The organism is Microbacterium sp. nov. GSS16 (assembly GCF_028198145.1).
GTDB lineage: Bacteria > Actinomycetota > Actinomycetes > Actinomycetales > Microbacteriaceae > Microbacterium.
The window spans coordinates 1818494-2047586 of sequence record NZ_CP116338.1 but is presented as its reverse complement, the minus strand read 5'-3'; the positions used below and the strand labels follow the sequence as shown (position 1 = coordinate 2047586).

Here is a 229093-nt window from a genome sequence, read left to right as displayed (position 1 = left end):
AAGGTCGAGCAGGGCGACACGCCCAAGACCGCGATCGTCACCTTCAAGGGCGAGTTCGCGTGGCCGCAGATGCCGTTCCTCACGGGCATCATCCACCCGTCGCTGGCCGACCCCGACACCTTCAACACGGCGATGATCGACGACCCGCACGCCGAGTGGGGCGCCGGTCCCTACACCGTCGACGAGTTCGACGCGAACAAGGACTTCATCTCGTTCAAGCCGAACGAGAAGTGGTGGGGCGACAAGCCGCTGCTGGACGAGGTCACCTTCAAGGGCATGGACTCGCAGGCCTCGATCAACGCGTTCAAGAACGGCGAGATCGACATGGTCGGCGTGGGCACCAAGGACCGCCTCGCGCAGGTCAAGGACATGAAGGACATCGAGATCTACCGCGCGCAGCAGACGGCCAACACGCTGCTCGAGGTCGACGCCGAGAAGCCGCAGTTCGCAGACGTCAAGGTGCGCGAGGCGTTCTTCAAGGCCATCGACATCAACCAGCAGAAGAAGATCGCCTGGAACGGCCTCGGATACGAGGAGGAGCCGGCCGGTTCGCTGACCCTCTTCTCGTTCCAGCCGGGCTACACCAACGCGCTCGAGGAAGCCGGCTACAAGTTCGACGTCGAGGGCGCCAAGAAGCTCCTCGACGAGGCGGGCTGGAAGGAGGGCTCGGACGGCATCCGCGAGAAGGACGGCGTCAAGCTCTCGGTCACCTACCCGATCCACAACGACGACCCGACGCAGAAGGCCCTCGCGCAGTCGATCCAGGCTCAGGAGAAGGCCATCGGCATCGAGGTCAAGGTGGACGTCCGCCCGTCGAACAAGTTCGCCGAGGACTACAACACCAAGAACTGGGACATCTTCAGCCTGCGCTTCACCTCGTCCGACCCGTTCGGCGCGGCATGGTTCTGCCAGCTGTACTGCCAGGACATGGGCCTGAACCTCTCTGGCGTGCAGACGCCTGAGATGGATGAGCGCATCCACGAAGAGGTCGAGTCGATCAACGACCCCGAGAAGCAGACGGCTGCGGCCATGAAGCTCGAGGCCGAGATCTTCCAGGACTGGGGCCTCATCCCGCTGTACAACGGACCGTCCATCTCGGCGGCCAAGACGGGCCTCGCCAACCTGACCCCGGAGCCCTACGTGGGTCTGGACCTCTTCGGCGTGCAGCCGGTTGAGAACGTCGGCTGGGAGAAGTAAGCACAGCACGATCTGAGCGGGGCCGGTGGTTCATCCACCGGCCCCGCTTTCTTCATATGCTGAGAGGGTGAGCGTCCAGGTCGTCCTCGTGCACGGCATCCGCACGTCGGCCACGATGTGGCGCTCGCAGCTCTCCTGGCTCGCCGAGAACGGCATCCCGGCGACGGCGGTCGACCTTCCCGCGCACGGCACGCGGATGCAGGAGGACTTCACCCTGCACGAGGCGCTGCACACGATCGACGCCGCCGTACGGGCGGCGGCCGAGCACGGGCCCGTGCTGCTCGTCGGGCATTCGATGGGCGGACTGCTCTCGCTCGCCTATGCCGGCGGAGAGGACCCGCCGCCGCTCGCGGGCACCGTCGCGGTGTCGTGCACCGCGCTCCCACGCGGCACGGCGCTGCGGGCGTACCGGGTGCTGGCCGGTGCGATGAACTCGCTGCCGGGCCGGGGTCAGTGGCTCACCGATCGGGTGCTCGCAGCGACCCTGCCTGTCGACACGCGCGGCGACTTCGCGGCCGGCGGATACGCGTTCGACGCCCAGGATGCCGCCTTGAGCAGCCTCGCGACGCTCGATCTCGAGACCGCGCTCGCGCGCATCCGGGAGCCGCTGTGGTTCGTGAACGGGCAGTTCGACCAGCTGCGGGTGAACGAAGCGCTCTTCCAGCGTCTCGCCCCGCACGCCGAGCTGATCGTCGTGCCCCGCGCCACGCACCTGGTCACGGCGATGCGCCCGTCGGTATTCAACGCGGTGCTGCGACTCGCGTTGGCCACGCTGAATGCCGGGAGCTGAGGACGCTGTCGATCAGGCGCGGCACCGACCCGTTCAGCATCTGCCCTTCGCTGCTGGTAGTGTTGGTTCTTGGCTTGCGTGTGGGTTCGTCCCTCACGACCGCTGTGCGGCGTCCCTCTACCGTCGGCAGCACTCCGAATCCCATCCAGACAGAAGGTGTCCGCACGTGGCAAACATCAAGTCGCAGATCAAGCGCAACAAGACCAACCTGAAGGCTCAGGAGCGCAACCGCGCCGTCAAGAGCGAGCTGAAGACGCTGGTTCGCAAGACCCGCGAGGCCATCGCCTCCGGCGACAAGGAGGCCGCAGAGGGCGCCCTCAAGCTCGCGTCGGTGAAGCTCGACAAGGCCGTCAGCAAGGGCGTCGTGCACAAGAACCAGGCGAAGAACCGCAAGTCGGCCATCGCCAAGAAGGTCGCCGCTCTCTGAGCTCTTGACAGGCTCAGGGCCCGAATAGGCCCGGATGCTTCGAAGGCCCGTCCCGTTCGCGGGGCGGGCCTTCTGCTGTGTCAGGACGCGAACGCGTCGCGCGTGGCGACGACCGTGACCATGCGCTCGAGCGCGAAGATCGGGTCGCGTGCGGCGCCCTTCACCTCGGCGTCGGCGCGGGCCGCCGCTTGGATCGCCATGCCGAGGGAGCGCTCGTTCCACCCGGCGAGGTCTTTGCGCGCGCGATCGACCTGCCAGTCCTTCATCCCCAGCTGCTGCGCGAGCTGACGGCTGGGCTCACGGCGGCCGGCAACGCGCGCCATGGTGCGCAGCTTCATGGCGAAAGCCGCGACCATGGGCACGGGATCGGCGCCGGATGCCAGGGCGTGGCGCAGCGCGACGAGGGCCTCGCCATAGCGGCCGGCGATCGCGGTGTCGGCGACGACGAACGCCGACACCTCAACGCGGCCGCCGTAGTACTTGGTGATGACGTCGTCGGTGATGTCCCCCTCGACGTCGCCGATGAGCTGCTGACAGGCGGCCGCGAGCTCGGTGAGGTCATCGGCGAAGGCCGAGACGAGCGCGCGCAGCGCGGTCGGCTGGATGCGCTTCTTCACCGCCTTGAACTCGCCCGCCGCGAAGTCGACGCGGTCCGAGTCCCGCTTCACCGCGGCACACGGGATCTCGATGCCGCCGCCGATGCCGGCACGGACCGCATCGAGCAGCTTCTTTCCGCGCACAGTCGCTCCGGTGTGGCGGAGGATCACGGTCGCGCCTTCCTGCGGCGCCTCGACGTAGCGCACAGCCTCCTGCAGGAAGGCATCGGTGCATTTCTCGACGCCGGCCACGCGTACCAGCCGTGGTTCGCCGAACAGCGAGGGCGAGGTGAGCGCGAGCAGCGCGCCGGCCGCGTAGTCGTCGGCGCGGATGTCGCTGACCTCGAGCGCCGGATCCTCTGCGCGCAGGTAGTCGCGGACGCCGGCGATCGCGCGCTCGGCGAGCACCTCTTCGGGCCCGGAGACGAGAACAATCGGCGCCGGGCGCGGTTCACGCCATGACACCTGTGGGATCTTGGCGCCCTTCGCGGCCGTGCTGCGTGCCGAAGAACGGGGAGCTGCCATGCTCACAGCCTACCGGCGGGTGCCGACCTTCATTCCTGACGCTCGGTCCACACGACCAGCCGCCCCTCCGCCTCGCCGAGCAGCACGAGCCCACGCCGATCGGTGCGCAGCGCGCGCGAGCCCGCCGCCTCGAGAAGCGCCAGCGCCTCCTCGCGCGGATGCCCGTAGTCGTTCTTCGCGCCCACGCTGATCAGCGCCGCCGGCGCGGCGATCTGCGCGTACAACGCCGGCTCCTGGTCGCGGCTGTCGTGGTGCGCGACCTTGACCACCGCGTACTCGCCACGCACCCGGCCGCTCGCGAGCAGCTGACGCTGCGGAGCGGCCGAGAGATCGCCGAGCATGAGCATCCGGGGCACTCCGCCGTCGGCGATGTCGACGACGATGCTGGCGTCGTTGCCGCTGGGGAACGCCGCCGAGTCCAGCGGCGGCCAGACGACCCGCCACTCGGCCGATCCGAGTGTCCCGCCGGTGCCCACCGCTCCGCGCTGCAGGGTGGCGCCGCCCGCCGCCAGCTCATCGAGGATCCGCTGATCGGCGGGCTCGGCGACCGGTCCGTGCAGCACCGTGCCGACGCGACCGGCGAGCGAGGTCGCCGCACCGACGTGGTCGAGGTCGAAGTGCGTGAGCACGAGCAGGTCTATGCGGTCGGTGCCGGTCTGCGCCAGACACCTGGCGAGGGCGTCCGGATCCGGCCCGGCGTCGACGAGGGCGGTCTGCTCTCCCGAGCGGACGAGCACTGCATCGCCCTGCCCGATGTCGCAGGCGGCGATCGACCACGCCGCGGGAGTGGTCATGGATGCGAGCGGCCCGCTCAACAGCATCCGTGCGATCGAGGCGGCCAGCGCGATGACGACGACGGCCGCGGCCGCCAGCCGCAGCCGACGCGAACGTGGGCGGACGAGCACGAGCGTGACCGCGGCGCTGAGCACGGCGACGACGCAGGCCGCAGCCGGCCCCGCCGGCACCGCGGCGGTGGCTCCGGGCAGCGCCGCCAACACGGTCGCGGTCGTCTGGATCCAAGCTGCGGGCAGCCACGCCGCCGCCGCGAGCAGGTCCGCCAGCGCGGGCACGGGAGAGGTGAGACACGCCAGCAGCCCGATCACGGTCGCGATGGGCGCGGCGGGTGCGGCGAGGAGGTTGGCGACGACTCCGATCACCGACTGCGTTTCGGAAAACAGCGCGACGATCGGCCCGCACACCAGCTGCGCCGCCAGCGGCACCGACAGGGCGAGAGCGAGCGGTACGGGCATCCAGCGCCCTAGCCCGCGCAGCAGCGGACGGGACAGCACCAGCAGCGCCGCGGTCGCGGCTGCCGACAGCGCGAAGCCCGGTGTCGCCGCCAGCCAGGGATCGACGATGAGCAGCCCGCAGACGGCGAGCGAGAGCATCGCCAATCCCGCGCTCGGCCGGCCGAGCAGCAGGGTGAGCATCGCGAGCGCGGCCATCACCGAGGCGCGGATGACGCTGGGCTCGGGTGTGACAAGCACGACGAAGGCTCCCAGGGCGAGCAGCGAGAGTGCGATGCGCAGGCCGCGACCGCCGCCGAGGAGCGAGACGAGCCAGAACACGGCCGCGACCACGATCGCGCAGTTGGCCCCGCTGACGGCCGTGAGGTGGCTGAGTCCGGATGCCAGCATCGCAGCGCTGACGTCTTCCGACACGGCTCTCGTGTCGCCCACGGCGAGGCCGGGCAGCAGGCCTGCGCCGGGCTCCGGGAGTCCACTCGCGCGCTCGATGAACTCGGCGCGGGTGGTGGCCGCCACGGCGAAGATCCCGGATGCCGGCTGCGCCACCTCCGCGCGCGAGCCGAAGAGCACGAGCGCCGCCCGCTCCCCCGGCGCCGTCCGCTTGCCCTGCCCGGTCACCTGCAGCACCACACCGAGATCCGCCCCGTCGATCGGTGCGATCCCGACACGCACCTGGCCGGCGATGCGCACCGGGTGGCCGGGTGGACCGATCGCGATGGTCTGCGCATCGAACCAGAGACGGCCGTCGCTGCCGAGCGACGCCGAGGAGCTCACCTCGACCAGCGCCGCGATGATGTGGCCGTCCTGCGCCGCGAGGCCGTCGCGGGCGGGCTGCGCCGCGCCGACGGTGGCGGCGAGACCCGCACCGCACAGCAGCACGAGCACGGCGAGCCCGGCTCGGCGGCGACGAGCCGCGATCAGCAGCGCCGCCGCGACGAGGCTCACCGCGATCACGGCGGCGACGAGTCCCGGCACGTGGATGAGCAGCAGCGCGATCGCCCAGAGCGCCACCGCCACCGCCGACATGCGCAGATCCTTCACACCCGTACCTTCTCGCGCACACCGGCGAGCAGCTTCTCGCCGATGCCCGGCACGGCCAGCAGGTCGTCGACAGAGCGGAAGCGTCCGTTCTCGTCCCGCCAGTCGATGATCCGCTGCGCCAGCGCCGGGCCGATGCGCGGCAGCGTCTCGAGCGCCGCCTGGTCGGCCGTGTTGAGGTTCAGCACACCGTCGGAAGCGGCCTCGCCGCCCGCTCCGCCCGGCGCAGCATCGGTCGCCGCCTCCGCGCCGATCTCAGGCACGACGATCTGCTCACCGTCACTCAGCGGACGGGCGAGGTTCACGGCCTGCAGGTCGGCCGAATCCAGGGTGCCGCCGGCAGCCGCGAGAGCATCCACCAGCCGGGCGTCCTGATCGACGATGTACAGCCCGGGTGTGACGACCTCGCCGAGCACGTGCACGTAGAGCCCCTCGGGCGGCGCCACCGCAGAAACGTCACCCGATCCGTCGGTCGTCTCGGCAGAGGACGATGCGTCGTCGAGCGCGATGCTCTCGGCGGGAGCCGCCTGACCGCGCAGGATGCCCCAGCCGACCGCAGCCGACAGCACCACCAGTCCCAGCGTCACCGCGGCGCCGATGCCCAGCCTCAGACGCGGGCGTGCGCGCACATCCGGGTCTGCGGGCTCGTCGGCTGACACCCTGACACGCTAGGCCGCCGGCTCGCGGACGCCTACCGCGGATCCCGGCGCCTGTGCACAACTCGCGCGGGAGCGCGGGCTGTGCACAGCCGCAGAGAGCGGTCGATCAGCCCTTGACGGCGAAGTTGACGATCTTCGGCGCGCGCACGATCACGCGCACGATCTCCTTGCCCTCCAGCGCCCGCTGCACCTTTTCGTCAGCCCGGGCGGCTGCCTCCAGGTCGGCGTCGGAGATGTCGGCGGCGACCTCGAGGGTCGCGCGCACCTTGCCGTTCACCTGCACGGCGGTGGTCACGGTGTCTTCCACGAGCAGTGCGGGTTCGGCATCCGGCCATTGCACGGCGCTGACCGACGGCTCGTGTCCGAGCCGGGCCCACATCTCCTCACCCGTGTGCGGCGAGATGAGCTCGAGGATCATCGCGACGGTCTCGGCCGCCTCTCGCACCGCCGGGTCTGCTGCTCCGGCGCCGGTGTCGATCGTCTTGCGGATGCCGTTCACCAGCTCCATGAGACGCGCGACGACGACGTTGAACTTCGTCTGCTCGACGAGCGCCGGCGCGTCCGCCAGCAGGCGGTGGGTGATGCGGCGCAGCGCCGCGTCACCGGCATCCGGAGCGGTTCCCGGCTCGCTCGTCACCTCGTCGGCGACGCGCAGCGCGCGGGAGAGGAACTTCTGCGCCCCCGACAGCGAGACGCCGTTCCACTCCTTGTCGTCTTCCACCGGTCCGGCGAATGCGAGGCCCAGGCGCAGAGCGTCGGCGCCATACTGGCCGAGCAGGTCGGACAGCTCGACGAGGTTGCCCTTGCTCTTCGACATCTTCGCGCCGTCCATGATGACCATGCCCTGGTTCACCAGGTTCGAGAACGGCTCCTCGAAGTCGATCAGGCCGAGGTCGAAGAGCACCTTGGTGATGAAGCGCGCGTACAGCAGGTGCAGAATCGCGTGCTCGACACCGCCGAAGTACCCGTCGACCGGCGCCCAGCGCCTGGCCTGCTCGGGGTCGAACGCGAACTGGTCGCTGTCAGGCGACAGGAAGCGCAGGAAGTACCACGAGCTGTCGACGAACGTGTCCATGGTGTCGGCGTCGCGCAGCGCGGGCTCGCCCGACGCGGGATCGACCGTGCGCACCCACGACTCGGCCGCACCCAGCGGCGACGAGCCCTTCGGACGCAGGTCGAGCCCGTCGACGCTCGGCAGCTGCACGGGGAGGCGGTCCTCCGGCACGGGGACCACGCTGCCGTCGTCGAGGTGCAGCATGGGGATCGGAGTGCCCCAGAAGCGCTGACGCGAGATCAGCCAGTCGCGCAGACGATAGTTCTTCGCCGCGCGGCCGGTGCCCGCCTCACCCAGCTGAGCGATGGTGCGGGCGATGGCGTCGGCCTTGTCTACGCCGTCCAGGTCGCCCGAGTTCACCAGGCGACCGTTGCCGATCAGCGCGATGCCGGTCACGGCGGGGTCGAGTTCGGTCAGGTCGCCGCCCTCGTTCGCGCCGCCGATGACCGTCGTGTCGACGACCGTCTTCACCGGAAGGTCGAACTCGCGAGCGAAGTCGAGGTCGCGCTGGTCGTGCGCGGGCACGGCCATGACCGCGCCGTGGCCGTAGTCGGCCAGCACGTAGTCTGCGGCCCAGATGGGCATCCGCTCGCCGTTCACCGGGTTGACCGCATAGCGCTCGAGGAACACACCGGTCTTCGGACGGTCGGTCGACTGGCGTTCGATCTCGGTCTGCTTCTGCACCGTCTCGAGGTAGTCCTGGAAGCGCATGCGCACCTCGGACGACGAACCGGATGCCAGCTCCGCGGCCAGATCGGAGTCGGGGGCGATCACGAAGAAAGTCGCTCCGTGCAGCGTGTCGGGGCGCGTGGTGAACACGGTGACGGGCTCGTCACGACCCTCGATGACGAAGTCGACGTCGGCGCCGGTGGAGCGGCCGATCCAGTTGCGCTGCATCTGGAGCACCTTGTGCGGCCAGTGGCCCTCGAGCGTGTCGAGGTCGTCGAGCAGCCGGTCGGCGTAGTCGGTGATCTTGAAGTACCACTGCGTGAGCTTCTTCTTCACGACCTCGGCGCCGCAGCGCTCACAGCGGCCGTCGACGACCTGCTCGTTCGCCAGCACGGTCTGGTCGTTGGGGCACCAGTTGACGGCGCTCTTCTTGCGGTACGCCAGCCCGCGCTCGTACAGCTTCAGGAACAGCCACTGGTTCCACCGGTAGTACTCCGGGTCGGAGGTGTGCAGCACACGCGACCAGTCGTACGACATGCCGTAGCCGCGGAAGCCGGCCTTGTGCTGGTCGATGTTCTTGTAAGTCCACTCGCGCGGGTCAGCGCCGCGCTTGATCGCCGCGTTCTCGGCGGGAAGGCCGAACGAGTCCCACCCGATCGGGTTCAGCACGTTGTGACCGCGGTGCCGCCAGTATCGGGCGACGATATCGGGATACAGGTAGTTGATGGCGTGCCCCATGTGCAGGTCGCCCGACGGGTACGGGAACATGCCGAGGATGTACTTGCGCGGCCGATCGTCGTCGTCGCCGCCCGCCACGAACGTGTCGTTCTCGGCCCAGTACTCCTGCCACTTGAGCTGGATGTCGTGTGCGGACATCACTTCAGGGGACTCGGCGTGGGACGCGTGCTCGGTCAAGGAACGGCCAATCTGACGATGCGGAACGGCCCGGAAATCGGGCCCTTCCAGGGTATCGCGAGCGGCGCGCGGTCAGGAAACCGGCAGCAGGCCGCGCCAGGGCTCGGGCAGCACCGCGCCGAGCGCGGCGAGCGGGGCACGCGCCTTCGTCGCGACCTCCGCAGCCTCGGCATCCGGCTGCGACAGCCAGGTGATCCCGCCGCCGGCGCCGACGGATGCCGTATCCGCGTCGATCATGATCGTGCGGATGACCATCGCGAGGTCGACCCTGCCGTCGATGCCGACGTGTCCGAAGCATCCGGAGTACACCCCGCGCGGGGCGCGCTCGAGGCCGTGCAGAATCGTCATCGCCGACAGCTTCGGCGCACCGGTCATGCTCCCCGCCGGGAACGCGGCGTCGCACAGATCGCCGAAGGTGACTCGGTCGCGCAGCCTCACACTGACCGTGCTCACCAGCTGGTGCACCGCAGGATACGTCTCCACCTCCCAGAGCCGCTCGACCCTCACCGTGCCGGGTACGCCGACATGCGAGAGGTCGTTACGCATGAGGTCGACGATCATGACGTTCTCGGCGCGCTCCTTGGCATCCGCCCGCAGCTCTTCAGCGAGTCGCCTGTCTTCCGCCGGCGTGGTTCCCCGCGGCCGGGTGCCTTTGATCGGACTCGTCGACGCGCGCCCCCCGGCCGTGCTGAGGAACTGCTCGGGACTGGCGCTGAGCAGATGCTGCTCCCCCACTCTCACGTAGCCGCCGTGATGTGCGGGCGTCGCCCGGCGCAGGCGCCGGTAGACGGCGAAGGGATCGGCGGGCCGAGCGGCCGTGAAGCGCGTGGTGAGGCACAGCTGATAGGCGTCTCCGCGCCGGATCGCCGCACGGCACTCCTCGACGAGGGCGGTGTACTCGGCGACGTCGTGCCGTGACGAGGCGGTCTGGGCGCACGCGGTCGGGGCCACAGGATCGAGCGGGGGTGCGGCGAGCGCGTCGTTCACCTCCGCCGCCCATGCGTCGACGTCGGCCTGCGGGGCGAGGGCGTGCACGGCGCCCGTGGCGTGGTCGACCGCGACGGCCCGATCCACGGCGATCCAGGACGGCATCGCCTCGCTCCCTGCGACCGGAGCGCCGTTCGCCGCGGCACCGTGCTCGTACGGCAGCCACCCCACCCAGCCGCCGAGGAACGGGATTCCGGATGCCTCGGCCGGCGCCGTCAGGTCGACGCGGCGCACCGCGTCGACGTCCTGCTCGAGGGCGCCCGTGCCGATCACGCTCCACCCGTCGTGCGGGTCGATCCCGGCATCCAGCCAGAAGGCGTGGTCCGCTGCGGCGAACAGCCGCGCGAAGAGCGACTCCGTCTCGGCGCGCGCCGAACCCGCGCGGGGCAGCACGGTACGGGCGGTTAACATGGCGGGTGCGGGCACCTTCACAGCGTATGGCTCCGCCGCAGGCTTTACGCTCATGGGGTGAACGACTTCGTGCTCTGGGTCATCGAGGCTGTTCAGTCCGTCGATCCGGTGCTGCGCACCGTGCTGGCCGGAGTGGCGATCATGCTCGAGACGAGCATCCTGATCGGTCTGGTCGTGCCGGGTGACACGGTCGTGCTCGTCGCAGCCATCGGCGTCGACGGGTGGGCGGAGGGCGTCGCGCTCGGGGCGACCGTCGTGATCGGCGCGCTGCTCGGCGAGTCGATCGGCTTCTGGCTGGGAACATGGGCGGGTCCGTACATCCGCGCGTCGTGGCTGGGGCGGCGGATCGGCGAAGAGCAGTGGAGACGCTCGGAACGGTACCTGCGTCGCCGCGGCGGTGTGGCGATCTTCCTCTCCCGCTTCCTGCCCGTGCTGCATTCCCTCGTTCCGCTGACGGTGGGCATGAGCGGGTACGCCTACCGCCGGTTCATCGCCTGGACGCTGCCGGCCTGCGTGCTGTGGGCGGGGCTGTACGTGGGCGTGGCCGCTACCGCTGCGGGCAGCTATCCCGAGCTGTCCGAGCGGGTGCACTATGCGGGGTACGTGTTCGTCGGGGTCATCGTCGTGCTGCTCGTGGTGCTGTTCGTCGGCAAGAAGCTGCTCGCCCGCCGCGAGGAGCGGCACATGCGCCGCTCCGGCGAATCCGATGAGGGCGGCCGGCAGTCGGGGCAGTGACCGCCGCGCGCGAAGCGTGAAAGACTGGAGCGGATGTCTCCTGCCTCACCGGCCAAGATCCACTGGTTCGCCCGCCTCGAACACCGCGTCCACGTCTGGCGCGAGCGCCGCGCCCGCCGACGGGGACGTTCGGCGACCGCCGTCCCGTTTCCCGGATACGGCAGCACGGCCGGCTGGGTGCGCGTGGTCGGTCGCGCCCTCATCGTCCCCGCGCCGCTGAAGAAGACCCGCGGAGAGGGCAGCGTGCGCGGCTGGCGCTCGTTCGTCAGCATCCCCGTCAGCTTCGCCTCGGTCGTCGTCGAGATCGGCGGGCGCACTCACACCGTCGTCGCCGATCGCGGCGGGGTGATCGACTCGGTCGTCGAGGCGGAGCTGCCGCCGGGCTGGCAGACCTTCTCGATGTCGGTCGAGGGGCAGAAGCCGGTCGAGGCCACCGCGTTCGTCGTCGATGAGAGCGTGGACTTCGGTGTGGTCTCCGATGTCGACGACACCGTCATGGTCACCGCGCTGCCGCGGCCGTTCATCGCCGCCTGGAACTCGTTCGTGGTCGACGAGCACGCGCGCACGCCGGTGCCGGGCATGGCCGTGCTGCTCGAGCAGCTGCGCCGTGACAACCCGGGCTCGCCCATGATCTACCTCTCCACGGGGGCGTGGAACGTCGCCCCGACGCTGACGCGCTTCCTCAGCCGCCACCTCTTCCCTGCGGGCTCGATGCTGCTCACCGACTGGGGTCCGACGCACGATCGCTGGTTCCGCAGCGGTCAGGCGCACAAGACCGGCAACCTGCGCCGGCTCGCCGAGGAGTTCCCCAACGTGCGCTGGCTGCTGATCGGCGACGACGGCCAGCACGACGAGGCGATCTACTCGCAGTTCCTCGAAGAGCATCCGTCTTCCGTCGCGGCCGTCGCGATCCGTCGCCTGCTGCCCGCCGAGGCGGTCCTCGCCGGCGGTCGCGCGTCGGGTGAGCACGCCGAGGGCAGCGTGCCGTGGGTGAGTGCCGAAGACGGCGCGGGGCTGCGCGAACGACTCACCGAGGTCGGCATCCTCGCCGATCGGTCATGACGACCTCGACGCGCGCTCCCCTGACGCGCGCCGAGTGGACGTCCCGCGCGCAGGCGCACGCCGAGCGAGCCGATGCCCTGACCGCCGCGCACCGCGCCCGGCAGCAGCGCGGTGAGAAGCATCCGGTCGAGGACTTCCTCTTCACCTACTACTCGTACAAGCCCGCGCAGCTGCGCAAGTGGCATCCGGGTGCGAGTGTGACGCTTCGCGACGCCGGGGAGCGCGCCGGGTGGCGCTGGTACTCCCCCGGCCCCGGGCCGGGCGAGTACGCGCCCGACGCCGAGGCGTTCCGTGCCGACAAGCCTCAGCTCGCTTCTCTCGTGGAGCGGATGCTGCGACTCACGGCCGCCCGACCCGGGCAGTTCGGATGCTTCGGTCTGCACGAGTGGGCGATGGTGTACCGCACCGCGGAGCACCGGCACGCCGCGCCGCTGCGTCTGGGCGCGGCAGGGACGGATGCCGTCGTCGAGGCCGCCGAGCTGCGTTGCACGCACTTCGACGCGTTCCGCTTCTTCACCGACGATGCCGTGCCGCGCAATCGACTGCCTCTCACCCGCGACACTCAGCCCGAGCTCGAGCAGCCCGGATGCCTGCACGCCGGCATGGACGTCTACAAGTGGGCACTCAAGCTCGGCCCGCTCGTGCCGGGTGAGCTGCTGCTGGATGCCTTCGAGCTCGCGTCCGACATCCGCCTGCTCGACATGGAGGCGGCGCCCTACGACCTGTCGGAGTGGGGCGTCCGGCCGGTGCGGATCGAGACCGCCGAGGGCAAAGCCGAGTACGTGCGCCGGCAGCGAGCGTTCGCCGAGCGCGGCAACGCGCTGCGTGAGGCTCTGCTGACAGCGTGGCTCGGTCGTGACTAGCGGCCGGCTGCGGCCTGCATCCGCAAGCGCATGACGCGCTCCGCGGCGTCCCGCAGTCGATCAGCGCCGAGCCGACCGTCGTCGACGGCGCTGACGATCCCCGCCACCATCTGCGGTGCGGTCTCTGCCGTGGAGCCGGCGACCATCAGCACCATGTCGCTGCCCGCCCGCAGCGCCGACACCGCGTTCGACACGGGGTCCTGGTACTCGGGGACGCCGGACGCGGTCAGCATGCCGAGATCGTCGGTGATCGTCACGCCGTCGAAGCCGAGCTCGTCCCGTGCGATCTCATGCCAGTGGGCCGACAGCGACGCAGGAGCCGCATCGACGGCCGTGTACGCCAGGTGACCGAACATGAGCAGCTCCGCACCGGCGTCGATGCCCGCGACGAACGGCCTCGCATCGCCCGCCTGCCACTGCTGCAGCGTCATCGCCGTCGTCGGGATGCTGTGATGTGAGTCGCCCGACGCTGCGCCGTGCCCCGGGAAGTGCTTCAGGGTCGAGAGCACGACGCCCTCCTCTCCGTCGACGGCCGCCGTCACGCGCGACGAGGCGGAGTCGGGGTCGGCGCCCAGCGCGCGGGAGTAGATGAAGGATGAGGCGTCGGCGGGCACGTCGGCGACGATCCCGAAGTTGACGTTCGCACCGGTCTCGGCGATGAGCGCGGCCCGCTGCGCGAACACCTGCTCGGTCTGCGTCAGGTCGAAGGCGTGCAGGCCCTGTCCCCCGGGCAGGGTGTCCCACGGCAGGCGTCGGACGACCCCGCCCTCTTCGTCGATCGCGATGAGCGGCGGCAGCGCGGGGTCGAGGGTGAGCGCATCGCTGAGCGCCCTGACCTGGGCCGCATCGGCACCGATGTTCCCGCCCATCAGGATGAATCCACCGAGCGGGGCCCCCTGCGGCGCCGACTGCATGTAGGCGCGCAGAGTCACCGGATCGGTGCCGGAGATGTGCCCCATCACGACGCTGGCGGCCTGCTCTGTCACGCTCATCCCGGCGACCGCGTCGACGGCGGGATCCGGTGGCGGAGTCGGCGTCGGCGACGACGCGCTGGAGGTGGGCTGGCGTGTCGCCGACGGCGAGCTGCTGGGAGCGCTGGGAGCACAGGCGGTGAGAAGGCACGCCGCCAGGGCGGCGGTCAGGGCGCCGCGCATCACTCGAGCACGCATGACGTCGAGGCTACGCCCCGCGTCCGACCGTCAGCTGTGCGAGCTGTCCCGCCGTGCGGGCGGGCGTCTTGCCTCGAGGCCGGTTGCTATCCTGGTGGTCACGCGCCCGGCGGGACGACCCGACGGCGAGATCTCAGGTGGGGACGGCCCCGCAGATTCGGTTCGCACCGTGCCCCGCTCCGCTCTCCTGCCCTCCGTGCTGACGCGCACCGTCATCGTTCGCCTCGTGCTCGGCTGGGGCTCGTTGGTCGCGATCATCGCGTTCGCCCCTCTGCTCGACGGCGACCTGCCGACCCCCGTGCTGTGGCTCGTCCTCGCTGTGATCGTCGGGATCCTCGTCGTGTGCGCGTTCGGCGTCGTCACCGAGGCCGAACATCTCGCGCATCGACTCGGCGACCCGTACGGGACGCTCGTGCTGACCCTGTCGATCGCCGCGATCGAGGTGATCCTCATCTCTGCCGTCATGCTCGGGCCCGGAGAGCACCACACCATCGCCCGTGACTCGGTGATGGCCGTGTCGATGATCATCATGAATCTCGTGATCGGCGTCGCGCTGGTCGTCGGGGGCATCCGGCATCCGGATCGGCGCGCGAACCGCGCCGGCGTGCTCGCCTACCTGGGCATGCTGGTCGTGCTGCTCGCCGTCGCGTTCGCGTTCCCCGCTTCGCTGCGCGACGGAGGCGCGTATCCGCCGTCGGCCGCGATCGCGATGATCGTCGTCGTGGTGCTGCTGTACGTGTTCTTCCTGCTGCGGCAGATGGGCGCGCGCAAGGCGGACTTCCAGGAGGTGGACACCAGGGCGGATGCCGGTGACGCGGCGCGCCGGCTGCCGATCGGCCGGATCGTGGCCGAGCATCGGCCGGAGATCATCGGCCGCACGCTTGTGCTGCTCGCGCTCGCCCTTCCCATCGTGCTGCTCTCGCACGATATGGCCATGCTGCTCGATGAGGGGCTCGAGCGTCTGGGCGCGCCGGTCGCGCTGTCGGGTCTGCTCATCGCGATGATCGTGTTCCTTCCCGAGACGATCACCACGGTTCGCGCAGCCCACGCGGGTGAGATGCAGCGGGTCAGCAACCTGTGCCACGGTGCCCTCGTGTCGACGGCCGGTCTCACCATCCCGGCGGTGCTGACCATCGGTCTGATCACCGGGCAGTCCGTCGTGCTCGCGGAGAGCGCATCGAACCTCGTGCTGCTGGGTCTGACCCTGCTGCTGACGCTGGCGACGTTCTCCGCACGGCGGACCTACCCGCTGCTGGGCGCTGCGCATCTGCTGCTGTTCGCGCTCTACGCCCTGTCGACGTTCCTCTGAGAAGGGGGTTCACCCCCGATGCGCGCCGCCGGTGCCGTGGCATACCGTGTGGCACGGCGTCGACGACGATGCCCGACCACAGGAGGGGATGGTCTCTCGCCGCGGTCACCTGGGCCGCAAGAACGGAGAGGTTCGGAGATGAGATCTGGATGGCGCCCACTGGGCGCGGTTCTACTCGCGGGCGCACTGCTCTGGGGAGCATCACCGGCGATGGCCGCGACACCCGCGGCCGCGAATCACACATGTACGGAGGGAACGGTGCCGTCCGGCACGTACTCCACTCTCACCATCGCCGGAATGTGCGGTGTGGAGGCCGGCGCGGACATCCACGTCATGCGCTCGCTCATGGTCCTCGAGGGGGCGATCTTCGATGCGCAGAGCGCCCCGGCCGTCATCACCGTCGACAGGAACGTCATCAGTGCGACCGGCTCCATGCTCGGGCTCGGCTGTCAGCCGGCCGTTCCGGGCAACTCCGGCCACCCGTGCGCCAGCGACCCCGAAGGCAGTTCCGACATCTCGGTGTCAGGGAACATCACAGTGAACGGGGCGATCGGTGTGTTCCTCAACGGTGTGGCCGTGGGCGGCAACGTCACCGTCACCGGCGGCGGGTCGGACATCCCGTGGTCGATCAAGAACAACTCGATCGATCGCAACCTGACCGTCCACGGGATCACCGAGGAGTGGATCGGCGTGATGTGGAACCGCATCGGCGGGAACGTGACGCTGTCCGACATCGAGATGACCGGTCTCGACGACGAGGCCGGGACCGGGCTGAACGACGTGTTCGTGGTGCGGAACGAGATCGGACGCAATCTCACCTGCTCGGGGCTCGTTCCCGGAGTGTTCGGGTACGGCAACATGATCGGCAGGAACGCCACGGGCGACTGCGCGGCGTTGGCGGGCTGAGCCCTCGAACGAAGAAGTCCCGCGAGACTCTCGCGGGACTTCTCTTCGCGTCGGCACCCGTATTCGCCGCAGGATCGCCGCCGCTCAGAACCATCTGTCGAGCTCGGCGTCGAGGCGGGTCTCCCTGGGCACCCACACCTCGCCGTCGGCTGCTTCAGCGGGGCGCTCAGCCGGTTTCAGGCCGAGCCTGTCGAGCAGCGCGAGCAGTTCGGCGCGTTCGATCTCGTCCTCGTCGAGCGAACTCGAATCGAAGAACACCCAGTAGCGATCCGACGGATCGACCGCACCGGAGTCCGCCCACATGCGTCCGATCTGCGAGAGGACCTCGGCTGTCGAACCGAACGACGCTGCACGGAGCTGCCCCTGCGCGGCCGCCGAAAGATCAAGCTCTCGGATATCTGTGAGCCATCGGCCGAAGCGATCAAGCCCGGTGAAGCCTCCTTCGAAGAAGAGACTGGCGGCGGGAGCGTACCTGTTGGGGAGATCGACCTTCATGAACTCCGTACGCCCGCTCGAGCCCGTGGCGCTGTCACCAGCAGCACGGCCCGCAGTACGTGCGATGAGGCTGTCGCCGCGCATGAGTGCGAGACGCTCGCCGCTCTCCGGATCTTCAATGAAGACGTCGTGTCCGTCGTGCCTCACGAGAAACGCCCGAAGCGCGTAGGTCGTCTCGTTAGGGTGGCGAATGCGCAGACGCTGTGCCGCACCGCATTCGCAGCTCAGCACGTACTCGCGGGTCTCCGGGTCGTCATCGGCGTAGTCCGGAATCCGGGTGGGTACTCCGTCTGACCACGCGGCGAGCGGGTAGGTCCCTTTGAAGCCGTCGTGCAGCTGGGCGAGCACGAGGGCACGAGAGCGCTCGGCGTCTTCGACGAAAGTGAACTGCTCGGAGACGTGACTCTGGGTGTAGCCGTCATCTTCGAGGAAGCGCTTGAAGCGCACGATGAGGCCGCGATCGTGATCGAACCGCAGGCCCGACCCGTCGACCACGTCTTCGAAGGTGAAGACCCGATCGCCGCGCTTCTCCTGCGCTGCGACGAAGTCCCAGAAGGCGTTCGCGGAATCCTGCCCCCGCTGGTCGACGACCTGTTCGGCGCCGCTCTCAGTGGTGAACCGCACTCTCCGGGCGGAGTTCGGGTTGCTCATGTCGTCTGTCACGGGGCTCCAATCACCTGCGTGGACCGTCAACGGTATCGCCCAGGGTACCCGGTAGGCGGAAGCGGGTTTCGCGGGTGCTCGCAGTTCGTGACGGCCCGCCCGGAGACATGGCGCCGGCGGGATGCCGAAACAGTGATCGCCGTCATCTGGGATGACGGCGATCACTGGTGGCTTCTTCGGTGGACCTGAGGGGACTCGAACCCCTGACCCCCTGCATGCCATGCAGGTGCGCTACCAGCTGCGCCACAGGCCCATCTTCGCTGCCGAACTCGGCAACCTGATCAGCATACTACGCACCGCCCGGACAGCACCAAATCGCGCCGCCGGCTCGGGAGTGTCGGCGGGCTAGCCTCTGCGGAGTGCTCCGTCAACCGGATCCGACGTCCGACCCGGTCACGCTACATTCGCCGCACACGACGCACACGACGTCATCACGAAGAGGAGCGATCATGTCGAACCCCACCCCGAACATGCTTCCGGAAGACCCCGACCTCGGGGAGGAAGAGGGCACACCGACGAGAGAGGTCGACGGCGAGGTCGAACTGGATCCGGACGCCGATGCGGACCGGATCGACAGCATCGACGCCGACCGCCTGGCATCCGGCGCGGAAGGCGCGGACGATGCCTGGGCGGGCGATGAGCGCGTCGACTGAGGATCAGTCGCCGAACGCCGGCCGCGGGGTCACTCCCCCGCGGCGGGCGCCGGCGCGTCGATGGGGACGACCGGGCAGTCCTTCCACAGCCGCTCGAGACCGTAGTAGACCCGCTCCTCGGAGTGGAACACGTGCACGACGAGGTCTCCGAAGTCGAGCAGCACCCAACGCGACTCGGCGCGGCCCTCACGACGCACGCGGCGGTGCCCCGCTTCGAGAAGCTGATCCTCGATCTCATCGGCGATGGCGGCCACGTTGCGCTCGCTGTTTCCGGTCACCAGAAGGAAGATGTCGACGAGCGGCAGCGGCTCGGAGACGTTCAGGGCGATGAGATCCTCGCCGCCCTTGGCTTCCGCGGCGCGAGCGGCGATCTGCAGCATCTCTGCGGCGGTGTCAGGGGATTGCATCAACCGAGGACTCCTGTGGTGAAGGCGATGATCAGCGCTGCGGCCAACGCGAGCGCGAGACCTCCCGCGACGATCGCGAGGGTGAGAGTGAGCTTGCTGCCCTTGTCGGGCACGGGGGGCCGGATGACCTCTCCGGCGGGCTTGGAGGTGCTGATCGCCGAGCTGGCGGCGATCGGCGTCGGCGACGACGCCGGCGCGAGTTCGCCGTCGATGAGCACGGCGTCGATGTCCTTGCCGTCGGTGGTGCCGAGCGCGTGGCCCTGGGAGCCCATGCCGTCCGGCAGCGCGTAGGTGCCGGTGATCAGCAACTCGCCGGTCGAGGCGACGGGACCGGAGAGCGAACCGGCGCCCGGCGACGGCGTGAAGATCAGTGTGCTCGCAGTCTTGTGCGAGCCGGCCGAGCCGGTTTCGAGCAGATCGTCGAATGCCGTGGGGATGCCGGGGCCGGAGGGAGATCTCTTGACCCCGATGCCGAAGGCCGCGCCGACCATCGGGCGCTCGGGCTCGGAATCGGCCGCTGCGGTGTCTTCTCCGGCGGTGTCGTCTTCGGTGTCAGCATGCGACGGGGTCGAGAGATTCGAGGGATCAGTCTGGGCCGCCTGCGGCGCGAACACCGAGCCGGCCTCGCCCTCGCGCACCGCTGCGGCAGGTGCGGCGGCCACGGGCACGTCGACGATCAGCTTCTCGACGACCGGCTCTTCGACGGCCGATTCTTCGGCGGCCGACTCTTCGACGACGATCGCGTCCACGACAGGCTCTTCCACGACCGGCTCTTCGACGACGATCGCGTCCTCGACCGGCTCTTCGACGGCCTGCGGTGCTGCGACCGGCACGTCCTCGGGGCTCTGCTGCTGGGGCGGGGTGACGGGCACAGGCCCGGTGCGAGCGCGCTCCTGTGCGCGAGCTGCGCGGCGCGTGAGGGGCGCGGCCGAGGGCGTCGCATCCGAAGAGACCGGCGCTGCCTCGCTCGAGCCGGCGGAGTCGGCGCCGACGGATCGATCGGCGGCGGAGTCGGTGGATCGGTCGACGTCGTCGGCCGAGGCGGCATCGATGCGTCCGCCATGCGACTTATCGGTCTGCGCCGCCTGAGCGGCGGCAGCCTCCTCGCCGCTGACGACCGGTGTCGAGCCGGTCAGGCGGAGCTCACGCAGCTGCCTGCGCGTGAGGGTATGCCCGTCCTCTTCAGTGCTCATGCCTTGCTCCGATACAGATGATGCTTCGCGATGTACTGGACCACGCCATCCGGCACGAGGTACCAGACCGGCTGACCGTCGGCGACTCGCTCTCGGCAGTTCGTCGACGAGATCGACAGCGCCGGCACTTCGAGCTGACTCACGTCGTCGGTGGGCAGTCCGTCCGTGCTCAGCACGTGGCCCGGCCGCGAGACGGCGACGAAGTGGGCGAGATCCCACAGTTCATCATGGTCTCTCCAGCTGAGAATCTGCGCCACGGCATCGGCGCCCGTGATGAAGAACAGCTCGGCGTCCGGACGCTGCGCCTTCAGATCGCGCAGCGTGTCGATCGTGTACGTAGGCCCGTCTCGATCGATGTCGACGCGGCTCACGGTGAAATCGGGGTTCGAAGCCGTCGCGATCACGGTCATCAGATAGCGGTGCTCGCTCGGCGACACGTTCTGCTTCTGCCAGGGCTGACCGGTCGGCACGAAGACGACCTCGTCGAGACCGAACGAGTGCGCCACCTCGCTCGCCGCGACCAGGTGACCGTGGTGGATGGGGTCGAACGTGCCACCCATCACGCCGATGCGCGGTGCCCGAGCGCTGGAATCGTGCATGCGGTCCTAGTGGCCGTGGCCGTCCTTGCCGTGCTTCAGGGCGTACGCCTCGGCCTTGGCCTCGTGGCGATTCGCGACGTTGCGGAACGACAGGGTCACCAGGCCCATCGCGGCGAAGACGATCGCGGCGATGACGCCGAAGATGAAGGTCTCAGCCGCCACGTTGCCGTGGTGCTCCGTCTCGGCTGCGGCCATCGCGATCTGTGCGACGAGGTTCATCCTGACTCCGTTCCTGACATGGCAAGCAAACGCCTGTCCATTCTAGTCCTCACCCGCGCGTCTGGCCGGACCCGCGCGCGAGCCACTTCGTGCTCGTCAGCTCCCCCAGCCCCATCGGCCCGCGGGCATGCAGCTTCTGGGTGGAGATGCCGACCTCGGCGCCGAACCCGAACTCCGCCCCGTCGGTGAAGCGCGTCGAGGCGTTCACCATCACGACGGCGGAATCGACTTCGGCGAGGAACCGCTCGGCGTTGCGCGAATCGGTGGTGATGATCGACTCGGTGTGCCCCGTGCTGTACCGGCGGATGTGCGCCAGCGCCTCATCGAGGTCGTCGACGACCTTGATCGCGATCTCCAGCCCCAGGTACTCGGCCGCCCAGTCCTCCTCGGTGGCGGGGATGGTTCCCGCCACGAGCCCTGCGACCATGTCGTCTCCGTGGATGGCCACGCCCTCGCTGAGCAGCGCGCTCGCGATGACGGGGATCAGCTGAGGCGCCGCCTGCCGGTGCACCAGCACGGTCTCGACGGCGTTGCACACGCTCGGGCGCTGCACCTTGGCGTTCAGCACGATGTCGCGCGCCCAATCCATCGGCGCCGACTCGTCGATCACGATGTGCACCACGCCCGCGCCGGTCTCGATGACCGGCACCGTGGACTCGGTGACGACGGTCTCGATGAGCGACGCACTGCCGCGCGGCACGAGCACGTCGATCAGGCCGCGGGCATGCATCATCGCCTTCGCGCCCTCGCGACCGAAGTCATCGACGCTCTGGATCGCCTCGGGATCGTGCCCCAGATCCGCCAGGGCCTGTCGCATCACCGCGACCAGAACCGTGTTGGACTCGCGCGCGGCGCTGCCGCCGCGGAGCACCACCGCGTTGCCCGCGCGCAGCGCGAGTGTCGCGATGTCGACCGTGACATTGGGCCTGGCCTCGTAGATCGCGCCGACGACGCCGAAGGGAACCCGAACCTGCTCGAGTGCGACGCCGTTCGGCATCCGGTGACCGCCGATGACCTGCCCGATCGGGTCGGGCAGTGTCGCGACATCGCGGACCGCGGATGCCAGTGCCGCCACGCGCCGCTCATCCAGGCGAAGCCTGTCGATGAGCGCATCGCCGATGGCATCCACCCGACCGCGCTCGATGTCGAGGGCGTTGGCCTCGACGATCCGTGTGGCGCTCGACCCGATGGCCTCGGCGATCGCCTCGAGCAGACGCGCCTTGTCGGCACTGGTCAGCCGCGCGATCGAGCGGGAGGCCTCCTTGGCGCGCACCAGGCGATCCTGTGCGGTGTCCGCCGGGGCGTCGGAGACGAGGGATGTGCTCATCGGGTCAGTGTATCGACGCCCGGGTGCGACCGGTGCCGCCGTGACACCGGTGCGTCAGCCTGCGATCGAGGGGGCGAACCACGTGCCGATCCGCTCGCCCTCCAGGGCCTTGCCGACCAGATCGGCGCTGGTCACCAGCACCCCGATCCCAGAGGCCGCGGCCATGCGCGCGGCCGAGACCTTGGTGGCCGCTCCCCCGGTGCCGACGCTGTTCACGACCGAGGCGCCGAACTCGAGACCGCGCAGATCGGCATCTGCCGGGATCTCTTCGATCGGCACCGCACGGGGATCCGTCGGCGGCTTGGTGTACAGCGACTCCACGTCACTGAGCAGCACGAGCGCATCGGCGCCGACGAGCTGCGCGACCAGCGCCGCGAGCCGGTCGTTGTCACCGAAGCGGATCTCCTGCGTGGCGACGGTGTCGTTCTCGTTGACGATCGGCAGGATCCGCAGCGACAGCAGCCGGTCCATCGCCCGGCTCGCGTTGCTGCGCGAGGTCGGGTTCTCGAGGTCTCCGGTCGTCAGCAGCACCTGGCCGGCGACGATGCCGAACGGGCGCAGCGCCTCCTGATAGCGGAAGACGAGCACGTTCTGCCCCACGGCTGCCGCAGCCTGCTGCGTGGCCAGGTCGGTCGGGCGCGAGTCGAGGGCGAGGTACGGGATGCCCGTGGCGATCGCCCCGGACGAGACGAGGATGATCTCCGCACCGCGACGGTGCGCCGACGCCAGCGCCTGGACGATCATCGGGATGCGCCACGACGATTCGCCGCTGATCGACGAGGAGCCGACTTTGACGACGATGCGGCTCGCGGTCGCGAGCTCGTCACGGCTGCGAGCGGTCATTCCTCGTCCTCGCGGGAGGCGAGGCGCTGCTCCTCGAGCTCGGCGCGGGCGGCCGCCCTGGCATCCATCATCTCGTGGTACTGCTCGCGGCGCTCGGCGGTGGTGCGCCGGTTCGAGCCGCCGATGCGGATGTCGGTGCCGCGCGGCGACATCAGCTCGGCGGTCGAGGCGATCGACGGCTCCCAGTCGAACACGACGCTGTTGTCGCCGGTGCCGATCATGACGGTCGCGCCGGCGACGGCGCCGGCCTTGAACAGGGCGTCCTCGACGCCGAGCCGCTCGAGACGATCGCCGAGATAGCCGACCGCCTCCTCGTTCTGGAAGTCGGTCTGCTGCACCCAGCGCACGGGCTTCTCGCCGAGCACCCGGTAGACGTTGCCGTAGGTGCCGCCCTCGACGCGGATCGAGAACTCCTCCCTGGCGCCCTTCGGACGGATGACGACGCGTTCGCGCGGAACCTCGACGGCGACCTCCGCGCGGTGCTGGTCGACGAGCTCGGCCAGGGCGAAGCTCAGCGCGCGCAGCCCCTCACGGGCCACCGTCGAGATCTCGAAGACGCGGAACCCGCGCGCCTCGATGTCGGGTCGGACCATCTCGGCGAGCTCACGCGCCTCGGGCACGTCGACCTTGTTCAGCGCCACCAGCTGTGGGCGCTCGAGCAGCGGCGTCTGGCCCTCCGGGACCTCGTAGGCCGCCAGCTCGGCCAGGATCACGTCGAGGTCGGAGAGAGGATCGCGTCCCGGCTCGAGCGTCGCGCAGTCGAGCACGTGCAGCAGCGCGCTGCACCGTTCGACGTGACGGAGGAACTCGAGTCCCAGTCCCTTGCCCTCGCTTGCGCCCTCGATCAGGCCTGGCACGTCGGCGACCGTGTACCGGCTGTCGCCGGCCTGCACGACGCCGAGATTCGGATGCAGGGTGGTGAACGGGTAATCGGCGATCTTCGGCCGTGCCGCCGACAGCGCCGCGATCAGGCTCGACTTCCCCGCGGACGGGTAGCCGACGAGCGCCACATCGGCGACGGTCTTCAGCTCGAGCACGACCGAGCACTCCTGGCCGGGCGTGCCGAGCAGTGCGAAGCCGGGAGCCTTGCGCTTGGGCGAGGCGAGTGCCGCGTTGCCGAGCCCGCCGCGGCCGCCCTCGGCGACCACGTACTTCTCGCCGGGGATGATCATGTCGTGCAGCACATCGCCGTCGACGCTCTTCACCACGGTGCCGACGGGCACCGGAAGCTCCAAGGACTCCCCGTCGTACCCGGAGCGGTGATCGCCCATGCCGAAGCCGCCGTTGCCGCCCGTGCGGTGCGGCGAATGGTGGTACGACAGCAGCGTCGTCACCTGCGGGTCGGCGACGAGGATGATGTCGCCTCCGTCGCCGCCCTTGCCGCCGTCCGGGCCGCCGAGCGGCTTGAACTTCTCGCGATGCACCGAGACGCAGCCGTTGCCGCCCCTGCCGGCGCGCAGATGCAGCGTGACGGTGTCGACGAAGGTGACCATGTCACTCCTTGAACTGGGTCCCTGAGCCCATGAAGGGCTGGGATACGAAGACGGGGCGAGCCGAAGCCCGCCCCGTCCAGGAAGTCTGCTGCTCTTACTGAGCGGCTGCGACGATGTTGACGACCTTGCGGCCGCCCTTGGTGCCGAACTCGACAGCGCCCGCCTCGAGAGCGAACAGCGTGTCGTCGCCGCCACGGCCGACGCCTGCGCCGGGGTGGAAGTGCGTGCCGCGCTGACGGACGAGGATCTCGCCGGCGTTGACGGTCTGACCGCCGAAGCGCTTCACGCCGAGTCGCTGTGCGTTGGAGTCACGACCGTTGCGGGTCGAGCTCGCGCCCTTCTTATGTGCCATGTCCTGAGCCTCTTCCGTGCTTACTTGATGCCGGTGATCTTGACGCGCGTGAGCTCCTGACGGTGGCCCTGGCGCTTCTTGTAGCCGGTCTTGTTCTTGTACTTCTGGATGACGATCTTCGGTCCGCGGAGGTTGCCGAGAACCTCAGCCGTGACCTTGACCTGCGCCAGCTTGTCGGCGTCGGTGGTCACAGAGGCACCATCGACGAGAAGCACGGCGGGAAGCTCGATGTTCTCGCCCTGGGCAGCCTGAACACGGTCGAGCTGAACGATCGTGCCGACCTCGACCTTCTCCTGCCGGCCACCGGCGCGCACTACTGCGTAAACCACTTCATACCTGTTTCGTTGGGGAGCGGATCGCTCCGGGAATCTCACGGGAAGACTGTTGCTTGCGTACATCGCCCGGGGCGACGGATGCGGACGCAAGACTTCTCCTGCGATCGGCAAAGCCGTCAGGGGTCTCGCACCAAAGGACAACTTTACCGGATCATCGCCGATGCCGCAAAGCGGGGCCGGTCGCGTGTCACGTCTAGGATCTCGTCATGACCGTTCTCGTCGACGACGCCATCTGGCCTGCTCACGGCAGGATGTGGGCGCATCTCGTCAGCGACTCGGACCTCGCAGAGCTGCATGCGTTCGCGGCGCAGCACGGCATCCCGGCCCGCGCCTTCGACCGCGACCACTACGACGTGCCCGAGGACGCGCTGCCGAGACTCCTCGCCGCCGGTGCGGTGCACGTGGGCGGCAAGGAGCTCACCAGGCGGCTGATCCGATCAGGGCTGCGGGTCCGAGCCCGCGACCGGCGCTGATCCCCCGGAAGATGAGTTCGGTGTCAGCATGGCGGTGGTGACCCGTCGCCGGTTGCGGCCCTGACCGGGCGCCTTCGGCTCGGGAAGAGCATCGAGCACGGAGTCGAGCAGCTGCTCGGTCTGCGTCTTCGGTCCGCCCTTGCGCTCGCCTCCGCGCTTCTTGCGCTTCTTCGGGCGCTCGTTCTGCGCGGGCGTCTCCGGTGCCGACTGCTCGTCGGTCGTCGGCTGGTCCGGCGCGGTTTCGCCGTTGACGACGATAGTCGACGCGGCAATGGCCGCCAGGGCCGATTTCGCGACCTCGGTGATGCTGTGGGTGCCGCCGTTGGCGGACGCCTGCTTCTCCCCTGCGGAAGCGGAGTGCTGCTGCTGTCCGCCGCGCGACCGGCGGTTCTGTCCGCCGCCGTTCGATCCACTGCTGCTGCTGCTGCGGTGCTTGACGACGGGGTCGTGGTGCACGATCACTCCTCGACCCGCACAGACGTCGCACGCCTCGCTGAAGGTCTCGAGCAGGCCAAGGCCGAGCTTCTTGCGGGTCATCTGCACGAGTCCGAGCGAGGTCACCTCGGCGACCTGGTGCTTGGTGCGGTCGCGGCTCAGGCACTCCACCAGGCGGCGCAGCACGAGATCGCGGTTGGACTCGAGCACCATGTCGATGAAGTCGACCACGATGATGCCGCCGATGTCGCGCAGACGCAGCTGCCGGACGATCTCCTCGGCGGCCTCGAGGTTGTTCTTGGTGACGGTCTCTTCGAGGTTGCCGCCCGAGCCGACGAACTTGCCGGTGTTGACGTCGACGACCGTCATCGCCTCGGTGCGGTCGATCACCAGCGAGCCGCCGGAGGGAAGCCACACCTTGCGGTCGAGCGCCTTCTCGATCTGCTCGGTGATCCGGTACGCGTCGAACGGATCGACATCGTCGGTGTACGTCTCGACCCGCTCGAGCAGGTCGGGTGCGACGCTCTCGAGGTACGCGCGGATGGTGCGCTGGGCGTCGTCGCCCTGGATGGTCATGCGGGTGAAGTCTTCGTTGAAGACGTCGCGCACGATCTTGACCAGGAGGTCGGGCTCGGCGTGCAGCAGCGCCGGGGCCTGCTGCGTCTGCACCTGCTTCTGGATGTGCTCCCACTGCGAGGTGAGACGCTGCACGTCGCGGGTCAGCTGCTCTTCGGTGGCGCCCTCGGCGGCAGTGCGCACGATCACCCCGGACGATTCCGGCAGCACCTCTTTCAGGATGCGCTTGAGGCGGGCGCGCTCGTTGTCGGGGAGCTTGCGCGAGATGCCGTTCATCGACCCGCCGGGCACGTACACGAGGTAGCGCCCGGGGAGCGAGATCTGGCTCGTCAGACGGGCGCCCTTGTGCCCCACGGGGTCTTTCGTGACCTGCACGAGCACCCGGTCGCCGGCCTTGAGCGCCAGTTCGATGCGACGGGGCTGATTCCCGGTCTCGACGCCGTCCCAGTCGACCTCTCCGGAGTACAGCACGGCGTTGCGGCCGCGGCCGATGTCGACGAACGCGGCTTCCATGCTGGGCAGCACGTTCTGCACGCGACCGAGGTAGACGTTGCCGATCAGCGAGGCATCCTGGTTGCGGGCCACGTAGTGCTCGACGAGCACGTCGTCTTCCAGCACGCCGATCTGCGTGCGGCCGTTCTTGGACCGCACGACCATCATGCGGTCGACGGACTCGCGGCGGGCGAGGAACTCGGCCTCGGTCACCACCGGGCGGCGACGGCCTGCATCGCGGCCGTCGCGGCGACGCTGCTTCTTGGCCTCGAGTCGCGTAGAGCCCTTGATAGCCTTCGGTTCGGTGATGTACTCGACGTGACGCTGACGCTGACGCGGCTCGTCACGGGTCTCGTCGCTCTCGCCGCGGCGGCGGCCGCGTCCCCGACGGAACGCGCTGTCGCGATCGTCACCCTCGTCGTCGTCGCGGCTGCCGCGCGCGGGCAGCGGGACGATCTCGGGTGCGTAGAAGTGCAGCTGGGTCGACACCTTCGAGACGAACACCTCGGGCAGGAGGCCCAGGCTCACCGCGGTGACGGGCTTCGGCGCCTCGGGCTCAGCCGGCTGGGCGGGCTCGGCCGGCTGGGCGGCCTCGGCCGCGTCGGCGGACGTGGATGCCGGCGCTGCGGGCTGCTCGGCACTCGCGGATTCGGCGCTCGCTGACTGGGTACTCGGCAGCTGAGCGCTCGGCTGGTCAGCGCTCGGCTGGTCATCGCGGGGCTGCTGCGCGGCATCCTGATCCGCGGCGGCGTCCTGCTCCACGGCGACGGGCTGGTCAGCCGCGGCGGGCTGGTCAGGCGCGACGGGTGGGTCGGCTGCGACGAGCTGGTCAGCTGCGACCGGCTGATCAGCCTCGCCGGGCTGGTCAGCCGCGACGGACGGAGCCGTCTCCGCGGGCGCGACGCTCTCGACTACCGGCTGCGCCGGCGTCTCGTCGAGGGTGGGGGTGTTCTTGTCATCGTTCTCATCGGCCATCTCTGGCTAGCTCCCTGCGCGGGCACTGCGTGCGCCGCGAAAACTCGTGCGGCGAAACAGCGGCCGCGAACTCGATCGGCTGGAGGTCGGCTCTGCGGCCCGACCGCCTGGGGCACATGACCCCGAAGTCTTGTCGATTCGGTCGCACGTGAGCGCGACGTCGTCCTCAGTCATTATCGCACTACCGCGCCCCGACAGCGGAACCGCATTCGGCTCGCGCGCCGCGATTCACCCGAGCGGCATAGCCGCCGCTGGGATAATCAGCGCTATGACCACCGCGCGCACCCGCCATGTCGGCTACGGAATCTGGCTCGTCGTCGCCGCGATACTCGGATGGTGGGCAGCGTTCCAACTCACGATCGAGAAGTTCTACGTGCTCGAGAATCCGGGCGAGACGTCGAGCTGCTACGTGAGCGTCATGCTGCAGTGCGACAAGAACCTCGGATCGTGGCAGGGGGCGGTCTTCGGCTTCCCCAATCCGCTGATAGGAGTCACCGCATGGATGGCGGTGCTCGTGGTGGGTGTCGCCGTGCTCGCAGGAGTGCGGTTCCCCCGCTGGTTCTGGGGCCTGTTCGGCGTCGGCGTGCTCGGCGCCTTCATCTTCGTGTGCTGGCTGATCGGTCAGAGCATCTACAACCTGCACACCCTGTGCCCATGGTGCATGGCGACCTGGGCGGTGACCATCCCGACCTTCTTCGCGACCGCGCTGCATCTCGTGCGCAACGGCACCCTCGGTCGATCCGCGGCGGCGCGTGAGCGCGCCGGGCGACTCATGGTGTGGGTGCCGCTGGCGACGATCCTCGCCTACGCGATCGTCATCGCGATGGCGCAGCTCGCCGGGCTCGACCTGCTGGGCGAGGTCATCGACATGGTCTTCTGACCCCACCTGATCCGCTGACGACGATGAAGGGAGGGGCACCGGCCGGTGCCCCTCCCTTCATCCGTGTCGACGTCAGTCGAACCAGATGCCGAGCTCGCGTGCCGCGGACTCCGGGCTGTCGGAGCCGTGCACGAGGTTCTGCTGCACCTTCAGGCCCCAGTCGCGGCCGAAGTCGCCGCGGATGGTGCCGGGGGCTGCAGTGGTCGGATCGGTGGTTCCCGCGAGCGAGCGGAACCCCTCGATGACGCGGTTCCCCGCGAGGCGGATGGCCACCGACGGGCCCGACATCATGAACTCGAGCAGGGGCTCGTAGAACGGCTTGCCCTCGTGCTCGGCGTAGTGCGCGGCGAGCCGGTCTCGGTCGGGCTCGACCAGGCGCAGGTCGACGAGCGAGTAGCCCTTCGCCTCGATGCGGGCGAGGATGCTGCCGGTCAGGCCGCGGGCGACGCCATCGGGCTTGACGAGGACGAGGGTTTCTTCAGTGGCCATGTCATTCGCTCTCTGTGTGAGGTTCTGCCGGCGGGCCCGTCGGCCGCTGTCGGTCGATGCGGGCCCCACCGATCGTCGCATACGCCCACATGCCGCCGAAAATCAGCACGACGAACGCGATCGCGGGCACGAGCAGCGCGCCGAGCGCGATGACGACCTGCAGCGCCCACCCGGCGGGGACGGCCCACGGCTTCGCGATGGCGCCGGCGACCGCGACGAGCGCGATCGCGACGACCGCACCTGCCACGATCCCCCACCAAGGCGGCATGCCCGCGGGCAGTGCCTTGAGCCCGAAGATCACGAGCCCCGCGAGCAGGGCGCCGATCGCCTCGAATCCGAGAACGATCGCCCCGAGCTTCTGCACCAGGGTGCGGGGCGCGCGGACGGGTCGTGCGGCGCGGGCGGTCATGCGCGCCACCCCGACTTCCAGTCCTCCTCCTCCGAGAGCAGCAGGGCCTCGCCCGCCAGCACGATCGAGCCTGCGATCACCACGGCGCGACGGTCGGCCGAGGCCGCCCACTCCCGGGCCGCATCGACGGCGTCGGCGAGGGTCGGATGCACGCTCGCGCGGCGGCCGCGCTCCTCGACGAGGTCGGCGATGGCATCCGCATCCGCCGCGCGATCGGAATCGGGAGCTGTCGCGAACACCTCGGCGACCTGCGGGAGCAGCTGATCGACGATGCCGTCAGCGTCCTTGTCGGCGAACACGCCGAGCACGAGCCCCCATTCGTCGAAGTCGAAGCTGTCATCGAGCGAGCGCGCCAGCGCTGCGGCGCCGTGCGGGTTGTGCGCGGCATCCACGACCACAGTCGGCGCGATGCCGACCAGCTGCAGGCGCCCCGGAGATGTCGCGTTCTGCAGCCCGTCGGCGAGGATGTCGCCGACGATGCGCTGCGATGCCCCGCCGATCAGCGACTCGACCGCGGCGACGGCGAGGGCGGCGTTGTGCCCCTGGTGCGCGCCGTACAACGGGAGGTACTCGTCGACGTAATCGCCGGCCAGTCCGCGGATGCCGATCAGCTGACCACCGACGGCGAGCTTCTGATCGCTGAGTCCGAAATCCTCGCCCTCGAACGCGATCGTCGCATCCTTCTCGCTTGCGACGCGGCGCAGCACCGCCGCGACCTCGGGCTTCTGCTCCGCCGAGACGACGGCGGCGCCGTCTTTGATGATCCCGGCTTTCACCTCGGCGATGGCCTCGACCGTGGCGCCGAGACGGTCTGCGTGATCCATGTCGATCGGCGCGAAGACCGCGACGTCGCCGTCGGCGGTGTTGGTCGAGTCCCACGACCCGCCCATTCCCACTTCCAGCACGAGCACGTCGACCGGCGCGTCCGACGCGGCGACGAAGGCGAGCACCGTGAGCAGCTCGAAGAACGTCAGCGGCGCGTCTCCCGCAGCCTCCAGCTCGGCGTCGACGATGTCGACGAACGGCTCGATCTCATCCCAGGCGTCCGCCACAGCTCCATCGGCGATCGGCTCGCCGTCGATCATGATCCGCTCGGTGAAGCGCTTGAGGTGCGGGCTGGTGAACAGGCCGGTGCGCAGCCCGTGCGAGCGCAGCAGGCTCTCGATCATGCGCGCAGTCGAGGTCTTGCCGTTCGTGCCGGTGATGTGCACGACGCGGTAGGTGCGCTGCGGATCGTCGAGCAGGGTCAGGATGCGGGCGACCCGCTCCTTGCGCGGCTGAACCCACCGCTCCCCCGCCCGCTCGAGCAGCTTTTCGTAGACGACGTCGGCCCGCTGGGTGTCGCTCATCGCGCTGCCTCCTGGGCGACGTTCGAATCGATCGTGACGATGATCGTCGCCTTCTGCGATCCCAGCGCCTTGGCGCTGGTGCGGAACACGCCGTCACCGGGACTGCCCAGGCTTTCGGCCACCTGCTCGATCTCGTCGGTGGGCTGCACCGCGAATCCGACCGCGAGCGTCTCGCCGGCGATCAGGTCGGCGTGCTGACGGAGAGCCTCCGCGTCCGCCGCGGAGACGTTCAGAGCGAGCACGATGCGGTCGCTCACGTCGAGACCGGCGTTCTTGCGAGCCTCCTGCACGACGCGGATCGCATCCCGCGCCATCCCCTCGGCCTCGAGCTCCGGCGTGGTCACGGTGTCGAGCAGCATGAACCCGCCGCCGGGCACCAGGGCGAGGGCCTCGCCTTCCGGGCGCCCTGCGGTCTCGAGCACCAGGTCGTACTCGTGCGGCTCGAGAGCGATGCCGTCGGCGGTCACCACCCCGCCCTCCTCGGCCCAGAAGCCGTCCTTCGCCGCGCGGATGACCCTCTGCACCTCCTTGCCCAGGCGCGGTCCCGCGGCGCGGGCGTTGACGCTGAGGCGGTGGGTGATGCCGTACTCGGATGCCGTCGTCTCGGCGAGCTGCACCAGCTCGACCGACTTCACGTTGAGCTCTTCTCGCAGGATGCCCTCGAACTGGGCGAGGTCCGCCGCGAGCGGCGACACGACCGTGAGGCGGGCGAGCGGCAGTCGCACGCGCAGCTTCTCCTTCTTGCGCAGCGCGTTGCCGACGCTGGAGAGCTCGCGGACCGCGTCCATGGCGTCACGCACCTCATCCGCAGCGGGGAACGCGTCCGCATCCGGCCAGTCGGTCAGGTGCACGCTGCGCCCGCCGGTCAGGCCCTGCCACACGCGCTCGCCGATCAGCGGCACGAGCGGAGCCGCGACGCGCGTCAGCGTCTCGAGCACCGTGTAGAGCGTGTCGAAGGCCTCACGGCTCTTCGGGTCGTCGCCGGCGCCCTCCCAGAAGCGGTCGCGGGAGCGCCGGATGTACCAGTTGGTGAGCACCTCGGCGAAGTCGCGCAGGCGTGCCGATGCCGTCGTCGAGTCGAGCCCCTCGAGGTCGGCGCGCACCTCGCGTACGAGGTCGCCGAGACGGGCGAGGATGTACCGGTCGAGCACGTCGGTCGAGTCGGTGCGCCACGACGCCTCGTATCCACCGTCACCCGAAGCATTGGCGTAGGTCGCGAAGAAGTACCACGAGTTCCACAGTGGCAGGATGAACTCGCGCACCCCGGCGCGGATGCCCTCCTCGGTGACGGCCAGGTTGCCGCCGCGCAGCACCGAGCTCGACATGAGGAACCAGCGCATGGCATCCGACCCGTCCCGGTCGAGCACCTCGCTGACGTCCGGGTAGTTGCGCAGCGACTTCGACATCTTGTAGCCGTCGCTGCCGAGCACGATGCCGTGGCAGCTCACGCCGGTGAACGCCGGGCGGTTGAACAGCGCGGTCGAGAGCACGTGCATCACATAGAACCAGCCGCGGGTCTGCCCGATGTACTCGACGATGAAGTCGGCCGGCGAGTGCGAGTCGAACCACTCCTGGTTCTCGAACGGGTAGTGCACCTGCGCGTACGGCATCGATCCCGAGTCGAACCACACGTCGAAGACGTCCTCGATGCGGCGCATCGTGCTGCGCCCGGTCGGGTCGTCCGGGTTGGGACGCGTGAGGTCGTCGATGTACGGGCGGTGCAGGTCTACCTCGCCCTCGGGGTTTCGCGGCAGCGTGCCGAAGTCGCGCTCGAGCTCTTCGAGGGATCCGTAGGCATCGACGCGCGGGTGCTCGGGGTCGTCGCTCTTCCAGATCGGGATAGGTGAGCCCCAGTAGCGGTTGCGGCTGATCGACCAGTCGCGGGCGCCCTCGAGCCACTTGCCGAACTGGCCGTGCTTGACGTTCTCGGGCACCCAGGTGATCTGCTCGTTGTTGGCGAGCAGATCGTCCTTGATCTCGGTGACGCGGATGAACCAGCTCGACACCGCCTTGTAGATCAGCGGGTTCCGGCAGCGCCAGCAGTGCGGGTAGGAGTGCACGTAGCTCTGCTCGCGCAGCATCCGTCCCGCCGCGCGCAGCAGGCGGATGAGCGGCGTGTTCGCGTCCATCCACAGCTCACCGGCGACATCGGTGACCGACGGCAGAAACCGCCCGCCGTCGTCGAGCGAGATGATCGTCGGGATGCCGGCGGCGTTCGTCACCCGCTGGTCGTCCTCACCGTAGGCCGGCGCCTGGTGCACGATGCCGGTGCCGTCGGTGGTGGTCACGTAGTCGTCGACGAGGATGCGCCAGGCGTTCTCGGTGCCCCAGATCTCGGCATCCGCGTAGTAGTCGAAGAGCCTGTCGTATGCGACGTCGGCCAGCTCCGCGCCGAGCACGGTCTGCTGCACGGCGGCGAGCGCGTCGTCTGCTGACTCGTATCCCAGATCCTTGGCGTAGCCGCCGAGCAGGTCGCGGGCGAGCATGTAGCGATGCGCATCGCTCTCGGCCGGGTCGTCGCCCGGCACGATGTCGGCGGCGCCGTTCGGTCCGCCGGGCAGCACCACGTACTCGATGTCGGGGCCGACGACGAGGGCGAGGTTGGTGGGGAGGGTCCACGGGGTGGTCGTCCAGGCGAGGGCGCGGACGGCGGTGAGGCCGAGCGTCTCGGCCTTGGCGCCCACCAGGGGGAAGGTCACGGTGACCGAGGGGTCCTGGCGGTCCTTGTAGACGTCGTCGTCCATGCGCAGCTCATGCGCCGACAGCGGGGTCTCGTCGCGCCAGCAGTACGGCAGCACACGGTAGCCCTCGTAGGCGAGGCCCTTGTCGTAGAGCGTCTTGAACGCCCAGAGCACGCTCTCCATGTAGCCGAGATCGAGGGTCTTGTAGCCGCGCTCGAAGTCGACCCAGCGGGCCTGGCGGGTCACGTAGTCCTGCCACTCGCGGGTGTAGGTGAGCACCGAGTCGCGCGCCTTCGCGTTGAAGACGTCGATGCCCATCTGCTCGATCTCGCTCTTCTCGGTGATGCCGAGCTGCTTCATCGCCTCGAGTTCGGCGGGAAGACCGTGCGTGTCCCACCCGAAGACGCGATCGACCTTCTTGCCGATCATCGTCTGAAAACGCGGGAAGACGTCCTTCGCGTAGCCGGTGAGCAGGTGCCCGTAGTGCGGCAGGCCGTTGGCGAAGGGCGGGCCGTCGTAGAAGACCCACTCGTCGGCGCCCTCGCGCTGCGCGATCGAGGCGCGGAAGGTGTCGTCTGTCTTCCAGAAGTCGAGCACCTCGCGCTCGATCTCGGGAAAGCGCGGGCTCGGGGTGACGGCGGCAGGACCGAAGGCGGATTCGGTCCCTGGTGCCTGCGCTGAGCCGGTCGAAGAGCTTGTCGCCTCCCCTGAGCGGGCGTCAGCGAGTCGAAGTGAAGGGCGCGGATAGGTCATCGTCTCTCGCAGTGGTCGTGGGCGGATGCTGCTGCAGGGACGACCCGTGCGTGCACGGACCGCGGTACCACCCTGCGTGCTTCTCACGAAGCCGCTCTCACTGCGGCGATGACGGGCCTGCCCCGCTCGGTTCTAGTCGGTCTGACGACCTTTCTTCCGAGAGCTCCCCGGTGATGGCCGGATCACAGCTTGTGCGCCCATTCTACGCGTCCCGCCGCGTCTCGCGCACCCGCATGCCGTATACGGATCCGGCGTCGTCAGGGCCAGAGCATCCCGACGACGAAGGCCGCGTAGCTGGCGGCCGCCAGCAGCGCGACCACGTCGCGGATGCGCTTCGGCGCGGCGACCGCGACGAGGATGCCGACGATCGCAAGCAGCGCCCAGCACACCGGGTGTCCCCATCGGATGGCCATCTCGTGCACACCTGAGACGGTGTCGGCCTTGCCCGGGACGACAACGACCCACAGTGCGCTCATTCCTGTCGCGATGACCGCGCCCGCTGCGCCGAGCGGACGGCTGTTCCGCCGCATCCACTCGATGGGACTGGTCCGCTGGTCTTCCGTCATCTCATCTTCCGTCCCCGGTCTGGTCGCCGACGGGCGAGCGGCGAGCGCCGGGCCCGCCGGTCGATCATCCCCGCCTCCAGCTGAGCCGGCCGCCCAGGTCGCGCCATGCGCTGAAGATACATCTGACGGATGGTCGCAGGCAATCGGTCTCGGATCCGAAGTGCTTCAGATCCGCTCGGCCTCAACCAGCGTGTCGGCGAGGGCCACGAGCGCCTGGACGCCCGTCAGCTCCCCGGCGATCAGCGGGATCTCGATCACCGCGGCATCGGGCACGGCATCTCGCACATGCCGGAGGTGCGCGTCCTCGACGGTGCGACGTGCCGCCAGCAGCTCGCCGGCATCGGCGGGCGAGCGCCGGTTGGCGATCAGTGCGCCGACGGCGACGCCCATTCCCCGCAGGTTCGCCACCACCTCGAGCGTCTCGGCGACGGGAAGGGCCTCGGCGGTGAACACGACCGCGAACCCGCACTGCGCCGGGTCCGCGACGGCCTGCTGCATCGCCGCGAAGCGGTCGCGTCGTCGCTGCAGGGCGCGGCGGAGATCGGACTGAGCCTCGGCCTGGGCATCCGGCGCGCCCGTCAGCCCACGCATGGCTGCCGAGAATCGCTCGGAGCGGTCGCGATTGCGCAGCAGCGTCTCCGTCCACCCCGCGAGCTGTCCCGGCAGAGCCAGCAGCCTCAGTGTGTGTCCCGATGGAGCGGTGTCGAAGATGACGGCGTCGTAGTCGGTGCGTCCGGCCTCCACGAACTCCGCGATGCGCTCCAGCACCGCCGACTCGTGACTGCCCGGTGCATGGCGTGCGCGCTCGAGATGCGTGTGCGCAGGGCCGTGCTGCCGTTCGGGCAGCATCGACAGCATCGTGCCCTCGACCGCGGCCAGGTGCCTGTCGATCGTGGCTTGCGGGTCGATCTCGACCCCGTCGACGACTCCGCCACCGAATCGCCCCAACCTCACCGGGGCGTCGCCCGCCTCGATGCGCCACAGATGCCCGAGGTTGTGGGCCGGGTCTGTCGAGACCACCAGCACGCGCTCACCAGTGCGGGCGCGTGCGACGGCGAGCGCGGATGCCAGAGACGTCTTGCCTACGCCGCCCTTGCCGCCCACGAACAGCAGGGGGCGCCGAAAAGCGTCTAGCAGCACGAGACGTGATCCAGGGGTGATCGCGGCATGCCCATCCGTCGGTGCCAGCGGTGGAAGTCATCGGCGACGAGGGGCATGAGCTCGACGCTGTAGTACGCCGCCGGGTCGGGAACACCGAGCGCCTCGCCGAGCACGATCAGGGTGAACAGGTCGTCCTCATCGCGCTGCTCGCGGGCGAGCATCTGCCGATAGGGGCCGGCGTAGTACTCCGCCAGCCCCCGCCGGAAGGCGGCCCAGCGCCGGCGCAGGCGCCGGGCCGCCTCGGTGCGACTCATCGATCAGACCTCCTCGCGAACCGCCTCGAGCCGGGCGTCCTCATCCTCGTGCTCGGGTTCCTCCCGCGCGGCCCGACGCATCGCGAGCACAGCCTCCACGGCGACCCAGACGCTCGAGGCGATGATGATGACATCCAGCGCGAACAGCAGCCAGTCCGCCTTCGCAGGGTCGGCGAACGACGCGAGCTGCTCGATCGCCGCCCAGAACGACAGCACGAAGACGATCACCAGCGGGATCAGCGCCGGCAGAGGGTTGCGGCGCTTGCGGATGAGCATGACCGCGATGATCGACAGGGTCAGCGAGGCCATCAGCTGGTTCGTCGTTCCGAACAGGGGCCAGATGCGAAGACCGCCGTCGCCGCCGAGGCCCTGCGAGAAGGTGAGCCCGAGACCGACCACGACGACGACAATCGTCGCGGGCACCTTCGTGATCCGCAGCTTCACCGAGTCGCCGATCTCCTGTACGACCAAGCGCAGCAGGCGCATGCCGGTATCCATGGTCGTCGCCGCGAACAGCACCGCCATGGTGGCGAGCACCGTGGCGCTGAGCGAGGCGGGCAGCCCGATGCCCGCCTGCATCAGCGCACCGCCACCGGTCACGAAGGCTCCGACGCCGCCCGCGCCGAACGCGCTGTACACCTCGTCCCACTCGGCGACCGTGCGGAACCCTGCGATCACCGCGAGGATCGTTCCGAGCGACAGCAGCCCCTCGCCCACCGCGCCGAAGTAGCCGACGAACCGGGCGTCGGTCTCCTTGTCGAGCTGCTTCGAGCTCGTGCCGGACGAGACCATGCCGTGGAATCCCGAGATCGCACCGCACGCGATGGTGACGAACAGCAGGGGAACCATGCTCGGCGTCCCCTCGGGAACGGCGGTGTTGATCGCGGGCGCGACGATCTCGGGTGCGGCCCCCGAGAAGAGCGTCGCGGTGAGCACCGACCCGAACAGCAGGATCAGCCCGACGAAGAGCTGCACGCCGTTGATGTAGTCACGCGGCTGCAGCAGCACCCACACCGGCAGCAGCGAGGCGATGGCTCCGTAGACGAACAGCGCGAGGATCCAGAAGGTCGCAGGCCCCATGCCGAGGAAGTCGTCCGGCAGCACGACCGGCATCTGGTCGCCGAGCACGATCAGCCCATACAGCGTGGCGACGCCGACGACGGTCACGGGCAGCAGCGGCCAGCGCAGGCGATACACGGCGATGCCGACGAGCAGTGCGACCACGATCGCTCCCCAGGTGGGGATCACCGCACTGGGTGTGGAGATCAGCAGGTTCTTGATGACGACCGCGAAGGCGGCGATCACCATGAGCAGCAGCAGGAAGATCACGACGAGGAACAGGCCGGCGCCACGCTTGCCGATGTAGCGCGCCGACAGGGCGCCGATCGATCGGCCCTTGTTGCGGGTCGAGGCCCACAGCGCTCCGAGGTCGTGCATGCCGGCGAAGAACACCGTGCCGAGCGTGACCCAGAGGAAGGCCGGAACCCATCCCCAGATCACCGCGATGGCGGGCCCCACGATGGGCGCCGCGCCGGCGACCGAGGTGAAGTGGTGCCCCCAGAGGATGAACTTGTTCGTCGGCACGTAATCCACGCCGTCGTTGAGCTCGTGAGCGGGGGTCGCGAAAGACGCGTCGAGGCGGTAGACCCGATTGGCCAGGTACCGCGAGTAGAACAGGTATCCGACGGCGAAGATCGCCAATCCGATGAGCATGAGAAGAACGGGAGTCATTGCGGCGCTTCCTTTCGGCAGGGCTTCGTCGTCGCTGCTGCGCCCCACCATAGCGAACCTGGGATTTCGCTGGGAGCCGACGCGCCCTGGTGCCCACTCCGCCGCTCATCTGCCGGCGGCGAGGAGCTCCCTCGTGAACGGATGCGTCGGCGCGGCGAACACGTCGGCCACAGGGCCGCGCTCGACGATCACACCGTCGCGCATCACCAGCACGTCGTCGCAGACCGCCGCGACGACAGCGAGGTCGTGCGAGACGAAGACCATCGTCAGCCCGCGTTCGATCTGCAGGCGCGCGAGCAGGTCGAGCACCCGAGCGCGCACGGTGGGGTCCAGAGCGGACACCGGCTCATCGAGCACGAGCACCTGCGGGTCGGCGGCGAGCGCCCGTGCGATGGCGGCGCGCTGCAGCTGCCCGCCGGACAGCTGACGAGGGCGCCGACGTCCGAGCTCCGCATCCAGTCCCACCTCCGCGAGCAGGGCCGCCACGGCAGCGGAGCGATCGCCACGACGGGCGCCGGCGGCCTGCAGCGCCTCGGCGATCGACCGGCCGATCGTCCACCGCGGGTCGAACGCGCCGAGCGGATTCTGGTGCACGAGCTGCACCCGCTGCGCCGACGCCCACTCGATCACTCCGCTGTCGGGCCGCTCCACGCCGATCAGCATCCGGGCGAGGGTCGTCTTGCCTGACCCGGACTCCCCGACGACGCCGAGCGTGCGGCCGGACACGAGAGCGAATGAGGCGCCGATGACCGCGGGCCGCTCGAACCGCTTCGACACGTCGCGCACCTGCAGCAGCAGCTCACCCGCCGGTCGCGTCGGGGTGCGCGCGCGCAGGATGCTCGCCTCGACGAGGGCGCGGGTGTACTCCTCGCGCGGCGACGCCATGACCTCCGCCACGCCACCGTGCTCCACGATGCGCCCCGCGCGCATCACCAGCACCCGATCGGCCACCCGCCGCACCGCCGCGAAGTCGTGGCTGATGAACAGTACGGCTCGTCCGTCGTCGGCGATCGAGCGCAACAGAGCGAGGATGCGCGCCTGCACCGTGGCGTCCAGCGCCGTCGTCGCCTCGTCGGCGACCAGCACCGCGGGATCGGCGGCGAGTGCCGACGCGATCAGCGCTCGCTGACGCATCCCGCCCGACAGCTCGTGCGGGCGGCTGCGCGCGCGCCTCTCCGGTTCGGGCAGCGACACGGAAGCCAGCAGCCGCACGACCTGCGCCTGCCGGTCACTGCGGTGCAGGCGGTGGATCTCCATCGGCTCGGCGACCTCGCGGCCGATCCGGCGCAGCGGATCGAGCGCGGCCAGCGCGTCCTGCGAGACGAGCGCGACGCGCCGGCCGCGCAGGGCACGCCACGAGGCCTCGCCGAGCCCGGCGGCGTCGATGCCGTCGATCCGCAGCTCGTCCGCTGTCATGCGGGCGCCGTCCGGCAGCATCCCGAGCAGCGCACGTGCGGTGAGCGACTTGCCGGCCCCGGATTCGCCGACGATCGCCACGCACTCGCCCGGGGCGATGTCGAGATCGACCCCGTCGACGATCGCCTGCGCGCCGATGCGGATGCGCAGTCCCCGCACGTGCACCGCGCTCATGAGCGCCTCCCCTCGGCTCGCGCGCGCAGGGCTCGGCCGAGCACCGTGGCGCTGATCACGGTCAGCGTGATGGCAAGACCCGGGAAGACCGAGATCCACCAGGCGCGGCCGAGCACATTGCGTCCGCCCGAGAGCATGAGTCCCCATTCCGGAGCCGGCTCCGAGGGGCCGAGGCCGAGGAAGCTGAGGCCGGCGGCGGCGAGGATGCTCGACCCGATGCCGATGGTGGCGAGCACGCTCAGCGTCCCGAGGACCCCGGGCGCGACGTGCCGGGTGAAGGTGCGCACGGCGCCGACGCCCAGGATGCGGGCCGCCTCCACGTGCTCTGCGATGCGCAGCGTGCGGGTCTGCGTGCGGGCGAGCCGGATGTACACCGGCACCGCCGCGATCGTCACCGCGATGGCGACGTTGACCGCGCCAGGGCCGAGCACCGCCACGACGATCAGCGCGATGAGGAATTCGGGGAAAGCGAGCAGGATGTCGGTGACGCGCATCGCCGCGGCATCCACCGCTCGGGGTGCGACGCCCGAGAGCGAGCCGAGCACGAGACCGGCGATCACCGCGAGCGTCGTCGCCAGCAGTCCGATCCCGACGGAGCGTGCGGCTCCGTGCACGACCCGCGAGAACACGTCGCGGCCCGACTGGTCGGTGCCGAACAGGTGGGCCGGCCCCGGCGCCTCGAGCGCCGAGCGCACATCGGTGCGCAGCGGGTCATGGGTGGCGAGCAGGTCGGGAAATGCCGCGGCGAGCGCGACGACGACGAGGAAGGCCGCGGCGCACCCCAGCCCCACCCGTCGGGCGATCATCGGCGCTCCTCGATGGCGGGCGCCTCGAACGCGGCGGACCGCGCGCGCAGTCGCGGGTCGATGATCGGATGCAGCAGCTCGACGATCACGTTCACGATGACGAACACGAGGGCGCTGAGCATGATCACGCCCGCGACGACGGGCAGATCGCGGTCGACGATGGCGGTCAGCGTCACCCGCCCGAGCCCGGGCCGCGCGAACACGGTCTCGACGAGCACCGCACCGCCGAGCAGCGAGCCGATGAGATAGGCAGTGAGGGTGAGCGCGCTCGCCGCGCCGTGGCGCAGCGAGTGCCGCAGCACGAGGCGGGACGATCCGGCGCCGCGGGAGCGGACGGTCTCGGCGAACGGCTGTCGCTCGGCCTCGTCGATGCCGTCGCGCAGCACCTGACCGATCAGCGCCGCGACCGGAAGTGCGAGCGTGAGCGCGGGCAGCACCACCGTGGCAGCGCTGCGCGTGCCCGCCACGGGGAACCAGCCCACCCCGAAGGCGAAGACCGCCAGCAGGACGATGCCGATCCAGAACACCGGCGACGAGAGCACGATCAGCTCCCCCGCGACCACCACGGTCCTCGCGAGCCCGCGTCGCGCGAACAGCGCCACGGCGAGCGCGACGAGAACCGCGGTCAGCAGCGCCAGCGCCGTGAGCTGCACGGTGGGCCCGAGCTGACGGCCGATGACCTCGGTCACGGGCATCCGGAGCTGATACGACGTCCCCAGATCACCACGCAGGAGTCCCCCGATGTACGAGAGGTACTGCTCGAGCGGAGGGCGGTCGAGGCCGAGATCGGCCCTGACCGCCGCCTTCACCGCCTCGCTCACCTTCGCCTGCGGGCCGAGCATGACCGAGACGGCATCGCCGGGGATGATCCGCAGCGCCAGGAAGGCCAGCGTCGCCGCGCCCCAGAGGACGAGCACGGCGGAGGCGGCGGTCCCGGCGATCCGGACCAGGGCGCGCCGCACGTCAGCGGCTGACGCTCGCGCTGTAGAACAGCGGCCGGCCGTACAGGTCGTACTCCAGGCCCTCGACGCCCTTCACGGATCCGGTGATCAGCGATGACACGTACAGCGGCACGATCGCGACATGCTCGGCGTTCCACTGCTGCAGCTCGGTGTAGATCTCCGCCCGCTCCGACGTGTCCGATGTCGAGAGCCCGCGCTCGAGCAGTTCGTCGACGGCGGGATCGCTCACCTGCGAGGCGTTCTGGAACCCGTCGGTGCCGAGGTGGCTGCGCAGCAGGTCGGCATCCACGCCCGAGAAGTCCCAGTCGGTGATGTCGTACGTCTTCGGGCCGTACTGCTCGTTGTAGGCGGCGGGTTCGAGCTTCTCCCGGACGATCTCGAAGCCGACGTCCTTCAGGTCGGACTGAATGGCGTTGGCGAGCGCGGTGCGGTCGTCCGAGATCGGGGTCCAGGCGATCCAGCGGGCCGAGAGGCGCTTGCCGTCCTTCATCCGGATGCCGTCGGCGCCGCGCTCTGTCCAGCCGGCCTCATCGAGCAGGGCGTTCGCCTCATCGGCGCCGAACGGCCAGCTGCCCTCGAGGCTCTTGTCGTAGCCGGGGGTCGTGGGACCAAGGATGCTCCACGCGCGGGGGAACTCGCCGAAGAAGATCTCGTCGACGGCCGCATCGATGTCGATCGCCCGCGAGAACGCCTGACGCACCTTCTGATCGGCGAAGACGCCGTGCTTCTCGTTGAGGAACAGCGAGTACGGCAGGCCCGGGTACTCCTTGGCGGTGACCGTGACGTCGTCGCCGAGGTCGGCGACGACGTTCGGCGGCAGCTGGGTCGCGACGTCCGCCTCGCCCGATGCGAGCACGCCGGCGCGGACGGATGCCTCGGGCAGCAGCTCCACGCGCAGGGTCTTGATCTTCGGAGCCGTCGCGCCGTCGGGGCCCCAGGTGTAGTCGTCGTTGCGGGTGTAGACGATCTCCTGGTCGGCGGTGTACTCGCTGAGCACGAACGGACCGGTGCCGATCGAGACGTCGGGACCGCCGGCTGCGAGCTCGTCGTTCGACGACGCGAGCGCCTTCGGCGACCAGAACCCGAGCTGCGCCGTGCTGGCCGCCTGCAGGAACGGTGCGTACGGCTGAGTGAAGCTGACCTCGACCGTGTGCTCGCCGACGACCTCGGTGCCTGCATACAGCTCGCCACCGAGCATGCTCGCCGCCTGCGCCGACTTGGTGGCGGGATCGACGATCCGGTCGAAGTTCGCCTTCACGGCCTCGGCATCGAACGCCGTGCCATCGGAGAACGCGACGTCGTCGCGAAGCTCGAACGTGTACGTCTTGCCGTCTTCGGACACCTTCCAGCTCTTCGCGAGCCACGGCGAGAACGACCCGTCGGCCTCCTGGAAGACCAGGGAGTCGAGCACCTGACGCTGCACCATCCCCGACACGTCGAGCTGGCTGGTCTGCGGATCCATGTGTCCGGCCGAGAGGTTGGCGCCCTCGATCGCCCAGACGAGCTCGGCCTCGGAACCGCCGGCGTCACCGGCCGGTCGTGCACAGGCGCTGAGCAGAAGGGCGGATGCCGCGGCCAGGGCGGCCAGCGGCAGAAGACGACGCACAGGGAAAGAAGGCATTCGGGAACCTCGATGCATGCGGAGAAGGGGAACACTCCATCTTACCGGCGGTTGTTGGACGCAGTCGATCTAGGGCCGGTCATTCGGCGACCGGTAGACTCGCCGAACAACCACACTCAGGCACGCTCACACAGTGCCGCACACATCGTTCGAGGAGTCCTCCATGTCACGCATTCCCGACAAGCCCGCGCTCGAAGGCCTCGAAGCGAAGTGGGGTGAGCGCTGGTCGGACGAGGGCACCTTCCTCTTCGATCGTGCCCAGGCCACGGCATCCGGACGCGACAGCGTCTACTCGATCGACACTCCCCCGCCGACGGCGTCCGGCAGCCTGCACATCGGGCATGTGTTCTCGTACACGCACACCGACATCAAGGCGCGCTTCGAGCGCATGCGCGGCAAGAACGTGTTCTACCCGATGGGCTGGGACGACAACGGTCTGCCCACCGAACGCCGCGTGCAGAACTACTACGGCGTGCGCTGCGACCCGACTCTGCCCTTCGACCCCGACTTCACGCCGCCGTTCGAAGGCGGTGACAACAAGTCGTCCCGCGCTGCCGACCAGCAGCCCATCAGCCGCCGCAACTTCATCGAGCTGTGCGAGAAGCTGACCGTCGAGGACGAGAAGCAGTTCGAGGCGCTGTTCCGCCAGCTCGGCCTCAGCGTCGACTGGACCCAGACCTACCGCACCATCTCCGACGACACGATCCGCCAGAGCCAGCTCGCGTTCCTGCGCGGACTCGAGCGCGGCGAGGCGTACCAGTCGCTGGCGCCGACCCTGTGGGACATCGACTTCCGTTCGGCGATCGCCCAGGCAGAGCTCGAGGACCGCGACCAGCAGGCCGCCTACCATCGCGTCGCCTTCCACAAGACCGACGGCTCGGGCGACATCGAGATCCAGACGACCCGCCCCGAGCTGCTGCCCGCGTGCGTGGCGCTGGTCGCGCACCCCGACGACGAGCGGTATCAGCCCTACTTCGGCAAGACCGTGCGCACCCCGATCTTCGACGTCGAGGTGCCCGTGCTCGCCCACCACCTCGCCCAGCCTGACAAGGGCTCGGGCATCGCCATGATCTGCACCTTCGGCGATGTGACCGACATCATCTGGTGGCGCGAGCTCGACCTGCCCAACCGCACCATCCTCGGCAAGGACGGCCGCGTGCTCGCCGATGTCCCCGAGGCGATCACGTCGGACGCGGGCCGTGCCGCGTATGCGGAGCTCGCCGGCAAGACCGTCTTCAGCGCCCGCAAGATCATCGTCGAGCAGCTTCAGGCGTCGGGCGACCTGCTCGAGGTCGGCAAGCCCTTCAGCCACGCCGTGAAGTTCTTCGAGAAGGGCGACCGCCCGCTCGAGATCGTCTCGACGCGGCAGTGGTACATCCGCAACGGCTCCCGCGACCCGCAGCTGCGCGAGCAGCTGCTCGAGAACGGCCGCGAGCTGAGCTGGCATCCCGACTTCATGCGCGTGCGCTACGAGAACTGGGTCGGCGGCCTCACCGGCGACTGGCTCATCTCGCGCCAGCGGTTCTTCGGCGTGCCGATCCCCGTCTGGTACGCCCTCGACGAGAACGGCGAGCGCGACTACGACCGCGTGCTGACGCCGTCGCTCGCGAGCCTGCCCATCGATCCGACCACGGACGTGCCGGAGGGCTACACCGAGGACCAGCGCGGCGTGCCCGGCGGATTCGACGCCGAGCAGGACATCTTCGACACCTGGGCGACCTCCTCGCTCACCCCGCAGCTGGCCGGCGGCTGGCAGCGCGACGAGGAGCTGTGGAACACCGTGGCACCGTTCGACCTGCGCCCGCAGGGTCAGGACATCATCCGCACCTGGCTGTTCTCGACCATGCTGCGCTCGACGCTCGAGGACCAGCGCTCGCCGTGGCGCAACGCCGCCATCTCGGGCTTCATCGTCGACCCCGACCGCAAGAAGATGTCGAAGTCGAAGGGCAACGTCGTCACCCCGGCCGACATCCTGTCCACGCACGGCTCTGATGCGGTGCGCTACTGGTCGGCATCCAGCCGCTTGGGCATGGACGCCGCATTCGACCCGCAGAACCCGACGCAGGTGAAGATCGGACGCCGCCTGGCCATCAAGATCCTCAATGCTGCGAAGTTCGTGCTGTCGTTCCCCGTGCCGGAGGGCGCGCGCGTCACGCATGCGCTCGACGCGTCGATGCTCACGGCCCTCGACCAGGTGGTGCGCGAGGCGACCACGGCATACGAGAACTACGACCAGGCGAAGGCCCTCGAGATCACCGAGGCGTTCTTCTGGACGTTCTGCGACGACTACCTCGAGCTCGTCAAGGAGCGCGCCTACGACCAGACCGACGTGAACCAGGCCTCGGCCGCCCTCGCTCTGCGCCTCGCGCTGTCGACGCTGCTGCGCCTGCTCGCGCCGATCGTGTCGTTCGCGACAGAGGAGGCCTGGTCATGGTTCGAGGAGGGATCGATCCACACGGCGGCCTGGCCGGAGCCGCTCGGGATCGACGGGGACACGGCGGTGCTGTCCGCAGCCAGCGAGGCCCTGATCGGCATCCGCCGGGCGAAGACCGAGGCGAAGGCATCGCAGAAGACCCCGGTCGCATCGGCGACCATCGCCGCTCCTGCCGCGAGGATCGACGCGTTGCGCGCCGCCGCCGACGACCTGCGTGCGGTCGGCCGCATCGCCGAGCTGACGTTCGCCGAAGCGGACCAGCTCGCGGTCACGGCCATCGAGCTGGCGCCGGCGGAGGGCTGATCATGCAGCTCGGCACGCGGTGGGAGGCCGGCGCGGAGCCGCCGGCCTCCGTTCCCGCGGCACTGCGCCCGGCGATCGCCGAGGTCGAGTCGCGGTTGTCCGGATCCCTGCCGAACGGGTCCCTGAGCCTGTCGAACGTGCCCCGGAGCCCGTCGAAGGGTCACTGGACGCTCACCTGGCTGGAGGGCCACCCGATCGCAGAGCTGGATGCCGGGTGGGAGGTCTTCCTCACGGCATCCGGCGAGGTCGTCGCCCGGCCCTTCGAGGACTGAGCCCCGCCGCGCCCATCGCCGGCAGGATCAGCGACGCGGGAGTCCGACCGTCGCGAGGAGGTGATCGACCTGGCGCGGGTCGTGCCGTCTGGTCTGCTGCTCGCGAAGCAGGTCGAGTGCGAGCTCGCGGCGCTCCGCCCTGGCGAGGATTCGTCGCTCGACGTGACCGGTGAGGGCGGCCGCTATCTGTTGCAGCACGCGCTCGAACGGGGTGGGTGAGACGAGATGAAGAGTCGCTGTGACCATGATCACTCCTGTTTCATCGTGCCGCGGCTGTTCGCCACGGGAAGGTCGAAGACCTCGGCGCGCAGCGACACGCGCCGAGTGCCAGGCAGGGATTCCTGCCCGCGGTAGCGCTCGACCGCGGCGTCGATCACCGCAGTCAGCTCCTGCTTGAGCTCGGCCATCTGCTCGGCGGTGACGTCGAGCATCGTCGTCATGATGAGGCCGGCATCCTCCCAGCCCTCCGGCTGCTCGGATTCGGGGCGGTTGATGTAATCCATCAGCGTCTGATGACGCAGCCGCAGGAACTCGGTGGTCACGATCTGCGCCGCGGCGCGGTTCGACGGCGACATCGCCTCCGCCGGACCCGGCATGTTGATGCGCCCTTTGGGTCGCTCCCACCATCGCTCGCGCGCCGTGCCGCGATCCGGCACCTCGCGGATGAGATCCTGCGCGGCCAGGGCCCGAAGGTGGTAGCTGGTCGCTCCCGATGTCTCACCGATCAGCGATGCGAGACTGCTCGCCGTCTGCGGCCCCCGCTCGCTGAGCAGGTCGTAGATGCGCACGCGCAGCGGATGAGCGAGTGCTTTCAGCGCCCCGGCGTCGAGCGTGCGACCCTGTGAATCGTTGGTGACCATAGACGCAAAGATACTCTTGCAAAGAAACATTTGCAAGCATCTCTTTGCATCTTCGAGTACCGTCTCGCGTAGGTGAGAACTCTCTCATCGAGCGGCGACGTCCGGTGCCGTGCGGGAGAGTGGGGGCGTGGCGCGGAGTGCGGCCTCACGCAGTCAGCAGGTACTGCCTTGGCGCCTCGCTGCCGTATCCGCACCTGCCTGACGATGACTGGGCGCTCATTCGGCGCCGGTACTGGCCGGGGCCCGTCAGCTGACGACCTTCCGCGCCGCGACGAATGCCGCCACGCAGCGCTCGACCTGCTCGCTCGTGTGCGCAGCGGAGAGCTGCACCCGGATGCGCGCCTCGCCACGCGGCACGACGGGGAAGCTGAACGCGGTCACGTACACGCCCTGTCGCTGCATCTCGTCGGCGACTCGCGCGGTGAGCGCGGCGTCGTGGAACATCACCGGGACGATCGGATGCTCGCCCGGCAGCAGCTCGAAGCCCTCCTCGGTCATGCGCCGGCGGAACAGCCCGGCGTTCCGCGTCAGTCGCGCACGCAGGTCGGCGGATCCTTCGACGAGGTCGAGCGCGGTCAGCGTGCCCGCCACGATCGACGGGGCGAGGGTGTTCGAGAACAGATACGGTCGCGAGCGCTGGCGCAGCAGCGCCACGATGTCGCGGTGCGCGGCGACATAGCCGCCGGAGGCGCCGCCGAGCGCCTTGCCGAACGTGCCGGTGTAGATGTCGACTCGATCGGCGACACCGCACAGCTCGGGGGTCCCCCGGCCGTTCTCGCCCACGAAGCCGACCGCGTGCGAATCGTCGACGAACACCAGCGCGTCGTATCGCTCAGCGAGATCGCAGATCTCCTGGAGAGGTGCGATGTAGCCGTCCATCGAGAACACGCCGTCGGTGACGATGACGCGGAAGCGGGCATCCGCCGCCGCCTTCAGCTGCTCCTCGAGATCGGACATGTCGCGATTGCGGTAGCGCAGGCGGCGCGCCTTGGACAGGCGGATGCCGTCGATGATGGATGCGTGGTTCAGCTCGTCAGAGATGATCGAGTCGTCGGCGGTGAACAGCGTCTCGAAGACGCCGCCGTTCGCGTCGAAGCACGAGGAGAAGAGGATCGCGTCGTCGGTGCCGAGGAAGGCCGCCAGACGGCGCTCGAGTTCCAGATGCTGCTCCTGCGTGCCGCAGATGAAGCGCACACTGGCCAGCCCGTAGCCCCAATCGTCGAGCGCACGGTGAGCGGCGCCGAGGATGCGCGGGTCGTCGGCGAGGCCCAGGTAGTTGTTGGCGCAGAAGTTGAGCACGTCGTGCCCACCCGTGCTGATCTCCGCCTTCTGCGGCCCGCTGATGCCCCGCTCGCGTTTGGTGAGTCCCGCCTCTTCGATGCCGGCGAGCTCGGCCCGCAGGTGATCCTTGAATGTCGCGTACATGACGGCTCCTTACAGCTCGGTTCTCACAGCTCGGTCCAGTCGAGGATGATCTTGCCCGTGCCTGCCGACTCTGCGGCGGCGAAGCCCCGCTCCCAGTCGCGCGCGGGGATCACCTCGGCAATCACGCGAGCGATCGATTCGCGCAGGGCAGCGCTGGTCTGCAGCATGGCCCCCATGGCGTTCCACGTCTCGAACATCTCGCGCCCGTAGATGCCCTTGATGGTGAGCATGTGGGTGACGAGCTTGCCCCAGTCGATGTCGAATCCGGCGCTGGGAAGGCCGAGCATGGCGATCTGGCCGCCATGGTTCATGTTGTCGATCATGGCGGGCAGGGCCGACGGCGCACCGCTCATCTCGAAGCCGATGTCGAAGCCCTCGCGCATGCCGAGCGCGCGCTGCGCCTCGCGGATGTCCTGCTGCGAGACGTCGACCACCGCGTCGGCGCCCATCTGGCTCGCCATGTCGAGGCGAGGCGCACTGACGTCCGTGGCGACGATGAAGCGCGCGCCGGCGTGACGGGCGACGGCGATCGACATCAGGCCGATGGGCCCGCACCCGGTGATCAGCACGTCCTCGCCGATCACCCGGTACATCAGTGCGGTGTGCACGGCGTTGCCGAGCGGATCGAAGATCGCGCCGAGCTCCGGCGTCACGTCGTCGTGGTGCACCCAGACGTTGGTCGCCGGCAGCGACAGGTACTCGGCGAACGCGCCGTCGCGCTGCAGGCCGAGGCCGATGGTGCGGATGCACATCTGCCGACGTCCGGCGCGGCAGTTGCGGCACGTGCCGCACACGATGTGCCCCTCGCCCGAGACGCGGTCGCCGACGGCGATGTCGTGCACCATGTCGCCGACCTCGACGACCTCGCCGTAGAACTCATGCCCTGGGATCAGTGGTGTGCGGATGGCGGAGGCGGCCCAGTCGTCCCAGCGGTGGATATGCAGATCCGTGCCGCAGATCCCGGTGCGCAGCACCCGAATGACGACCTCGCCGGTACCCGCCACCGGATCGGGGCGCTCCACGAGCGCGAACCCGGCGCGCGGTTCGCTCTTGAACAGTGCCTTCATACTTCGATCTCACTGCACTTCACGATGTAGAGCAACGCCGTCTTTCTGCATCCTCTGTTAAGTAGCACTGAAAGGTAAGATCACCTGGTGGAACTCCATCAGCTGCAGATCCTGCGCGAGCTCGGGACGCTGGGCAGCGTCACAGCGGTGGCCGATGCGCTGCACGTCACCCCTTCGGCCGTCTCACAGCAGCTCGCCGCCCTGCAGCGCGGAGTGGGCACGCCGCTCACTCGTCGCCAGGGCCGCACCCTCACGCTGACGGCCGCCGGTCGGGTGCTCGCCGAGGCGGGAGGCGAGGCGCTGGATGCCATGGCCGCTGCCCGCGGTGCGCTGGACGCGTTCGAGCAGGATCCCGCCGGCGTGGTCAGCGTGAGCGGCTTCCACAGCGCGGGCCAGGCGCTGTTCGGCGCGCTGCTGCGCGATCTCGCCCGTGGCGAAGCCTCGCCGACAGTGCAGCTGACCGATGAGGATGTCGCGCAGAGCGAGTTCCCCGCGCTCACCGCCCGCTACGACCTCGTGCTCGCGCACCGCATGGAGCACTCCGAGCCGTGGCCGTCGCAGGGTGTGCGCAGCCTCACCCTCGTTCGCGAGCCGCTCGACGTCGCGGTCGCGACGACACACCCGCTCGCCGCCCGCTCGTCGGTTACGCCGAAGGACATCGCGGCGGAACGATGGGTGACGAGCCGGATCGGCTACTCCCCCGACGACGTGCTGGGCGCGATCGCCGCCGTCGCGAACATCGCGCCCCGAGTGCAGCACCGCATCAACGACTACGGCGCGGTCACCGCCGCCGTCGCCGCGGGCGGCGTGGTCGGGCTGCTGCCCCGGTTCACCTCCCGTAGCGTCGACGACAGCGAGATCGTGCGCATCCCGCTCCTCGGTGTGAGCACGCACCGCCTGATCGACGTGCTCGCCCGACCCGAGACGCTGCGCCGACGCAGCGTCCGGCTGGTCGTCGAAGGACTGCAGCGGGTGATGGGCCGGCTCAGCCGCTGATGGTGTGATCATAGACTCGGCTCATGACCCAGGCCTCGAATCCGCTGCTGTCCCCGTCGACGCTCCCCTACGGGATGCCGGACTACGCGACCATCCGGCCCGAGCACTACCTGCCGGCATTCGCGGCGGCGTTCGACGAGCACCTCACCGAGGTGCGGGCCATCACCGTGGTGCGCTCGATGCCGACGTTCGAGAACACCATCGAGGCGCTGGAGCGCAGCGGCGAGACGCTGGATCGTGTCGCCCACGCCTTCTACACCGTCAGCTCAGCGGATGCGACGCCCGAGATCCAGCAGATCGATGAGCAGCTCGCCCCGCTGATGGCCGCGCACGACGACGCGATCCGCCTCGACGGCGCGCTGTACGGGCGGGTGGCGCAGCTGCATGCGATGCTCGACCGGCTCGACCTCACCGACGAGCAGCGTTACCTCGTGCAGCGGCACTTCCGCGAGATGACGCATGCGGGTGCGGCGCTCGACGCCGAGTCGAAGGCGCGGCTGACCGCGCTGAACCAGCGCCTGTCGACCCTCAGCACGACGTTCGAGAAGAACCTGCTGAACGACACGAACGATCTCGCGGTGATCTTCGACGACGCCGCCGATCTCGACGGCCTCTCCGCGGGTGAGCTCAGCGCCACCGCCCGCGCCGCTGCCGAGCGCGGCTTCGAGGGCAGGTACCTCGTGTCGCTGCCGCTGTTCAGCGGGCATCCGTACCTGGCATCCCTCACCGTGCGCGAGAGCCGCCGCCGCATCATGCAGGCGTCGCTCGCCCGTGCCGCGCGGGGGAACGAGAACGACAACCGCGCGGTGCTCACCGAGATCGTCGCGCTCCGCGCCGAGCGGGCCGCGCTGCTGGGATACCCATCGCATGCCGCGTACATCACGGCCGACGAGACGGCGGGCACCCCGGAGGCGGTGGAGCGGATGCTGCGGGAGCTGGCCGTTCCGGCGGCTCGCAACGCGCAGCGCGAGGGCGCGGCGCTGCAGCAGATCATCGACGAGAACGAGGCCGAGCCGTACCCCCTCGCTGCCCACGATTGGGCCTTCTACACCGAGAAGGTGCGTCAGGCCCGCTTCGACATCGACACGGCCGAGCTGCGCGAGTACTTCGAGGCCGAGCGGGTGCTGCGCGACGGAGTCTTCTTCGCCGCGACGAAGCTGTACGGCATCACCTTCACCGAGCGCTCGGATCTGTCGTCGTACCATCCGGATGCGCGGGTCTTCGAGGTGCACGATGAGGACGGTTCGACGGTCGGTCTCTACGTGCTCGACCTGTACACCCGCGACACCAAGCGCGGCGGTGCGTGGATGAACCCGATCGTCAGCGAGTCGGCTCTGCGCGGCACCCTGCCGGTAGTCGCGAACAACCTCAACGTCTCACGCCCCGCCGACGGGATGCCCACGCTGCTGACCCTCGACGAGGTCACCACGCTGTTCCACGAGTTCGGCCATGCGCTGCACGGGCTGTTCGCTCGCGTCACCTACCCCCACTTCTCGGGGACGAACGTGTTCCGCGACTTCGTCGAGTTCCCCAGTCAGGTCAACGAGATGTGGATCCTGTGGCACGAGGTGCTGAGCAGCTATGCACGTCACCACGAGACCGGCGAGCCGCTCGACGCCGGCACCGTCGAGCGGCTGCGTGCCTCGGAGACGTTCGACCAGGGCCACGCGACCAGCGAGTACCTGGCGGCAGCCTGGCTCGACCAGGCCTGGCACCGGGTCGGTGCCGGCTCAGCAGTGGCTGACGTCGCGGAGTTCGAACGCGCGGCGCTGGCCGATGTAGGGCTACTCAACCCCGTCGTGCCCACCCGCTACTCGTCGGCGTACTTCGCGCACGTCTTCTCGGGCGGTTACAGCGCCGGGTACTACTCCTACATCTGGAGCGAGGTGCTCGACGCCGACACCGTGGAGTGGTTCCGCGAGAACGGCGGACTCACGCGCGAGAACGGTGACCGGTTCCGCTCGCGCCTGCTCGGCGTGGGCGGCTCGAAGGATCCGCTGGAGGCCTACCGCGACTTCCGCGGTCGGGATGCCGAGATCGGACCGCTGCTGAAGCGCCGCGGACTCGAGGGCTGAGGGCCCGGCGCCGGCTCAGGCTGCGGCTCCGGCTCCGGCGCACTTCGGAAGCATGCACGACCCCGGCGATGCCCTGCTCAGTCGGCTGCAGCAGCGTGCAGCCGCGGCATCGCCTTCATCCAGGTGAGCAGGTGGTAGCTCTGCTCGAGTCGATCGCCGAGGGAGTCGACCGGCTCCAGGTGCACGGTGATGATCTCGCTGTCGTCGAGCGACTGCGCGGCGACCCGGCGGCAGCCCCGCGCGAGGAGATGGTGCGACCGGTTGGTGTGGTTTCCCCAGTCGTCGACGGCGAGGACGGTGATCCAGTCGGCCGGGTTCAGGACGTAGTAGGGCGCGATGGTGCGGCCTCGACCGTCGACGCACGTGTCCGCGCGCAGGTCGATCCAGCGATCTTTGACGATCTGCGTGCTGTCGGCGACGCGCCAGGCCTGCGGGTGCTCGTCTGTCACACCGCTCAGGCGCTCTTGCGCTTGCGCGCGAGAACCACGGTGGGTGCAGCACCCTCTTCGACCGCGGCCTTCGTGACCACGACCTTCGACACATCCTCGGCCGACGGGATCTCGAACATGATCGGGCCGAGCACGTCCTCGAGGATCGCACGGAGGCCGCGCGCGCCTGTCTTGCGCAGCACGGCGAGGTCGGCGATGGAACGCAGTGCGTCGTCCTCGAACTCCAGCTGCACCCCGTCGATCTCGAACATACGCTGATACTGCTTGACCAGGGCGTTGCGGGGACCCGTGAGGATGTCGATCAGGGCATCCTGATCGAGCGGCGACACCGAGGTGACGACGGGGAGTCGGCCGATGAACTCGGGGATGAGCCCGAACTTGTGCAGATCCTCAGGCAGCACCTCGCTGAACAGGTCGAGGTCCTTGCCCTTGTCGTGCAGCGGAGCGCCGAACCCGACACCGTGCTTGCCGACGCGGGCCGAGATGATCTCCTCCAGGCCCGCGAAGGCCCCGGCGACGATGAACAGCACGTTCGTCGTGTCGATCTGCAGGAACTCCTGGTGCGGGTGCTTGCGTCCGCCCTGCGGCGGTACCGAGGCGACCGTCCCCTCGAGGATCTTCAGCAGCGCCTGCTGCACGCCCTCACCGGACACGTCGCGCGTGATCGACGGGTTCTCGGCCTTGCGGGCGATCTTGTCGATCTCGTCGATGTAGATGATGCCCGTCTCGGCGCGCTTCGTGTCGTAGTCGGCCGCCTGCAGGAGCTTGAGCAGGATGTTCTCGACGTCCTCGCCGACGTAGCCCGCCTCGGTGAGAGCCGTCGCATCGGCGACCGCGAACGGCACGTTCAACCGCTTGGCGAGGGTCTGCGCGAGATAGGTCTTGCCGCAGCCGGTCGGCCCGAGCATCAGGATGTTGCTCTTCGCGACCTCGACCTCCTCCGCCTTCTGCTCGGCGGACTGGATCGTGCCGCGGGCACGCACACGCTTGTAGTGGTTGTAGACCGCCACGGCCAGAGAGCGCTTCGCAGAATCCTGACCGACCACGTACTCCTCGAGGAACGAGAAGATCTCGCGGGGCTTCGGCAGCTCGAAATCGGCGACGGGACCGCCGCCGGCCTCGGCCATGCGCTCCTCGATGATCTCGTTGCACAGCTCGACGCATTCGTCGCAGATGTACACACCGGGACCGGCGATCAGCTGCTGGACCTGCTTCTGGCTCTTTCCGCAGAAAGAGCATTTGAACAGGTCAGCGCTTTCACCGATGCGTGCCATGCGCGTCCTCCTCGAGCATTCGGTCAGGCAGAGTCCTGATGCCGTCAATCGAGCCTAACCGCACGCACCGACACAGGACGGCATTGGAGCCGGTCAGGTGGTGTTCAGTACCCCTCGGCCGCCTTCGCGCCCTCGAGGATCGCGCGTGACGACGACAGTCCGAGGCGAGTCGCGCCCGCCTCGATCATCGCCCCCGCGTCGGCAGCGGTGCGGATGCCGCCGGATGCCTTGACCTCGAGGCGGTCGCCCACCGTCTTCTTCATGAGCGACACGGCGTGCACGCTGGCGCCGCCGGCCGGGTGGAAGCCGGTGGACGTCTTCACGAAGTCGGCCCCGGCGCTCTCGGCAGCGCGGCAGACGGCGACGATGGCATCGTCGGTCAGCGCGGCGGACTCGATGATCACCTTGAGGACGACGGGTCGCGGGGCGGCGTCGCGCACTGCGCGGATGTCGGCTTCGACGTCGGCGTAGCGCCCTTCGACGGCCGCGCCGATGTCGATGACCATGTCGAGTTCGTCTGCGCCCTCGGCCACGGCGAGAGAGGCCTCGGCAGCCTTGATCGACGAATGGTGCTTGCCACTGGGGAAGCCGATCACGACGGCGAGCTTCAGCCCTTCCGGCAGGTCGAGGGGCAGAGCGGACGGCGACAGGCACACGCTGTAGGTTCCGAGGTCGGCGGCCTCCGCGATCGCCGCGGCGACGTCTGCGCGCGTCGCCTCGGGCTTGAGCAGCGTGTGATCGATGTGCCGGGCGAGGGATGCGGACACGTGGGCCTCCAGGTCGGAAAGGGTGGGAACTCCAGCGTACTCGGGGCCGATGGCGGCGCGAGCAGCGTGCGGGGCTCGATGAGCCTTCCGCGCACGAAAGAGCGGCCCGGACGCGTGTCCGGGCCGCTCTTTCATGTTCGGCGGGTCAGGCGCGCTTGCGCGAGGTGAGCACCTGATCGACGATGCCGTACTCGAGCGCCTCGGCCGCCGACAGGATCTTGTCGCGGTCGATGTCGCGGTTCACCTGCTCCACGGGCTTGCCGGTGTGGCGCGCCATCGTCTCCTCGAGCCAGGTGCGCATGCGCAGGATCTCAGCGGCCTGGATCTCGATGTCGGATGCCTGGCCGTGACCTGCTTCGCCCATCGCCGGCTGGTGCATGAGCACGCGGGCGTTGGGCAGTGCCAGTCGCTTGCCCGGGGTTCCGGCGGCGAGCAGGACGGATGCCGCCGAGGCGGCCTGTCCGAGCACGACCGTCTGGATGTGCGGCGCGACGTACTGCATGGTGTCGTAGATCGCCGTCATCGCGGTGAACGATCCACCAGGCGAGTTGATGTACATGGTGATGTCGCGGTCGGCGTCCTGGCTCTCGAGCACGAGCAGCTGCGCCATGACGTCATCGGCCGATGCGTCGTCGACCTGCACGCCGAGGAAGATCACGCGATCCTCGAAGAGCTTGTTGTACGGGTCCTGGCGCTTGAAGCCGTAGGCCGTGCGCTCTTCGAACTGGGGCAGCACGTAGCGGCTGGAGGGCAGGTTTCCGGCAGCGCGGAAGGTGGGGGTGTGCATGTGTGTGTTCCTTCCTTACTGGTCTGCGCCGGTGCCGCCGCCGCCGGTGACGTCGCTGGCGTGCTCGCGGATGTGGTCGACGAAGCCGTACTCGAGGGCCTCGTCGGCGGTGAACCAGCGGTCGCGGTCGCCGTCGGCGTTGATCTGCTCGACCGTCTTGCCGGTCTGGCCGGCCGTGATCTCGGCGAGGCGACGCTTCATCGACAGGATCAGCTGAGCCTGGGTCTGGATGTCGCTGGCCGTTCCGCCGAAGCCGCCGTGCGGCTGGTGCAGAAGAACGCGGGCGTTCGGGGTGATGTAGCGCTTGCCCTTGGTGCCGCTGGTCAGCAGCAGCTGACCCATCGAGGCGGCCATTCCGATGCCCACCGTGACGATGTCGTTGGGCACGAACTGCATGGTGTCGTAGATCGCCATGCCCGCGGTGATCGACCCGCCGGGAGAGTTGATGTAGAGGTAGATGTCCTTCTCCGAGTCCTCGGCGGCGAGAAGGAGGATCTTCGCGCAGATCTCGTTCGCGTTCTCGTCGCGCACCTCAGAGCCCAGCCAGATGATGCGGTCCTTGAGCAGCCTGTCGAAGACGCTCGTCGCCATCAGGGGTTCAGCCATGTCAGCTCCTGTTTCCGTGTGTCGGTGGTTCGAATCTACCGGCGGCGGCACGCGCGCCCGGCCGTGTTCGCCGTCGGCATATCAGCGTGGCGGCGCCGCAGACGGAAGAAGGCGGATGCTGTGCAGCATCCGCCTTCCTCGTACGATCACGCGATGATCACTCGGCCTTCTCAGCCTCGTCCTTCTTCGCAGCTGCCTTCTTGGCCGGAGCCTTCTTCGCGGCAGGCTTCTTGGCGGGCTTCTCGGCATCGTCGTCGGCTGCGGCCTTCTCGGTCGCGGCCTTCTTCTTCGCCGGAGCCTTCTTCTTCGGGGCGGGCTTCTCCTCAGCGGCAGGAGCCTCCTCGGCGTCAGCGGCGTCCTCGTCCTCGGCATCGCCGATGAACTCCGACAGGTCGACCTTCTTGCCGTTGCTGTCGACGATGTTCACCTTGCCGAGGGTCGCGGCGAGGGCCTTGTTGCGGGCGACTTCGCCGACGAGGGCGGGCAGCTGGCCGGCACCCTGCAGCGCCTCGACGAACTCCTGCGGCGCCATGCCGTACTGCGCGGCCGACTGGATGAGGTACTGGCTGAGCTCCTCCTGCGACACCTGGACGTTCGCGTTCTCGGCGATCGTGTCGAGCAGCACCTGCGTGCGGAACTGCTTCTCGCTGGCCTCGGCCACCTCTGCACGGTGCTCGTCGTCCTCGAGGCGGTTCTCGTTCTCGAGGTGCGCGTGCACCTCGTCCTCGATGAGCTGAGCGGGAACGGGGATCTCGACCTGCTCGAGCAGCTTCTCGATGAGCTGGTCGCGGGCGGCGGCGCCCTGGGTGAAGACGCCCTGCTGGGCGACGCGCTCGGCGAGGCTCTCGCGCAGCTCTGCGACGGTGTCGAACTCCGACGCCATCTGAGCGAAGTCGTCGTCGGCCTCGGGCAGCTCGCGCTCCTTGACGGCCTTGAGCGTCACCGAGACCTCGGCCTCCTCGCCGGCGTGGTCGCCGCCCACGAGAGCCGAGCGGAACGTCGTCTCCTCACCGGCGGTGAGTGAGTCCAGCGCCTCGTCGATGCCCTCGAGCAGCTCGCCCGAGCCGATCTCGTACGACACGCCCTCGGCGCGGTCGATCTCGGCGCCGTCGATGGTGGCGACGAGGTCGAGCTCGACGAAGTCACCGGTCGCAGCCGGACGGTCGACGGGGATCAGGGTGCCGAAGCGCGCGCGCAGGTTGTCGAGCTCGGCGTCGATCGCCGCCTCGTCGGCCTCGACGGCATCGACCGTGAGGGTGATGTCCGAGAGCTCGGGGAGCTCGATCTCGGGGCGCACGTCGACCTCGATGTCGACGAGCAGGTCACCCGAGAAGTCCTTCTCGTTCGGCCACTGCGTGATGTCGGCAGCGGGACGGCCGACCATGCGGACGTTGTGCTCGGCGGCAGCCTCACGGAAGAAGCCGTCGAGGGCCTCGTTCACGGCGTGCTCGATGACGGCGCCGCGGCCGACGCGCTGGTCGATGATCGGAGCCGGGACCTTGCCCTTGCGGAAGCCGGGGATCTGCACGTCCTGGGCGATGTGCTCGTAGGCGTGGGCGATGCTGGGCTTGAGGTCCTCAGGGGTGACCGTGATGGTGAGCTTGACCCGGGTCGGGGACAGCTTCTCGACGGTGCTGTTGGCCATGCTGGTGTGTCTCCTTGTGGTTTCCGCGTTGACGACGCGGTCGTGAAGTCTTCGACCGTGGTCGGGGCGACAGGATTTGAACCTGCGACCTCCCGCTCCCAAAGCGGGCGCTCTACCAAGCTGAGCTACGCCCCGGCTTGAACCCGCACACGGGAACGGCCCTGACGAGTCTAACGGACGGAACACGTCGCTCCGTCCGCTATGCTTTACGAGGTGCTCCGCTCAGCGGGCGCCTGAGAGGGCGAGACACCGCCGGAATTCCGGGGATGTAGCTTAATGGTAAAGCCTTAGTCTTCCAAACTAATGACGCGGGTTCGATTCCCGTCATCCCCTCTCCTGAAGAAGGCCCCCACCGCGAGGTGGGGGCCTTCTTCAATCATCCGGCGTTCTCCGATCCGGCGCGCCCGGAGCCCGGCACAGAGAAGAACCCCCGGGGGTGGTACCACCGGGGGTTCTTCATGTCTCGATGCTCAGTTGCCGCCGCGACGCTCGCGCAGCTGCGTGAGGGCGTCCTCGAGAAGCTGCTTGGCCTCTTCGTCGGTGCGGCGCTCCTTCACGTACGCGAGATGTGTCTTGTACGGTTCGGGCTTGGCGAGCGTCGGCGGGTTCTGCCGATCGCGCCCCGCGGGCAGCCCGCTCTGCGGGTGGTCGATCGTCTCGGGGATCTCCTCGTCGGGGAGCCCGGCCGCGAAGTAGCGGACGGTCTCGTTGCCGAGGCCGTCCCAGTACGACACGGGGATGCGGTCGGCGTGGTAGCCGTGGTCCTGCTCGCCCATGGGACCCGAGCCGACACGTGTGCCGCGGATCGCGTTTCCTCCGGTAGCCATCAGATCACCTGGAACTTCGTGATGAGACCGAGCGCGACGATCGAGATGAACCAGATCAGGGCGAGCACGATCGTGAATCGGTTGAGGTTGCGCTCGGCGAGGCCGGAAGAGCCGACCGCAGCCGACATCCCACCGCCGAACATGTCGGACAGGCCGCCACCGCGACCCTTGTGAAGAAGAATGAGGAGCGTCAGCAGCACACTGGTGATGCCAGTGAGCACCTGCAGAACGAACTCGAGAACCTGCACGAGGAAAGCCTTTCGCCGGGGCCGGAATGCCCGTCTAGCGGTCAATTATAGGACGAGGCGCTCTCGCGCCCCGTCCCGACTCACACGCCGACGTGCTTCTGGAACCGCACGATCGCCGCGAACTCGTCGACGACGAGGCTCGCGCCGCCCACCAGCGCACCGTCCACATCCGGCTCGCGCATGAAGCTGGCGATGTTGCCCGACTTGACCGATCCCCCGTACAGCACTCGGGTGCGGGCGGCCGCTTCCTCGTCGAGCACCTCAGCGAGCACGCCGCGCAGCGCGGCACAGACGTCCTGCGCCTGAGCGGGAGTCGCCGCCTGACCCGAGCCGATCGCCCAGACCGGCTCGTACGCCACGACGATGTCCGCCGATGCGGGAACGCCTTCGAGCGCCTTCTCGAGCTGGCCGGCCGGCACGGCGCTGGCGCCGTACTTCTCGAGATCCTCGGCGGTCTCGCCGACGCAGATCACCGGGATGAGGCCGTGCCTCAGCGCGGCCTTGACCTTGGCGTTCACGAGCGAGTCGTCCTCGCGGTGGTATTCGCGGCGCTCGGAGTGACCGATGATCACGTAGCCGACGTTCAGCTTCGACAGGAACGCGCCCGACACCTCGCCGGTGTACGCGCCGGAGTCGTGTGCCGAGAGATCCTGGGCGCCCAGGGCGAACGGGATCTTATCGGCGTCGATCAGCGTCTGCACGCTGCGGATGTCGGTGAACGGCGGGAACACCGCCACCTCGACGGAGTCGCCTTCGTGCCCCGCGTCCTTCAGCGTCCAGTGCAGCTTCTGCACGGTCGCAACGGCCTGAAGGTGATCGAGGTTCATCTTCCAGTTGCCCGCGATGAGCGGTGTGCGGCGGTTCTGCGCGCTGGTCACAGGGTTTACTCCCATCCGAGGACCGTGAGGCCCGGTAGCTTCTTGCCCTCGAGGAACTCGAGGCTGGCGCCTCCGCCCGTCGAGATGTGTCCGAACTGGTCGTCCGAGAATCCGAGCTGACGCACCGCCGCGGCCGAGTCCCCTCCGCCGACCACGCCGAGGCCGTCGACCTCGGCGAGCGCCTGCGCGACGGCCTTCGTCCCTGCCGCGAAGGCCGGGAACTCGAACACGCCCATCGGCCCGTTCCAGAAGGCGGTCGAAGACGAGCGCACGGCGTCGGCGAACGCCTTCGCGGTGTCAGGGCCGATGTCGAGGCCGATTCCGGATGCCCCGAACGAGCTCTGCTCGATGGCATCCGCCGCGACGGTCTCATGATCCGCGTCCGCGGCGAATCCCGAGGCGACGACGACGTCGGTGGGCAGCACGAGCTCGACGCCGCGCTCCTTCGCCTCGGCGATGTAGCCGCGGACGGTCTCGAGCTGATCCTTCTCGAGCAGGCTGGCGGCCACGGCGTGGCCCTCGGCCGCGAGGAAGGTGAAGAGCATCCCGCCGCCGATGAGCAGCCGATCGACACGCGGCAGCAGGTGCGAGATCACGCCGAGCTTGTCGCTGACCTTCGACCCGCCGAGCACCACCGTGTACGGACGCTCGGGGTTCTCGGTCAGACGATCGAGCACGTCCAGCTCGGCCGCGATCAGCAGTCCCGCTGCGGACGGCAGCAGCTCGGCCAGGTCGTAGACGCTGGCCTGCTTGCGGTGCACGACCCCGAACCCGTCGGAGACGAGGGCGTCGCCCAGCTCGGAGAGCTGACCGGCGAACGTCGCGCGGGTGGCGTCGTCCTTCGAGGTCTCGCCGGGGTTGAACCGCAGGTTCTCGAGGACGGCGATGCCGCCGTCCTCGAGACCCGCCACGACCTGGTGCGCCGAATCGCCCACGGTGTCCGCAGCGAAGGCCACGGGCGCCTCGAGCAGCTCAGACAGTCGCTGCGCGACCGGCTCGAGACTGTACCGGGGGTCGGGAGCGCCGTCAGGGCGCCCCAGGTGCGAGCACACGATCACGCGCGCGCCGGCATCGGTGAGGGCCTTGAGCGTGGGCAGCGACGCCCGGACGCGACCGTCATCGGTGATGACGCCGTCCTTCAGCGGGACGTTCAGATCACAGCGGACGATGACCCGCTTGCCCGACAGGGAACCCAGTGACTCGAGAGTGCGCAGCGCCATGGCTCAGAGACGCTCGGCGACGTACTCGGTGAGGTCGACGAGACGGTTGGAGTAGCCCCACTCGTTGTCGTACCAGCTCGAGACCTTGACGAGGTTGCCGCTGACGTTGGTCAGCTCCGAGTCGAAGATCGACGAGTGCGGGTTGAGCTGGATGTCGCTCGAGACGATCGGGTCCTCGGTGTACTCCAGGATGCCCTGCAGACGACCCTCGGCTGCCGCGTCACGGTACGCGGCGTTGATCTCGTCGACGGTCAGGCCATCGCGCTCGGCGATGATGGTGAGGTCGACGATCGAGCCGGTGGGGACGGGCACGCGGTACGACGAGCCGCTGAGCTTGCCGTTGAGCTCGGGAAGCACGAGGCCGATGGCCTTCGCGGCACCGGTCGAGGCGGGGACGATGTTGATCGCCGCTGCGCGGGCACGGCGCAGGTCGCTGTGCGGGCCGTCCTGCAGGTTCTGGTCTGCGGTGTAGGCGTGCGCGGTCATCATGAAGCCGCGCTCGATGCCGAACTTGTCGTTGAAGACCTTGGCGAGCGGCGCCAGGCAGTTGGTGGTGCACGAGGCGTTCGAGATGACGTTCATCGTGGCTGAGTCGTAGGTGTCCTCGTTCACGCCCATGACGAAGGTGCCGTCGACGTCGGTGCCGGGCGCCGAGATGATGACCTTCTTCGCACCGCCGGCGATGTGCTTCGAGGCGTCGGCCGCCTTGGTGAAGCGGCCGGTGGACTCGATGACGATGTCTACGCCGAGCTCGCCCCAGGGCAGAGCCGCCGGGTCGCGCTCCTCGAACACCTTGATGTCCTTGCCGCCGACGGTGATGACGTCGCCCTGGTGGGTGACCTCGACGCCGAGCGGGCCGCCCACCGAGTCGTACTTGAGGAGATGAGCCAGCGCGGCGTTGTCGGTGAGGTCGTTGACCGCGACGATCTCGATGTCAGCGTTCTGTGCGAGCGCCGCACGAAGGAAGTTACGTCCGATACGACCGAAGCCGTTGATACCGATCTTAACAGACACGAAAGTCTCCTGGTTCTTACTCGGGGAAATGCGTAATTCTTACGGAATGCGCGGACAACGGCGTCCTGATGGACCGAACGCCCATCAGGACGCCGGTCTTTTACGACAGTACCAGCAGACCGGAGGTCTTCTCACGCGCGATCTCGAAGCGTGACGCCACGTTCTCCCAGTTCGCGATGTTCCACGCGGCCTTGATGTAGTCGGCCTTCACGTTGAGGTAGTCGAGGTAGAAGGCGTGCTCCCACATGTCGAGCTGGAACAGCGGGATGGTGCCCTGGGCGGTGTTGCCCTGCTGGTCGAACAGCTGCTGGATGATCAGTCGAGCGCCGATCGGATCCCAGCTGAGCACAGCCCAGCCGGAGCCCTGGATGCCGGCGGCGGCTGCGGCGAAGTGCGCCTGGAACTTCTCGAACGAGCCGAAGAACTCGTCGATCGCGGCCTTGAGCTCGCCTTCCGGCTGTCCGCCGCCCTCGGGCGAGAGGTTGGTCCAGAAGATCGAGTGGTTGACGTGACCGCCCAGGTTGAACGCGAGGTCCTTCTCGAGCTTGTTCACATTGGCGAGGTTGCCGCGCTCGCGGGCCTCGGCCAGGCCGTCCAGTGCCGCGTTGGCGCCGGAGACGTATGCGGCGTGGTGCTTGTCATGGTGCAGTTCCATGATCTTGCCGCTGATATGCGGTTCCAGTGCCGCGAAATCGTAGGGAAGGTCGGGGAGCGTGTAGGTCGCCATGTCGATTTCATCCAATCCGCGCCGCGCCACGGCGCTTGCCGATCCTCTGCGACGCCGAAGTGCCTCGCAGAGCAGACGTTTTTCATCCTACTGACGACAACGCCCCGCGCGGCCGGATGTTCCGAATGCGCGCTGCGGCGGGCTCGAATCCCGCTCGCCTGCGCGACTTCAGCCGTCGAGACCGGCGGGGACGGCGGCCTCGGTGCCGGGGATGCCCTCCTGCTGAGCGCGCTTGTCGGCCATCGCGAGCAGACGTCGGATGCGGCCGGCGACGGCGTCCTTCGTGAGCGGCGGGTCGGCGTGGTGTCCGAGCTCGTCGAGGCTCGCGTCGCGGTGCGCGAGCCGAAGGCTGCCCGCGGTGCGCAGGTGCTCGGGCACATCGTCGCCCAGGATCTCGAGCGCGCGCTCGACGCGGGCGCATGCGGCCACGGCGGCCTGCGCCGACCGACGCAGGTTGGCGTCGTCGAAGTTGACCAGTCGGTTCACACCGGCGCGCACCTCGCGGCGCTGGCGCATCTCCTCCCAGGCGACCGCCGTGCGGCGGGCGCCCATCGCGGTGAGGATGGCGCGGATCGCCTCGCCCTCGCGCACGACCACGCGCGGCAGGCCGCGCACCTCGCGGGCCTTGGCCGCGACACCGAGGCGATGCGCGGCGCCGACGAGCGCCATGGCGGCCTCGCCGGACGGGCAGGAGATCTCGAGCATGGCCGACCGACCGGGCTCGCTGAGGGAGCCGGATGCCAGGAACGCTCCACGCCAGATGCCGGCGAGCTCCTCAGGAGAGCCGGTGGTGAGGCGGTTGGGCAGGCCCCGCACCGGGCGGCGCCGCGCGTCGAGCAGGCCGGTCTGGCGGGCCAGGGTCTCCCCCGCCGCGATCACGCGGACCGCCCAGCGGGCGCCACCGGCGGTGCCGCTCGAGTTCGCCGCGCTGGCCTTGACCTGAGCGATCTCGGGCCGCACTCCGTAGATCTCGGCGAGATCGCGGCTGACGCGACGGGCCAGCAGCTCGGCATCCACCTCGGCCTCCACCGCGACACGACCGGCGATGGAGTGCAGACCTCCCGCGAAACGCAGGATGGTCGTCACCTCAGCCACGCGCACCGTCGGGGGTGCGTTGCGCACGCTGACGAGCTCGGCCTTGACGTCGGTGGTTAGTGCCACGGGACTCCTCACGATCCAGGCGTCGGATCGCGACGCAAGGGACTAGCCTACAAGGCCCGGGGCCGGCGCACCGACCCGATCGGTCGTCTCCGGCGGTCGGATGCCGACCGGGCGATCGGTCACTCCCGCCCGAGGTCGCGGTGACGCACGTTGATCGCGACGCCGGGCACGTCCGCCAGGCGCCGAGCCAGCTCCTCGCTCATCGCAACAGAGCGGTGCTTGCCGCCGGTGCAGCCGATGGCGACGGTCGAGTGGCTCTTGTTCTCGCGCTGGTACCCCTCCAGCACGGGGCGCAGCGCCGCGGCGTAGGCGTCGAGGAACTGCTCGGAGCCCGGCAGGCCGAGCACGTAGTCGCGCACCGGCTCATCGCGTCCGGTGAAGTCGCGCAGCTCCTCGTTCCAGAACGGGTTCGGGAGGAACCGCATGTCTGCGACCAGGTCGACGTCCGTCGGCAGTCCGTACTTGAACCCGAAGCTCAGGATGGTCAGGCGATGGCGCGCTGCGCCCTCCTCCGAGAACATCTCCGAGACCTGCATGGCGAGCTGGTGGATGTTCAGCGTCGACGTGTCGATGAGCAGGTCGGCCGATTCGCGGATCGTGGCGAGCCGCGAGCGCTCGGTGCGGATGCCGTCGAGCAGGGTGCCGTCGCCCTGAAGCGGATGCGGACGGCGCACCGACTCGAAACGCCGCACGAGGACGTCGTCGGAGGCGTCGAGGTAGAGCACCTTCACCCCGCCGCGGGAGCGCAGCGCCCGGTACACGTCCGGCAGCTCGTCGAACAGACCGCGCCCGCGGACATCGACGACCGCGGCGATCTTCGGAAGGTTGCCGGCGCCCATGTCGGTGAGCTCGAGAAGCGGCCGGAGGATCTGCGGGGGCAGGTTGTCGACGACGTACCAGCCGAGATCCTCGAGAGCGTTCGCCGCGGTGGTGCGACCTGCTCCCGACATCCCGGTGACGATGAGGAACTCGCCCTCTTCTGCGGCCGCCATCCGTTGCTCCCTTCGCTGAGACAAGCCTACCGAGTCGCGGGCGCCTGTCCGCCCGCGAGATGGGCGTGGATGGTGGACGCGAGCACCGGTCCGATGCCCGCCACCTCGCTGATCTGCTCGGGACTCGAGGCGCGCAGCGCCGTGACCGAGCCGAAGTGGGTGAGCAGCGCCTTGATGCGGGCGTCGCCGAGGCCGGGGATCTCCCGCAGCACGGTCTGGATGTCGCGACGACGCCGCTTGCGCTGGTGAGTGATCGCAAAGCGGTGCGCCTCGTCTCGCAGTCGCTGCACCAGGTACAGCGCCTCGCTGGTGCGCGGCAGGATGACCGGGAAGTCGTCGTCCGGCACCCAGATCTCCTCAAGTCGCTTGGCGATGCCGCACAGCGCGATCTCGGTGTGCCCGCTGTCGCGCAGGGCTCTCGCGGCCGCCTGCACCTGGGGCTGTCCGCCGTCGACGACCAGCAGCTGCGGCCGGTAGGCGAAGCGCGGACGCCGCCTGCCCTCCCCCTCGTCCTCTTCGACCTGCTCAGGACTCGCATCCACCCGGGCGAGACGACGCATCAGAACCTGATACATCGAGTCGGTGTCGTCGGTGGTCTCGGCGATGTTGAACGAGCGGTACTGGTCTTTGCGCGGCAGACCGTCTTCGAAGACGACCATGGATGCCACGACGTTCGTGCCGCCGAGGTGGGAGATGTCGAAGCACTCGATGCGCAGCGGCGCCTCGTCCATGCCCAGAGCCTCCTGCAGGTCGGTCAGAGCCTGCGTGCGCGCGACGTAGTCGCTGGTTCGGCGCGTCTTGTGCCGCAGCAGCGTCTGCTGGGCGTTGAGCGTGGCGGTGCGCATGAGGTCGGCGCGCTGCCCGCGCTGGGCGACGGAGATCTCGACCCGGCGTCCGCGGCGGTCGCGCAGCCACTCCTCAAGCTCTGCCGCATCGTCGGGCAGCGTGGGCACGAGCACGCGACGCGGGATGTCGGACGAGTCTCCGTAGACGCGCTGCAGGATCTGGTCGACGAGCTCACCGCGGCTGATGTCGAGCTCTTTGTCGACGGCGAGCGATCGCACGCCGCGCACGCGGCCGCCGCGGATCACGAAGTGATGCACGGCCGCCGACAGCTCGTCCTCGGCGACGCCGAACAGGTCGGCATCCTCGTCGGACGGCAGCACGAGCGCGCTCTTGCCGAGTACGGCGTCGATCGCCGTGAGCTTGTCGCGGAACCGCGCAGCGGCCTCGTAGTCCATCGCGGCCGATGCCGCCTGCATGCGCTTGGTGAGGTCGCGGGTGAAGCGCTCATCGCCGCCGGCCATGAAGGCGACGAAGTCGTCGACCATCGCGCGGTGCTCTTCGATCGTGACCTTCATCGAGCACGGGCCGCCGCACTTGCCGATCTGCCCGGGGAAGCACGGTCTTCCCGTCTGCATGGCGCGTCGGTAGCTGGAGTCGCTGCACGTGCGGATGGGGAACGCCCTGACCATCAGGTCGATCGTCTCGTGCACCGCCCAGACCTTCGGGTACGGGCCGAAGTACCGGGCACCGGGGATGCGCCGGTTGCGTGTCACCATGACCCGCGGCGCCTCGTCCGCGAGGGTGATCGCCATGAACGGATAGGACTTGTCGTCGCGATAGCGCACGTTGAACGGCGGATCGAACTCCTTGATCCACATGTACTCGAGCTGCAGCGAGTCTACGTCGGTCGCGACGACGGTCCATTCCACCGAGGACGCGGTCGTGACCATCCGTCGCGTGCGCTCGTGCAGGGTGCGCAGCGGAGCGAAGTAGTTCGACAGGCGCTGGCGGAGATTCTTCGCCTTGCCCACGTACAGCACCCGGCCGTCGGCGTCGCGGAAGCGATAGACACCCGGATCGGTGGGGATCTCCCCCGCGCGCGGCTTGTACGGGAGGACGTCCGCCATCAGCCGGCCTTGCGCGAGTCGCGCTCCTGCCCGAGGACCTCGGCGAGGAACGCGCCCGTGTGGCTCTCCGCCACCTCGGCGATCTGCTCGGGAGTGCCTGCCGCGAGGATCTGCCCGCCGCCCGATCCGCCTTCGGGGCCGAGATCGATCACCCAGTCGGCCGACTTGATGACGTCGAGGTTGTGCTCGATGACGATGACGGTGTTGCCCTTGTCGACGAGTCCGTTCAGCACCTCGAGCAGCTTTCGCACATCCTCGAAGTGCAGACCGGTGGTCGGCTCGTCGAGCACGTAGATGCTGCGTCCGTTGCTGCGGCGCTGGAGCTCGGTGGCGAGCTTGACGCGCTGTGCCTCACCGCCCGAGAGCGTCGTCGCGGCCTGGCCCAGTCGCACGTAGCCCAGCCCGACGTCGACGAGCGTCTTCATGTAGCGGTGGATCGCCTGGATCGGTTCAAAGAACTCCGCCGCCTCGGCGATGGGCATCTCGAGCACCTCGGCGATGTTCTTGCCCTTGTAGTGCACGGCGAGCGTGTCGCGGTTGTACCGCTTGCCGTGGCAGACCTCGCAGTCGACGTACACGTCGGGCAGGAAGTTCATCTCGATCTTGATCGTGCCGTCGCCCGAGCACGCGTCGCACCGGCCGCCCTTGACGTTGAAGCTGAAGCGGCCGGGCTGATACCCGCGCACCTTCGCCTCGGGGGTCTCGCTGAACAGGGTGCGGATGCGGTCGAACACACCCGTGTAGGTGGCAGGATTCGACCGGGGCGTGCGCCCGATCGGCGCCTGATCCACGTGCACGACCTTGTCGAGGTTGTCGAGGCCCGTCACCCTGGTGTGCTTGCCAGGCACCGTGCGGGCGCCGTTGAGGCGGCCGGCGAGCACCTGGTAGAGGATGTCGTTGACCAGCGACGACTTGCCCGATCCGCTCACGCCGGTGACGGCGGTGAGCACACCCAGCGGGAAGTCGGCGGTGACGTTCTTGAGGTTGTTCGCCTTGGCGCCCACGACGCTCAGCATCCGCTTCCGGTCGATCTTGCGGCGCTTGTCTGGCACGGCGATCTCGCGGCGGCCGGCGAGATAATCGCCGGTCATCGATCCGGTCTCGGCCAGCAGCGCCGAGTAGGGCCCGGAGTGCACGACCTCGCCGCCGCCGACGCCGGCGCCGGGCCCGATGTCGACCACCCAGTCGGCGGCCTCGATGGTCTCCTCGTCGTGCTCGACCACGATCAGGGTGTTGCCGAGATCGCGCAGACGCACCAGAGTCTCGATGAGGCGGCGGTTGTCGCGCTGGTGCAGCCCGATCGACGGCTCGTCCAGCACGTAGAGAACGCCCGTCAGACCGGAGCCGATCTGGGTCGCGAGCCGGATGCGCTGCGCTTCCCCTCCGGAGAGCGAGCCGGCCGAGCGACCGAGGTTCAGGTACGACAGGCCCACCTGCAGCAGGAACTCGAGGCGCAGTCGTATCTCACGCAGCACCTGCGCGGCGATCTTCGCCTCACGCTCGGTGAGCTCGAGGTCGTGCATGAAGGTGCTCGCGTCGGCGAGACTGAGGTTCGAGACCTCCGCGATCGAGTGACCGTGCACCTTGACGGCGAGCACCTCGGGCTTGAGACGGGCGCCGTCGCACACCGGGCACGGCACTTCGCGCAGGTATTCCCCCCAGCGGCTGCGCTGGGTGTCGGACTCGGCCTGCAGGTACTGCCGTTCGATGTACGGCACCACTCCCTCGAAACCCGAGGTGTAGCGCATCTCGCGCCCATAGCGGTTCTTCCACTTGACGCTGACCTTGTAGTTGTCACCGCGCAGCACCGCTTCTCGCACGTCGGAGTGCAGCTGGTTCCAGGGCGTGTCGAGCGAGAAGTCGAGGTCGCGCGCCAGACCCTCGAGCAGGCGCTCGTAGTACTGGAACAGGCCCTTGCCCTGAGTGGTCCACGGCAGGATGACGCCCTCGCGGATCGAGAGGTCCTCGTCGCCCAGCATGAGGTCGACGTCCACCGACATCCGCGTGCCGAGGCCGGCGCACGCGGGGCACGCGCCGAACGGCGCGTTGAACGAGAACGTGCGCGGCTCGATCTCGGTCAGCGCGATCGGGTGGCCGTTCGGACAGGCGAGCTTCTCGGAGAACGACTGCCAGGCGGCGTCGCCCTCCTCGTCGACGAAGTTCACCTGCATGATGCCGCCGGCCAGGCCCAGCGCGGTCTCGACCGAGTCGGTGACGCGGCCGAGGATGTCGTCGGACGCCACGAGCCGGTCGACCACGACGGCGATGTCGTGCTTGTAGCTCTTCTTCAGCGTCGGCGGCTCGGCGAGCTGCACCAGCTCTCCGTCGACGATCGCGCGCGAGTAGCCCTTCGCACCGAGCTCCTTGAAGAGGTCGACGAACTCGCCCTTCTTCTGCGTCACGACCGGCGCCACGATCTGGTAGCGGGTGCGCTCGGGCAGCTCGACGAGCTGATCGGCGATCTGCTGCACCGTCTGACGCTGGATCCGCTCGCCGCACTCCGGACAGTGCGGGACGCCGATTCGCGCCCACAGGAGGCGCATGTAGTCGTGGATCTCGGTGATGGTGCCCACCGTCGACCGCGGGTTGCGGTTGGTCGACTTCTGGTCGATCGAGACGGCGGGGCTGAGCCCCTCGATGAAGTCGACGTCGGGACGATCGACCTGACCGAGGAACTGTCGCGCGTACGCGCTGAGCGATTCGACGTAGCGTCGCTGCCCCTCGGCGAAGATCGTGTCGAACGCGAGGCTGGACTTGCCGGAGCCGGAGAGCCCGGTGAAGACGACCAGCGAGTCGCGCGGGATGTCGATGTCGACGTTCTTCAGATTGTGGACGCGGGCACCGCGGACACTGAGTTTTGCGGAGGAGGCGACAGGAACGATGGGCACCGTTTAAGTGTAGGAGCGGCCACCGACACCGGGCTCCGCATCAGCCGAGGGCGAACGCGAGGCGCTAGGGGCGAAGGCGCTGGTGCGGCTCGCATCGAGCATCCGCAGCATGCCGAGCGCCAGCGTCAGCGCGGCGATCGCGCCCGCGATCACCGCGAGCGGCAGTGCACCCGCTGCCGGGATGACCATGCCCGTGTGCAGCACGATCTGCCCCACGGCCTGCATCGCCGCGAAGCGCAGCGCGGTGGGCCGCAGCGCCCGGAGCGACACGCGCGCCGACGCCGGCACGACCAGCGAAAGCGAGCCGAGGACGTGCAGCGCATGCACCGCCGCGACGACGATCGCGGCTCGCCCTCCGTCCGGCCCCTCGAGCAGGAGCACGATGACCAGAGCCCCTGCCGCCAGCCAGGTGCCGCCCTGGCTCGGCAGCAGTGCCCCGAACACCGCCAGAGCGGCCGCGACGCCGAGCCACACCGGCGGTGCGCCGATCGCCATCGCGGATGCCGCCACCATGAGAGCCGTGAGCACACGCAGCAGCGCGCCAGACACGCTCGGGCCGATCCTCAGCGTCTCGTCCCTTCTCATCGCGACGCTCCGCCGGCGCGCACGCGCGCCCTGGACAGCGCCGCCCATCCCCTGCCGTGATCGCCGTCCCACCGGACCACCTCCACGCCGGACTCCTCCAGCCGGCGCAGCATGTCCTGGCGCTCCGCGAGCAGCACCTGCAGCGCGAGCTCGCGCTGCAGGTTCAGTCGACGCAGATCGAGTTCGGGCAGCACGTCCACGGCGACGACGCGGTGTCCGACCGCACGCCAGCGCAGCGCGATCTCGGCGGCCGCTCCGTCGAAGAACACGGAGAGCACGTGGATGATCGATCCGTGCGGAACGGGAGGGGTTCGGCGGAACCTCGAGTCGTCGCCTGCACGACCGCTCGAGGCGATCTCGCTGAGCACCCGCGCCAGATGTCTGCGGCCTCCGCCGCTGCGCACCGTCCGCCCGTCGATGGCGAGAGTGTGGAACGCGATGCGATCGCCCTGCGCGATGGTCGCCTCGGCGATGGCCCGGGCGGCGCTCCGGGCGTGGTCGAGAGAGGTGACCCCGCTGCGCCGCAGATCTGTCGTGCCCCAGGTCGAGACCACGGATCCGAGATCGTCGGCCGTGTCCAACACGATCACGGCCGACGCGTCGCTGAGCGCGTTCGTGCGCCGGATCAGCAGCTCGCCCGGCCGGCGTGCGGCTCGCGCGGTCGCCTTCCAGTCGACGCGGCGCAGTTCGTCGCCCGGTGCGAACGGATGGATGTCGCGGAAGTCGCCTCCCTGACCGGGCTTGGCTCCTTCATGAGACCCGTGCAGGCCGGTGAGGCGGGGAGCGACCGGCATCCGCGTCAGCCGCGGGGCGGCTGCCGGCACCGCATGCACGACCGCGACGCTCTCCGAGGCCGGGCCGAGCCGGCCACCGTCGGCGGCGAGCGCACGCGCCGCCGCCTCCACCGACCGCAGCGGACCCGAGTGCAGGGCACGGCTGGATGCCCGTATCCGGGCACCTCCGGCGACGAATACGCGTCGCCGACGCCGATCGGACTGGACGACCGACACCTCGACGATCTCCGCTGCGGGTTCGACCCGGATGTCGTCGTGCACCCAGCCGGGGTCGTCGCTGGTGCGCTTGTGGATCTCCACGGCCACGGCGGCTGCATCGACCCGGAACGCGTGCACGACCCACAGCGCCAGCGGCAGGCCGACCGTTATGACGTCGACCCGGCCGAGCAGGAGACCCACGACCGGCGCGGTCACCGCGCCGACGATGCCCATCAGCACCGCAGGGCTGAGCCGTGAGGAGGCAGTGGCCGAGACCGTCATCCGCTCAGGTCCTCACCGCGGAGATGCTGGGCGGCACAGCCACGCCGACGACGACGGAACGCACGACGTCGGCGGGATCGACGCCCTGAGCCCACGCCTGAGGTGTCAGGGTCAGCCGGTGCGCGAGTACGGGCACCGCGACCCGCTTGACGTCATCGGGGCGCACGAAGTCCCGCCCGTCGAGCGCGGCCAGCGCACGACCGATGAGAAGCAGCGCCTGCGAACCGCGCGGCGAAGCGCCGACCGCGACGTGCTGCGCGTGACGCGTCGCCGCGGCTAGCGCGACGCAGTACGCGGCGATGTCGGGGTCGACATGGATTCGCTCGACGGCCTGCTGCAGCTCCGCGAGCTCACCGGGCTCGAGCACCGCCGGGACCTCCGCCGCCTCCTGGCGGCGCCGCACGCGGGAGAGCAGGATCTCGGTCTCCCCCTCCGCATCGGGATAGCCGACCGCGAGACGCACCATGAAGCGATCCAGTTGGGCCTCGGGCAGTGCGTAGGTTCCCTCGTACTCGATCGGGTTGGCCGTGGCGATCACGTGGAAGGGCGTGCCGAGCGGGAAGCTGTTGCCCTCCACCGTCACCTGGCGCTCCGCCATCGCCTCGAGCATCGCCGACTGCGTCTTCGGCGTCGTGCGGTTGATCTCGTCGGCGAGCAGCAGTCCCGTGAAGATCGGCCCGGGTCGGAACACGAACTCCCCCGTGTCGGGTGCGTAGACGTATGACCCCGTGACGTCTCCGGGCAGCATGTCCGGCGTGCACTGCAGGCGCCGGAACGAGAGACCGAGGGCGGATGCCAGGCTGCGCGCCGCGACGGTCTTGCCGAGCCCCGGCACGTCTTCGAAGAGGACATGCCCGCCTGCGAGGATCGTCGCGAGAGCGATCTCGAGCGGCCCTTCCATGCCCACCACGACGCTGCCGACCGCAGCGCGGATGCGTCGGCCGGTCTCGGCGATGTCGTCGAAGTTCATCCGGTTCTCTCTCCCTGTCGTGGTTGATCCGCGAGTGATGGCTGCACGATCTGCTGCGGGAGCGGCGCCGCGAGCTGCTCGAGCCGCTCGGCAGCGTCCAGCCCGTCGCGGATGTCGCGCACCGTCGTGCGCCGCCCGTTCAGGCGCTGCCACAGCCCGGGACCGAGATGCCGGTCGACCGCCGCGCTGTGCGCATCGTCTTCGGTGTCGACACCCAGCCGTCCGAGGCGACGACGCAGCGTCGCCCGCACTCGACGGGTGACCGCCTCGTTCGCCGTGTCGGTCTGCGGGTTGATCGCCCAGGCCAGCCGCGAGATCTCCGATCCGACGTAGCGCGGGTCCGGCGGACGCCCGGGCGCGTCGAAGCGGGGATCGTCCGGCATCCGGATGCCGGTCAGCAGCGTGACCGTCGCTGCGGCGATCGCCCACCCCCACGCGAAGATGCTCTGCACTCCGAGCACATGGAGCACGCCGGCGCCGATGGCGCCGATCACAGTGGGGAGCACGGCCCGTCGAACTGCTCTCACCGCCATCCTCGCTCGATCTCGGCGAGGGTGCGGGCTGCGTCGTCGCGCATCGCCTCCGTCGGCTGGTGACCTCCGAATCGAACCTGCTCGTACAGGTTCAGCAGGCGCTGTGCGGGCTCATCGATTCCGGGACGGGTGAGCAGGATTCGCAGGGTGAACTCGGCGGGAGTCTCGGCCCGACCGCGACCCGCGCCGGCATCGGACGCCGTCTCCTCGAGGCCGAGCCAGGCGGCGACGATCGCGTCGCCCGGATCCCGTCGCTTCGTCACGGCCGACAGGGCGGCCGCGATGCCGCGCAGCACCGTCGGCGCGTCCACCGTCTCTTGGTGGGCGGGTTCGATCGCCGCCTCGACTTCTGTTCCTGCGGGATCGGGCAGCGCGCGCATCCGGTGGCGGAGCGCGGCGATGAGCGCCCGGATCAGGCGCACCAGCACGATGATCACCACGACTGCGACGAACACGAGCAGCGCGATGCCGATGATGATGATGACCGGGTTCGGCTCCGACGGCTCGGGCGGTGGCGGAGACGGGGCGGCTGTCAGCGTCTGCGGCGCGGTCGGCGCTTGCCGCGGAGCGAAGTCGAGGATCCCACCGGTGACCACGGGGCGTCCCGCCAGAGCCGTCGCGGCGATGACGACGAGGAACAGGCCGAGCACCCCGGCATGCATCAGCAGAGACCCAGCGCGTGCGCGGGGCGGGGCCGATCGTCGACCCCGTTCCGCGCTGACCGTCATGTCAGTCAGCCTAGGTGTTCGCCGTCGTCGGCGCGGAAGCGGGCGTCGACCCGCTCAGAGATCCGCCGTCGTCCGACCCGCGAACGGCTTGAGTGCGTCCCTGAGCGAGGCGGCTTCATCGATGCCCGTGCCGACAGCGGCCATGACGGCATGGGGCACATCGATCGCTCTGGCTCGCAGCGCCCGACCGGCGTCGGTGAGGGTGATGTCGAGACGGCGCTCGTCTGCGGTGCTGCGCGCACGTTCGACGAGTCCGTCCTTCTCGAGCCGTTTGACCAGAGGCGAGGCGCTGGCCGGTTCGAGGGCGAGCTCTGCGGACAGGTCGGTGAGGGAGCGCGGCGAGCGCTCCCACAGGGCGAGCATCACGAGGTACTGCGGGTGCGTCAGCCCGAGCGGCTCGAGGATGGGCCGATAGACCGCGACGACGTTGCGCGCCGCGGTGACCATGGCGAAGCAGAGCTGGTTCTCGAGCCGAAGCAGGTCGTCGTCGGTGGTCATGTCTCCGATTGTACGCCCAGAGATATTTAGTACACTAACGGTATGGCCAAGGACTCCGATCATGTTCCGCTGCGCACCCGCATCCGCGAGGCGGGCGGACTCTACGCCTGGTTCAACAGCAATCTGATCCGCTTCGCCGGCCCCGCCTCGGTCGGTCCGTATGAGCCGACGCTTCCGCCCAGCGCGGCCGAGCGCGCGGAGCGCGCATGCCCGCTGTGCGGCGCGCCGATGAACCAGCACAGCATCGACCGCAGCGGCCCGAAGCCGCTGGTGCACTGCCCCTGACCCGGCTCGTGCACTGCGGCCCGGGTTCAGGCGTGCCCGGCCCGCTCCATTGCGCGCAGTTCCTTCTTGAGGTCCTGCACCTCGTCGCGGAGCCGCGCGGCCAGCTCGAACTTGAGCTCGCTGGCGGCTGCGAGCATCTGATCCGACAGATCGGCGATCGTCTCCTCGAGCTGCGCTGCGCCTTCGGCTGCGATGCCCGTGCGCCGCAGGTTCGGCGTCGGCGACTTGCCCTTGCCGCTCTTGTTGCGCGCCGATCGCATATCAGCGGTGTCCGCCGCCTCGCGAGCGAGCACCTCGGTGATGTCGGCGATCCGCTTGCGCAGCGGCTGCGGGTCGATCCCGTGCTCCTTGTTGTACGCGATCTGCTTCTCGCGGCGGCGCTCGGTCTCCTCGATGGCCTTGGTCATCGAGTCGGTCATGTTGTCGGCGTACATGTGCACCTCGCCCGAGACGTTGCGCGCGGCGCGGCCGATCGTCTGGATGAGCGATGTCCCCGAGCGCAGGAAGCCCTCCTTGTCGGCGTCGAGGATGGCGACCAGAGACACCTCCGGCAGATCGAGCCCCTCTCGCAGGAGGTTGATGCCGACGAGCACGTCGTAGACTCCGGCGCGCAGCTCGCTGAGCAGCTCGACGCGTCGCAGCGTGTCGACGTCGGAGTGCAGGTATCGCACGCGCACGCCGTGCTCGCCGAGGAAGTCCGTGAGCTCTTCCGCCATCTTCTTCGTCAGCGTCGTGACGAGCACCCGCTCGTCACGCTCGACCCGGAGGCGGATCTCCTCGAGGAGGTCGTCGATCTGTCCCTTCGAGGGCTTCACGATGATCTCGGGGTCGACGAGGCCGGTCGGCCGGATGATCTGCTCGACCACGCCGTCTGCGATGCCCATCTCGTACTTGCCCGGGGTCGCCGACAGGTACACCGTCTGTCCGATCCGGTTCTTGAACTCGTCCCACCGCAGCGGACGGTTGTCCATCGCACTGGGCAGGCGGAAGCCGTGCTCGACGAGCGTGCGCTTGCGTGACGCGTCGCCTTCGTACATCGCGCCGATCTGCGGCACGGTCACGTGCGACTCGTCGATGACGAGCAGGAAGTCGTCGGGGAAGAAGTCGAGCAGGGTGTGCGGCGGTTCGCCTGGCATGCGGCCGTCCATGTGCCGCGAGTAGTTCTCGATGCCCGAGCAGAAGCCGAGCTGCTGCAGCATCTCGATGTCGAAGGTCGTGCGCATGCGCAGCCGCTGGGCCTCGAGCAGCTTGCCCTGACGCTCGAGCTCCGCCAGCCGCTCCTCGAGTTCGTGCTCGATCGTGCCGATCGCGCGCTGCACGACGTCCGTGCCCGCGACGTAGTGCGAGGCGGGGAAGATCGGCACGGAGTCGAGCTTGGCGATGACCTCTCCGGTGAGCGGATGCAGCGAGTACAGCGCCTCGATCTCGTCGCCGAACAGCTCGATCCGGATCGCGTGCTCTTCGTACACCGGGATGATCTCGATCGTGTCGCCGCGCACACGGAAGTTGCCACGCGAGAAGTCGACGTCGTTGCGGTTGTACTGCATCGCGATGAACTGACGGATCAGCGCGTCGCGATCGTAGCGCTCACCCACCTGCAGGGCGACCATGGCGCGCAGGTACTCCTCGGGAGCCCCCAGGCCGTAGATGCACGACACCGTCGAGACCACGACGACGTCACGCCTGCTGAGCAGGGAGTTGGTCGTCGAGTGGCGCAGCCGCTCGACCTCGGCGTTGATGGACGAGTCCTTCTCGATGAAGGTGTCCGTCTGGGGCACGTACGCCTCGGGCTGGTAGTAGTCGTAGTACGAGACGAAGTACTCGATCGCGTTGTTCGGCATCAGTTCGCGGAACTCGTTGGCCAGCTGCGCCGCGAGGGTCTTGTTGTGCGCCATCACGAGCGTCGGCCGCTGCACCTGCTCGATGAGCCACGCGGTCGTCGCGGACTTTCCGGTACCGGTCGCTCCGAGCAGCACCACGTCGGTCTCGCCGGCGTTGATGCGCGCCGCGAGCTCGGCGATCGCCTGCGGCTGATCTCCGGCGGGCATGTACTCGCTGACCACCTCGAAGGGGCGGACGCTGCGCGTGGGTTGCATACGTCCAGCCTACGAGTGGCCGCCGACATCGGGCGCGGATCGTCCGCCGCCGCGGGGGCGCCGCCGTAGGGTGTAACCGTGATCGAGTTCATCATCGGCAGCAGCCTGGCTGCGTCCGCCGGGCTGAACGCCTGGATGCCCCTGTTCCTGCTCGGTCTGTCCGACCGCCTTATTCCGGCCGTCGACCTCCCGGGCGGCTGGGCCTGGCTGTCGAGCGATATCGCCCTGTGGATCGTCGGAGCCCTGCTCGTGCTCGAGATCGTGGCCGACAAGGTCCCGGCGCTGGACTCGGTGAACGATATCGTGCAGAGCGTCCTGCGCCCGGCGTCGGGCGGCATCGCCTTCGGAGCCGGATCCAGCGCTCAGACGGTGGCGGTCGACGACCCGTCGACCTTCTTCACCGAGAGCACGTGGGCGCCGATCGTCGCCGGCATCGCCATCGCGCTGGTCGTTCATGTCGTCAAAGCCACCGGCCGCGTGGCCGCCAACACCGCGACGGCAGGCCTCGCGGCCCCCGTGCTGAGCACCGTCGAGGACGGCGCGTCGTTCGCGCTGGCCGCAGCAGCCATCGTCGTTCCGGTGCTCGCACTCGTCCTGCTCATCGGCCTCGCCGTCGCCGCCGTCATCCTCGTGCGCAGACGGCGGGCACGACGCCGTGAAGGGGCGACGACCTAGCGGCACCCGCGGCGGATCGCATTCCGCGGCAGGGCTGGCTGGGTACGATCACTCAGCGGTGAGCCGCTCCCACAGCCGGTCGACCTGCTCCTGCGTATGCTGCAGCGTTCCCGAGGTGTCGATCACGACATCCGCGATCGCACGTCTCGACTCGTCAGACACCTGCGACTCGATGCGCGCTCGCGCGTCCGCCTCCGTCAGGCCCCGCAGCTCCACGAGCCTGCGCTCGCGCACACCGGCCGGCGCGTCCGCGACGACGATCAGGTCCCAGGGGTCGTCGATCCTGGCCTCGACCAGCAGCGGCACGTCGTACACGACCACCGCGGCATCGTCCGCCGCGAGGGCCTCCTCGAATCGCCGCTGGGACTCCTGCCTCACGGCCGGATGCACGAGAGCGTTCAGCCTGGCCAGCGCGACCTGATCGCCGAACACCCTCGCTCCGAGCGCTGCGCGGTCCAGCGACCCGTCGGCGGCGATGACATCCGCCCCGAAGGCGTCCGCGATCGCCGTCAGAACCGGTCCCCCCGGCTGCTGCACCTCGCGCACGATCGCGTCGGCGTCGATGACGACTGCGCCGCGTTCGGCGAGACGGCCGGCTACGGTCGACTTTCCCGAGGCGATGCCGCCGGTGAGTGCGATAAGTGGCATCCTCCCATCCTGTCACGCGGCGACTTCTGCGCCGCGGAGACGCGAAGCGGGCCGCCACCCGAAGGTGACGGCCCGCATCAGAGGTGATCGGTGATCAGCTGTTGCCACCCGAGAGCTTCTCGCGCAGCGCGGCGAGAGCCTCGTCGTCGGCCAGCGTGCCGGCACCGGTCGAGTCGGTCGAGAACGTCTGAGCGCCGAAGTCGTCGCCCGCGGCGGCCTCGGCCTCGGCGGCCTTGACGACCTGAGCCTTGTGCGCCTCCCAGCGAGCCTGCGCAGCGGCGTACTCCTGCTCCCAGGCCTCGCGCTGAGCGTCGAAGCCTTCCTTCCAGGCACCGGTCTCGGCGTCGAAGCCCTCCGGGTACTTGTACTCGCCGTTCTCGTCGTACTCGGCGAGCATGCCGTACAGAGCCGGGTCGAACTCGGTGCCGTTGGGGTCGACAGACTCGTTGGCCTGCTTCAGCGACAGCGAGATGCGGCGACGCTCGAGGTCGATGTCGATGACCTTGACGAAGACCTCTTCGCCGACCGAGACGACCTGCTCAGCCAGCTCGACGTGCTTGCTGGAGAGCTCCGAGATGTGCACGAGGCCCTCGATGCCGTCTGCGACGCGCACGAACGCACCGAACGGAACGAGCTTGGTGACCTTGCCCGGTGCGATCTGGCCGATCGCGTGGGTGCGGGCGAAGACCTGCCACGGGTCCTCCTGGGTGGCCTTCAGCGACAGCGAGACGCGCTCGCGGTCGAGGTCGACCTCGAGGATCTCGACGGTGACCTCCTGGCCCACCTCGACGACCTCGGAGGCGTGCTCGATGTGCTTCCACGACAGCTCGGAGACGTGCACGAGACCGTCCACGCCGCCCAGGTCGACGAACGCACCGAAGTTGACGATCGACGACACGACACCCTTGCGGACCTGACCCTTGTGCAGGTTGTTCAGGAACGTGGTGCGCGACTCCGACTGGGTCTGCTCGAGCAGGGCGCGGCGGCTGAGCACCACGTTGTTGCGGTTCTTGTCGAGTTCGAGGATCTTCGCCTCGAGCTCCTGACCGAGGTACGGGGTGAGGTCGCGGACGCGGCGCAGCTCGATGAGCGACGCGGGCAGGAAGCCACGCAGGCCGATGTCGACGATGAGGCCACCCTTGACGACCTCGATGACGGTGCCGGTGACGACCCCGTCGTTCTCCTTGATCTTCTCGACGTCGCCCCAGGCGCGCTCGTACTGTGCGCGCTTCTTGGAGAGGATCAGACGGCCTTCCTTGTCCTCCTTCTGGAGAACGAGGGCCTCGACCTGGTCGCCGACGGCGACGACCTCGTTGGGGTCGACGTCGTGCTTGATGGAGAGCTCGCGCGAGGGGATGACACCCTCGGTCTTGTAGCCGACGTCGAGCAGAACCTCATCGCGGTCGATCTTGACGATCGTGCCTTCGATGATGTCGCCGTCGTTGAAGAACTTCAGGGTCTTCTCGACCGCGGCCAGGAAGTCCTCAGCAGAGCCGATGTCGTTGATCGCGACCTGCTTGGTGGCCGGGGCGGTCGTTGCGCTAGTCATGTAGTGGGTTGTCCTTGTGAATGGATGATCGGGCTTCGACGGCCGGCGCGCACGCCGGGTTGGATCCTCGAAGCGGTTGGATGTTGATTGCGATGCCACGAGGGCAGGCACAGGCCTGCCACGAGTGACACTTCAGATTATCAGATCCGCCGCCGCGCCGCTCGCCTCCTTCTAAGCTGAAGCCGTGACCGAACGACTGATGCTGCTCGACACCGCCAGCCTGTACTTCCGGGCCTTCTTCGGCGTGCCGGACAAGGTCAAGGCACCCGACGGGTCGTCGGTGAACGCGACCCGCGGACTGCTCGACATCATCGCCAAGCTCGTGACCCTCTATCAGCCGTCGCAGCTCATCGCCTGCTGGGACGACGACTGGCGTCCGCAGTGGCGGGTCGACCTGATCCCGAGCTACAAGGCGCATCGAGTCGTCGAGGAGGTTGCCGCGGCTCCCGACGTCGAGGAGGTTCCGGATGCCCTGCAGCAGCAGATCCCGCTGATCCGCGAGGCGCTCGGCATCCTCGGCATCCCCGTCATCGGCGCGGCGGAGCACGAGGCCGACGACGTCATCGGCACGCTCGCCACCGGAGCGGCTCTGCCCGTCGACATCGTGACGGGCGATCGCGACCTGTTCCAGCTCGTCGACGACAGCCGCGACGTGCGCGTGATCTACACGGCGCGGGGCATGAGCAACCTGGAGGTCGTCACCGACGAGACCGTCGTCGCCAAGTACGGAGTGCTCCCCTCGCAGTACGCCGACTTCGCCACGCTGCGCGGCGATGCGTCTGACGGCCTGCCCGGCGTGAAGGGCATCGGCGAGAAGACCGCGGCGACGCTGCTGCGCGCACACGGCGACCTGGCGGGCATCCGTGCGGCAGCCGCCGACGGCCTGCTCACCGCGAGCGCGGCGGCGCGGTTCGCCGAGGCCGCGGAGTACCTCGACGTGGCGCCCACCGTCGTGCAGGTCGCGACCGGTCTCGACGTCTCCGCGCCCGGCGTCGCACTGGGCGACCTCGACGAGGCGGCTCGCGATGCGGCCGGCGCTCTGGCGGAGAGATGGAACCTGGGCTCATCGATGTCGAGGGCGCTCAGCGCCCTGGCATCCACCCGAGAGGCCGGCTGATTCAGCCGCGCGCCCAGGCGCGCAGGCGCTCGAGCCCCCGCGTCGTGACGATGCGCTCCGCCGGCACCCCTGCCGCCTCGGCGCGCGCGGCACCGTGGTCGAGCAGCGAGAGCTGTCCGGGCGCATGCGCATCGGAGTCGATCGAGAACAGGCATCCCTCGTCGAGCGCGATCGCTATCAGGTCGTCCGGCGGATCCTGACGCTCGGGCCGCGAGTTGATCTCCACCGCCACCCCGTTCTCGGCGCACGCCGCGAACACCGCCCTCGCGTCGAACTGCGACGGCGGACGCGTGCCCCTCGACCCTTCGACGAGGCGCCCCGTGCAGTGTCCGAGCACGTTGACGCGCGGATCGGCCACGGCGGCCAGCATCCGACGGGTCATCGGGGCGGAATCCATCCGGAGTTTCGAATGGACCGAAGCGACGACGATGTCGAGCTCGTCCAGCAGCTCGGGTGCCTGATCCAGCGCACCGTCCTCGAGGATGTCCACCTCGATGCCGGCGAGCACTGCGAGCCCGTCGCCGGACTGCGCTCGCACCAGCGGGATCTGCTCGCGCAGCCGCTCCGCCGACAGACCGCGCGCGACCTTCAGCCTGGGCGAGTGGTCGGTGATGGCGAGGTACTCGTGGCCGAGCGCGCGTGCGGCCGCAGTCATGGTCTCGATCGGGGTGGTGCCGTCGGACCAGTCGGTGTGGCTGTGCAGGTCGCCCTTCAGACGCCCGCGCAGCACGGAGCGGCGCTCGGGATCGACCTCACCGCGCAGTTCGACGAGGTAGTCGGGCACCAGCCCCTCCTGCGCCTGCCGGATCACCGCGAAAGTCGAATCGCCGATGCCCTTCTGCGCTTTCAGCATGGTGGGGTCGCTCAGCACGTCCGGCGGGAGGGATGCCACCACCGCCGCCGCCTGACGGAACGCCTTCGCGCGATAGCGGGAGGCGCGCTCGCGCTCGAGCAGCGAGGCGATCTCGAGGAGGGCGTCGGCGGCGTCCACGATCCATCCGCTCCGCTCAGGCGGGCAGCGGCTCCCTGGTGACCTGCACCCACTGGTCGAGCTTCGCGGCTGCGCGGCCGTCGTCGATCACTGCGGCGGCGCGCAGGTACGCGTCGCGCAGCCGCTCGACGATGGGAACCTGGGTCAGAGTCGAGTCGTGCGAGAGCTCGTACGAGACGATGCCGGCGGCGGCGTTCAGCAGCACGATGTCGCGCACCGCCCCCTTCTCGCCCCCCAGGATGCGACGCAGCACCGACGCGTTGTGCTCGGGTGAGCCGCCGACGAGGTCGTCGAGGTCGGCGAGGGGGATGCCGAGGTCGCGCGGGTCGAGGTCGTGCTCGTGGATGTCTCCGCGGGTGACCTCCCAGATGCGGCTGTGCCCCGTGGTGGTGAGCTCGTCGAGTCCGTCGTCGCCGCGGAAGACGAGCGCGGTCGCACCCCGGGTGCGGAACACGCCTGTGATCAGCGGCACGCGGTCGAGCTGTGCGACGCCGACCGCGTTCGCCTCGGCGCGCGCGGGGTTGCACAACGGGCCGAGCATGTTGAACACCGTCGGCACCGCGAGCTCGGACCTCGCGACACCGGCGTGCTTGAACCCGGGGTGGAACGCCGCCGCCCACGCGAACGTGATGCCGGTGCGCTCGAGAGCCGCGGCCACGCGGTCGGGATCGAGCGAGATGTCCAGGCCGAGCGCGGCCAGCACGTCGGACGATCCGGATGACGAGCTCGCCGCACGGTTGCCGTGCTTGACCACCGGGATGCCGGACGCGCCGATGACGATCGCCGCAGTGGTCGAGATGTTCACGGTGCCGATGCGGTCGCCGCCCGTGCCGACGATGTCGAGCACGTCCGAGGAGACCGGAAGCGGGACGGCCGCCTCCAGGATCGCGTCGCGGAAGCCGACGATCTCGTCGATCGTCTCTCCCTTGGCGCGCAGCGCCACGAGGAACCCCGCGAGCTGGGCATCCGTCACCTTGCCGCGCATGACCTGCCGCATCGCCCAGGTCGATTCCCACACGCTGAGATCACGACGATCCAGCAGCGTCGAGAGCAAATCGGGCCAGGTGAGGGTGTCAGCCATGACTGCGATCCTAATCGCGCAGCGGATGATGCCGTTTCGAGATGACGGAGCCCGTCGGACGGATGCCATACCGCGCTGAGCGCGGAAAAGCAGCATATTCGCAGGCTCTTCTTAGGTCTTCCTTAGTCGCAGGACAGCGAGACAGGCCACGTCGGTGCGAGAATCCCCGCGCGGAATCGGCCATAATGGTCTGGTGACCACCTCAGCGACGTATGCCCCGGCGGCAAGAACCATCAAGCGCCCCAATCCGGTCGCTGTCGGCACCATCGTGTGGCTCGGCAGCGAAGTCATGTTCTTCGCGGGACTCTTCGCGATCTACTTCACGCTGCGCAGCACCTCCCCCGAGCTCTGGGCGGACCGCACCGAGCTGCTCAACGTGGTGTACGCCTTCGTCAACACCGTCATCCTGGTGGCGTCGTCGTTCACCTGCCAGATGGGCGTGTTCGCCGCCGAAGACCTGCAGCCCTATCGCATCGACAAGGGCAAGGTGAACGCCTTCGGCCGTCGTCGCCTGTTCGGCTGGGGCATGGTCGAGTGGTTCTGGCTCACCTTCATCCTCGGCGCGATCTTCGTCAGCGGCCAGGTGTGGGAGTACGCCCAGCTCGTCGCCGAGGGCCTTCCGATCACCGCCGACTCGTACGCCTCGGCGTTCTACATCACGACCGGCTTCCACGCTCTGCACGTCACCGGCGGTCTCATCGCCTTCGTGCTGGTCATCGGCCGCGCATACGCGGTCAAGAACTTCGGCCACAAGGAGGCGACCTCCTCGATCGTCGTGTCGTACTACTGGCACTTCGTCGACGTCGTCTGGGTCGCCCTGTTCGCCGTCATCTACTTCCTGAAATAAGAGCGGAGCGATTTCCCGAAATGGCACGAGTGAAGAAGCACCGCTCCCGCGGTCGCCGCAGTCCCCTCGCCGCTGCCGCGCTGATCGGCGCCGGCCTGCTGCTCACCGGCGGCGTGTACGCCGGTGCGTCCGCTGCTATGGCATCCACCGCTGACACGCAGACCAGTGCTGCGGCAGAGCTGACCGTCGAGGACGGCCAGAAGCTGTTCACCGCGAACTGCGCGACCTGCCACGGCATCGACATGCAGGGCACGAGCGAAGGACCGAGCCTCATCGGCGTCGGCGAGCTGTCCGTCGAGTTCCAGGTGGCGACCGGCCGCATGCCGCTGCAGATGCAGGGCCCGCAGGCGCCGCAGAAGCCCGTGCAGTTCACCGACGCGCAGATTCGCGCGATGGCCGCCTACGTGCAGAGTGTCGCTCCCGGCCCGAGCTACCCCGACAAGTGGGTGACCGCCGGCGAAGAGAACCCCGACAACGCGAGCGACGAGGTCGACATCGCAAACGGCGCGGAGCTGTTCCGCATCAACTGCGCGATGTGCCACAACGTCGCCGCCGCCGGTGGCGCTCTGACGGAGGGCAAGTACGCCCCCGCGCTGACCTCCACCAGCCCGCTGCACATCTACGCGGCCATGGTCACGGGCCCGCAGAACATGCCGGTCTTCGGCGACATGAACCTGAGCACCGAGGACAAGCGCGACATCATCGCCGCCCTCGTCTACCAGCAGGAGGCCGTGCAGATCGGCGGCTTCACGCTCGGATCGCTCGGTCCCGTGTCGGAGGGCCTGTTCATCTGGATCTTCGGAATCGGCGCGCTGGTCGCCCTCACCGTGTGGATCACGGCGAAGTCCAACTGACGCACTTTCATCGAAGAGTTACGTACGAGGAGCACCATGGCACACGACGACGACACGCAGGCTCTCGACAGGGCCTACGAGCCCTCGCGGGGGCTGGGCGTCGCAGTCAGCGATCCTGCGGAGAACCCGGGACTGCCGCCACACCGTGAGCGGATGACCGACAAGGACCCGCGCGCCGAGAAGGCTGCGGTCCGCACGGTCTACACCCTGTTTTACCTGTCGCTCGCCGGCAGCATCTGGGCGGTCGCCGCATACATGCTGTTCCCGATCGAGAGCGGCATGGCGATCGACATCCGCCACAACAACATGTACATCGGCATCGGCATCGCGTTCGCGCTGCTGGCGCTCGGCATCGGCGCGATCCACTGGTCGAAGGCGCTGATGTCCGACAAGGAGTACATCGAGCACCGCCACCCGACCCGCGGCAAGGACGCCACCCGCGCCGGCGCCGTCGAGGCGTTCGCCGCGGCCAACGAGGACTCGGGCTTCGGGCGCCGCGCGATCATCCGCAACTCGCTCATCGCCGCGGTCGTGGCCTCGATCCTGCCCGGCCTCACGCTGTTCCGGGGTCTCGCACCGCACAACAACTCGCACGGCAACCCCATCGCCGGTGACCCGGTCGCACTTCTCAAGCACACCATGTGGGAAGAGGGCATGCGCCTGGCGCGTGACCCCGAGGGCACCCCGATCCGCGCCGCGGACGTCACTCTCGGTTCGGCCTTCCACGTCATCCCCGAGCCGCTCGCCGAGCTCGGCCACAGCGAGGGATACATGGAGGAGAAGGCCAAGGCCATCGTGCTCCTCATGCGTCTGCGACCCGAGCAGCTGATCGAGGCCGAGGACCGCAAGGACTGGTCCTACGACGGCATCGTCGCCTACTCCAAGGTCTGCACGCACGTGGGCTGCCCCGTCGCGCTGTACGAGCAGCAGACCCACCACCTGCTGTGCCCGTGCCATCAGTCGCAGTTCGACGTCACGGACCACGCCAAGGTCATCTTCGGCCCGGCAGCGCGACCGCTGCCGCAGCTGCCCATCGCCGTCGACGATGAGGGCTACCTCATCGCGCAGAGCGACTTCACCGAACCCGTCGGTCCGAGCTTCTGGGAGCGTCATTGAGCACCGCAACTCTTAAAGAGGACACCAAGCAGAAGCCCCTGGGCGGACGCTTCATCGGCGCGACGGCGAACTACCTCGACGAGCGCACCAGCCTGTCGGGGCTCGTCAAGGAGCTCGGTCGCAAGATCTTCCCCGACCACTGGTCGTTCATGCTCGGCGAGATCGCGCTCTGGGCGTTCGTGGCCGTGTTCCTGTCGGGAACGTTCCTGACGTTCTTCTTCCAGGCCTCGATGGCCCCCACGCACTACACCGGCGCGTACGCGCCCTTGCGCGGCGTGGAGATGACGGCGGCCTTCGAGTCGGCGCTGCGCATCTCGTGGGACATCCGCGGTGGCCTTCTGGTTCGCCAGATCCACCACTGGGCGGCACTCGTGTTCATCGCCGGCATAGGCATCCACATGCTGCGCGTGTTCTTCACCGGCGCGTTCCGCAAGCCGCGCGAGCTCAACTGGGTGATCGGCTTCGTGCTCTTCATCCTCGCCCTGGCCGAGGGATTCACCGGCTACTCGCTGCCCGACGACCTGCTCTCGGGCAACGGTCTGCGCATCATCGACGGCATGATCAAGGGTCTGCCGCTGATCGGCACCTGGACCTCGTTCCTCATCTTCGGCGGCGAGTTCCCCGGCGACGACATCGTCGGCCGCCTGTACACGATGCACATCCTGCTGCTGCCGCTGCTGGTGATCGCGTTCATCGTGCTGCACCTGATGCTGATGGTGATCAACAAGCACACCCAGTTCGCCGGCCCCGGCCGCACGAACGACAACGTCGTCGGCTACCCGATGATGCCCGTGTACATGTCGAAGATGGGCGGCTTCTTCTTCATCGTCTTCGGTGTGATCGTCCTGATCGCCTCGTTCTTCCAGATCCTGCCGTTCTGGGATTACGGTCCCTACGACCCGTCCCCGATCTCGGCCGGCACTCAGCCTGACTGGTACATCGGCTTCGCCGACGGCGCCCTGCGTCTCGCTCCCCCGCACCTCGACGTCATGCTCGGCAACTTCACGCTGTCGCTCGGCATCGTCATCCCGGTGCTGGTGCTCGGACTGTTCATCGTCGCCGTGGCGATCTACCCGTTCCTCGAGGCGTGGATCACGGGCGACAAGCGCGAGCACCACATCGCCGACCGTCCCCGCAACGCCCCGACCCGCACCGCCATCGGTGTCGCCGGGATGATCTTCTACGCGGTGCTCTGGGCTGCGGCCTCGTCCGACCTCATGGCCACGCACTTCATGCTGACCATGGAGGGTGTCATTCACGCCCTGCAGGCCCTGCTCTTCGTCGGCCCGATCCTCGGGTACTTCGTGACGAAGCGCATCTGCATCGCGCTGCAGAAGAAGGATCGCGAGATCGTGCTGCACGGCTACGAGTCGGGCCGCATCGTCCGCCTCCCCGGCGGCGAGTTCATCGAGGTGCACCAGCCGGTCGACGTGTACGACCGCTGGAAGCTCATCGACTACACAAGCTACGAGCCGCTCGTCGTGCGTCCGAACGCCAAGGGTCGCATCCCGTGGCACCAGAACCTGCGCAGCTCGATCTCGCGCTGGTTCTACGAGGACCGTCTGCAGCCGCTGACGCAGGCCGAGATCGCGGCCGCCGATGCGCACCAGCAGCACACGCTGGCGCACGACGCGGAGATCGAGGCGGCGGAGATCGCCGGCGCTCATGAGCGTGCCGGCGTCACCTCCGACGACCAGATCGCTGCGACCGACCTGCACGTCGACGAGACGCCGAACACCCCGAGTTCGGTGATCGCCAAGGAGCCGGCCAAGTCGCGCAAGAAGAAGTCGGAGGACGGCGAGTAAGCCGCACTCCCCCACGACTGAGGGCCCGTCCGTTTCGGACGGGCCCTCAGTCGTATCCGCGATCTGGACGCTCGGCGCGTCGTGGATCGCCGACTGCCCTCGTCGTCATCGACGGCCGCGGTCGTGGCACTGCCGAGTAGCCTGACACCATGATCGATCGCCACGAGTTCTTCGCAGCCAAACTCGAGTACGAGACCGACCCGAGCGACGTCCACGCCGCTCAGAAGGCCGGCGCCCCACTGGTCGTGGTGGATGTGCGCTCTGACGAGGCGTGGGCGCAGGGACGCGTCCCCGGGGCACTGCACATGCACTACAGCGAGATCGCCCGTCGGGCGCCCGAGGAGATCCCGGCGGACGCTTCGGTGGTCGTGTACTGCTGGAGCCCCGGCTGCAACGCCGGGGCGAAGGGCGCGCTCGAGTTCGCGAGGCTGGGCTTCGAGGTCCGCGAGATGATCGGCGGCTTCGAGTACTGGGTGCGCGAGGGATACCCCGTCGAGGACCACGACGGCACCCATCGCCGCCCTGTCGACGCCCTGACCGGCGTTCCGCGTGTGCGGACCAGAGCGTGACGGATCGGCGTATGACGTCCAGGGCGTGACGTAGCGGCCTCGCTTGCCCTGCCTGAACGCGCTCAGGCAGGCGTTGCCGTCCCAGAGACGCCCCTGAACGCACCCAGGCAGGCGTCGCAGTCCCAGAGACGCCTCTGAACGCACCCACAGGCCCGCCTTGCCGTCCCAGAGACGCCCTGAGCGCGCCAATGCCCCCTTCCCTTGGACATCCCAGACACGCCCGAACGCGGCCCCTGCGCCGGATGCGGACGACGAAAAGGCCCCTGGATCAATCCAGGGGCCTTTCTCGACGGAGCTTGGCGTCAGCGCGCGAAGTGCCCGCGGTAGTACTCGTACACCCAGCCGACGATCGCGACGAGGAAGATCGCCACACCGATCGGCAGCAGGAACTGACCGACCGCGAGGCCGAGCAAGAAGACACCTGCGGAGGCGGCGAGGACCAGCGGCCACCACGACCACGGCGAGAACTCGCCGAGCTCGGGGTCACCGTCGTCGATGTCCGCCGTCAGGACGTCTTCGGGGAGCTCTCCACCCTGCGCCTTGTACGTGCGCTGCAGGTAGACGGCGATCATGGCACCCATGAAGGCGACGAACAGGAGCGCCACCGTGCCCACCCATTCCACGTAGCCGTGGAAGGGGTCGACCAGGTTCCAGATCGTGTAGACGATGGACGCGATCGTGAAGAAGACCGCGATGATCCACCAGAGGATGACATTGCTGCGCATGACTTACTTGACCTCTCCCGCTGCGACGCCCACCGGGTGCTCTGCGGCCTCGGGGTGGTTCAGATCGAACGCCGGACGCTCACTGCGGATGCGCGGGATCGACGTGAAGTTGTGACGCGGCGGCGGGCACGAGGTGGCCCACTCCAGCGATGCACCGTAGCCCCACGGGTCGTCGACGGTGACCTTCGGCGCCTTGCGGGCGGTGATCCACACGTTGAGGAAGAAGGGCAGCATCGAGGCGCCGAGAATGATCGCACCGATCGTGGAGACCTGGTTGCCCCACTCCCAGTTGTCATAGGTGGAGTAGTCCGCGTAACGACGGGGCATGCCGTCCACGCCCAGCCAGTGCTGCACGAGGAAGGTCATGTGGAAGCCGATGAACAGCATCCAGAAGTGGATGTAGCCCAGGCGCTCGTTGAGCATGCGGCCGGTCCACTTCGGCCACCAGAAGTAGAAGCCGGCGAACATCGCGAACACGACGGTGCCGAACACCACGTAGTGGAAGTGGGCGACGACGAAGTACGAGTCGCTCAGGGCGAAGTCCAGCGGCGGAGCCGCGAGGATCACGCCGGTGAGTCCACCGAAGACGAAGGACACGAGGAAGCCGAGGGCGAACACCATCGGCGTCTCGAAGGTGATCGAGCCTCGCCACATCGTGCCGATCCAGTTGAAGATCTTCACACCCGTCGGCACCGCGATGAGCATGGTCATCAGCGAGAAGAACGGAAGCAGCACGCCGCCGGTCACGTACATGTGGTGAGCCCACACGGCCACCGAGAGGGCGGCGATCGCGATGGTCGCGTACACCAGCGTCTTGTAGCCGAAGATCGGCTTGCGGCTGAACACGGGGAAGATCTCGGACACGATGCCGAAGAACGGCAGCGCGATGATGTACACCTCGGGGTGACCGAAGAACCAGAACAGGTGCTGCCACAGCAGCACGCCACCGTTCGCGACGTCGTAGATGTGCGAACCGAGCACGCGGTCGGCCGCTGCGGCGAGGATCGCCGCGGCGAGCACCGGGAACGCCATCAGGATCAGGAGGCTGGTGATCAGCGTGTTCCACGAGAAGATCGGCATGCGCCACATGGTCATGCCGGGTGCGCGCATGGTGATGACCGTGGTGATGAAGTTCACCGCGCCGAGGATGGTGCCGAAACCGGACATGCCGAGGCCGAGCATCCAGAGGTTGCCGCCCACGCCCGGCGAGAACGACGAGTTGGCGAGCGGCTGGTACGCGAACCATCCGAACGAGGCCGCGCCCTGCGGGGTGAGGAAGCCGGCGATGGCGATGATCGAGCCGAAGGTGAACAGCCAGAAGGCGAACGCGTTCAGACGCGGGAACGCCACGTCGGGCGCGCCGATCTGCAGCGGCAGGATCGCGTTGGCGAAGCCGGCGAACAGCGGCGTCGCGAACATCAGCAGCATGATCGTGCCGTGCATCGTGAACAGCTGGTTGTACTGCTCCTTGGTGGGCACGATCTGCATGCCGGGAGCGAAGAGCTCGGCGCGGATGATCAGCGCCATCACACCGCCGAGGAGGAAGAACAGCACCGACGCGATCAGGTACATGTACCCGATCGTCTTGTGGTCGGTGGAGGTCATCCACTTGACGATGATGTTGCCCTTCTGCTCCACGCGGGAGGAGGTGAGCAGGGCTGCCTGACGCGGTGGCAGCGTGGTCGGGCGGGCGCCCGGCGCTGTCGTGGGTTCAGCTGTGGTGGTCATGGCTTACTCCTCTTCCTCGGGATGCGTGCTCGCGCCGTTCCCGGGGAGATTGCTGAGTCGGTCGTAGGCGTCGGTGATGTCGCCCGTGTTGCCCTGCTCGCGCAGGGTCTCGAGGTATGCGTCGTACTCGTCCTGCTCGACGACCTTCACGTTGAAGAGCATCATCGAGTGGTACTCACCGCAGAGCTCGGCGCACTTGCCGTCGTACTCGCCGACGCGCGTGGGGACGAAGGACCAGGAGTTGTCCTTGCCGATGTACATGTCCTTCTTGTACAGGAAGTCGATGATCCAGAAGGAGTGGATCACATCACGTGACTGCAGGTCGATCGTGACCTTCTTGTCGACGGGCAGCACGAGCGTCGGGAGCTTCTCGCGCTCGATGTCGCCGTTCTCGTCGGGATCGGCCTGCACGCCCATGGTCCACACGGCGTCGTCTTCGTCTTCGCCGCCGTACTGGAAGTCCCATGCCCACTGCTTGGCGATCGCGGTGATCTCGACATCGGGCTCATCCCACTGCGTCTCGATGTCGGCCTGGTCGCGCGCGGTGAAGAAGAACATGCCGAGCACGAGGATCAGCGGGATCACCGTGTAGAGGATCTCGATCGGCATGTTGTAGCGCAGCTGGACCGGAAGACCGGTCTGACCGGTGCGCCGGCGGTACATGACGAGGGCCCATCCCATCAGGGCCCACGTGATCACACCGACGGCCAGCAGAACGACCCACGAGGTTACCCACAGACCGGAGACCGTCTCGGTCTGGTTGGTCGCGGGGGTGCCGTCTTCGACGAAGCCCGGAAGGAATCCATTGAGTTCGGTGGGAGTACATCCCGCCAGGGCCACAGCTGCCGCTGCTCCCAGCGGGAGCGCGGCCCAACGAAGGCGGCGTTTCGAGGGCACGATGCACCTTTCAGATCTCGGACAGGAGCAGACTCAAGTCTAGGGCAACCTCACACGCGATTCATGCCAACCACGCAGGTAGTGGCCTCAGTGGAAGCTGTCACCGCAGGCGCAGCTGCCGGCGGCGTTGGGGTTGTCGATCGTGAAGCCCTGCTCGGAGATGGTGTCCTTGAAGTCGATCGACGCGCCGTCCAGGTAGGGCACGCTCATGTTGTCGATGATGACCTCGACGCCGTCGAAGTCGACGGTCTCGTCACCTTCCAGGTAGCGCTCGTCGAAGTACAGCTGGTAGATCAGCCCCGAGCATCCGCCGGGCTGCACGGCCACGCGCAGGCGCAGGTCGTCACGGCCCTCCTGCTCGAGCAGGCTCTTCACCTTGAGCGCTGCGGCATCGGTCAGCGAGACGCCGTGGGCGGGGGCGGCGGTGGGCTCTGAGGTCAGGGTGGTGTCGCTCATCTCAACTCCTTGCAACGGGCAGCGCGGTCTCGCTGCTCGTGCATGATTCTACCGCCGCCGGTGCCCGCAGGGCCGATCCTCGTCGGGCACCGATGCGGCGGCTCAGGAGCCGGCGGCGCGCTCGTTCATCCTGGCGAGCAGCAGCGCCTCGGTGCGCACCGCGTTGCGGAACGTGTCGAGGTGCAGCGACTCGTTCGGGCTGTGCGCACGCGAGTGCGGATCCTCGACGCCGGTGACGAGGATCTGCGCGCCCGGGAACTCCCGGACCAGGTCTGCCACGAACGGGATCGATCCGCCGACGCCGAGGTCCACGGCGTCGACGCCGTAGCCGTCACCCATCGCGGCGCGGGCGAGCTCGACGGCCCATCCCGAGGTGTCGACGAGGAAGCCGTCGCCGAGGTCGACGTCGGAGAAGGTCAGCTCCGCACCGAACGGCGCACGCTCGCGCAGGTGCCGCTCGAGCGCCGCGTAGGCGTCGGTCGCGCTCTGGCCGGGGGCGACCCGCGCGCTGATCACGAGACTCACCTCGGGCAACAGCGTGTTGGACGCCGCGGCCACGCTCGTGACGTCCATCCCGGTGATCGTGATCGAGGGCTTGTTCCAGATCCGGCCGTAGATGTCGTCACGTCCGATCGGACTGACGCCGTCGAGGAGGCCAGCCTCGTCGCGCAGGGTCTGCTCGGTGTACTCGGGCGTCTCCGCCTGCCTGCTGGCCATCCCCTCGACCGCGACCGCGCCGTCGGCATCCCAGAGCGTCGCGAGCAGCGTGACGGCGGCCATCATGGCATCCGGAACCGCTCCCCCGAACATGCCCGAGTGCGAGGCGTGCTCGAGAGTGCGGACGGTGAGGGTGAACCGGGCGTTGCCGCGCAGCGAGACGGTGAGCCCCGGCGTGCGGGAATCGAGATTCCCCGAATCCGCCACGACGATCGCGTCGGCACGGAGCGCGTCGGCGTTGTCGCGCAGGAAGCGGGCGAAGGAGCGCGAGCCGTACTCCTCCTCGCCTTCGATGAAGAGCGAGACGCCGAGGTCGAGGTCGTCGCCGAGCACCTCTGCGACAGCCCGCAGCGCGGCGATGTGCGCCATGATCCCCGCCTTGTCATCCGCGGCGCCGCGGCCGTACAGACGTCCGTCGCGAACAGTCGGCTCGAAGGGCGGCGTATCCCACAGTTCATCGGCCCCCGGCGGCTGCACGTCGTGGTGCGCGTAGAGGAGGATCGTCGGACGACCGTTGCGCGCGGCCCTGGTCGCGAGCACAGCGGGCTGACCGAGTTCGTCGGTGTCGTCGACGTGCGCGCGCAGCACCCGCACGTCGTCGAACACGCCGGTTCCCCTGGCGAGCTCGGCGACGGCTTCCGCCGAGCGCTCCAGCTGCGTCTGGTCGAACGCGGGCCAGGCGATGCCGGGGATGCGCACCAGCGCACCCAGGTCGGCCAGAGCGGATGGGATGCCGAGGGCCACCGCCTCGAGCAGCGCGGTCTCCGCGGCGGACGAGGCAGGCGATGCAGGGGATGTCATGCGAGTAATCTTAAGACGAACCCGATTCCGAACTGAGGTCGAACGTGCCCAACCCCACCCCCGCCGCCGACGACGCCCCCGAGACGCCCGCCGTGGGCAAGGGTCGCGCTACGCCCACCCGCGCAGAGCGCGAGGCGGCCAACCGACGCCCCCTGGTCGCGAACACGAAGGAGGCTCGCGCGGCGGCGAAGGCCGATCTGCAGGCGCGCCGTCAGCGAGCCCGCATCGGCATGGAGAACGGCGAGGACAAGTACCTCCCCGCGCGCGACCGCGGTCCGCAGCGGCGCTGGGTGCGCGACTACGTCGACGCCGGATGGCACATCTCCGAATGGCTGATGGCCGCGATGCTGCTGGTCATCGTGCTCAGCCTCATCGACATCCCCGCGATCCAGCTGTGGGCCATGGTCGGACTGTGGGGCTACATGCTGCTCGCCGTCGGCGACATGGTGCTGCTGAGCATGCGGGTGAAGAAGAAGGTCGCCGCCAAGTTCAGCCTCGAGCGTCGCGAACGCGGACTGGGCTGGTATGCGGCGATGCGATCGCTGCAGATGCGCTTCATGCGTCTGCCGAAGCCGCAGGTCAGCCGCGGTCAGTACCCCGACTGACTCTCGACGAGCTCAGGGACCCAGGTTCTGTTCCGAGGCCTGTGCCGCTCAGCGGCGCAGGCCTCTGTTGATCTGCCTGGCCCACAGCGGACCCCGGTACAGGAACGCGGTGTAGCCCTGCACGAGAGTCGCACCGGCGTCGAGGCGGCGCTGCACGTCGTCAGCGGTCTCCACTCCCCCGACCGCGATCACGCAGAAGTCATCCGGCACCACGCGCCGCACGACGGCGAGGACCTCGAGCGAGCGCTCCTTCAGCGGCGCGCCGGAGAGCCCGCCGGCGCCCGCCGCCTCGACGATCCCCGGATCGGTCATCAGACCGTCTCGCGAGATGGTCGTGTTGTGGGCGATGATCCCGGCCAGCCCCTCCGCCACCGCCATCCGGGCGATGGCCTCGATCTCGTCATCGGGCAGATCCGGCGCGATCTTCACCAGCAGCGGCGTCCGTCCCGCCGCCTGCTTCACCGCGCGCAGCAGCGGGGCGAGCGTCTCCACGGCCTGCAGGCCGCGCAGGCCGGGCGTGTTCGGCGACGAGACGTTCACGGCGAGGTAGTCGGCGAGGGGCGCGAGCCGGGTGGCGGAGGTGACGTAGTCGCCGACGGCGTCTTCCACAGCGACCACGCGGCTCTTGCCGATGTTCACGCCGATCACCGCGTGCGGCGCGCGCCTGCGCAACGCGGCGAGCCGGCGCGCCGCGGCATCCGCCCCCTCGTTGTTGAAGCCCATCCGGTTGATCACTGCGCGGTCCGCGATGAGACGGAACAGCCGGGGCTTCGGGTTGCCCTCCTGCGGGATGGCGGTGATCGTGCCGATCTCGACGTGCCCGAAGCCGAGCGCGTCCAGACCCCGCACACCCACGGCGTTCTTGTCGAACCCCGCGGCGACCCCGAACGGCGAGGGGAACACGAGGCCGAGCGCGCGCACCTCCTGCTCGGGGCGCGGCGCCGTCAGCGCCCGCGCGACCCACGAGAAGGGCCGTACGCCGAGCACGCGGATGACGGCCATCGCGGCGTGGTGCGCGGACTCCGGGTCGAAGCGCGCGAGGACGTGGCGGAAGAGCAGTGAGTACATCACTGCCCAAGGTTACCGGTCGTCGGATTCCGCTTCTGCCGTCGCGTGGTCGGCACGCAGGTCGCCGATCGCGCGTTCGAAGTCGTCGAGCGAGTCGAACGCCTGGTACACGCTCGCGAACCGCAGGTAGGCCACCTCGTCGAGTTCACGAAGGGGGCCGAGGATGGCGAGCCCGATCTCGTTGGTGTCGAGCTGCGAGACGCCGGTCTGCCGCACCGCCTCCTCGACCTTCTGCGCGAGCAGCGCCAGATTCGCCTCGGTGACGGGCCGGCCCTGACAGGCCTTGCGCACGCCCGAGATCACCTTGTCGCGGCTGAACGCCTCCATCACTCCCGAGCGCTTGATGACCATCAGGCTCGCCGTCTCGGTCGTCGAGAACCGTCCACCGCACTCCGGGCACTGTCGACGGCGGCGGATCGACAGGCCGTCGTCGCTGGTGCGGGAGTCGATGACGCGGGAGTCCGGATGCCGGCAGAAGGGGCAGTGCATGATCGGTCAGCCTACTCGCTCGCCCACCTGCTCACCGGGAGGCGGGGGCGAAGCGCGCCTCGACGGCGTCTCCGTGGGCGGGCAGGATCTCGGCGTTCGCGAGAGCGACGACTCCCGCCCTCACCTCGGCGAGTGCCGCGTGGTCGTATTCGATGACCTGCTGCGGACGCAGGAACGTGTACGCGCCGAGCCCGGCGGCGTAGCGGGCCTGACCGCCGGTGGGCAGCACGTGGTTGCTGCCGGCCATGTAGTCCCCGAGGCTGACCGGCGTCTGATCTCCGACGAACACCGCGCCCGCGCTCGTGAAGCGCTCGGCTGCGGCAGAGGCGTCGGCGAGGTGCAGTTCGAGGTGCTCAGGGGCGTAGGCGTTGCTGAACGCCTCGGCCATCGCGCGGTCGTCCACGAGGACGATGGCCGACTGCGGTCCGCCGAGCGCCTCGGCGACCCGCGCGGCGTGGGTGGTCGCCGATGCGAGCTGCGCCACCGCCGAGGCGACGCGTTCGGCGAGCTCGACGGAGTCGGTCACCAGCACAGCGGACGCCTGCTCGTCGTGCTCGGCCTGGCTGATCAGGTCGGCGGCGATGAGGTCGGCGTCGGCCTCGGCATCCGCGACGATGAGGATCTCGGTCGCACCGGCCTCGGAATCCGTGCCGACGACGCCCGCGACGACGCGCTTCGCGGAGGCGACGTAGTTGTTGCCCGGGCCCGAGACGACGTCGACCGGGTCGAGTCCGAGTTCGGCGACTCCGTGAGCGAGGGCGCCGATGGCGCCGGCGCCGCCGATCGCGTAGATCTCGTCGATCCCGAGCAGGTCGGCGGCGGCGAGGATCGTCGGGTGCACCCGTCCGCCGTGCGCGGCCTGCGGCGGGGACGCCAGAGCGATCGAGGTGACTCCGGCCACCTGCGCGGGGACGACGTTCATCACCACGCTGGATGCCAGCGGCGCCTTGCCACCGGGGATGTACACCCCCGCGCGCGTCACCGGCTGCCACCGCTGGGTGATCTTCGCGCCCGGTCCGATCTGGGTGGTCTGCGCGCTGGGGACCTGAGCTGCCGAGCCCCGGCGGACGCGGTCGATGGCGGCCTCGAGAGCGGAGCGGACGTCCGGGTCGACGGATGCCGCGGCTTCGGCGACGTGCTCGGCGGGAACGCGGATGGGGTGACCGCTCACCCGGTCGAAGCGCTCAGCCTGCTCGCGCAGCGCGGCCTCGCCCGACGTGCGCACCGCGTCGACGATCGCTGCGGCGGCTTCGAGCGCTTCGGCACGCGCCTGCGTCGCTCGCGGCACGACCGCGAGCATGTCGGAGGGTGAGAGGGTCTTGCCCCGAAGATCGATCGTGCGCACGCGCTCAGCCTTTCGTGATGTCGAAGATGTCGTGGAGGTAGCCGATCCGGCCGTCCTCATGTCGCACGACGAACGCGCCGCCGCGGTCCTCGATGGCCAGCGCCCACGCCGTCGGGCCGATCCGGAACAGCGGCTCGCCGCGCTCGTCGAGCACATCGCGCTCGGTGGGAGCGAGGATCCAGAACGGCTCGGGCTGGCCGAAGGAATCGGTCTCGGCCGCCTGCTCGGCGCGGGTGCGCCGCAGCGGCTGCTCCTCGGCTTCGACGACGGCGGCCCCGGCGGCGCCGGGCAGACCGTCGGGCGCCGTGTTGTGCTCGACCGATCGGTTCGAGTCGGCGGCGTCGTCGGCGAAGATGCTCTGCAGCGCCTCGACCGCCGCGGTGTTGTAGAGCACCTCGGTGTCGTCGACGGTGTCGTCATCGCGGTGGTCGTCGCGGTCGTCAGGGACGGGCTCCGGCTCGGGTGCGGCGTGTTCGGGCAGAGAGTGCGGCGCTGGTTCGTACACCGCAGATCCCGATTCCGGTGCGGGCTCGGGAACGAGCTCGGGCTCGGGCTCGGGCTCGGGAACGAGCTCGGGCTCGGGCTCGGGATCGGGCGAGATGAACTCCGGCACGGGCGAGGATTCGGGCTCGGGCTCCGATTCGAACGAGAACTCGGGCGCAGGCTCGGGCTCGGCAGAGAACTCGGGCGCGGGCGGAGAGACCTCGGGCTCGGTCGACTCGGGCACCGGCACGGATGCGCCGCGCTCGGGCGAGACGAGCTCGGACTGCACCGGCTCTGTCGAGTCGGCGCTCGATGCGGTCGGCTCCGACGCATCAGGCTGCGACTCGTCCGCGACCGGCTCGATGAGAGCCTGCTCTCCCTGAGCCGCCTCGGTCGGTGCGAGGTCGGCATCCCAGACATCCGGAGCGGAGCGGTGCTCCGGTGCGGATGCCCAGTTCCGCGCATCCGGCGCCGCGCCCGCGTCCGGGATGACCGTCGTCAGCGCGGTGTCGACGCGCGGCTCTGCCGTCGCGGCACGTGCTCCGTCACGCGGCTCGGCCTGCGGCGCGATGTCGCCTGCACCCGCCGGCGGCGTGACGGACTCGCGCTCAGCCCGCAGACGCGGGATCACGGGACGGACCGGGTTCGCGTTGCGGTGCGCGAGGGTCTCCAGGCGACCATGGAAGTCCTCACGCAGCCGCGGCAGCACGGGGGCGAACACCGTCGCCGCCACGAGTGCGAGCATCGCCAGCTGCCCCACCACGGCCACCCAGCCGATCAGCACGACACCGGTCTCGACGGTGGCGGCGATCTGCTGCCACAGCACCTGAGCCCATGACACCGCCGCGACGGTCGCCGCGACGGAGGCGAACTGGTCGATGCCCAGCGATCCGACGCGGCGGATCCCGTCCGGCGAGAGCCGTCGAAGCACGACGAGGAACACCGCCGCGGTCGGCACGCCCATCATCAGGATCCAGTGGATGCCCGACGTCCACACCGTGTCTCCGATCGGGCCGATCGGGAAGAACGAGGCGACGAAGCCGACCAGCCAGGCGCCGACGATGATGAGCTCGCGGAGCGTGAAGCCGAGGATGCCGTACTCGGGCTGCACCTGGTCTTCGTAGAGCACTCCGTCGTCGTCCGGGTCGATGTCGTCGGGGTCGACGCCCGCCTCCGAGCGCGCATCCGCGCGCAGGCGAGGCTCTTCCGCCGACGCGTCGTGGGCGCTGCTCGGCCTGTCGAAGCTCATCGAGGGTCCTTTCGTTCGTGGTGGGTGGCCACGCGAATCATGATGATACTCACCGCACCAGGGAGTTCGGTGCGTCGTGTCGCGGCTGCGGGCTCAGCCCAGACAGGCGGGGCCGAGCAGCGACTTGAGGTCGCCGAACAGGTCGGCGGACACCTTCACCGGCATCGGCACCTCGAAGACCTTCGCGGCGCCGCCGCGATGCACGCGCAGCAGCACCTCGGTCTCGCCGGCGTGGCGGCGCAGCACGTCGGCCAGGTCGTTCATGACGCGTTCGGTCGCCCGCTGCTCGGCGACCAGCAGCGAGAGCGGTCCCGCGGCGTCGAAGGATCCGACATCGGGGGCGAACGCCGACTGCGCGTGCAGGTTGAGCCCGTCGTCGCGTCGGGAGACGCGTCCGCGCACGGCGAGGATGGCGTCCTGCTGCAGCGTGTGCTGGAACTCGGTGTAGGTCTTGCCCATGAACATGACCGTCACCTCGCCGTTGAAGTCCTCGACGGTGATCATTCCGTACGGGTTGCCGCTGGCTTTGGCCACCCGGTGCTGCACGCTCGTCACGAGCCCGGCCACGGTGACCTGATCGCCGTCCTGAAGGTCCTCCGAAGTGAGCAGGTCGTTGATCGAGATCGACGCGTGCTTCGCGAGCGGCACCTCGAGTCCGGCGAGCGGGTGATCCGAGACGTACAGACCGAGCATCTCGCGCTCGAAGGCCAGCTTGTCCTTCTTCACCCACTCGGGGCGGTCGGGGACCTTCGCGGGAGCGGCCTCCTCCATGTCGTCGTAGAGGCTGTCGAAGTCGAAGCCGATCGCGCCCTGCGCCTCGTTCCGCTTGCGGTCGACGGCGGCCTCGACGGCGTCTTCATGGATCTCCATGAGCGCGCGTCGGGTGTCGCCCATCGAGTCGAACGCGCCGGCCTTGATCAGCGACTCGACGGTGCGCTTGTTCGAGACGTGCAGCGGCACCTTGCCGAGGAAGTCGTGGAACGAGGTGAACGGCCCCTCCGTGCGCGACGCGACGATCCCGTCCACGACGTTGCCGCCGACGTTGCGCACGGCGCCGAGGCCGAAGCGGATGTCTTCGCCGACGGCCGCGAAGAAGTTGATCGACTCCGACACGTCCGGCGGCAGCACCCGGATGCCCATGCGCCGGCACTCGTTGAGGTACAGCGCCATCTTGTCTTTGGAGTCGCCGACGCTGGTCAACAGGGCCGCCATGTACTCGGCCGGGTAGTGAGCCTTGAGGTACGCGGTCCAGTAGGAGACCAGCCCGTATGCGGCGGAGTGGGCTTTGTTGAAGGCGTAGTCCGAGAACGGCAGCAGGATGTCCCACAGCGCCTTCACCGCGCCCTCGCCGAAGCCGCGCTCCTTCATCCCGCCCGAGAAGCCCTCGTACTGCTTGTCGAGCTCGGACTTCTTCTTCTTTCCCATCGCGCGACGCAGGATGTCGGCCTGTCCGAGGCTGAACCCCGCGACCTTCTGCGCGATGGCCATGACCTGCTCCTGATAGATGATCAGACCGTACGACTCCTGCAGGATGTCGGCCAGAGGCTCTTCCAGCTCGGGGTGGATCGGCGTGATCTCCTGCAGACCGTTCTTGCGCAGAGCGTAGTTGGTGTGCGAGTTCGCACCCATCGGGCCCGGGCGGTACAGCGCGATGAGCGCCGAGATGTCGCCGAAGTTGTCGGGCTTCATGAGCCGCATCAGCGAGCGCAGCGGCGGGCTGTCGAGCTGGAAGACGCCGAGCGTGTCACCGCGGGCCAGCAGGTCGTAGACCGCGCGATCGTCGAGTCCGAGGTGCTCGAGATCGAGCTCCTCTCCCCTGTTCATCCGGATGTTGTCGAGCGCGTCCGAGATGATCGTGAGGTTGCGCAGCCCCAGGAAGTCCATCTTGATCAGGCCCAGCGACTCGCACGACGGGTAGTCGAACTGCGTGACGATCTGGCCGTCCTGCTCGCGCTTCATGATCGGGATGATGTCGAGCAGCGGGTGCGACGACATGATCACACCGGCGGCGTGCACGCCCCACTGCCGCTTCAGCCCCTCCAGCCCCAGCGCGCGGTCGAAGACGCGCTTGGCATCCGTGTCGGTGTCGATCAGCGCGCGGAATTCGCTCGCTTCCTTGTAGCGCGGGTGGGCGCTGTCGTACATGCCGCTGAGCGGCATGTCTTTGCCCATCACCGCCGGCGGCATCGCCTTGGTGAGACGGTCGCCCATGCTGAACGGGTAGCCGAGCACGCGCCCGGCGTCCTTCAGCGCCTGCTTGGACTTGATCGTGCCGTAGGTGACGATCTGGGCCACTCGCTCCGAGCCGTACTTCTGCGTCACGTACTCGATGACCTCGCCGCGGCGACGGTCGTCGAAGTCGACGTCGAAGTCGGGCATCGAGACGCGGTCGGGGTTGAGGAAGCGCTCGAAGATGAGTCCGTGCTCGAGCGGGTCGAGGTCGGTGATCTTCATCGCGTACGCGACCATCGATCCCGCTCCCGAGCCGCGACCGGGTCCGACGCGGATGCCGTGGTCCTTGGCCCAGTTGATGAAGTCGGCGACGACGAGGAAGTAGCCGGGGAACCCCATCTGCAGGATGATGCCGGTCTCGTACTCGGCCTGCTTGCGCACGCGGTCCGGGATGCCGTTCGGGTAGCGGTAGTGCAGCCCCTTCTCGACCTCCTTGACCAGCCAGCTGTCCTCGGTCTCGCCGTCGGGCACAGGGAACCGTGGCATGTAGTTCGCCTTGGTGTCGAACTCGACCTGGCAGCGCTCGGCGATCAGCAGCGTGTTGTCGCACGCCTCGGGGTGGTCGCGGAACATCTGGCGCATCTCCTGCGCCGTCTTGATGTAATAGCCGTCGCCGTCGAACTTGAACCTGTTCGGGTCGTCCATCGTCGACCCGGACTGCACGCAGAGCAGCGCTTCGTGGGCGTCCGCCTCGTGCTGATGGGTGTAGTGCGAGTCGTTCGTCGCCACGAGCGGGATGTTCAGGTCTTTCGACAGCCGCAGCAGATCGCTGATCACGCGCCGCTCGATGGAGAGACCGTGATCCATGATCTCGGCGAAGTAGTTCTCCTTGCCGAAGATGTCCTGGAACTCCGCGGCCGCAGCGCGCGCCGCGTCGTACTGCCCGAGCCGCAGCCGGGTCTGGATCTCCCCCGACGGGCATCCCGTGGTGGCGATCAGGCCCTTGCCGTAGGTCTGCAGCAGCTCACGATCCATGCGGGGCTTGAAGTAGTAGCCCTCGATGCTCGAGAGCGAGCTCAACCGGAACAGATTGTGCATGCCGGCGGTGGTCTCGCTCCACAGCGTGGTGTGGGTGTAGGCACCCGAACCGGAGACGTCGTCGCTCTTCTGATCCGCGGTTCCCCACGCCACGCGCGACTTGTCGCTTCGGTGCGTGCCGGGGGTCACGTACGCCTCGAGACCGATGATCGGCTTGACTCCGGCGGCGTTCGCGGCGTTGTAGAACTCGAACGCGGCGAAGGTGTTCCCGTGGTCGGTGACGGCGATCGCCGGCATCCCGTAGTCGGCCGCCGCCTGCGTCATCGAGGTGATCTTCGCCGCACCGTCCAGCATGGAGTACTCGCTGTGGACATGCAGGTGCACGAAGGAATCGGAGGCCATGCATCGAGTCTACGAGGCCCGTCGGACGCCCGCGTCGACGCCCCCTCGGTACGCTGAGGTATGGCCACTCCCGAGTTCGTCCTCGCTCTGCGCGAGCACATCGGCACCGCACCGCTGTCTCTGGTCGGCGTCACGGCGATCGTCTTCCGCGACGAGAAGGTGCTGCTGGGAAAGCGCGCCGACAACGGCGCGTGGCAGGCCGTCTCGGGCATCGTCGAGCCCGGTGAGGAACCGGCGGATGCCGCGGCGCGCGAGTGCCTGGGGGAGGCGGGTGTCGTGGTGTCGGTCGATCGGCTCGCGCTCGTGCAGCAGATGCCCCGCGTGACCTACGACAACGGCGACCAGGTCGACTACCTCGACCTCGTCTTCCGCTGCACCTGGGTGTCCGGCGATCCGCACCCCGCCGACGGGGAGCTGACCGAGGTGGGCTTCTACGATCTGGCGGCGATGGGCGATGTGGACGATGCGCATGTGCGCAGCATCGCTCTGGCGATGGCGGAGGACGACCCTGCGACCTTCCGCGGGGGCCGCGTCAAGCGCTGAGGTCGAGTCGCATCAGTCCGATTCGCGCCCCGGGTCGAGCACGTCGAGGGCATGACGGAAGTCGGCGGGGTAGGGCGACTCGAACTGCACCCACTCACCGGTCGCCGGGTGCGCGAAGGCGAGCCGATGTGCGTGAAGCCACTGCCTGGTCAGGCCGAGCCGCGCCGAGAGGGTCGGGTCGGCGCCGTAGAGCGGATCGCCGACGCAGGGATGCCGGTGCGCCGCCATGTGCACGCGGATCTGATGTGTGCGGCCCGTCTCGAGATGGATCTCGAGCAGGGAGGCGCCCGGGAACGCCTCGAGGGTCTCGTAGTGGGTGACCGAGGGCTTGCCGTCCGGCACGACGGCGAACTTCCAGCTGTGGTTCGGGTGGCGTCCGATCGGCGCATCGATCGTGCCGGCGAGGGGATCAGGATGGCCCTGTACGACGGCGTGATAGATCTTCTCGACCGTGCGCTCCTTGAAGGCCCGCTTCAGAGCGGTGTACGCGCTCTCTGTCTTCGCCACGACCATCAGGCCACTGGTGCCCACATCCAGCCTGTGCACGACGCCCTGCCGCTCGGGCGCTCCGCTGGTCGCGACCCGGAAGCCCGCCGCGGCGAGAGCGCCGACGACCGTCGGTCCCTCCCAGCCGAGCGACGGGTGAGCTGCGACGCCGGTCGGCTTGTCGACCACGACGATGTCGTCGTCGTCGTGGACGATCCCCAGCTCGGGCACGGGGATCGGCTCTATACTCGGCTCCTCCTTGGGCGACCAGCTCACGTCGAGCCAGCCGCCTGCGCGCAGTCGATCGGACTTGCCCAGGGCGACGCCGTCGAGGGTGACGCCCCCCGCTTCGGCGACCTCCGCCGCGAAGGTGCGCGAGAACCCGAGCATCTTGGCCAGCGCCGCGTCGACGCGCTGGCCGTCGAGCCCGTCGGGGACGGGAAGGCTGCGGGACTGCACGGTCAGATCCCCGCGGACGCCGCCGCGTCCTCATGGCCGTCCGCAGCCGGGTCCTGCGCGCTCTTCGCGTGATCCCGCTCTCGCGTGCCGTCGAGGCGCATGCCGAGGACGACGAGCAGCGCGACGGAGATCATGCCGGAGACGATGAAGATGTCGGCCACGTTGAAGATCGCCGGCAGCATCCACGGCATCGAGATCATGTCGACGACGTGGCCGACCGCGAAGCCGGGCTCGCGAAGCAGCCGATCTGCGAGGTTGCCGAGAACGCCGCCGAGCAGACATCCGAGGACGACGGCCCACAGCCGCGAGCGCACCTCGAACGTCTTCCAGACGATCACGCCGACCACCACGGCCATGGCGATGGTGAAGATCCACGTCATGCTCGAGCCGATCGAGAACGCTGCTCCGGAATTGCGGATGTAGTACAGCTGAAGGAACTCCCCCAGCACCGGAACCGCCTCCGCCTTGGGCAGGTTCTCGATGGTGAGGTGCTTCACAAACTGATCGGCGGCCAGCACGATCGCCGCGAGAGATGCGACGATCATGCCGGCCGCCGACCGACGAAGGGGACGACGTCCTGCCAAGAGTGACCTACAGGCCGATGGCGGAGACGGGCGTCGAATCCGTCGAGGACTTCTGGTCGAGGTCGCGCAGCTGGCCCTCGATCATCGCGCGGAGCTTGCCGCGGTAGTCGCGCTCGAACTCGCGCAGTTCGGTGATGCGACCCTCGAGCATGTTGCGCTCGCGCTCGAGTCGTGCCGACTCCTCGCGCTGCTTCGCCTCGGCTTCGGTGCGGATGCGCGCGACCTCGGTCTCGGCCTCTTCGATGAGCTGCTTGCGCTTGGCCTCGCCCTCGGCGACGTGCTCGTCGTGCAGACGCTGTGCGAGCTCGATGATGCCGGCGGAGGTGCCGACGGGCGAGCCCTCACCGGCCGGAGCCGGGGTCGGTGCGGCGGCGGGAGCCGGAGCGTTCTCGCCGGACTCGAACGCGGCGAGCTTGGCCTTCAGCTCGTTGTTCTCCTCGATGGTCTTGCGCCATTCAACGACGATCTCGTCGAGGTAGTCGTCGACCTCTTCGGGGTCGAAGCCGTCCTTGAATCGGACGTGCTGGAACTCCTTGTGGACGACGTCATCAGGGGTAAGTGCCATGGGTGGCTCCTCTTTCGATGAGTTCGGTTGCCAGTCGCTGAGAGCCGGCGATGTGGTTCATTCGACGCGTACCCGGGGCGCGCGTCTGGGAGCCAAGCATAGTCCCCCAGTCTGGGCGACGCGATGCGCGGTCGCTCAGACGATCAGGTCAGCGCACGGATGATCGCCATCAGGATGAACACGCTGAACATCGTCAGCATGAACCCGAAATCGAGCGCGATCGAGCCGATGCGCAGCGGCGGGACCAGCCTGCGGAAGAAGCGGATCGGCGGATCGGTGACGGTGTAGACGAGCTCGGCGACGACCAGGCCGGCACCTTTCGGCCGCCACGACCTGTTGAACATGGGGATGTACTCGAGCACGAGCCTCACGATGAGCACGAGCACGTACAGCGTCAGCACCAGTTCGGCGATGCCGCCGATGATGCTGAGGATCGCTCCCACGGATCAGGAGTCGAACGAGGCGGAATCCGCCTGCGCGAGGCCACCCTGACCTGACACGGCGATGTTCTCGGGCGAGAGCAGGAAGACCTTGCTCGTGACCCGCTCGATGCGACCGTACAGCCCGAGCGAGAGCCCGCTGGCGAAGTCGATGAGACGGCGCGCGTCGGCGTCGCTCATCTGCGACAGGTTGATGATCACCGGCACGCCCTCGCGGAAGTTCTCGGCGATGATCTGCGCGTCGCGATACTGCTTGGGATGCACGGTGAGGATCTCGTTGACCGTGCCAGCCGCCGGCTGACGCACAGCCGTCGGACGACGCAGGGGCGTGACGGGCGCGGGCGCGGTCTCGTCGCGCTCGGGCGTCTCGTGCTTGTCGCGGGAGGCTCGCGCCGGCGTCGGCGTGGCTTCCTCCTCGTAGACCTCTTCCTCGTCGGCAAGGCCGAGATACACCATGGTCTTCTTCAGCGGGTTACCCATCGTGTCCTCCGGTTCGAACGTTCGGGCTGGTCTGGTTGAAAGGCTAACCCCGGTCGGGGCGTGGTCCTGTGATTGCGGAACCGATCCGCAGGTGTGTCGCGCCTGCGTCGATCGCCGCTTCGAAATCTCCGGTCATCCCGGCTGAGATCCAGTCGGCTCCCGGCGAGAGCGCACGCACGCGATCGGCGACGTCGCGCAGCCGAGCGAAGGCTCGAGAAGGCTCCTCGTCGAGCGGGGCGACCGCCATGACGCCGCGCAGCCTGAGGGACGGGAGGCCGAGCACGTGCTCGGTCAGCGCCTCGGCGTCGCCGAGGGCGCTGCCGCCGCGCCCGGTGTCCTCGGTGAGGTTGACCTGCACGAGCACATCCAGGCGGTCCCCGTCGGCACCTGACCGATGCAGCGCATCGGCGAGCTTGACGCGGTCGACGGAGTGCACCACGTCCGCATCCCGCCGGATGGCGGCGGCCTTGTTCGTCTGGGCCTGGCCGATGAAGTGCCACCGCACATCGAGCCCGTCGAGGGCGTCGCGCTTGGCGGTCATCTCCTGCTGTCGGTTCTCACCGACATCCGTCACACCGAGCTCGTGCAGCTCACGCACCAGGGAGGCCGGGTGGAACTTCGTCACCACGATCCGGGTGATCTCACCCGGATCCCGGCCCGCCCGGCGCGCGGCGTCGGCGATGCGCTCGTCTATCGCCGACAGCCGCGCGCGGAGCGTCACTTGAGGAACTCGGGGATGTCGATGTCGTCGTCCGAGAAGGCCGGCTCGATGCTGGATGCCACGGGCGCCGGCGCCACAGCCGGCTTGGCCGGCTCGGGGCGCTCCTCGGCGGCCTTCTCGTCCAGGCGCACCTCCGGCAGCGGGTTCGCCGCAGGGCGCTCGACGACCATCGGCTCCAGTCGCGGTGCGGGCTCGCCGCCGTCGAAGCCGGCGGCGATCACGGTGACGCGCACCTCGTCGCCGAGGGTGTCGTCGATGACCGTTCCGAAGATGATGTTCGCCTCGGGGTGCGCGGCCTCCTTGACGAGGTCGGCGGCGTCATGGATCTCGAAGATGCCGAGGTTCGAGCCACCCTGGATCGAGAGCAGCACGCCGTGCGCACCCTCGATGGACGCCTCGAGCAGCGGGGACTCGACGGCCAGCTCGGCGGCCTTGATGGCGCGGTCGGCGCCGCGGGCCGATCCGATTCCCATGAGCGCGGAGCCAGCCCCCTGCATGACCGACTTCACGTCGGCGAAGTCGAGGTTGATGAGGCCGGGGGTGGTGATCAGGTCGGTGATGCCCTGCACACCGGCGAGGAGCACCTGGTCGGCCGTCGCGAAGGCCTCGATCATGGAGATGCCGCGATCGCTGATCTCGAGGAGTCGGTCGTTCGGCACCACGATGAGGGTGTCGACCTCTTCCTTCAGCTTCGCGACGCCTGCCTCGGCCTGGCTCTGGCGGCGACGGCCCTCGAACGAGAACGGCTTGGTCACCACGCCGATGGTCAGCGCGCCGATCGACTTCGCGATCCGCGCGACCACGGGCGCGCCGCCCGTTCCGGTGCCGCCGCCCTCGCCGGCGGTGACGAAGACCATGTCGGCGCCGGTGAGCGCCTGCTCGATCTCCTCGGCGTGGTCTTCAGCAGCCCGACGACCGACCTCGGGGTCGGCTCCGGCACCGAGTCCTCGGGTGAGCTCGCGACCCACGTCGAGCTTGACGTCGGCGTCACTCATAAGCAGCGCCTGGGCGTCGGTGTTGACGGCGATGAACTCGACTCCGCGGAGTCCGAGCTCGATCATGCGGTTGACGGCGTTGACGCCGCCACCGCCGACGCCGACGACCTTGATCACGGCGAGGTAGTTCTGGTTCTGGCTCATGGCCGGCCTCCGTTATTCGAGCCTGACGAGGGATAAACCTTAAACCTCAACGAGAGGGTTAAACTGTTTCCCGGTATTGCGTTCTCGTCAACGACGGTATGCGCAACACCGGCGTGCGCGCGCACCGACACGGCGTGTCGCCGCGATCTGCTCTCAGCCCACGACCGGAACGGTCGGAGACGACACGTCGAAGGTGCTCGACTGCGGCGCGGCCGCGATCAGTCGCACCAGCACTGCGGCCTTGCGGGAGGAGTCCTTCTCGCTCCCCCACACCACCGTCTTGCCGTCTGCGAGGCTCAGCGTCACGTCATCGCCGGAGGTAGCCCGCACCTGCGTCACCGTCGCGCGCAGGTCGGCCGGAAGCGAGCGCATCACGAGCCCCGCGCTGTGGAACGCGGTCGAGCCGAGACCGCCCGTGATGTCGAGCTCGGGTGCGCCCGCTGGTCGCTCCCGGCTCGATGAGAGCACCACACCGGCGGCGTCGACGACCGAGTAGACGTCGCCGTCGCGGATCGCGCCCACCGGGGTGCGCTCTACGATGCGCACCAGCAGCTCGCGCGGCGGCCGCACCTCCAGAGCGTAGGACTCGATGATCGGGAACTCGGCCAGCGCCGAATTGACGCGACCGGCGTCGACCAGAGCGAGCGGGGCGCCGATCTGGTCGGCGAGCGACTGCTGCACGGTGGCCGGGTCGATGCTCGTCGCACCCGCGACGGTGATCTTCTCCACCGCGAAGAGCGGACTGTACGCGGCGATCACGCTGCCGAGCACGAGAGCGACGAGCGCACCCGTCGACCCCCACACGACGAGACGTCTGCGGCGGGAGCGCTGAGTGAAGCGTCGGATCTCGGCGCGCAGCGCCTTCCGGCGGGCGCGCGCGGCGCGCCACACCTCGCTGCTGCGCATTGCGGAGCGAGCGGCATCCTGATCCTCCTCCGCGATCACCGCGGTGACGGAGTATCCGTCCGGCTCGGCGCCCGCGTGCGTGCCGAGACCGGCGTCCGCCTCCGGATGCCCGGCATCCGCAACCTCGGCATCCGGCGCCCCGGCGGCCCTGCGTCCGGCCTCCCGCTTCCCCGCGTCACCGAAGCGCTGCAGGCGGCGGCGAGGCGCGGACGGGGAACCCTCGGCGATGTCGCCCGGGGTCGGCTCCTCGGGCGATGCGGGAAGCGGTGCCGGGCGCCGCATCTCAGTCCTCGACGGGTCGGCGCAGCGCGTCGAGCACCTGCGGGATGATCTGGTAGACGTTTCCGCAGCCGAGGGTCACGACGCAGTCGCCGTCGCGGGCGATGCGGGCGGTGTAGTCGGCCGCCTCCTGCCAGTCCGGCACGTAGTGCACGTTCGCCTGATCGGCGAAGGCACCGCTGACCAGCTCGCCGGTGACGCCGGGCACGGGGTCCTCGCGCGCGCCGTAGACGTCGAGCATCACCGTGTGATCGGCGAGCTCCTCGAGCACGGCCGCGAACTCCCGGAACATGTGCTGCGTGCGCGAGTACGTGTGCGGCTGCTGGATCGCGATCAGGCGGCCCGATCCTGCAACACCGCGCATGGCCTCGAGAGCGGCGCGCACCTCGGTCGGATGGTGCGAGTAGTCGTCGTACACCCGCACGCCGCGCGCCTCACCGTGCAGCTCGAGCCTGCGCACGGTGCCCGCGAAGCCCTCGACGGCTCGTGCCGCCTCGGTCAGGCCGTAGCCGAGCGTGAGCAGCACGGCGACGATGCCGCCGGCGTTGATCGCATTGTGCGCACCGGGCACCGCCAGCTGCATGCGCACGGACTCGTCACCGTGCATGAGGGTCGCAGACGCATGTCCGGTCGTGTCGATGTCGTCGATGCGCAGATCGGCGTCCGCTGCGCGCCCGAAGGTGACGACGGTGCCGTGGCTGAGACCGGCCCTCACGCGCTGAGCTCCCGGATCGTCGCTCGAGATGACCACGGCCTCGCGGGCTTCGTCGCCGAAGCGGACGAAGGCGTCGTAGAACGCCTGCTCCGAGCCGAAGTAGTCGAGGTGATCGGGATCGACGTTGGTGATCAGCGCGATCGCCGTGTCGTACAGCAGGAAGGTGCCGTCCGACTCGTCGGCCTCGATCACGAACATCTCGTCCGCGCCGGTGCCGCTCGAGACGCCGAGCTGCTCGATCACGCCGCCGTTGACGAAGCTCGGGTCGGCGCCCAGCGCCTGTAGCGCCGTGACCAGCATGCCGGTCGAGCTGGTCTTGCCGTGTGCTCCGGCGACGGAGACGAGACGCCGACGGCCGATCAGCCAGTGCAGCGCCTGCGATCGGTGGATCACGTGCAGGCCGCGATGCTTCGCCGTGACGAACTCGGGATTCTCGGGCCAGATCGCCCCGGTGTGGATCACCGTGTCGGCGTCGCCGAGATGCCCGGCGTCGTGGCCGACGTGCACGGTCGCCCCCGCTGCCGCGAGAGCGCGCAGGTTGTCGCTGTCGGCTCGGTCGCTGCCCGAGACGCGGATCCCCGCGTCGAGGAACATCTTCGCGAGCCCGCTCATGCCGGAACCGCCGATGCCGATGAAGTGGGCGGAGGTGATGGTCTCGGGGATCGGGAGGGAGAGGTCGGGTCTGATCATGTCGCTCCCAGTCTACTTTTCGGCGAGGGCGCGATCGATCAGCGCGATGAGGTCTTCCGTGCCGGTGCGGGAGCCGATGCGCTCCGCCGCCGCTGCCATCGCGTCGATGCGCGAGCGGTCGCCGAGCAGCGGGACGATCTTCTCGCGTACGGCGTCGCCGTCGAAGGTCGCGTCATCGAGCAGGACGGCGGCTCCCGCATCGACGGCGGATGCGGCGTTGAGTCGCTGCTCGCCGTTGCCGACTGCGTACGGCACGTACATCGCGGGGATGCCCAGGGCGCTGACCTCGCTGACGGTGGCGGAGCCCGAGCGCGAGACGATCAGGTCGGCCAGCGCGAAGGCGAGGTCCATCCGGTCGATGTACCGGAGCATCGTGTAGCCGGGCACCTGCGGGTCGACCAGATCACTGCGCTCGCCGGTCGCGTGCAGCAGCTGCCAGCCCGCGGCGAGCACATCCGCCCACGATCCGGCGATCGCCTCGTTCAGTCGCAGCGCTCCCAGCGACCCGCCGAAGACGAGCAGAATCGGTCGCTCGGCGTCGAGACCGAAGTGGGCCGCCGCCTCGGCACGCGTGGCCTGGCGGTCGAGCTCGACGATCTCGCGCCGCAGGGGCATCCCGACCACTTCGCCGCGCTTCAGCGGCGTGCCCTCGAAGGCGACGCCGACCGCTGCCGCGGTGCGGGCGCCGAGCACGTTCGCCAGTCCGGGCCTGGCGTTCGCCTCGTGCACCACGAAGGGCACCCGCTCGCGCCGGGCGGCGACGTAGGCCGGCGCCGACGCATAGCCGCCGAAGCCGACGACGACGTCCACGCCGCGGCTGCGGATGTGCCGGCGCACCTGCGACACCGCTCGCTGGAAGCGGGCGGGGAACACGACAGCCGCGCCGTCGGGTCGGCGTGGGAACGGAACCTTGTCGACGATGAGCAGCTCGTAACCGCGCTCCGGGACGAGACGCGCCTCGAGTCCCTCCTTCGTGCCGAGCACCAGCACGTCGCCGTCTCTGCGATCGCGCAGCATGTCGGCGACGGCGAGCAGCGGATTGACATGGCCGGCGGTGCCGCCGCCGGCGAGGAGGTACGAAGTCACCTCGCGACCCTACCCCGAGTGGTCGCGATACCTCCGGGAGCAGGCTGAGCGGCGTCGCCTGCGACCGTGGGCGGCAGCGTCCGGGCGAAGGCCAGCAGCACACCGCACGCCGCGAGCACCGAGATGAGCGCACTGCCGCCCTGTGACATGAACGGCAGCGGCACGCCCATCACCGGGAACACGCGCAGCACGACGCCGATGTTGATGAGGGCCTGCCCCAGGATCCACACGCCGATCCCGCCTGCGGCGACTCGCGCGAAGGGATCGGTGGTGCGGCGCACGATGCGGAAGACGCCGATCGCGAAGACGGCGAACAGGGCGAGCACGAGGACGCAGCCGATCAGCCCGAGCTCCTCGCCGACGATCGCGAAGATGTAGTCGTTCTCGGCTGCGGGAAGCCAGCCGTACTTCTCCTGCGAGTTGCCGAGACCCACGCCGAAGATGCCGCCGTTGGCCATCCCCCACATGCCGTGCACCGCCTGGTAGCACTCCCTGGTCGGGTCGCAGGACTCAGGATTGAAGGCCGAGAGGATGCGCTTCATCCGGTTTTCGCTCGTGAGGGCGTAGCCGAGCACGGCCACGATGCCGCCGACGAGCGGGAGGATGAACAGCCGCAGCTTGACCCCGGCGAAGAACAGGGCGCCGAGCACGATCAGCACGAGGACCATGGCGGTGCCGAGGTCCTCACCTCCGATCACCGTGCCGATGGCCATGATCGACACGGGCACCACCGGGATGAACACGTGGTGCCAGATGCCCAGGCGCGCGCGCTTGCGCAGCAGCACGAACGCGATCCACAGGGCGAGGGCGAGCTTCAGGAACTCGGAGGGCTGCAGCTGGAACCCCGCGATGTTCACCCAGTTCGTGTTGCCGTAGGAAGACACGCGCAGCCCCGGAACGAACACGAGCAGCTGAAGGGCGGTGGCGCCGATCAGCGCGGGCCAGGCGATCCGGCCGAGGAAGGCGACCGGGATCCGGCTGACGAGCAGCATCAGCGGGATGCCGAGGGCTGCGAAGACACCCTGCTTGAACGCGCCCTCCCAGGGGTCGGCCCTCGCGCTGGTGGCCGAGAGGACCATGACCCACCCGAAGACGGTCAGCACGAGCGCCGTCGAGGCGATGAGGACGAACTCGGTGGTCGGCGGGGTGAACAGCCTGCCGAGAGAGACCCGGGCGGCGAGACCGCGATCGCCTGCGCGCGGAGGGCTGGTGGTCTGCGTCATCCGCCCTCTCCGTCTACGATCCGGATCGCTCGATCCATGCGCGCACCGCCTGTGCGAAGCGCTCTCCTCGGTCCGCATAGCTGGAGAACTGATCGAAGGACGCCGCGGCGGGGGCCAGCAGCACCGTCCCCTCGCCATCGATGATCCCGGTCGCCAGTTCCACGACGCGATCCATGACCTCACCAGTCTCGCCGGGGAGGACCTCGAAGACGGGCACCTCGGATGCGTGTCGCTCGAATGCCGCGAGAACGGGTGTGCGCTCGACGCCGATGACGATCGCCGCGGCGGCCGTGCGGCCTGCGCCGGCGACGAGGTCAGCCAGGTCGACGCCCTTCAGATCGCCGCCGACGATCCAGACCGCTCCCGGATAGGCGCGCAGCGAAGACGCCGCGGCGTGCGGATTGGTCGCCTTCGAGTCGTCTATCCAGCGGATGCCGCGGTGCTCGGCGACCATCTGGATGCGGTGCGCGTCCAGGGCGAAGCCCTGCAGGGCGTCGTGGATGTCGGCGGGGGCGACTCCGAGCGAGCGGGCCAGAGCGGCCGCCGCGAGGATGTTCTGCACGATGTGCGGCGCGTCGAGGCCGACCGCTCGCAGCTCGGCCACGGTCGTCAGCTCAAGGGCGCTGTGGCGACGGTCGTCATGGAACGCCCGATCGACGAGGATCCCGTCGACGATGCCGAGGTCGCTCGGTCCTGGAGTGCCCAGATCGAACCCGATCGCCCTGGCTCCCTCGGTGACGTCCGCCTCCTCGACCATGCGCATGGTCGCGGCATCCGCCTTGTTGTAGACGCAGGCGACTTTCGTGTGCCGGTAGACGAACGACTTCGCCTCGCGATACGCGTCTGCGCTGCCGTGCCAGACGAGGTGATCGTCGGCGAGGTTCAGGCAGACGGCGGCCTGCGGCACGAGCTGTCCGGCTGCTTCGGACTGACCGATGTACCAGAGCTGGTGGCTGGACAGCTCGACGACCAGCACGTCGAAGCCGCCGGGATCGCGCACGGCGTCGAGCACGGGGATCCCGATGTTGCCGCAGGGCGCGGCACGCAGCCCGCCGGCCTGCAGCAGCGTCGCGGTGAGCTGCGTGGTCGTGGTCTTGCCGTTCGTGCCGGTGATCAGCACCCACTCGGCGGGCGTCCCGTCTGCTCGCACCACCTTGTCGCGCACCCTCCAGGCGAGCTCGACATCGCCCCAGAGCGCGATGTCGTTCTGCTGCGCCCAGCGGATGACCGGGTGCGAAGGCGGGAAGCCGGGGGACGCGACGACGACGTCGGGAGCGAAATCGCTGAGCGCCGTGGGCACCTCGGAGAGCGGGTCGAGCTCGAGGCGCGCGCCGATCACGGGCACGAGCCTGGCGTACTCCTCCGATGCGCTCTCGGAGAGCACGAGGACGTCGGCGCCGAGCTCGGTGAGAGTGTCGGCGGCCGAGAAACCGGTCATCGACAGACCGAGCACCGCGACGCGGAGCCCTGACCAATCGGCGCGCCAGCTGGTGAGGGAGTCGAGTCGTGCGCTCATGCCTGGACCAGCCAGTCGACGTAGAAGAGCCCGACCGCCGACACCGCCAGGAGCCCCGCGATGATCCACAGGCGCACGACGATCGTCACCTCGGCCCAGCCGCGCATCTCGAGATGGTGGTGGAACGGACTCATCAGGAACAGGCGCTTGCCCCGGGTGACCTTGAAGTACAGCCGCTGCAGGATGACCGAGCCTGACGAGAGCACGAAGATGCCGGCGATGATGAACAGCAGCAGCTCGGTGCGGGTGAGGATCGCCATCGCGGTGACGACGCCGCCGATGGCCATCGATCCGACATCGCCCATGAACACCTTCGCCTTGGGAGCGTTCCACCACAGGAAGCCGACCAGACCGCCGGCGAACGCGGCGGCGACCGTCGCCAGGTTGAGCGGCTCGCGCACCTCATAGCATCCGGCCTGGGCCAGCAGGGATCCCACGCACGACTGCTTGAACTGCCAGAAGGCGATGAGACTGTACGCGCCCACGACGAAGACGCCGGCACCGGCCGCCAGGCCGTCGAGCCCGTCGGTGAGGTTGACGCTGTTCGAGGTGGCGACTCCGATCACCGCGACCCAGATCAGATAGAGGATCCAGCCGAGCACCGCGCCGAAGGCGAAGAGATTGAGCCACGGGATGTCGCGGAACAGCGACACGTACCCGCTCGCCGGGTACTGGCCCAGGCGGTTCGGGAAGTTCAGTGCCACGATGCCGAACGGCACGAGCACGAGCAGCTGTCCGACGACCTTGCGCCAGCCGGAGAGCCCGAGGCTGCGCTGGCTGCGGACCTTCATGTAGTCGTCGATGAAGCCGACGATGCCGAAGCCGACCATGAGCCACAGCACGAGGATGGCCGACAGAGCGGGCGTCGTGCCGCCGAAGTAGGTGCCGGCGAAGTATCCGACGATCGTGCCGACGATGAAGATCACGCCGCCCATCGTGGGCGTGCCACGCTTGGCCTCGTGGCTGGGGTTGGCGATGTCCTCGGGGGTCCGGATGACCTGGCCCCAGCCGATCCGGCGGAACACCTTGAGGAAGACCGGGGTCAGGAAGAGAGAGAAGGCGAGCGATATCGCGGTCGCCATCAGCAAAGACCTCACGAGAACGATTCTCCCAGACGATCGCCGAGGTGCCGGAGCCCTGCGGAGTTGGACGACTTGACGAGCACCCGGTCCCCGTCGCGCAGCTCGCCCGTGAGATAGTCGAAAGCCGCGTCCTGATCGGGCAGGTGCACGGCCTCGCCGTCCCACGAGCCCTCGCCGACTGCGGCGAGGTACAGACGCCTCGCATCAGGCCCGACGACGACGATGCGCTGGATGTTCAGCCGCACGGCGAGCAGCCCGATGCGATCGTGCTCCTCGCCCGCCGTCTCGCCGAGTTCACTCATCGCGCCGAGCACCGCGACGGTGCGCTCGTGCGGACCGGAGATCTGGGCGAGGGTTCGCAGAGCCGCGGCCATCGAATCGGGGCTCGCGTTGTAGGCGTCGTTGATGATGCGCACGCGGTCGGAGCCCATCGGCTGCATGCGCCAGCGCTCGGCGATCTGCACGGTCTCCAGACGGCTGATCGATGCGCTGACCGGCACGCCGAGCACCCTGGCCGCGGAGATCGCGGCCAGCGCGTTGTGCACATGGTGGGCCCCGAGCACCCGCAGCCGCAGCGGGGTCTCCTCGCCGTCGGCGATGATGACTGCGGTCGTGCCATCGGAGGCCACCTCGATGCTGTCGGCGCGGACCTCGGCATCCGGATGCTGGCCGAAGCCCACCACCGACATACCCCGCTCCTCGGCGATGCGGCGCATCGCCCAGACCCTCGGGTCGTCGATGTTCAGCACGGCCGTGCCGTCGGCCCGCGCCGCAGAGACCAGCTCCGACTTCGCCAGCGCCGTCTGCTCGATCCCGCCGAAGCCTCCGGCATGCGCGAGGCCGACCATGAGCACGACCGAGACGTCCGGCTCGACGAGACCGGCGAGGCGGGCGATGCTGCCGCGGCCCGCGGCGCCGAACTCGCTGACCAGGTACCGGGTCTCGTGCGTCACTCGCAGCATGGTCAGCGGCGCGCCGACCTCGTTGTTGTACGAGCGCACGGGAGCGACCGTCTCGCCCTCGTCGGAGAGGATGCGCGCGAGGAAGTTCTTCGTCGTCGTCTTGCCGTTCGACCCGGTGATGCCCACGATGCGCAGGCGTCCCGCGGCGCGCACGCGCGCGACCACCTCCCGCGCGAGGTCGGCGAGGGCGGTGACCGCGTCGGCGACGACGATCTGCGAGATCGGGGCATCGACGGGCCGCTCCACGATGGCGAGCACGGCGCCGGCATCCGCGGCGGCCGGCACGAAGCGATGGCCGTCGGTGGCCTCGCCGGGCTTGGCGACGAAGACGGCCCCGGGGACCACCTCCCTGGAGTCGGTGTCGACGATTCCGTCGACGACGGTGTCAGCCGTGTCGGCGGCGTGCAGGCGCAGCTCGCCGCGGAGGATCTCGGCGATCTCGCCGAGCGGAAGGGCGATCATGTGGCATCTCCTTGCGCGGCGGAACGCCGGCTAGTCGAATTTCGGGAGCAGCTCGTCCATGGGCTGCGAAGAGGGAGCGACGCGGTAGGTCTTGAGCACCTGAGTGAGCGCCTTCTGCAGAGCAGGCGCGGTGGCCGCGGATGATGTAATCCTAGTCGGCTCGTCGAGGGTGACCATCACGACGTACTGCGGATCCTCGATCGGAGCGACTCCGATGATGCTCGTCTCGTACACGCCGGCCTTGTACCCGCCGTGTCCATCCGGAGTCTGCGCGGTGCCCGTCTTCGAGCCGATCCGGTAGCCGGGAACGGCGATCGCATCGGCCAGACCGCCCTGCACGGCCACGTTCTCGAGCATGCGTCGCACCTGCGAGGAGGTCTCGGCCGAGACGACCTGTTCTCGCTCGGTGCGGGTCTTGTGCACCGTGCCGTCGCTGTCGGTGCATGACTCGATCAGGCTCAGGCCGATCCGCTCCCCGTTGTTCGCGAGGGTCTGGTATGCGCTCACCACCTGGGCCGGCGTCACGGTGAACGCCTGACCGAACGTCGTCGTGTACAGGGTCTGGTTGTCCCACTTCTCGGGCGGCGCGACCCCGCCCGGCTCCTCCGCGGGCCAGCGCATGTCGGTCTTCTCGCCCACGCCGAACTTCTTCAGGTACTCGTAGCGCGTCTCGGGCGAGACCATCGTGCCGAACTTCGACAGCGCCACGTTCGATGAGTCGATGAGGGCGCCGGCGAGCGTGTAGTCGTATCGCGGGTGCGAGAACGCGTCGCCGACGTTGGCGCCGTTGGGGAAGCGCTCCCGGCTCTCCGCCGAGACGGTGGTCTCGGGCGTGACCGCCTTCTCCTCCAGCAGCGTCGCTGCGGTGATCGGCTTGAACGTCGAACCCGGCTCGTAGGTGTGGGTGAAGATCTGCGACTTCCACAGGTTCGACGGCACGCCGTCGACGTCGTTGGGGTCCACGGTGGGCGCCTCGGCCATCGCGCGGATCTTGCCGGTCTTCACCTCCACGACGGTGACGGTGCCGCTCTGCGCGCCCTGCTTCTGCACCTCTTCGGCGAGCATCTGCTGCAGATACCAGTTCAGGTCGCTGTCGATCGTCAACTCCACCGTCCCGCCGTCGACGGCGGGGGTGATCTGCTCGCTGCCCGGGATCTTCACGCCGCCCTGACCGCTGAGGTAGGTCATCTCACCGTTCTCGGGCGTGAGGCACTGGTCTGCGATGCGCTCCACGCCGTACTGCGCAGTGCCCGATCCGTCGAGGAAGCCGAGCGCGCTGCCCGCCACCGCGCCGTTCGGGTACACCCGCACCGAACGCGGCTTCATCGCGATGTACGCGAGCCCCTGATCGGCCTTGAGCGAGCGCAGCTCGAGATACTGCTCGGTGCTCAGCCCGCTGGCGAGCTCGAGATACTGCGAATCCGGATCCTCGGCGAGCTTGTCGGCAAGGCGGGTGCGCAGACCATCGGCGCTGACACCGGCGATGCGGGCGATGCGCTCACTGGCCTCGTCCCACGCGAGCTTCGGCTTCTTGCGCTTGTCGGTCTGCTCTTCGAACTGCCGGATGAGCAGAGGAGAGAGCTCGGCGTCGTACACCGTCACGCTCGAGGCGAGCACGGTGCCGTCAGCATCGGTGATGTCGCCTCGCGCGCCGGCGATCACCTGGGTCGAGCCGAGGTTCCCCGTGTTCACGCCGTCGGCGACGTGGTCGTCGGCGTGCACCACCTGGATGTCGACGAGACGGAACACGAAGGCGCCGAGCACCGTGAGGATCACCGCGAGGGCGACGACTGTGCGTCGCCGCTGTGAACGAGTGGCTCGAGTCGTCATGCGCGTCTCCGTGCGGTGAGTTATCGGGTGACGGGGGTGGGAAGGCCGTCTGTGACGACCGGCGGGGCGGCGGGCTCGGGCGGAAGGGCGGCCACGGCGTCGGCGCCGTCATCCAGCACCGGCACGGTGTCGGAGCCGGGCGGTGCCGGCGGGGGTACGAGCAGGGCGTTGCCGACCGCGGTCCCCCCGTTGGGGTTGACGGTGGATGCCCAGCTCGCGCTGTCTCCAGCGCCGAGCACCTGCCCGTCGCTCAGGCGCAGGTACGAAGCCGATCCGGCGACGACGAGGCCCATGGCATCCGCCTTCTGCGCCAGCGACTGAGGCGAGCTGATGCCGACGAGCTGCTCGTGCAGCGCCTGCTTCTGCAGACCGAGCTCGTGCTGCTGGGTGTTCAGGCCGGCGAGCACGAAGGCGTCCTGCGTGGTGGCGAGCGAGATGCCCATCTGCGCGGCCCCGATCGCCAGAGCGCCGCCGACGGCGAGGGCTGCGTACGCGAGTCGCGGCCGGCGTCTGCGGGCGGGTGCGGATACGGGTGCCAGCCGGCGCGGAGGCTCGGCCCGGGGGGCCGGTGCGGGGCGCGGCAGGGCGCGCGCGGTCTGGAGGCTCATGCCGACTCCCTCAGCTTCTCAGCGGCGCGCAGCCGCACGGGTATCGCGCGCGGGTTGCGCGCCTTCTCTTCTTCGCTCGCGAGTTCCGCGCCCTTGGTGAGTGTGCGGAAGCGGGGGGCGTGCTCGGGAAGCTCGACGGGAAGACCCGCGGGCGCGGTCGAGGAGGATGCTGCCGAGAACGCCTGCTTGACGAGGCGGTCCTCGAGCGACTGGTATGCCATGACCGCGATGCGACCTCCGACGGTGAGCGCGTCCATCGCCGCTGGGATGGCGTCGGCGAGCACGCTCAGCTCGGAGTTGACCTCGATGCGCAGCGCCTGGAAGACGCGTTTGGCGGGGTGGCCGGCGCGCTGCGCCGCGGCCGGCGTGGCGGCGACGAGCAGATCGACCAGCTCGCCCGATCGGGTGAGGGGATGCTCGTTGCGCGCCTCGACGATGAAGCGGGCGTAGCGTCCGGCGAGCTTCTCCTCGCCGAACCGCTCGAAGATCCGTCGAAGCTGACCCTCGCTGTACTCGGCGAGAATGGTCGCGGCGGTGCGTCCCCTCGTCTGGTCCATGCGCATGTCGAGCGGCGCATCCTTCGAGTACGCGAAGCCGCGGTCGGCCTCATCGAGCTGAAGCGATGAGACGCCGAGGTCGAACAGGATCGCTGAGGCACCCTGGGCGTGCAGGCCGATCTCGTCGTAGACGGTGTGCACGAGCGTGACGCGATCACCGAAGGGCGCCAGGCGCTCGCCTGCGATGCGCAGAGCGTCGGTGTCGCGGTCGAGTCCGATCAGACGTATGCCGGGGAACCGCTCGAGGAACGCCTCCGAGTGCCCGCCCATGCCGAGCGTGGCGTCGACGAGCACCGCGCCGTCGTGCTGCAGAGCGGGGGCGAGCAGCTCGATGCAGCGCTCCAGCAGCACGGGTGTGTGGATGTCGCGGATGCTCATGATCTTCTCCCGTGACCTCCGGCTCTGATTCCTCTCCGCTCGACCCGGCACCGGGGAAGTGTGTCGGGGCGGAGCGGCGAGGCATCACAGCCGTGGTCAGAACAAGCCGGGAATCACCTCCTGTTCCAGATCGGCGTAGGACTCTTCATTGCTCTCGAGGTAGTCGTTCCAGGCGGCGGCGTCCCAGATCTCGGCGTGGGCGCCGACGCCGGTGACGACCAGCTCCTTCTCCAGCCCCGCGTACTGCCTGAGGTGGGCGGGGATGGTGATGCGGTTCTGGCTGTCGGGCATCTCGGCGCTGGCGCCGGAGAGGAACATGCGCAGAAAGCTGCGAGCCTGCTTGTCGGTGAGGGGCGCCTCGCGGATCCGCTCGTGCTTCGCCTCGAACTCGGCCGTGCTGAAGACGTACAGGCAGCGCTCCTGTCCGCGGGTGACCACGATGCCGCCGGCGAGGTCCTCGCGGAACTTCGCAGGAAGGATCACGCGGCCCTTGTCGTCGAGCTTCGGCGTGTGGGTACCCAGCAGCACTGGCCATCACCCCCTCTGCGTCCGGCCAACTCGAGGTGTGCACCACTTTACTCCACTTCACTCCACTTTCCTATGCCGAATCCAGGTCGATACCGAGCAGATGTCGGCGTTCTCGGGTCGCAGCCCGCGAGATGACGCGGAACACGGCTGGTGGGGCAGGGTGGAGGACGAGTGGAGGCCGGGTGGAAGGGTGGCCTTTCCCGAGGTCTCAGGGGACATGAAAAAACCCGGATGCTCGGCATCCGGGTCTCTCAGTGGTTCAGAGGAGGGCGATCAGCGCTCGTCCTGGCGCCGATCCCAGCGGTCGTTCATCCGGTCCATGAAGGAGGAGTCCCGCGTCTTCGCACCACGAGGGCTCGACGGCGCGTGGGGAGCGGCCGTGCGACGCACCGGCGTGAACGCGAGGATCGCACCGCCCAGCATGGCCAGGAAGGCGACGACACCGAGGATGATGCTGCCGACCGCCCCGAGCCTGTCCCCCGCTGCGACGGCGGCGATGAGACCGCCGATGCCGGCGAGCAGCAGAAGAGCGCCGTAGACCAGATTGCGGTAGCTGAGAGCCCGGTCGCCGGACGGCGCCGTGACGACATCCGCGTCGTGCTGGAGAAGATGGCGTTCCATCTCATCGAGCATGCGCTGCTCTTGTTCGGAAAGAGGCATGTCCAACCCCCTCGGTTCGGTGACTCGAGTCTACCCGCGCGCGGCGCAGTCGGCTAGCCGAGCGTCCCCCGATTGTCTGCATCTAGGCTGGGAATCGTGTCATCCTCCCTCGTCATCGACGCCGTCGCCGAGAGACTCGACCTCTTCGTGCAGAGCATGCGCCTGCGAAGCGCGGAGTACGGCCCCGATGCCGAGCTGTTTCTGAACGCCGCCGCCGCCACCCTGCAGGGCGGCAAGCGCCTGCGCGCTCGGTTCGCCCACGCGGGCTGGCTCGCAGCGACCGGCGACCGCACGCCGGTGGATCCGGCGCTCTGGGGCCTCGGCGCCGCACTGGAGGTCTTCCAGTCGGCGGCGCTCGTACACGACGATCTGATCGACAACTCCGACACGCGTCGCGGCCGCCCGGCGTCGCACCGCGCCCTCGAAGCCGCCCATCGCGACGCCGGCTGGCACGGCGATGCCGCCGCCTTCGGCCGTTCGACGGCCGTGCTGCTCGGCGACCTTCTCGTCGCCTGGAGCGATGACCTGCTCGAGGAGAGCCTCGTCGGGCACGAGCACGCCGGCGCCGCGCGCGCGGAGTACGCCCGGATGCGGCGCGATGTCACCGTCGGTCAGATGCTGGATGTGACCGAGGAGTCGGCGTGGAGCGTCAACGAGCCCTCCTCCCTTCTCGAACGCGCGCTGCGCGTGGCCGCCCTGAAATCCGCCAGATACAGCGTCGAGCAGCCAATCCTCCTCGGGGCGACTCTCGGCGGCGCTGACGAACCGCTGCTCGGACGACTGCGGGCCTTCGGGCATCCGGTCGGCATGGCCTTCCAGCTGCGCGACGACATGCTCGGCGTCTTCGGCGACCCCGTGGTCACGGGCAAGCCGGCAGGCGACGACCTGCGCGAGGGCAAGCGCACGGCCCTCATCGCGATCGCACGAGAGTCGCTCGCACCGGATGCCCGCGCCCTGCTCGACGAGCGCATCGGCGACCCCGATCTCAGCGCAGCAGAGGTTGCAGAGCTTCAGGGGCTGATCCGCGAGAGCGGGGCCGCGACGCGTGTCGAGCAGATGATCGCCGACTACAGCGGCACGGCGGTCCGAGCCCTTCGTGACGCCGAGCTGAACCAGACGGCGTCTCAAGCGCTGCAGGCGCTGGCCGAGGCCGCGATCGCACGCTCGGCCTGAATCCGCACCGCGGCGGGTCCGGTGAGGTCAATCCGTCAGGCGAGGGTTCTCGCGACGCGACGGACCTCGCTCTTGTGCCCGGCGAGAAGCGCCGCGATCGGCGTGCGGCCGAGCGTCTCCTCCTCCGCGAGCAGCCAGTCGATGATCTCGTCATCAGAGAACGACGCATCCTGCAGGGCCATGATCGTGCCCCGCAGCGACGGCAGCGGGCGGGCGTCGACGATGAAGACCGCGGGCACCGCGAACGCGCCGTTGCGACGCGAGCCGATCAGGTAGTGCTCGTCGAGCAGTCGCCGTACGCGGCCCGGCGTCTCGTGGAGCGCCTCGGCGAGCTCGGGAATCGTCAGCCAGGCAGTGGGATCAGCAGCGTTCTCAGACACCCCTCCACTATCTCATCCGCGCACCTGCCGGCGTCGCGGCACCGCCGGAGCGAATACATCGATCACAGCAGTCACACCTTTCTCTTCTGTTGACATCCCTTTACTCGCGTGTCAGCGTCTTGTGTGGACCGACGCGCTTCTGGGAACCGAGCGCCCTGGGGACAACGGGAGAGAGACGACATGCACACCACCACTACGCGCAGTGCGGCGATGCGCCTGACCGCCCCGGCCGCCGTCGTCGGCACTCTGGCGGCAGCCCTGACTGCGACCCCTGCCGCCGCGGAGGAGATCCGCGCGTCGATCGCCGCGAGCCACGCGCCGAGCATGCGTTCGCTCTCCGGCGGCGGTCCCGGCCTGCATGCAAGCTCGCACGCCGCCGTGCGGCCGACCGTCGCTGCGCCCGCCGAGTACACGATCCGACCCGGCGACACCGTCTCGTCCATAGCCGCGCGTCACGGTGTGACCACGACCGACCTGCTGTCGTGGAACGGCCTGGGCTGGCGGTCGGTGATCTTCCCAGGTCAGACCCTTCGCCTCTCACCCGCATCCGCACCCTCGGCCCCACCGACGAGCCCGGCGGCTCCCGCCCCGGCCGCCGTCCACACGGTCGTCCCCGGCGACACCGTGTTCGCCATCGCGAAGAGGTACGGCACGACGGTCTCGGCGATCATGACCAGCAACGGCCTCGGCGGCTCGGCCATGATCACGCCCGGGCAGACGCTGCGCGTCGCCGCGGCTCCGGCGGCTGCGCCCGTCTCCGCCGTCGCGCCCACCGCTCCACCGGCCGCGGCACCCGCCTCGCACATCGTCGCAGCCGGCGACACCCTCTTCGGGATCGCGAGGAAGCACGGCACGAGTGTCTCCGCCCTGCTGCAGGCGAACGGCATGGGCGAGGGCAGCATCATCTATCCGGGTCAGACTCTCCGGCTGTCCGTCCCGGCGCCCGCACCGGCGGCGGCCGGGCAGCGCTCGGCAGCGCTGGACGCCACCCAGACCGCTCACGCCGCACACATCGTCCGGATCGGACGCGAACTCGGCGTTCCCGATCGCGGGATCGCGATCGCGCTGGCCACCGCGATGGTCGAGTCCTCGATGCGCAACCTCGACCACGGCGACCGGGACTCGCTGGGCCTGTTCCAGCAGCGCCCGAGCCAGGGCTGGGGCACGCCTGAGCAGGCCATGGACGCCGACCGCAGCATCCGCGCGTTCTACGGCGGCGCAGCGAATCCCAACGGCGGCACGACCCGAGGACTGCTCGACATCCCCGACTGGCAGAACATGCCGTTCACCGACGCTGCGCAGGCGGTGCAGGTCTCGGCGTACCCCGACCGCTACGGCATGTGGGAGCAGCAGGCGAACCAGTGGCTCACCGCACTGCGATGACGCGCCCATCGTCACCGGATCGAAACCCGTCTGCGGTGCGCCATTGCCCGTTCACCCAGCCTGTTCTTCATAGACTCGACCTGTGAACACTCCGCAGGCCGACCCGCTCATCGGGCGGCTTGTCGACGGCAGGTACCGCGTTCGCGCACGGATCGCGCGCGGCGGCATGGCCACCGTCTATGTGGCGACGGACATGCGCCTGGAGCGGCGCATCGCGCTCAAGGTGATGCACGCGCATCTCAGCGACGACTCGGCGTTTCAGAGTCGCTTCATCCAGGAGGCGAGAGCCGCAGCACGGCTTGCGGATCCGCACGTGGTGAACGTCTTCGACCAGGGTCAAGACGGCGAGCTCGCCTACCTGGTGATGGAGTACCTCCCGGGAATCACTCTGCGCGAGCTGATGCGAGAGCAGAAGCGGCTCACGATCACACAGACGATCACGATCATGGATGCGATCCTGTCGGGTCTCGCCGCCGCCCACGCGGCCGGCATCGTGCACCGCGATGTGAAGCCCGAGAACGTTCTGCTCGCCGAGGACGGCCGGATCAAGATCGGCGACTTCGGACTGGCGAGGGCGACGACGGCGAACACCGCCACCGGCGCCCAGCTGCTCGGCACCATCGCCTACCTCGCCCCCGAGCTGGTCACCCGCGGCACGGCCGACGCCCGCAGCGACATCTACGCCCTCGGCATCATGCTGTACGAGATGCTCGTCGGCGAGCAGCCCTACAAGGGCGAGCAGCCGATGCAGATCGCCTTCCAGCACGCCACCGAGCAGGTGCCGCGGCCGAGCGCACGCAACCCCTCCGTTCCCGGGCCGCTCGACGAACTGGTGCTCTGGGCCACCGAGAAGTCACCCGACGACCGTCCGCTCGACGCGAAGGCCATGCTCACGCGTCTGCGGGAGATCGAGCGCGAGATCGGCGTCGCGCCCGCACCGACCGCGACCGACGCACCCGCTCGCGAATACGACTCCGGTTCGGTCACCAAGATCCTGCCGGGCACGGCCCTGCTGCCGACGCCCGTCGAGGAGGTCGGCGAACCGGTCGACAACGCCACTCGCCTTCGTCGGCGCACGGCGCGCCGTCGCTCGACCGGTGCGGCGCTGCTCACCGTGGTGCTTCTGCTCGCGGTCCTCGCGGGCGGCGTCGGATGGTGGTTCGGGTCGGGCCCCGGTTCGCTCATCGCCGTTCCGACGGTCGCGGGAATGACCTACGAGGATGCCGCCGCCGCCGTCACGTCAGAGGGCCTGGTTCCCGAGAGGGCCGAGCAGTCATCGATCGACGTCGACGCGGGACTCGTGATCGAGTCGGCTCCCGGCGAAGGCCAGCGCGTCGAGAAGGACAGCACGGTCTCGCTCGTCGTATCCACGGGGCCTGCCAGACACCAGCTGCCGGCGCTGCGCGGCAAGAGCGCGGACGAGGTGCGCAGCATCCTCGCCGACAACCGCGTGAACGTCTCGGACGACGTCGAGGAGTACTTCGACGAGCTCGACGCGGGGCTCGTGCTGAACGTGCGCGTCACGCCGCGCGACGAGGGCGACGCATACGGCTGCGCCGACGGCTGCGAGGTGTTCGAAGACGACACGGCCCTCATCCAGCTCTCGCTCGGCGCCGTGCCCGACGTCACCGGCCGCCCGCTCGACGAGGCAGTGCGCCTGCTCGAGGACGCCCGTCTGCAGGTCGCTGATGAGCGCCCCGAGGACTGGAGCGATTCGGTCGCCAAGGGATCGGTCATCTCGCAGAGCGCCGAGCGCCCGGACGGCGGCCCCTGGCGCCCCGGCGACACGGTGACGCTGACGGTGTCGAAGGGTCCGCAGCCGCTGCCCATCCCCGACGTCAAGGGCAAGACCGTGCGCCAGGCGGTCGATGCCCTGAAGGGCGCCGGCTTCAAGGTGAACCCCACCATCGAAGACATCGGGCTGCCCCTCGGCGGCAAGTACTGGGACGTCTACAAGGTGTGCAGCTACGACCCGAGCGGCAGCGCCGCCCGCGGCACGACGGTCACGCTCACCCCGGGATTCTTCTGCTGACGGCTCTCCTCTGCTGAGCGTGTTGGTCGGCTGGAAGATGGTCCACTGAGCGGCTTCGGCTGCTTATACACCGGCCGGCATGCAGATGAAAGCGGCCGCCCGGTGATCCGGACGGCCGCTCCTCAGGCAGGGCCTCAGCGCTTCTCGAGCTCCTCGGCGACGAGGAATGCGAGCTCGAGGCTCTGCATGTGGTTCAGACGCGGGTCGCACAGGCTCTCGTAACGGGTCGCGAGGCCGGCCTCGTCGATCTGCTCCGAGCCGCCCAGGCATTCCGTGACGTCGTCGCCGGTGAGCTCGACGTGGATGCCGCCCGGGAACGTGCCCACGGCGCGGTGCGCCTCGAAGAAGCCGCGCACCTCGTCGACCACGTCGTCGAAGCGCCTCGTCTTGTAACCGCTGGGCGTGGTGATCCCGTTGCCGTGCATGGGGTCGGTGACCCACAGGGGTGTGGCGCCGGAGTCCTTGACCGCCTCGAGCAGCGGAGGAAGAGCATCCCTGATCTTCCCCGCACCCATGCGGGTGATGAAGGTGAGCCGCCCGGGCTCGCGGTTCGGGTCGAGCTTGTCGATCAGCGCGAGCGCGGTCTCGGGCGTCGTCGTCGGGCCGAGCTTGACGCCGATGGGATTGCGGATGCGCGAGAAGTAGTCGACATGCGCACCGTCGAGCTCACGCGTGCGCTCGCCCACCCACAGGAAGTGCGCCGAGGTGTTGTACGGGGTCCCCGTGCGCGAGTCGATGCGGGTCATCGGGCTCTCGTAGTCCATGAGCAGACCCTCGTGGCCGGTGAAGAACTCGACGCGCTTGAGCTCTTCGAAGTCGGCGCCGGCCGCCTCCATGAACTTGATCGCACGGTCGATCTCGGCCGCCATGCGCTCGTAGCGCTGGTTGGCAGGGTTCTGAGCGAAGCCCTTGTTCCACGAATGCACCTCACGCAGGTCGGCGAAGCCACCCTGCGTGAACGCGCGGATCAGATTCAGTGTCGACGCGGCCATGTGGTAGCCCTGCAGCAGGCGACCGGGGTCGGCCTGACGCGAGTTCTCGGTGAAGTCGTACCCGTTGACGATGTCTCCGCGGTACGCGGGCAGCGTCACCTCACCGCGGGTCTCGGTGTCGCTGGAGCGCGGCTTGGCGAACTGGCCGGCCATGCGGCCCATCTTCACCACGGGCATCGACGCCCCGTACGTGAGCACGACCGCCATCTGCAGCACCGTCTTGATCCGGTTGCGGATCTGGTCGGCCGTCGCCCCCGCGAAGGTCTCGGCGCAGTCGCCGCCCTGCAGGAGGAAGGCGTTTCCGGATGCCGCACGGGCGAGCCGCGCGCGGAGGTTGTCGACCTCTCCCGCGAAGACGAGCGGCGGGAGGGCGGCGAGCTGCGTCGACACCTCGGCGACACGCTCTGCATCGGGCCACTGCGGCTGCTGCTTGATGGGAAGGGATCGCCACGCGTCGAGTTCGGGGTGCGAGGGAAGCATGAGCCCAAGCTTAGTGTCCGCCGACCATGCGGATCGGCCCTGTGACGGGCGACGCGGAGAAGCGGGTCGGTCGGTCAGGGACGCCCCGGTGCGCCGGGCGGCAGACGGTCCTTCACGGTGGACGCGTACACGTCGTCGTAGCGCTGGGCGCCGAGGCGCTGCAGCGCGATCATGATCTCGTCGGTGACCGCTCGGAGGATGTACCGGTCGTTCTCCATGCCCTCGTAGCGCGAGAAGTCGAGCGGCTCACCGATCACGATGCCGACGCGCATGATGTTCGGGATGCGCTGGCCGATCGGCATCGCCGTGTCGGTGTCGACCATGACCACCGGGATGACCGGGACCTTCGCCTCGAGCGCCATGCGTGCGATGCCCGTGCGCCCGCGGTAGAGCCGTCCGTCGGGGCTCCGCGTGCCCTCGGGGTAGATGCCCAGCAGATCGCCGCGTCCGAGAATCTGCAGGCCGGTGTTCAGAGAGGCCTCGGATGCCTTCCCTCCGGAGCGGTCGATGGGGATCTGCCCGGTGCCCTTCATGAAGACCCGGGTCGCCCACCCCTTCGGACCCCGCCCGGTGAAGTAGTCGCTCTTGGCGAGGAACGACATCGGTCGGTCGATGAGCAGCGGCAGGAAGATCGAGTCGGCGAAGGACAGATGATTGCTCGCCAGAATGGCCGCGCCGCTGGTGGGGACGTTGTCGCGCCCCACGATCCAGGGTCGGAAGATCGCCTTGACCAGCGGACCGATCGCGACGTACTTCATCAGCCAGTAGAACATCGAGGGAAGTCTAGCGCCGAGGCGACATCGGCGACCGAGTTTCTTCAACGATGCGACTGGGTCTCATGCCATAGACTTCTTGCACACCCGTCCGATCGGTGCCGAAGGAGCTGCCGTGGCCCAGTTCGAAGTCCCCGCAATCGTCCCTGCCGACCCCGAGGGAAATGTCAGCGACCTGCTCGCCGAGCGGGTCAAGAAGTCCCCCGACCTCGCCCTGTTCAGCGTGCCGGAGGGCAGCGGATGGCGCGATATCTCGGCGAAGGACTTCGAGACCGCGGTGATCGCTCTCGCCAAGGGATTCGTCGCCGCCGGCATCCAGCCCGGTGAGAAGGTCGGCTTCATCGCGAAGACGACCTACGACTGGACGCTGATCGACTTCGCGCTGTTCTACGCGGGCGCGGTGATGGTCCCCATCTACGAGACCAGCTCCCCCGCTCAGATCCAGTGGATCATGGAGGACTCCGGGGCGACCGCCCTGATCGTCGAGTCCGCCGAGCATTTCACCCGCGCCGACGAGGTGCGCGGTGACCTGCCGCTCGTGCGCGAGATATGGCAGCTGCACCTCGGCGCGATCGACACCCTCACCGCACGCGGCGCCGAGGTGGACGACGCTGAGATCGAGCGCCGTCGCGGCATCGCCGTCGGCTCCGACATCGCCACGCTGATCTACACCTCCGGCTCGACCGGTCGCCCGAAGGGCTGCGTGCTCACGCACAGCAACTTCGTCGAGCTCTCGCGCAACTCCGCGAAGGCCCTCGACGAGGTCGTCTCGGCGCCCGGCGCCTCGACCCTGCTGTTCATCACGACCGCGCACGTGTTCGCACGGTTCATCTCGATCCTGGCCGTGCACTCGGGTGTGCGCACCGGGCACCAGCCCGACACGAAGCAGCTGCTTCCCGCGCTCGGCTCGTTCAAGCCGACGTTCCTGCTCGCCGTGCCCCGGGTGTTCGAGAAGGTCTACAACTCCGCCGAGCAGAAGGCGGAGGCAGGCGGCAAGGGCAAGATCTTCCGCGCAGCGGCCGCGGCGGCGATCGAGCACTCCACCCTGCTCGAGGAGGGCAAGCCGATCCCGTTCGGCCTGCGGATGAAGTTCGCGCTCTTCAACAAGCTCGTCTACAGCAAGCTGCGTGAGGCCATGGGCGGCAACGTCTCTTACGCCGTGTCGGGCTCGGCGCCCCTCGGCGCCCGCCTCGGACACTTCTTCCACAGTCTCGGCGTGGTGATCCTCGAGGGCTACGGCCTGACCGAGACGACCGCCCCTGCGACGGTCAACCTCGCCCACAAGTCGAAGATCGGCACGGTCGGCCCCGCACTGCCCGGCGTGGGCGTGCGGCTGGCCGACGACGGCGAGATCGAGGTCAGGGGCATCAACGTCTTCAAGGAGTACTGGAACAACCCCGAGGCCACCGAGGCCGCCTTCGACGACGGCTGGTTCCGCACCGGCGATCTGGGAAGCTTCGACTCGGAGGGCTTCCTCACGATCACCGGTCGCAAGAAGGAGATCATCGTCACGGCGGGCGGCAAGAACGTCGCCCCGGCGATGCTCGAGGATCCGATCCGCTCGAACCCCATCGTGAGCCAGGTCGTCGTGCTGGGCGATCAGAAGCCGTTCATCTCGGCCCTGGTCACCCTCGACAGCGAGATGCTGCCGACCTGGCTGGCGAACAACGGTCTTCCGGCCGACATGTCGCTGAGCGAGGCCAGCCGCAACGCGGCGGTGCGCGAAGAGGTGCAGCGTGCGGTCGACCGCGCGAACAAGACGGTCTCCCGCGCCGAGTCGATCCGCAAGTTCACGATCCTGCCGGTGGAGTGGACCGAGGCGAGCGGCCACCTGACACCGAAGATGTCGATCAAGCGCAACGTCATCCTCGATGACTTCGCCGACGCGGTGGCCGAGATCTACGACACCCCCGTCCAGACGACCACGACGCCGCTGGGCTGACCTTCACACGTCGACGCCCCCTCTGAGTGTCCGCGCCCCATCGGGGCGATGGGCCCGAGAGGGGGCGTCGACGTTCCGAGGACCTCGCCGTCAGAACCAGTCGCTCTCACGCACCTGCCGCATGGCGAGTCTGCGGGTCTCGCCCTCCAGCCGGCTCAGATAGACACGTCCGTCGAGATGGTCGGTCTCGTGCTGCAGCGCCTGCGCGAGCAGACCGTCACCCTCGAGCACGACCGGCTGGCCGTCGAGGTCGATGCCCTCGACACGAGCCCACGGATGCCGAGGGGTGTCGTGCCACAGCCCGGGCACCGACAGGCATCCCTCCCCCGTCGGCACGGCCTCGCCGCGCACCTCGGTGAGCACCGGGTTGATGACGTAGCCGATCTCACCGTCGACGTTGTAGCTGAAGGCGCGCAGAGCGAAGCCGATCTGGTTCGCCGCCACTCCGGCGCGACCGGGCAGTTCGACGGTGTCGATGAGGTCGGTGATGAGGGCGCGAACGCCGTCGTCGATCTCGCCGATCGGTTCGCAGACCGTGCGCAGCACCGGGTCGCCGTAGAGGCGGATCTCGCGGACGGTCATCAGGCGGCCTTGGCTCTCAGGCCCTCGATGAGGGCTGCGGCGATCTCTCGAGCAGCCTGGCGGGTGGCCGGCTGCAGGCTGCCGAAGTCGATGGCGCCTCCGCCTGCGATCTGCGGGTCGTACGGAATGCGCAGCACATGCTTGGCGCGGGTCGAGAAGTGCGCCTCGAGCTCGCTCAGCCGCACCAGCGGCGCGCCGGGATTCGACTGGTTCAGCACGACGATCGCCTCGCGGGCGAGAGAAGCGTATCCGTTCGACTCGAGCCAGGTGATCGTCTCGGATGCCAGCCGCGCCTCGTCGACGCTCAGACCCGACACGATGACGAGCTGGTCGGCCAGGTCGAGAGTGGCGCCCATCACGGAGTGCACGATGCCCGTGCCGGAGTCGGTGAGCACGAGCGAGTAGTACTGCGCGGCGACGGTGGCCACATCGCGATAGTCCGCGTCGCCGAACGCCTCGGACACCAGCGGATCTGCGTCGGACGCGAGCACATCGAGGCGCGTCTCGTCGCGGGCGACTAGCGCCGAGACGTCGTGGAAGCCGCGGATGTCGTGCTGCGCGCGCACCAGGTCACGCACCGACCTGGTGTGCGAGCCGACCACGCGCTCTGCGAGCGTGCCCCGGTCGGGATTGGCGTCGACGGCGATGACGCGGTCGTCGCGTGCATCCGCCAGTGCCATGCCGAGCAGTGCGGTGACCGTCGTCTTTCCCACACCGCCCTTGCGCGAGAGCACGGGAACGAAGCGCGCAGTGCCGGTGAGGGGCGCGGCGATGCGCGCGCTGAGCTGCTTGCGCTCGCGGGCCTTGCGGCTGTCGCCGACGTTGATCCGGCCCCCCGAGATCGAGTAGAGCAGGTGGCTCCAGGTGCCCTCCGGCTCGGGCTTGGTCACGCGGGCGGGGTCGAGCAGCCGGTCGGCGGTCAGCAGGTCGGCGGTCTCGCTGGTCGCGGCGGACCCGAGGTCGTCGAGTCTCTTCGACGTCAGCGCGATCTCGGCGGGCTGAGGTGCTACCGCGGGCCGGGGCGCGGGTGCACGGTCGGGGGATGCCACGGGAACGGTCTCCTCTGCGGATTCGGCAGGTCGGGATGGATCGATCGGCGCGGCTGCACGCTCGGGTGCCCGCGCGACGTCGGCGGGCTCGGGACGATCCTGCTCGTCGTCGACATCGCGGGGCACGTCGACGAGCCCGTCACCGTCGTCAACGTGGTCGGCGTCGTCGGCATCGCCGTCGCCGTCGCCATCGTCGTCAGCGTCATCAGCGTCATCGGCGACGTCGACGGCCTCTACGGCATCCTCATCATCATCGTCGTCGTCATCATCGTCGTCATCGTCATCGTCGTTGACGTGGCCGACCTCTACGTCGTCGTCATCATCATCATCGTCGTCGTCGTCATCATCGTCGTCATCGTCGTCGTCGTCATCGTCATCGTCGTCGTCGTCGTCGTCGTCGTCATCGTCGTCGTCATCGATGGCGGGAGCGGGAGTCTCGTCGACATCAGGCTCAGGCTCAGGCTCAGGCTCAGGCTCAGGCTCAGGCTCAGGCTCAGGCTCAGGCTCAGGCTCAGGCTCAGGCTCCGGCTCCGGCTCCGGCTCAGGCTCAGGCTCAGGCTCAGCCTCGGGTGCGGAGATGTGCTCGTCGCCGCCATCCAGTGCCGATCCGCTGAGGTCGTCGACGTCATCCACGATCTCCGCGACGACGGTCACCTCATCCGCCGCCGGTTCCTCGGGCTCGTCTGCGCCGCTCAGCGCCTCGGTCGCGGCGACCGGCAGGTCTTCGGCCGGAAGCTCGATGACGATGTCCGGCGCCTCCTGCTGGATCCGGGCGAGCACGTGGGGGTCGGCGACGGCCGACGTGTCGATGATGAGGTCGGTGACCACCGCCGTGACCTCGCCGCCGACGACCTCGTCGTCGACCGCGTCGTCGTCGGCGTCGTCGTACTCGCCCGTGGGCAGCACGACCTCGACGTGCGCGGTGCCGCCGACCAGGCCGATTCCCGTCGTGTCTGAGGACGGGGTGTCATCGAGGACACCCAGCGAATCGTCATCCTCGGGACCGACGTTGTTCTTCTGGTTCACGGTTCACTCCCAGCTCGCAACCCTTGTGGGCGCCCGACAAGGTTAGTGCGCCCGCCTGATCCCCGGCAAAAGCACGGTCTGGCTCGGACGCACCGCCCGACGCTGAGCGCCGCCCGAAGAAGCGCACGGTAACGTGTAGGTCGTGCACGTACTCAGCGTCAGCTCCCTAAAGGGAGGCGTCGGAAAGACGACCGTGACTCTCGGTCTCGCCTCCGCCGCCTTCGCCCGTGGCATACGGACCCTGGTCGTCGACCTCGATCCGCAGTCCGACGTGTCCACCGGCATGGACCTTCAGATCGCCGGACGGCTGAACATCGCCGACGTCCTCGGCAATCCCAAGGAGAAGGTGGTGCGCCAGGCGATCACCACCAGCGGGTGGGCGAAGGTGCACCCCGGCACGATCGATGTGCTGATCGGGAGCCCGTCGGCGATCAACTTCGACGGACCGCATCCGAGCGTGCGCGACGTCTGGAAGTTGGAAGAGGCTCTGGCGACCGTCGAGAGCGAGTACGACCTCGTGCTGATCGACTGCGCCCCGTCGCTGAACGCCCTCACGCGCACCGCCTGGGCTGCCAGCGACCGCGTGATGGTCGTCACCGAGCCCGGCCTCTTCTCAGTCGCCGCCGCCGACCGCGCGCTGCGCGCCATCGAGGAGATCCGCCGCGGCCTCTCCCCTCGACTCCAGCCACTGGGCATCGTCGTGAACCGCGTGCGTCCGCAGTCGATCGAGCACCAGTTCCGCATCAAAGAGCTGCGCGACATGTTCGGCCCCCTCGTGCTGTCGCCTCAGCTGCCCGAGCGCACGTCGCTGCAGCAGGCGCAGGGCGCCGCGAAGCCGCTGCACATCTGGCCGGGCGACTCCGCCCAGGAGCTCGCGGCCGACTTCGACGCGCTGCTCGATCGCATCATCCGCACCGGCCGTGTGCCCGTGCCCGAGAGCGGCGCGACGGCCTGAAAGCCCCAGCGCACAGAAGAGAGAAGCCGCCCCTCGGGGCGGCTCTCTTCGTCTACACCAGATGGGTCCCTGAGCCTGGCGCTTGCACTGAGCGAGCGCAGCGAGTCGACGTGGAGACTCAGGCGGTGCGCTTGGACCGACGCGCGGCGAGTTCGTCGACCGGGTCGGGCGCGGTGGGGTCGAACTCGACGAGCGTGGACTCGACCTCGCGCAGGACCTTGCCGACGGCGATGCCGAAGACGCCCTGTCCGCGGCTGACGAGGTCGATCACCTCGTCGTTCGAGGTGCACAGGTAGACCGACGCGCCGTCGCTCATCAGCGTGGTTCCGGCGAGATCACGGATGCCCGCTGCGCGGAGCTGCTCGACCGCGGTGCGGATCTGCTGCAGCGAGATACCGGTGTCGAGCAGTCGCTTCACGAGCTTGAGGACGAGGATGTCACGGAAGCCGTACAGGCGCTGGGAGCCGGATCCGGAGGCGCCGCGCACGGTCGGGACGACCAGTTCGGTACGCGCCCAGTAGTCGAGCTGGCGGTACGTGATGCCCGCAGCGCGAGCGGCGACGGCACCGCGGTATCCGACCTCGTCGTCCATCGCCGGCAGACCGTCGGTGAACAGAAGTTCGGTCACGAACCGCGGGTTGCCTGCAAGCCCATCCGCACTCATACTCTGTCCCTCCTGAACGGCTTATCCCCCACGGTAGAGCAGGACCCCTGCCCCGGCAACGACATCCGACCCGCGGGGAAGGTGTGTCGCAATCCGTTCGTTACGAAAGCACGCGCTCGAGCGATTGGGTCACGAGCTGGCGGCGCACCTCGTCGATGTGCGTGGCGAGCTCGGGGGCGAGTTCCGCCGCCCTCCCCCGGGATGCCGCGTCGGTGCGACGCAGCAGCGTCGACAGCGCCGACTCGATCAGCGCCGCCTCGCGCTCGGCGTTCTGACGCATGCTGCGCAGGTGGCGAGGTTCGATGCCGTGGCGGGCGAGCGTCACCAGGCCCGACAGCATCGTGGCCGCCTGATCGGTGTAGTGTTCGGCCGCCACGATCAGCCCGGCGCTGATCGCGTCGTTGAGCAGCTGCGGAGTCGCACCCGTGTGCAGCAGCAGCTCTTCGCGTCGACGGCGGCGGGCCGGCGGCGAGATCGACGGAGGAGCGATGCTGCCCCATCCCTCGCCCTTCGCCTCGGCTTCATCGAGCTGCTCGCGGATGACGCTGAGCGGGAGGTAGTGGTCGCGCTGCAGGGTGAGGCCCGCACGCAGACGCTCGAGGTCCGAGGCGGAGAACTTCCGGTAGCCGGACTCGGTGCGCGACGGAGTGACGATGCCCTGCACCTCGAGGAAGCGCAGCTTGCTGGAGGTGAGCTGGGGGAACTCGGGGGTGAGCCGAGCAAGGACCTGACCGATGCTCAGAAGACCCGCGGATGCGGAGCGGTCCCTGGCGGCGCCGGCCGCCGCCATCAGTCGATCGCCGTCGCGAGGTCGATCGGCGACGCGAAGAAGTTCATCCGGAACTTGCCGATGCGCAGCTCGTAGCCGTTGGCGAGCTCGCTGCGGTCGACGCGCTCTCCGTTGACGTAGGTGCCGTTCAGCGAGCGCTGGTCGACGATCTCGAACGCCGTTCCCGAGCGGGTGATCTCGGCGTGACGACGGGAGACGGTGACGTCGTCGAAGAAGATGTCCGCCTCGGGGTGGCGCCCCACAGTGGTGACGTCGGAGTCGAGCAGGTAGCGGGCACCCGCCAGAGCACCGGCTCGCACGAGCAGCAGCGCGGACCCCGAAGGCAGTGCGGAGATCGCGGCCGCCTCGGGCTCGGTGAGGTCGGCGCCGAAGGGCACGAAGGACAGATCGGAGTCGTGCCCGAACGTCTGTGTCACGTCGTGGCGCTTCTCGCCGCCGCTGCGGTGGATAGCGCCTCCGGCGCCGATGCTGTCGTCTGTCACGGGTCTCCCTCCTCCGGCACTCCAGACTATCTGATGCGCGGACCAGGAAGGAGGCCCGATACAGGCCCGCCCGTCACTTTCTGTCGGGTCCCGCGCCCGCTCGCACCTTCGGCCAGGGATTAGGCTGTGGGCATGCCACACTACGATGTCGTCATCCTCGGCGCGGGCCCTGGCGGATACGTCGCCGCCGTCCGCAGCTCCCAGCTCGGTCTGTCCACCGCGATCATCGAGGAGAAGTACTGGGGCGGTGTGTGTCTGAACGTCGGATGCATCCCCTCGAAGTCGCTCCTGAAGAATGCCGAGGTCGCCCACACCTTCACCCACAAGGCCGACTTCTTCGGCATCTCGGGGGACGTGAGCTTCGACTTCGGCGCCGCGTTCGACCGCAGCCGCAAGGTGGCGGAGACGCACGTCAAGGGCATCCACTTCCTGATGAAGAAGAACAAGGTGACCGAGTACGAGGGTCGCGGCACCTTCACCGGCCCGAAGGCGATCTCCGTCGCGAAGAGCGACGGGTCGTCGGAGGAGATCACCTTCGACAACGCGATCATCGCCACCGGCTCGACCGTGCGCTTGCTGCCCGGCGTCGAGCTCAGCGACAACGTCGTCACCTATGAGGAGCAGATCCTCTCGCGCGAGCTTCCCGAGTCGATCGTCATCGTCGGTGCCGGCGCCATCGGCATGGAGTTCGGCTACGTGATGACGAACTACGGCGTCAAGGTCACGATCATCGAGTTCCTCGACCGTGCACTCCCCAACGAGGACCCCGAGGTCTCGAAGGAGATCCAGCGTCAGTACAAGAAGCTCGGCGTCGACATCCTCACCTCCACCGCGGTGAAGACCGTCACCGACAAGGGCTCCGAGGTCGTCGTGACCTACGAGACCCGCGACGGCCAGCCGGGCGAGATCACCGCGGGCAAGGTGCTCATGTCGGTCGGCTTCGCGCCGAACATCGAGGGCTTCGGCCTCGACAAGACCGGTGTGAAGCTCACCGAGCGCGGCGCGATCGACATCGACGACCACATGCGCACCAACGTCGAGGGCATCTACGCGATCGGCGACGTCACGGCGAAGCTGCAGCTGGCCCACGTGGCCGAGGCGCAGGCGGTCGTCGCGGCCGAGACCATCGGCAAGGCCGAGACCCAGACGCTGGGCGACTACCGCATGATGCCGCGCGCCACGTTCTGCCAGCCGCAGGTCGCCAGCTTCGGCCTCACCGAGGAGCAGGCGAAGGCCGAGGGTCGCGAGATCAAGGTCGCCAAGTTCCCGTTCAGCGCGAACGGCAAGGCCAACGGCCTGGGCGAGCCCGTCGGCTTCGTCAAGCTGATCGCCGACGCCGAGCACCTCGAGCTCATCGGCGGCCACCTCATCGGACCCGATGTGTCGGAGCTGCTGCCCGAGCTGACCCTCGCGCAGAAGTGGGACCTCACCGCGCTCGAGGCCGCACGCAACGTGCACACCCACCCGACGCTGTCGGAGGCGCTGCAGGAGGCCTTCCACGGTCTCGCCGGTCACATGATCAACATGTGACATCCCGTCTCGAGAAGGAGGCCCGGTCCGGTCGGACCGGGCCTCCTTCCCCATTGTGGGCCCGTTTCAGTACAGGTGGCCGGCGTGCACCAGCAGGAGCCGCGACGGGAACCGCCGCTGGACGCGCCATCCCGGCGGCGCGACGGCGGCGAGCTCCGCCGCGGTGTACGAGCGGCGGATGCTGAGCAGCCCGTCTTCGCGGATGAACGAGTTCTTCAGCAGGGTGTCGGCGATCGGCCGGGTGAGCGCGTCGAAGAGCGCGTAGGCCGTCCGGCTTCGGGCGATGTCGCCGTGGACGGCGATGCCGCCCGGGGCGGTCAGGCGCGTGGAGTCGTTGAGCAGGTCAGCCAGCTGCGACGCGCTGAGATGGTGCAGCACGTGGTTGGAGAGCACGACGTCGAACGACTCCCCCTCCGCGACGAGCTGCGCGCTCGACACGCAGCGCCAGCGCACGAGCCCCTCGTCGTCGGCATCCGACGCCCAGCGCACCGCCCGCGCGTCGATGTCGGCGCCGATCACCTCGGCGCGGATGCCGTCTCTGCGCAGCCGGCGAGCGACGTACCTGGCGATGTCACCTCCCCCGCAGCCGATGTCGAGCACGCGGATCCGGCCGTGCCGCGCGCGCGGGTCGATCTCGCGGCTGTGCAGGCCGCGCCTGCCCGCCAGGATCGCGTTGACGTACGGGAAGCGCGCGTAGGTTCGCGCGAGCATCTCGGGGTCGGCGTCGTCGGCATCCATCCGCTCGGGCAGATCGATCGCGCGCCGGCGCAGATCGATGACGGAGCCGCGCTCAGCGCTCATCGCCGCGACCGGCGACGGCATCACGACCGGCGGCGGCGTCGCGACCGGACGCGGCGTCGCGACCGGCGACGGCGTCACGACCGGCGATCGTCATCAGCGCGCTCTCGGCGGTGAGACCCGGCCCGAACGCCATCGCGGCGACGCGCTCGCCCGGCTGCGGCGACTCGTGCTCGAGAATGCGCTGCAGCACGAACAGCACCGTCGCGCTCGACATGTTGCCGCGCGTGCGCAGCACCTCGCGCGCCGGCGCCAGCTGACCGTCGTCGAGCCCGAGTCGCTCCTGCACGCGATCGAGGATGCTGCGCCCGCCCGGATGGATCGCCCAGTGCCGCACCAGCTCGCCGATCGGATGCCGGCCGAGCCCGCCCGCGATGCCCTCGTCCCCCTGCCACAGAGCGCCTAGCGCGTCGTCGATGTGCGCTCCGATCAGCTGCGGCACCCGCGTCGAGAGCACCATCTCGAACCCCGTGTCGCCCACCGTCCACGCCATGTCCGCCTCCCCGTCCGGAATGAGCGCGGTGTGGAATGCGTCGATGACGAATCCAGGAGCGTCGGTCGGCAGACGACGAGCGGTGACGAGGGCGGCAGCGGCCCCATCGGCGAACAGCGACGAGGCGATGATCGCGTCGGGGTCGTCCGACGAGCGCAGATGCAGGGTGCACAGCTCGACGCTGGCCACCAGCACGACCGCATCGGGGTCGGCCCGGCAGAACTGGGCGGCGGCGCGCAGCGCCGGCAGGGCGGCGTAGCAGCCCATGAACCCGAGGTGGTAGCGCTGCACGGCGGCGGAGAGCCCCAGGGCGCGGACGATGGCGTAATCGGGTCCGGGCGCGTGGAAGCCGGTGCACGAGACGGTGACGACGTGCGTGACGTCGGATGCCGAGAGGTCCGGGTCGGCCGCGAGGGTGCGCCCGGCGGCCTCGATGAAGAGCCGGTCGGCCTCGCGCGCGTAGATGTCGTTGCGCACCGCGGTGCCGGGTTCGAGCAGCTCACCGGTGGTGCGTTCGAGGAACTGCGGTGCGTCGATCTCGGCCGCGGGGTCGAGCTCTGCGAGCACGGTGTGTCGCGTTTCGACCCCGGCGCCGTCGAAAGAGGTCGCGATCAGTCGCTGCGCGAGCCGGGACAGGCCGGGCTGCGCGGCGAACATGTCGCGGATCGTGTGCTGTTCGAGCGTCACATCGGGTACGAGCGTCTGGATGGAGCGCAGCTGCACAGCATGATTCATGATGCGACTCAAGCACGTCGGGCGAGGCCGATGAAAGGGGTTGCGCAGCCGTTGGTGTTCGGTCAGTGACCGAGCGCCCTGGCGAGCTTCGATCCGGACGACGGCTCGCGACCGCCCGCCTTCCTCACGGCCGTCTCGACCGCCGCGAAGAACGCCTCCCGTCGAGCCGGATCACCGGGAGCGGCCGGACCGAGCTCCATCTCCCACTCGCGCCATTCGCGGCGCGTCCCGGTGCGCAGATCCGTCGCCCGCACGTGGTCGTCGACGAACTCGGCGATCACGCCGTCCGCGCCCAGCAGGTGGAAGGCGGTGCGGGAGTTCTCGATGCGCGCGAGCGGCTGCAGCTCGGCATCCGTCCACTGCGCGACGGTCTCGGCGACCGCATCGGGCAGCCGATCGGTCTCGCCGAGCGGCCAGCCGAGTTCGAGCCGGCCGTCGCCCTGCCGCGGCCCTTTGATGTGCCAGCCGGCGTCCGGCCCTCCGGTGCGCCTGCGCAGGGCGACGCCGACACGTGCGAGCGCGGCGTCCGCCGTGTCGAAGTACCGGGCGTCGAGCTCTCGCGGCTCGCCGTCCGTCACCGCGACGACGCCGGGGACGTCCGACCAGTCCGGCAGTCGCGTGTCGGCACCCGCGTCGTACTTGCGCTCGACCTCGAACGAGCGCTGCGGCTCTGCACTCACGTGCGTCGCGCGGTCAGTCGTCGCCGGGGCTGATGTCGTCGCCCGCCTCGACGAACCAGAAGACGGTCTCGGTGGGACCGTCGTGCTCGCCGGTGTTGGACGCCTCGCCCTCACGCCGGTAGGTGAGCTGGGTCTCGCTGTAGGGCAGGATCAGGGAATCCTGATCTGCATCGTCGAGCGGGATGATCTGCCCGTCGAGCGGGCCGCCGTGAAGTCGTGCGATAGCCATGTGCTCACCCTATCCCCCTGCGCCGACACACGTCCGATGCGCTCACGAGAGCCCGATCGCGAGGGCTGCGCCGATGATCATCCACGGCCCGAACGCGATCTGCGTGTGCCGGGTGGCCCGCCGCAGCCCCATCAGGACCAGCGCGTGCAGAGCGCCGAGCAGGAATGCCGCAGCTGCGCCGAGCGCGAGGCTCTGCCAGCCGTGCCAGGCCAGCACCAGCCCGATCACGGCGGCCAGCTTCACATCTCCCCCGCCCATGCCCCGTCGCGACGCGAGGCGCAGCACGGCGAAGAACGCGCCGAGTGCGAGGGCGCCGAGCAGGGATCGCGTCAGCCGCTGTCCGTCGCCCGTCGCCAGCGCCTCGACGACGACGAGCAGGATCAGGGCGCCCAGCGCGGGCAGCACGATGCGGTTCGGCAGCCGGTGCGTGCGCGCATCGATCGCGATGAGCCAGGCGCCGACCGCGGCGAGCCCGAGGTGCACGATCAGCACGGCGACGGAGTGAGCAGTCACGCTCGCAGGCTAGGCGAGAAGCGGCAGACGTCGTCGAGGGGCTGTGGAGAACGTCGCGGGGGCTGTGGGATGACGCGTGCGTGGCGATGTCGGATGTCCGAATTAGCCTCGCAGGACGACTTGAAGTGTTCGAAGATCTATTCGAGGATGGATGCATGGGGATCAGAACGACCGCGGCACTCTCCCCCGCCGACGAACGGGCAGGGGACATTCTGCGCCTGCGCCGCGAGATCGGACGCATGCAGCGCCGCCGCAGCGACGACGCGCATCTGCCGATGCCTGCCGCGCTGCAGGATCTGCTGCCCCAGGGCGGGCTGCAGACGGGCACCGTGTACTCGGTGTCGCCCTCGCCGAGCCTGATCTTCGCGCTGATGAGCGCGCTCTCCCAGCGTGGCGGCTGGTGCGCTGCGGTGGGCATGCCCACGCTCGGGCTCGAGGCGGCGACCGCCTTCGGCATCGATCTGTCACGGCTGATCCTCGTACCCGAGCCGGGCGAGCGCTGGCTCGCCGTCGTCTCGGCGCTGGCCGAGGTCGTGCCGCTGATCGCGATGAATCCCGGCTCCCGCGTGCGGGATGCCGATGCCGCTCGCCTCGCGGCGCGACTGCGCGACCGCGGCTGCACGCTGCTCACCACATCCCCCTGGCCGCAGGGCGAGGGTCTGATCACGCTGCACGACCCGCACTGGGAGGGGCTCGGCGAGGGGTGGGGGCTGCTGTCGGATCGCACGGTCACCGTCACCGCGCAGACCCGCTCCACGCCGGTGCCGAAGAGCCTGCGCGTGCGCCTGCCCGATGACCTGGGCCGTATCGACACCGCGGCCGAGCCCGCGCTCGATCCGCGCGAGGCGCTGCCGACGCACCCGAGCTGGGCGGTGGCGTCATGAGCATCGACGCCTCCACGCCGAGTGAGACGATGCGCGTGCACGTGCTGTGGTTCCCCGACTGGCCGCTGCGCGCCGCGCTGGGCACCGCACCCCCGCATCCGCCCACCGCCCTCGTGCGCGCCGGCGTCGTCTCGGCCTGCACCGACTCCGCCAGAGCGCACGGTGTGCGGGTCGGGCAGCGCAAGCGGCAGGCGCAGAGCAGCCTGCCGTCGCTGCGCATGCTGCCGCACGACGAGACCGCAGACGAGCGCGCCTTCCTGCCCGTGCTGCGGCTGATCGAGGCGCACGCACCCGGCGCGCACCTGCTGCGCCCCGGGCTCGCCGCGCTGCGCTCGCGGGGCATCTCGCGCTACCACGACGGGGAGGAGGGGGCTGCGGCCGCGCTGGTGCGGATGCTCTCGGATGCCGGATTTGGCGAAGTGCGCATCGGCGTGGGCGACGGGATGTTCACCGCCGAGCTCGCCGCTCGGGCCGCTCCCCCCGGTGGTGACGGGATCGACCCCTGGGCGGTGATCCCGCCGGGGGCGTCCCGCCGATTCCTCGCCCCGCTTCCTCTGCACGCGCTCGGCGAGTCCGAGCTCGCCGACCTGCTGCGGCGACTGGGAGTGTCGACGCTCGGCGAGTTCGCGGCCCTCGATGCCCTCTCGGTGCGCTCGCGCTTCGGCGAGCACGGCGCGCGCCTGCACGACCTGGCATCCGGAGCCGACTCCCGACCGATCACCCCGCGGCCGCCCGACCCGCAGCTAACACGCGAGGTGCAGTTCGAGACCCCGCTCGGACAGTCCGATCAGATCGCCTTCGCCGTGCGGCAGACGGCGGATGCCGTGCTGCTCGCGCTCGCCGACGTCTCGGCCGTGTGCACCGAGGTGCGCATCGACCTCACCGACGACGACGGCGCGGTGTTCTCGCGCACCTGGCTGCATCCGACCTGCTTCGATGCCGGCGACCTGGTCGATCGGGTGCGCTGGCAGCTCGAGACGATCGTCGATGACGCGCCCGACGATGCCGCTCACGCCTTCCGCGGCATCGTCGGGGTGCGGCTCGCCCCGGTCGCAGTCGATGACGCCGCCCATCATCAGCCCGGTCTGTTCGGCTCGGGCACCGACGAGCGGCTGCACCATGCCGTCTCGCGCGTGCAGACGCTGCTCGGACATCGCGGGGTGAGCACGGCCGCGATGTCGGGCGGGCGCATGCTGGCCGACCGTCAGGTGCTCACGCCGTGGGGCGAGCGACCGCTCGTGCAGCGCGATCCCTCGCAGCCCTGGCCCGGCCACCTGCCCGATCCGCTGCCGACCGAGGTGTACACGCCGATGCGCCCGGTGCGGGTGAGCGGCGCGGAGGGCGCCGAGATCCGCATCGACGAGCGCGGCGCCCTGTCGACACCGCCCGCGTTGATCGAAGACAGCGAGGTGGTGGGCTGGGCGGGTCCGTGGCCGGTGCACGAGCACCGGTGGGATGCCGAGCGCGCCCGCTCCGGGCACCGCTTCCAGCTGCTCGATGCCGGGCACCGCGCCTGGCTGGTGTTCCACTCGGCGGACGGCTGGTGGGCGGAGGGCCGGTACCGCTGATGAACTGGCACAATAATCCCGGCCAGACGTGGCATCAGCTCGAGCGCACCCTCGATCTGCAGCGTCCTGCTCCGGTGCAGAGCGAACCGGTGCGCCCTCGAGCCGATCCAGGTCCGGTGAGCCGGCGTCGCCGCACGACGGCTCACCTCGAGGTGCAGCGGCCGGCTGATGCCGTGCCCTACGCCGAGCTGCATGCGCACTCGTGGTACTCGTTCCTCGACGGCGCCTCCTCTCCCGAAGACCTGCTCGCCGAGGCCGAGCGCCTCGGCCTCAGCGCCCTCGCGATCACCGATCACGACGGCTTCTACGGGGCGTCCCGCTTCGCAGAGGTGGCCGAGGCGATGGATGCCGGGGTGCAGACCGTGTACGGCGCCGAGCTCTCGCTCGGCATCGCCGAGAACCCGGCTCGCACCCGCTCCCGTGCACGGGCCGGCACTCCCGATCCGGAGGGCGATCACCTGCTCGTGCTGGCTCGCGGCACCGAGGGCTATCACCGCCTCTCCGGCGCCATCTCGGCCGCCCAGCTGCGCGGCGGCGAGAAGGGCCGTCCGGTCTACGATCTCGAAGAGCTCGCCGCGCGGGCGGACGGGCACTGGACGGTGCTGACCGGATGCCGCAAGGGAGCCGTGCGCCGCGGGCTGGAGCTCGGCGATGCGGAGACGCCGCTGCGGCGGCTCGTCGATCTGTTCGGGCACGATCGGGTGGCGGTCGAGCTGTTCGATCACGGCGACCCGCTCGACACCCGCCGCAACGATGCCCTCGCCGAGCTCGCCGCGCGCCTGCGGCTGCCCGTGGTGGCGACGAGCAATGCGCACTACGCCTCACCCGAGACGGCGCGGCTGGCCGAGGCTGTGGCCGCGGTGCGGGCGGTGCGCAGCATGGACGACCTCGACGGCTGGCTGCCCGCGCACGGCGGGGCGCATCTGCGCAGCGGCGCCGAGATGTCCGCCCGGTTCCGCCGCTATCCGGGGGCGATCGAGCACGGGCTGCGGCTCGCCGCCGAGTGCGCCTTCCCGCTGCGATCCGCACGCCCTGCGCTGCCGAAGCAGGAGGTGCCGGACGGACACACGCCGATGACCTGGCTGCGCCGCCTCGTCCGGCAGGCGGTGCCCGAGCGGTACCCGCGTATCGACGCAGCGGGGTGGGCGCGGATCGAGCGCGAACTCGACGTCATCGAAGAGAAGGACTTCCCCGGCTACTTCCTCATCGTGCACGGCATCGTGCAGGAGGCCAGACGGCGCGGCATCCTGTGCCAGGGCCGGGGGTCGGCCGCGGCGAGCGCGGTCTGCTATCTGCTGGGCATCACCGCGGTCGATCCGATCCTGTACGGACTGCCGTTCGAGCGCTTCCTCGCCACCACCCGCACCGAGGAGCCCGACATCGACGTGGATTTCGATTCCGACCGCCGTGAGGAGATCATCCAGTGGGTGTACGAGACCTACGGCCGCGAGCGCGCCGCCCAGGTCGCGAACGTGATCCAGTACCGCCCGAAGAACGCCGTGCGCGACATGGCGCGGGCACTGGGATACTCCCCCGGTCAGCAGGATGCCTGGTCGAAGCAGGTCGACGGGTGGAGCTCGGGGCTGCAGCCGGTGGAGGGTCACGACATCCCCGATGACGTGCTGGGCTATGCCGATGACCTGCTGCGAGCGCCGCGGCATCTCGGCATCCATTCCGGCGGGATGGTGCTCACCGATCGTCCGGTGGGCGAGGTGGTGCCGGTCGAGCACGCCCGCATGGAGAAGCGCACGGTGATCCAGTGGGACAAGGACGACGCGGCCTCGATGGGGCTGGTGAAGTTCGACCTGCTGGGACTCGGGATGCTCGCCGCTCTCCAGCACTGCTTCGATCTCATCCGTGCGTCCACCGGGGAGCACTGGACGCTCGAGACGATCCCCAAGGAAGAGCCGGGGGTGTACGACATGCTCTGCCGGGCCGATTCGATCGGGGTGTTCCAGGTCGAGTCGCGGGCGCAGATGGGTCTGCTGCCCCGGCTGCAGCCGCGCTGCTTCTACGACCTCGCCATCCAGATCGCCCTCATCCGGCCAGGGCCCATCCAGGGCGGTGCGGTGCATCCGTTCGTGCGTCGCAAGCTCGAGAAAGACAGGGTGGATGCCGAGAACCGCGAGCGCGTGCGCCGGGGCGAACAGCCTGTGCCCTTCGACATCCCCTACCCGCACCGCGACCTGGAGCCGATCCTGAAGCGCACGCTGGGCGTGCCGATCTTCCAGGAGCAGCTGATCCAGATGGCCACCGCGATCGGCGACTGCACCGCCGACGAGGCGGATCTGCTGCGCCGGGCGATGGGTTCGAAGCGCGGTCTGGAGAAGATCGAGAAGGTCAGGGCGAAGCTGTACGCCGGGATGGGTCGGCGGGGTCTGAGCGCGGAGGTCTCGGATCGGATCTATGCGCAGATCCAGGCCTTCTCGAACTTCGGCTTCGCCGAGTCGCATTCGCTGTCGTTCGCGCTGCTCGTCTACGCCAGCTCATGGATCAAGCTGCACTATCCGGCGGCGTTCCTGGCAGGGCTGCTGCGGGCGCAGCCGATGGGGTTCTACTCGGCGGCCTCCCTCACGGCGGACGCCCGCCATCACGGCGTGCAGGTGCGCAGGCCCGACCTGCACGCGTCCGGCGTGATGGACGGCCTGGAGCCGATCGACGCGGGTCCGGATGCCGGAACCGGGCCGGACAGCGGAACCGGGCCGGATGCCGGAACCGGGCCGGACGCCGGAACCGGGTCGGTCGGCAGTTCAGGACCGGGCGGCGGGCCGGGGCCCACCGGGCGGGATTCCTGCGCGTCATTCGATCAGCCGGCTCCCCTGCGGTTCGACATCTCCGCCCCGGACGAGTCGGCCGCGCACCGACGCGACGGCCGGTTCGCCGTGCGACTCGGCCTGTCGGGGGTGCGCGGGATCGGCGTGAAGCTCGCCGAGCGGATCGTGGCGGCACGTGACGAGCACGGGCCGTTCCGCGACCTGCATGATCTGGTGCGCCGCACCGACGCCACGACGGCGCAGATCGAGGCGCTGGCCACAGCCGGAGCCTTCGAGTGCCTGGGGCTCAGCAGACGTGAGGCCATCTGGCTCGCCGGTGCCGCCGCCGAAGACCGGGCGCGCTTCCTGCCCGGCACCGCCCTGTCGGTGCAGCCGCCGCTGTTCTCCGACCAGTCGGGGTACGAGCGCCTGGCGGCCGACCTGTGGGCGACGGGCGTCTCGATCGACGATCATCCGATGTCGCACCTGCGGGCCGCGCTCGACGAGCGGGGCGTGCTCACCTCCGCCCGGCTGCGCACTCACGAGACCGGGCGGCGCATCGAGGTCGCCGGAGTGGTCACGCACCGGCAGCGTCCGGCGACGGCCAGCGGCGTCACCTTCCTGAACCTGGAGGACGAGCACGGGCTGGTGAACGTCATCTGCTCGACGGGGGTCTGGGCCCGCTATCGCCGGGTGGCCCGCGACTCCCCCGCGCTCATCGTCCGAGGGCTCCTGGAGCGCTCCCCGGAGGGTGTCACGAACGTGCTCGCCGACGCGTTCGAAGACCTGCGCACCGGCCTCGCGCACCGCTCCCGCGACTTCCGCTGAGCGTCAGTCCGCGATCCGCGCCGAGCCGGCGATCACCAGAACCGCTCCGGCACCTCGGCGGGCGGCTTGTCGGCGCCGCCCCAGCGGTCCGACTCCGCCTTGGCCGCCGCGGCCGCGGCATCCGCCTCGCTGAGCGCCTCCTCTGCGGCTGAGACCGCGTCCGAGAATCCGACGACGAGAGTCGTGTGCGGGTGGCGGATCGACTCGGTGACGCGGCAGTCGCGCACGACGGCCCGCCAGACATCGACCTGCTCCTGCGCGACGTCGCGCACCTCGTACTGGATGCTCCGGTCGAGGTCGCGCACGGCGATCACCGTCCCGTCGACCGCCTGCGCGATCTCGACGCGATTCCCCCTCGGCACCGGCGCGGATGCCGCGATGACGAGTGTTCTCTGCATGCCCTCATGCTAGGCCTGTCAAGTCCTCCGGCGACCTTTCTCCTGCCCGGTACCGTTGCTCTGACGAGAGGACCCCGATGAACACGCGAGCGCAGCTCCGCCAGCAGCAGCAGCAGAAGAAGCCGAAGACGCTGTTGCGCGTGCTGATCTCGGCCGCGCTCATCCTCCTCTGGCTCACCGGCGCCGGCCTCGGCGGACCGCTGTTCGGCAAGATCGACGAGGTCTCCTCGAACGACCGCACGGCCTACCTGCCCGAATCGGCCGACGCGACAGAGGTGCAATCCGCTCTCGACGATTTCCTCGGCTCCGATTCGATCCCGGCGGTGGTGGTCTTCGACTCCGACGACGAGATCGATGACGCGCTGCGGGACGACCTGGCATCCGCGCTCGAGAAGGCGACGACCGCCGAGGGCGTGAAGGACGGCTCCTCCCCCGTGATCGTCTCCGACGACGCACTCGCCGCCCAGGCGTTCGTGCCCATCGACGCCGACGCCGACATCGGCGAGATCTCCGGCGCGCTCTCGGCCGACCTGCGCGAAAGCGTGCCCGACGGCATCGACGTGTACATCACAGGACCTGCCGGCTTCACCGCCGACCTCGTCGCCGGATTCGCCGGCATCGACGGCATCCTGCTGCTCGTCGCTCTCGCCGCCGTGCTCGTCATCCTCGTGATCGTGTACCGCTCACTGCTGCTTCCCCTCGTCGTGCTCAGCACCAGCCTGTTCGCGCTGTGCGTGGCTCTGCTGGCCGTGTGGTGGGCGGCGAAGTTCGGCATCCTGCTGCTGAGCGGTCAGACGCAGGGCATCCTCTTCATCCTCGTCATCGGCGCCGCGACCGACTACTCGCTGCTGATGGTCGCGCGCTTCCGCGAAGAGCTGCACATCACCGAGAACAGGTGGACGGCGGTCGCGGCGGCCTGGCGCGGCTCGTTCGAGCCGATCCTCGCCTCCGGCGGCACGGTGATCGCCGGCCTGCTGTGCCTGCTGCTGAGCGACCTGAAGTCGAACAGCACGCTCGGTCCGGTGGCCGCGATCGGCATCGTCTTCGCGATGCTGGCCGCACTCACTCTGCTTCCCGCCCTGCTCGGCCTGTTCGGCCGGGCCGCGTTCTGGCCCAAGCGCCCGAAGTACGAGCCCGAGCGGGTGGCCGACGCGAGCCCGCTGGAGGGACGCGGACTGTGGCCGAGGCTCGCGCGCGGCATCCGCACTCGCCCGCGCCTCATCTGGATCTCGACGGCGATCGTGCTGGCGATCGCCGCGGTGGGCCTCGTGCAGCTGGACGCCAAGGGCGTGCCGCAGTCCGATCTCGTGCTCGGCGCCTCCGAGGCCCGCGACGGCCAGAAGGTGCTCGGCGAGCACTTCCCGGGCGGATCCGGCAGCCCCGCGTACGTGCTCGTCGACGAGGACCGGCTGCAGGATGCTGCCGACGTGCTGCTCTCCGACGACGGCGTCGACGGTGTCAGCGTGACCGCGGAGGACTCGCCGTCGGGCAGCGCCCCGGTCACCGAGGACGGCATCACCGCCTTCGGCCCTCCGGGAACCGCCGCGCCGGAGCCGACGGTCATCGACGGGCGTGTGCTGCTGCAGGGCACCCTCACCGACGCTGCCGACTCGGCGGATGCCGAGGCGACGGTCGACCGGCTGCGCGCCGAGCTCGACGAGACCGGAGCCAAGATCGGCGGCGTCACCGCGACGGCCGTCGACACGAACACCGCCTCGATCCACGATCGCAACCTGATCATCCCCGTCATCCTCGGCGTGATCCTGGTGATCCTCATGCTGCTGCTGCGCGCGGTGCTCGCACCCGTGCTGCTGATCCTCACCACGGTGCTGTCGTTCGGTTCGGCGATGGGCGTGGCTGCGCTGCTGTTCAACGGCGTCTTCCGGTTCCCGGGGGCCGACCCGGCGGTGCCGCTGTTCGGCTTCGTGTTCCTGGTCGCTCTGGGCATCGACTACAACATCTTCCTGATGACCCGGGTGCGCGAGGAGTCGACGCGTCACGGCACACGCGAGGGCATCCTGCGCGGGCTCGCGGTGACGGGCGGTGTGATCACCTCCGCCGGGCTCGTGCTGGCGGCGACGTTCGCGGCGCTGTCGGTGATCCCCATCCTGTTCCTCGTGCAGCTGGCGTTCATCGTCGCCTTCGGCGTGCTGCTCGACACGTTCGTCGTGCGCTCGCTGCTCGTGCCGGCGCTCAGCTACGACATCGGCAGGGCGATCTGGTGGCCGTCGAAGCTCAGCCGCCGCGATGCCGAGCCGACTGCCGACCGGGACGACGAGCAGGCCGTCAGCGCCGTCCGCACGGAGGAGCCGGGCCGCGGGTGAGGATCTGGTCGTTGCACCCCGCTCACCTCGATCGAGCGGCTCTCGTCGCCTGCTGGCGCGAGACGCTGCTCGCTCAGGCGGTTCTCGCGGGGCGCACGAAGGGATACACCAGGCATCCCCAGCTCGAGCGGTTCCGCGCGCAGGCCGAGCCGCTCGCGTCGGTCGGAGCGTACCTGTCTTCGGTCGCGGATGAAGCGGATGCCCGTGGCTACCGCTTCGACCGTGGGCGGATCATCACGCCCCGATCGCCGGTGGAGGTCATCCCGGTCACCGACGGCCAGCTGATGCTGGAGTGGCAGCACCTGGGCGCGAAGCTCACCCAGCGCAGTCCGGCGGATGCGGTGCGATGGCGAGCGACGACGCCCACGGCACACCCGCTGTTCACCGTCGTGCCCGGGCCGGTGGAGCTGTGGGAGCGGGCCGTCTGATCAAGCTCTTCAACGCGGCCCGTGACTCGCGCGAGGTGGGCCACATCCGCGAGCATCCGCAGACCGCGGGCGAGCATCCGCCGGGCATCGACGAAGCCGCCTGGGGTTGAGCGGCCGGCGGTTGTCGAAGGTGCGCGGATAGGCCGCCTCCGTCGGCGTGTCAAGGCCGTTCGACTGCCGCAGTGTCGCGCGTACGGTCGTCCCCAGTCGCGGACCGCGACGTCCGAAGATCCGAGGAGGCGGCGATGCCGAACCAGCCAGAGCTCAAGGACGAAGAGCTGTACGAGAAGCTGCGCGATGACGGCGCATCGAAGGAGAAGGCGGCACGCATCTCGAACGCGGCCGCCCGCGACGGTCGCTCAGCCGTCGGTCGCCGGGGAGGCAGATCCGGTGACTACGACGACTGGACGGTCGAGGAGCTGAAGAAGCGCGCGAAGGAGCTCGGCATCGAGGGCTACTCCGGCAAGCGCAAGGCCGAGCTCATCGACATGCTGCGCGACCACTGAGCACGCCGCGCCGGCGCCCGAGCGGGCCGCCGTACGATGACGGGGTGACTGTCACCTCGCCGATCCGGACGCTCGGCATCATCGGCGCCGGCCGGCTGGGGCGTGTGCTGGCAGCGCTCGCGGTGGATGCCGGATACCGGGTGGTCGTCGCGCGTTCGGGCGATCCCGCTCCCATCGCCCGCGCGATCGCCGCGATCGGAGCCGAGGCGATGAGCGTCTCCGACCTGGTCGCGATGTCGGACGTCGTGGTGCTGGCGCTGCCGCTCGGCCGGTACCGCACGCTGCCGGCGGAGCTGATGCGCGGGATGCTGGTCGTCGACGCCATGAACTACTGGTGGGGTGCCGACGGGGACCGGCCCGACCTCGATGACCCGCGCACCTCGACCAGCGAGCTCGTTCAGCGGCACCTCGCGGGCGCGCGCGTCGTGAAGGGGCTGGGGCACATGGGGTACCACGACATGGAGGACGAGGCTCGCCCAGCCGGAGCACCGGGGCGCAAGGCCATCGCGATCGCCGGGGATGCAGCCGACGATCTCGATGTCGTGTCGCGACTGATCGACGACCTCGGTTTCGATCCGGTGATCGCCGGCCCACTGGCATCCGGCATCATGCTCGAGCCGGGTGCCGACGCCTTCGGCGCCGACGTCGGCGCTGATGAGCTGCGCGAGATGCTCGATGGGTTCGAGACGTCGCGGCGCGGCATCGTCGTCGCACGCGCGAGACGTTCCGCGCGATCCTGACGACGGACCCTCGCGGCGCCTGCACGCCGACGGATGGCCGCGGGCCGGGCATCCGTCTCGGCGCGGCGCCGGCGCCGGCGCCGCGACCACATCGACCCGTCGGACGGGGCGGGAGAGGCGTGACGGTGGGCGATCTGCTCGAGCAGGTGCACCCACCACAGGATGATCGCGAAGGCGATCGCCTCGAAGACCGTGAGCGAGATGACCTCGGCCTTCAACGCGGCGAGCGCGATGATCATCGTGACGCCGCTGATGATCGTGGCTCGGCGGAGCGTTCCTTCGAGCTGCCAGAGCAGAACACGGTGCGAGAGCAGCAGGAAAGCGAACGAGAGCACCGCGCCGTTGGTGGCCCGCTCGTGGGCGATCGGGTCGACCGACAGCGGGTAGGCGCCGATCGCGAGCAGGCTGATGCCGAGGCCGGCGATCGCCGGGGGCATCACACGCATCGCGACCCGTGAACGCCACGAGTGCGGCATCACTCCGGTCAGGCGGATCCGCAGCATCCACGACGAGCCGGCGATGATCGCCCCGCTCGCGACGAGCCCTCCGTTGAACGCGAAGCTGGAGAAGTCGCCCATCATGCCGAGCCTGCTGAAGTACAGTCGCCACCAGTCCGCGTCGGTCGTGGTCGCCGCCGACACAAGGATGCACCCGCAGAGCAGCAGCGCGGCGCACAGCACCCACGTGAGCCGGGGCACCGCGCCTTCCCTCCGGACCGGCGGGTCTTCCGCTCGGATGTGCGCGGCGCGCACGCCGATCACCGGTACTGTCAGCAGAGCTTGTCCACTCATCGGTCCGCCTATCACCCGCGCAGGAGAGACGCGGGTGTGACCATCCCCCGGAAGCGCGAAACAGATGCGGAGCGGCTCGAGAAAGCTCCGCTTCTTGGAGCCTATTCGGCGAGGACGAGTTCCGGCGACCATTCTCCCGGAATAACCCGCGGCGATATGGTTCGCCGCGCTCTCAGCAGTTCACCCGGTTCACTCGTCGCGGTTCACCGGGATCAGCGTGACGTCGAGCGCTTCCCCGTCGATGCGCACGCTCATCATCGTGCACGCCGGCTGACGGCGCCGATCGGTCGGCGACCCGGGATTGAGCAGACGCAGGCCGCCTGGCGTGACGGTGTCCCACGGGATGTGCGAGTGCCCGAATACCAGCACGTCGGTGTCGCTGAACGCCTGATCCATGCGCTGCTCGCGCTTCGCCGCCGGGCCCGTCTCATGGATGACCGCGAAGCGCAGGTTCCCGACGGTGAAGCGCGCGATCTCAGGGAGCCGCTCGCGATGCTCGGGCCCGTCGTTGTTGCCGTAGACGCCGTGGAAATCTCGGGATCTCGACTCGATGAGATCGAGGGTGGCGATGTCGACCCAGTCCCCCGCGTGCACCACGACGTCCGCGACGTCGATCGCGTCGAGCACAGCGCGCGGCAGTCGTCTCGCCCGCGCCGGGACGTGCGTGTCGGCGAGCAGCAGCATCGTCGTCGTCATGATGCCGCCAGTATCCCACCGACGCCGAGCCGAGTGTGTCGCCGCGGTTCACCGCATCCCCAACGACGCACCCTCGCCGGCTCTCACCCGATGGCGGTCATGGTGAGATCCCGCGAGGCGCCGTCGCGGCAGGTCACGGTGACCCTCGTCGTGTCGCCCGCGAGCATCACCATCACGTCGTCCGCGTCGCACGACCACCGCCCCTGCACGGTGATGCTCACCCGAGACGGCGCACTGGCGCTGCGCCGCCATGGCCGGGAGTAGCTCGTGTTGGCGCCGACGTAAGTGCCGTCGGGGGCGAACTGGTCGGGGTCGTCCCCCTCGTACAGGTGCAGGTCGGGGTCGGTCACCGACAAGGTGAGCGTCTGATGCTCGCTCCGCCACATCAGCAGGCACGCCGCGTCCACGGCGGTGATGGTCTCGTCGATGCCCGTTGCATTCGCGAAGACGACGGCCCCGGTGATGCCGGTGTCTCGATGGTGCACCACGTGCGCCGTGGCGTCTTTGCGCACGACCGCGTAGGGTGCATCGTCCGAGCCCATCCGCTTCGTGAAGTCTGCCGTGCGCTGCTCCCCCGCGCCCACGAGCAGGGCGTACTCGTATCCGGCGCCCGTGGGCGCCGTGCCGTGGTCGATCAGCGCGGTGGCGTAGGGAACGGATGCCGTCGTGGTGTCCTTCTCGTCGGGTGCGGTCTGCACCGCACTGATGCGCCGCAGTCGCTGCCCGGCGGGCAGGTGGAAGCCGTTCCCGAGCGGGTCGACGACACCGGTGGGCCGGGTCAGCTGCGTCGCGTCGTCGGTGCCGTCGGCGGTCGGCACGGCGACCTGGAACAGCGTGGTCTCGGTGCTGTGCTGTGGGTCGTCGTTCGCGATGTCGCTGCCCAGACACACGATGACGTCGTCGAAGCTGAATCGCGACACCTTTGCCGTGTGGGTGGGGTCGAACTTCGGATGCTCGATCAGGTGCATCCCGAAGATGCCGTGCTCGCCCTGGAACGAACCGGCCCCGCCGAACGCCGAGCGGGTCAAGGGCATGATCTCGATCGTGTCGCTCAGGTCGCCCTTGAGCAGCTCCCAGGGCAGGTGCTTGGTCGTCGCGCCGGGGATGCGGTTCCAGTCCCAGCCGGGGTGCACATACCCGTTCGCAGGATGCGTGATCTGCCCGGTGCCGTCGGCGCGCGCGAGCACCTCGACCGACGCGTAAGCGAGGTAGCGGCCGTAGAGATTGTCCGTGGCGTAGATCTCGCTCGACCACAGGTAGCGGTTGTGCCCGCGCAACGCGACCAGCCATTCATCACGGCGATGGAGTCCGCAGGCGGCATAGCCCAGGGCCCAGTGTCCGTTCGGCGCGGGCTCGGCCTCGATTCCCGCCTCACGCAGATCGGCGGCGAGGCTGCGCTGCGCGGCGGAGGGGTTGGGCGGCAGCAGCCGCAGGAACGCCGCTCCGACCATCGGGTCGAATGCGCCACCCTCCCCCGGCATCGGCGTCGCCGCGAGCGCGGCGAACGGATTCAGCGAGAGCCCCTGCTCACCGTCGGGGTGGCGACCGGTGAGCGCGATCGGCCACTGCGTGGTGTTGGCGTGCAGGCGCTGGGTGAGCAGCGCCCGACGCAGCGACGCGCGGGCGGGCGCGCTGAGGCCGAAGGCGGTGCCGTGCAGCAGCGCCACGACCGGAGCCATCCCGACCAGTGCGTCACGGCCGTAGTCCGGGTAGGGGCCCATGTGGTGGAAGATCGTGCCGTCGGGCTTGAGCCCGCCCTCGATCCCGGGCGAGGTGCTCAGCGAGCGCTCGGTGAAGCGGGTGAGGGCGGCCAGCAGCCGGCACTTCTCGTCGTCGGTCTCGGCGCCGACGGCGCAGATCGCCATCGGCTTCAGCAGGGTGTTCTGCACGTCGATGATGCCGCCGTATTTGGCCGGGTCGCTGAAGTCGTGCGTGAGCCGGCCCAGCCCGACGAACCAGGCGAGGTTGTCCATGGCGCGCCGCCACAGCCCGGCTTCGGCGAGCAGCGGCTGCGCGACGAGGAACGAGTCGGCTGCCTCGCGGTACTGGTACCCGATGTGGTGGATCGTGCCCTGCGCGCTGCCCTTCGCGAATCCCTGGTCCTCGAGGTGGGCGTACATGCGCAGGTAGAGCTCGTCGAACTCTGCCGACGTCGCGGCCCCGGCGCTGCGCGCCTTCGCCGACGCCGCGGCGATCGCGCGCATCCGGGTGCCGTACGCGCGCAGTGCCACCGCCGATGCGAGAGTCATCACGTCGGCGCGGATCTCAGCCGGGAGGATCGCCGACTGGTAGCCGTTGATGTACGAGCCCGGTGCGGCGGGGATTCCGGATGCCCGTTCGGGTACGCCCAGCTCGGCGACCTGCTCCTTCGCCTTCGCGAGCCCGGCGGTGGTCACGTCGGCTGCTACCGTCGCGGACTTCAGCAGCGCGGCACAGATGCCGGCGAGATCGCCGCTCCCTTCGGCAGGCGGGAAGGATGCCGCGGCGAGGTCGTCATCGAAGCGCATCAGGTCGAGCCAGTGCCGGTTGTCGGCCTCGGCGATCTCGGGCTGCACGAACGGGGCCTGCCGGTCGGGTGTCGGGTGGTCGGGACGCATCTCGGTGTTGAGCACCACTTGGTCGATGAACAGGGTGCCCGAACGCCGCGGCGCGATGAAGCGCACCCGGTTCATCGCCTGATGCGGGGTGCCCTCGGTGTCATAGCCCAGGCGCACCCAGCAGGTGCGCCAGCCGGTGAAGTCGAGCCCGAACTCGAAGGCCGTGTCGGTGGTCGCGCCGCGGCCGAACTCGACGCGCAGGCGATCGGTGGTGGGCTCTGCGTTGTAAACCCACATCGAGAAGGTGTCGACGGTGCCCATCAGCGCTTGGTCCATGCCCGCGGTGTAGCGGCTGGCCTGATACCGCAGCGGCTCTTTGATGGTGAGCACGCCGCCGGGCGCGTGCTGCCACTTCAGGCTGTGGGCGCCCACCTTGCCGCGCTCGGCGCTGATCGAGATCGCGCTTCCCTTGCCGGTCGAGAACTGGCGCGGCACGTGGGTCTCGAGCAGGAAGACAGGCGGCGACAGCGCGAGAGCGCGCGCCTCGACATCCGCCGGATCGAGAGCACCCGCCGGGCGCGGAGCGGATGCCACGGCCGGCTGCGCACCGCCTGCGATCAGTGCGGCGCTGCCGAAGGCTGCGCCCGCCACCAGGAATCCGCGTCGTGAGATCTCCATTGACACTCCTCTTATCGAACTTCGTCGTCTCGCAGGTGAGGATCGCAGGGTGTGAGGAGGGCATTCAAGATGCATTGCGGGAGCCGTTACACTGGTCACCGCAAGGGGAGTACTCCCGCGCGGTGGGTCGTCACCACGGATGCATTCGCATCCCGGTCCACCGGTTCCCGATTCGGGAATGGAGAAGACCTTGGCGTCGATTCGTTCGCCTCAGGTCAGGAGACCCCTTGGAAGTCAGCCCCCTCGTCTGGATGATCACGGTCGCGGTGACCGTCGCCTTCTTCATCTACGAGTTCTTCACGCATGTCCGCAAACCACACGAGCCGACGATCGCCGAATCAGCGCGCTGGTCGGCGTTCTACATCGCCCTCGCGCTGGTGTTCGGTGTCGGCGTGGGTGTGGTCTCAGGATGGACGTTCGGCGGTGAATACTTCGCGGGCTACCTGACCGAGAAGGCACTGTCGGTCGACAATCTCTTCGTGTTCCTGCTGGTGATGTCGAGCTTCGCCGTGCCGAAGATCTATCAGCAGAAGGTGCTGATGATCGGCATCGTGATCGCGCTCATCCTGCGCGGCGTCTTCATCGCGGTCGGTGCAGCGCTGATCGAGAACTTCACCTGGGTCTTCTACCTATTCGGAGCACTGCTGCTCGTGCTCGCCTGGCACCAGGCGTTCTCACACGGCGACTCGAACGTCGTCGACGGCCGGTTCATGCGCTTCGTCCGCAGGCATCTGCCGGTGACGGACGAGTACCACCAAGACAAGCTGACCGTGCGCAAGGACGGCCGCCGGTGGGTGACGCCGATGCTGCTGACCATCGTCGCCATCGGCTTCGTCGACCTCATCTTCGCCGTCGACTCCATCCCCGCGATCTACGGGCTGACCGAGGAGGCGTACCTCGTCTTCACCGCCAACGTGTTCGCCCTGATGGGACTGCGGCAGCTCTTCTTCCTGATCGGCGGCCTGCTCGAGCGCCTCGTGTACCTCGCCCAGGGACTCGCGGTGATCCTCGCCTTCATCGGCGTGAAGCTGCTCATCCACGCGTTGCACAAGAACGAGCTGCCGTTCATCAACGGCGGCGAGCCGATCACCGTGATCCCCGAGATCCCGATCTGGCTGTCACTGCTGTTCATCGCGGGCACGATCGCGGTGGCGACGGTCGCGAGCCTCAGGAAGACGCGGGTCGACGACCGGTCGGCGGTGGATCGCGTCTGATGTCGGCGGTCGCGCGCAGCGGTCGCAGAAGCAGTGGAAATGCGCCGGCGGCGAGCGCACCATTGCCTCATGAGCGCATTCGACCCCGAGCGGGTCTTCAGCGGCTTCAGCGTCGACGATCTCGACGTCGCCCGCACGTTCTACGGCGAGACGCTCGGCATGCCGGTCTCGAGCAACCCGATGGGCTTCCTCGAGATCGGTCTGCCGCAGGGCGGCTCGATCCTCGTGTACGACAAGCCGGACCATGTGCCGGCGACGTACACCGTTCTGAACTTCGAGGTGGCTGACATCGATGCCGCCGTCGATGATCTGAACGCCCGCGGTGTGGTCACCAAGATCTACACCGACCCCGACTTCGGCACTGACGAGAAGGGAATCGCACGGATGGGCCCGGACGGCGCGTCGGGCCCGGAGATCGCATGGTTCACGGACCCGGCCGGCAACGTGATCTCGGTGCTGGTGACGCCCTGACGGGCGCTCGCCTCACGGCACTCAGCCGCCGGCGTGAACGGTGACGACATAGCCATCGGGATCACGAAAGGAGAACTGCAGGCCGAACGGCCCCCCGATTGGCTCCTGCACGACCTCGACTCCCGCATCGACCAGTCGTGCATGCACGCCCGCCGCGTCGGCGCTGTGGAACCAGACGCCGATGCCTGCGCCGAGCTGAGGGATCGCATCGAGTTCCACACCTGGGAACGGGTCGCGGACAGCGAACGCGACATCTCCTGCGGAGAACACGGTCGCGGCGGGGTTCAAGCCCGGGAGCGGGGTGAGTCCGACGAGCTCCTGGTAGAACTTCGCGGAGGCCGCCCGATCTCGTACCTGGAACGAGACGAAATCGGGTCCGGAGGTGGTTGCTGCCATGAGCGAGCTCCTGTTCTGTTCGATGGCCATGTGTCAATATGCTGACACTCCGCGTAGTCATGTGTCAAACTATTGACATGGATGCATCGGACCGAAGCCCGGAGGCGCTGGGCGTGCTGATCAAGGAGACGCAGTCGCTGTTGAATCAGCGGATGGATGACCGGCTTCGCCCGCTCTCGCTGAGCGTGCCGCAGTACGCGTGCTTGACCGCACTGCAGAGCACCCCGGGCATCACCGGTTCCGAGCTTGCCCGACGGGCGTTCGTCTCCCGCCAGTCGATGAACGTGCTTCTGCAGGGCCTGGAGAAGCGCGGGCTGGTGACGCGTTCGACCCATCCAGGGCCCCGGCGAGAGCGGGGCGTGGTTCTGAGCGCCGCCGCAGAGCCGCTCCTCGCCCGCGCGCATGACGAGGTCTCCTCGGTCGTTCAGGCCATGACCGCGCAGGTCGAGCCTGTGGAGCGCGCTCGTCTTCATGAGCTTCTGACTCGATGCAGAGACGCCCTGCTGGTCGGCTGACGACATCGCGGTGCGGCGCGGTCACGACGGCGCGTTCGACCGTGTTGAATGAGGCGCATGGCGAGCACCTCTGGCGGGAGTCTTCTGGTTCACGCGCAGCGCGCGCTGCGCACCGTATGGGCCAGGGCGATCGCGTTCACCGTGGTCGCGGTGCTGTTCGCGTTGGCGGCCGGCGTCGTCGGCGCCTGGATCCCGTTCGAAGTGACGGTGGAGCTCGGCCAGAATTCGGTCGACTCGATCCTGCAGATCATCGCAACCGCGATGCTCACCGCGACGACCTTTTCCATCACCGCGATGGTGACCGCATACTCGTCGGCGACGACGATCGCCACGCCGCGGTCGACCAAGCTGCTCATCGCCGACCCGACCTCGCAGACGGCGCTCTCGACGTTCACCGGCGCGTTCGTGTTCGCCCTCGTCGGGATAATCGCCCTGTCCACGGGGTATTACACCGAACAGGGCCGCACGATCCTGTTCTTCGGCACGTTGGTGGTCATCGGCGTCGTCGTGATCACCCTGCTGCGCTGGATCGGTCACCTCGCCCGGTTCGGGCGAATGGCCGACGTCATCGACCGGGTCGAAGATGCTGCGGCCTCGGCGCTGATCGCCCACATGCGCCGCCCGACGCTCGGCGCCCGCGAGCTCACACGCGTGCCTGCGGCCAGTTTCCCCATCGCCGTCACCGACGCTCGTTACGTGCTCGCGATCGACGTCGCACGACTCGACGCTCTGGCGCATGAGCACGACTGCGAGGTCTACGTCGCAGCGACGCCCGGCACCATCGCCGACGCCCTGCATCCGCTGGCTCATGTGAGCGTGCCACCCTCGCAGTCGCTGCGCGACCAGCTTTCGGCCGCGTTCACTCTCGGACGCCACCGCGACTACGAACAGGACCCCCGCTTGGGCGTCATCGCTCTCGCCGAGATCGGCAGCCGCGCCCTGTCACCTGGAACCAACGACCCCGGAACCGCGATCGAGGTGACCGCCGCCCTGCAGCGAGTCTTCAGCAGGGCGTTCACGACCGACACCGATCACGCCTCGCAGATCGACCACGATCGCGTCTGGATGCCACGCGCGCAGACGCGCGACCTCCTCACCGATGCCTTTCGGCCTCTCGCTCGAGACGGCGCCGGATTCGTCGAAGTCCTCATCCGTGTTCAGAAGTGCCTCGCCGCGCTCGCCGAGACGGCTCCCGAGCATCGAGCGCTCCTGCGCGAGCTGAGCGGGGAGGTGAACGCACGAGCCCGAGAGGCTCTGCCGCGACGCGAGCGGGCCGCAGTGCGTGACGCCGCCACTGGCCAGACGATATGACGGTCGACTCCTATGCCGGATCGCGAATACGTGAGGAGCATTCGCATCGGGCCATAGTAGAGCGGCGTGTGGCCCCGCTTCACGGGCGCGAGCAGAAATGACGAAAGGGCGGGATCCTGGCGGATCCGGCCCTTTCGTCATTTCTACGTCTACGTCTACGTCGGGCTGACAGGATTTGAACCTGCGACCCCTTGACCCCCAGTCAAGTGCGCTACCAAGCTGCGCCACAGCCCGTGGCAGTCCGCACCGAAGCGCGGGCAACTCCACTATCGTAGCCGAACGATTCGGCCACCGCGAACCGGCACCGCCGGGCGTGGCGCACCACCCGTCGACGCGGCGGTTGCCGATGTCCGCGCCCCCGCGTAGCGTGCCGACATGGCGACGATCACCATCGAACCGGCGACGAGCCCCCGCTGGGACGACGTTCAGCATGCACTCTCGGGCGGCGGCGACGGGCGCAGCTGCCAATGCATCTGGCCCGTCGTGCGCAACAAGGTCTGGCAGACGACGACGCTCGACGAGCGACGCGACATGCTCCAGGCCGAGATCGCGGCCGGCCCTCCCCCTGGCCTCATCGCCTACGTCGACGATGAGGCTGCCGGATGGATCCGCGTCGGACCACGCACCGTGCAGCAGCGCATCCTGCACACCCGAGCCATCGCCGCCGCGACCGCCGAACCGCTCGACGACGACTCCGTCTGGGCGGTGACCTGCTTCGTGGTGCGCAGGGAGCACCGCGGGCAGGGGCTGAACGGCCGGCTGCTGGCATCCGCTCTCGACTACGCGCGCGAGTCCGGCGCACGCCTGCTCGAGGCGTACCCGGTCGACACCTCCACCGGCTCCCACCGGTCGAACGACCTCTACCACGGCACCGTCTCCACCTTCCTCGCGGCTGGATTCGAGCTCGGTCCGACGCTGACCGCAGGACGAGTACTCGTGACGCGCGGTCTGGCCGACTGATCGCCGGCCGCTTCGGCGCTACGGTAACCGCATGAGCACCCAGCACGCGGCCATCGAAGACCCGCAACTCGGCACCCTCTCCCGCGCCGAGACGACGCTCGACGATGGCGACGTCGTCACGCACGACTGGTATTCGGGCGCGCTGACGATCGACGGTCGCGAACTCGAGCTGATGATCGACGGGGCCGATGTCGACCAGGTGGGCAGCCTCATCCCTCGCGTCCACGCGGTCGTGGCCGACCTCGACGGCATCCGCCGCCGGGCATCCGATGCGATCATCACTCACTTCAGCGACGGCGAGCCCTCGCCAGACGAGCTGGAGACGGGATCCGCCGATCTCGTGCTCGACACCCTCGAGATCACCGATGACGCGACCGTGCTGCACTTCACCGACTCCTGCGGGCGGCACTTCCCCGACGGGTACTGGCCGGCCGTGCATCTCGGGCTCGACGGCAACATCGGCGAGGTCACGGTCGAGGGCTGACCGCTGAATACGATGGGTGGATGCCCCGCAGCATCCGTCCGCTCGACATCGCCGTCTGGACGCCGTACGTCGTTCTGGCGGTCATCCACGTCATCGCACTGTCGGCCCAGAGCCCGCTCGCGGCGCCGACGAAGCTGACCCTCATGCCGCTGCTCGCGCTGCCCGTGGCCGCCGCAGCCCCGCGGCTGCGTCCGCGCGTCACCGTCGCGCTTCTGCTGACCGCGCTGCTGCTCTCGTGGCTCGGCGATGGGGCCGGCGCGTTCTTCCCCGGCGGCCCCGAGCTGCCGCTCATGCTGCTCTTCTTCGGCCTCGCGCACGTCGTCTACATCGTCGTCTTCCTGCGATTCGCCTCGATCCGCCGACTGCCGCGGTGGACGCTGCTCTACGCCGCCTGGTGGATCGGGATGCTGGCCGTCGTCGGTCCGCACGTCGGCAACCTGTTCTTCGCCGTGGCGGCGTACGGCCTGGTGCTCGCCGGCACGGCCGCGACCTCCGCCCGCGGCAACGCGGTCATCGCCACAGGTGGCGCGTTCTTCCTCGCCAGCGATTCGATCCTCGCCTTCCGCCTCTTCCTCCCCGACGCGATGCCGGCCTGGACCAGCCCCGCCGTGATGCTCACCTACACCCTCGGGCAGGGGCTGATCATCGCCGGTGTGATCCGCGCCCTGCGCTCGGAGAAGGACGGATGATGGATGCCATGAAGCCCGTGCGCGTCGACAGCTGGCTGTGGGCGATCCGCATCTACAAGACCCGCGCCGCCGCCACCACCGCGTGCCGTGCCGGGCACGTGCGGATCGGCGGCGAGCGCACCAAGGCCGCGCAGACCGTCAAGCCCGGCGACGAGGTGAGAGTGCGGATGTCGGGATTCGACCGCATCCTCATCGTCAAGCAGACCCTGTCGAAGCGCGTCGGCGCCCCGGTCGCGGTGACGGCGTACGAAGACCGCACTCCCCCGCGTGAGCCGTCGGCCATGCTCGCCGTGCGCGATCGCGGAGCGGGCCGGCCGACCAAGCGCGAGCGCCGTGAGATCGACCGGCTGCGCGGTCGCGATCCGCAAGACGGCTGACTCGCCGAGTTATCCACAGACGGACCGGACACCGCCTGAATGTCGTACGTATGTTCTACTCTGAACACATGGCGGACGAGATGCAGGCTCTCATCGAACGGCGCATCGCGCTGCTCGACGAGTGGGCGGCGAAGCAGCGTGAGATCGCGGCGCTGCAGGCCGAGGCGTCGGACCTGCTCGCTCGTCGGTGGGAGCTGTGGCAGGACGAGGTGTCGGCCGCACCGCAGCACCGGGATGCCATCGAGCGGTCGATGATGGCCGAATACGCCGCAGCGGGCCGTGTCGCGCAGGGATCGATGACGTTCGCGTTCACCGACGCTCATCTGCTGGCGACGGAGTTCGAGACGGTGCGTGCATCGTTCGCCGCAGGGCGCATCACCCCTCACCACGTGCGCGAGATCCTGCGCGAAGCCCGGCCGGTGCGCGAGGCGATCGAGACGGGCGCGGTCGAGGCCGGCACCCTGCTGCTCTACGAGGCTGCGGCCCTCGAGACAGCCGAGAACGACACCGCGGCGCGCACCCGGGCACAGGCGCGTCGCATCGCCGCAGCGCTGGCCGGGTCGACGGTCGTCGAGCAGCATGAGCGCGCTGCGGCCGAGCGCACGGTCACGGTGCGCTCGATCGGCGACGGGCTCGTGCTGCTTCAGGCGGTGCTTCCGGAGCATCTGGGAGTCGCCATCGTCGACCGGCTCACCAAGATGGCCCGGCACATGCAGAAGCACCCTGAAGACCGCGGTCCAGACCTCGGCCCGTCGGAGCCGGAGGACGTCGGGCTCGACCCCGAGACCCTGCTGCCGCTGGACGACCGCACGCCGCATGCCGACGGCGATCTGATGGAGAGCGCGATCTTCGGATCGCACACCTTCACGGCCGACCCGTTCGAGCCGCCTCTCGACCCGAAGTTCCGCGATGACAGCCCCTGCATCACCCACGTCCCCGCCGACACGAGGACGATGGATCAGCTGCGCACCGACCTGTTCACCGACCTGCTGCTCGCGTCGATCCCCACCGAGGCACACGGAACGGGGCTGGAGAACATCCACGCCACCATCCAGGTGACGGTCGCCGCCACGACCCTCGTCGGAGAGGACGACCTCCCCGCCGAACTGGACGGACGCGGGCCGCTGGATCCGGCCGTCGCCCGCTCGCTCTCCGGTCTCCGCACGGGCTGGACGAGGCTGTTCCTCGACCCCGCCGGCATGGTCGTCGAGACCGACACCTACACGCCCACCGAGCAGATGCGCCGGTTCCTGCGGGCCCGGGATCAGCACTGCCGATTCCCCGGATGCCGTGCTCCGATCCACCGGTGCGAGATCGATCACAATGAGGACTGGGCGCTGGGCGGAAAGACCCACATCGACAACCTCGCGCACTTCTGCGCCAGACATCACCCGCTCAAGCACCCCGACATCCCCGATAGCCATCGGTGGTACGCCCGCCAGCTTCCCGACCGCTCGGTCGAATGGGTCAGCCCGAACGGGCGGCGCTATCGCGACAGGCCGAACCGTCGGGTGATGTTCGTGTCCTCGGTCGAGCCACCGGGTCCGCCGGACTGGCTCGACTCGGGCGATCCACCGGAGCAGCCTCCGTTCTGACCAGCTGCCGTAGGGTCAGCCGCGAGCATCCATCTGGCGCAGCAGCCGCCGTTCTGACCAGCTGCCGTCGGGTCAGGGGCGGGCATCCATCTGGCGCAGCAGCCAGCCGGCCGGCTCGACCCGCGCGCCGACATCGTCGAGCCGCGCGGCGAGTCCTCGGTCGCTGGTCACCGCGATCACCTCGGCCCCGTCGACGCCGAGGCGGCGGGCTTCTGCGACGATCGCATCGTCCCCGGCCCCCTCGGCGCGGACGATGGCGACGCGGGCGCCGTGCGTCTGGTGGCGGGCATCCGGGATGTCGCGGGCGGCTCCCTCCACGACCATCGACACCGGGGGGAACCAGCGATCGGCTTCGAGGCTCAGGTCATCGGCCTCCACCCCGGCGGCGACCCAGGCCGACAGCCGGGCGTGCAGCCGCGAGGCGGCACCCGCGCGGTCCTTCCACCAGCCGTCCGGCACCGAGCCGACGACGTTCGCCGCGTCGACCACGATCGCCGGGTGCACGGTCAGCAGCGAGCGCAGCAGCGGCCACGACGCGGCGAAACCCGGGTGCAGCGGCCGCTGATCGACCTCGTCGATCGCAACCCATTCCAGGGCGAGGCTCTCGGGATCGCTGATCACCGGATCGAACGGGGCGAGCACATCGGCGACGACCGTGGTGTACGACCAGATCCGCAGGTCGAGCACCCGCGCGAACCGGGCGTGCAACGCGCCGTCGGGGATGCCGGCCTCTTCCTGCGCTTCGCGCAGAGCACCGTCGAGCGCCGTCTCGTCCCGGTGCAGCGCCCCACCGGGGATCCCCCAGGTGCCGCCGAAGTGACTCCAACCGACTCGATGCTGCAGCAGCACGCCACGCGACGAGTCGACGGCGAGAACCCCGGCCGCGCCGTAGCGCCCCCAGTACTTCTCACCCGTCTCCGCGACGACCCACGCGTCTCCCGGGTCCTGCGGCCCGTGCGGGCGACGCGGCTCATCGGGGCCCGGGGGAACGATCGTCACTCCCCCAGCCTTTCATGCCGCGACGCCCACAGGCGCGACGGACGCCGAGAAGATCAGCGTGCGGCGACCGCGGCCCCTGCCCGCAGCCGTGACGCGGCGAGCTCCTCGGCGGCGAGCAGCGGCGTCACGCCCCGGGTCTCGGCGTCGTCGAGGATCCGGCGAACGGTGCCGCCGATCCCAGCCACGCGCTGCATGATCTCCTCGCTCGACCCGATGCGCTTCGCCTCGAGGTCGAGGTAGATGACGCCACCGGCGTTCACCACGAAGTCCGGCGCGTACAGCACACCGCGCTGCGCGAGACGGTCGGCACCCGATCGATCGGCGAGCGGGTTGTTCGCGGGACCGCACACGGCCTTCACCTCGAGGGCGTCGATGACCTCGTCGGTGAGCACTCCGCCGATGCCAGCCGGCACGAACACGTCGCCGGCGATCAGATGCTCGGTGCCGGGCTCGACCCAGGTGGCCCCGATCTCCTCGGCGAAAGCCCGGCGGGCGGGGTTGATGTCGGTCACCGTCAGCTGCGCTCCCTGCTCGGCGAGACGGGAGGCCAGTCGACCACCGACCTGTCCGAGACCCGAGATCGTGATGCGACGGCCCGCGGCCTCCGCCGAGCCGGTGACCCGCTCGAGCACGGCCTGCAGGGACGCGTACACGCCGAGGCTGGTGGGGCCGGCCGGCTCGCCCGAGCCGCCCACGGTCGACGGCAGTCCGACCACGTGCTGCGTGCGCTCGCTGACCGTGAGCATGTCGTCGGTGGTCGAGCCGACATCCTCCGCCGTGCGGTACAGGCCGCCCATCAACTCGACGGCGTCGCCGAGGTCGAGGAACGCGTCACGCCTGCGATCGGCGTCGAGATTCTCGCCGGGTGCAAGCCCGATCACCGACTTGCCGCCGCCGGCATCCAGCCCTGCGGCTGCGTTCTTCAGCGTCATCGCCGCCGAGAGCCGCAGCGCGTCGCCGAGAGCGTCGCTCCAGTGCGGGTAGGTCCACAGGCGCGCGCCGCCGAGGGCAGAGCCGAGCACCGACGAATGCAGCGCCACGGCGATGAACAGCCCGCTGCGCTGACCGGTGATCACCTCCACACGCTCGTGGGTGAAATCGGGCAGGGGCAGGGTGTGCGACATTGCATCCTCGAATCGTGCGGGCCTCGTGGGCGGTGCGTCGGATGCCGCGGTGTTGCGGCATCCGACGCCATTATCCCGCTCGGGATGCTGGGGAAGCCAACTGTCAGCGCTGGCGACGCTCCCGCACGCGCATGTTGATGACGATCGGCGTGCCCTCGAACTCGTACAGCTCGCGCAGACGCCGCTGCACGAAGCGGCGGTAGCCGGGGTCGAGGAACCCGGTCGTGAAGAGCACGAACGTCGGCGGGCGCGTCGACGCCTGGGTGCCGAACAGGATGCGCGGCTGCTTGCCTCCGCGCAGCGGGTGCGGGTGCGCGGCGACGAGCTCGGTGATGAACGCGTTGAACTTGCCGGTCGGGATGCGCCGGTCCCAGTTCTCGAGCGCCTGCTCGAGGGCGGGCACGAGCTTGTCGAGGTGCCGCCCGGTCTTCGCCGAGATGTTCACGCGCGGCGCCCAGGCCACGTGCGCGAGGTCCTGCTCGATCTCGCGCTCGAGGTAGCGGCGACGGTCGCTGTTCTCCATGTCGTCGTCCGACAGACGATCCCACTTGTTGAACGCGAGCACGAGCGCGCGCCCCGACTCGAGCACCATGTCGATGATGTTCAGGTCCTGCACGCTGATCGGCTGCGACACGTCGAGCACGACGACGGCGACCTCGGCCTTCTCGAGCGCGGCCGAGGTGCGCAGCGACGCGTAGAAGTCAGCCCCCTGCTGCAGGTGCACACGGCGGCGGATGCCCGCGGTGTCGACCAGACGCCACATCTTGCCGCCCAGCTCGACGATCTCGTCGACCGGGTCGCGGGTGGTGCCGGCCAGGTCGTTCACGACCACGCGCTCCTCGCCGGCTGCCTTGTTCAGCAGCGACGACTTGCCCACGTTCGGGCGGCCGATGATCGCGACGCGGCGCGGACCGCCGATCTCCGCCTTCGCGACGGCCGACACCTCGGGCAGCTTCGCGATGACGAGGTCGAGCAGGTCGGCCACGCCGCGGCCGTGGATGGCCGAGACGGGATGCGGCTCGCCGAGACCCAGGTTCCACAGCGGCGCCGCCTCCGGCTCCTGGCGCGCGTCGTCGATCTTGTTCGCGACGAGGAACACCGGCTTGCCGCTCTTGCGCAGCAGCTTCACGACGTGCTCGTCTGTCGAGGTGGCGCCCACCTTCGCGTCGACGACGAACAGCACCATGTCGGCGAGGTCGATCGCGACCTCGGCCTGCGCTGCGACCGAGCGGTCGATGCCCTTGGCATCCGGCTCCCAGCCACCGGTGTCGACGAGCGAGAATCGACGATCGCTCCACTCGGCCTTGTACGTCACGCGGTCACGCGTAACACCGGGGGTGTCTTCGACGACCGCTTCACGGCGGCCGAGGATGCGATTCACCAGCGCCGACTTGCCGACGTTCGGGCGGCCCACGATCGCCACCACGGGCAGGGCGGGCGAGTACTCGATGCCGTCCTCGCCGAGGGCGATGCCCTCCAGCAGCGCGGCGTCGTCTTCTTCCAGCTCGTAGTCGCTGAGCGATGCGCGCATCGCGGTGGCGCGCTGCTCGGCGAAGTCCTCGTCGAGCGAGGCCATCTTCTCGGCGAGATCGTCGGGGGCGCCGGTGTACTCTTCATCGGCCATGTTCAAGCTCCTCTGTCAGCGTCGCGCCGCTGGGCGATCACCGCGAGCACGGCGTCGATGGTCTGCGCGAAATCAAGTTCGGTGGAGTCGACCACGTCAACGCCCTCTGCGGCGTTGAGGAAGTCGACGACGGCGCTGTCGGATGCGTCGCGCTTGTGCAGCGCGTCCGCGACAGCGGCGGCGTTCTCGCCCGCGAGCTCGCCGGCGCGCCGGGCGGCGCGCACCTCCGGCGCGGCGGTGAGCAGAATCCGCACGGGCGCGTCCGGCGCCACGACGGTGGTGATGTCTCGTCCTTCGACGATCACGGCCGGGTAGTCGGACTCGGCGACGATGCGGCGGAACATCTCGTTCACCTGCACCCGGATCTCGGGCACCCGGGCGACCCCGCTGACCGCGCTCGACACCCGTGGCTCGCGGATGGCCGCGGTCACGTCGGCGTCACCGACGCGCACGATCCGGTCGTCGGGGTCGAGTCCCTGCGAGAAGGGGAAGTCGGATGCCGCCGCGCGGACCGCGTCGGCATCGGCCGTGTCGTCGCCACGGTCGAGCACGTGCCAGGCCAGCGCGCGGTATGCGGCACCGGTGTCGAGGTAGCCATAGCCCTCGCGACGCGCGATCTCCTTCGAGACGCTGGACTTGCCGGAGCCGGCCGGTCCGTCGATCGCGATGAACTTCGAAGCATCAGTCATTGGTGTTCCCCGCAATCCGCCAGCCGCGCTCTTCCAGTCCTTCGATCGCACCGCGCAGCGCTGCTGGCGCGACGCTGATCTCGGCGAGACCGAACTGGGCGCCGGGCGAGTGCTCCAGACGCAGATCCTCCACGTTCACACCCAGCTCGCCCAGTTCGCCGAACAGGCGACCCAGCTGACCGGGGGTGTCGTCGACCATGACGACCATCGTCTCGAACCGGCGGTTCTGGCCGTGCTTGCCCGGCAGGCGCTCCACGCCCTCGTTGCCCTGGCGAATGGCATCCGCCACCGTCCGGCGCGCACCGGGCGCCTGGGGTTCGCGCAGGGCCTCGGCGACATCGCTGAGGTCGACGGCCAGAGCATCGAGCAGCTCGACGACCGGCGCGGCGTTCGCACCGAGGATCTGTACCCACAGCTCGGGCGCCGACGCGGCGATGCGGGTGGTGTCGCGCACCCCCTGGCCGGCGAGACGCAGCGACCCCTCGTCGGCCTGCGCCAGACGACCGGCGAGCAGGCTCGCGACGACCTGCGGCACATGCGAGGTGAGCGCGACGGCGCGGTCGTGCTCGTCGGGGGTCATCTCGAGCGGCATCGCGCCGACGTCGAGCGCCAGCGCCTCGACCAGCGCGAGGTCTGCGGCCCGTGTCTGCTCGTCGCGGCAGACCACCCAGGGGCGCCCGATGAACAGGTCGGCGCGCGCCGAGATCGCTCCCCCGCGCTCGCGCCCGGCGAGCGGGTGCGAGCCGATGTAGCGGGTCAGATCGACGCCGCGGCGGCGCAGCTCGTCGAACGGCTCGAGCTTGACGCTCGCGACGTCGGTGACCACGGCATCCGGATACGCGGTCAGCTCGGCCTCGATGACGTCGGCGGTGACATCCGGCGGGACGGCGACGACGATCAGGCGTGGTGCGTCATCGTCACGCGCGGGCCGGCCGGCGCCATAGTCGATGGCGAGCCGAAGCTGCGACGGCGACGCGTCGGCGAGCACGACATCGACGCCCTTGGCGCTGAGGGCGTGCCCGATGCTCGAGCCGAGGAGTCCTGCCCCCACGACACGCACCGTGCCCGAGAGCCGTGCGGCGTTCTGGGCCGCACGCGCTCCGTGCGAATCGGTCACTCGTTCTCCTGAGGGCTGTCGTCGGCGGGGCGCTGCTCGGAGGCAGCGGGCGCCGGGGAATCCTGGCGCGACAGAGTCAGCAGTGCGCCTCGTTCGATTTTAGTCAGCTCGCGCGCCTTGCCGACCGGGAGGGTTCCCAGGTGCAGCGGCCCGAACTGGCGGCGCACCAGCTCGTCGACCGGATGCCCGACCGCCGCCATCATGCGACGGACGATCCGGTTGCGCCCAGAGTGCAGGGTGAGCTCGACCAGGCTCGACCCGCGGGAAGTGTCGAGGAGCCGGGCCTTATCGGCCTTGATCGGTCCGTCCTCCAGGTCGACGCCGCGTGTCAGCTGAGCGATCGTCTGCGCGGTGACGGAGCCGGACACCTTGGCGATGTACACCTTGGTGACGCCGAACGACGGATGCGCGAGCACGTGCGCGAGATCGCCGTCGTTGGTGAGGATGAGCAGGCCGCTGGTCTCGGCATCCAGCCGACCGACGTTGTACAGCCGCTCGGGCCAGTCCTTGGTGAAGCGGCGGAGGTCGGGACGACCGTTCTCGTCCTTCATGGTGCTGACCACGCCGGTGGGCTTGTTCAGCATCACGTAGCGCTTCGAGACGTCGAGCTGCACCGCGGTGCCGTCGACGTCGATGAGGTCGGTCTCGGGGTCGATGCGGGTGCCGAGCTCGGTGATCGTCCTGCCGTTGACGCGGATGCGCCCCTCGACGATGTACTGCTCGATGACGCGGCGCGACGCCACCCCGGCGTTCGCGAGCGCCTTCTGCAGCCGGATGCCCTCGGGCTGGTCCATGGGGGGCCGGTCTGTGCTCATCGGATGATTCCCTCTTCGAATCCGTCGGCGCCGTCGTCGAGCAGCGGCGAGATGGGCGGCAGATCGTCGATCGAGTTGATGCCGAGGTGCTGCAGCAGCTGGTCGGTGGTGCCGTAGTTGATCGCGCCGGTCTCGGAGTCGGCGAACAGCTCGGTGATGAGCCCGCGCGCGAGCAGGGTGCGCACGACCGAGTCGACGTTGACGGCGCGGATGGATGCCACCTGGCCGCGCGTCACGGGCTGCTTGTACGCGATGACGGCGAGGGTCTCGAGCGCGGCCTGGGAGAGCCGGGCCGGCGCCTGCCCGCCGATGAAGTCCGCGACGAGGTCGTCGTGGTCATCGCGCACGTACAGCCGCCAGCCACCCCCGACCTCGCGCAGCTCGAAGCCGCGGCGCGGCCCGGTGCCGCGCCCGTCATAGTCGTCCGCCAGCTGCCCGAGCACCTGCCGTACCGCCGGAACGGGCGCGTGCACGGCGGCGGCCAGGGCGACGACACCGATCGGCTCGTCGACGATCAGCAGAATCGCCTCGACGCGCTCGGCCAGCGGCGACACGGCTGTCGCGGCGGCGCCGGCGGCGTCGGCGGTGTCTGCGTCGGCGGTGTCCGCGTCGGAGATGTCCGCGTCGGCGATGTCCGCGTCGGCGATGTCCGCGTCGGCGATGGCAGCGGCGGCGTCTGCGTCGGCGGTGTCCGTGTCAGCAGGCCGCGCCGCTGTGCGGGCATCAATCTCATCGGTCATAGTCTGCTCCCAACGTGGCCAGCTGCTCGTCCGACCAGCTCTCGGCCGACCAGCGCAGGGTCAGCTCGCCGAGCGGCTCGAGCTGCTCGAACGACAGCGCGGCGTGGCGATACAGCTCGAGCACCGAGATGAAGCGCGCCACCACGATGCCCGGCTCGCTGATTCCCGCGACGAGCTCGCGGAAGGTCAGCGATTCGGTGCTGCGCAGCAGCGTCACGACGATCGCGGCCTGCTCGCGGATGCTCACCAGCGGCGCGTGCAGGTGATCGAGTCCGACGCTCGGCAGCTCCTTCGGCGTGAGCGCCATCAGCGCGAGCGCGGCGAAGTCGGCGGGCGTCAGCGTCCACACCAGCTCGGGCGTCCGACTTCGGTGCTTCTCGTCGAGCGGCACGGCGCGCACATGCCGGCGCTCCTCCCGCTGCAGGCACCGCGCGAACCACGCCGAGACCTCCTTGAACGCGCGGTACTGCAGCAGCCGCGCGAACAGCAGGTCGCGCGCCTCGAGCAGGGCGACGGATTCGGCATCCACCAGCTCGCCCTGCGGCAGGAGTCCCGCGATCTTCATGTCGAGCAGGGTGGCCGCCACGACGAGGAATTCCGACGCCTGGTCGAGCTCGGCGTCGCCGTCGAGCTCTTTCAGGTACGAGATGAACTCATCGGTGACCCGGCTCAGCGAGACCTCGGTGATGTCGAGCTCGTGCTTGGAGATGAGGGTGAGCAGCAGGTCGAACGGTCCGTCGAAATTCGACAGGGAGACCCGGAACGCGTCAGGCGGCTCGGCGCGGCGGCCGGGCTCGTCTGGCTGGGGCGCTGAGCCTGTCGAAGCGCGCTCGACCGACTCAGGCGACGGCGCCACGGGCGACCAGCTCCCGCGCCAGTCGCAGGTACGCCTGTGCTGCGGCGTGCTCGGGCGCGAACTCGGTGATGGGAACGCCCGACACAGACGCGTCGGGGAACTTCACGGTGCGACCGATCACGGTTTCGAGGACGTCGTCACCGAAGGCCTCCACGACGCGCTCCAGCACCTCGCGCGAATGCAGCGTGCGCGGGTCGTACATGGTGGCGAGCAGGCCGTCGAGCTCGATGGCGGGGTTGAGCCGGTCGCGCACCTTGTCGATGGTCTCGATCAGCAGCGCCACACCGCGCAGGGCGAAGAACTCGCATTCCAGAGGGATGAGCACGCCGTGCGCCGCCGTCAGCGCGTTCACCGTGAGCAGGCCGAGCGACGGCTGGCAGTCGATGAGGATGACGTCGTACTCGCCCGACACGTGCCGCAGCACCCGGGAGAGGATCGTCTCGCGGGCCACCTCGTTGACGAGGTGCACCTCGGCTGCCGAGAGGTCGATGTTCGCCGGCAGGACGTCGAGGTTGGGGACCGACGACTGCACGATCGCCTCGCGCGGGTCGCGCTTGGTGTCCAGCAGCAGGTCGTACACGGTGGGCACGTCGTGGGTCTGGATGCCCAGGCCCGCCGACAGCGCGCCCTGCGGGTCGAAGTCCACGGCGAGCACACGCCGGCCGTACTCGGCGAGAGATGCGGCGAGGTTGATGGAGGTCGTCGTCTTGCCGACTCCGCCCTTCTGGTTGCACAGCGCGATGATGCGCGCCGGGCCGTGCGAGGCGAGCGGCGCGGGCGTGGGGAACCCCTGATAGGGACGACCGGTCGGGCCGATGGGGGTGTCGTCACCCTTCGTCGCCTTCGACCTGCTCTTCGTCACCTTGTCCGCCATCCTTCTCCTTCGTGCTCGCTCGATTCTAGCCGCAGGCCGCCGCACGGCACCGGGCGGCACGCGGCGCGCGCTCCAGCCCGGATCCGCCGCGCTCAGCGCGCCCGGGGGTGGGACGTCGCATAGACGTCGCGCAGGGCATCCACCGACACGTGCGTGTAGATCTGAGTGGTCGCCACCGACGCGTGGCCGAGCAGCTCCTGCACGACGCGCACATCGGCGCCGCCCTGCAGCAAATGCGTCGCGAAACTGTGCCGCAGGGTGTGCGGAGACACGTCGGCGTCGATCTGGGCGCGCTCGGCGGCGGCGCGGATGACCAGCCACACGCTCTGCCGCGACAGCGGCGCCCCTCGCGCTCCGAGGAACAGCCGAGCGGTCGCGCGGCCCCTGGCCGCAAGTCCAGGACGCACGCGCGTCAAGTAGGCGTCGACGGCGTCCCGCGCAAACGACCCCACGGGCACGATGCGCTCCTTGTCGCCCTTGCCGCGCAGGCGCAGCACGTCACCGTAGGCCAGGTCGTCGACGTCGAGCGAGACGGCTTCCGAGACCCGGGCCCCCGTCGCGTACAGCAGTTCGAGCAGCGCGCGATCGCGCATCCCGATCGGCTCGTCCGCCGACGGGGCCGCGAGCAGTCGCTCGACCTGCTCGATGGTGAGTGCCTTGGGCAGGCGCTGCGGCGTCTTCGGCGGCCGCAGCCGACCGGTCGGGTCGGCGCTCTCGATCCCCTCCCTGACGAGGAAGCGGTGCCATCCGCGAACGGCCGACTGCAGCCGCGCAAGGCTCGTCGCCGCCGGTGGCGGGTCGGCGCTCGCACGATCGGCGATGAACGCCGTCACGGTGCGAGGGTCGATCGCGTCCGTCGTCACGATGCCCTGCTCCCCCAGCCACGCGACGTATCCGGCCAGGTCGCGCTGGTAGGCGGCGACGGTGTGCGCGGAGAGCCCGCGCTCGATCGTGACGTGACGCACGTACGCGTCCAGCGCCCGGTCGAGCCGCACCTCAGCGCTCGTCGCGTCGCTGCGCGCGCAGGCGCCGCTCGGCGGCGAGCACGCCGATGCTCAGGATGCCGTTGTGCAGCCGCCCGGCCATCACGCCGTCCGCCGCATCGGCCAGCGGCACCCACTCCACGCGGATGTCGGCCTCCTCGTCCTGGCGGTCATGGGCGTCGGCGTCCGACAGCCCGGTCGCCAGGTACACGTGGATCATCTCGTCGTTGCCGCCGGGGGTCGTCCACGCCGATACGAGGTGCTCCCAATGCTCGGCGACGATGTCCGCCTCCTCGGCGAGTTCGCGCCTGGCGGCGTGCGCCGGCTCCTCGCCGGCGACGTCGAGCAGGCCCGCGGGCAGTTCCCAGTCGCGGTGGCGGATCGGGTGCCGGTACTGCTGGATCAGCAACACCCGCTCCTGCTCGTCGAGTGCGACGACCGCCACGGCGCCGGTGTGCGCGACGTACTGCCGGCGGATCTCGCCGTCGCCGTAGCGCACCCGGTCGTCGCGCACGTCCCAGACGGCACCATGGAAGGCCAGGTCGCTGGAGATGACCTCGGGCTCGAACGGCTCGTCTTCCAGGGGCACGGGGATCAGGCGTCCTCGGTGAACAGCTCGCTGGCGCGGTGGCGCTCGATGGCCGCGCCGACCAGACCGCGGAACAGCGGGTGCGGTGCCGTCGGACGCGAGCTGAGCTCGGGGTGCGCCTGGGTGGCGATGTAGAACGGGTGCACGTCGCGGGGCAGCTCGACGTACTCGACAAGGTCGAGGTCGGGGTTCAGACCCGAGAACACCAGCCCGGCGTCGGCGAGACGCGGCCGGTAGGCGTTGTTCACTTCGTAGCGGTGACGGTGCCGCTCGGAGGCGGTCGGCGCGCCGTACAGGTCGCGGGCGAGCGAGCCCTCGGCGAGGGCCGCCTCATACAGGCCGAGGCGCATGGTGCCGCCCAGATCGCCCCCCTCGAGGATCTCGATCTGCTCGGCCATGGTCGCGATGACCGGCTCGGCGGTGTCGGGATCGAACTCGGTCGACGAGGCCCCCTCGATCCCGGCGACGTCTCGCGCGTACTCGATCACCATGCACTGCAGCCCGAGGCACAGGCCGAGGGTGGGGATGCCCTGCTCACGCGCGAACTTCAGCGCGCCGAGCTTGCCCTCGATGCCGCGGATGCCGAAGCCGCCGGGCACGCAGATGCCGTCGAGGTCGCCGAGCGCCTTGGCAGCCCCCTCCGGCGTCTCACAGGTGTCGGAGGCGATCCAGCGGATGTTGACCTTGGTCTCCTGCGCGAAGCCGCCGGCCTTGAGCGCCTCGGTGACCGACAGGTAGGCGTCGGGCAGGTCGATGTACTTGCCGACGAGGCCGATCGTGACCTCGTGCTTCGGGTTGTGCACGGCGTGCAGCACGGTGTTCCAGCGGGTCCAGTCGACCTCGCCCGCACGGTCGAGACCGAGCCTGCGGATGATGTAGGCGTCCAGGCCCTGGTCGTTCAGGGTCGACGGGATGTCGTAGATGCTCGGCAGGTCGACGGTGTTGACCACGCCCTCGACGTCGACGTCGCACATCAGGGCGATCTTGTTGCGGTTGCCGGCGCTGACCGGACGGTCGCTGCGCAGCACGAGCGCATCGGGCTGGATGCCGACCTGACGCAGGGCTGCGACGGAGTGCTGGGTGGGCTTGGTCTTCTGCTCTCCCGAGGCGCCCATGAACGGCACCAGCGAGACGTGCACGAAGAAGACGGCGTCGCGTCCGAGCTCGTGACGCAGCTGGCGAGCCGCCTCGAGGAAGGGCTGCGACTCGATGTCGCCGACCGTGCCGCCGACCTCGGTGATGATGATGTCGGGCTGCGGCTCCTCGGTGGCCTGCAGGCGCATACGGCGCTTGATCTCGTCGGTGATGTGCGGGATGACCTGCACGGTCGCGCCCAGGTAGTCGCCGCGGCGCTCGTTCGCGATCACCTCGGAGTAGACCTGCCCGGTGGTGACGTTCGCCGCGCGGGACAGGTTGATGCCGAGGAAGCGCTCGTAGTGTCCGATGTCGAGGTCGGTCTCGGCGCCGTCGTCGGTGACGAAGACCTCGCCGTGCTCGAACGGGTTCATGGTGCCCGGGTCGACATTGAGGTACGGGTCGAGCTTCTGCATCACGACGCGCAGTCCGCGCGCGGTGAGCAGGTTGCCCAGGCTGGCCGCGGTGAGCCCCTTGCCCAACGAGGAAACGACACCGCCCGTCACGAAGATGTGCTTCGTGGTGAAGGAGCTGGTGTCGTTGTCTGGCGCCGCAACAGAAGAGTTCATCACGGGCTTTTATCCTATCAGTTGATCGCCGGCGCCGAGGCTCAGCAGTTCGCGGGCATGGGTGAGAGCGGCGTCGGAATCGGCGAGTCCGGAGAGCAGCCGGGCCATCTCGGCCTCGCGTTCGGCGCCCTCGAGCCTGGTGACGCTCGACGCGGTCACGGCGCCGTCGTTCGACTTGACCACCGAGAGGTGGTTGTTCGCGAAGGCCGCCACCTGCGCAAGGTGCGTGACGGCGATGACCTGGGAGTTCCGGGCGAGCTGCGCGAGCCTGCGGCCGACCTCGATGGCCGCCGCACCGCCGATCCCGGCGTCCACCTCGTCGAAGACGAAGGTCGGCACCGGATCGGTCTCGGCGATGACGACCTCGATCGCGAGCATCACCCGCGAGAGCTCACCGCCCGAGGCGCCCTTCGACACCGACCGCGGCTCCGCGCCGGGGTGCGGTGCGAGCAGGATGGCGACGTCGTCGCGCCCGTGCGCGGACTCGGCGCCGGGTGAGACGCGCACCTCGAGGGTGGCATCCGGCATCGCGAGGGCGTGCAGCTCATCGGTCACGGCGGCGGAGAGCCGCACCGCCGCTGCCGTGCGCACCTCGGTGAGGGCTGCGGCCGCAGCGTCGAGGGCGTCGCGGGCGCTGTCGGCCTCGGCTGTCAGACGCTCGATGCGGTCGCCGTCGTCGTCGAGCTCGGCAAGACGCAGCGATCCGGTCTGCCAGATCTGCAGGGCGTCGTCGAGCGAGCCGTGCTGACGGATCAGTCCGCCGAGGGCCGCGCGGCGCTCCTCGACGGCGGCGAGCTCGTGCGGCCCCGACTCGTCGAGGTCGGCGAGATACCCCGAGAGCTGCTGCGCGAGATCGGCCGCGCGATAGCCGAGGTCGGCGAGCGTCTCGGAGATCTCGGTGAGCTTCGGATCGGCGCTGCGCTCGAGTGAGCGGCGGGCCTCGGCGAGCAGGGCCGCGACGTCGGGGTCGCCCTCCTCACTCGACAGCGCCGAGCGGGCGACGGATGCCGACAGGCGCAGCTCCTCGGCGTTCGCGAGACGCTCTGCGCGCTCGTTCAGCTCGACGTCTTCGCCCGGCTGCGGGTCGAGCTGCTCGATCTCGGCGAGCTGGTCGCGCAGCAGCGCGGCCTCGGCGGCGCGCCGGTCGCGGTTCTCGGTGAGCTCGGTGATCTCGGCATCCAGCTCACGCCACCGGGTGAAGCACTCGCGATACCCCGCCAGGGCGGCGGCGATCCGCTCGCCGCCGAAGCGGTCGAGCGCGTCCCGCTGGGCGGCGGCCGAGCGCAGACGCAGCTGATCGGACTGCCCGTGCACCACCACGAGCTCCTCGGCGAGCGACGACAGCACACCGGCCGGCGCCGGGCGTCCGCCGACGCTGGCGCGGCTGCGTCCCTCGGCGCTGAGCGTGCGCGACACGTAGAGCTCTGCCACGTCGCCGGCGGGTTCCAGGTCTCCCCCGGCGTCGGTGACGATGTCGGCGACGGGTCCTGTCGGGGGAACCATCCAGACGCCCGCGACGGATGCCTGCGCCGCACCGGCACGGATCGCCGAGGAATCGGCTCGTGCCCCCAGCAGCAGACCGAGCCCGGTGACGACCATGGTCTTGCCCGCGCCGGTCTCGCCGGTCACCGCGGTGAAGCCCGCGCCGAGCGGCAGCACGGCGTCGTCGATCACGCCGAGACCGCGGATGCGCATCTCATCGATCATGACGCGCCTCGCCATCCTGCGACCGGGAGCTGGAACTTGCGCACCAGGCGGTCGGTGAAGGCGGTCGGATGCAGGCGGGCGAGCCGCACCGGGCGCGACGAGCGGCGAACGACCACCCTCGCCCCCGGGGGCAGCTCGTGCGAGCGGCGACCGTCGCACCAGAGGATGCCGCTGCCGTCGGTGCGCTCGAGCATCTCGATGGCGACCGATGCCTCGGGGCCCACCACCAGAGGCTTGGCGAAGAGCGCGTGCGCCGAGAGCGGCACCACCGCGATGGCCTCGACCGTCGGCCAGATGACCGGTCCGCCGGCGGAGAAGTTGTATGCCGTCGACCCCGTCGGCGTCGAGACGACCATGCCGTCGCAGCCAAAGCTCGACAGCGGACGACCGTCGATCTCGATGACGACCTCGATCATGCGCTCACGGCTGGCCTTCTCGACTGTCGCCTCGTTGAGCGCCCACGTCTCGTACACGACGGTGCCGTGGGCATCCTTCACACGCACCGAGAGCGCGAGGCGCTCTTCGACGTCGTAGTCGCGCTCGATCACGCGGGCCACAGCGTCGTCCATGTCGTCGCGATCGATCTCGGCGAGGAATCCGACGTGGCCCATGTTGATGCCCAGAACCGGCGCGCCTGACCCGCGGACGAGCTCGGCCGCACGCAGGATGGTGCCGTCGCCGCCGAGGACGATGGCCAGCTCGAGGTCGTCGGCCGAGACATCCGCCCCCAGCAGCGCGACGTCGGCGAAGCGCTGGTCGAGTGCGACGAACTCGTGGTGCTCGTCGGCCGGCAGCACGGGGGTCGCGCCGGCGCCTCGCAGCGCCTCGACGACGCGCAGCGCCGCGACGACCGTGTCCTCCCGTTTGGCGTGGGCGACGACCAGGATGGGGCGCGCGTTCATCGTCCTCCTGCCACGTGTGCGATCTGCTCCGACCATTCTGACGGATCCGTTCCGCGACCGGGCGCGAGGTGCGCGAGATACTCGGCGTTGCCGTGGGTGCCGAGGATCGGCGAGGGCAGGATGCCGAGCATCCCGAGCCCCGCGTCGTGGGCGCTCCACAGGGTGCGCTCGACGGCATCGAGTCTGGCGTCGACGCTGGTCACGAGCCCGCCCTTCACAGCGGTGCGGCCCACCTCGAACTGCGGTTTGACGAGCAGAACGACGTCGGCCGCGGGCGCAATCGTCTCGGCGATCGCCGGCAGCACGAGATCCAGAGAGATGAACGATAGATCGCCGACGGCGAGATCCGGTCGCTGCGGCTCGCCGGTGGCGTCTGCGAGCGATCGGGCGGTCATGTGGCGGACGTTGAATCCCTCGACGCTCGTGACACCCGGGTCGGCGGCGATCTGCGGCGCGAGCTGACCGTGGCCGACGTCGACGGCGAGCACGCGGCGTGCACCGCGCTCGCGCAGCACCTGCGTGAACCCCCCGGTCGAGGCACCCATGTCGAGCGCCAGGCGCCCCTCGACGCGGATCTGGAATCCGTCGAGCGCGGCGATCAGCTTGTGTGCGGCCCGGCTGACGTAGTGGTCGCCGCCGTCGACCTGCAGGTCGGCCTCATCGGCGACAGAGGTGGAGGCCTTGATGATCGTGCGGCCGTCGACGCTCACCAGTCCGTCGGCGATGAGCGATGCCGCATGGGTGCGCGAACGCGCGAGGCCCCGGGCGGCGAGGGCGGCGTCGAGGCGGGTCATCGGGTGCTGTGCGCCGAGTCGCCGGTGCGCGGGGTGCTCTCGAGACGCTTCATCAGCTCGTCGTGCATCGCGCCGTAGGCCTCGGCCCGGTCGGCGAGCGGCTGACTTTCGATCAGGCGCAGTCTGCTCCAGAGCGCATCGGTCGGCTCGTCTCGCGTGTGCTCCATCCGTCAACTGTAGCCCGGGCCACCGGTGCGGCAGCCGCGACTCTCAGGGCCTGTGGAAAGGATCGGCGTACAGCTTCTCGGGCACCCGGAAGGCGTAGATCGCCAGGCCCGTGGCCCAGATCGCAGCGGCTCCAGCGCGCAACAGGTCGATCTGCGCCGAGCCCTCCGACAGGATCTGCACATCGCCGTTCACGATGCGCACCGATGCGCCGTTCACAGTGAAGACACCGTCTTTTGCGGTCGTCTCGGGGTACGGCTCGTGCAGGTCGCGCAGATCGGCGAGGATGTAGTCGGGCTGAGAACCCTGCGGGGCGGCGAGCACGTGCTTGGGCCGGTCGATGCCGGTGAGCACCAGCGCCGAGTCAATGCCCGCCCGCACCGCCCCCATGATGTCGGTGTCTAGGCGATCGCCGAGGAAGAGCGGACGCTGGGCGTCGAAGCGCGCGATGGCCTCTTCGAAGATGGGCGTCTCGGGCTTGCCCGCCACTGTCGACAGCCGGCCGATCGCGGTGTGCACCGCAGACACAAGCGTGCCGTTGCCGGGCGCCACGCCCCGCTCGCGCGGGATGGTCCAGTCGGTGTTGGTGGATATCCACGGGATTCCGCCCTCATCTTCCGGCACCTTGAGAGCGAACGCGGCTTCGGCCAGGTCGGTCCACGCGACGTCCGGGCTGAAGCCCTGCACGACGGCGGCGGGCGCATCCTCCGCGCTGCGAGTGACGGTGTACCCGGCCTTCTCGGCCTCGACGACGAGCCCTTCTCCTCCGACGATCAGGATCGTGGCCGGGGCCGGGACCATCGTCGCGAGCAGTCGCATCGCGGCCTGCGGGCTGGTGACCACGTCGTCGGCCGCGACGGTCAATCCGAGACCGGTGAGATGCTCGGCGACCGACGCGTCGGTACGCGCCGCGTTGTTGGTGATGTACCCGAGACGAGCGGTCTGCGCAGCCCTGTTCAGGCTGTCGATCGCATGCGGCAGCGCGTTCGGCCCGGCGTAGACGACCCCGTCGAGATCGGCGAGGATCGCGTCGCGGCCGGCGAGCGGGGTGGCGGCCGGCTTGGCGGCCGTCTTGGCGCGGCGGAACAGGGCCATCAGCGATCGGACTCCGCGACGTCGGACGCGGAGGAGGCCTCGTCGGGGGATGTGTCATCCCCACCGGGGGCGTCCGAAGCGTCAAGGACGGCGGCGTTCGGAACGGCTGCGTTCGGAGCATCCGCATCCGAAGTATCCGCATCCGCCAGGAGCTGCGGCTCGGCGACATCTGCATCCGCATCCGCATCCGCATCCGCCTCCGACGCAGGCTGCGGCTCGGCGGCGTCGGCGGAGTCATCGGCGGTATGCGCACCGTCGTTGTCGTCGAAGGCCTCGATCATGCCGTCTTCGACGATGATCTCGTCGAACTCGCCGTCGTGCCCGAGGGCGGAGGCGGCCACTTCAGCGCGCTGCGTCCAGAAGGTCGCCTCTTCGGTGCGACCGAGGTCTTCGAGCACGGCTGCCCGGGCCGAGAAGAGAGCGGGACTCCACTCGAAAGCGCGGTCGGGGTCGAGCTCGGGTATCTCGAGTTCTCCGAGCGCGAGTTCGGTCTCTCCGCGATCGAGGCGGGCGCCTGACATCGCGATGGCCAGAGCCACGCGCACGGCGGGAGCAAGGGCGGCACGATCGACCGCCCGTCCCTCCTCGAGTGCGCGATCCGGCCGGCCGACACCGCGCTCGCTGTCGACGATGAGGGCGATCTGATCGTCGTTTCCGGAGATGCGACGGTATGTGCGCAGCTCCCGCAGCGCGAGGGCGAAGTCACCGATGCCGTAGGCGGTGATCGCGAGGGTCTCGCGCACGACGGCGACGCGCCCGGCACGGCGCGATGCGGCCAGGGCGTGCTCGTGCGCACGGGCGGGGTCGTCGTCGATCAGCTGCGCGACCATTGCAAGGTGTCGTGCGACCTGCTCGGCGTTCTCTTTGCTGAGGGTCTTCAGCTCGTTGCGCGCAGCAGGATGCAGGTCGCGCGCGGTGATCTCGTCGGGCAGCGGAGGCTCGGGAACGCGCTCGCGAACCGGGGCGTACTCGTTGACAGGTCGGTCGACGCCACCACGGGGACGGTCGCGGTAGGACGCGCGCTCGCCCTGATCGCGGTCCTGCCGCGGGCGGTCACCGTAGGGGCGACGCTCACCCTGGTTCCGGTCACCGTACGGGCGACGCTCACCCGACTGGTTCCGGTCGCCGTACGGACGACGCTCACCCTGGTTCCGGTCACCATAGGGACGACGCTCACCCGACTGGTTCCGGTCACCGTACGGACGACGCTCACCCTGGTTCCGGTCACCATACTGGCGACGCTCACCGGACTGATTGCGGTCACCATACGGGCGACGCTCACCGGACTGGTTCCGGTCACCATACGGGCGACGCTCACCCTGGTTCCGGTCACCATACTGGCGACGCTCACCCGACTGGTTCCGGTCGCCGTACGGACGACGCTCACCCTGGTTCCGGTCACCATACGAACGACGCTCACCCGACTGGTTCCGGTCACCGTACGGACGACGCTCACCCTGGTTCCGGTCACCATACGGACGACGCTCACCCTGGTTCCGGTCACCATAGGGACGACGCTCACCCGACTGGTTCCGGTCGCCGTACGGACGGCGCTCACCCGACTGGTTCCGGTCACCGTACGAACGACGTTCGCCGGACTGGTTCCGGTCACCGTAGGGACGACGCTCCCCGGACTGGTTGCCATCGCCGTAGGGACGACGCTCACCCTGGTTGCGATCGCCGTAGGGACGACGCTCACCCTGGTCACGGTCACCATACGGACGACGCTCCCCGGACTGGCTACGGTCGCCATACGGGCGACGCTCCCCGGACTGGTTACGGTCACCATACGGGCGACGCTCACCCGACCGGTTGCGGTCACCATAGGGACGGCGCTCACCCTGGTCACGGTCACGATACGGGGGACGCTCACTCGACTGGCTGCGGTCGCCGTACGGACGGCGCTCACCATCGCGGCGCGGTCCTCGAGACGAGGAGTCGCTGTAGCGAGGCTTGCGGTCGGAGCCGGAACGTCTGTTCTGCGCGTCTTCGCCCTCGTTACGGCGATCCCGCTGCTCATCTGACATTCTGACTCCCTGTTCTGCTGCAAAACGCAAAATGGCCACCCAGCTCTGGGTGGCCATTTTACTTAAGAGAAGTCCGGCGGTGTCCTACTCTCCCACAGGGTCCCCCCTGCAGTACCATCGGCGCTGTGAGGCTTAGCTTCCGGGTTCGGAATGTGACCGGGCGTTTCCCTCACGCTATGGCCGCCGTAACACTATTGACATGTTCATCGGCAACATCACTCGCGTGGAGTGTGTTGTTTGGTTCCGACCGTACGTCGAGAACCACAAAGTGGACGCGTTCATCTCGCAGAAAGAGGTGTTATCAAGTCATCGGCTTATTAGTACCAGTCAGCTGCACACGTTGCCGTGCTTCCACATCTGGCCTATCAACCCAGTCGTCTGGCTGGGAGCCTCTCACCCCGAGGGGTATGGAAGTCTCATCTTGAGGCCGGCTTCCCGCTTAGATGCTTTCAGCGGTTATCCATCCCGAACGTAGCTAACCAGCGGTGCTCCTGGCGGAACAACTGGCACACCAGAGGTTCGTCCAACCCGGTCCTCTCGTACTAGGGTCAGATCCTCTCAAACTTCCTACGCGCGCAGCGGATAGGGACCGAACTGTCTCACGACGTTCTAAACCCAGCTCGCGTACCGCTTTAATGGGCGAACAGCCCAACCCTTGGGACCTACTCCAGCCCCAGGATGCGACGAGCCGACATCGAGGTGCCAAACCATGCCGTCGATATGGACTCTTGGGCAAGATCAGCCTGTTATCCCCGAGGTACCTTTTATCCGTTGAGCGACAGCGCTTCCACAAGCCACTGCCGGATCACTAGTCCCGACTTTCGTCCCTGCTCGACCTGTCAGTCTCACAGTCAAGCTCCCTTGTGCACTTACACTCGCCACCTGATTGCCAACCAGGTTGAGGGAACCTTTGGGCGCCTCCGTTACTTTTTGGGAGGCAACCGCCCCAGTTAAACTACCCACCAGGCACTGTCCCTGAACCGGATCACGGTTCGAAGTTAGATATCCAATATGACCAGAGTGGTATTTCAACAATGACTCCACCGTAACTGGCGTCACGGCTTCACAGTCTCCCACCTATCCTACACAAGCCACACCGAACACCAATACCAAGCTGTAGTAAAGGTCACGGGGTCTTTCCGTCCTGCTGCGCGTAACGAGCATCTTTACTCGTAGTGCAATTTCGCCGAGTTCGCGGTTGAGACAGTTGGGAAGTCGTTACGCCATTCGTGCAGGTCGGAACTTACCCGACAAGGAATTTCGCTACCTTAGGATGGTTATAGTTACCACCGCCGTTTACTGGGGCTTAAATTCTCAGCTTCGCCTTGCGGCTAACCGGTCCTCTTAACCTTCCAGCACCGGGCAGGCGTCAGTCCGTATACATCGACTTGCGTCTTCGCACGGACCTGTGTTTTTAGTAAACAGTCGCTACCCACTAGTCTCTGCGGCCACCACGCCCTTTTCGGAGTGAATCCGTATAAGCGGGTGGCCCCCCTTCTCCCGAAGTTACGGGGGCATTTTGCCGAGTTCCTTAACCACGATTCTCTCGATCTCCTTGGTATTCTCTACCTGACCACCTGAGTCGGTTTGGGGTACGGGCGGCTTGAACCTCGCGTCGATGCTTTTCTCGGCAGCATAGGATCACCCACTTTTTATCCGCATCGTGTCTCAGCCTGTATGAGTCACGGATTTGCCTATGACTCGGCCTACGCACTTGCACCAGGACAACCATCGCCTGGCTTGGGCTACCTTCCTGCGTCACACCTGTTAATACGCTAGCCGCACCAGCATAGGGTCGTGTGCTCCACCGGACGGTGAACCCCGAAGGGTTCGATGTCCGGCTTTGGACACTTAGCATTACTGGATTGACTGGGGCGGTTCTTCGCCGGTACGGGAATATCAACCCGTTGTCCATCGACTACGCCTGTCGGCCTCGCCTTAGGTCCCGACTTACCCAGGGAAGATTAGCTTGACCCTGGAACCCTTGGTCTTCCGGAGGACGTGTTTCTCACACGTCTTTCGCTACTCATGCCTGCATTCTCACTCGTGTGGCGTCCACGGCTGGTTTCCACCGCCGCTTCACTCGCCACACGACGCTCTCCTACCCATCAACACGGCTGGACCACGAAGGCCTACCAAAAATGTCAATGCCACAACTTCGGTGGCGTGCTTGAGCCCCGTTACATTGTCGGCGCGGAATCACTTGACCAGTGAGCTATTACGCACTCTTTCAAGGGTGGCTGCTTCTAAGCCAACCTCCTGGTTGTCTAAGCAACTCCACATCCTTTTCCACTTAGCACGCGCTTTGGGACCTTAGATGGTGGTCTGGGTTGTTTCCCTCTCGACTATGAAGCTTATCCCCCACAGTCTCACTGCTGCGCTCTCACTTACCGGCATTCGGAGTTTGGCTGACGTCAGTAACCTGGTGAGGCCCATCGGCCATCCAGTAGCTCTACCTCCGGCAAGAAACACGCAACGCTGCACCTAAATGCATTTCGGAGAGAACCAGCTATCACGAAGTTTGATTGGCCTTTCACCCCTATCCACAGCTCATCCCCTCAGTTTTCAACCTAAGTGGGTTCGGTCCTCCACACGCTCTTACACGTGCTTCAACCTGGCCATGGATAGATCACTTCGCTTCGGGTCTAGAACATGCGACTAAAAACGCCCTATTCAGACTCGCTTTCGCTACGGCTACCCCACACGGGTTAACCTCGCCACATATCACTAACTCGCAGGCTCATTCTTCAAAAGGCACGCTGTCACCCCTGCTAAGGAGGCTCCAACGGTTTGTAAGCAAACGGTTTCAGGTACTATTTCACTCCCCTCCCGGGGTACTTTTCACCTTTCCCTCACGGTACTTGTCCGCTATCGGTCATCTGGGAGTATTTAGGCTTATCAGGTGGTCCTGACAGATTCACACGGGATTTCTCGGGCCCCGTGCTACTTGGGATACTCTTCACGCTGCGCACAACATTTCGACTACGGGGCTGGCACCCACTATGGCCCGCCTTTCAAGACGGTTCGTCTATATCGTCACATCACGTCGAACACTCGGCAGAATGTTCAAAAGAGTCCCGCAACCCCGGGCATGCAACGCCTGCCGGCTATCACACACACCCGGTTTAGCCTCATCCGCTTTCGCTCGCCACTACTCACGGAATCACTGTTGTTTTCTCTTCCTGTGGGTACTGAGATGTTTCACTTCCCCACGTTCCCTCTACCCGCCCTATATATTCAGGCGGGAGTCACCAGGTCGCACAAACGCCTGGCGGGGTTTCCCCATTCGGACACCCTCGGATCAAAACTCGCTTATCAGTTCCCCGAGGCTTATCGCAGATTGCTACGTCCTTCTTCGGCTCCAGATGCCAAGGCATCCACCGTTTGCTCTTAAAGACTTGAAATCACATGAGATAGGTCAGACCCAGGAAAAGGCCTGACCCGGTTTTCTTTAAGATGCTCGCGTCCACTGTGTAGTTCTCAAAGTACGGGCGGTCCCTTTCTCCCCCTGCCAACCGGCAACAGAAGTAAGGGCCACGAGGAGTCGGTTCGACCAAACGGCCGGCCCGGTCCCTCAGGACCCAACAGCGTGCAGCCGCCCCGCTCCCCGACCCCACCGTTCCAGATCCCGAAAGACCGTACTAAGCAAAGCCAGCTGCGCTGACGGCATGTCAAATGTTCCACCCATGAGCTCCGGTCACACACATTCGGTGTGAATCCGGCTCTGTCAGAACCGAAGTCCTGCAGTGCTCCTTAGAAAGGAGGTGATCCAGCCGCACCTTCCGGTACGGCTACCTTGTTACGACTTAGTCCTAATTACCGATCCCACCTTCGACAGCTCCCTCCCACAAGGGGTTAGGCCACCGGCTTCAGGTGTTACCGACTTTCATGACTTGACGGGCGGTGTGTACAAGACCCGGGAACGTATTCACCGCAGCGTTGCTGATCTGCGATTACTAGCGACTCCGACTTCATGAGGTCGAGTTGCAGACCTCAATCCGAACTGGGACCGGCTTTTTGGGATTCGCTCCACCTTACGGTATCGCAGCCCATTGTACCGGCCATTGTAGCATGCGTGAAGCCCAAGACATAAGGGGCATGATGATTTGACGTCATCCCCACCTTCCTCCGAGTTGACCCCGGCAGTATCCCATGAGTTCCCACCATTACGTGCTGGCAACATAGAACGAGGGTTGCGCTCGTTGCGGGACTTAACCCAACATCTCACGACACGAGCTGACGACAACCATGCACCACCTGTTCACGAGTGTCCAAAGAGTTGACCATTTCTGGCCCGTTCTCGTGTATGTCAAGCCTTGGTAAGGTTCTTCGCGTTGCATCGAATTAATCCGCATGCTCCGCCGCTTGTGCGGGTCCCCGTCAATTCCTTTGAGTTTTAGCCTTGCGGCCGTACTCCCCAGGCGGGGAACTTAATGCGTTAGCTGCGTCACGGAATCCGTGGAAAGGACCCCACAACTAGTTCCCAACGTTTACGGGGTGGACTACCAGGGTATCTAAGCCTGTTTGCTCCCCACCCTTTCGCTCCTCAGCGTCAGTTACGGCCCAGAGATCTGCCTTCGCCATCGGTGTTCCTCCTGATATCTGCGCATTCCACCGCTACACCAGGAATTCCAATCTCCCCTACCGCACTCTAGTCTGCCCGTACCCACTGCAAGCCCGAGGTTGAGCCTCGGGATTTCACAGCAGACGCGACAGACCGCCTACGAGCTCTTTACGCCCAATAATTCCGGATAACGCTTGCACCCTACGTATTACCGCGGCTGCTGGCACGTAGTTAGCCGGTGCTTTTTCTGCAGGTACCGTCACTCTCGCTTCTTCCCTGCTAAAAGAGGTTTACAACCCGAAGGCCGTCATCCCTCACGCGGCGTTGCTGCATCAGGCTTCCGCCCATTGTGCAATATTCCCCACTGCTGCCTCCCGTAGGAGTCTGGGCCGTGTCTCAGTCCCAGTGTGGCCGGTCACCCTCTCAGGCCGGCTACCCGTCGACGCCTTGGTGAGCCATTACCTCACCAACAAGCTGATAGGCCGCGAGCCCATCCCCAACCGAAAAATCTTTCCACCCGCACACCATGCGGTGACGGGACATATCCAGTATTAGACGCCGTTTCCAGCGCTTATCCCAGAGTCAGGGGCAGGTTGCTCACGTGTTACTCACCCGTTCGCCACTAATCCACCCAGCAAGCTGGGCTTCATCGTTCGACTTGCATGTGTTAAGCACGCCGCCAGCGTTCATCCTGAGCCAGGATCAAACTCTCCGTAAAAAAGAAATGCATACACAATCGGGAAAACGACCATGCAGCGAGTTTGAAACTGACCAAAAGAGACGAACATCATTGCTGACATTCATATAAATTGATCCAAAGGAATTCTCAACCAACCCCCACAAGGGTTGGACGAGGATAATTTGGCATTTGACAAGTGCACGCTGTTGAGTTCTCAAGGATCGGACGCACCCGCACACCCACCCCAACAGGGCGAGAAGCGCAGGGCAACTTCACAATCTTATCCATCCCGGCCCGACTGTCAAACCGACACGCCGAGAGGACCAGGACCAGATCCGCGCCTCGCTTCCGAGGCAACTTCTCCAGCCTAACCCATCCGACCAGACTGTCAAATCGACAACCCCGACAGGGATGACCACACTCCCCGGGCCTAACAGCCCCTCCAGACCAGCAAGTGATCCGAAGTGGAAGTGGGTGGTTCGCTACTTGGAGGGGAGCCAGGCCCTTCAGGCCTTCCGCTCAACCGCTTGGGGCGAACAAGTAATAAGTTACGCCCATCCCCCACACCCCGCAAATCACCACCACACCCCGGGCGTGTCGCAACCCCACACCCACCACCCGAAAACCCCCACCACCAGGACAACACCCCGAGCCGCAGGTAGGGGTGAGCGCGCGGCTCTGCGGGCGTAGTGTCTGCTCATGCGACAGACCGCGGCCGCAGAGCCCGTACCTCTTGCATCATCCCTGGCGGTGGGTGAGCTCGCCTGGGCAAGTGTCTGCGCCGTGGGCGCAGCAGTGTGCCCCGACGAACCCACGCGACCGGACCCGGATCAGATCGCCGCCGCCTACCGCAGCGAGCGGCACCTGCTCATCGACGCCGTACCGCCCGACGTGTGGTCACCCCTATCGCGGTTCTGGCAGACAGCCGATGGGTGCGTGCGCACGCACGGCAACTATCCGCACCATGCGGCGGCGCTCGAGAGAGGTCTCGCCGTGCCGTCAGACGCCTCGGTCGAGCAGGTCTCCGGTCGGTTGGCGACAATGACGGCCGCCGCCGCCTGCCGCGACATCACTGCCGCAGGAGGACTCTGCGCAGCAGTGCGCCGGGAGGATCCGCGATACGACGCGGCGCTCCGGCGCCGCCCTCTCGTCGAGACGCGCCGCCTCGCCGACTCCCCCGCACGGTCAATGCCGTCGGATTCCCGGGCCGCCCCCCTCGCGGGGGTTCGCGTGCTCGACCTCACCCGCGTGATCGCCGGGCCCGTCGCGACACGGACGCTCGCCCTCGCGGGCGCCGATGTGCTGCGACTCGATCCGCCCGAGCTCCCCGAGCCGCCATGGCAGCACCTCGACACCGGACACGGCAAGCGTTCCGCGCTGCTCGACGCAGCGACCGAAGCTCCTCGTCTGCACCGGCTCCTGACCGACGCGGACGTCGTCGTCCTCGGCTATCGTCCGGCTGCGCTGCGCCGGCTCGGGCTCTCACCCGAGGTGCTCGCCGAACGGCATCCGCACCTGGTCGTCGCGCAGCTCAGCGCGTGGCCGGGCGAGGATTCCCCTCGCGGCTTCGACAGCCTGGTGCAGGCGGAGTCCGGCATCTCATGGCTCGAATCCACCGACGGATCCGCTCCCGGCGCCCTGCCCGCTCAGGCTCTGGATCATTCCGCCGGTTATCTGCTCGCCGCGGCGATCATCAACGCCCTGCGTCAACGTGCGCGCAGCGGCGGCAGCCGCCTGGTGCGCACCTCACTGCGTCGCGTGGCCGCTGAACTGCTCGGGATGCCACGGGGCGAGCGCCCCGCGGTGACCGCACCTTATGCGGTTCGCACGCAGCAGTTCGATGTGGCCGGCCACGTCGTCACCACTGTCGCTCCGGCGGTGCGCTGGCCCGGTTCGCCGGAGTGGTTCCCGCCGCCTCGGCCATGGGGCGAGGATCGCGCCGAATGGTGACGATGAGCAGGCACAGGGCGAGTGTCAGCGCTCCCCACAGGCCGGATGCCGCCGGCAGCGTGCGGTAGGCGAGCTGCTGCACAGTGATGCCGGGGGCGGAAGAGGCCAGACCGAGCAGCCACGAGACGCCGAGCAGTGCGGGCAGCGACAGCATCCACAGCCACCGCAGCCACCCGGGGATGCCCTGCGAGCGCGGTTGCGCCGGGCGCTGCCGCACCCACCGCAGCGCGAACCAGGCGAGCGCCAGCAGGCCGACGATGCTCGAGCCGTGCTGCAGCCACTTGTATCCGGGCATCGGGCCCCACATCTGCTGCAACGCGGTCAACGTCTCGACGCCCCAGCGCCCCTCGTGGGTGAACAGATCCCAGCCGATGTGCGAGAGCACACCGAGGACGAGTGACAGCGCGAGCAGCCACGGTCCGCGGCGCCCACCGCGCCCGCGCACGGCATCCCGTGCTGCCGACCACCCGGAGACCGACCACTCCGAGGGAAGACGCCGCGCGAGGGCGTCCGGCGCGAGGGCGACGAGGCCCGGTCGCAGCACGACTCTCCACACCAGCAGCAGCACGAACGCGACGAGCGCCGTGTACACGACGTTCGCCGGCGCGTGGGTGAACAGGTAGTCGAGGCCGAGGCCTCGCATGAACAACGGCAGGTCGGGCGTCATCGCCCCGATCGCGAGCGCCGCCGGCACCAGCGGGGTGCGCACGAACGGCAGCGCGACGACGGCGTGACTGGGCGTGAACGGCATGCGGTCTCAGCTGTCGGTGAGTTCAGCGGTCGGCTCAGGCGCCGGCCGGCTCTTCGCGCGCGGTACCGCCCGACCCGTCCGTCTCCGCGCCGACCACGGTGAGCGGCATCGTGCTGGTGTCGATGAACGGGTTCTCGTCCTGCCCCGCCACGAGCTTCTCGGCCTCGGCCTCGCTCTCGACCGTCGGCACCGAGCCCAGCAGCGGACGCTGCGCGGTCTCGCGCATGCTCAGCAGAGCGACACCGCCCAGCGCGGCGAAGAACATGATGTAGAACGCGGGCATGTAGATGATCCCGGTCAGCTCGATCAACGCCTGGCTGAACAGCGGCGTGGTGCCGCCGAACAGCGACACGGCGAGGTTGTAGGCGATGGCCATCGCGCCGAACCGCGACGCCGTGGGAAACAGCGCGGGCAGGGCCGAAGCCGAGATCGCCACGTAGAACGCCACCGGGATGGCGACCATGGCCAGCGCGATCATGACCGCCCACTCCTCGCCGATCTGCATCACCGCGAAGGCGGGCAGCATGAGCACGATCGTCGATCCGACGGCGATGCCGTACACCGGTCGCCGGCCGATGCGGTCCGACAGCTTCCCGATCAGGGGCAGGCACGCGCTCATCACGATGAGCACCGGGACGGTGGCCAGCGCCGCCATGAGGTTCGACACCCCGACCTCGGTCTCGAGATAGGTCGGCATGTAGCTGGTGAGGGCGTACCCGGCGGTGTTCGTCGCCGAGACGAGGGCGACGCCGATGAGGATCTGCCGCCAGTAGTGGCGGAAGATCCCGGCGACTCCCTGGCGCGCCATGGGATCGGCGGCGTCGGCGCGGTTGAGTCCCGCGCTCTCCTCGGCCTCGTAGGCGGGGGTCTCGGGGATGCGCAGGCGGAACCAGATCGCGACCGCGCCGAGCGGGATGGCGATGAGGAACGGGATGCGCCAGCCGTACTCGGTCATGGCGTCGGGGCCGGACAGGTTCTCGGTGATCCAGGTGGTCAGTGCCACGACGCTGGCGCCGGCGGCGAAGCCGACGTAGGAGCCGACGTCGAGGAACGACGACCAGTAGCCGCGGCTGCGGTCGGGCGAGAATTCCGAGACGTACGTCGTCGCGCCGGCGTACTCGCCGCCGGTCGAGAAGCCCTGCACCATCTTCAGCAGGTACAGCGGGATGATGGCCCACAGGCCGATCTGCGCCGAGGTGGGCAGCACGCCGATCAGGCCGGTCGCCGCCGCCATCATCGCCATCGTGAGGAACAGCACGCGCTGCCGCCCGATGCGATCGCCCAGCGGCCCGAGCACGAGCCCGCCCAGCGGGCGCACGAGAAACGAGATGGCGAAGCCGAGCAGGGTGATCAGCAGACCCCACGCACCCGGCAGGTCGCCGGTGAAGACGACGGCGAGTGTCACGGCGAGGTAGCCGTAGACCCCGAAGTCGAACCACTCCATGAAGTTGCCGACGACGGTGCCCGAGATCGCCGTCCTCAGACGGCTCTTGCGGACGACCAGAACGTCATCGACCTGCAGCCGGCGTGTGACGCGGCGCGGGGCGGTACGGCGGACATGTGCTTCCTTGGGCAAGGGGACCAGCTCCTCGAGTGCTTGCGGACAGCGTCAGCTGTCCGATGCTACTGCAGTCCCCGGAGGGGAAGCCGGGTAGCCACGCCGAGCGGCCTCACTGCGGGAGCACTCCCGCGAGCGTCTTTTTGCCGCGGCGCAGCACCGAGACCCCGCCGGGCAGCGTGCCACGAACCACGGCATCCGGGTCGCTCACCTTCGCCCCGTCGAGGGTGACGCCGCCCTGCGAGATGGCTCGGCGCGCCTCGGAAGCGCTGGCGACCAGTCCGGTCGCCACCAGTGCCTCGACCACGGATGATCCCGCCGGAAGCGTCGCGTTCGGCAGCTCGTCCAGCGCGGTGCGCAGGGTCGCCGCGTCGAGCTCGCCCAGGTCGCCCTGACCGAAGAGCGCCTCCGATGCGGCGATCACCGCGGCGGTCGCTTCGACGCCGTGCACGGTCGTGCACACCTCGAGCGCGAGGCGCTTCTGCGCCGCACGACGGAAGGGCTCGCTCTCGACGAGCGTCGCGTACTCCTCGATCTCGGCACGGGTGAGGAAGGTGAAGACCTTCAGCCGGTCGATCACATCGGCGTCGGCGGTGCTCAACCAGAACTGGTACATGCGGTACGGGCTGCACATCTCGGCGTCGAGCCAGATGGCGTTGCCCTCGCTCTTGCCGAACTTCGTGCCGTCGCTGTTGGTGATCAGCGGGGTGCCGATGGCGTGCGCCGAGACGCCCTCCACACGGTGGATGAGGTCGGTGCCGCTGGTGAGATTCCCCCACTGATCGCTGCCGCCCGTCTGCAGCACGCAGTCGTACGAGCGGAACAGCTCGAGGAAGTCCATTCCCTGCAGGATCTGGTAGCTGAACTCGGTGTAGCTGATGCCTGCGTCCGAGTTCAGGCGCGCCGCGACGGCATCCTTCTTCAGCATCGTGCCCACGCGGTAGTGCTTGCCGATCTCGCGCAGGAAGTCGATGGCGCTCATCGGCGCCGTCCAGTCGAGGTTGTTCACGATGCGCGCGGCGTTCTCGCCCTCGAAGCTGAGGAAGCGCTCGACCTGCACGCGCAGCCGTTGCACCCACTCCTCGACCGTCTCGCGCGTGTTGAGCGTGCGCTCGGCCGTGGGCCGCGGGTCGCCGATCAGGCCCGTGGAGCCGCCGACGAGGCCGAGCGGCTTGTGGCCGGCGAGCTGGATGCGGCGCAGGGTGAGCAGCTGAACGAGGTTTCCGAGGTGCAGGCTCGGCGCGGTCGGGTCGAATCCGCAGTAATAGGTGATCGGGTCCCCGGCGAGAAGGGCGCGCAGCGCCTCCTGATCGGTGGACACGTGGACGAGTCCGCGCCACAGCAGCTCGTCCCACACGTTCTCGAACGTGGGATCGAGCGCCACCGGGGCGGTCGTCAGAGCGGAATTCGACACGCTTTCCAGGCTATCAGCGCGTGACACGCGTCCCGTCCCCGGCCGGCGTCGGATCCCCGTGGGATGCTGACGGCATGCAGCCGGTCGATCCGCTCACCTCCGCCGTTCTCTCCGCGATCATCCTCATCGCGCTGGTCGTCGTGCTCGTGTTCTCGCTGCTGGGGGTGCGCAGACCTTCGACGACGACCATGGCGATATGCGCCGTCCTCCTCGTCGCGGCGGTGACGATCGTCATCGTCGTCCGACCGATCGCGATCCCGGCGATCGCCGTTCCGTTGACCGTGATCGGCATCGGCGCCGCGACGATCGGGGGCAACCCGTTCACCCGGCGGACGCTGGACATCGCCACGGGCAGGCGAGTGCGGGAGACCGAGGACGGCGGCATCCTCATCGTCGCGGCGCAGCACGCCGACCCCTCTCACGCCCGCACCCTCATGCGCGGGGGCACGGTGATCGGATATCTCGAGCGGATCTGCACCGTGCTGGCGATCGCAGTGGGGTTCCCCGAGGTGATCGCGGCGATCATCGCCGTGAAGGGCATCGGACGCTTTCCGGAGCTCGCCGAGGCCGAGGCCAGGGAGCGCTTCATCATCGGCACCCTCGCAAGCCTGCTGTGGGCAGGGGTGATCGGCCTGATCCTGCGCCTCATCCTGGGCTGAGACTGTTCCTCGTCAGATGTCGAGCAGCCGGAATCCCTCGACCACTGCCGCCGAGCCCGCGGCCGTCAGCGCCTGCGACACCGCCGACTGCGTGATCCCCTCCTGCTCCGCGAGCTCCCGCTGGGTACGGCCGAGGCAGCGACCGTAGGTCAGACGCCGCAGGCGCTCCCGCATCCCGCCGACGAGTTCGTCCCGTGCCAGCAGGTAGGCATTCGCCCATCGCACCTGCTCCGCAGGCATCTGCGCGCTCTCATCCACGGCGATCCAGCTTCGAGCCTCGGGCGCGGCGCGCCTCTGCAGCGTCTGCACATGCTCGATGGCGCTGCGCGCGGCCCACCAGCCCGGCCCCTCGGGTATGCCCTCCCGCGACGCGGCCGAGGGGATGACCCCCACATCTCCGACCCCGACGCCGAAGCGGAACTCCACTCCGTCCGGCAGTGCGAGACGGATCAGCAGCACAGAGGCAAGTGCAGCGTCGAGCGTGGGATAGACACCCTGCTGCTCATCGCCGACTGTCGGCCGGAGAGGTTGCGTGGCGAGGGGGAGATCCTGCTCTGCCCGCACGATCGCCGTATCGAAGTGCCGCTGCGCCGCGACGCGATCATCGAGCTGCCGGGACCCGATGATGTCGGCTGTGACTGCGATCACCATGACATCAGGGTATCACTGATATTCTCAAGAAATAAGTGATTCACTCATGTTCACTGCAGCCCGAAGGGATGCCCTCGGTCAGAGGCCCAGCGAATGCGCGGCGGCCTGTGCCCGGGCCACGAGCTCGGCCCGCTGCTCCGCCACCCGCTCCGGCGCCGTGCCGCCGGCACCCGAGCGCGACGCCACCGAGCCCTCGATCGACAGCACATCGCGCACCTCGGGCGTCAGATGCTCCGACACCGAACGCAGCAGCGCCTCATCCGCATCCTCCAGACCGATGCCCCGCTCCTCGCAGGCGCGCACCAGCGCGCCCGAGATCTCGTGGGCATCACGGAACGGCACGCGGCGCTTGACCAGCCACTCGGCGACATCCGTCGCGAGCGAGAAGCCCTGCGGTGCGAGCGCCGCCATCCGCTCGGTGTCGAACCGCAGAGTCGCGATCATGCCGGCGAACGCCGGAAGCACCACTTCGAGCGTCTGCACAGAGTCGAAGACGGGCTCCTTGTCCTCCTGCAGATCGCGGTTGTAGGCCAGCGGCAGACCTTTGAGCGTCGCGAGCAGTCCGGACAGGTTGCCGATCAGTCGACCGGATTTCCCGCGCGCGAGCTCGGCGATGTCGGGGTTCTTCTTCTGCGGCATGATGCTCGACCCGGTCGAGTACGCGTCATCCAGCGTGACGAAGCCGAACTCGCGGGTGTTCCAGAGGATGATCTCCTCGCTCAGACGAGACAGGTCGATGCCGGTCATCGCGGCGATGAAGGCGAACTCCGCCACCACGTCGCGTGCGGAAGTGCCGTCGAGCGAGTTCTCGGCCGGACGGTCGAGCCCCAGCTCGCGAGCCACGAGAGCGGGATCCAGGCCCAGGGTCGACCCGGCGAGCGCTCCCCCGCCGTAGGGCGACGCGCCGGCGCGGCGCCGCCAGTCGACGAGACGCTCGAGTTCGCGCACGAGGGGCCAGGCGTGCGCCTGCAGGTGATGGGCGAGCAGCACCGGCTGCGCGTGCTGCAGGTGTGTGCGGCCAGGCAGGATGGCACCGGGATGCGCTTCGGCCTGCGCGACCAGGGCGTCGATCACACGAAGCAGGTGCTTCGCGATGATCCCGGCGTGGTCGATGAGATACATGCGCACGAGGGTGGCGATCTGATCGTTGCGGCTGCGACCGGCGCGCAGCCGGCCGCCGACCTCGGCGCCGACCTCGGCGATGAGCGCCTTCTCGAGGGCGCCGTGCACGTCCTCGTCGCCCGGATCGGGCAGCAGCGTGCCGTCTGCGATGCGGGCGGCGAGGGCATCCAGTCCCTCGTGCATGATTCGCGCCTCGTCGGCCTCGAGGTATCCCGCGGCCTCCAGAGCGGTGGCGTGGGCGTGCGAGCCGGCGATGTCGTACGGGGCGAGGATCCAGTCGAAGTGCGTCGACCGGCTCAGCTCGGCGAGCTCGGGCGAGGGTCCCCCTGCGAAGCGCGCACCCCAGAGCGCCCCGTCATTCGTGCCGTTGCCGCTCACGCCGTCGTCTCCTGCTTGCCGAGCAGCCACACCAGCAGTGCCTTCTGCGCGTGCAGACGGTTCTCGGCTTCGTCCCAGACGACGCTCTGCGGGCCGTCGATGACCTCGGAGTCGACCTCGTAGCCGCGATCGGCCGGGAGGCAGTGGATGAAGATGGCGTCCGCAGCCGCCTGCGACATGATCCCGGTGGTGACCTTGTACCCGCCGAGGTCGCGCAGCCGCTCGATCTTCTCCTCCTCCTTGCCCATCGACACCCAGGTGTCGGTGACGACCACGTCGGCGCCGACGACAGCCTCGTGGGCATCGGTCGTCAGGGTGAGCGAGCCGCCTGTCTCCGCGGCCCTGGCCTCGGCGGCGGCGACCACGTCGGCGCGCGGGGCGTAGGCCTTGGGCGAGGCGATGCGCACGTGCATCCCCGCGGTCACTCCGGCGAGCACGTAGGAGTGCGCCATGTTGCTGCGCCCGTCGCCGAAGAACGACAGGGTCAGCCCCTTCAGATCACCCTTGTGCTCGCGGATCGTGAGCAGGTCGGCCAGCAGCTGGCAGGGGTGGAAGTCGTCGGAGAGCGCATTGACGACGGGAACCCGGGTACCGCGTGCCATCTCCTCGAGACCCGACTGCGCGTAGGTGCGCCACACGATGGCAGCCACCTGACGCTCGAGCACTCGCGCGGTGTCGGAGGGGGTCTCCTTGCCACCGAGCTGGCTGTTCGCCGTCGAGATGATCAGCGGCGATCCGCCCAGATCCGCGATGCCCACCGCGAACGAGACCCGGGTGCGGGTCGAGGACTTGTCGAAGATCACGGCGACGGTCTGAGGACCTGAGAGAGCCTTGCTCGCCCAGCGATCCTTCTTCAGCTCGAGCGCGAGGTCGAGGATCTCGGCCTGCTCGGCAGGGGTGAGGTCGTCATCGCGCAGCAGGTGGCGGGTCATGCGGAAGCCTCCGTGAGGGTGGTTGCGGTGGGTGCCTGGACGGTCTCGGCGACGGCCGCGAGCGCGGCGCCGAAGCGGACGACGAACTCCTCGACCTCGTCGTCGCCGATCGTGTAGGCGGGGGCGATGCGGATGGTGTCGGCCGTGGGCGCGTTGACGATGAGGCCGCCCTCGTGCGCCGCCGCGCGGACCTCCGCGGCGACCGGCGCGGTGAGGTGGATGCCGATCAGCAGCCCCGCCCCGGACGTGCCGTCCACCAGGGGCAGGGAGGTCACGGCGCCGCGCAGCTGGGCGCCGCGCGCGGTGACGTTCTCGAGCAGGTTCTCGCTCTCGATGTGCCCGAGGACGGCGTTGGCCACGGCGCTCGCGAGCGGATTGCCGCCGAAGGTCGAGTTGTGAGTGCCGGGGTAGAACAGGTCGCTGGCCGCGCCGAAGGTGATCAGCGCGCCGAGCGGGAAGCCGGCCCCGATGCTCTTGGCCACGGTCACGGCATCCGGGGTGATGCCCTCGCGCTGGAAGGCGAACCACTCCCCCGTGCGCCCTGAGCCGGTCTGCACCTCGTCGAGGATGAGCAGTGCGTCGTTCTCGGTGGCGAGCTCGCGAGCACGGGAGAGGAAGCCGGCCGGCAGCTCGACGACGCCCGCCTCGCCCTGGATGGGCTCGACGATCATCGCCGCGACGGCGTGCGACGCGAAGGCCGCCTCGAGGCTCTCGACCGAGCGCTCGACGGTCACCACGTCCGGAATGGCGGGCTCGAACGGGTCGCGGTACGCGGCCTTCGGCGTCAGCGACAGCGTGCCCATCGTGCGCCCGTGGAAGGCGCCCTCGACCACGAGGATCGTCGTGCGGGCCCTGCCCTCGGTCTCGGTGAAGCGCGCGCCGTGCAGACGCGACAGCTTGATGGCGCTCTCGTTCGCCTCGGCACCGGAGTTCGCCAGGTACACGCGGCCCTGCTCGCCCGTGCCGGCGAGGCGCTTCAGCCGCGCGGCGATCTCGAGCTGTGCGGGCGAGGCGAAGTAGTTCGACACGTGCGACAGCGTCGCGGCCTGTCGCGAGACGGCGTCGACGAAGACGGGGTGGGCGTGCCCGAGGCAATTCACCGCGATGCCCCCGAGGAAGTCGAGGTAGCGGTTCTCGTCGGCGTCCCACACCCACGACCCCTCACCACGGGTGAGCAGCGCCAGCCGCCCGCCCAGGCTCATCAGATCGCGTGCCGCATCGTCGTTCCAGTCAGACATCCTTGACCACCTCCGTGCCGATCCCCTTGCTCGTGAACAGCTCGACCAGCACCGAGTGCGGCACGCGTCCGTCGATGATCGCGGCGGCGTCGACGCCTCCCTCGACGGCGTCGAGGCAGGCCCGCATCTTCGGGATCATCCCCGACTCGAGGGTCGGGAGCATCTCGACGAGAGCGCTCGAGCTGATGTGCGAGACGAGCGAGTCGCGGTTCGGCCAGTCGGCGTACAGTCCCGGCACGTCGGTGAGGATCACCAGCTTGCGTGCGTCGAGTGCGACGGCGAGGGCGGATGCCGCGGCATCCGCGTTCACGTTGAGCGACTGACCCGGGTGATCGAGGTCGGGGGCGATCGACGAGACGACCGGGATGCGCCCGGCGGCCAGGTGGTCGAGCACAGGCGTGGGATCGACCTGCACGACATCGCCGACGCGACCGAGGTCGACCTCTTCGCCGTCGATCACGACGCCTCGACGACGCCCGCCGAACAACCCGGCGTCCTCACCGCTGAGCCCGGTGGCGATGGGCCCGTGCGAGTTGATCTTCGCGACCAGCTGCGGGTTCACCTGACCGGTCAGCACCATGCGCACCACGCTGATCGCCTCGGTGTTCGTGACGCGGTAACCGCCCTTGAACTCGCTCGGGATGGCGAGTCGGTCGAGCATGTCCGAGATCTGCGGCCCTCCGCCGTGCACGACGACCGGCTGCACACCGACGTAGCGCAGATAGGCGATGTCCTGCGCGAACGCCTCCTGCAGCTCATCCGAGACCATCGCGTTGCCGCCGTACTTCACGACCACGATATGATCGCGGAACCTCTTCAGCCACGGCAGGGATTCGATGAGGGTCGCGGCCTTGACGGCGGCCTCTTCGGGCGCGGTGTCCTGGATGTCGGTCATGAGGCGTAGGCGCTGTTCTCGTGCACGTAGTCGTGTGTCAGGTCGTTGGTGAGGATGGTCGCGGTGGCGTCACCCATCTTCAGGTCGATCTCGATGTGCACCGCACGCGGTGTGAGGTCGACCTCCTCGCGCGGCCGGTCCGGCCCTCCCGCGGTGCACACGCGCACGCCGTTCATCGACACGTCGACGTCGTAGGGGTCGAACTGGGCCGAGGTCGTGCCGATGGCGGCGAGCACACGACCCCAGTTCGGGTCGTTTCCGAAGATGGCCGCTTTGAAGAGGTTGTTGCGGGCGACCGACCGGCCGACCTCGACGGCCTCGGTCTCGGTGACCGCATTCTTCACCTCGACCGCGATGCTGTGGCTGGCGCCCTCGGCATCGGCCTGCAGCTGCTCGGCGAGATCACGGCACAGCTGGGTGAGCGCGGCGGCGAAGTCGTCGAGATCGGGACGGATGCCGCTGGCGGCGTTCGCGAGCAGCGTGACCTGATCGTTGGTCGACATGCATCCGTCGGAGTCGAGCCGGTCGAAGCTGACGGCGGTCGCCCTGCGCAGCGCCGCATCGGCCTCGGACGCCTCGAGGTCGGCATCGGTGGTGATCACCACGAGCATGGTCGCGAGTCCCGGCGCGAGCATGCCGGCCCCCTTCGCCATTCCGCCGATCGTCCAGCCCTCCCGGCTGACGACGGAGGTCTTCGCCACGCTGTCGGTCGTCATGATCGCGAGGGCCGCGTCGTCGCCGCCGCCGGGGCTGAGCGCGGCGATGCCGCGCTCGACACCGTCGAGCACCTTGCCGCGGAACACCTCGTCGCCGGTGCCGATGAGGCCGGTCGAGCACACCAGCACGTCACCCGCGCTCACACCGAGCAGCTCGGCTGCCTTCTCGGCGGTGAGGTGTGTGGTCTGAAAGCCGAAGGCGCCGGTGAAGCAGTTGGCTCCGCCGGAGTTGAGCACGACGGCCTCGACCACTCGATCGGCGATGACCTGCTGCGACCAGATGATCGGGTTGGCCTTGGCGCGATTGGTCGTGAAGACGGCGGCGCCGATCCGGCGCGGGCCGCGGTTGACGACCACGGCGACGTCGGGCTTGCCCGTGCTCTTGAGCCCTGCGGCGACTCCGGATGCTTCGAATCCCTGGGGTGCGGTGACACTCACGGCGCGACTCCGTTCACGGTGAGGGCGCGGCCTTCGGGCAGACCGAGCGCGATGTTCATGGACTGCACGGCGGCGCCGGCCGTGCCCTTGACGAGGTTGTCGACGGCGGTCACGACGACCACCCGGTTCGCGGCCCGGTTGATGGCGAGACCCATCAGCGCGGTGTTCGCGCCGAGCACGTCGGCGGTACGGGGGAAGTGCCCCGCGGGGAGCAGCTGCACGAAGGTCTCGTCGCCGTAGGCGCTCTGCCACGCGTCTCGGATCTGAGCGTCGGTCGTGCCGGGGACGATCGGCGCAGTCGAGGTGGCGAGGATGCCCCTGGCCATCGGGACGATGACGGGCGTGAACGAGATGCGGATGTCGTCGGGCGCGTGGGCTGATGCCGCGGCCAGCGCCTGGCGGATCTCGGGGATGTGGCGGTGCGCGCCGCCGACCGCATACGGGTTGGCCGTGCCGAGGATCTCGCTGCCGAGCAGGTTGGTCTTCAGGCTCTTGCCTGCGCCCGAGGGGCCGACGGCGAGCACGCTGACGATGTCGGACGGGTCTATCACTCCGGCGGCGACTCCGGGGGCGAGACTCAGGCTGACGGTGGAGGCGTTGCAGCCGGGAGCGGCGATTCGCGAGGCGCCGCGCAGGTTCTCGCGCTGCTTGCCGGCCGCGGTGAGCAGCTCGGGAACCCCGTACGCCCACGGTTCGTGGAACGCGCCGCCGTAGAAGGCATCCCATGCATCCGGGGAGGTGAGCCGGTGGTCGGCGCCGGCATCGATGATCAGAGGCGCGTCGCCCAGCGCATCCGTGTACTGACCCGACTGGCCGTGCGGCAGGGCGAGGAAGACGATGTCGTGCCCCGACAGGGTCTCGGCGGTGGTGTCCCGCAGCGTCAGATGCGCGAGGGAGCGCAGGTGCGGCTGGTGCTCGACGAGGGGCTGACCGGCGTTGGAGTGCGCGGTCACGGTACGGATCTCGATGTCGGGATGGGCGGCGAGAAGCCGCAGGATCTCGCCTCCCGCATAGCCGGATGCGCCGGAGACGGCGACGGAGTACGTCATTCTTCTACCTTAACGGTCGGGGCTCGATCGACCCCGAGGATGACGCGGGATGCGAGCGATGAGCGGGGCCGGGGCGGCGACACCGGTTCCCTTCGATTCGGATCCCTGAGCCGTCTATGGGCTGAGCTCGTCGAGGGGCGCGGCGTCGCCTAGAGTCGGCGGCCGCCGCGGCGTCGGCGCACAGCAGTGACGCTGAGGATGAGCGTCTGAGAGGGCTGTGCGGCCGAGGGCATGCGGCGACAGTAGCGCCGAGGCCGCGGCATCCGCAAATCCGCGGCCTCGGCGCCGTGCCATCAGCGGATGTCGAAGAACGCCCGCTCGTGCTCCGCTGCGCCGATGAACGCGCGGTGCATGCGCCTGCGGAGCTGCTCGTCGGACGCGGCCGCCACGGCGGTGACGAAGCCGATGGCGCGCTCGTTCGCCTCGGCGAACTCGGGGTCGGCGTAGGTCTGCAGCCAGGACGCGTAGGGGTGGCGCGGATCGAGCGCTCGCGCGCCGAACTCCCCGGCATGCAGCCGCTCGCCGAGATCGGCGTACAGCCAGAAGCACGGAAGCACGGCGGCGATCAGCGTCGCGTACTCGCCCGAGAACGCGGCCGCGCGCAGATGGTCGAGGTACGCGGTGGTGACCGCGCTGGGCTCGGCGTCGAAGGTCTCTGCGGTGATTCCCGTCTCGGGCGTCAACCACGAGGCGTGCAGCTCGAGCTCTCCGGCTATGCAGCCCTTCGCAGAGTCCGCCCAGAACGCCTGTTCGGCTGCCGTCGGCGCGAGCCGCGCCGCCTCTGCGAGCACTCGGGCGTACTCGCGCAGATACAGCGCGTCCTGCGCGAGGTAGAACAGAAAGTCCCGTCGATCGAGGGACCCATCGGCGAGCCCGCGGATGAAGGACAGCTCGTCGATGTCGCGCCGGATCGCGGTGACGGTGTCAGGGCGATGTCAGCTGGTCGATGAGCGCGACTTCGTCGTCGCGGCTGAGTCCTGCTCGGCGCTCGCGATCCAGACCGCGGGCGCGCTCGTCGTCGAGGACGACGCGGATCGTCTCGTCGAGCGGGCGGAACGACCCGCCGGCGGCGCGGTACGCGGAATTGTCGCGACGCATGAAACCGGGCATGTCGGCCGGCAGCCAGAGCGGCAGCGACCTCTCCCCCATCCAGTACTGCACGTCGTGCGCTTCGAGCCACTCATCGCCAGCCTCGAGCAGCTCTCCGCTGTGCCCGGCTGCCGCGCGAACGCGGCTGAGCAGCTCGGCGAGCGGATGCACCTCTCCGATGGCGTTCATGATCCCGCTCCGCCACGCAGCGGCGAGGAAGTCGGCGAGGTCGTCGACGTCGATCACCTGGGCGACGCGTCCGGCCAGCTCTGGCACCAGCACGGGTCCGATCCCCGCCCGCGCGAAAGCCGCCGCCCAGTATCCGAAGCGGTCGCTCGGGTCGCCTGCACCCACGATGAGGCCAGGGCGCACGATCAGCGCCCGGTCTCCGAGCGTCACCACGGCGTCCTCGGCCGCGACCTTCTGCGCCCCGTAGTCGTACTCGTCGCCGGGCTGCGCCGGCGCGAGCCTGACCCCCGACTCGTAGAGGCCGTCGGCGACGTCATCGGAGTAGACCGACATCGACGACACGTACGTCCAGTGATGGGCGCGGTCGCCGAGCGCCTCGACGGCCGCAGCGACGTGGTCGGCGCGCGATGACACGTCGACGACCTCGTCCCAGCTCTGCTCGGCGAGCTGCTCGTATACCCGGGGGTCGTCCCGATCACCGCGGAGCAGCCCCGTGCCGTCCGGCGCGGGGCGCTCACCCCGTGCCAGACAGATCACTTCGGCGCCGGCATCCCGCCACCGCCGGGCGATCCGTCCGGAAAGCCATCCTGTTCCGCCGAGCACGAGCACCTGAGTCATGCGGCCATGACATCACCGGCGTGCTCCGAGCGGAAGCGATTCCGCTCAGAGCAGACCGGAACGCAAGCGCTGACCGGAACGCGAGAGCAGAGCGGAACGCGGCGCAGCCCTCCTGATCCCGTCGGCTCAGGAGGGCTGCACCGCGTGCGGTCAGTCGCGGATGGTCGCGTCGAAGCGCTCGGCGGCGACGGCGACGCCGGCGAGCTTCGCCTCGGTCGCCTCGGCCGCGGTGAGCGTGCGGTCGGATGCCCGGAAACGCAGCGCGAAACTGAGGCTCTTCAGCCCCTCGCCCAGCCCCTCACCGCGGTAGTCGTCGACGAGCCGCGCCGACTCGAGCAGTTCTCCGGCGCCCTCGACGAGCGCGGCGCGGACCTCGGATGCCGGCACGGCGACGCTCACCACCAGCGAGACGTCCTGCGTCGCGGCGGGGAACGTCGACAGCGACTCGGCCACGACCCGGTGACCGGCGAGGGTCAGCACGCGATCGAGATCCAGTTCGAGCACGTATGCGCGCCCGGGAAGATCGGCGTCGGCCGACACCCGCGGGTGCAGCTCGCCGACGTACCCGACCTGTTCGCCGTGAACGCTCAGCGCGCCCGCGCGGCCCGGGTGCAGCGCCGCACGCTGCGTCTGCTCGACGTCGATCTCGACGCCGGCGGCGACGCCGATCACCCGGACGGCGTCCAGAGCATCGGAGAGGTCGACGTGCTCGGCGGCGCGACCCGGCTGCCGAGGAGTGATGTTCCCGGTGAGCAGCGCCGAGACGAGGCGCGGCTGCGGCGGGATCGACGCGTCGAGCTCGGCTAGCGTCTCGTCCGACGGACGCCGGCCCAGCGGCGGCACGGCATCCGTGCCGTATGCGACGCCCTCCGCAGGGGTGAACACCGATCCGACCTCGAACAGCGCCAGGTCGACGAGTCCGCGCGAGATGTTGCGGTGCGCGGTCTGCAGGAGGCCGGGCACGAGCGAGCGGCGAAGGAACGGCGCCTGACCATCGAGGGCGTTGGCGAGACGGATGCTCGGCACGTGCGACCCGCTCGCAGAGCCGTGCAGATCGTTCTGCTCCTCCGTGGTGAACGGGAACGACGGCGTCTCGACGAAGCCGGCCGCGGCGAGCGCATCCGCCACGCGTGTGCGCCCGACCTGCAGCGCGGTGTATCCGCGGCCGGAGGGCGGTGTCGGCAGGATCGACGGGATGCGGTCGAGCCCGTGGATCCGCGCGACCTCCTCGACCAGCGTCCACTTGTCGGTCAGATCGCGTCGCCAGCTCGGCGGGATGACGAACCAGCCGCCGTCGGATTCGGCCAGCTCCGCGCCGATCATCTCAAGCGCGCTGACGATCTCGGCGTCGGTGTAGTCGACCCCGACGACGCCCTGCGTGAAGCCGCGGGGCAGATCGATGCCGGGGATCTCGACCTCGGCGTAGAGGGCGCCGCCCTCATCGGTCAGCCTTCCACCGGCGAGTTCGACCATGAGGTCGGCCACGCGGCGGGCCGCGACGAACGGGATGAGCGGGTCGACGCCGCGCTCGAAGCGCTTCGACGCCTCGCTGGGCAGCTTGTGCCGTCGAGCCGTGCGCGCGATGGTGACGGGGTCGAAGATGGCCGCCTCGATGAGCACGTTGCGGGTCGCGTCGCTCATCTCGGTGCTGCCGCCGCCCATGACGCCGGCGAGGCCGATCGGTCCCGAGCCGTCGGTGATGAGCAGATCCTCGACGTGCAGAGCGCGCTCCTGGCCGTCGAGCGTCGTCATTCGCTCCCCCTCGGCCGCGCGACGCACGACGATGCCGCCCTGCAGCCGGTCGAGATCGTAGCCGTGGATCGGATTGCCGAGCTCGAGCATCACGTAGTTCGTGATGTCGATCAGCACGCCGAGCGGGCGCATTCCCGCCAGGCTCAGCCGTGCGATCATCCACGGCGGAGTGGGCCGCGAAGGGTCGACGTCGCGCACGACGCGCACGACGAACTCGCTCGCGCCGACCGCCCCGCGGATGGGCGCCTGATCGTCGACACGGACCTCGAATCCGGATCCGGGCTGCACCTGCGAGAAGTCGCGCTCGGCCGGGTCGCGGAACGCCCCCCCGGTGGCGTGGGAGTACTCACGAGCGAGTCCCCGCAGCGAGAACGCGTAGCCGCGGTCGGGCGTGACGTTCACATCGACGGCGAAGTCGTCGAGATGCAGCAGAGCGATGGCATCCGCGCCGACCTCGGGGTCGAGGCCGAGGGTCGAGAGCACGATGATGCCGTCGTGCTCGTCGCCAAGACCCAGCTCGCGAGCCGACGCGATCATGCCGTCGGAGACGTGACCGTAGGTCTTACGCGCCGAGATCGGGAAGGGCCCTGGCAGCACGGCGCCCGGCAGGCTCACCACGACCTTGTCGCCGACGACGAAGTTATGCGCGCCGCACACGATGCCGCGCACGCCGCCGTTCTCGGGGCCGACATCGACCTGGCACCAGTTGATCGTCTTGCCGTTCTTCTGCGGCTCGGGCTCGATCGACAGCACCCGCCCCACGACGACGGGGCCTGAGATCTCGAAGCGGTGGACGTCCTCCTCTTCGAAGCCGACCGACACGAACGAGGCCAGAACGTCCTCCGCAGTGGCATCCGGCGCCACGTCGACGTACTCGCGCAGCCACGAGATCGGAACGCGCATCACACCACCATCCCGAACTGCTCGCTGAAGCGCACATCGCCCTCTGCCATGTCGCGCATGTCCTTCACATCGCTGCGGAACATCAGGGCGCGCTCGACGCCGATTCCGAACGCGAACCCGCTGTACACCTCGGGGTCGATGCCCGCCGCACGAAGCACGTTCGGGTTGACCATGCCGCAGCCGCCCCATTCGATCCAGCGCGCACCGCCGGCGAACGTCGGGTGCCACAGGTCGAACTCGGCGGACGGCTCGGTGAAGGGGAAGTAGTTAGTGCGCAGCCGCGTCTTCGCCTCGGCTCCGAACAGCTGCCGGGCGAGATGGTCGAGGGTGCCCTTCAGGTGCGCCATCGTGATGCCCTTGTCGACGACGAGACCCTCCACCTGGGTGAACACCGGCAGGTGGGTCGCGTCGAACTCGTCGGTGCGGTAGACGCGTCCGGGGCAGAGCACGTAGATCGGCAGATCGCGCTCGAGCATCGAGCGCACCTGCACGGGACTGGTGTGCGTGCGCATCACCAGGTGCCGCGAGGTCGGGTCGACGTAGAACGTGTCCTGCTCCTGGCGAGCCGGGTGGTCCTCGTCGAAGTTGAGCGCGTCGAAGTTGAACCATTCGTGCTCGAGCTCGGGCCCCTCGGCGACCTCCCACCCCATGCCGACGAAGATGTCGCTGATCTGCTCCTGCATGAGCGGCAGCGGGTGCCGGGCACCGACGCGCGAGCGCGACGCGATCGCGGTGATGTCGACGCGCTCCGCTTCCAGACGCGCCGCCGTCTCGGCCTCGGCGAGTTCTGCCTCCTTCGCGGCGAGCGCCTGCGTCACACGACCCCTGCCCTGCCCGATCAGCTTGCCGAAGGCGGCCTTGTGCTCGGGGGCGACCTGACGCATCGAGGCGTTCAGCACGGCGAGCGGAGAGCCTTCGGCGACGTGCGACGCGCGGGCCGTCTTCAGCTCCGCCGTGTCGGCTGCGGCGTCGATCGCGGCGAGCGCGGCGTCGACGGCGGTCTGCACCGCCTCGGGTGTGATCTGGGGTGTTTCGGGCGAGTCTGACACGAGAGAAGAGTCTACCGGCGCCCCGACTGCCGACCCGCCCGCCGATAGGATCGCCAGCGACGACGACCGACGAGTGCGACGGGATGGACGATGACCGCGAAAGAGCTGCCCACCACGCAGGCCATCACCCTGGTCTCGGCGCCCGCACCGTACGTGCTGGCGATAGACATCGGCTCGGGGTCCACGCGCTGCAGCCTGTACGACGCGTACGCCAGGCCGATCAAGAAGCGCATCGCCAAGGCGGAGCATCTGTTCATCGAAGAGGCCGACGGCACCGCCGAGATCGACGCCGATCTGATCGTCGCCGAGGTCGCCGAGGTGATCGGTCACGTGGTCGAGGGCATCGAGCCCGGGCTCATCCGCGCGGTGGTGATGGACACCTTCGCGTCGTCCCTGGTGTGCGTCGATGCGCAGGGCGAGGCGCTGACTCCCTGCTACACGTACGCGGATTCGCGCTCGGCCCGGCATCTGGCCGAGCTGCGCTCCCGTCTGGACGAGACCGAGGTGCACCAGCGCGTCGGGGCGCGCCTGCACACCAGCTACCACCCGCCGCGACTGCTGTGGCTCAAGGACGAGCTTCCCGATGTCTTCGCGCGCACCGCGAAGTTCCTCTCACTCGGCGAGTACGTCTACGCCAGGCTCGCCGGCATCGAGGGGGCGGCGACCTCGACGATGGCATGGGCGGGCATCCTGAACCGGCACACCTGCGAGCTCGACGAGGAGCTGCTCGCCGCGGTCGGCGTCGACCGGTCGCGCTTCGCCCCGATCGTCGACCCCGACGAGCCGATCACCGCGGTCTCCCCCGACGTCGCACGGCGGTGGCCGGCCCTCGAGGGGGCCGCATGGTTCCCCGCCGTCCCCGACGGGTACGCCTCGAACGTCGGTGTGGGCGCCTCGTCGCCGGACACGGCCGCGATGTCGGCGGCGACCTCCGGCGCGATCCGGGTGATCGTCGACGGAACTCCCGATGTTCTGCCGTCGGGCCTGTGGGCGTACCGTATCTCGCGCACGCAGTCGATCGTCGGCGGAGCGCTCAACGACGTCGGACGCGTGACGCTGTGGCTGCAGGCGACGCTCGCTCCCCTCTCGTACGACGAGATCGACGAGCTGCTGCGTGCGGGGCCCGTAGACGGCACCCCGCTCATGCTGCCGTTCCTCACCGGTGAGCGGGCGACGGGATGGGCCGGCAGCGCCCGCGCCGCGCTGACCGGGGTGTCGTCGGCCTCGGGGCCGCGCGAGCTGTGGCGCGCGGCCGCCGAGGGCATCGCCATCTCCTACCAGCGGGTGTTCGAGCAGCTGCGCGACGTGAACCCCCGAATCGAGCGCGTGATCGCCTCGGGAGGGGTCACCGGCGCGTTCCCGTCGATGATGGCTGTGGTCGCCCAGGCGCTCGGGTTCCCCGTGCAGGTGGTCGAGGTCAAGCGCGTCACGATGCGCGGCGCCGCGGCGATCGCGCTGTCGGTGCTGCAGCCCGATCATCCCCTCGCCATCATCCCGCAGACCGCTCTCACCCGACCGGATGCCGGGCAGCGGACGTACTACGACGATCTGCGGCGGCGCTTCGACGAGGCGTACGCGGCGATCATCGCCGGCTGAGCGGCGGAACGGAAGAAGGCGCTCCCGGGATCCGGGAGCGCCTTCTCGGCCGCGTCAGAACTGGGCGGGCGGAATGCCCGAGCCGGGATCGAACTTCCCGGCCCCGCGCTGCATGGCGATGACCTCGGTCACCGTGGACTCGCCGTGGATGCGTGGGTCGCCGTCGGCATCCGGGGTGTAGCCCGTGAGCTTCGCGGAGTGACGCGTGCGCACCTCGATCCACTTCGCCACGCCGGCGAGGATCAGGCAGAGCAGGATGTAGATGCCGCCGATGACGAACGCCGACTGCAGGATGGGACGACCCTGCTGCGAGCTGAGCAGCTTCGCGTAGTAGAGCAGCTCGGGGTAGGTGATGATGAACCCCAACGCGGTGTCCTTGAGGGTCACCACCAGCTGCGCGACGATCACGGGCAGCATGGCCCGCACCGCCTGCGGCAGCAGGATGAGGCGCATCACACCGCTCTTGCGCAGGCCGATCGCGTACCCGGCCTCCTTCTGCCCCTTCGGCAGCGACTCGATGCCGGCACGCAAAGCCTCGGCGAGCACCGAACCGTTGTAGACCATCAGTCCGATGACCACGGCCCAGTACGGGTCCATGTCGACGCCGGCGACGGGGAGGCCGTAGTACAGCAGCATCATGAAGACGAGAACGGGAACGGCGCGGAACAGCTCGATGATCACGCCGACCGGGATGCGCACCCAGGCGTGATCGGAGAGGCGGCCGATGGCGAGCACGAAGCCGAGCACGAGGCTCAGCACAGCGGCGAGGGCGAAGGCGCCGAGGGTCTTGCCGAGCGCGCCGAAGATGCCCTTCCAGACGTTCGCGAAGGTGAAGACATACCACTTCTGCGGCTCGAACTGGCCGGTGACGTACATCCGGTAGAGGACGAAGCCGATCGCGGCCAGCACGACGAGGATGGTGACGACCGCGAGGATGCGGTTGCGGACGATCGCCCGGGGGCCGGGGACGTCGTAGAGCACTGAGGTCATCGTGCGATCCTCCACTTGTTCTCGAGGTGGCGCTGCACCGCGCTCATCGCGAGCACCAGCACCACGAACACCACGGCGACCCAGAGCAGGACCTCCATCGGGTTGCCGGGGCGCCCCGGCGCGTCGTTGATGGTGGCCCGCAGCGCCGCGAGCTCGGCGATCGAGAAGCCGGCGGCGACGGTGGTGTTCTTCAGCAGAGCGATGAAGACGCTCATCATGGGCGGGACCACCGAGCGGAACGCCTGCGGCAGCACGACCAGGGTCATGACCTGGCCGAACGGCAGGCCGATCGCACGCGCGGCCTCCGCCTGGCCGACCGGCACGGTGTTGATGCCCGCGCGCAGCACCTCGGCGACGTAGGTGGCGGTGTAGATGCCAATGGCGAGGATGCCGAGCACGGTGTTCGACAGGTCGGGGAGCCCGAGCTGCGGATAGCCGAACACGAAGAAGAAGAAGACGAGCGTCAGCGGGGTGTTGCGGATGATGTTCACGTACGCGGTGCCCACGCCGCGGGCGATCGGCACGGGCGAGACGCGCATCGCGCCGACGACGATGCCGAGCACGAGGGCGATCAGTCCGCCCACGAAGAACACCAGCAGCGTGTTCGCGATCGCCTCACCCCACAGGTCGAGGTTTCCGAAGATGACGTCCACGCCGTCTTCCCTTCTCAGGATGGGATCGGGGCGGCCCCGTCAGGGCCGCCCCGATGGGTGATCAGTACGCGTCGACCTCGGGCTGCTCGACCTTGATCCCCGAGTCGCCGAGGTTCTTGTCGAAGATGGCCTGCCAGATGTCGTTGTTCTCGGTGAACAGGTCGTTGATGTGCGTGCGCAGCACGTCATCGCCCTTGGTCAGACCGACGCCGTAGCGCTCTTCGGTGAAAAGACCGCCGGTCACCTTGACCTCGTCCGGGTACTGGGCCGCGTAGCCGATCAGGATGGCCTGGTCGGTGGTCACCGCGTCGACCTTGCCGTCGATGAGGTCCTGGACGCACGCGGAGTACAGGTCGTACTCCTGCGTCTTGATCTCGGGGAAGTTCGCCTTGATGTTCTGGATCGGGGTCGAACCGGTCGCCGAGCACACGGTCTTGCCGTTGAAGTCCTCGAGCTTGTCGGCTTCCGGGGCGTCCTTCGCGACGAGCAGACCCTGGCCGGTGATGAAGTACGGGCCGGCGAAGTCGATCTGCTCCTTGCGCTTGTCGTTGATCGAGTAGGTGCCGACGTAGTAGTCGATGTCGCCGTTCACGATCGCCTGCTCGCGGTTGGCCGAGGCGATCGGCTTGAACTCGATCTTGTCCTCGCCGTAGCCGAGCGAGGCTGCGATCCAGCGGGCGATGTCGACGTCGAAACCGGTGCGCTCACCGGTCGTCGCGTCGAGGTAGCCGAGACCAGGCTGGTCCTCCTTGACGCCGATGGTGACCTTGCCGGCCTTCTCGATCTTGTCGAACGTCGGGCTGCCGTCGAGCGTGACGTCCTTCGCCACCTCGAACAGCGGCTTGTCGCCACCGTCTCCGGCGTCTCCGCCGCCCGGGTTGCTCGGGCTGCCGCTGTTGCAGCCGGTGAGGGCGAGCAGCGCCGCCGTCGCGATTCCGATGCCTGCGAGAGCTCGTGTGCGTCGCATGTGCTTCTCCTTCTGTGCTGTGGTGCGTTTCGATGCGGGGTCAGTGGGTGAGGAGCTTGGAGAGGAAGTCCTTGGCACGGGGGCTCTTCGGGTTGGTGAAGAACTCCTCGGGAGCCGCCTCCTCGACGATCTGGCCGTCGGCCATGAAGACGACTCGGTTGGCCGCCTTGCGCGCGAAGCCCATCTCGTGGGTGACGACGATCATCGTCATGCCCTCCTTGGCGAGCTCGACCATCACGTCGAGGACCTCGTTGATCATCTCGGGGTCCAGCGCGCTGGTCGGCTCGTCGAAGAGCATCACCTTGGGGTGCATCGCGAGCGCGCGTGCGATCGCGACGCGCTGCTGCTGGCCGCCGGAGAGCTGCGCCGGCAGCTTGGACGCCTGCTGCGCGACGCCGACGCGCTCCAGCAGCGCCATGGCCTCCTTCTCGGCCTCGGCCTTGGGCTTGCCGAGCACCTTGATGGGGCCGAGGGTCACGTTCTCGAGGATCGTCAGGTGCGCGAAGAGGTTGAACGACTGGAAGACCATGCCGACCTCGGCACGCAGCTTCGCGAGCCCCTTCCCCTCGGCGGGGAGGGTCTTGCCGTCGATCCGGATCTCGCCGCTCGTGATGGTCTCGAGACGGTTGATCGTGCGGCACAGCGTCGACTTCCCCGAGCCGGACGGACCGATGACGACGACCACCTCGCCCCGGTCGACCGTCAGATCGATGTCCTTGAGGGCTTGGAACTCGCCGTAGTGCTTCTGGACGTTCTCGACCACCACGAGGGCGTCATTGCGCGCTGCCATGAGCTACAGACTAGAACAGAGCCGCGTCGCGCCGCCGCGACCCCACGCGGGTTTACCGATTCGTGACCGGTGCCTCGGCGCGGTTCCGGATGCCTGGGCGCGGTCTCAGTGCGTCGCGCGCTGCGCGAAGGCCGACTCGTAGAGGCAGACGCTCGCCGCCGTCGCGAGGTTGAGGGACTCGGCGCGCCCGAAGATCGGCAGGCGCAGAGCCCGGTCGGCCTGGGAGAGCGCATCCTCGTCGAGCCCGCGCGCCTCATTGCCGAACAGCCAGGCGGTGGGCTGGGCGAGCACGCCATCGGCGCGGGCGACGAGCAGGTCGTCGCCCTTCACGTCCGCGGCCACGACGTTCATGCCGGCGGCGTGCGCCCGGCGGATCACATCGTCGAGGTCGCCGCCGACAGAGACCGGCAGATGGAAGAGGGAGCCGGTCGTCGATCGCACGACCTTGGGGTTGTAGGGGTCGACCGTGCGTCCGGTGAGCACCACGGCATCCGCTCCTGCCGCATCCGCGGCGCGGATGATGGTGCCGAGGTTGCCCGGGTCGCGCACTTCTTCGCAGATCGCGATCAGCTTGGGCTCGGCGGCGAAGATGTCCTTCACCGAAGTCGGGGTCTGGCGCGTGACCGCAATGAGCCCCTGCGGCGTCACGGTGTCGGCCATGGCGGCCAGCACCGCCTCGGTGACGTACTCGACCTCGACGCCGTGCTCGTCGGCGAGAGCGCGCACGTCGGCGTGCTTCTCCCACGCAGTGGGGGTCGCGAACAGCTCGACGATCGCGTCGGGCAGATACTGCAACGCCTCTCGCACCGACTGGGGGCCCTCGAGCAGGAACGACCCGGTCTCGACCCTGGCGCTGCGCTTGGTCAGCTTGGCGACGGCACGGACGCGGGGAGAGCGGGGGTTCTCGAGCACGGGCCCAGTCTATCCGGGCGAGCGAACGCGAAACGGGCGCCTCCCCGAGGGGAGACACCCGTCAGATCGCGAGGATCAGGCAGCGGCCTTCGGCGCGTTGACGTCCGAGGGCAGAGCGTTCTTGGCGACCTCGACCAGGGCGGTGAACGCGCCGGCGTCGGTCACGGCCAGGTCGGCCAGCATGCGGCGGTCGACCTGCACACCCGCGAGGCCGAGGCCCTGGATGAAGCGGTTGTAGGTGATGCCGTTCTGGCGGGCAGCGGCGTTGATGCGCTGGATCCACAGACGACGGAAGTCGCCCTTGCGCTTGCGACGGTCACGGTACGCGTAGACGAGGGAGTGGGTGACCTGCTCCTTCGCCTTGCGGTACAGGCGCGAACGCTGGCCACGGTAACCGGACGCGCGCTCGAGGATGACGCGACGCTTCTTCTGCGCGTTGACTGCGCGCTTGACTCTTGCCATTTTCGTGTGTTCCTATTCGTACGTTCGGCGCTCAGCGACCGAGAAGCTTCTTCGCGACCTTGGTGTCGGCCTTGGAGAGGACCTGGTCCTGGTTCAGGCGACGGGTGCGCCGGCTCGACTTGACCTCGAGGTTGTGGCGCATGCCGGCCTGCTGCTTCTTCAGCTTTCCGCTGCCGGTGATCTTGAAGCGCTTCTTCGCACCCGAGTGGGTCTTCTGCTTCGGCATCTTCTCTTCCTTCGTGTGGCGCCCTGGCGGGCGACGGTGGGTACCCGCTCGGAAGCGGGAGTCGGTGGGGCGGCTTACGCCGCGGACTCGTCGGTGGGACCCGCGTCCGTGCCGTTCTTCGCCTCGCGCGCGGCCTGCTTGTTCGCGGTGCGGACCGCGTTCTGCTCTGCCTTCGCCTCGGACTTGTTCTTCAGCGGAGCCACGACCATGACCATGTTGCGACCGTCGATCGTCGGGTTCGACTCGACGGTGCCGAACTCGGCGACATCCTCGGCGAACTTCCGCAGCAGACGCACGCCCTGCTCGGGACGCGACTGCTCACGGCCACGGAACAGGATCATCGCCTTGACCTTGTCACCGGCCTTGAGGAAGCCCTCGGCGCGCTTGAGCTTGGTCGTGTAGTCGTGAGCCTCGATCTTCAGACGGAAGCGAACCTCCTTGAGGATCGTGTTCGCCTGATTGCGACGCGCTTCCTTGGCCTTCTGCGCGGCCTCGTACTTGAACTTGCCGTAGTCCATGATCTTGACCACGGGCGGCTTGGAGTTGGGGGCCACCTCGACGAGATCGAGGTCGGCCTCCTGGGCCAGACGCAGTGCGGCCTCGATGCGGACGACACCGATCTGCTCACCCGCGGGACCGACGAGGCGGACCTCGGGGACGCGGATGCGCTCATTGGTACGGGGATCGCTGATGCGGAGCTCCTAAGACGTGGGTTCTCGGCCACCGGGATGCGGGCCGCATCTCGGGCGAAATCGGAGTTCTCCCCACCCGCCGGCGCGATCAGACACACCGGCTTGTGACACCCTTTCCACCGTGACCGGCGGGGTGCTGAACCCGGTAGCCTGGAACGGCAAGCGCGGGTGGGATGAGAATCCTCTTTCGTATCGGAGCATGACACTCCGAAGCCCGCAGAAGTCTACCAGAAAGCATCCCGAAGTGACGATTCCTGCCGAGCACCACGATGACCGCCACGATCGCTGGGAGCAGCAGGAGCAGGCGGCGAGCTCCGCGACGCGCGACATCGCGGACGTTCCCGCCGTCGAGGTGATCACGACGACCGCCGTGCATCTGATGAGCGCCGCCGCCGTGAAGGTGGGGCTGGCCGACTCACCCGAGGAGCAGACCGACCTCGACGAGGCCCGCAAGCTCATCAACGCCCTCGCAGGCCTCATCACCGCGGGAGCACCCGAGATCAGCGACATGCATGCCCGATCGCTGCGCGACGGACTGCGCTCGCTTCAGCTGGCGTTCCGCGAGGCATCCGTCATCCCCGACCCGATCGGCAAGGGCCCAGGCGAGAAGTGGACCGGCCCGGTCAACTGAAGCCGGGCCGGCTTGTACGGGTCGCACGAACCGGCAGGCGCGGGGTCAGCGCTGAGGTTCATCCCGCGCTCTCCGCCGCGCGTTCTCCAGCAGCTCCAGATTGATCCGCGCGTGTCGGCGACCGACCTCGTGCGCCTCGGCGACGTCGCGGGCCAGGATCGCACCGATGAGTCGTTCGTGGTCCCGCAGAGACCTCGACTCGAGGTCCGCCCACCCAGCGGAGTGGCCCCAGGGGTGCGCCGGCGCCGTGATGTGCATCTTCCGTTCGAGCGACAGCAGCACGTCGGAGAGGGTGGATGTGTGCGCGGCCGCCGCGATGGCGAGGTGCAGCCGTCCGTCGGCATACCGCGCTGGCGCGCCGGATGCAGCGGTGCGATACTCCTCCAGACGCTTCGAGAGGATTCGGGCGTCGGTCGCGGTATGACGTTCCGCCGCCGCAGCGGCGATAGCCCCGTGAAGCCAGCATTCGGCTTCGTGCTGATCCAGCAGCCGGTTCCACGCCTGCGTCAGTGTGTGGTCGACCGCGTGGCGCGCGCTCGGCGACTCGGGTTCGACGACGAACGTGCCGCCACCCCTTCCCCGCTGTGACCGCAGCAAGCCGCGCTCGACGAGAGTCGCGATCGCGGCCCGCACGGTCACGCGACCGACGCCCAGCGTCGCGGCGAGATCCCGCTCGGACGGGAATCGCTCACCGGGCGCGTATTCACCGATCGCCACGGCTGTGACCAGCCGATCGAGAACGTCGTCGCGCAGAGGCTGCGCGACTCTGCCACCGTGAGGGGCCGCCGGGCTCGGATCCTCGGGCGCGGGAGCAGGTTCCGATGGCATGGAACCATTTAGTCACAAACTCAAAGGTTCCGCACCGAACCTTTTGTGGCATGCTGGCGTGGTCGCAGAAAGACGAGCAGAGGGGCGGTTCTCGGATGGCTGGAAATGATGACGCTCACGTCGACGAGTTCATCGAGACGGAGGGTCTTGTCCCGACTTCCCATGGGCGAGTCTGGGCGCACAGCCGCAGACGAGGTGCAGCCGCAGGAGTGCCGTTGGTCATCGTGCACGGCGGACCCGGCTTCCCCAGCGACTATCTGCAGCCGCTCGACTCACTCGCAGACGAGCGGCCTGTGATCCGCTATGACCAGATCTCCGCCGGACGCTCCGACCGCGCTTCAGATCGGTCCGCATGGACGGTGGAAGCGCACGTGGAGCATCTGGAGCAGGTGCGTGGGCACTTCGACCTCAGCAGATTCCACCTTCTCGGTCACTCCTGGGGTGGCTTTCTCGCGCTCAGCTACGCCGACGCTCACCCTGACCGCATCGCTTCCGTCACCCTGTCGAGCCCGCTGGTCGATTCCGACCGATGGATGCGTGACGCGGCGGCCCTGATCGAGCGTCTGCCGAAGGCAGACCGCAGCAGTCTCCTCGCCGGGCCGACCGATCCTGGTTACGCTGCCGCGGAAGCGGAGTACTATCGCCGGTATTTCTGCAGCATCGAGCCGTGGCCGCTGCCGCTGCAGCGGGCTGCGGACAGTCAGGACGCAGCGTCCTACCACGCCATGTGGGGGCCCAACGAGTTCACCAACACGGGCGTGCTGCGCGGTCAGAGCCGCGTGGATGCGGTCCGACGCCTGACCGTGCCCAGTCTGTGGATCACCGGCGCCGACGACGAAGCCCGCCCGGAGACGATCAGGGAGATGGCATCGCTGACCGCGAGAAGTGAGGTGCGCATTCTGCCGGGCACGCACTGCACCCATCTCGAGAACCCCGCGACCTACGAGACCGCTCTTCGGAGCTTCCTGCAGGTCGTGGATCGCGATTGACCCGCATCCACATCCCCCACAATCGAAAGGAACGTGCTGCGAAGATGCATCACACTCAGCAGAACAACGCGGAAACGCAGAACAACGTGGAAACCGCGTCGGGGCGGCTCCAGGATCTCGGCTACGAGCAGCAGCTGCGCAGGTCGATGTCGTTGACCGACGTCGTCGTCTACGGCCTCATCTACATGGTTCCCATGGCGCCGATGGCCGTGTTCGGCATAATCTTCAACTTCTCCGAGGGCATGCCGGCTCTCGTGTACCTGGTGGCCGCCTTCGCAATGGTCTTCAGCGCGCTGAGCTACAAGGAGATGGCCAAGCGGTTCCCGGTCGCCGGGTCGGTCTACTCGTACGTCCGGCTCGGCGTGAACCGTGCCGTTGGCTTCGTCGCCGGATGGGCCATCCTGCTGGACTACCTTCTGCTTCCCGCACTGCTCTCGGTTTTCGCGGCGGCAGCGATGACGAGCATCGTTCCCGCCGTGCCTGAGTTCGTGTGGGTGATCCTGTTCGTCGTCCTCGCCGCGGCGATCAACCTGCGGGGCATCAGACTGACGGCGGGAATGAACAAGCTCTTCCTCGCGACGCAGCTGATCGTGCTGACCGTCTTCGTGGCCGGTGCCATCATCGCGGTGTGTCAGGGAAGAGCTGAGCTGTCTCTGGCACCGGTGTTCAACTCGAGCCACTTCTCCTGGGGCATCGTCTTCGGCGCAATACCGATTGCTGCTCTCAGCTTCATCGGCTTCGACGCGATCTCCACGCTGAACGAGGAGGCGAAAGGTGGGGGTGCGGCGGTCTCCCGCGCCACCATGATCGTGCTGTTCGTCGTCACCTTCCTGTTCGTGGCCCAGGTGTACCTGGCCGCGGTCTTCGTTCCGACCGGGACTCGATTCGCCGAGGGCGACGCGACCAACAACGCGTTCTACTACATCGCGGGCGACATCGTCGGGCCGTGGTTCCAGGTGGTCATCACGCTCACCTCGGCGCTCATCGCGATTTTCGCCAACTCCATCGCATCGCAGGCGACATCCAGCCGACTGGTGTTCAGCATGGCGCGCGACCGGCAGCTGCCGCGCTTCCTCTCCTTCGTCGACAGGCGCCAGGTGCCGCGGAACGCGATGCTGCTCATCGCCGCGCTCTCCCTGGTCGTCGGCATCACCGGCACGGCGCAGCAGGAGCTGTTGACGACGCTCGTCACGTTCGGCGCACTGACCGCATACATCCTGCTCAACGTCGCCGTCATCGTGCACTTCGGCGTTCGTGGTCGGAGCAGACGGTACTTCCTGCACTGGATCTCGCCCGTCGTCGGAACGGCCGTGCTCGCTTACGCGCTGGCGAACGCCAACCCGCATGCGCAGATCCTGGGCGCGGTGTGGCTGCTGATCGGTGCGGCGATCTCGGCGTACTGGTGGTGGCGACGACCTTCCCCGTCGGCTGCGGATCGTCAGGCGGCCACCGCAGCGAGGTGATCCTTCCCCGTCCGCCAGGAGCCGGGGAAGCATCAGGCTGACGGTCCGTGAAACCGGCGCAGCCCGGTCGGATCGTCAGCCGCCCGAGCGGGTGAGCTTCACGGTCAGCGAGTCGACGAGCACGGCCATCCGGTCATCGGCAGCCCAGCGCTGCGCGAGCCTGGCCAGCACGGCGTCCAGCGTGTCGCGCTCGAGACCGTCGACCAGCTCGAGCGTGACGATGAGCTCCGGTCCGCGCATCCGCGCATCCGGATCCCCTGCGGCGACCGACACGTCGATGACCGCCAGCTCGTGGGCGATGCTCTCGCGCAGGGCCGTGAACACCTCCGGAGAGAGGTGGCTCGGCTCCCAGCGCTGCTGCTGGGCGATCGCCCAGACGGCCGGGCGGCGGAAGACGAACTCGGTCTCGGATGCCGGATCGAGCACGATCAGGTCGGTCTGCTCGCTGGAGGCGGACAGCGCCACGCGGATCGCCTCGACGGGGATCGGGCGGGCCGAGGCATCCCACCGCCGCATCGCGTCGACGGAGGAGAAGACGGGCTGCACGCGACGGCCGTCGGGGGCGGCGACGGTGACGATCGACAGCTCCTGCGTCTTGTCGACCTTCAGCCCCGTCGGGCCGGTGCCCTCCTCGCCCCTCTCGGCGATGAGCGGCACGAGCACGCGGGCAGCCCGGAAGGCGTCGACGACCTCCGCCTGGGAACCCTCACCCGAGCGGAAGCGCAGCAGGGCCGTCAGCAGTGCGGGATCGGCGGAGCCGTCGTCGGCGGCGTGCGGGTTCGCCTCGAAGCTGCGCCCCTCCCAGGGGACGCCGGCGGAGTCGCCGCTGTTTGCGGCACCGTGCCCGTGGTCGCAGGCGTCGTCAGTCGCCGGCGACATCCAGCGCCTCGGCGAGGGTGAACTGCCCGGCGTAGAGCGCCTTGCCGACGATGGCGCCTTCGACGCCGAGCGGAACGAGCTCGCGCAGCGCGGCGATGTCGTCGAGCGTCGCGACGCCGCCGGACGCGATCACGGGCTTGGGGGTGCGAGAGGTGATCTCGCGCAGAAGCTCGAGGTTCGGTCCGCGCAGCGTGCCGTCCTTGGTGACGTCGGTGACGACATAGCGGCTGCAGCCCGCCTCTTCCAGGCGCTCGAGCACGTCCCAGATGTCGCCGCCCTCCTTCGTCCAGCCTCGGGCGGCGAGCGTGGTGCCGCGCACGTCGAGTCCGACCGCGATGGCGTCGCCGTAGCGGCTGATGACGTCGGCAGACCACTCCGGGTTCTCGAGCGCGGCGGTGCCGAGGTTGATGCGCGTCGCGCCGGCCTCGAGCGCGGCGTCGAGGCTCGCATCGTCGCGGATACCCCCGGAGAGCTCGATGCTCACACCGCGGTACTGCTTGATGACCTTGCGCAGGATCGCCGTGTTGCTGCCGCGCCCGAAGGCCGCGTCGAGGTCGACCAGGTGGATCCACTGGGCGCCTGCGTCGACGAATTCACCGGCCGCGTCGACGGGATCGCCGTAGTTCGTCTCGGTGCCGGCCTCGCCCTGCGTCAGGCGCACCGCCTTGCCGCCGGCGACATCGACCGCGGGCAGCAGGATCAGCGAGGGGGACTGTGCGAAGTCGTTCATGTCGTCCTTCGAAGGGGGTGGGTGCGGCCCGAGCGGGCACGAGAGATCAGAGTAGCCGGGCAGGGGGGCCGTCTCAAATGAGATGACGCTCGAGGCGGCAGGCGGCTGGGGTTCTCGCAGGCCCCGGCGGTACGATCGGATGCGCACGAGCGGGGGATGCTCGCCTGTGCGCTCATCACAAGAAGGGACGTGAGGCATGGCCGACGCGCACAACGGCAGCGGTGCAGGTCCGCTGCGCCGACGGACGAGCGCTGCACGCCGGTCATCGGCCGAGTCGGAGTCGCTGGTCTCGGAGGTGCCTCTGACCTCCTCCGACCGCCCCGTGGAGGCGCCGCGCTATCACCGTGGGACGAATGCCCGGCCCGCCGCCTCGCCGATCACCCCGGCGCCGGCTGCCGCTACCGCGCCGACCGCTCCGGCAGCTCCGGCAGCTCCGGCTGCCGCTGCCGCGCCGACCGCTCCGGCTGCCGCGCCTACAGCTCGGGCCGCCGCGCCTGTCGCTTCGGCTGCCGCGCCCGCCGCGCGCTCGATCCCCCCTGCACCGGCATCTGCGCCTGGGGCGCCGGCCGCGTCGGAATCCGCCCCGGTGTCCATCGCGCCATCCGCGCCCGCGACGTCCACTCGGCCGGCCGCGCCGGCGTCACGACGCGAACAGCGTGAGCGGCCGTCGTTCCTGCAGCACGAGCCCCGGGAGGAGCCGGCACGGACCGGCGCGCGCGGGATGCTGAACCGCATCGGGTTCTCGCTCGCCCCGGGCGCCGCCGAGCGGGCCGTGCGCGACAACGAGCTGCTCGTCAGCCAGCACTGGCCGGGCCCGCGCACCATCGCCGTCGTGAACGGCAAGGGCGGGGCGGGCAAGACCCCGACCACCGTCCTGCTCTCCGCTGTCTTCGCCCGCTTCGGCGGCGCGGGTGTGCTCGCGTGGGACAACAACCAGACCCGCGGGACGCTGGGCTGGCGCACCGATATGGGCCCGCACGACAGGACCCTGTTCGAGCTGCTCCCCGAGGCAGACCGGCTGCTGGGCGCGGGAGCGCAGTCGGCCGACCTCGCCCATTTCGTGCACCACCAGGCGCGGGAGAAGTACGACGTGCTGCGCTCGAAGCCGATGCGACTCGCGCAGGAGAACCGGCTGCGCTCTGCAGACATCGACGCGATCCATGCCGTGGCGGCGAAGTACTACCGTCTGATCCTCATCGACTCCGGAAACGACGAGTCCGATCCCATGTGGCTGCGCATGATCGACCACGCCGATCAGATCGTCGTGGCGACCACGACGCGCGACGACCACGCGGAGGCCGGCGCGCTGCTGCTCGAGGCGCTCGAGGACCGCGACGAGCGATCGGCGCGGCTCGCGCGACGTTCGGTGGTCGTCGTCACCCAGGCCGACCCCAAGGCGACTCCCGCCGATGTCGCGCAGGTGGTCGACGGATACCGCGATCTGGCGCGAGAGGTGGTCGCCATCCCGTTCGATCACGAGATGGTCGACGGCCACCTGCGACTCGGCGCTCTCGCGCCCACGACGCAGACCGCCTGGCTGGCCGCGGGAGCCGCCGTCGCACGCGGTCTCTGACTCCGACGACCCGCTCTGGCGCGGTTCTCGGCCCTCAGCCGGCCGGGAACCGCGTTCAGCGTGCCCGTGCGGCGTTCAGAGCGAGCCGATCCAGTTGCGCAGCAGCCGGATGCCCGCATCGCCCGACTTCTCGGGGTGGAACTGCGTCGCTGCGAGCGGTCCGTTCTCGACTGCCGCGATGAAGCGCTCACCGTGCGTCGCCCACGTCACCGCCGGCTGCGGGAACGGCGGGATGACATCGAGATCCCACGTCGTGGCGGCGTACGAGTGCACGAAATAGAAGCGCTCGTTCTCGATGCCGCGGAACAGCACGTTGCCCTCACCGGGTTCCACCGTGTTCCAGCCCATGTGGGGCAGCACCGGGGCATCCAGCTCGGTGACGGTGCCCGGCCACTCCCCCAACCCGTCGGCGGGCTGACCCCGCTCGACGCCTCGCGCGAACATCACCTGCATGCCGACGCAGATGCCGAGCACCGGGCGCCCGCCGGCGAGGCGACGATCGATGATCTCGTCACCGCCGTGCGCGAGCAGCGCATCGCGGACAGCGGCGAACGCCCCCACCCCGGGGACGAGCAGACCGTCGGCCTCGAGTGCGCGACTGCGGTCGCGGGTGAGCTCGACCTCGGCTCCCGCCGCGGCCAGAGCCTTCACCGCCGAGTGCACGTTGCCCGACTCGTAGTCGAAGACGACGACGCGTCGCGCGGTCACAGCGCACCCTTCGTGGACGGGATGCCCTCGACCAGCGGGTCGAGCGCCTTGGCCTGACGGAACGCGCGGGCGAACGCCTTGAACTCCGCCTCTGCGATGTGGTGCGGGTCGCGCCCGCCGATGACGCGCACGTGCACGGTCAGTCCGGCGTTGAAGGTGATGGCCTCGAACACGTGGCGCACCAGCGAGCCGGTGAAGTGGCCGCCGATGAGGTGAAACTCGAATCCCGCCGGCTCGCCGTCGTGCACGAGGAACGGGCGACCCGAGATGTCGACGACGGCCTGGGCGAGCGCTTCGTCGAGGGGGACGAGGGCATCGCCGTAGCGGGAGATGCCCGCCTTGTCGCCGAGCGCCTCGCGGATCGCCTGGCCGAGCACGATCGAGATATCCTCGACCGTGTGGTGCGCGTCGATGTGGGTGTCGCCCGTCGCGCGCACGGTGAGGTCGGTGAGGGAGTGCTTCGCGAACGCGGTGAGCATGTGGTCGAAGAACGGCACGGTGGTGTCGATCTCGCTGCGGCCGGTGCCGTCGAGATCGACGACGACCTCGACGGTCGACTCGGACGTGCTGCGGGTTCGGCGGGCGGTGCGGTCGGTCATGACGACGATCCAATCGACGCGAGGGCTTCCAGGAATGCAGTGGTCTCGGCTTCGGTGCCCGCCGAGACGCGCAGGTGATGCGGGATGCCGACGTCGCGAATCAGCACCCCGCGCTCGTACAGCGCGCGCCAGGTCGCCTTCGGGTCGTCGACCCCGCCGAACAGCACGAAGTTCGACCAGGAGACGTGCGGCGTGTAGCCCAGCGCCTCCAGGGTGGCGGAGATCCGCTCGCGCTGCTCGACGATCTCGTCGACCATGCGCAGCATGGTCGACGCGTTGCGCAGTGCCGCGACGGCGGCAGCCTGCGTGAGGGCGCTGAGGTGGTAGGGCAGACGCACCAGACGCAGCGCGTCGATGAATGCAGGGTCGGCGGCGAGATAGCCGACCCTCGCACCGGCGAACGCGAAGGCTTTGCTCATCGTGCGCGATACCGCGAGCCGAGGACGCCCGTCGAGCAGCGTGAGCGCGGACGGCGCGTCGTGCGGGGCGAACTCCTGGTAGGCCTCATCGACGATGACGACCCCGCGTGCCGCCTCGTACACCGCCTCGATGACCTCCAGCCCGAGCGGCGTTCCCGTGGGGTTGTTCGGGGTGCAGAGGATGACGACGTCGGGGTCGACGTCGGCGACCTGCCGTGCGGCGTCATCCGGGTCGATGGTGAAGTCGTCGTGCCGCGTGCCGGCGATCCAGCGCGCACCGGTGCCCTGCGTGATCAGCGGGTACATCGAGTAGGTGGGCGCGAATCCGAACGCCGTCCGGCCTGGGCCGCCGAACGCCTGCATGATGTGCTGCAGCACCTCGTTCGAGCCGTTGCCCGCCCAGATCTGCTCTGCGGCGAGCCCGTGGCCGAGGTACTCCGCGAACGCCTCGCGCAGCGAGGTGAACTCACGGTCGGGGTAGCGGTTGACGTCTCGCAGTGCAAGCGCGATGTCGTCGAGGATGTCGCTGGCGATCTCGTCGGGAACCGGATGCGTGTTCTCGTTGACGTTCAGAGCGACAGGAAGCGGCACCTGCGGGGCACCGTACGGCGTGAGCCCGCGCAGGTCGGCGCGGAGGGGCAGCTCATCGAGGGATGTCACATGCTCCATCGTAGGCCGCGCACGAAGGACGCCGCCGCGGATGACGGTGCACCTTTGCCCGTCCGCCCATGCCGAGTGGCCTCGGGCGGAGTGCGCCCTCAGTCGGCGCGATCAGTCGGCGTACTCGGTCGGGATCGCGATCGACGCGCCGACCTGGATCATGCCCGAGCTCAGGTTGTTGAGACGCCTGATGTCGTCGATGACCTCGCGGGGGTCGGAGGCGGGGGCGGCCTCAGCCGCGATCGACCACAGCGTGTCGCCGGGCAGCACCGTCACGGTCTCGAAGGCGACGGGGTCGCTCTCACCGGAGGCGAGGGCCGAGCCGCCCGCCAGCAGCGAGACGGTGATGCCGGCGATGACGGGCGCTGCGGCGAGGGTGGCGAGCAGACGGCGACCGCGCGCGGTGAGACGCAGCCGGGTCGGGACAGAACGCCGCGCAGCGGCCGCGACCGGGACGGTCAGGGGGGCCTGGATGCTGATCGTGCTCACGTGATGCTCCTCTTCACTCTCCCCGCTGTCAGGCGGAGGTGATGCAGCTTTCGCATCCGGCATCCGGCCGGGGATGCCGGATGCGAAGCTACGTTCCGAATCTATCTTCGATATCGAACATCTGTCAAGGATTCTTCGAATCGAAGGCCGCTGGTTGCGCGACACGCTCGAACAGATCTTCCGTTTCGCGAGAGAACTCGGATACGGTTTCGATGAAGTCAGCCCACCATGGGCCACCGACATTCGAATCGGATCCCCGCGACGACGCGGATCCGCACCGTGTGAGGGCATGAAGGAGCACCCATGAGCGACACCCCTGAGACCGCAGCCGAGGCTCCCCGCACGCGTCGGCGCAAGAGCCTCAGCCCGAAGCAGATGGCCATCCTCGAGGTGATCCAGAGCTCGATCGCGCGCCACGGCTACCCGCCGAGCATGCGCGAGATCGGCGACGCCGTCGGTCTCAAGTCGCTCTCCAGCGTGACGCACCAGCTCGGGCAGCTCGAGCTCAGCGGCTACCTGCGCCGTGATCCCGGCAAGACCCGCGCCATGGAGGTTCTGATCGATCTCCCCGGCAGCGGTGCCGAGAACCCGGCCGACACCGCCCCCGCGGTGGGCGACGCGGCACTCGTGCCGCTCGTCGGGCAGATCGCCGCCGGAGTGCCGATCACCGCCGACCAGCAGGTGGAGGAGATCTTCCCGCTTCCCAGGCAGCTGGTCGGCAAGGGCGACCTGTTCATGCTCAAGGTCAACGGCGAGTCGATGATCGACGCGGCGATCTGCGACGGGGACTGGGTCGTCGTGCGCACGCAGAACAACGCCGAGAACGGCGAGATCGTCGCGGCCATGATCGACGGTGAGGCGACGGTGAAGACGTTCCGCCGCCGCGATGGTCACACCTGGCTCCTCCCCCGCAACTCGGCGTTCGAACCCATCCTCGGCGACGAGGCCGTCGTGCTCGGCAAGGTCGTCGCGGTGCTTCGCGCGGTCTGATCGCGCACACGACGAAGAGGCGCCCCTTCCCGATCGGAAGGGGCGCCTCTTCGTCGTGAACGCGTCTCAGACGGCGGCCGAAACGTCCTCCCGGACGCGTCGGGTGGCCTCGACGATGTTGCGCAGCGACTGCACGGTCTCCTCGTACGCGCGGGTCTTCAGACCGCAGTCGGGGTTGACCCACAGCTGCCGCAGCGGCAGCTCGTCGACGGCGCGACGCAGCAGCGCCTCGATCTCCTCGACGCTGGGCACGCGCGGCGAGTGGATGTCGTAGACCCCAGGGCCCACCCCATGGTCGAATCCGAAGCGGGCGATGTCGGCGACGACCTCCATGCGGCTGCGGGCCGCCTCGATCGAGGTCACGTCGGCATCGAGCGCGCGAATCGCGTCGATCACGACGCCGAACTCCGAGTAGCAGAGGTGGGTGTGGATCTGCGTGCCCGCTGCGGCGCCGCCGGTCGCCAGCCGGAACGAGCGCACCGACCAGTCGAGGTAGTCCGCCTGCTCCGCCGCCTTCAGCGGAAGCAGCTCGCGCAGCGCCGGCTCGTCGACCTGGATGATGGCGATCCCAGCGGCCTCGAGATCGGTGATCTCGTCACGCAGTGCGAGCGCGACCTGGTTGGCGGTCTGGCCGAGCGGCTGGTCGTCGCGCACGAACGACCACGCGAGGATCGTGACCGGGCCGGTCAGCATGCCCTTGACCGGCTTGACGCTCAGCGACTGCGCGTACGACGCCCACGACACCGTGATCGGCGCGGGGCGCGACACATCGCCCCACAGGATCGAGGGCCTGGTGGCGCGCGAACCGTACGACTGCACCCAGCCGTGCTGGGTGACGGCGAATCCGTCGAGGTGCTCTGCGAAGTACTGCACCATGTCGTTGCGCTCGGGCTCGCCGTGCACGAGCACGTCGAGGCCGAGCTCCTCCTGCAGGGCGACGACCTGGTCGATCTCGCGGCGCAGGAAGTCGTCGTAGTCGTCGGCGGGCAGTTCGCCGCGCAGGAACTGGGCGCGGGCCCGACGGATGTCGCCGGTCTGCGGGAACGAGCCGATCGTCGTCAGCGGAAGGGCGGGCAGGTTCAGCGCCTGCTGCGCGCTCTCGCGCTCGGCGTACGACACGCGTGAGTACTCCGCCTCGGCGACCTCGCGGGCGCGCACGGCACCGTCGCGCACGCCGGGGGCGTCGTGCCGGTCGGCCAGGGCGGCGGATGCCGCGTCGAGAGCGTCGGCGATCGCATCCCGGCCCTGGCCAAGACCCTGCGCGAGGGTGACGACCTGGCCGACCTTCTGGTCGGCGAAGGCGAGCCACGAGACCAGACGGGCGTCCAGGGCCGTCTCGTCGTCGACGTCGTGGGGGACGTGCAGCAGCGAGGTCGAGGTGGATGCCGACAGCGCAGCCGCTCCGAGGTCGCGCAGCGCCTCGAGCTTCGCGAACGCGGCATCGAGGTCGCCGCGCCAGATGTTGTGCCCGTCGATCACTCCGCCGACGAGCGTCTTGCCCTCGAGCGCGGGGAGCGCTGCCGGCACCTCGCCACGCACAAGGTCGATGCCGATCGCCTCGACAGGTGCGGCGGCCAGCACGTCGAGTGTCGCGCCGAGCGCCGCGTACGGGGCGGCGACAAAGATCTGCGGGCGCTCGCTCGCACCGCCCAGAACCGCGAGCGCGCGGGCTGCCGCGTCAGCGAGGGTCGCGGTGTCGACCGGCAGCGATTCGCTGACCAGCGCCGGCTCGTCGAGCTGCACCCACTGGGCGCCGGCGGCCTTGAGCTTCGCCAGAAGCTCGGTGTAAACCGGCAGCACGTCGGCGAGTCGGCTGAGCGGCTCGAAGCCCTCCGGCGCGTCGTCCGACGCCTTCGCCAGCGCGAGGAGCGTGACCGGACCGACGATCACCGGGCGGGTGACGTATCCGGCGGCGGCGGCTTCGGCGACCTGCTGGACGAGGTGCTCGCTGGCGAGCGAGAAGGTCGTCTCGGGGCCGATCTCGGGGACGAGGTAGTGGTAGTTCGAGTCGAACCACTTGGTCATCTCGAGCGGTGCTCGCTCGCCCTCGCCGCGTGCGACGGTGAAGTAGGCGGAGAGTCCGATCGTGCCGTCCTCGTCGCGGAGGTCGTCGAAGCGCGTGGGGATGGCGCCGACCGTGACGGCGGTATCGAGCACCTGGTCGTATAACGAGAACGACTCGGGGATCGACGAGTCATCGCGGCCGAGGCCCAGCTCCGCGAGGCGGGCACGCGTCGTCGCGCGCAGCTCGGCGGCGGTGCGCTCGAGTTCCGCCTGATCGGAGCGGCCGGCCCAGAAGGACTCGACGGCCTTCTTCAGCTCGCGACGACGCCCGATGCGCGGGTAGCCGAGGATCGTCCCTGCGGGGAAAGCGGTCATGAGGTTCCTTTCGATGCTGCGGAGAGCGCGGGGATGACCCCGGCGGAGTGGAGGACGTCGAGCACGGTCTCGTGCTGGTTGAACGCGTACAGGTGCACACCGGGTGCGCCGCCGTCGACGACGGCGCGGATGAGGTCGGCCGCCCAGCGGATGCCGACCCGGCGGCGCCCCTCGGTGGTCGGCTCGATCTCGAGCTCGATTGCGAGCTCGCTCGGAAGCTCCTCGCCGGTCAGTTCGAGCACGCGCGCCAGGCGAGCCGGCGAGGTGATCGGCATGATGCCCGGGAGGATCGGGATCGTCACGCCGGCGCGCCGGGCGCGCTCGACGAACGCGAGGTAATGGTCGGGGTGGAAGAACAGCTGCGTGATCGCGACGGTCGCCCCAGCGGCCTGCTTGGCCAGCAGCGCATCCACATGCTGACTGCTGTAGGCCGAGCGCGGGTGGCCGTTGGGGAAGGCGGCGACGGCGATGTTCACCTTGCGGCGCGGTGCGACCCGTACGGCTCCGGGGTTGCCGCGCACCGGCGACTCCTCGTACGGCGCGCGCTCGGCCTGCACGCGGTCGATCAGCTGCACGAGCTGCGCCGAGCTCTCGAGGTCGCCGAGGAACACGTCGTCTTCGCTCTGGCCAGCCGGCGGGTCGCCGCGCAGCGCGAGGAAGCTCAGCACGCCGGCATCGAGGAACTCGCGGATCAGACGGGCGGCGCCCGCATAGGTGTTGCCCACACAGGTGAGATGCGCGAGCGGTTCGGTGTCGGTGTGCGTGCGGATGTATCGCAGCACG

The 229093-nt window shown here is 69.0% G+C and carries 214 protein-coding genes, 4 tRNA genes, 3 rRNA genes and 1 pseudogene (2 of these 222 cut by a window edge); 59 read left to right on the top strand and 163 right to left on the bottom strand.

Translation table 11 applies throughout. The annotated features are described in order from the left end of the window. The 3 genes from PGB26_RS09755 to rpsT all read left to right on the top strand — a co-directional run. Nucleotides 1–1197, top strand: partial view of an ABC transporter family substrate-binding protein gene (locus tag PGB26_RS09755; protein WP_271637429.1) — the 3' portion only. It extends 513 nt beyond the left edge of the window; only the last 1197 of its 1710 coding nucleotides appear in the window; its start codon lies beyond the left edge, outside the window; its stop codon occupies nt 1195–1197. A gap of 67 nt (nt 1198–1264) precedes the next feature. Next, entirely contained in the window at nt 1265–1987 is a 723-nt protein-coding gene (locus tag PGB26_RS09750) for an alpha/beta fold hydrolase (protein ID WP_271637428.1), read from the top strand. Between the two features lie 166 nt (nt 1988–2153). Beyond that, the gene (gene rpsT, locus PGB26_RS09745) at nt 2154–2414 is read left to right on the top strand and encodes a 30S ribosomal protein S20 (RefSeq protein ID WP_099194666.1); all 261 of its coding nucleotides are present in this window, start codon (nt 2154–2156) and stop codon (nt 2412–2414) included. An 80-nt stretch (nt 2415–2494) separates the two neighbouring features. On the opposite strand, the gene holA is transcribed toward rpsT, so the two are convergent. The 5 genes from holA to pabB all read right to left on the bottom strand — a co-directional run bounded on the left by holA (nt 2495) and on the right by pabB (nt 10530). Beyond that, the gene (gene holA / locus PGB26_RS09740) at nt 2495–3535 is read right to left on the bottom strand and encodes a DNA polymerase III subunit delta (RefSeq protein WP_271637427.1); all 1041 of its coding nucleotides are present in this window, start codon (nt 3533–3535) and stop codon (nt 2495–2497) included. Between the two features lie 29 nt (nt 3536–3564). After that, the gene (locus PGB26_RS09735) at nt 3565–5808 is read right to left on the bottom strand and encodes a ComEC/Rec2 family competence protein (protein WP_271637426.1); all 2244 of its coding nucleotides are present in this window, start codon (nt 5806–5808) and stop codon (nt 3565–3567) included. 11 nt (nt 5809–5819) lie between these two features. After that, nucleotides 5820–6479: a ComEA family DNA-binding protein gene (locus PGB26_RS09730; protein WP_271637425.1), complete on the bottom strand. Its 660-nt coding sequence runs from the start codon at nt 6477–6479 to the stop codon at nt 5820–5822. A gap of 106 nt (nt 6480–6585) precedes the next feature. After that, on the bottom strand, nt 6586–9078 hold the full coding sequence (gene leuS / locus PGB26_RS09725) for a leucine--tRNA ligase (protein ID WP_271637424.1): 2493 nt from the start codon (nt 9076–9078) through the stop codon (nt 6586–6588). Between the two features lie 111 nt (nt 9079–9189). Then, entirely contained in the window at nt 9190–10530 is a 1341-nt protein-coding gene (gene pabB / locus PGB26_RS09720; RefSeq protein ID WP_271637423.1) for an aminodeoxychorismate synthase component I, read from the bottom strand. Between the two features lie 42 nt (nt 10531–10572). On the opposite strand from pabB, the gene PGB26_RS09715 reads away from it, so the two are divergent. Genes PGB26_RS09715 through PGB26_RS09705 form a run of 3 tightly spaced genes read left to right on the top strand, consistent with a single transcriptional unit; the run spans nt 10573 to nt 13175 of the window. Further along, complete coding sequence (locus PGB26_RS09715; RefSeq protein ID WP_271637422.1) at nt 10573–11250, top strand: DedA family protein; 678 nt, start codon at nt 10573–10575, stop codon at nt 11248–11250. A 33-nt stretch (nt 11251–11283) separates the two neighbouring features. Further along, nucleotides 11284–12312, top strand: a complete 1029-nt coding sequence (locus tag PGB26_RS09710) for an App1 family protein (protein WP_271637421.1) — start codon at nt 11284–11286, stop codon at nt 12310–12312. Then, nucleotides 12309–13175, top strand: a complete 867-nt coding sequence (locus PGB26_RS09705) for a 3-methyladenine DNA glycosylase (RefSeq protein WP_271637420.1) — start codon at nt 12309–12311, stop codon at nt 13173–13175. The genes PGB26_RS09710 and PGB26_RS09705 overlap by 4 nt, the downstream gene beginning before the upstream one ends. On the opposite strand, the gene PGB26_RS09700 is transcribed toward PGB26_RS09705, so the two are convergent. After that, nucleotides 13172–14344, bottom strand: coding sequence for a glycoside hydrolase family 3 N-terminal domain-containing protein (locus PGB26_RS09700; RefSeq protein WP_271637419.1), 1173 nt, complete (start codon nt 14342–14344; stop codon nt 13172–13174). The genes PGB26_RS09705 and PGB26_RS09700 overlap by 4 nt on opposite strands. A gap of 169 nt (nt 14345–14513) precedes the next feature. Between PGB26_RS09700 and PGB26_RS09695 the strand changes: the two genes are divergently transcribed. Both PGB26_RS09695 and PGB26_RS09690 read left to right on the top strand, forming a co-directional pair. Beyond that, the gene (locus PGB26_RS09695; RefSeq protein ID WP_271637418.1) at nt 14514–15653 is read left to right on the top strand and encodes a calcium:proton antiporter; all 1140 of its coding nucleotides are present in this window, start codon (nt 14514–14516) and stop codon (nt 15651–15653) included. Between the two features lie 258 nt (nt 15654–15911). Continuing rightward, a complete protein-coding gene (locus PGB26_RS09690; RefSeq protein ID WP_271637417.1) occupies nt 15912–16559 on the top strand; it encodes a hypothetical protein in 648 nt (215 codons plus the stop codon). A gap of 84 nt (nt 16560–16643) precedes the next feature. On the opposite strand, the gene PGB26_RS09685 is transcribed toward PGB26_RS09690, so the two are convergent. Together PGB26_RS09685 and PGB26_RS09680 are read right to left on the bottom strand one after the other, a co-directional pair. Continuing rightward, the gene (locus tag PGB26_RS09685) at nt 16644–17717 is read right to left on the bottom strand and encodes a DUF6357 family protein (protein WP_271637416.1); all 1074 of its coding nucleotides are present in this window, start codon (nt 17715–17717) and stop codon (nt 16644–16646) included. A gap of 180 nt (nt 17718–17897) precedes the next feature. Next, nucleotides 17898–17970, bottom strand: a tRNA-Ala gene (locus PGB26_RS09680). 196 nt (nt 17971–18166) lie between these two features. Here PGB26_RS09680 and PGB26_RS09675 point away from each other — a divergent pair. Continuing rightward, nucleotides 18167–18370, top strand: a complete 204-nt coding sequence (locus PGB26_RS09675; protein WP_271637415.1) for a hypothetical protein — start codon at nt 18167–18169, stop codon at nt 18368–18370. Nucleotides 18371–18399: 29 nt separating this feature from the next. On the opposite strand, the gene rsfS is transcribed toward PGB26_RS09675, so the two are convergent. From rsfS to rplU, 9 genes are all read right to left on the bottom strand, one after another. Then, entirely contained in the window at nt 18400–18777 is a 378-nt protein-coding gene (gene rsfS, locus PGB26_RS09670; RefSeq protein WP_271637414.1) for a ribosome silencing factor, read from the bottom strand. Beyond that, nucleotides 18777–19970, bottom strand: a complete 1194-nt coding sequence (locus tag PGB26_RS09665; RefSeq protein ID WP_271637413.1) for a hypothetical protein — start codon at nt 19968–19970, stop codon at nt 18777–18779. The genes rsfS and PGB26_RS09665 overlap by 1 nt, the downstream gene beginning before the upstream one ends. Next, complete coding sequence (gene nadD / locus PGB26_RS09660; protein WP_271637412.1) at nt 19967–20569, bottom strand: nicotinate-nucleotide adenylyltransferase; 603 nt, start codon at nt 20567–20569, stop codon at nt 19967–19969. Before nadD ends, PGB26_RS09665 begins: the two co-directional genes overlap by 4 nt. A 6-nt stretch (nt 20570–20575) precedes the next feature. Next, a complete protein-coding gene (locus PGB26_RS09655; RefSeq protein WP_271637411.1) occupies nt 20576–20788 on the bottom strand; it encodes a hypothetical protein in 213 nt (70 codons plus the stop codon). A 49-nt stretch (nt 20789–20837) separates the two neighbouring features. Continuing rightward, nucleotides 20838–22115: a glutamate-5-semialdehyde dehydrogenase gene (locus PGB26_RS09650; RefSeq protein WP_271637410.1), complete on the bottom strand. Its 1278-nt coding sequence runs from the start codon at nt 22113–22115 to the stop codon at nt 20838–20840. A 54-nt stretch (nt 22116–22169) separates the two neighbouring features. Beyond that, the gene (gene proB, locus PGB26_RS09645) at nt 22170–22958 is read right to left on the bottom strand and encodes a glutamate 5-kinase (RefSeq protein WP_271637409.1); all 789 of its coding nucleotides are present in this window, start codon (nt 22956–22958) and stop codon (nt 22170–22172) included. Continuing rightward, nucleotides 22955–24451, bottom strand: a complete 1497-nt coding sequence (gene obgE, locus PGB26_RS09640) for a GTPase ObgE (protein ID WP_271637408.1) — start codon at nt 24449–24451, stop codon at nt 22955–22957. Before obgE ends, proB begins: the two co-directional genes overlap by 4 nt. Nucleotides 24452–24545: 94 nt before the next feature. Then, nucleotides 24546–24803, bottom strand: coding sequence for a 50S ribosomal protein L27 (gene rpmA, locus PGB26_RS09635; protein WP_099196843.1), 258 nt, complete (start codon nt 24801–24803; stop codon nt 24546–24548). A 20-nt stretch (nt 24804–24823) separates the two neighbouring features. Beyond that, nucleotides 24824–25132 (bottom strand): 50S ribosomal protein L21, encoded by a 309-nt coding sequence (gene rplU / locus PGB26_RS09630; protein WP_271637407.1) that lies wholly within the window; start codon nt 25130–25132, stop codon nt 24824–24826. Nucleotides 25133–25344: 212 nt separating this feature from the next. Here rplU and PGB26_RS09625 point away from each other — a divergent pair, with 212 nt between their 5' ends. Then, on the top strand, nt 25345–25611 hold the full coding sequence (locus PGB26_RS09625; RefSeq protein WP_271637406.1) for a DUF4031 domain-containing protein: 267 nt from the start codon (nt 25345–25347) through the stop codon (nt 25609–25611). Here PGB26_RS09625 and PGB26_RS09620 read toward each other — a convergent pair. Continuing rightward, a complete protein-coding gene (locus PGB26_RS09620; protein ID WP_271637405.1) occupies nt 25576–28089 on the bottom strand; it encodes an Rne/Rng family ribonuclease in 2514 nt (837 codons plus the stop codon). The genes PGB26_RS09625 and PGB26_RS09620 overlap by 36 nt on opposite strands. 268 nt (nt 28090–28357) lie before the next feature. On the opposite strand from PGB26_RS09620, the gene PGB26_RS09615 reads away from it, so the two are divergent. Continuing rightward, nucleotides 28358–28969, top strand: coding sequence for a vitamin K epoxide reductase family protein (locus tag PGB26_RS09615; RefSeq protein WP_271637404.1), 612 nt, complete (start codon nt 28358–28360; stop codon nt 28967–28969). Nucleotides 28970–29041: 72 nt separating this feature from the next. On the opposite strand, the gene ndk is transcribed toward PGB26_RS09615, so the two are convergent. From ndk to PGB26_RS09555, 12 genes are all read right to left on the bottom strand, one after another. Next, nucleotides 29042–29458 carry a nucleoside-diphosphate kinase gene (gene ndk, locus PGB26_RS09610; RefSeq protein WP_271637403.1) on the bottom strand — a complete coding sequence of 139 codons (417 nt, stop codon included), beginning with the start codon at nt 29456–29458 and terminating at the stop codon, nt 29042–29044. A gap of 1 nt (nt 29459) precedes the next feature. Then, the gene (locus PGB26_RS09605; protein ID WP_271637402.1) at nt 29460–29867 is read right to left on the bottom strand and encodes a DUF4233 domain-containing protein; all 408 of its coding nucleotides are present in this window, start codon (nt 29865–29867) and stop codon (nt 29460–29462) included. Beyond that, the gene (locus PGB26_RS09600) at nt 29864–31216 is read right to left on the bottom strand and encodes a bifunctional folylpolyglutamate synthase/dihydrofolate synthase (RefSeq protein ID WP_271637401.1); all 1353 of its coding nucleotides are present in this window, start codon (nt 31214–31216) and stop codon (nt 29864–29866) included. Before PGB26_RS09600 ends, PGB26_RS09605 begins: the two co-directional genes overlap by 4 nt. Then, nucleotides 31213–34650 carry an isoleucine--tRNA ligase gene (ileS, locus tag PGB26_RS09595; RefSeq protein WP_271637400.1) on the bottom strand — a complete coding sequence of 1146 codons (3438 nt, stop codon included), beginning with the start codon at nt 34648–34650 and terminating at the stop codon, nt 31213–31215. The genes PGB26_RS09600 and ileS overlap by 4 nt, the downstream gene beginning before the upstream one ends. A 257-nt stretch (nt 34651–34907) precedes the next feature. Beyond that, complete coding sequence (locus tag PGB26_RS09590) at nt 34908–35216, bottom strand: hypothetical protein (protein ID WP_271637399.1); 309 nt, start codon at nt 35214–35216, stop codon at nt 34908–34910. A gap of 165 nt (nt 35217–35381) precedes the next feature. After that, entirely contained in the window at nt 35382–36356 is a 975-nt protein-coding gene (locus PGB26_RS09585; RefSeq protein ID WP_271637398.1) for an ArsA family ATPase, read from the bottom strand. Further along, the gene (locus PGB26_RS09580; RefSeq protein ID WP_271637397.1) at nt 36347–36631 is read right to left on the bottom strand and encodes a cory-CC-star protein; all 285 of its coding nucleotides are present in this window, start codon (nt 36629–36631) and stop codon (nt 36347–36349) included. Before PGB26_RS09580 ends, PGB26_RS09585 begins: the two co-directional genes overlap by 10 nt. A 3-nt stretch (nt 36632–36634) precedes the next feature. Beyond that, nucleotides 36635–38362 (bottom strand): carbon starvation CstA family protein, encoded by a 1728-nt coding sequence (locus PGB26_RS09575; protein ID WP_271637396.1) that lies wholly within the window; start codon nt 38360–38362, stop codon nt 36635–36637. A 105-nt stretch (nt 38363–38467) separates the two neighbouring features. Further along, entirely contained in the window at nt 38468–39952 is a 1485-nt protein-coding gene (locus tag PGB26_RS09570) for an ATP-binding cassette domain-containing protein (protein ID WP_271637395.1), read from the bottom strand. Next, nucleotides 39949–40758: an ABC transporter permease gene (locus PGB26_RS09565; RefSeq protein WP_271637394.1), complete on the bottom strand. Its 810-nt coding sequence runs from the start codon at nt 40756–40758 to the stop codon at nt 39949–39951. Before PGB26_RS09565 ends, PGB26_RS09570 begins: the two co-directional genes overlap by 4 nt. Beyond that, nucleotides 40755–41720, bottom strand: a complete 966-nt coding sequence (locus PGB26_RS09560; RefSeq protein WP_271637393.1) for an ABC transporter permease — start codon at nt 41718–41720, stop codon at nt 40755–40757. Before PGB26_RS09560 ends, PGB26_RS09565 begins: the two co-directional genes overlap by 4 nt. Before the next feature lies 1 nt (nt 41721). Continuing rightward, nucleotides 41722–43341 carry an ABC transporter substrate-binding protein gene (locus PGB26_RS09555; protein ID WP_271637392.1) on the bottom strand — a complete coding sequence of 540 codons (1620 nt, stop codon included), beginning with the start codon at nt 43339–43341 and terminating at the stop codon, nt 41722–41724. Nucleotides 43342–43504: 163 nt separating this feature from the next. Here PGB26_RS09555 and valS point away from each other — a divergent pair, with 163 nt between their 5' ends. Together valS and PGB26_RS09545 are read left to right on the top strand one after the other, a co-directional pair. Further along, nucleotides 43505–46078, top strand: a complete 2574-nt coding sequence (gene valS / locus PGB26_RS09550; RefSeq protein ID WP_271637391.1) for a valine--tRNA ligase — start codon at nt 43505–43507, stop codon at nt 46076–46078. A gap of 2 nt (nt 46079–46080) precedes the next feature. Then, nucleotides 46081–46350, top strand: a complete 270-nt coding sequence (locus PGB26_RS09545) for a hypothetical protein (protein WP_271637390.1) — start codon at nt 46081–46083, stop codon at nt 46348–46350. Nucleotides 46351–46377: 27 nt separating this feature from the next. On the opposite strand, the gene PGB26_RS09540 is transcribed toward PGB26_RS09545, so the two are convergent. The 4 genes from PGB26_RS09540 to tdh form a co-directional block, all read right to left on the bottom strand. Further along, complete coding sequence (locus PGB26_RS09540) at nt 46378–46596, bottom strand: hypothetical protein (protein WP_271637389.1); 219 nt, start codon at nt 46594–46596, stop codon at nt 46378–46380. 2 nt (nt 46597–46598) lie between these two features. Continuing rightward, nucleotides 46599–47210: a winged helix-turn-helix domain-containing protein gene (locus PGB26_RS09535; protein WP_271637388.1), complete on the bottom strand. Its 612-nt coding sequence runs from the start codon at nt 47208–47210 to the stop codon at nt 46599–46601. 246 nt (nt 47211–47456) lie between these two features. Further along, a complete protein-coding gene (locus PGB26_RS09530; protein WP_271637387.1) occupies nt 47457–48635 on the bottom strand; it encodes a glycine C-acetyltransferase in 1179 nt (392 codons plus the stop codon). A 23-nt stretch (nt 48636–48658) separates the two neighbouring features. Then, nucleotides 48659–49702 carry an L-threonine 3-dehydrogenase gene (tdh, locus tag PGB26_RS09525; RefSeq protein WP_271637386.1) on the bottom strand — a complete coding sequence of 348 codons (1044 nt, stop codon included), beginning with the start codon at nt 49700–49702 and terminating at the stop codon, nt 48659–48661. 87 nt (nt 49703–49789) lie between these two features. On the opposite strand from tdh, the gene PGB26_RS09520 reads away from it, so the two are divergent. Both PGB26_RS09520 and PGB26_RS09515 read left to right on the top strand, forming a co-directional pair. Continuing rightward, nucleotides 49790–50698, top strand: a complete 909-nt coding sequence (locus PGB26_RS09520) for a LysR family transcriptional regulator (protein WP_271637385.1) — start codon at nt 49790–49792, stop codon at nt 50696–50698. 23 nt (nt 50699–50721) lie between these two features. Next, entirely contained in the window at nt 50722–52773 is a 2052-nt protein-coding gene (locus PGB26_RS09515) for a M3 family metallopeptidase (RefSeq protein ID WP_271637384.1), read from the top strand. Between the two features lie 77 nt (nt 52774–52850). On the opposite strand, the gene PGB26_RS09510 is transcribed toward PGB26_RS09515, so the two are convergent. The 7 genes from PGB26_RS09510 to PGB26_RS09480 form a co-directional block, all read right to left on the bottom strand. Beyond that, nucleotides 52851–53222 carry a hypothetical protein gene (locus PGB26_RS09510; RefSeq protein WP_271637383.1) on the bottom strand — a complete coding sequence of 124 codons (372 nt, stop codon included), beginning with the start codon at nt 53220–53222 and terminating at the stop codon, nt 52851–52853. A 5-nt stretch (nt 53223–53227) separates the two neighbouring features. After that, the gene (gene clpX, locus PGB26_RS09505; RefSeq protein WP_271637382.1) at nt 53228–54496 is read right to left on the bottom strand and encodes an ATP-dependent Clp protease ATP-binding subunit ClpX; all 1269 of its coding nucleotides are present in this window, start codon (nt 54494–54496) and stop codon (nt 53228–53230) included. 104 nt (nt 54497–54600) lie between these two features. Beyond that, on the bottom strand, nt 54601–55263 hold the full coding sequence (deoC, locus tag PGB26_RS09500) for a deoxyribose-phosphate aldolase (RefSeq protein WP_333909422.1): 663 nt from the start codon (nt 55261–55263) through the stop codon (nt 54601–54603). A gap of 145 nt (nt 55264–55408) precedes the next feature. Beyond that, complete coding sequence (locus PGB26_RS09495) at nt 55409–56050, bottom strand: ATP-dependent Clp protease proteolytic subunit (RefSeq protein ID WP_271637381.1); 642 nt, start codon at nt 56048–56050, stop codon at nt 55409–55411. Nucleotides 56051–56065: 15 nt separating this feature from the next. Continuing rightward, a complete protein-coding gene (locus PGB26_RS09490; RefSeq protein ID WP_071643102.1) occupies nt 56066–56656 on the bottom strand; it encodes an ATP-dependent Clp protease proteolytic subunit in 591 nt (196 codons plus the stop codon). A gap of 157 nt (nt 56657–56813) precedes the next feature. Further along, nucleotides 56814–58301, bottom strand: a complete 1488-nt coding sequence (gene tig, locus PGB26_RS09485; protein ID WP_271637380.1) for a trigger factor — start codon at nt 58299–58301, stop codon at nt 56814–56816. A 58-nt stretch (nt 58302–58359) separates the two neighbouring features. Continuing rightward, nucleotides 58360–58436 (bottom strand) — tRNA-Pro (locus PGB26_RS09480). A gap of 127 nt (nt 58437–58563) precedes the next feature. Between PGB26_RS09480 and PGB26_RS09475 the strand changes: the two genes are divergently transcribed. Further along, nucleotides 58564–58634: transfer RNA gene (locus PGB26_RS09475), tRNA-Gly, on the top strand. Nucleotides 58635–58771: 137 nt separating this feature from the next. On the opposite strand, the gene PGB26_RS09470 is transcribed toward PGB26_RS09475, so the two are convergent. The 16 genes from PGB26_RS09470 to PGB26_RS09395 form a co-directional block, all read right to left on the bottom strand. Then, nucleotides 58772–59128, bottom strand: a complete 357-nt coding sequence (locus PGB26_RS09470) for an RNA polymerase-binding protein RbpA (RefSeq protein WP_271637379.1) — start codon at nt 59126–59128, stop codon at nt 58772–58774. Then, entirely contained in the window at nt 59128–59376 is a 249-nt protein-coding gene (secG, locus tag PGB26_RS09465; RefSeq protein WP_101186835.1) for a preprotein translocase subunit SecG, read from the bottom strand. The genes PGB26_RS09470 and secG overlap by 1 nt, the downstream gene beginning before the upstream one ends. Nucleotides 59377–59456: 80 nt before the next feature. After that, entirely contained in the window at nt 59457–60203 is a 747-nt protein-coding gene (gene tpiA, locus PGB26_RS09460) for a triose-phosphate isomerase (protein ID WP_271639632.1), read from the bottom strand. A 56-nt stretch (nt 60204–60259) separates the two neighbouring features. Continuing rightward, the gene (locus PGB26_RS09455; protein WP_271637378.1) at nt 60260–61474 is read right to left on the bottom strand and encodes a phosphoglycerate kinase; all 1215 of its coding nucleotides are present in this window, start codon (nt 61472–61474) and stop codon (nt 60260–60262) included. A 3-nt stretch (nt 61475–61477) separates the two neighbouring features. Continuing rightward, nucleotides 61478–62488 carry a type I glyceraldehyde-3-phosphate dehydrogenase gene (gene gap / locus PGB26_RS09450; protein WP_271637377.1) on the bottom strand — a complete coding sequence of 337 codons (1011 nt, stop codon included), beginning with the start codon at nt 62486–62488 and terminating at the stop codon, nt 61478–61480. A gap of 100 nt (nt 62489–62588) precedes the next feature. Continuing rightward, the gene (locus PGB26_RS09445; RefSeq protein ID WP_271637376.1) at nt 62589–63215 is read right to left on the bottom strand and encodes a superoxide dismutase; all 627 of its coding nucleotides are present in this window, start codon (nt 63213–63215) and stop codon (nt 62589–62591) included. Nucleotides 63216–63383: 168 nt separating this feature from the next. Then, nucleotides 63384–64376: a DNA-binding protein WhiA gene (gene whiA / locus PGB26_RS09440; RefSeq protein ID WP_271637375.1), complete on the bottom strand. Its 993-nt coding sequence runs from the start codon at nt 64374–64376 to the stop codon at nt 63384–63386. Between the two features lie 119 nt (nt 64377–64495). Next, nucleotides 64496–65368, bottom strand: coding sequence for an RNase adapter RapZ (gene rapZ / locus PGB26_RS09435; protein ID WP_271637374.1), 873 nt, complete (start codon nt 65366–65368; stop codon nt 64496–64498). 26 nt (nt 65369–65394) lie between these two features. Next, a complete protein-coding gene (gene uvrC / locus PGB26_RS09430; protein WP_271637373.1) occupies nt 65395–67281 on the bottom strand; it encodes an excinuclease ABC subunit UvrC in 1887 nt (628 codons plus the stop codon). Then, on the bottom strand, nt 67281–70169 hold the full coding sequence (uvrA, locus tag PGB26_RS09425) for an excinuclease ABC subunit UvrA (RefSeq protein WP_271637372.1): 2889 nt from the start codon (nt 70167–70169) through the stop codon (nt 67281–67283). The genes uvrC and uvrA overlap by 1 nt, the downstream gene beginning before the upstream one ends. 3 nt (nt 70170–70172) lie before the next feature. Further along, nucleotides 70173–70754, bottom strand: a complete 582-nt coding sequence (locus PGB26_RS09420) for a hypothetical protein (protein ID WP_271637371.1) — start codon at nt 70752–70754, stop codon at nt 70173–70175. After that, the gene (locus tag PGB26_RS09415) at nt 70751–72028 is read right to left on the bottom strand and encodes a DUF58 domain-containing protein (protein ID WP_271637370.1); all 1278 of its coding nucleotides are present in this window, start codon (nt 72026–72028) and stop codon (nt 70751–70753) included. Before PGB26_RS09415 ends, PGB26_RS09420 begins: the two co-directional genes overlap by 4 nt. 4 nt (nt 72029–72032) lie before the next feature. Further along, nucleotides 72033–72998 (bottom strand): AAA family ATPase, encoded by a 966-nt coding sequence (locus tag PGB26_RS09410; RefSeq protein ID WP_271637369.1) that lies wholly within the window; start codon nt 72996–72998, stop codon nt 72033–72035. After that, the gene (locus PGB26_RS09405) at nt 72995–73525 is read right to left on the bottom strand and encodes a hypothetical protein (protein ID WP_271637368.1); all 531 of its coding nucleotides are present in this window, start codon (nt 73523–73525) and stop codon (nt 72995–72997) included. The genes PGB26_RS09410 and PGB26_RS09405 overlap by 4 nt, the downstream gene beginning before the upstream one ends. Next, nucleotides 73522–74259, bottom strand: a complete 738-nt coding sequence (locus PGB26_RS09400) for a DUF4129 domain-containing protein (protein ID WP_271637367.1) — start codon at nt 74257–74259, stop codon at nt 73522–73524. Before PGB26_RS09400 ends, PGB26_RS09405 begins: the two co-directional genes overlap by 4 nt. Nucleotides 74260–74313: 54 nt before the next feature. Beyond that, complete coding sequence (locus PGB26_RS09395) at nt 74314–74757, bottom strand: MarR family winged helix-turn-helix transcriptional regulator (RefSeq protein ID WP_271637366.1); 444 nt, start codon at nt 74755–74757, stop codon at nt 74314–74316. Nucleotides 74758–74799: 42 nt separating this feature from the next. Between PGB26_RS09395 and PGB26_RS09390 the strand changes: the two genes are divergently transcribed. After that, the gene (locus PGB26_RS09390) at nt 74800–75042 is read left to right on the top strand and encodes a hypothetical protein (protein WP_271637365.1); all 243 of its coding nucleotides are present in this window, start codon (nt 74800–74802) and stop codon (nt 75040–75042) included. 26 nt (nt 75043–75068) lie between these two features. Here PGB26_RS09390 and uvrB read toward each other — a convergent pair whose 3' ends face one another. Further along, nucleotides 75069–77138 carry an excinuclease ABC subunit UvrB gene (uvrB, locus tag PGB26_RS09385; protein WP_271637364.1) on the bottom strand — a complete coding sequence of 690 codons (2070 nt, stop codon included), beginning with the start codon at nt 77136–77138 and terminating at the stop codon, nt 75069–75071. Between the two features lie 78 nt (nt 77139–77216). Here uvrB and PGB26_RS09380 point away from each other — a divergent pair, with 78 nt between their 5' ends. After that, nucleotides 77217–77813, top strand: coding sequence for a DUF4126 domain-containing protein (locus PGB26_RS09380; protein WP_271637363.1), 597 nt, complete (start codon nt 77217–77219; stop codon nt 77811–77813). A gap of 48 nt (nt 77814–77861) precedes the next feature. Here PGB26_RS09380 and coaE read toward each other — a convergent pair whose 3' ends face one another. Beyond that, nucleotides 77862–78461 (bottom strand): dephospho-CoA kinase, encoded by a 600-nt coding sequence (coaE, locus tag PGB26_RS09375; RefSeq protein ID WP_271637362.1) that lies wholly within the window; start codon nt 78459–78461, stop codon nt 77862–77864. A 94-nt stretch (nt 78462–78555) separates the two neighbouring features. Further along, a complete protein-coding gene (rpsA, locus tag PGB26_RS09370) occupies nt 78556–80010 on the bottom strand; it encodes a 30S ribosomal protein S1 (protein WP_071643070.1) in 1455 nt (484 codons plus the stop codon). Nucleotides 80011–80194: 184 nt separating this feature from the next. Between rpsA and PGB26_RS09365 the strand changes: the two genes are divergently transcribed. Next, nucleotides 80195–81127 (top strand): 5'-3' exonuclease, encoded by a 933-nt coding sequence (locus PGB26_RS09365; protein WP_271637361.1) that lies wholly within the window; start codon nt 80195–80197, stop codon nt 81125–81127. Between the two features lies 1 nt (nt 81128). On the opposite strand, the gene PGB26_RS09360 is transcribed toward PGB26_RS09365, so the two are convergent. Further along, nucleotides 81129–82118, bottom strand: coding sequence for a PHP domain-containing protein (locus tag PGB26_RS09360; protein ID WP_271637360.1), 990 nt, complete (start codon nt 82116–82118; stop codon nt 81129–81131). A gap of 16 nt (nt 82119–82134) precedes the next feature. Continuing rightward, complete coding sequence (trpD, locus tag PGB26_RS09355) at nt 82135–83199, bottom strand: anthranilate phosphoribosyltransferase (RefSeq protein WP_271637359.1); 1065 nt, start codon at nt 83197–83199, stop codon at nt 82135–82137. Between the two features lie 190 nt (nt 83200–83389). Between trpD and ctaE the strand changes: the two genes are divergently transcribed. The 5 genes from ctaE to PGB26_RS09330 all read left to right on the top strand — a co-directional run bounded on the left by ctaE (nt 83390) and on the right by PGB26_RS09330 (nt 88390). After that, nucleotides 83390–84046 carry an aa3-type cytochrome oxidase subunit III gene (gene ctaE / locus PGB26_RS09350; RefSeq protein ID WP_191713428.1) on the top strand — a complete coding sequence of 219 codons (657 nt, stop codon included), beginning with the start codon at nt 83390–83392 and terminating at the stop codon, nt 84044–84046. A gap of 20 nt (nt 84047–84066) precedes the next feature. After that, nucleotides 84067–84900: a cytochrome bc1 complex diheme cytochrome c subunit gene (qcrC, locus tag PGB26_RS09345; RefSeq protein ID WP_271637358.1), complete on the top strand. Its 834-nt coding sequence runs from the start codon at nt 84067–84069 to the stop codon at nt 84898–84900. Between the two features lie 36 nt (nt 84901–84936). After that, entirely contained in the window at nt 84937–86016 is a 1080-nt protein-coding gene (qcrA, locus tag PGB26_RS09340) for a cytochrome bc1 complex Rieske iron-sulfur subunit (RefSeq protein WP_191713278.1), read from the top strand. Next, complete coding sequence (gene qcrB, locus PGB26_RS09335) at nt 86013–87821, top strand: cytochrome bc1 complex cytochrome b subunit (RefSeq protein WP_271637357.1); 1809 nt, start codon at nt 86013–86015, stop codon at nt 87819–87821. Before qcrA ends, qcrB begins: the two co-directional genes overlap by 4 nt. A gap of 149 nt (nt 87822–87970) precedes the next feature. After that, nucleotides 87971–88390 carry a rhodanese-like domain-containing protein gene (locus PGB26_RS09330; protein ID WP_271637356.1) on the top strand — a complete coding sequence of 140 codons (420 nt, stop codon included), beginning with the start codon at nt 87971–87973 and terminating at the stop codon, nt 88388–88390. A 302-nt stretch (nt 88391–88692) separates the two neighbouring features. Here the strand turns inward: PGB26_RS09330 and PGB26_RS09325 are convergent, their stop codons facing one another. The 5 genes from PGB26_RS09325 to PGB26_RS09305 form a co-directional block, all read right to left on the bottom strand. Continuing rightward, the gene (locus PGB26_RS09325) at nt 88693–89115 is read right to left on the bottom strand and encodes a cytochrome c oxidase subunit 4 (RefSeq protein ID WP_071643056.1); all 423 of its coding nucleotides are present in this window, start codon (nt 89113–89115) and stop codon (nt 88693–88695) included. 3 nt (nt 89116–89118) lie between these two features. Beyond that, nucleotides 89119–90843, bottom strand: a complete 1725-nt coding sequence (gene ctaD / locus PGB26_RS09320; RefSeq protein ID WP_271637355.1) for an aa3-type cytochrome oxidase subunit I — start codon at nt 90841–90843, stop codon at nt 89119–89121. A 3-nt stretch (nt 90844–90846) separates the two neighbouring features. After that, on the bottom strand, nt 90847–91740 hold the full coding sequence (ctaC, locus tag PGB26_RS09315) for an aa3-type cytochrome oxidase subunit II (RefSeq protein WP_271637354.1): 894 nt from the start codon (nt 91738–91740) through the stop codon (nt 90847–90849). 87 nt (nt 91741–91827) lie between these two features. Continuing rightward, on the bottom strand, nt 91828–92196 hold the full coding sequence (gene erpA / locus PGB26_RS09310) for an iron-sulfur cluster insertion protein ErpA (RefSeq protein WP_071643050.1): 369 nt from the start codon (nt 92194–92196) through the stop codon (nt 91828–91830). Nucleotides 92197–92298: 102 nt separating this feature from the next. Next, nucleotides 92299–93714: a dipeptidase gene (locus PGB26_RS09305; protein ID WP_271637353.1), complete on the bottom strand. Its 1416-nt coding sequence runs from the start codon at nt 93712–93714 to the stop codon at nt 92299–92301. Between the two features lie 44 nt (nt 93715–93758). Between PGB26_RS09305 and PGB26_RS09300 the strand changes: the two genes are divergently transcribed. Beyond that, on the top strand, nt 93759–94319 hold the full coding sequence (locus tag PGB26_RS09300; protein WP_271637352.1) for a DUF3043 domain-containing protein: 561 nt from the start codon (nt 93759–93761) through the stop codon (nt 94317–94319). Between the two features lie 48 nt (nt 94320–94367). On the opposite strand, the gene PGB26_RS09295 is transcribed toward PGB26_RS09300, so the two are convergent. The 5 genes from PGB26_RS09295 to dnaE all read right to left on the bottom strand — a co-directional run bounded on the left by PGB26_RS09295 (nt 94368) and on the right by dnaE (nt 102565). Continuing rightward, complete coding sequence (locus tag PGB26_RS09295; RefSeq protein WP_271639631.1) at nt 94368–95387, bottom strand: quinone-dependent dihydroorotate dehydrogenase; 1020 nt, start codon at nt 95385–95387, stop codon at nt 94368–94370. 12 nt (nt 95388–95399) lie between these two features. Next, nucleotides 95400–95876 (bottom strand): transcriptional regulator NrdR, encoded by a 477-nt coding sequence (gene nrdR, locus PGB26_RS09290; RefSeq protein ID WP_271637351.1) that lies wholly within the window; start codon nt 95874–95876, stop codon nt 95400–95402. Between the two features lie 31 nt (nt 95877–95907). Further along, on the bottom strand, nt 95908–97221 hold the full coding sequence (gene hisD, locus PGB26_RS09285) for a histidinol dehydrogenase (protein WP_271637350.1): 1314 nt from the start codon (nt 97219–97221) through the stop codon (nt 95908–95910). A 4-nt stretch (nt 97222–97225) separates the two neighbouring features. Continuing rightward, the gene (locus PGB26_RS09280) at nt 97226–98953 is read right to left on the bottom strand and encodes a hypothetical protein (protein ID WP_271637349.1); all 1728 of its coding nucleotides are present in this window, start codon (nt 98951–98953) and stop codon (nt 97226–97228) included. 93 nt (nt 98954–99046) lie between these two features. Then, on the bottom strand, nt 99047–102565 hold the full coding sequence (gene dnaE / locus PGB26_RS09275; RefSeq protein WP_271637348.1) for a DNA polymerase III subunit alpha: 3519 nt from the start codon (nt 102563–102565) through the stop codon (nt 99047–99049). Nucleotides 102566–102625: 60 nt separating this feature from the next. On the opposite strand from dnaE, the gene PGB26_RS09270 reads away from it, so the two are divergent. After that, nucleotides 102626–103108 (top strand): NUDIX hydrolase, encoded by a 483-nt coding sequence (locus tag PGB26_RS09270; RefSeq protein ID WP_271637347.1) that lies wholly within the window; start codon nt 102626–102628, stop codon nt 103106–103108. 12 nt (nt 103109–103120) lie between these two features. On the opposite strand, the gene PGB26_RS09265 is transcribed toward PGB26_RS09270, so the two are convergent. The 19 genes from PGB26_RS09265 to PGB26_RS09175 form a co-directional block, all read right to left on the bottom strand. Further along, nucleotides 103121–104053, bottom strand: a complete 933-nt coding sequence (locus PGB26_RS09265; RefSeq protein ID WP_271637346.1) for an RluA family pseudouridine synthase — start codon at nt 104051–104053, stop codon at nt 103121–103123. Between the two features lie 2 nt (nt 104054–104055). Continuing rightward, nucleotides 104056–104598, bottom strand: a complete 543-nt coding sequence (gene lspA / locus PGB26_RS09260; RefSeq protein ID WP_271637345.1) for a signal peptidase II — start codon at nt 104596–104598, stop codon at nt 104056–104058. 46 nt (nt 104599–104644) lie between these two features. Next, nucleotides 104645–105202 carry a DivIVA domain-containing protein gene (locus PGB26_RS09255; protein WP_271637344.1) on the bottom strand — a complete coding sequence of 186 codons (558 nt, stop codon included), beginning with the start codon at nt 105200–105202 and terminating at the stop codon, nt 104645–104647. Between the two features lie 143 nt (nt 105203–105345). Continuing rightward, on the bottom strand, nt 105346–105645 hold the full coding sequence (locus PGB26_RS09250; RefSeq protein WP_271637343.1) for a YggT family protein: 300 nt from the start codon (nt 105643–105645) through the stop codon (nt 105346–105348). Between the two features lie 3 nt (nt 105646–105648). Beyond that, the gene (locus PGB26_RS09245) at nt 105649–106122 is read right to left on the bottom strand and encodes a cell division protein SepF (protein ID WP_271637342.1); all 474 of its coding nucleotides are present in this window, start codon (nt 106120–106122) and stop codon (nt 105649–105651) included. A 43-nt stretch (nt 106123–106165) separates the two neighbouring features. Next, nucleotides 106166–106843 carry a YggS family pyridoxal phosphate-dependent enzyme gene (locus tag PGB26_RS09240; RefSeq protein ID WP_271637341.1) on the bottom strand — a complete coding sequence of 226 codons (678 nt, stop codon included), beginning with the start codon at nt 106841–106843 and terminating at the stop codon, nt 106166–106168. Beyond that, nucleotides 106840–107982 carry a cell division protein FtsZ gene (gene ftsZ, locus PGB26_RS09235; protein WP_271637340.1) on the bottom strand — a complete coding sequence of 381 codons (1143 nt, stop codon included), beginning with the start codon at nt 107980–107982 and terminating at the stop codon, nt 106840–106842. The genes PGB26_RS09240 and ftsZ overlap by 4 nt, the downstream gene beginning before the upstream one ends. Nucleotides 107983–108135: 153 nt before the next feature. Further along, the gene (locus PGB26_RS09230) at nt 108136–109170 is read right to left on the bottom strand and encodes an FtsQ-type POTRA domain-containing protein (RefSeq protein WP_271637339.1); all 1035 of its coding nucleotides are present in this window, start codon (nt 109168–109170) and stop codon (nt 108136–108138) included. 1 nt (nt 109171) lies between these two features. Further along, nucleotides 109172–110572 (bottom strand): UDP-N-acetylmuramate--L-alanine ligase, encoded by a 1401-nt coding sequence (murC, locus tag PGB26_RS09225; RefSeq protein ID WP_271637338.1) that lies wholly within the window; start codon nt 110570–110572, stop codon nt 109172–109174. 12 nt (nt 110573–110584) lie between these two features. Further along, a complete protein-coding gene (locus tag PGB26_RS09220) occupies nt 110585–111658 on the bottom strand; it encodes a UDP-N-acetylglucosamine--N-acetylmuramyl-(pentapeptide) pyrophosphoryl-undecaprenol N-acetylglucosamine transferase (RefSeq protein WP_271637337.1) in 1074 nt (357 codons plus the stop codon). Continuing rightward, entirely contained in the window at nt 111655–112881 is a 1227-nt protein-coding gene (ftsW, locus tag PGB26_RS09215; RefSeq protein WP_271637336.1) for a putative lipid II flippase FtsW, read from the bottom strand. The genes PGB26_RS09220 and ftsW overlap by 4 nt, the downstream gene beginning before the upstream one ends. A 13-nt stretch (nt 112882–112894) precedes the next feature. Continuing rightward, the gene (murD, locus tag PGB26_RS09210) at nt 112895–114397 is read right to left on the bottom strand and encodes a UDP-N-acetylmuramoyl-L-alanine--D-glutamate ligase (protein WP_271637335.1); all 1503 of its coding nucleotides are present in this window, start codon (nt 114395–114397) and stop codon (nt 112895–112897) included. Then, complete coding sequence (gene mraY / locus PGB26_RS09205; protein WP_271637334.1) at nt 114394–115494, bottom strand: phospho-N-acetylmuramoyl-pentapeptide-transferase; 1101 nt, start codon at nt 115492–115494, stop codon at nt 114394–114396. The genes murD and mraY overlap by 4 nt, the downstream gene beginning before the upstream one ends. Continuing rightward, entirely contained in the window at nt 115491–116903 is a 1413-nt protein-coding gene (locus PGB26_RS09200) for a UDP-N-acetylmuramoyl-tripeptide--D-alanyl-D-alanine ligase (protein WP_271637333.1), read from the bottom strand. The genes mraY and PGB26_RS09200 overlap by 4 nt, the downstream gene beginning before the upstream one ends. A 30-nt stretch (nt 116904–116933) precedes the next feature. Next, a complete protein-coding gene (locus PGB26_RS09195) occupies nt 116934–118733 on the bottom strand; it encodes a peptidoglycan D,D-transpeptidase FtsI family protein (RefSeq protein ID WP_271637332.1) in 1800 nt (599 codons plus the stop codon). A gap of 20 nt (nt 118734–118753) precedes the next feature. Beyond that, nucleotides 118754–119341 (bottom strand): hypothetical protein, encoded by a 588-nt coding sequence (locus tag PGB26_RS09190; protein WP_271637331.1) that lies wholly within the window; start codon nt 119339–119341, stop codon nt 118754–118756. After that, entirely contained in the window at nt 119338–120276 is a 939-nt protein-coding gene (gene rsmH / locus PGB26_RS09185) for a 16S rRNA (cytosine(1402)-N(4))-methyltransferase RsmH (protein ID WP_271637330.1), read from the bottom strand. The genes PGB26_RS09190 and rsmH overlap by 4 nt, the downstream gene beginning before the upstream one ends. Nucleotides 120277–120372: 96 nt before the next feature. Then, nucleotides 120373–120804: a division/cell wall cluster transcriptional repressor MraZ gene (gene mraZ / locus PGB26_RS09180; RefSeq protein WP_271637329.1), complete on the bottom strand. Its 432-nt coding sequence runs from the start codon at nt 120802–120804 to the stop codon at nt 120373–120375. A gap of 273 nt (nt 120805–121077) precedes the next feature. Next, the gene (locus PGB26_RS09175; protein WP_271637328.1) at nt 121078–121464 is read right to left on the bottom strand and encodes a DUF3040 domain-containing protein; all 387 of its coding nucleotides are present in this window, start codon (nt 121462–121464) and stop codon (nt 121078–121080) included. 96 nt (nt 121465–121560) lie between these two features. Here PGB26_RS09175 and PGB26_RS09170 point away from each other — a divergent pair, with 96 nt between their 5' ends. After that, complete coding sequence (locus tag PGB26_RS09170; protein ID WP_333909421.1) at nt 121561–122637, top strand: polyprenyl synthetase family protein; 1077 nt, start codon at nt 121561–121563, stop codon at nt 122635–122637. 35 nt (nt 122638–122672) lie between these two features. On the opposite strand, the gene PGB26_RS09165 is transcribed toward PGB26_RS09170, so the two are convergent. Further along, nucleotides 122673–123017 (bottom strand): Rv2175c family DNA-binding protein, encoded by a 345-nt coding sequence (locus tag PGB26_RS09165; protein ID WP_271637327.1) that lies wholly within the window; start codon nt 123015–123017, stop codon nt 122673–122675. Nucleotides 123018–123197: 180 nt separating this feature from the next. Between PGB26_RS09165 and PGB26_RS09160 the strand changes: the two genes are divergently transcribed. Together PGB26_RS09160 and pknB are read left to right on the top strand one after the other, a co-directional pair. Next, entirely contained in the window at nt 123198–124400 is a 1203-nt protein-coding gene (locus tag PGB26_RS09160) for a LysM peptidoglycan-binding domain-containing protein (protein ID WP_271637326.1), read from the top strand. 82 nt (nt 124401–124482) lie between these two features. Then, the gene (pknB, locus tag PGB26_RS09155; protein WP_271637325.1) at nt 124483–126432 is read left to right on the top strand and encodes a Stk1 family PASTA domain-containing Ser/Thr kinase; all 1950 of its coding nucleotides are present in this window, start codon (nt 124483–124485) and stop codon (nt 126430–126432) included. 134 nt (nt 126433–126566) lie between these two features. On the opposite strand, the gene PGB26_RS09150 is transcribed toward pknB, so the two are convergent. Both PGB26_RS09150 and PGB26_RS09145 read right to left on the bottom strand, forming a co-directional pair. Continuing rightward, a complete protein-coding gene (locus PGB26_RS09150) occupies nt 126567–127904 on the bottom strand; it encodes a class II 3-deoxy-7-phosphoheptulonate synthase (RefSeq protein ID WP_271637324.1) in 1338 nt (445 codons plus the stop codon). Between the two features lie 74 nt (nt 127905–127978). Next, a complete protein-coding gene (locus tag PGB26_RS09145; RefSeq protein ID WP_271637323.1) occupies nt 127979–128677 on the bottom strand; it encodes a lysophospholipid acyltransferase family protein in 699 nt (232 codons plus the stop codon). Between the two features lie 115 nt (nt 128678–128792). Between PGB26_RS09145 and PGB26_RS09140 the strand changes: the two genes are divergently transcribed. Beyond that, complete coding sequence (locus PGB26_RS09140; protein WP_271637322.1) at nt 128793–130619, top strand: AMP-dependent synthetase/ligase; 1827 nt, start codon at nt 128793–128795, stop codon at nt 130617–130619. A gap of 90 nt (nt 130620–130709) precedes the next feature. Here PGB26_RS09140 and def read toward each other — a convergent pair whose 3' ends face one another. Together def and PGB26_RS09130 are read right to left on the bottom strand one after the other, a co-directional pair. Beyond that, complete coding sequence (gene def, locus PGB26_RS09135) at nt 130710–131201, bottom strand: peptide deformylase (RefSeq protein WP_271637321.1); 492 nt, start codon at nt 131199–131201, stop codon at nt 130710–130712. Further along, nucleotides 131201–132376, bottom strand: coding sequence for a MinD/ParA family ATP-binding protein (locus PGB26_RS09130; RefSeq protein WP_271637320.1), 1176 nt, complete (start codon nt 132374–132376; stop codon nt 131201–131203). The genes def and PGB26_RS09130 overlap by 1 nt, the downstream gene beginning before the upstream one ends. A 27-nt stretch (nt 132377–132403) precedes the next feature. Between PGB26_RS09130 and PGB26_RS09125 the strand changes: the two genes are divergently transcribed. After that, on the top strand, nt 132404–133207 hold the full coding sequence (locus PGB26_RS09125; protein ID WP_271637319.1) for a hypothetical protein: 804 nt from the start codon (nt 132404–132406) through the stop codon (nt 133205–133207). Nucleotides 133208–133418: 211 nt separating this feature from the next. Next, nucleotides 133419–134231, top strand: coding sequence for a ParA family protein (locus PGB26_RS09120; RefSeq protein WP_101186900.1), 813 nt, complete (start codon nt 133419–133421; stop codon nt 134229–134231). A gap of 118 nt (nt 134232–134349) precedes the next feature. Here the strand turns inward: PGB26_RS09120 and PGB26_RS09115 are convergent, their stop codons facing one another. The 3 genes from PGB26_RS09115 to PGB26_RS09105 form a co-directional block, all read right to left on the bottom strand. Next, nucleotides 134350–134895 (bottom strand): MerR family transcriptional regulator, encoded by a 546-nt coding sequence (locus PGB26_RS09115; protein WP_271637318.1) that lies wholly within the window; start codon nt 134893–134895, stop codon nt 134350–134352. A gap of 100 nt (nt 134896–134995) precedes the next feature. Then, entirely contained in the window at nt 134996–135685 is a 690-nt protein-coding gene (gene ftsR / locus PGB26_RS09110) for a transcriptional regulator FtsR (RefSeq protein ID WP_271637317.1), read from the bottom strand. Next, nucleotides 135685–136167 (bottom strand): FHA domain-containing protein, encoded by a 483-nt coding sequence (locus PGB26_RS09105; protein WP_271637316.1) that lies wholly within the window; start codon nt 136165–136167, stop codon nt 135685–135687. The genes ftsR and PGB26_RS09105 overlap by 1 nt, the downstream gene beginning before the upstream one ends. A gap of 132 nt (nt 136168–136299) precedes the next feature. Here PGB26_RS09105 and lpdA point away from each other — a divergent pair, with 132 nt between their 5' ends. After that, on the top strand, nt 136300–137697 hold the full coding sequence (gene lpdA, locus PGB26_RS09100) for a dihydrolipoyl dehydrogenase (protein WP_271637315.1): 1398 nt from the start codon (nt 136300–136302) through the stop codon (nt 137695–137697). A 66-nt stretch (nt 137698–137763) separates the two neighbouring features. Here the strand turns inward: lpdA and PGB26_RS09095 are convergent, their stop codons facing one another. From PGB26_RS09095 to PGB26_RS09075, 5 genes are all read right to left on the bottom strand, one after another. Continuing rightward, entirely contained in the window at nt 137764–138498 is a 735-nt protein-coding gene (locus tag PGB26_RS09095; RefSeq protein ID WP_271637314.1) for a methyltransferase domain-containing protein, read from the bottom strand. Next, a complete protein-coding gene (locus PGB26_RS09090; RefSeq protein WP_271637313.1) occupies nt 138488–139723 on the bottom strand; it encodes a type III polyketide synthase in 1236 nt (411 codons plus the stop codon). The genes PGB26_RS09095 and PGB26_RS09090 overlap by 11 nt, the downstream gene beginning before the upstream one ends. A gap of 62 nt (nt 139724–139785) precedes the next feature. Next, on the bottom strand, nt 139786–140403 hold the full coding sequence (locus PGB26_RS09085; protein ID WP_271637312.1) for a CYTH domain-containing protein: 618 nt from the start codon (nt 140401–140403) through the stop codon (nt 139786–139788). Between the two features lie 13 nt (nt 140404–140416). Then, nucleotides 140417–140632, bottom strand: a complete 216-nt coding sequence (locus PGB26_RS09080; protein WP_271637311.1) for a response regulator — start codon at nt 140630–140632, stop codon at nt 140417–140419. Between the two features lie 42 nt (nt 140633–140674). After that, nucleotides 140675–141145 (bottom strand): prepilin peptidase, encoded by a 471-nt coding sequence (locus tag PGB26_RS09075; RefSeq protein ID WP_271637310.1) that lies wholly within the window; start codon nt 141143–141145, stop codon nt 140675–140677. 155 nt (nt 141146–141300) lie between these two features. Here PGB26_RS09075 and PGB26_RS09070 point away from each other — a divergent pair, with 155 nt between their 5' ends. Genes PGB26_RS09070 through PGB26_RS09060 form a run of 3 tightly spaced genes read left to right on the top strand, consistent with a single transcriptional unit; the run spans nt 141301 to nt 147178 of the window. Then, nucleotides 141301–142029, top strand: coding sequence for a hypothetical protein (locus tag PGB26_RS09070; protein ID WP_271637309.1), 729 nt, complete (start codon nt 141301–141303; stop codon nt 142027–142029). After that, a complete protein-coding gene (locus PGB26_RS09065) occupies nt 142026–143597 on the top strand; it encodes a DNA polymerase Y family protein (RefSeq protein ID WP_271637308.1) in 1572 nt (523 codons plus the stop codon). The genes PGB26_RS09070 and PGB26_RS09065 overlap by 4 nt, the downstream gene beginning before the upstream one ends. After that, nucleotides 143597–147178 carry an error-prone DNA polymerase gene (locus PGB26_RS09060; protein ID WP_271637307.1) on the top strand — a complete coding sequence of 1194 codons (3582 nt, stop codon included), beginning with the start codon at nt 143597–143599 and terminating at the stop codon, nt 147176–147178. The genes PGB26_RS09065 and PGB26_RS09060 overlap by 1 nt, the downstream gene beginning before the upstream one ends. 32 nt (nt 147179–147210) lie before the next feature. Here PGB26_RS09060 and PGB26_RS09055 read toward each other — a convergent pair whose 3' ends face one another. Further along, entirely contained in the window at nt 147211–147576 is a 366-nt protein-coding gene (locus tag PGB26_RS09055; RefSeq protein ID WP_271637306.1) for a hypothetical protein, read from the bottom strand. Nucleotides 147577–147653: 77 nt separating this feature from the next. Here PGB26_RS09055 and PGB26_RS09050 point away from each other — a divergent pair, with 77 nt between their 5' ends. From PGB26_RS09050 to PGB26_RS09030, 5 genes are all read left to right on the top strand, one after another. After that, nucleotides 147654–149900: an MMPL family transporter gene (locus PGB26_RS09050; protein WP_271637305.1), complete on the top strand. Its 2247-nt coding sequence runs from the start codon at nt 147654–147656 to the stop codon at nt 149898–149900. Further along, complete coding sequence (locus PGB26_RS09045; protein ID WP_271637304.1) at nt 149897–150328, top strand: pyrimidine dimer DNA glycosylase/endonuclease V; 432 nt, start codon at nt 149897–149899, stop codon at nt 150326–150328. The genes PGB26_RS09050 and PGB26_RS09045 overlap by 4 nt, the downstream gene beginning before the upstream one ends. After that, nucleotides 150310–150438: a hypothetical protein gene (locus tag PGB26_RS09040; RefSeq protein ID WP_271637303.1), complete on the top strand. Its 129-nt coding sequence runs from the start codon at nt 150310–150312 to the stop codon at nt 150436–150438. The genes PGB26_RS09045 and PGB26_RS09040 overlap by 19 nt, the downstream gene beginning before the upstream one ends. A gap of 135 nt (nt 150439–150573) precedes the next feature. Beyond that, nucleotides 150574–150834, top strand: coding sequence for a DUF7218 family protein (locus PGB26_RS09035; protein ID WP_271637302.1), 261 nt, complete (start codon nt 150574–150576; stop codon nt 150832–150834). Nucleotides 150835–150878: 44 nt separating this feature from the next. Continuing rightward, nucleotides 150879–151574 (top strand): NADPH-dependent F420 reductase, encoded by a 696-nt coding sequence (locus PGB26_RS09030; protein ID WP_271637301.1) that lies wholly within the window; start codon nt 150879–150881, stop codon nt 151572–151574. A gap of 203 nt (nt 151575–151777) precedes the next feature. On the opposite strand, the pseudogene PGB26_RS13910 reads toward PGB26_RS09030, so the two are convergent. The 3 genes and pseudogenes from PGB26_RS13910 to PGB26_RS09015 all read right to left on the bottom strand — a co-directional run. Further along, nucleotides 151778–152365: pseudogene (locus PGB26_RS13910) on the bottom strand (DUF998 domain-containing protein); the annotation flags it as partial. A gap of 189 nt (nt 152366–152554) precedes the next feature. Then, entirely contained in the window at nt 152555–153061 is a 507-nt protein-coding gene (locus tag PGB26_RS09020; RefSeq protein ID WP_271637299.1) for a metallophosphoesterase family protein, read from the bottom strand. Between the two features lie 83 nt (nt 153062–153144). Continuing rightward, complete coding sequence (locus tag PGB26_RS09015) at nt 153145–156276, bottom strand: chondroitinase family polysaccharide lyase (RefSeq protein ID WP_271637298.1); 3132 nt, start codon at nt 156274–156276, stop codon at nt 153145–153147. A gap of 227 nt (nt 156277–156503) precedes the next feature. On the opposite strand from PGB26_RS09015, the gene PGB26_RS09010 reads away from it, so the two are divergent. Further along, nucleotides 156504–157490: a TerC family protein gene (locus PGB26_RS09010; RefSeq protein WP_271637297.1), complete on the top strand. Its 987-nt coding sequence runs from the start codon at nt 156504–156506 to the stop codon at nt 157488–157490. 69 nt (nt 157491–157559) lie between these two features. Further along, on the top strand, nt 157560–157961 hold the full coding sequence (locus PGB26_RS09005) for a VOC family protein (protein ID WP_110554963.1): 402 nt from the start codon (nt 157560–157562) through the stop codon (nt 157959–157961). A 21-nt stretch (nt 157962–157982) separates the two neighbouring features. Here the strand turns inward: PGB26_RS09005 and PGB26_RS09000 are convergent, their stop codons facing one another. Next, on the bottom strand, nt 157983–158357 hold the full coding sequence (locus PGB26_RS09000; protein ID WP_271637296.1) for a VOC family protein: 375 nt from the start codon (nt 158355–158357) through the stop codon (nt 157983–157985). 113 nt (nt 158358–158470) lie between these two features. Here PGB26_RS09000 and PGB26_RS08995 point away from each other — a divergent pair, with 113 nt between their 5' ends. Continuing rightward, nucleotides 158471–158872 carry a MarR family winged helix-turn-helix transcriptional regulator gene (locus PGB26_RS08995; protein WP_271637295.1) on the top strand — a complete coding sequence of 134 codons (402 nt, stop codon included), beginning with the start codon at nt 158471–158473 and terminating at the stop codon, nt 158870–158872. 57 nt (nt 158873–158929) lie between these two features. After that, the gene (locus tag PGB26_RS08990) at nt 158930–160183 is read left to right on the top strand and encodes a DUF2254 domain-containing protein (RefSeq protein ID WP_271637294.1); all 1254 of its coding nucleotides are present in this window, start codon (nt 158930–158932) and stop codon (nt 160181–160183) included. 160 nt (nt 160184–160343) lie between these two features. On the opposite strand, the gene PGB26_RS08985 is transcribed toward PGB26_RS08990, so the two are convergent. Further along, nucleotides 160344–160417: transfer RNA gene (locus PGB26_RS08985), tRNA-Pro, on the bottom strand. A gap of 141 nt (nt 160418–160558) precedes the next feature. On the opposite strand from PGB26_RS08985, the gene PGB26_RS08980 reads away from it, so the two are divergent. From PGB26_RS08980 to PGB26_RS08960, 5 genes are all read left to right on the top strand, one after another. Beyond that, nucleotides 160559–161143, top strand: a complete 585-nt coding sequence (locus tag PGB26_RS08980; RefSeq protein ID WP_271637293.1) for a GNAT family N-acetyltransferase — start codon at nt 160559–160561, stop codon at nt 161141–161143. A 31-nt stretch (nt 161144–161174) separates the two neighbouring features. Beyond that, the gene (locus PGB26_RS08975) at nt 161175–161627 is read left to right on the top strand and encodes a hypothetical protein (protein WP_271637292.1); all 453 of its coding nucleotides are present in this window, start codon (nt 161175–161177) and stop codon (nt 161625–161627) included. 20 nt (nt 161628–161647) lie between these two features. Beyond that, on the top strand, nt 161648–162316 hold the full coding sequence (locus PGB26_RS08970) for a lysoplasmalogenase family protein (RefSeq protein WP_271637291.1): 669 nt from the start codon (nt 161648–161650) through the stop codon (nt 162314–162316). Further along, on the top strand, nt 162313–162693 hold the full coding sequence (locus PGB26_RS08965; protein WP_271637290.1) for an RNA-binding S4 domain-containing protein: 381 nt from the start codon (nt 162313–162315) through the stop codon (nt 162691–162693). The genes PGB26_RS08970 and PGB26_RS08965 overlap by 4 nt, the downstream gene beginning before the upstream one ends. 68 nt (nt 162694–162761) lie before the next feature. Next, on the top strand, nt 162762–164288 hold the full coding sequence (locus tag PGB26_RS08960; RefSeq protein ID WP_271637289.1) for an HNH endonuclease signature motif containing protein: 1527 nt from the start codon (nt 162762–162764) through the stop codon (nt 164286–164288). Nucleotides 164289–164360: 72 nt separating this feature from the next. Here PGB26_RS08960 and PGB26_RS08955 read toward each other — a convergent pair whose 3' ends face one another. From PGB26_RS08955 to PGB26_RS08870, 18 genes are all read right to left on the bottom strand, one after another. Further along, nucleotides 164361–165287, bottom strand: coding sequence for an NUDIX hydrolase (locus PGB26_RS08955; RefSeq protein WP_271637288.1), 927 nt, complete (start codon nt 165285–165287; stop codon nt 164361–164363). A gap of 53 nt (nt 165288–165340) precedes the next feature. Then, a complete protein-coding gene (locus PGB26_RS08950; protein WP_271637287.1) occupies nt 165341–166411 on the bottom strand; it encodes a Glu/Leu/Phe/Val dehydrogenase family protein in 1071 nt (356 codons plus the stop codon). A 103-nt stretch (nt 166412–166514) separates the two neighbouring features. Then, on the bottom strand, nt 166515–168035 hold the full coding sequence (gene der / locus PGB26_RS08945) for a ribosome biogenesis GTPase Der (RefSeq protein WP_271637286.1): 1521 nt from the start codon (nt 168033–168035) through the stop codon (nt 166515–166517). A gap of 2 nt (nt 168036–168037) precedes the next feature. Beyond that, nucleotides 168038–168724 carry a (d)CMP kinase gene (gene cmk / locus PGB26_RS08940; protein WP_271637285.1) on the bottom strand — a complete coding sequence of 229 codons (687 nt, stop codon included), beginning with the start codon at nt 168722–168724 and terminating at the stop codon, nt 168038–168040. Further along, on the bottom strand, nt 168717–169841 hold the full coding sequence (locus PGB26_RS08935) for a prephenate dehydrogenase (RefSeq protein ID WP_271637284.1): 1125 nt from the start codon (nt 169839–169841) through the stop codon (nt 168717–168719). The genes cmk and PGB26_RS08935 overlap by 8 nt, the downstream gene beginning before the upstream one ends. Continuing rightward, complete coding sequence (locus tag PGB26_RS08930; RefSeq protein ID WP_271637283.1) at nt 169838–170656, bottom strand: pseudouridine synthase; 819 nt, start codon at nt 170654–170656, stop codon at nt 169838–169840. The genes PGB26_RS08935 and PGB26_RS08930 overlap by 4 nt, the downstream gene beginning before the upstream one ends. Then, the gene (gene scpB, locus PGB26_RS08925; RefSeq protein WP_442922980.1) at nt 170653–171396 is read right to left on the bottom strand and encodes an SMC-Scp complex subunit ScpB; all 744 of its coding nucleotides are present in this window, start codon (nt 171394–171396) and stop codon (nt 170653–170655) included. Before scpB ends, PGB26_RS08930 begins: the two co-directional genes overlap by 4 nt. After that, nucleotides 171386–172252, bottom strand: coding sequence for a segregation and condensation protein A (locus PGB26_RS08920; protein WP_442922979.1), 867 nt, complete (start codon nt 172250–172252; stop codon nt 171386–171388). Before PGB26_RS08920 ends, scpB begins: the two co-directional genes overlap by 11 nt. Further along, entirely contained in the window at nt 172236–173126 is an 891-nt protein-coding gene (locus tag PGB26_RS08915) for a ParA family protein (RefSeq protein WP_271637282.1), read from the bottom strand. The genes PGB26_RS08920 and PGB26_RS08915 overlap by 17 nt, the downstream gene beginning before the upstream one ends. A gap of 92 nt (nt 173127–173218) precedes the next feature. Further along, the gene (xerD, locus tag PGB26_RS08910) at nt 173219–174121 is read right to left on the bottom strand and encodes a site-specific tyrosine recombinase XerD (protein ID WP_271637281.1); all 903 of its coding nucleotides are present in this window, start codon (nt 174119–174121) and stop codon (nt 173219–173221) included. Between the two features lies 1 nt (nt 174122). Further along, nucleotides 174123–174698 carry an NUDIX domain-containing protein gene (locus PGB26_RS08905; protein WP_271637280.1) on the bottom strand — a complete coding sequence of 192 codons (576 nt, stop codon included), beginning with the start codon at nt 174696–174698 and terminating at the stop codon, nt 174123–174125. A 5-nt stretch (nt 174699–174703) separates the two neighbouring features. Further along, nucleotides 174704–176401, bottom strand: a complete 1698-nt coding sequence (locus PGB26_RS08900) for a CTP synthase (RefSeq protein ID WP_271639627.1) — start codon at nt 176399–176401, stop codon at nt 174704–174706. A gap of 9 nt (nt 176402–176410) precedes the next feature. Next, entirely contained in the window at nt 176411–178108 is a 1698-nt protein-coding gene (recN, locus tag PGB26_RS08895; protein WP_271637279.1) for a DNA repair protein RecN, read from the bottom strand. Next, the gene (locus PGB26_RS08890) at nt 178105–179010 is read right to left on the bottom strand and encodes an NAD kinase (protein WP_271637278.1); all 906 of its coding nucleotides are present in this window, start codon (nt 179008–179010) and stop codon (nt 178105–178107) included. The genes recN and PGB26_RS08890 overlap by 4 nt, the downstream gene beginning before the upstream one ends. Continuing rightward, nucleotides 179007–179804: a TlyA family RNA methyltransferase gene (locus PGB26_RS08885; RefSeq protein ID WP_271637277.1), complete on the bottom strand. Its 798-nt coding sequence runs from the start codon at nt 179802–179804 to the stop codon at nt 179007–179009. The genes PGB26_RS08890 and PGB26_RS08885 overlap by 4 nt, the downstream gene beginning before the upstream one ends. Then, entirely contained in the window at nt 179801–179971 is a 171-nt protein-coding gene (locus tag PGB26_RS08880) for a hypothetical protein (protein WP_271637276.1), read from the bottom strand. The genes PGB26_RS08885 and PGB26_RS08880 overlap by 4 nt, the downstream gene beginning before the upstream one ends. 43 nt (nt 179972–180014) lie before the next feature. Further along, nucleotides 180015–181064: an HAD-IIA family hydrolase gene (locus PGB26_RS08875; RefSeq protein ID WP_271637275.1), complete on the bottom strand. Its 1050-nt coding sequence runs from the start codon at nt 181062–181064 to the stop codon at nt 180015–180017. After that, a complete protein-coding gene (locus PGB26_RS08870) occupies nt 181064–181894 on the bottom strand; it encodes a hypothetical protein (protein ID WP_271637274.1) in 831 nt (276 codons plus the stop codon). Before PGB26_RS08870 ends, PGB26_RS08875 begins: the two co-directional genes overlap by 1 nt. Here PGB26_RS08870 and PGB26_RS08865 point away from each other — a divergent pair. Continuing rightward, nucleotides 181847–183088: a hypothetical protein gene (locus tag PGB26_RS08865; protein WP_271637273.1), complete on the top strand. Its 1242-nt coding sequence runs from the start codon at nt 181847–181849 to the stop codon at nt 183086–183088. The two genes, PGB26_RS08870 and PGB26_RS08865, sit on opposite strands and share 48 nt — an antisense overlap. 74 nt (nt 183089–183162) lie before the next feature. On the opposite strand, the gene rrf is transcribed toward PGB26_RS08865, so the two are convergent. From rrf to PGB26_RS08850, 3 genes are all read right to left on the bottom strand, one after another. After that, nucleotides 183163–183279 (bottom strand): 5S ribosomal RNA (rrf, locus tag PGB26_RS08860). 109 nt (nt 183280–183388) lie between these two features. Beyond that, a 23S ribosomal RNA gene (locus PGB26_RS08855) occupies nt 183389–186495 on the bottom strand. Nucleotides 186496–186848: 353 nt separating this feature from the next. Further along, nucleotides 186849–188373: ribosomal RNA gene (locus PGB26_RS08850) — 16S ribosomal RNA — on the bottom strand. Together the 16S, 23S and 5S rRNA genes form the textbook arrangement of a ribosomal RNA operon. A 744-nt stretch (nt 188374–189117) precedes the next feature. Between PGB26_RS08850 and PGB26_RS08845 the strand changes: the two genes are divergently transcribed. Then, nucleotides 189118–190284 carry a CoA transferase gene (locus PGB26_RS08845; RefSeq protein ID WP_271637272.1) on the top strand — a complete coding sequence of 389 codons (1167 nt, stop codon included), beginning with the start codon at nt 189118–189120 and terminating at the stop codon, nt 190282–190284. Here the strand turns inward: PGB26_RS08845 and PGB26_RS08840 are convergent. The 3 genes from PGB26_RS08840 to tyrS all read right to left on the bottom strand — a co-directional run bounded on the left by PGB26_RS08840 (nt 190193) and on the right by tyrS (nt 194034). Then, on the bottom strand, nt 190193–191035 hold the full coding sequence (locus tag PGB26_RS08840) for a DUF4184 family protein (RefSeq protein ID WP_271637271.1): 843 nt from the start codon (nt 191033–191035) through the stop codon (nt 190193–190195). The genes PGB26_RS08845 and PGB26_RS08840 overlap by 92 nt on opposite strands. Nucleotides 191036–191069: 34 nt before the next feature. Then, nucleotides 191070–192611 carry an MFS transporter gene (locus tag PGB26_RS08835; protein WP_271637270.1) on the bottom strand — a complete coding sequence of 514 codons (1542 nt, stop codon included), beginning with the start codon at nt 192609–192611 and terminating at the stop codon, nt 191070–191072. A 94-nt stretch (nt 192612–192705) separates the two neighbouring features. Further along, the gene (gene tyrS / locus PGB26_RS08830) at nt 192706–194034 is read right to left on the bottom strand and encodes a tyrosine--tRNA ligase (protein ID WP_442922978.1); all 1329 of its coding nucleotides are present in this window, start codon (nt 194032–194034) and stop codon (nt 192706–192708) included. Between tyrS and PGB26_RS08825 the strand changes: the two genes are divergently transcribed. Then, on the top strand, nt 194028–194666 hold the full coding sequence (locus PGB26_RS08825) for a hypothetical protein (protein ID WP_271637268.1): 639 nt from the start codon (nt 194028–194030) through the stop codon (nt 194664–194666). The genes tyrS and PGB26_RS08825 overlap by 7 nt on opposite strands. A 12-nt stretch (nt 194667–194678) precedes the next feature. Here PGB26_RS08825 and PGB26_RS08820 read toward each other — a convergent pair whose 3' ends face one another. The 11 genes from PGB26_RS08820 to pheS form a co-directional block, all read right to left on the bottom strand. Next, nucleotides 194679–195317 carry a SatD family protein gene (locus tag PGB26_RS08820; protein ID WP_271637267.1) on the bottom strand — a complete coding sequence of 213 codons (639 nt, stop codon included), beginning with the start codon at nt 195315–195317 and terminating at the stop codon, nt 194679–194681. 78 nt (nt 195318–195395) lie between these two features. Beyond that, nucleotides 195396–196817, bottom strand: a complete 1422-nt coding sequence (gene argH, locus PGB26_RS08815; RefSeq protein ID WP_271637266.1) for an argininosuccinate lyase — start codon at nt 196815–196817, stop codon at nt 195396–195398. Continuing rightward, nucleotides 196814–197749 carry an ornithine carbamoyltransferase gene (argF, locus tag PGB26_RS08810; RefSeq protein ID WP_271637265.1) on the bottom strand — a complete coding sequence of 312 codons (936 nt, stop codon included), beginning with the start codon at nt 197747–197749 and terminating at the stop codon, nt 196814–196816. Before argF ends, argH begins: the two co-directional genes overlap by 4 nt. After that, entirely contained in the window at nt 197746–198987 is a 1242-nt protein-coding gene (locus tag PGB26_RS08805) for an acetylornithine transaminase (RefSeq protein ID WP_271637264.1), read from the bottom strand. Before PGB26_RS08805 ends, argF begins: the two co-directional genes overlap by 4 nt. Next, nucleotides 198980–199882: an acetylglutamate kinase gene (gene argB, locus PGB26_RS08800; protein WP_271637263.1), complete on the bottom strand. Its 903-nt coding sequence runs from the start codon at nt 199880–199882 to the stop codon at nt 198980–198982. Before argB ends, PGB26_RS08805 begins: the two co-directional genes overlap by 8 nt. Beyond that, nucleotides 199879–201036 (bottom strand): bifunctional glutamate N-acetyltransferase/amino-acid acetyltransferase ArgJ, encoded by a 1158-nt coding sequence (gene argJ, locus PGB26_RS08795; RefSeq protein ID WP_271637262.1) that lies wholly within the window; start codon nt 201034–201036, stop codon nt 199879–199881. Before argJ ends, argB begins: the two co-directional genes overlap by 4 nt. Beyond that, on the bottom strand, nt 201033–202085 hold the full coding sequence (argC, locus tag PGB26_RS08790; RefSeq protein ID WP_271637261.1) for an N-acetyl-gamma-glutamyl-phosphate reductase: 1053 nt from the start codon (nt 202083–202085) through the stop codon (nt 201033–201035). Before argC ends, argJ begins: the two co-directional genes overlap by 4 nt. A gap of 293 nt (nt 202086–202378) precedes the next feature. Continuing rightward, nucleotides 202379–202924, bottom strand: a complete 546-nt coding sequence (locus PGB26_RS08785; protein WP_271639626.1) for a TenA family protein — start codon at nt 202922–202924, stop codon at nt 202379–202381. 85 nt (nt 202925–203009) lie between these two features. Beyond that, complete coding sequence (locus PGB26_RS08780; RefSeq protein WP_271637260.1) at nt 203010–203981, bottom strand: NAD-dependent epimerase/dehydratase family protein; 972 nt, start codon at nt 203979–203981, stop codon at nt 203010–203012. Between the two features lie 150 nt (nt 203982–204131). Continuing rightward, nucleotides 204132–206636 (bottom strand): phenylalanine--tRNA ligase subunit beta, encoded by a 2505-nt coding sequence (gene pheT / locus PGB26_RS08775; RefSeq protein ID WP_271637259.1) that lies wholly within the window; start codon nt 206634–206636, stop codon nt 204132–204134. Further along, nucleotides 206636–207685 (bottom strand): phenylalanine--tRNA ligase subunit alpha, encoded by a 1050-nt coding sequence (gene pheS / locus PGB26_RS08770; RefSeq protein WP_271637258.1) that lies wholly within the window; start codon nt 207683–207685, stop codon nt 206636–206638. The genes pheT and pheS overlap by 1 nt, the downstream gene beginning before the upstream one ends. A 90-nt stretch (nt 207686–207775) precedes the next feature. On the opposite strand from pheS, the gene PGB26_RS08765 reads away from it, so the two are divergent. Beyond that, on the top strand, nt 207776–209281 hold the full coding sequence (locus PGB26_RS08765; protein WP_271637257.1) for a gluconokinase: 1506 nt from the start codon (nt 207776–207778) through the stop codon (nt 209279–209281). A 54-nt stretch (nt 209282–209335) separates the two neighbouring features. Here the strand turns inward: PGB26_RS08765 and PGB26_RS08760 are convergent, their stop codons facing one another. The 8 genes from PGB26_RS08760 to infC form a co-directional block, all read right to left on the bottom strand. Then, nucleotides 209336–210271: an amino acid ABC transporter permease gene (locus PGB26_RS08760; protein WP_271637256.1), complete on the bottom strand. Its 936-nt coding sequence runs from the start codon at nt 210269–210271 to the stop codon at nt 209336–209338. Next, entirely contained in the window at nt 210268–210924 is a 657-nt protein-coding gene (locus PGB26_RS08755) for an amino acid ABC transporter permease (protein ID WP_271637255.1), read from the bottom strand. The genes PGB26_RS08760 and PGB26_RS08755 overlap by 4 nt, the downstream gene beginning before the upstream one ends. Nucleotides 210925–210985: 61 nt before the next feature. Continuing rightward, nucleotides 210986–211891: a glutamate ABC transporter substrate-binding protein gene (locus tag PGB26_RS08750; protein ID WP_271637254.1), complete on the bottom strand. Its 906-nt coding sequence runs from the start codon at nt 211889–211891 to the stop codon at nt 210986–210988. Between the two features lie 40 nt (nt 211892–211931). Next, nucleotides 211932–212681 carry an amino acid ABC transporter ATP-binding protein gene (locus tag PGB26_RS08745; protein ID WP_271637253.1) on the bottom strand — a complete coding sequence of 250 codons (750 nt, stop codon included), beginning with the start codon at nt 212679–212681 and terminating at the stop codon, nt 211932–211934. A gap of 105 nt (nt 212682–212786) precedes the next feature. Beyond that, complete coding sequence (locus PGB26_RS08740) at nt 212787–213593, bottom strand: TrmH family RNA methyltransferase (protein ID WP_271637252.1); 807 nt, start codon at nt 213591–213593, stop codon at nt 212787–212789. Between the two features lie 75 nt (nt 213594–213668). Continuing rightward, entirely contained in the window at nt 213669–214055 is a 387-nt protein-coding gene (rplT, locus tag PGB26_RS08735; protein WP_099196063.1) for a 50S ribosomal protein L20, read from the bottom strand. Nucleotides 214056–214086: 31 nt separating this feature from the next. Next, nucleotides 214087–214281, bottom strand: coding sequence for a 50S ribosomal protein L35 (gene rpmI / locus PGB26_RS08730; RefSeq protein ID WP_071643619.1), 195 nt, complete (start codon nt 214279–214281; stop codon nt 214087–214089). Between the two features lie 74 nt (nt 214282–214355). Then, the gene (infC, locus tag PGB26_RS08725; RefSeq protein WP_271639625.1) at nt 214356–214973 is read right to left on the bottom strand and encodes a translation initiation factor IF-3; all 618 of its coding nucleotides are present in this window, start codon (nt 214971–214973) and stop codon (nt 214356–214358) included. A 250-nt stretch (nt 214974–215223) separates the two neighbouring features. On the opposite strand from infC, the gene PGB26_RS08720 reads away from it, so the two are divergent. Continuing rightward, on the top strand, nt 215224–215604 hold the full coding sequence (locus PGB26_RS08720; RefSeq protein ID WP_413635245.1) for a DUF1844 domain-containing protein: 381 nt from the start codon (nt 215224–215226) through the stop codon (nt 215602–215604). A 45-nt stretch (nt 215605–215649) separates the two neighbouring features. On the opposite strand, the gene PGB26_RS08715 is transcribed toward PGB26_RS08720, so the two are convergent. Then, nucleotides 215650–216321 (bottom strand): FadR/GntR family transcriptional regulator, encoded by a 672-nt coding sequence (locus PGB26_RS08715; protein ID WP_271637250.1) that lies wholly within the window; start codon nt 216319–216321, stop codon nt 215650–215652. A 206-nt stretch (nt 216322–216527) separates the two neighbouring features. Between PGB26_RS08715 and PGB26_RS08710 the strand changes: the two genes are divergently transcribed. Both PGB26_RS08710 and PGB26_RS08705 read left to right on the top strand, forming a co-directional pair. After that, on the top strand, nt 216528–217421 hold the full coding sequence (locus PGB26_RS08710) for a proline iminopeptidase-family hydrolase (RefSeq protein ID WP_271637249.1): 894 nt from the start codon (nt 216528–216530) through the stop codon (nt 217419–217421). A gap of 86 nt (nt 217422–217507) precedes the next feature. Further along, nucleotides 217508–218884 (top strand): APC family permease, encoded by a 1377-nt coding sequence (locus PGB26_RS08705; RefSeq protein ID WP_271637247.1) that lies wholly within the window; start codon nt 217508–217510, stop codon nt 218882–218884. A 75-nt stretch (nt 218885–218959) separates the two neighbouring features. On the opposite strand, the gene PGB26_RS08700 is transcribed toward PGB26_RS08705, so the two are convergent. The 3 genes from PGB26_RS08700 to PGB26_RS08690 all read right to left on the bottom strand — a co-directional run bounded on the left by PGB26_RS08700 (nt 218960) and on the right by PGB26_RS08690 (nt 221087). Next, nucleotides 218960–219763, bottom strand: a complete 804-nt coding sequence (locus tag PGB26_RS08700; RefSeq protein ID WP_271637246.1) for an SseB family protein — start codon at nt 219761–219763, stop codon at nt 218960–218962. Continuing rightward, nucleotides 219747–220493 carry a bifunctional 1-(5-phosphoribosyl)-5-((5-phosphoribosylamino)methylideneamino)imidazole-4-carboxamide isomerase/phosphoribosylanthranilate isomerase PriA gene (priA, locus tag PGB26_RS08695; protein WP_271637245.1) on the bottom strand — a complete coding sequence of 249 codons (747 nt, stop codon included), beginning with the start codon at nt 220491–220493 and terminating at the stop codon, nt 219747–219749. The genes PGB26_RS08700 and priA overlap by 17 nt, the downstream gene beginning before the upstream one ends. Before the next feature lie 339 nt (nt 220494–220832). Beyond that, entirely contained in the window at nt 220833–221087 is a 255-nt protein-coding gene (locus PGB26_RS08690) for a hypothetical protein (RefSeq protein WP_271637244.1), read from the bottom strand. A 127-nt stretch (nt 221088–221214) separates the two neighbouring features. Between PGB26_RS08690 and PGB26_RS08685 the strand changes: the two genes are divergently transcribed. Further along, nucleotides 221215–222066 carry a MinD/ParA family ATP-binding protein gene (locus PGB26_RS08685; protein WP_271637243.1) on the top strand — a complete coding sequence of 284 codons (852 nt, stop codon included), beginning with the start codon at nt 221215–221217 and terminating at the stop codon, nt 222064–222066. 75 nt (nt 222067–222141) lie between these two features. Here PGB26_RS08685 and hisH read toward each other — a convergent pair whose 3' ends face one another. The 4 genes from hisH to PGB26_RS08665 form a co-directional block, all read right to left on the bottom strand. Next, entirely contained in the window at nt 222142–222774 is a 633-nt protein-coding gene (gene hisH / locus PGB26_RS08680; protein ID WP_271637242.1) for an imidazole glycerol phosphate synthase subunit HisH, read from the bottom strand. Continuing rightward, nucleotides 222771–223373, bottom strand: coding sequence for an imidazoleglycerol-phosphate dehydratase HisB (gene hisB / locus PGB26_RS08675; protein WP_271637241.1), 603 nt, complete (start codon nt 223371–223373; stop codon nt 222771–222773). Before hisB ends, hisH begins: the two co-directional genes overlap by 4 nt. Continuing rightward, nucleotides 223370–224461: a histidinol-phosphate transaminase gene (locus tag PGB26_RS08670; RefSeq protein ID WP_271637240.1), complete on the bottom strand. Its 1092-nt coding sequence runs from the start codon at nt 224459–224461 to the stop codon at nt 223370–223372. Before PGB26_RS08670 ends, hisB begins: the two co-directional genes overlap by 4 nt. A gap of 102 nt (nt 224462–224563) precedes the next feature. Then, a complete protein-coding gene (locus tag PGB26_RS08665; RefSeq protein ID WP_333909420.1) occupies nt 224564–224941 on the bottom strand; it encodes a LysM peptidoglycan-binding domain-containing protein in 378 nt (125 codons plus the stop codon). A 303-nt stretch (nt 224942–225244) separates the two neighbouring features. Here PGB26_RS08665 and lexA point away from each other — a divergent pair, with 303 nt between their 5' ends. Next, the gene (lexA, locus tag PGB26_RS08660; protein ID WP_271637239.1) at nt 225245–225931 is read left to right on the top strand and encodes a transcriptional repressor LexA; all 687 of its coding nucleotides are present in this window, start codon (nt 225245–225247) and stop codon (nt 225929–225931) included. A gap of 66 nt (nt 225932–225997) precedes the next feature. On the opposite strand, the gene metE is transcribed toward lexA, so the two are convergent. Beyond that, a complete protein-coding gene (gene metE, locus PGB26_RS08655; RefSeq protein ID WP_271637238.1) occupies nt 225998–228310 on the bottom strand; it encodes a 5-methyltetrahydropteroyltriglutamate--homocysteine S-methyltransferase in 2313 nt (770 codons plus the stop codon). After that, nucleotides 228307–229093: the 3' portion of a methylenetetrahydrofolate reductase gene (locus PGB26_RS08650; protein WP_271637237.1), read on the bottom strand. 158 nt of this gene lie beyond the right edge of the window; 787 of the gene's 945 nt are visible here — the last part of the coding sequence; its start codon lies beyond the right edge, outside the window; its stop codon occupies nt 228307–228309. The genes metE and PGB26_RS08650 overlap by 4 nt, the downstream gene beginning before the upstream one ends.

Excerpts from the sequence above, each read along its gene's own strand:
- holA (WP_271637427.1), bottom strand. The coding sequence starts at position 3,535 with ATGGCAGCTCCCCGTTCTTCGGCACGCAGCACGGCCGCGAAGGGCGCC.
- PGB26_RS09735 (WP_271637426.1), bottom strand. The coding sequence starts at position 5,808 with ATGTCGGCGGTGGCGGTGGCGCTCTGGGCGATCGCGCTGCTGCTCATC.
- leuS (WP_271637424.1), bottom strand. The coding sequence starts at position 9,078 with ATGTCCGCACACGACATCCAGCTCAAGTGGCAGGAGTACTGGGCCGAG.
- PGB26_RS09710 (WP_271637421.1), top strand. The coding sequence starts at position 11,284 with ATGTCTCCTGCCTCACCGGCCAAGATCCACTGGTTCGCCCGCCTCGAA.
- PGB26_RS09705 (WP_271637420.1), top strand. The coding sequence starts at position 12,309 with ATGACGACCTCGACGCGCGCTCCCCTGACGCGCGCCGAGTGGACGTCC.
- PGB26_RS09700 (WP_271637419.1), bottom strand. The coding sequence starts at position 14,344 with ATGCGTGCTCGAGTGATGCGCGGCGCCCTGACCGCCGCCCTGGCGGCG.
- PGB26_RS09675 (WP_271637415.1), top strand. The coding sequence starts at position 18,167 with ATGTCGAACCCCACCCCGAACATGCTTCCGGAAGACCCCGACCTCGGG.
- rsfS (WP_271637414.1), bottom strand. The coding sequence starts at position 18,777 with ATGCAATCCCCTGACACCGCCGCAGAGATGCTGCAGATCGCCGCTCGC.
- PGB26_RS09665 (WP_271637413.1), bottom strand. The coding sequence starts at position 19,970 with ATGAGCACTGAAGAGGACGGGCATACCCTCACGCGCAGGCAGCTGCGT.
- nadD (WP_271637412.1), bottom strand. The coding sequence starts at position 20,569 with ATGCACGATTCCAGCGCTCGGGCACCGCGCATCGGCGTGATGGGTGGC.
- PGB26_RS09655 (WP_271637411.1), bottom strand. The coding sequence starts at position 20,788 with ATGAACCTCGTCGCACAGATCGCGATGGCCGCAGCCGAGACGGAGCAC.
- PGB26_RS09650 (WP_271637410.1), bottom strand. The coding sequence starts at position 22,115 with ATGAGCACATCCCTCGTCTCCGACGCCCCGGCGGACACCGCACAGGAT.
- proB (WP_271637409.1), bottom strand. The coding sequence starts at position 22,958 with ATGACCGCTCGCAGCCGTGACGAGCTCGCGACCGCGAGCCGCATCGTC.
- obgE (WP_271637408.1), bottom strand. The coding sequence starts at position 24,451 with ATGGTCACCTTCGTCGACACCGTCACGCTGCATCTGCGCGCCGGCAGG.
- rpmA (WP_099196843.1), bottom strand. The coding sequence starts at position 24,803 with ATGGCACATAAGAAGGGCGCGAGCTCGACCCGCAACGGTCGTGACTCC.
- PGB26_RS09625 (WP_271637406.1), top strand. The coding sequence starts at position 25,345 with ATGACCGTTCTCGTCGACGACGCCATCTGGCCTGCTCACGGCAGGATG.
- PGB26_RS09620 (WP_271637405.1), bottom strand. The coding sequence starts at position 28,089 with ATGGCCGATGAGAACGATGACAAGAACACCCCCACCCTCGACGAGACG.
- PGB26_RS09615 (WP_271637404.1), top strand. The coding sequence starts at position 28,358 with ATGACCACCGCGCGCACCCGCCATGTCGGCTACGGAATCTGGCTCGTC.
- ndk (WP_271637403.1), bottom strand. The coding sequence starts at position 29,458 with ATGGCCACTGAAGAAACCCTCGTCCTCGTCAAGCCCGATGGCGTCGCC.
- PGB26_RS09605 (WP_271637402.1), bottom strand. The coding sequence starts at position 29,867 with ATGACCGCCCGCGCCGCACGACCCGTCCGCGCGCCCCGCACCCTGGTG.
- PGB26_RS09600 (WP_271637401.1), bottom strand. The coding sequence starts at position 31,216 with ATGAGCGACACCCAGCGGGCCGACGTCGTCTACGAAAAGCTGCTCGAG.
- ileS (WP_271637400.1), bottom strand. The coding sequence starts at position 34,650 with ATGACCTATCCGCGCCCTTCACTTCGACTCGCTGACGCCCGCTCAGGG.
- PGB26_RS09590 (WP_271637399.1), bottom strand. The coding sequence starts at position 35,216 with ATGACGGAAGACCAGCGGACCAGTCCCATCGAGTGGATGCGGCGGAAC.
- PGB26_RS09580 (WP_271637397.1), bottom strand. The coding sequence starts at position 36,631 with ATGAGTCGCACCGAGGCGGCCCGGCGCCTGCGCCGGCGCTGGGCCGCC.
- PGB26_RS09575 (WP_271637396.1), bottom strand. The coding sequence starts at position 38,362 with ATGACTCCCGTTCTTCTCATGCTCATCGGATTGGCGATCTTCGCCGTC.
- PGB26_RS09570 (WP_271637395.1), bottom strand. The coding sequence starts at position 39,952 with ATGAGCGCGGTGCACGTGCGGGGACTGCGCATCCGCATCGGCGCGCAG.
- PGB26_RS09565 (WP_271637394.1), bottom strand. The coding sequence starts at position 40,758 with ATGATCGCCCGACGGGTGGGGCTGGGGTGCGCCGCGGCCTTCCTCGTC.
- PGB26_RS09555 (WP_271637392.1), bottom strand. The coding sequence starts at position 43,341 with ATGCCTTCTTTCCCTGTGCGTCGTCTTCTGCCGCTGGCCGCCCTGGCC.
- valS (WP_271637391.1), top strand. The coding sequence starts at position 43,505 with ATGTCACGCATTCCCGACAAGCCCGCGCTCGAAGGCCTCGAAGCGAAG.
- PGB26_RS09545 (WP_271637390.1), top strand. The coding sequence starts at position 46,081 with ATGCAGCTCGGCACGCGGTGGGAGGCCGGCGCGGAGCCGCCGGCCTCC.
- PGB26_RS09540 (WP_271637389.1), bottom strand. The coding sequence starts at position 46,596 with ATGGTCACAGCGACTCTTCATCTCGTCTCACCCACCCCGTTCGAGCGC.
- PGB26_RS09535 (WP_271637388.1), bottom strand. The coding sequence starts at position 47,210 with ATGGTCACCAACGATTCACAGGGTCGCACGCTCGACGCCGGGGCGCTG.
- PGB26_RS09530 (WP_271637387.1), bottom strand. The coding sequence starts at position 48,635 with ATGTACGCGACATTCAAGGATCACCTGCGGGCCGAGCTCGCCGGCATC.
- tdh (WP_271637386.1), bottom strand. The coding sequence starts at position 49,702 with ATGAAGGCACTGTTCAAGAGCGAACCGCGCGCCGGGTTCGCGCTCGTG.
- PGB26_RS09515 (WP_271637384.1), top strand. The coding sequence starts at position 50,722 with ATGACCCAGGCCTCGAATCCGCTGCTGTCCCCGTCGACGCTCCCCTAC.
- clpX (WP_271637382.1), bottom strand. The coding sequence starts at position 54,496 with ATGGCACGCATCGGTGAAAGCGCTGACCTGTTCAAATGCTCTTTCTGC.
- PGB26_RS09495 (WP_271637381.1), bottom strand. The coding sequence starts at position 56,050 with ATGCACACCCCCACCTTCCGCGCTGCCGGAAACCTGCCCTCCAGCCGC.
- PGB26_RS09490 (WP_071643102.1), bottom strand. The coding sequence starts at position 56,656 with ATGGCTGAACCCCTGATGGCGACGAGCGTCTTCGACAGGCTGCTCAAG.
- tig (WP_271637380.1), bottom strand. The coding sequence starts at position 58,301 with ATGGCCAACAGCACCGTCGAGAAGCTGTCCCCGACCCGGGTCAAGCTC.
- PGB26_RS09470 (WP_271637379.1), bottom strand. The coding sequence starts at position 59,128 with ATGGCTACCGGAGGAAACGCGATCCGCGGCACACGTGTCGGCTCGGGT.
- tpiA (WP_271639632.1), bottom strand. The coding sequence starts at position 60,203 with ATGAACCTCGATCACCTTCAGGCCGTTGCGACCGTGCAGAAGCTGCAC.
- PGB26_RS09455 (WP_271637378.1), bottom strand. The coding sequence starts at position 61,474 with ATGGCGCTGCGCACTCTCGAGTCACTGGGTTCCCTGTCGGGCAAGCGG.
- PGB26_RS09445 (WP_271637376.1), bottom strand. The coding sequence starts at position 63,215 with ATGGCGACCTACACGCTCCCCGACCTTCCCTACGATTTCGCGGCACTG.
- rapZ (WP_271637374.1), bottom strand. The coding sequence starts at position 65,368 with ATGGCGGCCGCAGAAGAGGGCGAGTTCCTCATCGTCACCGGGATGTCG.
- uvrC (WP_271637373.1), bottom strand. The coding sequence starts at position 67,281 with ATGGCGGACGTCCTCCCGTACAAGCCGCGCGCGGGGGAGATCCCCACC.
- PGB26_RS09420 (WP_271637371.1), bottom strand. The coding sequence starts at position 70,754 with ATGAGAAGGGACGAGACGCTGAGGATCGGCCCGAGCGTGTCTGGCGCG.
- PGB26_RS09415 (WP_271637370.1), bottom strand. The coding sequence starts at position 72,028 with ATGACGGTCTCGGCCACTGCCTCCTCACGGCTCAGCCCTGCGGTGCTG.
- PGB26_RS09410 (WP_271637369.1), bottom strand. The coding sequence starts at position 72,998 with ATGAACTTCGACGACATCGCCGAGACCGGCCGACGCATCCGCGCTGCG.
- PGB26_RS09400 (WP_271637367.1), bottom strand. The coding sequence starts at position 74,259 with ATGACGGTCAGCGCGGAACGGGGTCGACGATCGGCCCCGCCCCGCGCA.
- PGB26_RS09395 (WP_271637366.1), bottom strand. The coding sequence starts at position 74,757 with ATGACCACCGACGACGACCTGCTTCGGCTCGAGAACCAGCTCTGCTTC.
- PGB26_RS09390 (WP_271637365.1), top strand. The coding sequence starts at position 74,800 with ATGGCCAAGGACTCCGATCATGTTCCGCTGCGCACCCGCATCCGCGAG.
- uvrB (WP_271637364.1), bottom strand. The coding sequence starts at position 77,138 with ATGCAACCCACGCGCAGCGTCCGCCCCTTCGAGGTGGTCAGCGAGTAC.
- coaE (WP_271637362.1), bottom strand. The coding sequence starts at position 78,461 with ATGCCACTTATCGCACTCACCGGCGGCATCGCCTCGGGAAAGTCGACC.
- rpsA (WP_071643070.1), bottom strand. The coding sequence starts at position 80,010 with ATGACTAGCGCAACGACCGCCCCGGCCACCAAGCAGGTCGCGATCAAC.
- trpD (WP_271637359.1), bottom strand. The coding sequence starts at position 83,199 with ATGGCTGACACCCTCACCTGGCCCGATTTGCTCTCGACGCTGCTGGAT.
- qcrC (WP_271637358.1), top strand. The coding sequence starts at position 84,067 with ATGGCACGAGTGAAGAAGCACCGCTCCCGCGGTCGCCGCAGTCCCCTC.
- qcrA (WP_191713278.1), top strand. The coding sequence starts at position 84,937 with ATGGCACACGACGACGACACGCAGGCTCTCGACAGGGCCTACGAGCCC.
- PGB26_RS09330 (WP_271637356.1), top strand. The coding sequence starts at position 87,971 with ATGATCGATCGCCACGAGTTCTTCGCAGCCAAACTCGAGTACGAGACC.
- PGB26_RS09325 (WP_071643056.1), bottom strand. The coding sequence starts at position 89,115 with ATGCGCAGCAATGTCATCCTCTGGTGGATCATCGCGGTCTTCTTCACG.
- ctaD (WP_271637355.1), bottom strand. The coding sequence starts at position 90,843 with ATGACCACCACAGCTGAACCCACGACAGCGCCGGGCGCCCGCCCGACC.
- erpA (WP_071643050.1), bottom strand. The coding sequence starts at position 92,196 with ATGAGCGACACCACCCTGACCTCAGAGCCCACCGCCGCCCCCGCCCAC.
- PGB26_RS09305 (WP_271637353.1), bottom strand. The coding sequence starts at position 93,714 with ATGACATCCCCTGCATCGCCTGCCTCGTCCGCCGCGGAGACCGCGCTG.
- PGB26_RS09295 (WP_271639631.1), bottom strand. The coding sequence starts at position 95,387 with ATGTACTCACTGCTCTTCCGCCACGTCCTCGCGCGCTTCGACCCGGAG.
- nrdR (WP_271637351.1), bottom strand. The coding sequence starts at position 95,876 with ATGCACTGCCCCTTCTGCCGGCATCCGGACTCCCGCGTCATCGACTCC.
- PGB26_RS09280 (WP_271637349.1), bottom strand. The coding sequence starts at position 98,953 with ATGAGCTTCGACAGGCCGAGCAGCGCCCACGACGCGTCGGCGGAAGAG.
- dnaE (WP_271637348.1), bottom strand. The coding sequence starts at position 102,565 with ATGGCCTCCGATTCCTTCGTGCACCTGCATGTCCACAGCGAGTACTCC.
- PGB26_RS09270 (WP_271637347.1), top strand. The coding sequence starts at position 102,626 with ATGGCCACTCCCGAGTTCGTCCTCGCTCTGCGCGAGCACATCGGCACC.
- lspA (WP_271637345.1), bottom strand. The coding sequence starts at position 104,598 with ATGATCGTCGCATCTCTCGCGGCGATCGTGCTGGCCGCCGATCAGTTT.
- PGB26_RS09255 (WP_271637344.1), bottom strand. The coding sequence starts at position 105,202 with ATGGCACTTACCCCTGATGACGTCGTCCACAAGGAGTTCCAGCACGTC.
- PGB26_RS09245 (WP_271637342.1), bottom strand. The coding sequence starts at position 106,122 with ATGGGTAACCCGCTGAAGAAGACCATGGTGTATCTCGGCCTTGCCGAC.
- ftsZ (WP_271637340.1), bottom strand. The coding sequence starts at position 107,982 with ATGAGCCAGAACCAGAACTACCTCGCCGTGATCAAGGTCGTCGGCGTC.
- PGB26_RS09230 (WP_271637339.1), bottom strand. The coding sequence starts at position 109,170 with ATGCGGCGCCCGGCACCGCTTCCCGCATCGCCCGAGGAGCCGACCCCG.
- murC (WP_271637338.1), bottom strand. The coding sequence starts at position 110,572 with ATGATCAGACCCGACCTCTCCCTCCCGATCCCCGAGACCATCACCTCC.
- ftsW (WP_271637336.1), bottom strand. The coding sequence starts at position 112,881 with ATGACGCAGACCACCAGCCCTCCGCGCGCAGGCGATCGCGGTCTCGCC.
- murD (WP_271637335.1), bottom strand. The coding sequence starts at position 114,397 with ATGAGCGCACGACTCGACTCCCTCACCAGCTGGCGCGCCGATTGGTCA.
- PGB26_RS09200 (WP_271637333.1), bottom strand. The coding sequence starts at position 116,903 with ATGATCGCCCTTCCGCTCGGCGAGATCGCCGAGATCCTCCGCGGCGAG.
- PGB26_RS09195 (WP_271637332.1), bottom strand. The coding sequence starts at position 118,733 with ATGACGACTCGAGCCACTCGTTCACAGCGGCGACGCACAGTCGTCGCC.
- PGB26_RS09190 (WP_271637331.1), bottom strand. The coding sequence starts at position 119,341 with ATGAGCCTCCAGACCGCGCGCGCCCTGCCGCGCCCCGCACCGGCCCCC.
- rsmH (WP_271637330.1), bottom strand. The coding sequence starts at position 120,276 with ATGAGCATCCGCGACATCCACACACCCGTGCTGCTGGAGCGCTGCATC.
- PGB26_RS09175 (WP_271637328.1), bottom strand. The coding sequence starts at position 121,464 with ATGCCTCTTTCCGAACAAGAGCAGCGCATGCTCGATGAGATGGAACGC.
- PGB26_RS09160 (WP_271637326.1), top strand. The coding sequence starts at position 123,198 with ATGCACACCACCACTACGCGCAGTGCGGCGATGCGCCTGACCGCCCCG.
- PGB26_RS09150 (WP_271637324.1), bottom strand. The coding sequence starts at position 127,904 with ATGCTTCCCTCGCACCCCGAACTCGACGCGTGGCGATCCCTTCCCATC.
- PGB26_RS09145 (WP_271637323.1), bottom strand. The coding sequence starts at position 128,677 with ATGTTCTACTGGCTGATGAAGTACGTCGCGATCGGTCCGCTGGTCAAG.
- def (WP_271637321.1), bottom strand. The coding sequence starts at position 131,201 with ATGACCGTCCGCGAGATCCGCCTCTACGGCGACCCGGTGCTGCGCACG.
- PGB26_RS09115 (WP_271637318.1), bottom strand. The coding sequence starts at position 134,895 with ATGAGTGCGGATGGGCTTGCAGGCAACCCGCGGTTCGTGACCGAACTT.
- ftsR (WP_271637317.1), bottom strand. The coding sequence starts at position 135,685 with ATGGCGGCGGCCGGCGCCGCCAGGGACCGCTCCGCATCCGCGGGTCTT.
- lpdA (WP_271637315.1), top strand. The coding sequence starts at position 136,300 with ATGCCACACTACGATGTCGTCATCCTCGGCGCGGGCCCTGGCGGATAC.
- PGB26_RS09095 (WP_271637314.1), bottom strand. The coding sequence starts at position 138,498 with ATGAGCGCTGAGCGCGGCTCCGTCATCGATCTGCGCCGGCGCGCGATC.
- PGB26_RS09090 (WP_271637313.1), bottom strand. The coding sequence starts at position 139,723 with ATGAATCATGCTGTGCAGCTGCGCTCCATCCAGACGCTCGTACCCGAT.
- PGB26_RS09080 (WP_271637311.1), bottom strand. The coding sequence starts at position 140,632 with ATGGCTATCGCACGACTTCACGGCGGCCCGCTCGACGGGCAGATCATC.
- PGB26_RS09070 (WP_271637309.1), top strand. The coding sequence starts at position 141,301 with ATGGGGATCAGAACGACCGCGGCACTCTCCCCCGCCGACGAACGGGCA.
- PGB26_RS09065 (WP_271637308.1), top strand. The coding sequence starts at position 142,026 with ATGAGCATCGACGCCTCCACGCCGAGTGAGACGATGCGCGTGCACGTG.
- PGB26_RS09060 (WP_271637307.1), top strand. The coding sequence starts at position 143,597 with ATGAACTGGCACAATAATCCCGGCCAGACGTGGCATCAGCTCGAGCGC.
- PGB26_RS09055 (WP_271637306.1), bottom strand. The coding sequence starts at position 147,576 with ATGCAGAGAACACTCGTCATCGCGGCATCCGCGCCGGTGCCGAGGGGG.
- PGB26_RS09050 (WP_271637305.1), top strand. The coding sequence starts at position 147,654 with ATGAACACGCGAGCGCAGCTCCGCCAGCAGCAGCAGCAGAAGAAGCCG.
- PGB26_RS09035 (WP_271637302.1), top strand. The coding sequence starts at position 150,574 with ATGCCGAACCAGCCAGAGCTCAAGGACGAAGAGCTGTACGAGAAGCTG.
- PGB26_RS09020 (WP_271637299.1), bottom strand. The coding sequence starts at position 153,061 with ATGACGACGACGATGCTGCTGCTCGCCGACACGCACGTCCCGGCGCGG.
- PGB26_RS09015 (WP_271637298.1), bottom strand. The coding sequence starts at position 156,276 with ATGGAGATCTCACGACGCGGATTCCTGGTGGCGGGCGCAGCCTTCGGC.
- PGB26_RS09005 (WP_110554963.1), top strand. The coding sequence starts at position 157,560 with ATGAGCGCATTCGACCCCGAGCGGGTCTTCAGCGGCTTCAGCGTCGAC.
- PGB26_RS09000 (WP_271637296.1), bottom strand. The coding sequence starts at position 158,357 with ATGGCAGCAACCACCTCCGGACCCGATTTCGTCTCGTTCCAGGTACGA.
- PGB26_RS08990 (WP_271637294.1), top strand. The coding sequence starts at position 158,930 with ATGGCGAGCACCTCTGGCGGGAGTCTTCTGGTTCACGCGCAGCGCGCG.
- PGB26_RS08980 (WP_271637293.1), top strand. The coding sequence starts at position 160,559 with ATGGCGACGATCACCATCGAACCGGCGACGAGCCCCCGCTGGGACGAC.
- PGB26_RS08975 (WP_271637292.1), top strand. The coding sequence starts at position 161,175 with ATGAGCACCCAGCACGCGGCCATCGAAGACCCGCAACTCGGCACCCTC.
- PGB26_RS08970 (WP_271637291.1), top strand. The coding sequence starts at position 161,648 with ATGCCCCGCAGCATCCGTCCGCTCGACATCGCCGTCTGGACGCCGTAC.
- PGB26_RS08965 (WP_271637290.1), top strand. The coding sequence starts at position 162,313 with ATGATGGATGCCATGAAGCCCGTGCGCGTCGACAGCTGGCTGTGGGCG.
- PGB26_RS08960 (WP_271637289.1), top strand. The coding sequence starts at position 162,762 with ATGGCGGACGAGATGCAGGCTCTCATCGAACGGCGCATCGCGCTGCTC.
- PGB26_RS08950 (WP_271637287.1), bottom strand. The coding sequence starts at position 166,411 with ATGTCGCACACCCTGCCCCTGCCCGATTTCACCCACGAGCGTGTGGAG.
- der (WP_271637286.1), bottom strand. The coding sequence starts at position 168,035 with ATGGCCGATGAAGAGTACACCGGCGCCCCCGACGATCTCGCCGAGAAG.
- cmk (WP_271637285.1), bottom strand. The coding sequence starts at position 168,724 with ATGACTGATGCTTCGAAGTTCATCGCGATCGACGGACCGGCCGGCTCC.
- PGB26_RS08930 (WP_271637283.1), bottom strand. The coding sequence starts at position 170,656 with ATGAGCACAGACCGGCCCCCCATGGACCAGCCCGAGGGCATCCGGCTG.
- scpB (WP_442922980.1), bottom strand. The coding sequence starts at position 171,396 with ATGACCGATGAGATTGATGCCCGCACAGCGGCGCGGCCTGCTGACACG.
- PGB26_RS08915 (WP_271637282.1), bottom strand. The coding sequence starts at position 173,126 with ATGGCGGACAAGGTGACGAAGAGCAGGTCGAAGGCGACGAAGGGTGAC.
- PGB26_RS08900 (WP_271639627.1), bottom strand. The coding sequence starts at position 176,401 with ATGAACTCTTCTGTTGCGGCGCCAGACAACGACACCAGCTCCTTCACC.
- recN (WP_271637279.1), bottom strand. The coding sequence starts at position 178,108 with ATGATCGATGAGATGCGCATCCGCGGTCTCGGCGTGATCGACGACGCC.
- PGB26_RS08890 (WP_271637278.1), bottom strand. The coding sequence starts at position 179,010 with ATGAACGCGCGCCCCATCCTGGTCGTCGCCCACGCCAAACGGGAGGAC.
- PGB26_RS08885 (WP_271637277.1), bottom strand. The coding sequence starts at position 179,804 with ATGACCCGCCTCGACGCCGCCCTCGCCGCCCGGGGCCTCGCGCGTTCG.
- PGB26_RS08880 (WP_271637276.1), bottom strand. The coding sequence starts at position 179,971 with ATGGAGCACACGCGAGACGAGCCGACCGATGCGCTCTGGAGCAGACTG.
- PGB26_RS08875 (WP_271637275.1), bottom strand. The coding sequence starts at position 181,064 with ATGGCCCTGTTCCGCCGCGCCAAGACGGCCGCCAAGCCGGCCGCCACC.
- PGB26_RS08870 (WP_271637274.1), bottom strand. The coding sequence starts at position 181,894 with ATGGTCGCGCAGCTGATCGACGACGACCCCGCCCGTGCGCACGAGCAC.
- PGB26_RS08840 (WP_271637271.1), bottom strand. The coding sequence starts at position 191,035 with ATGCCGTTCACGCCCAGTCACGCCGTCGTCGCGCTGCCGTTCGTGCGC.
- PGB26_RS08820 (WP_271637267.1), bottom strand. The coding sequence starts at position 195,317 with ATGGTGATCGCAGTCACAGCCGACATCATCGGGTCCCGGCAGCTCGAT.
- argF (WP_271637265.1), bottom strand. The coding sequence starts at position 197,749 with ATGACCCGCCACCTGCTGCGCGATGACGACCTCACCCCTGCCGAGCAG.
- PGB26_RS08805 (WP_271637264.1), bottom strand. The coding sequence starts at position 198,987 with ATGTCTGACTGGAACGACGATGCGGCACGCGATCTGATGAGCCTGGGC.
- argB (WP_271637263.1), bottom strand. The coding sequence starts at position 199,882 with ATGACCGACATCCAGGACACCGCGCCCGAAGAGGCCGCCGTCAAGGCC.
- argC (WP_271637261.1), bottom strand. The coding sequence starts at position 202,085 with ATGACGTACTCCGTCGCCGTCTCCGGCGCATCCGGCTATGCGGGAGGC.
- PGB26_RS08780 (WP_271637260.1), bottom strand. The coding sequence starts at position 203,981 with ATGACTCAGGTGCTCGTGCTCGGCGGAACAGGATGGCTTTCCGGACGG.
- pheT (WP_271637259.1), bottom strand. The coding sequence starts at position 206,636 with ATGCGCGTTCCGATCTCGTGGCTGCGCGAGTACGTCGACGTGGCGCCG.
- PGB26_RS08765 (WP_271637257.1), top strand. The coding sequence starts at position 207,776 with ATGACCGCGAAAGAGCTGCCCACCACGCAGGCCATCACCCTGGTCTCG.
- PGB26_RS08760 (WP_271637256.1), bottom strand. The coding sequence starts at position 210,271 with ATGACCTCAGTGCTCTACGACGTCCCCGGCCCCCGGGCGATCGTCCGC.
- PGB26_RS08750 (WP_271637254.1), bottom strand. The coding sequence starts at position 211,891 with ATGCGACGCACACGAGCTCTCGCAGGCATCGGAATCGCGACGGCGGCG.
- PGB26_RS08745 (WP_271637253.1), bottom strand. The coding sequence starts at position 212,681 with ATGGCAGCGCGCAATGACGCCCTCGTGGTGGTCGAGAACGTCCAGAAG.
- rplT (WP_099196063.1), bottom strand. The coding sequence starts at position 214,055 with ATGGCAAGAGTCAAGCGCGCAGTCAACGCGCAGAAGAAGCGTCGCGTC.
- rpmI (WP_071643619.1), bottom strand. The coding sequence starts at position 214,281 with ATGCCGAAGCAGAAGACCCACTCGGGTGCGAAGAAGCGCTTCAAGATC.
- PGB26_RS08710 (WP_271637249.1), top strand. The coding sequence starts at position 216,528 with ATGGCTGGAAATGATGACGCTCACGTCGACGAGTTCATCGAGACGGAG.
- PGB26_RS08700 (WP_271637246.1), bottom strand. The coding sequence starts at position 219,763 with ATGTCGCCGGCGACTGACGACGCCTGCGACCACGGGCACGGTGCCGCA.
- priA (WP_271637245.1), bottom strand. The coding sequence starts at position 220,493 with ATGAACGACTTCGCACAGTCCCCCTCGCTGATCCTGCTGCCCGCGGTC.
- PGB26_RS08690 (WP_271637244.1), bottom strand. The coding sequence starts at position 221,087 with ATGGACACCGGGGCGGATTCCGACGCGGCCGGCGCCCCAGGCGCAGAT.
- PGB26_RS08685 (WP_271637243.1), top strand. The coding sequence starts at position 221,215 with ATGCTGAACCGCATCGGGTTCTCGCTCGCCCCGGGCGCCGCCGAGCGG.
- hisB (WP_271637241.1), bottom strand. The coding sequence starts at position 223,373 with ATGACCGACCGCACCGCCCGCCGAACCCGCAGCACGTCCGAGTCGACC.
- PGB26_RS08670 (WP_271637240.1), bottom strand. The coding sequence starts at position 224,461 with ATGGAGCATGTGACATCCCTCGATGAGCTGCCCCTCCGCGCCGACCTG.
- lexA (WP_271637239.1), top strand. The coding sequence starts at position 225,245 with ATGAGCGACACCCCTGAGACCGCAGCCGAGGCTCCCCGCACGCGTCGG.
- metE (WP_271637238.1), bottom strand. The coding sequence starts at position 228,310 with ATGACCGCTTTCCCCGCAGGGACGATCCTCGGCTACCCGCGCATCGGG.